The sequence below is a fragment of the Noviherbaspirillum sp. UKPF54 genome (assembly GCF_007874125.1).
Taxonomy (GTDB): domain Bacteria; phylum Pseudomonadota; class Gammaproteobacteria; order Burkholderiales; family Burkholderiaceae_D; genus Noviherbaspirillum.
This window is the reverse complement of the sequence record NZ_CP040128.1, coordinates 1,761,885-1,992,570: the sequence shown is the minus strand read 5'-3', so window position 1 is coordinate 1,992,570 and position 230,686 is coordinate 1,761,885. Positions and strand designations below refer to the sequence as shown.

General features: G+C 63.5%; 192 protein-coding genes, 1 tRNA gene and 2 pseudogenes (1 of these 195 running past the window's edge). 110 read left to right on the top strand and 85 right to left on the bottom strand.

What is annotated here, in order from left to right:
• The 10 genes from FAY22_RS09155 to FAY22_RS09110 form a co-directional block, all read right to left on the bottom strand.
• Window positions 1-173 carry the 5' end (the start) of an NAD(P)-dependent oxidoreductase gene (locus tag FAY22_RS09155; protein ID WP_146329922.1) on the bottom strand. It extends 640 nt beyond the left edge of the window, so 173 of the gene's 813 nt are visible here — the first part of the coding sequence; it begins with the start codon at window positions 171-173; its stop codon lies off the left edge, out of view.
• Window positions 173-1,237 carry an FkbM family methyltransferase gene (locus FAY22_RS09150; protein WP_146329921.1) on the bottom strand — a complete coding sequence of 355 codons (1,065 nt, stop codon included), beginning with the start codon at window positions 1,235-1,237 and terminating at the stop codon, window positions 173-175. The genes FAY22_RS09155 and FAY22_RS09150 overlap by 1 nt, the downstream gene beginning before the upstream one ends.
• Before the next feature lie 27 nt (window positions 1,238-1,264).
• The gene (gene rfbC, locus FAY22_RS09145; RefSeq protein ID WP_246860718.1) at window positions 1,265-1,858 is read right to left on the bottom strand and encodes a dTDP-4-dehydrorhamnose 3,5-epimerase; all 594 of its coding nucleotides are present in this window, start codon (window positions 1,856-1,858) and stop codon (window positions 1,265-1,267) included.
• On the bottom strand, window positions 1,807-3,045 hold the full coding sequence (locus FAY22_RS09140) for a class I SAM-dependent methyltransferase (RefSeq protein ID WP_146329920.1): 1,239 nt from the start codon (window positions 3,043-3,045) through the stop codon (window positions 1,807-1,809). Before FAY22_RS09140 ends, rfbC begins: the two co-directional genes overlap by 52 nt.
• Entirely contained in the window at window positions 3,042-4,148 is a 1,107-nt protein-coding gene (gene rfbG, locus FAY22_RS09135; protein ID WP_146329919.1) for a CDP-glucose 4,6-dehydratase, read from the bottom strand. The genes FAY22_RS09140 and rfbG overlap by 4 nt, the downstream gene beginning before the upstream one ends.
• The gene (rfbF, locus tag FAY22_RS09130) at window positions 4,109-4,882 is read right to left on the bottom strand and encodes a glucose-1-phosphate cytidylyltransferase (protein ID WP_146329918.1); all 774 of its coding nucleotides are present in this window, start codon (window positions 4,880-4,882) and stop codon (window positions 4,109-4,111) included. Before rfbF ends, rfbG begins: the two co-directional genes overlap by 40 nt.
• Complete coding sequence (locus FAY22_RS09125; protein ID WP_146329917.1) at window positions 4,879-9,765, bottom strand: tetratricopeptide repeat protein; 4,887 nt, start codon at window positions 9,763-9,765, stop codon at window positions 4,879-4,881. Before FAY22_RS09125 ends, rfbF begins: the two co-directional genes overlap by 4 nt.
• 25 nt (window positions 9,766-9,790) lie before the next feature.
• Window positions 9,791-11,653, bottom strand: coding sequence for a GGDEF domain-containing protein (locus FAY22_RS09120; RefSeq protein ID WP_246860717.1), 1,863 nt, complete (start codon window positions 11,651-11,653; stop codon window positions 9,791-9,793).
• Window positions 11,654-11,737: 84 nt separating this feature from the next.
• Window positions 11,738-12,385, bottom strand: a complete 648-nt coding sequence (locus FAY22_RS09115) for a response regulator transcription factor (protein WP_146329916.1) — start codon at window positions 12,383-12,385, stop codon at window positions 11,738-11,740.
• Window positions 12,386-12,403: 18 nt separating this feature from the next.
• Window positions 12,404-13,822 carry a histidine kinase gene (locus FAY22_RS09110; RefSeq protein ID WP_146329915.1) on the bottom strand — a complete coding sequence of 473 codons (1,419 nt, stop codon included), beginning with the start codon at window positions 13,820-13,822 and terminating at the stop codon, window positions 12,404-12,406.
• Between the two features lie 254 nt (window positions 13,823-14,076).
• Here FAY22_RS09110 and FAY22_RS09105 point away from each other — a divergent pair.
• Together FAY22_RS09105 and FAY22_RS09100 are read left to right on the top strand one after the other, a co-directional pair.
• Window positions 14,077-14,153 (top strand) — tRNA-Arg (locus FAY22_RS09105).
• A 328-nt stretch (window positions 14,154-14,481) separates the two neighbouring features.
• Window positions 14,482-15,606 carry a GGDEF domain-containing protein gene (locus tag FAY22_RS09100; protein ID WP_146329914.1) on the top strand — a complete coding sequence of 375 codons (1,125 nt, stop codon included), beginning with the start codon at window positions 14,482-14,484 and terminating at the stop codon, window positions 15,604-15,606.
• Between the two features lie 24 nt (window positions 15,607-15,630).
• Here FAY22_RS09100 and FAY22_RS09095 read toward each other — a convergent pair whose 3' ends face one another.
• Window positions 15,631-16,149 carry a hypothetical protein gene (locus FAY22_RS09095; RefSeq protein WP_146329913.1) on the bottom strand — a complete coding sequence of 173 codons (519 nt, stop codon included), beginning with the start codon at window positions 16,147-16,149 and terminating at the stop codon, window positions 15,631-15,633.
• 189 nt (window positions 16,150-16,338) lie between these two features.
• On the opposite strand from FAY22_RS09095, the gene FAY22_RS09090 reads away from it, so the two are divergent.
• On the top strand, window positions 16,339-16,758 hold the full coding sequence (locus tag FAY22_RS09090; RefSeq protein ID WP_168204810.1) for a rhodanese-like domain-containing protein: 420 nt from the start codon (window positions 16,339-16,341) through the stop codon (window positions 16,756-16,758).
• Window positions 16,759-16,810: 52 nt separating this feature from the next.
• Here FAY22_RS09090 and FAY22_RS09085 read toward each other — a convergent pair whose 3' ends face one another.
• From FAY22_RS09085 to FAY22_RS09060, 6 genes are read right to left on the bottom strand one after another with little or no spacing between them, the layout of a single operon-like run.
• The gene (locus FAY22_RS09085; protein WP_146329911.1) at window positions 16,811-17,131 is read right to left on the bottom strand and encodes a rhodanese-like domain-containing protein; all 321 of its coding nucleotides are present in this window, start codon (window positions 17,129-17,131) and stop codon (window positions 16,811-16,813) included.
• Window positions 17,132-17,143: 12 nt separating this feature from the next.
• Entirely contained in the window at window positions 17,144-18,415 is a 1,272-nt protein-coding gene (locus FAY22_RS09080) for an NAD(P)/FAD-dependent oxidoreductase (protein WP_146329910.1), read from the bottom strand.
• Between the two features lie 27 nt (window positions 18,416-18,442).
• The gene (locus FAY22_RS09075) at window positions 18,443-19,837 is read right to left on the bottom strand and encodes a TolC family outer membrane protein (protein WP_246860716.1); all 1,395 of its coding nucleotides are present in this window, start codon (window positions 19,835-19,837) and stop codon (window positions 18,443-18,445) included.
• A 10-nt stretch (window positions 19,838-19,847) separates the two neighbouring features.
• Window positions 19,848-20,057 (bottom strand): DUF2892 domain-containing protein, encoded by a 210-nt coding sequence (locus tag FAY22_RS09070; RefSeq protein WP_146329909.1) that lies wholly within the window; start codon window positions 20,055-20,057, stop codon window positions 19,848-19,850.
• 2 nt (window positions 20,058-20,059) lie between these two features.
• A complete protein-coding gene (locus FAY22_RS09065) occupies window positions 20,060-23,281 on the bottom strand; it encodes an efflux RND transporter permease subunit (protein WP_146329908.1) in 3,222 nt (1,073 codons plus the stop codon).
• Window positions 23,278-24,321, bottom strand: a complete 1,044-nt coding sequence (locus FAY22_RS09060; protein WP_146329907.1) for an efflux RND transporter periplasmic adaptor subunit — start codon at window positions 24,319-24,321, stop codon at window positions 23,278-23,280. Before FAY22_RS09060 ends, FAY22_RS09065 begins: the two co-directional genes overlap by 4 nt.
• Before the next feature lie 173 nt (window positions 24,322-24,494).
• On the opposite strand from FAY22_RS09060, the gene FAY22_RS09055 reads away from it, so the two are divergent.
• From FAY22_RS09055 to FAY22_RS09045, 3 genes are all read left to right on the top strand, one after another.
• A complete protein-coding gene (locus tag FAY22_RS09055; RefSeq protein WP_146329906.1) occupies window positions 24,495-24,854 on the top strand; it encodes a metalloregulator ArsR/SmtB family transcription factor in 360 nt (119 codons plus the stop codon).
• Between the two features lie 136 nt (window positions 24,855-24,990).
• Window positions 24,991-25,347, top strand: coding sequence for a carboxymuconolactone decarboxylase family protein (locus FAY22_RS09050; RefSeq protein WP_146329905.1), 357 nt, complete (start codon window positions 24,991-24,993; stop codon window positions 25,345-25,347).
• Between the two features lie 54 nt (window positions 25,348-25,401).
• Window positions 25,402-25,782: a rhodanese-like domain-containing protein gene (locus FAY22_RS09045; RefSeq protein ID WP_146329904.1), complete on the top strand. Its 381-nt coding sequence runs from the start codon at window positions 25,402-25,404 to the stop codon at window positions 25,780-25,782.
• A 46-nt stretch (window positions 25,783-25,828) separates the two neighbouring features.
• Here the strand turns inward: FAY22_RS09045 and FAY22_RS09040 are convergent, their stop codons facing one another.
• Both FAY22_RS09040 and FAY22_RS09035 read right to left on the bottom strand, forming a co-directional pair.
• Complete coding sequence (locus FAY22_RS09040) at window positions 25,829-26,365, bottom strand: 4'-phosphopantetheinyl transferase superfamily protein (protein ID WP_146329903.1); 537 nt, start codon at window positions 26,363-26,365, stop codon at window positions 25,829-25,831.
• 112 nt (window positions 26,366-26,477) lie between these two features.
• Entirely contained in the window at window positions 26,478-30,551 is a 4,074-nt protein-coding gene (locus tag FAY22_RS09035; RefSeq protein WP_146329902.1) for a Pls/PosA family non-ribosomal peptide synthetase, read from the bottom strand.
• Between the two features lie 325 nt (window positions 30,552-30,876).
• On the opposite strand from FAY22_RS09035, the gene FAY22_RS09030 reads away from it, so the two are divergent.
• Window positions 30,877-31,101 (top strand): excisionase, encoded by a 225-nt coding sequence (locus tag FAY22_RS09030; RefSeq protein WP_146329901.1) that lies wholly within the window; start codon window positions 30,877-30,879, stop codon window positions 31,099-31,101.
• A 12-nt stretch (window positions 31,102-31,113) separates the two neighbouring features.
• On the opposite strand, the gene FAY22_RS09025 is transcribed toward FAY22_RS09030, so the two are convergent.
• On the bottom strand, window positions 31,114-32,001 hold the full coding sequence (locus tag FAY22_RS09025) for a LysR family transcriptional regulator (protein WP_146329900.1): 888 nt from the start codon (window positions 31,999-32,001) through the stop codon (window positions 31,114-31,116).
• Window positions 32,002-32,036: 35 nt separating this feature from the next.
• Window positions 32,037-32,375: a hypothetical protein gene (locus FAY22_RS09020; protein ID WP_146329899.1), complete on the bottom strand. Its 339-nt coding sequence runs from the start codon at window positions 32,373-32,375 to the stop codon at window positions 32,037-32,039.
• Between the two features lie 29 nt (window positions 32,376-32,404).
• On the opposite strand from FAY22_RS09020, the gene FAY22_RS09015 reads away from it, so the two are divergent.
• The 3 genes from FAY22_RS09015 to FAY22_RS09005 all read left to right on the top strand — a co-directional run bounded on the left by FAY22_RS09015 (window position 32,405) and on the right by FAY22_RS09005 (window position 37,209).
• A complete protein-coding gene (locus FAY22_RS09015) occupies window positions 32,405-33,418 on the top strand; it encodes a DmsE family decaheme c-type cytochrome (RefSeq protein ID WP_146329898.1) in 1,014 nt (337 codons plus the stop codon).
• Window positions 33,419-33,448: 30 nt separating this feature from the next.
• Window positions 33,449-36,172, top strand: a complete 2,724-nt coding sequence (locus tag FAY22_RS09010; protein WP_168204809.1) for an MtrB/PioB family outer membrane beta-barrel protein — start codon at window positions 33,449-33,451, stop codon at window positions 36,170-36,172.
• Between the two features lie 158 nt (window positions 36,173-36,330).
• A complete protein-coding gene (locus tag FAY22_RS09005) occupies window positions 36,331-37,209 on the top strand; it encodes a LysR family transcriptional regulator (RefSeq protein WP_146329896.1) in 879 nt (292 codons plus the stop codon).
• A gap of 22 nt (window positions 37,210-37,231) precedes the next feature.
• Here the strand turns inward: FAY22_RS09005 and FAY22_RS09000 are convergent, their stop codons facing one another.
• Both FAY22_RS09000 and FAY22_RS08995 read right to left on the bottom strand, forming a co-directional pair.
• On the bottom strand, window positions 37,232-38,098 hold the full coding sequence (locus FAY22_RS09000; protein ID WP_146329895.1) for a hypothetical protein: 867 nt from the start codon (window positions 38,096-38,098) through the stop codon (window positions 37,232-37,234).
• Between the two features lie 68 nt (window positions 38,099-38,166).
• The gene (locus FAY22_RS08995; RefSeq protein ID WP_146329894.1) at window positions 38,167-38,766 is read right to left on the bottom strand and encodes a YceI family protein; all 600 of its coding nucleotides are present in this window, start codon (window positions 38,764-38,766) and stop codon (window positions 38,167-38,169) included.
• A 379-nt stretch (window positions 38,767-39,145) separates the two neighbouring features.
• Here FAY22_RS08995 and FAY22_RS08990 point away from each other — a divergent pair, with 379 nt between their 5' ends.
• Complete coding sequence (locus tag FAY22_RS08990; protein WP_246860715.1) at window positions 39,146-40,396, top strand: multidrug effflux MFS transporter; 1,251 nt, start codon at window positions 39,146-39,148, stop codon at window positions 40,394-40,396.
• A complete protein-coding gene (locus tag FAY22_RS08985) occupies window positions 40,393-40,956 on the top strand; it encodes an NADPH-dependent FMN reductase (protein ID WP_146329893.1) in 564 nt (187 codons plus the stop codon). Before FAY22_RS08990 ends, FAY22_RS08985 begins: the two co-directional genes overlap by 4 nt.
• An 85-nt stretch (window positions 40,957-41,041) precedes the next feature.
• Here the strand turns inward: FAY22_RS08985 and FAY22_RS08980 are convergent, their stop codons facing one another.
• Entirely contained in the window at window positions 41,042-41,281 is a 240-nt protein-coding gene (locus tag FAY22_RS08980) for a CDGSH iron-sulfur domain-containing protein (RefSeq protein ID WP_146329892.1), read from the bottom strand.
• A 172-nt stretch (window positions 41,282-41,453) separates the two neighbouring features.
• Here FAY22_RS08980 and FAY22_RS08975 point away from each other — a divergent pair, with 172 nt between their 5' ends.
• From FAY22_RS08975 to FAY22_RS08955, 5 genes are all read left to right on the top strand, one after another.
• Complete coding sequence (locus tag FAY22_RS08975) at window positions 41,454-42,362, top strand: LysR family transcriptional regulator (RefSeq protein ID WP_146329891.1); 909 nt, start codon at window positions 41,454-41,456, stop codon at window positions 42,360-42,362.
• A gap of 264 nt (window positions 42,363-42,626) precedes the next feature.
• Window positions 42,627-43,427: an SRPBCC family protein gene (locus tag FAY22_RS08970; protein ID WP_146329890.1), complete on the top strand. Its 801-nt coding sequence runs from the start codon at window positions 42,627-42,629 to the stop codon at window positions 43,425-43,427.
• 262 nt (window positions 43,428-43,689) lie between these two features.
• Window positions 43,690-44,442 carry a peptidylprolyl isomerase gene (locus FAY22_RS08965; RefSeq protein ID WP_146329889.1) on the top strand — a complete coding sequence of 251 codons (753 nt, stop codon included), beginning with the start codon at window positions 43,690-43,692 and terminating at the stop codon, window positions 44,440-44,442.
• Window positions 44,443-44,521: 79 nt separating this feature from the next.
• Entirely contained in the window at window positions 44,522-47,581 is a 3,060-nt protein-coding gene (locus tag FAY22_RS08960) for a peptidase domain-containing ABC transporter (RefSeq protein ID WP_146329888.1), read from the top strand.
• Entirely contained in the window at window positions 47,578-48,924 is a 1,347-nt protein-coding gene (locus FAY22_RS08955) for a sigma-54-dependent Fis family transcriptional regulator (protein ID WP_146329887.1), read from the top strand. Before FAY22_RS08960 ends, FAY22_RS08955 begins: the two co-directional genes overlap by 4 nt.
• A gap of 66 nt (window positions 48,925-48,990) precedes the next feature.
• Here the strand turns inward: FAY22_RS08955 and FAY22_RS08950 are convergent, their stop codons facing one another.
• The 8 genes from FAY22_RS08950 to FAY22_RS08915 form a co-directional block, all read right to left on the bottom strand.
• A complete protein-coding gene (locus FAY22_RS08950) occupies window positions 48,991-49,953 on the bottom strand; it encodes a ribonuclease Z (protein ID WP_146329886.1) in 963 nt (320 codons plus the stop codon).
• Window positions 49,954-49,977: 24 nt separating this feature from the next.
• Entirely contained in the window at window positions 49,978-50,808 is an 831-nt protein-coding gene (locus FAY22_RS08945) for a class I SAM-dependent methyltransferase (RefSeq protein WP_210411921.1), read from the bottom strand.
• A gap of 13 nt (window positions 50,809-50,821) precedes the next feature.
• On the bottom strand, window positions 50,822-51,238 hold the full coding sequence (locus tag FAY22_RS08940) for a cupin domain-containing protein (RefSeq protein ID WP_146329885.1): 417 nt from the start codon (window positions 51,236-51,238) through the stop codon (window positions 50,822-50,824).
• A 29-nt stretch (window positions 51,239-51,267) separates the two neighbouring features.
• Window positions 51,268-51,711, bottom strand: coding sequence for a hypothetical protein (locus FAY22_RS08935; RefSeq protein ID WP_146329884.1), 444 nt, complete (start codon window positions 51,709-51,711; stop codon window positions 51,268-51,270).
• 86 nt (window positions 51,712-51,797) lie between these two features.
• Window positions 51,798-52,571 carry a PP2C family serine/threonine-protein phosphatase gene (locus FAY22_RS08930; protein ID WP_146329883.1) on the bottom strand — a complete coding sequence of 258 codons (774 nt, stop codon included), beginning with the start codon at window positions 52,569-52,571 and terminating at the stop codon, window positions 51,798-51,800.
• A 13-nt stretch (window positions 52,572-52,584) separates the two neighbouring features.
• A complete protein-coding gene (locus FAY22_RS08925) occupies window positions 52,585-52,869 on the bottom strand; it encodes a hypothetical protein (RefSeq protein WP_146329882.1) in 285 nt (94 codons plus the stop codon).
• A gap of 151 nt (window positions 52,870-53,020) precedes the next feature.
• Window positions 53,021-53,314 (bottom strand): hypothetical protein, encoded by a 294-nt coding sequence (locus FAY22_RS08920; RefSeq protein ID WP_146329881.1) that lies wholly within the window; start codon window positions 53,312-53,314, stop codon window positions 53,021-53,023.
• 33 nt (window positions 53,315-53,347) lie between these two features.
• On the bottom strand, window positions 53,348-53,659 hold the full coding sequence (locus FAY22_RS08915) for a hypothetical protein (RefSeq protein ID WP_146329880.1): 312 nt from the start codon (window positions 53,657-53,659) through the stop codon (window positions 53,348-53,350).
• Between the two features lie 399 nt (window positions 53,660-54,058).
• On the opposite strand from FAY22_RS08915, the gene sodC reads away from it, so the two are divergent.
• Window positions 54,059-54,601 (top strand): superoxide dismutase family protein, encoded by a 543-nt coding sequence (sodC, locus tag FAY22_RS08910; protein ID WP_146329879.1) that lies wholly within the window; start codon window positions 54,059-54,061, stop codon window positions 54,599-54,601.
• Window positions 54,602-54,685: 84 nt separating this feature from the next.
• Here the strand turns inward: sodC and FAY22_RS08905 are convergent, their stop codons facing one another.
• From FAY22_RS08905 to FAY22_RS08885, 5 genes are all read right to left on the bottom strand, one after another.
• A complete protein-coding gene (locus FAY22_RS08905) occupies window positions 54,686-54,886 on the bottom strand; it encodes a hypothetical protein (protein ID WP_146329878.1) in 201 nt (66 codons plus the stop codon).
• A 70-nt stretch (window positions 54,887-54,956) separates the two neighbouring features.
• Entirely contained in the window at window positions 54,957-55,226 is a 270-nt protein-coding gene (locus tag FAY22_RS08900; protein ID WP_146329877.1) for a hypothetical protein, read from the bottom strand.
• Between the two features lie 65 nt (window positions 55,227-55,291).
• Complete coding sequence (locus tag FAY22_RS08895) at window positions 55,292-55,600, bottom strand: hypothetical protein (RefSeq protein ID WP_146329876.1); 309 nt, start codon at window positions 55,598-55,600, stop codon at window positions 55,292-55,294.
• Window positions 55,601-55,650: 50 nt separating this feature from the next.
• Entirely contained in the window at window positions 55,651-55,938 is a 288-nt protein-coding gene (locus tag FAY22_RS08890; protein ID WP_146329875.1) for a hypothetical protein, read from the bottom strand.
• A 33-nt stretch (window positions 55,939-55,971) separates the two neighbouring features.
• Window positions 55,972-56,265 (bottom strand): hypothetical protein, encoded by a 294-nt coding sequence (locus FAY22_RS08885; protein ID WP_146329874.1) that lies wholly within the window; start codon window positions 56,263-56,265, stop codon window positions 55,972-55,974.
• 552 nt (window positions 56,266-56,817) lie between these two features.
• On the opposite strand from FAY22_RS08885, the gene FAY22_RS08880 reads away from it, so the two are divergent.
• On the top strand, window positions 56,818-58,902 hold the full coding sequence (locus FAY22_RS08880) for a serine/threonine protein kinase (protein WP_146329873.1): 2,085 nt from the start codon (window positions 56,818-56,820) through the stop codon (window positions 58,900-58,902).
• 32 nt (window positions 58,903-58,934) lie between these two features.
• Here FAY22_RS08880 and FAY22_RS08875 read toward each other — a convergent pair whose 3' ends face one another.
• A complete protein-coding gene (locus FAY22_RS08875) occupies window positions 58,935-60,125 on the bottom strand; it encodes a formylglycine-generating enzyme family protein (protein WP_146329872.1) in 1,191 nt (396 codons plus the stop codon).
• Between the two features lie 253 nt (window positions 60,126-60,378).
• Here FAY22_RS08875 and FAY22_RS08870 point away from each other — a divergent pair, with 253 nt between their 5' ends.
• The 6 genes from FAY22_RS08870 (at window position 60,379) to FAY22_RS08845 (ending at window position 68,658) form a co-directional block, all read left to right on the top strand.
• Window positions 60,379-60,816, top strand: a complete 438-nt coding sequence (locus tag FAY22_RS08870) for a DUF4399 domain-containing protein (RefSeq protein WP_146329871.1) — start codon at window positions 60,379-60,381, stop codon at window positions 60,814-60,816.
• Window positions 60,817-60,866: 50 nt separating this feature from the next.
• Window positions 60,867-61,295, top strand: coding sequence for a DUF4399 domain-containing protein (locus FAY22_RS08865; RefSeq protein WP_146329870.1), 429 nt, complete (start codon window positions 60,867-60,869; stop codon window positions 61,293-61,295).
• A 97-nt stretch (window positions 61,296-61,392) separates the two neighbouring features.
• Complete coding sequence (locus FAY22_RS08860; RefSeq protein WP_146329869.1) at window positions 61,393-63,345, top strand: HD domain-containing phosphohydrolase; 1,953 nt, start codon at window positions 61,393-61,395, stop codon at window positions 63,343-63,345.
• The gene (locus FAY22_RS08855; RefSeq protein WP_146329868.1) at window positions 63,345-64,763 is read left to right on the top strand and encodes an efflux transporter outer membrane subunit; all 1,419 of its coding nucleotides are present in this window, start codon (window positions 63,345-63,347) and stop codon (window positions 64,761-64,763) included. Before FAY22_RS08860 ends, FAY22_RS08855 begins: the two co-directional genes overlap by 1 nt.
• A complete protein-coding gene (locus tag FAY22_RS08850) occupies window positions 64,764-67,319 on the top strand; it encodes an FHA domain-containing protein (RefSeq protein ID WP_146329867.1) in 2,556 nt (851 codons plus the stop codon). It begins immediately after the preceding gene.
• Entirely contained in the window at window positions 67,282-68,658 is a 1,377-nt protein-coding gene (locus FAY22_RS08845) for an HlyD family efflux transporter periplasmic adaptor subunit (RefSeq protein ID WP_146329866.1), read from the top strand. Before FAY22_RS08850 ends, FAY22_RS08845 begins: the two co-directional genes overlap by 38 nt.
• Before the next feature lie 82 nt (window positions 68,659-68,740).
• Here the strand turns inward: FAY22_RS08845 and FAY22_RS08840 are convergent, their stop codons facing one another.
• Together FAY22_RS08840 and FAY22_RS22655 are read right to left on the bottom strand one after the other, a co-directional pair.
• Window positions 68,741-71,221 carry an EAL domain-containing protein gene (locus tag FAY22_RS08840; protein WP_246860714.1) on the bottom strand — a complete coding sequence of 827 codons (2,481 nt, stop codon included), beginning with the start codon at window positions 71,219-71,221 and terminating at the stop codon, window positions 68,741-68,743.
• A 57-nt stretch (window positions 71,222-71,278) separates the two neighbouring features.
• Window positions 71,279-71,893: pseudogene (locus tag FAY22_RS22655) on the bottom strand (PAS domain-containing protein); the annotation flags it as partial.
• Between FAY22_RS22655 and FAY22_RS22315 the strand changes: the two are divergent.
• Window positions 71,804-71,989: a hypothetical protein gene (locus tag FAY22_RS22315; protein WP_246860712.1), complete on the top strand. Its 186-nt coding sequence runs from the start codon at window positions 71,804-71,806 to the stop codon at window positions 71,987-71,989. The pseudogene FAY22_RS22655 and the gene FAY22_RS22315 sit on opposite strands and share 90 nt — an antisense overlap.
• Before the next feature lie 221 nt (window positions 71,990-72,210).
• On the opposite strand, the gene FAY22_RS08835 is transcribed toward FAY22_RS22315, so the two are convergent.
• From FAY22_RS08835 to FAY22_RS08810, 6 genes are all read right to left on the bottom strand, one after another.
• A complete protein-coding gene (locus FAY22_RS08835) occupies window positions 72,211-73,002 on the bottom strand; it encodes an OmpA family protein (protein WP_146329864.1) in 792 nt (263 codons plus the stop codon).
• Window positions 73,003-73,044: 42 nt separating this feature from the next.
• The gene (gene tagF, locus FAY22_RS08830) at window positions 73,045-74,058 is read right to left on the bottom strand and encodes a type VI secretion system-associated protein TagF (RefSeq protein WP_146329863.1); all 1,014 of its coding nucleotides are present in this window, start codon (window positions 74,056-74,058) and stop codon (window positions 73,045-73,047) included.
• An 11-nt stretch (window positions 74,059-74,069) separates the two neighbouring features.
• On the bottom strand, window positions 74,070-77,798 hold the full coding sequence (tssM, locus tag FAY22_RS08825) for a type VI secretion system membrane subunit TssM (RefSeq protein ID WP_146329862.1): 3,729 nt from the start codon (window positions 77,796-77,798) through the stop codon (window positions 74,070-74,072).
• Window positions 77,799-77,834: 36 nt separating this feature from the next.
• A complete protein-coding gene (locus tag FAY22_RS08820; RefSeq protein WP_146329861.1) occupies window positions 77,835-79,307 on the bottom strand; it encodes a hypothetical protein in 1,473 nt (490 codons plus the stop codon).
• A 70-nt stretch (window positions 79,308-79,377) separates the two neighbouring features.
• Window positions 79,378-79,644: a PAAR domain-containing protein gene (locus FAY22_RS08815; protein WP_146329860.1), complete on the bottom strand. Its 267-nt coding sequence runs from the start codon at window positions 79,642-79,644 to the stop codon at window positions 79,378-79,380.
• A gap of 75 nt (window positions 79,645-79,719) precedes the next feature.
• A complete protein-coding gene (locus FAY22_RS08810; RefSeq protein ID WP_246860711.1) occupies window positions 79,720-80,577 on the bottom strand; it encodes a M15 family metallopeptidase in 858 nt (285 codons plus the stop codon).
• 111 nt (window positions 80,578-80,688) lie between these two features.
• Between FAY22_RS08810 and FAY22_RS08805 the strand changes: the two genes are divergently transcribed.
• Entirely contained in the window at window positions 80,689-81,660 is a 972-nt protein-coding gene (locus FAY22_RS08805; protein WP_146329859.1) for a hypothetical protein, read from the top strand.
• Here FAY22_RS08805 and FAY22_RS08800 read toward each other — a convergent pair.
• A complete protein-coding gene (locus FAY22_RS08800; protein ID WP_246860710.1) occupies window positions 81,643-83,001 on the bottom strand; it encodes an ATP-binding protein in 1,359 nt (452 codons plus the stop codon). The genes FAY22_RS08805 and FAY22_RS08800 overlap by 18 nt on opposite strands.
• Window positions 82,998-83,717, bottom strand: a complete 720-nt coding sequence (locus tag FAY22_RS08795; protein WP_210411919.1) for a response regulator — start codon at window positions 83,715-83,717, stop codon at window positions 82,998-83,000. Before FAY22_RS08795 ends, FAY22_RS08800 begins: the two co-directional genes overlap by 4 nt.
• A 249-nt stretch (window positions 83,718-83,966) precedes the next feature.
• On the opposite strand from FAY22_RS08795, the gene FAY22_RS08790 reads away from it, so the two are divergent.
• Window positions 83,967-84,434 (top strand): Spy/CpxP family protein refolding chaperone, encoded by a 468-nt coding sequence (locus FAY22_RS08790; RefSeq protein WP_146329858.1) that lies wholly within the window; start codon window positions 83,967-83,969, stop codon window positions 84,432-84,434.
• Between the two features lie 42 nt (window positions 84,435-84,476).
• Here FAY22_RS08790 and FAY22_RS08785 read toward each other — a convergent pair whose 3' ends face one another.
• The gene (locus tag FAY22_RS08785) at window positions 84,477-85,799 is read right to left on the bottom strand and encodes an NAD(P)/FAD-dependent oxidoreductase (RefSeq protein WP_146329857.1); all 1,323 of its coding nucleotides are present in this window, start codon (window positions 85,797-85,799) and stop codon (window positions 84,477-84,479) included.
• Between the two features lie 297 nt (window positions 85,800-86,096).
• Here FAY22_RS08785 and FAY22_RS08780 point away from each other — a divergent pair, with 297 nt between their 5' ends.
• Window positions 86,097-86,522, top strand: coding sequence for a universal stress protein (locus FAY22_RS08780; protein ID WP_146329856.1), 426 nt, complete (start codon window positions 86,097-86,099; stop codon window positions 86,520-86,522).
• Window positions 86,523-86,681: 159 nt separating this feature from the next.
• A complete protein-coding gene (locus tag FAY22_RS08775; protein WP_146329855.1) occupies window positions 86,682-87,362 on the top strand; it encodes a Crp/Fnr family transcriptional regulator in 681 nt (226 codons plus the stop codon).
• Here the strand turns inward: FAY22_RS08775 and FAY22_RS08770 are convergent, their stop codons facing one another.
• The 3 genes from FAY22_RS08770 to FAY22_RS08760 are packed head-to-tail and all read right to left on the bottom strand — an operon-like array spanning window position 87,363 to window position 89,346.
• Window positions 87,363-88,673: a hypothetical protein gene (locus FAY22_RS08770; RefSeq protein ID WP_146329854.1), complete on the bottom strand. Its 1,311-nt coding sequence runs from the start codon at window positions 88,671-88,673 to the stop codon at window positions 87,363-87,365.
• A complete protein-coding gene (locus FAY22_RS08765) occupies window positions 88,673-88,903 on the bottom strand; it encodes a DUF2249 domain-containing protein (protein WP_146329853.1) in 231 nt (76 codons plus the stop codon). The genes FAY22_RS08770 and FAY22_RS08765 overlap by 1 nt, the downstream gene beginning before the upstream one ends.
• Window positions 88,900-89,346, bottom strand: a complete 447-nt coding sequence (locus FAY22_RS08760) for a hemerythrin domain-containing protein (protein ID WP_146329852.1) — start codon at window positions 89,344-89,346, stop codon at window positions 88,900-88,902. The genes FAY22_RS08765 and FAY22_RS08760 overlap by 4 nt, the downstream gene beginning before the upstream one ends.
• A gap of 324 nt (window positions 89,347-89,670) precedes the next feature.
• Between FAY22_RS08760 and FAY22_RS08755 the strand changes: the two genes are divergently transcribed.
• Genes FAY22_RS08755 through FAY22_RS08730 form a run of 6 tightly spaced genes read left to right on the top strand, consistent with a single transcriptional unit; the run spans window position 89,671 to window position 94,323 of the window.
• Window positions 89,671-90,795 carry a nitronate monooxygenase family protein gene (locus FAY22_RS08755; protein WP_146329851.1) on the top strand — a complete coding sequence of 375 codons (1,125 nt, stop codon included), beginning with the start codon at window positions 89,671-89,673 and terminating at the stop codon, window positions 90,793-90,795.
• Between the two features lie 34 nt (window positions 90,796-90,829).
• Window positions 90,830-91,861 carry a peptidase U32 family protein gene (locus FAY22_RS08750; protein ID WP_246860709.1) on the top strand — a complete coding sequence of 344 codons (1,032 nt, stop codon included), beginning with the start codon at window positions 90,830-90,832 and terminating at the stop codon, window positions 91,859-91,861.
• Between the two features lie 10 nt (window positions 91,862-91,871).
• Window positions 91,872-92,768: a U32 family peptidase gene (locus tag FAY22_RS08745; protein ID WP_210411918.1), complete on the top strand. Its 897-nt coding sequence runs from the start codon at window positions 91,872-91,874 to the stop codon at window positions 92,766-92,768.
• A 7-nt stretch (window positions 92,769-92,775) separates the two neighbouring features.
• On the top strand, window positions 92,776-93,393 hold the full coding sequence (locus FAY22_RS08740; RefSeq protein ID WP_146329849.1) for a hemolysin III family protein: 618 nt from the start codon (window positions 92,776-92,778) through the stop codon (window positions 93,391-93,393).
• A gap of 36 nt (window positions 93,394-93,429) precedes the next feature.
• Window positions 93,430-93,909: an SCP2 domain-containing protein gene (locus FAY22_RS08735; protein WP_146329848.1), complete on the top strand. Its 480-nt coding sequence runs from the start codon at window positions 93,430-93,432 to the stop codon at window positions 93,907-93,909.
• Between the two features lie 21 nt (window positions 93,910-93,930).
• Window positions 93,931-94,323 (top strand): putative zinc-binding protein, encoded by a 393-nt coding sequence (locus FAY22_RS08730; RefSeq protein WP_146329847.1) that lies wholly within the window; start codon window positions 93,931-93,933, stop codon window positions 94,321-94,323.
• Window positions 94,324-94,451: 128 nt separating this feature from the next.
• Here the strand turns inward: FAY22_RS08730 and FAY22_RS08725 are convergent, their stop codons facing one another.
• From FAY22_RS08725 to FAY22_RS08715, 3 genes are read right to left on the bottom strand one after another with little or no spacing between them, the layout of a single operon-like run.
• Window positions 94,452-95,135 (bottom strand): anaerobic ribonucleoside-triphosphate reductase activating protein, encoded by a 684-nt coding sequence (locus FAY22_RS08725; RefSeq protein ID WP_246860742.1) that lies wholly within the window; start codon window positions 95,133-95,135, stop codon window positions 94,452-94,454.
• 22 nt (window positions 95,136-95,157) lie between these two features.
• A complete protein-coding gene (gene nrdD, locus FAY22_RS22540; protein ID WP_146329845.1) occupies window positions 95,158-95,352 on the bottom strand; it encodes an anaerobic ribonucleoside-triphosphate reductase in 195 nt (64 codons plus the stop codon).
• Window positions 95,353-95,386: 34 nt separating this feature from the next.
• Window positions 95,387-97,408: a ribonucleoside triphosphate reductase gene (locus FAY22_RS08715; RefSeq protein WP_146329844.1), complete on the bottom strand. Its 2,022-nt coding sequence runs from the start codon at window positions 97,406-97,408 to the stop codon at window positions 95,387-95,389.
• Between the two features lie 628 nt (window positions 97,409-98,036).
• On the opposite strand from FAY22_RS08715, the gene nosZ reads away from it, so the two are divergent.
• The 13 genes from nosZ (at window position 98,037) to FAY22_RS08650 (ending at window position 113,648) form a co-directional block, all read left to right on the top strand.
• Window positions 98,037-99,962, top strand: coding sequence for a TAT-dependent nitrous-oxide reductase (gene nosZ / locus FAY22_RS08710; RefSeq protein WP_146329843.1), 1,926 nt, complete (start codon window positions 98,037-98,039; stop codon window positions 99,960-99,962).
• 183 nt (window positions 99,963-100,145) lie between these two features.
• On the top strand, window positions 100,146-102,359 hold the full coding sequence (locus tag FAY22_RS08705; RefSeq protein WP_146329842.1) for a 4Fe-4S binding protein: 2,214 nt from the start codon (window positions 100,146-100,148) through the stop codon (window positions 102,357-102,359).
• Between the two features lie 88 nt (window positions 102,360-102,447).
• Window positions 102,448-103,674: a nitrous oxide reductase family maturation protein NosD gene (locus FAY22_RS08700; protein ID WP_146333377.1), complete on the top strand. Its 1,227-nt coding sequence runs from the start codon at window positions 102,448-102,450 to the stop codon at window positions 103,672-103,674.
• Complete coding sequence (locus tag FAY22_RS08695; RefSeq protein WP_146329841.1) at window positions 103,655-104,584, top strand: ABC transporter ATP-binding protein; 930 nt, start codon at window positions 103,655-103,657, stop codon at window positions 104,582-104,584. Before FAY22_RS08700 ends, FAY22_RS08695 begins: the two co-directional genes overlap by 20 nt.
• Entirely contained in the window at window positions 104,568-105,392 is an 825-nt protein-coding gene (locus tag FAY22_RS08690) for an ABC transporter permease (RefSeq protein WP_210411917.1), read from the top strand. The genes FAY22_RS08695 and FAY22_RS08690 overlap by 17 nt, the downstream gene beginning before the upstream one ends.
• Window positions 105,389-105,934, top strand: a complete 546-nt coding sequence (locus FAY22_RS08685) for a nitrous oxide reductase accessory protein NosL (RefSeq protein WP_246860708.1) — start codon at window positions 105,389-105,391, stop codon at window positions 105,932-105,934. Before FAY22_RS08690 ends, FAY22_RS08685 begins: the two co-directional genes overlap by 4 nt.
• 42 nt (window positions 105,935-105,976) lie before the next feature.
• Window positions 105,977-106,471 carry a cytochrome c5 family protein gene (locus FAY22_RS08680; protein WP_146329840.1) on the top strand — a complete coding sequence of 165 codons (495 nt, stop codon included), beginning with the start codon at window positions 105,977-105,979 and terminating at the stop codon, window positions 106,469-106,471.
• Between the two features lie 84 nt (window positions 106,472-106,555).
• The gene (locus FAY22_RS08675) at window positions 106,556-107,581 is read left to right on the top strand and encodes an FAD:protein FMN transferase (protein ID WP_146329839.1); all 1,026 of its coding nucleotides are present in this window, start codon (window positions 106,556-106,558) and stop codon (window positions 107,579-107,581) included.
• A gap of 289 nt (window positions 107,582-107,870) precedes the next feature.
• Window positions 107,871-108,176 (top strand): DUF485 domain-containing protein, encoded by a 306-nt coding sequence (locus FAY22_RS08670; protein WP_146329838.1) that lies wholly within the window; start codon window positions 107,871-107,873, stop codon window positions 108,174-108,176.
• Window positions 108,176-109,840, top strand: coding sequence for a cation acetate symporter (locus tag FAY22_RS08665; RefSeq protein WP_146329837.1), 1,665 nt, complete (start codon window positions 108,176-108,178; stop codon window positions 109,838-109,840). Before FAY22_RS08670 ends, FAY22_RS08665 begins: the two co-directional genes overlap by 1 nt.
• A 143-nt stretch (window positions 109,841-109,983) precedes the next feature.
• Window positions 109,984-110,358, top strand: coding sequence for a response regulator transcription factor (locus tag FAY22_RS08660; RefSeq protein WP_146329836.1), 375 nt, complete (start codon window positions 109,984-109,986; stop codon window positions 110,356-110,358).
• Window positions 110,355-112,514: an exonuclease domain-containing protein gene (locus FAY22_RS08655; protein WP_146329835.1), complete on the top strand. Its 2,160-nt coding sequence runs from the start codon at window positions 110,355-110,357 to the stop codon at window positions 112,512-112,514. The genes FAY22_RS08660 and FAY22_RS08655 overlap by 4 nt, the downstream gene beginning before the upstream one ends.
• A 12-nt stretch (window positions 112,515-112,526) precedes the next feature.
• On the top strand, window positions 112,527-113,648 hold the full coding sequence (locus tag FAY22_RS08650; RefSeq protein WP_146329834.1) for a DUF294 nucleotidyltransferase-like domain-containing protein: 1,122 nt from the start codon (window positions 112,527-112,529) through the stop codon (window positions 113,646-113,648).
• Between the two features lie 31 nt (window positions 113,649-113,679).
• On the opposite strand, the gene FAY22_RS08645 is transcribed toward FAY22_RS08650, so the two are convergent.
• A complete protein-coding gene (locus FAY22_RS08645) occupies window positions 113,680-114,105 on the bottom strand; it encodes a hypothetical protein (protein ID WP_146329833.1) in 426 nt (141 codons plus the stop codon).
• A complete protein-coding gene (locus FAY22_RS08640) occupies window positions 114,102-115,715 on the bottom strand; it encodes a multicopper oxidase domain-containing protein (protein ID WP_168204806.1) in 1,614 nt (537 codons plus the stop codon). The genes FAY22_RS08645 and FAY22_RS08640 overlap by 4 nt, the downstream gene beginning before the upstream one ends.
• A gap of 209 nt (window positions 115,716-115,924) precedes the next feature.
• Here FAY22_RS08640 and FAY22_RS21970 point away from each other — a divergent pair, with 209 nt between their 5' ends.
• The 13 genes from FAY22_RS21970 (at window position 115,925) to FAY22_RS08580 (ending at window position 134,280) form a co-directional block, all read left to right on the top strand.
• Complete coding sequence (locus FAY22_RS21970) at window positions 115,925-116,071, top strand: hypothetical protein (protein ID WP_168204805.1); 147 nt, start codon at window positions 115,925-115,927, stop codon at window positions 116,069-116,071.
• 106 nt (window positions 116,072-116,177) lie between these two features.
• Complete coding sequence (locus FAY22_RS08635) at window positions 116,178-116,945, top strand: c-type cytochrome (protein ID WP_246860707.1); 768 nt, start codon at window positions 116,178-116,180, stop codon at window positions 116,943-116,945.
• Window positions 116,946-117,131: 186 nt separating this feature from the next.
• Window positions 117,132-118,520: a cbb3-type cytochrome c oxidase subunit I gene (locus FAY22_RS08630; protein ID WP_146329831.1), complete on the top strand. Its 1,389-nt coding sequence runs from the start codon at window positions 117,132-117,134 to the stop codon at window positions 118,518-118,520.
• Window positions 118,521-118,530: 10 nt separating this feature from the next.
• Window positions 118,531-119,331, top strand: coding sequence for a CbbQ/NirQ/NorQ/GpvN family protein (locus FAY22_RS08625; protein ID WP_146329830.1), 801 nt, complete (start codon window positions 118,531-118,533; stop codon window positions 119,329-119,331).
• Window positions 119,331-121,337: a nitric oxide reductase activation protein NorD gene (locus tag FAY22_RS08620; RefSeq protein ID WP_146329829.1), complete on the top strand. Its 2,007-nt coding sequence runs from the start codon at window positions 119,331-119,333 to the stop codon at window positions 121,335-121,337. The genes FAY22_RS08625 and FAY22_RS08620 overlap by 1 nt, the downstream gene beginning before the upstream one ends.
• A 241-nt stretch (window positions 121,338-121,578) precedes the next feature.
• Window positions 121,579-122,811 carry a nitrate/nitrite transporter gene (locus FAY22_RS08615; RefSeq protein ID WP_146333373.1) on the top strand — a complete coding sequence of 411 codons (1,233 nt, stop codon included), beginning with the start codon at window positions 121,579-121,581 and terminating at the stop codon, window positions 122,809-122,811.
• A gap of 56 nt (window positions 122,812-122,867) precedes the next feature.
• A complete protein-coding gene (locus FAY22_RS08610; protein ID WP_146329828.1) occupies window positions 122,868-124,253 on the top strand; it encodes a NarK family nitrate/nitrite MFS transporter in 1,386 nt (461 codons plus the stop codon).
• 145 nt (window positions 124,254-124,398) lie between these two features.
• On the top strand, window positions 124,399-128,187 hold the full coding sequence (locus FAY22_RS08605; protein WP_146329827.1) for a nitrate reductase subunit alpha: 3,789 nt from the start codon (window positions 124,399-124,401) through the stop codon (window positions 128,185-128,187).
• Window positions 128,188-128,202: 15 nt separating this feature from the next.
• On the top strand, window positions 128,203-129,759 hold the full coding sequence (gene narH / locus FAY22_RS08600) for a nitrate reductase subunit beta (RefSeq protein WP_146329826.1): 1,557 nt from the start codon (window positions 128,203-128,205) through the stop codon (window positions 129,757-129,759).
• Between the two features lie 61 nt (window positions 129,760-129,820).
• A complete protein-coding gene (gene narJ, locus FAY22_RS08595; protein WP_146329825.1) occupies window positions 129,821-130,489 on the top strand; it encodes a nitrate reductase molybdenum cofactor assembly chaperone in 669 nt (222 codons plus the stop codon).
• A 27-nt stretch (window positions 130,490-130,516) separates the two neighbouring features.
• Window positions 130,517-131,200 (top strand): respiratory nitrate reductase subunit gamma, encoded by a 684-nt coding sequence (gene narI, locus FAY22_RS08590; RefSeq protein ID WP_146329824.1) that lies wholly within the window; start codon window positions 130,517-130,519, stop codon window positions 131,198-131,200.
• Between the two features lie 22 nt (window positions 131,201-131,222).
• Entirely contained in the window at window positions 131,223-131,969 is a 747-nt protein-coding gene (locus FAY22_RS08585) for a peptidylprolyl isomerase (RefSeq protein ID WP_146329823.1), read from the top strand.
• 448 nt (window positions 131,970-132,417) lie between these two features.
• On the top strand, window positions 132,418-134,280 hold the full coding sequence (locus FAY22_RS08580) for a diguanylate cyclase (protein ID WP_146329822.1): 1,863 nt from the start codon (window positions 132,418-132,420) through the stop codon (window positions 134,278-134,280).
• Here FAY22_RS08580 and FAY22_RS08575 read toward each other — a convergent pair.
• The gene (locus FAY22_RS08575) at window positions 134,243-134,488 is read right to left on the bottom strand and encodes a hypothetical protein (protein WP_146329821.1); all 246 of its coding nucleotides are present in this window, start codon (window positions 134,486-134,488) and stop codon (window positions 134,243-134,245) included. The two genes, FAY22_RS08580 and FAY22_RS08575, sit on opposite strands and share 38 nt — an antisense overlap.
• Before the next feature lie 16 nt (window positions 134,489-134,504).
• Between FAY22_RS08575 and FAY22_RS08570 the strand changes: the two genes are divergently transcribed.
• The 5 genes from FAY22_RS08570 to FAY22_RS08550 all read left to right on the top strand — a co-directional run bounded on the left by FAY22_RS08570 (window position 134,505) and on the right by FAY22_RS08550 (window position 140,172).
• A complete protein-coding gene (locus tag FAY22_RS08570) occupies window positions 134,505-135,590 on the top strand; it encodes a GGDEF domain-containing protein (protein WP_146329820.1) in 1,086 nt (361 codons plus the stop codon).
• A 162-nt stretch (window positions 135,591-135,752) separates the two neighbouring features.
• Window positions 135,753-136,727 (top strand): GTP 3',8-cyclase MoaA, encoded by a 975-nt coding sequence (gene moaA / locus FAY22_RS08565; protein ID WP_146329819.1) that lies wholly within the window; start codon window positions 135,753-135,755, stop codon window positions 136,725-136,727.
• Between the two features lie 11 nt (window positions 136,728-136,738).
• Complete coding sequence (locus FAY22_RS08560) at window positions 136,739-137,404, top strand: carbonic anhydrase (protein WP_146329818.1); 666 nt, start codon at window positions 136,739-136,741, stop codon at window positions 137,402-137,404.
• 114 nt (window positions 137,405-137,518) lie between these two features.
• The gene (locus FAY22_RS08555) at window positions 137,519-139,462 is read left to right on the top strand and encodes a type IV pili methyl-accepting chemotaxis transducer N-terminal domain-containing protein (protein ID WP_146329817.1); all 1,944 of its coding nucleotides are present in this window, start codon (window positions 137,519-137,521) and stop codon (window positions 139,460-139,462) included.
• Between the two features lie 29 nt (window positions 139,463-139,491).
• Entirely contained in the window at window positions 139,492-140,172 is a 681-nt protein-coding gene (locus FAY22_RS08550; protein WP_146333372.1) for a response regulator, read from the top strand.
• Window positions 140,173-140,259: 87 nt separating this feature from the next.
• Here the strand turns inward: FAY22_RS08550 and FAY22_RS08545 are convergent, their stop codons facing one another.
• Both FAY22_RS08545 and FAY22_RS08540 read right to left on the bottom strand, forming a co-directional pair.
• Window positions 140,260-140,532, bottom strand: coding sequence for a heavy-metal-associated domain-containing protein (locus FAY22_RS08545; protein WP_146329816.1), 273 nt, complete (start codon window positions 140,530-140,532; stop codon window positions 140,260-140,262).
• A gap of 181 nt (window positions 140,533-140,713) precedes the next feature.
• Complete coding sequence (locus FAY22_RS08540) at window positions 140,714-141,562, bottom strand: universal stress protein (RefSeq protein ID WP_146329815.1); 849 nt, start codon at window positions 141,560-141,562, stop codon at window positions 140,714-140,716.
• 419 nt (window positions 141,563-141,981) lie between these two features.
• Between FAY22_RS08540 and FAY22_RS08535 the strand changes: the two genes are divergently transcribed.
• The 12 genes from FAY22_RS08535 to FAY22_RS08480 all read left to right on the top strand — a co-directional run bounded on the left by FAY22_RS08535 (window position 141,982) and on the right by FAY22_RS08480 (window position 156,647).
• Window positions 141,982-144,681, top strand: coding sequence for a GNAT family N-acetyltransferase (locus tag FAY22_RS08535; protein ID WP_146329814.1), 2,700 nt, complete (start codon window positions 141,982-141,984; stop codon window positions 144,679-144,681).
• 125 nt (window positions 144,682-144,806) lie between these two features.
• Window positions 144,807-146,006, top strand: coding sequence for an NnrS family protein (locus FAY22_RS08530; RefSeq protein ID WP_146329813.1), 1,200 nt, complete (start codon window positions 144,807-144,809; stop codon window positions 146,004-146,006).
• A 252-nt stretch (window positions 146,007-146,258) separates the two neighbouring features.
• Window positions 146,259-147,689 carry an oxygen-independent coproporphyrinogen III oxidase gene (hemN, locus tag FAY22_RS08525; protein ID WP_146333371.1) on the top strand — a complete coding sequence of 477 codons (1,431 nt, stop codon included), beginning with the start codon at window positions 146,259-146,261 and terminating at the stop codon, window positions 147,687-147,689.
• Between the two features lie 2 nt (window positions 147,690-147,691).
• Window positions 147,692-148,477 (top strand): sulfite exporter TauE/SafE family protein, encoded by a 786-nt coding sequence (locus tag FAY22_RS08520; RefSeq protein ID WP_146329812.1) that lies wholly within the window; start codon window positions 147,692-147,694, stop codon window positions 148,475-148,477.
• Entirely contained in the window at window positions 148,477-151,017 is a 2,541-nt protein-coding gene (locus FAY22_RS08515) for a heavy metal translocating P-type ATPase (protein WP_146329811.1), read from the top strand. Before FAY22_RS08520 ends, FAY22_RS08515 begins: the two co-directional genes overlap by 1 nt.
• 17 nt (window positions 151,018-151,034) lie before the next feature.
• On the top strand, window positions 151,035-151,253 hold the full coding sequence (gene ccoS / locus FAY22_RS08510; protein ID WP_146329810.1) for a cbb3-type cytochrome oxidase assembly protein CcoS: 219 nt from the start codon (window positions 151,035-151,037) through the stop codon (window positions 151,251-151,253).
• 135 nt (window positions 151,254-151,388) lie between these two features.
• Window positions 151,389-152,813, top strand: coding sequence for a cytochrome-c oxidase, cbb3-type subunit I (ccoN, locus tag FAY22_RS08505; protein WP_146329809.1), 1,425 nt, complete (start codon window positions 151,389-151,391; stop codon window positions 152,811-152,813).
• Between the two features lie 16 nt (window positions 152,814-152,829).
• Window positions 152,830-153,441 (top strand): cytochrome-c oxidase, cbb3-type subunit II, encoded by a 612-nt coding sequence (gene ccoO, locus FAY22_RS08500; RefSeq protein ID WP_146329808.1) that lies wholly within the window; start codon window positions 152,830-152,832, stop codon window positions 153,439-153,441.
• A gap of 2 nt (window positions 153,442-153,443) precedes the next feature.
• Window positions 153,444-153,626 (top strand): cbb3-type cytochrome c oxidase subunit 3, encoded by a 183-nt coding sequence (locus tag FAY22_RS08495; protein ID WP_210411916.1) that lies wholly within the window; start codon window positions 153,444-153,446, stop codon window positions 153,624-153,626.
• Window positions 153,619-154,551, top strand: a complete 933-nt coding sequence (gene ccoP / locus FAY22_RS08490) for a cytochrome-c oxidase, cbb3-type subunit III (RefSeq protein ID WP_146329807.1) — start codon at window positions 153,619-153,621, stop codon at window positions 154,549-154,551. Before FAY22_RS08495 ends, ccoP begins: the two co-directional genes overlap by 8 nt.
• A 145-nt stretch (window positions 154,552-154,696) precedes the next feature.
• Window positions 154,697-156,091, top strand: a complete 1,395-nt coding sequence (gene ccoG, locus FAY22_RS08485; protein ID WP_146329806.1) for a cytochrome c oxidase accessory protein CcoG — start codon at window positions 154,697-154,699, stop codon at window positions 156,089-156,091.
• A 16-nt stretch (window positions 156,092-156,107) separates the two neighbouring features.
• Entirely contained in the window at window positions 156,108-156,647 is a 540-nt protein-coding gene (locus FAY22_RS08480) for a FixH family protein (protein ID WP_146329805.1), read from the top strand.
• A gap of 468 nt (window positions 156,648-157,115) precedes the next feature.
• On the opposite strand, the gene fnr is transcribed toward FAY22_RS08480, so the two are convergent.
• Entirely contained in the window at window positions 157,116-157,796 is a 681-nt protein-coding gene (gene fnr / locus FAY22_RS08470; protein ID WP_371417384.1) for a fumarate/nitrate reduction transcriptional regulator Fnr, read from the bottom strand.
• A gap of 669 nt (window positions 157,797-158,465) precedes the next feature.
• On the opposite strand from fnr, the gene FAY22_RS08465 reads away from it, so the two are divergent.
• Window positions 158,466-159,191 (top strand): hemerythrin domain-containing protein, encoded by a 726-nt coding sequence (locus FAY22_RS08465; protein ID WP_146329802.1) that lies wholly within the window; start codon window positions 158,466-158,468, stop codon window positions 159,189-159,191.
• Window positions 159,192-159,204: 13 nt separating this feature from the next.
• Here FAY22_RS08465 and FAY22_RS08460 read toward each other — a convergent pair whose 3' ends face one another.
• Window positions 159,205-160,542 (bottom strand): GAF domain-containing protein, encoded by a 1,338-nt coding sequence (locus FAY22_RS08460; RefSeq protein WP_146329801.1) that lies wholly within the window; start codon window positions 160,540-160,542, stop codon window positions 159,205-159,207.
• Window positions 160,539-161,036 (bottom strand): pyridoxamine 5'-phosphate oxidase family protein, encoded by a 498-nt coding sequence (locus FAY22_RS08455; RefSeq protein WP_146329800.1) that lies wholly within the window; start codon window positions 161,034-161,036, stop codon window positions 160,539-160,541. Before FAY22_RS08455 ends, FAY22_RS08460 begins: the two co-directional genes overlap by 4 nt.
• Before the next feature lie 134 nt (window positions 161,037-161,170).
• On the opposite strand from FAY22_RS08455, the gene FAY22_RS08450 reads away from it, so the two are divergent.
• Window positions 161,171-161,887, top strand: a complete 717-nt coding sequence (locus tag FAY22_RS08450; protein ID WP_146329799.1) for a pseudouridine synthase — start codon at window positions 161,171-161,173, stop codon at window positions 161,885-161,887.
• A 114-nt stretch (window positions 161,888-162,001) separates the two neighbouring features.
• Window positions 162,002-164,299, top strand: coding sequence for a DUF1631 family protein (locus FAY22_RS08445; RefSeq protein WP_168204804.1), 2,298 nt, complete (start codon window positions 162,002-162,004; stop codon window positions 164,297-164,299).
• Window positions 164,300-164,335: 36 nt separating this feature from the next.
• On the opposite strand, the gene ppnN is transcribed toward FAY22_RS08445, so the two are convergent.
• Complete coding sequence (ppnN, locus tag FAY22_RS08440; RefSeq protein ID WP_146329797.1) at window positions 164,336-165,706, bottom strand: nucleotide 5'-monophosphate nucleosidase PpnN; 1,371 nt, start codon at window positions 165,704-165,706, stop codon at window positions 164,336-164,338.
• Between the two features lie 301 nt (window positions 165,707-166,007).
• On the opposite strand from ppnN, the gene FAY22_RS08435 reads away from it, so the two are divergent.
• From FAY22_RS08435 to FAY22_RS08395, 9 genes are all read left to right on the top strand, one after another.
• Complete coding sequence (locus FAY22_RS08435; protein ID WP_168204803.1) at window positions 166,008-168,689, top strand: EAL domain-containing protein; 2,682 nt, start codon at window positions 166,008-166,010, stop codon at window positions 168,687-168,689.
• Between the two features lie 284 nt (window positions 168,690-168,973).
• Window positions 168,974-169,198, top strand: coding sequence for a hypothetical protein (locus tag FAY22_RS08430; RefSeq protein WP_146329795.1), 225 nt, complete (start codon window positions 168,974-168,976; stop codon window positions 169,196-169,198).
• A 374-nt stretch (window positions 169,199-169,572) separates the two neighbouring features.
• Complete coding sequence (locus FAY22_RS08425; protein ID WP_146329794.1) at window positions 169,573-171,831, top strand: trehalose-6-phosphate synthase; 2,259 nt, start codon at window positions 169,573-169,575, stop codon at window positions 171,829-171,831.
• A gap of 1 nt (window position 171,832) precedes the next feature.
• On the top strand, window positions 171,833-172,633 hold the full coding sequence (gene otsB / locus FAY22_RS08420; RefSeq protein ID WP_146329793.1) for a trehalose-phosphatase: 801 nt from the start codon (window positions 171,833-171,835) through the stop codon (window positions 172,631-172,633).
• Between the two features lie 98 nt (window positions 172,634-172,731).
• Complete coding sequence (locus tag FAY22_RS08415) at window positions 172,732-174,519, top strand: glycoside hydrolase family 15 protein (protein WP_146329792.1); 1,788 nt, start codon at window positions 172,732-172,734, stop codon at window positions 174,517-174,519.
• Window positions 174,520-174,540: 21 nt separating this feature from the next.
• Window positions 174,541-175,536, top strand: coding sequence for an ROK family protein (locus FAY22_RS08410; RefSeq protein ID WP_146329791.1), 996 nt, complete (start codon window positions 174,541-174,543; stop codon window positions 175,534-175,536).
• A gap of 121 nt (window positions 175,537-175,657) precedes the next feature.
• On the top strand, window positions 175,658-176,506 hold the full coding sequence (locus tag FAY22_RS08405; protein ID WP_146329790.1) for a 2OG-Fe(II) oxygenase: 849 nt from the start codon (window positions 175,658-175,660) through the stop codon (window positions 176,504-176,506).
• A 189-nt stretch (window positions 176,507-176,695) separates the two neighbouring features.
• On the top strand, window positions 176,696-179,230 hold the full coding sequence (locus FAY22_RS08400; RefSeq protein ID WP_146329789.1) for a cation-translocating P-type ATPase: 2,535 nt from the start codon (window positions 176,696-176,698) through the stop codon (window positions 179,228-179,230).
• Entirely contained in the window at window positions 179,227-180,798 is a 1,572-nt protein-coding gene (locus FAY22_RS08395; RefSeq protein ID WP_146329788.1) for a bifunctional aminoglycoside phosphotransferase/ATP-binding protein, read from the top strand. The genes FAY22_RS08400 and FAY22_RS08395 overlap by 4 nt, the downstream gene beginning before the upstream one ends.
• Window positions 180,799-180,805: 7 nt before the next feature.
• Here the strand turns inward: FAY22_RS08395 and FAY22_RS08390 are convergent, their stop codons facing one another.
• Window positions 180,806-181,930 carry a glycosyltransferase gene (locus FAY22_RS08390; RefSeq protein ID WP_246860706.1) on the bottom strand — a complete coding sequence of 375 codons (1,125 nt, stop codon included), beginning with the start codon at window positions 181,928-181,930 and terminating at the stop codon, window positions 180,806-180,808.
• A gap of 50 nt (window positions 181,931-181,980) precedes the next feature.
• Window positions 181,981-183,108 (bottom strand): GNAT family N-acetyltransferase, encoded by a 1,128-nt coding sequence (locus tag FAY22_RS08385; RefSeq protein WP_146329787.1) that lies wholly within the window; start codon window positions 183,106-183,108, stop codon window positions 181,981-181,983.
• Window positions 183,109-183,622: 514 nt separating this feature from the next.
• On the opposite strand from FAY22_RS08385, the gene FAY22_RS08380 reads away from it, so the two are divergent.
• Both FAY22_RS08380 and FAY22_RS08375 read left to right on the top strand, forming a co-directional pair.
• Window positions 183,623-184,525, top strand: a complete 903-nt coding sequence (locus FAY22_RS08380) for a serine hydrolase (RefSeq protein ID WP_371417383.1) — start codon at window positions 183,623-183,625, stop codon at window positions 184,523-184,525.
• 169 nt (window positions 184,526-184,694) lie between these two features.
• Window positions 184,695-185,879, top strand: a complete 1,185-nt coding sequence (locus FAY22_RS08375; protein WP_146329785.1) for a serine hydrolase — start codon at window positions 184,695-184,697, stop codon at window positions 185,877-185,879.
• A gap of 3 nt (window positions 185,880-185,882) precedes the next feature.
• Here the strand turns inward: FAY22_RS08375 and FAY22_RS08370 are convergent, their stop codons facing one another.
• Window positions 185,883-186,815 (bottom strand): LysR family transcriptional regulator, encoded by a 933-nt coding sequence (locus FAY22_RS08370; protein WP_146329784.1) that lies wholly within the window; start codon window positions 186,813-186,815, stop codon window positions 185,883-185,885.
• 115 nt (window positions 186,816-186,930) lie between these two features.
• Here FAY22_RS08370 and FAY22_RS08365 point away from each other — a divergent pair, with 115 nt between their 5' ends.
• The 3 genes from FAY22_RS08365 to FAY22_RS08355 all read left to right on the top strand — a co-directional run bounded on the left by FAY22_RS08365 (window position 186,931) and on the right by FAY22_RS08355 (window position 189,820).
• On the top strand, window positions 186,931-187,551 hold the full coding sequence (locus FAY22_RS08365) for an FMN-dependent NADH-azoreductase (protein ID WP_146329783.1): 621 nt from the start codon (window positions 186,931-186,933) through the stop codon (window positions 187,549-187,551).
• A gap of 36 nt (window positions 187,552-187,587) precedes the next feature.
• The gene (locus tag FAY22_RS08360; RefSeq protein ID WP_146329782.1) at window positions 187,588-188,463 is read left to right on the top strand and encodes a pirin family protein; all 876 of its coding nucleotides are present in this window, start codon (window positions 187,588-187,590) and stop codon (window positions 188,461-188,463) included.
• A 139-nt stretch (window positions 188,464-188,602) separates the two neighbouring features.
• On the top strand, window positions 188,603-189,820 hold the full coding sequence (locus FAY22_RS08355; RefSeq protein WP_146329781.1) for an MFS transporter: 1,218 nt from the start codon (window positions 188,603-188,605) through the stop codon (window positions 189,818-189,820).
• Window positions 189,821-189,834: 14 nt separating this feature from the next.
• Here FAY22_RS08355 and pal read toward each other — a convergent pair whose 3' ends face one another.
• A complete protein-coding gene (gene pal, locus FAY22_RS08350) occupies window positions 189,835-190,356 on the bottom strand; it encodes a peptidoglycan-associated lipoprotein Pal (RefSeq protein WP_146329780.1) in 522 nt (173 codons plus the stop codon).
• A gap of 100 nt (window positions 190,357-190,456) precedes the next feature.
• On the opposite strand from pal, the gene FAY22_RS21965 reads away from it, so the two are divergent.
• The gene (locus tag FAY22_RS21965; protein WP_168204802.1) at window positions 190,457-190,630 is read left to right on the top strand and encodes a hypothetical protein; all 174 of its coding nucleotides are present in this window, start codon (window positions 190,457-190,459) and stop codon (window positions 190,628-190,630) included.
• Here the strand turns inward: FAY22_RS21965 and FAY22_RS08345 are convergent.
• On the bottom strand, window positions 190,615-191,286 hold the full coding sequence (locus FAY22_RS08345; protein ID WP_246860705.1) for a YitT family protein: 672 nt from the start codon (window positions 191,284-191,286) through the stop codon (window positions 190,615-190,617). The genes FAY22_RS21965 and FAY22_RS08345 overlap by 16 nt on opposite strands.
• A 388-nt stretch (window positions 191,287-191,674) precedes the next feature.
• On the opposite strand from FAY22_RS08345, the gene FAY22_RS08340 reads away from it, so the two are divergent.
• The 3 genes from FAY22_RS08340 to mnmH all read left to right on the top strand — a co-directional run bounded on the left by FAY22_RS08340 (window position 191,675) and on the right by mnmH (window position 194,355).
• Window positions 191,675-192,925 (top strand): acyl-CoA dehydrogenase family protein, encoded by a 1,251-nt coding sequence (locus FAY22_RS08340; RefSeq protein WP_146329779.1) that lies wholly within the window; start codon window positions 191,675-191,677, stop codon window positions 192,923-192,925.
• Between the two features lie 84 nt (window positions 192,926-193,009).
• Window positions 193,010-193,261: a hypothetical protein gene (locus FAY22_RS08335; RefSeq protein WP_146329778.1), complete on the top strand. Its 252-nt coding sequence runs from the start codon at window positions 193,010-193,012 to the stop codon at window positions 193,259-193,261.
• Between the two features lie 68 nt (window positions 193,262-193,329).
• A complete protein-coding gene (gene mnmH, locus FAY22_RS08330) occupies window positions 193,330-194,355 on the top strand; it encodes a tRNA 2-selenouridine(34) synthase MnmH (protein WP_146329777.1) in 1,026 nt (341 codons plus the stop codon).
• A gap of 26 nt (window positions 194,356-194,381) precedes the next feature.
• Here the strand turns inward: mnmH and FAY22_RS08325 are convergent.
• Together FAY22_RS08325 and FAY22_RS08320 are read right to left on the bottom strand one after the other, a co-directional pair.
• A pseudogene (locus FAY22_RS08325) lies at window positions 194,382-195,610 on the bottom strand (nucleoside recognition domain-containing protein).
• Window positions 195,611-195,998: 388 nt separating this feature from the next.
• Window positions 195,999-196,868, bottom strand: coding sequence for a response regulator (locus tag FAY22_RS08320; protein ID WP_168204801.1), 870 nt, complete (start codon window positions 196,866-196,868; stop codon window positions 195,999-196,001).
• Between the two features lie 261 nt (window positions 196,869-197,129).
• Between FAY22_RS08320 and FAY22_RS08315 the strand changes: the two genes are divergently transcribed.
• Both FAY22_RS08315 and FAY22_RS08310 read left to right on the top strand, forming a co-directional pair.
• Window positions 197,130-199,007, top strand: coding sequence for a potassium transporter Kup (locus FAY22_RS08315; RefSeq protein ID WP_146329775.1), 1,878 nt, complete (start codon window positions 197,130-197,132; stop codon window positions 199,005-199,007).
• 135 nt (window positions 199,008-199,142) lie between these two features.
• Window positions 199,143-199,367: a hypothetical protein gene (locus FAY22_RS08310; protein WP_146329774.1), complete on the top strand. Its 225-nt coding sequence runs from the start codon at window positions 199,143-199,145 to the stop codon at window positions 199,365-199,367.
• A gap of 355 nt (window positions 199,368-199,722) precedes the next feature.
• Here the strand turns inward: FAY22_RS08310 and FAY22_RS08305 are convergent, their stop codons facing one another.
• Together FAY22_RS08305 and FAY22_RS08300 are read right to left on the bottom strand one after the other, a co-directional pair.
• Window positions 199,723-200,463, bottom strand: a complete 741-nt coding sequence (locus FAY22_RS08305; protein ID WP_146329773.1) for a Mut7-C RNAse domain-containing protein — start codon at window positions 200,461-200,463, stop codon at window positions 199,723-199,725.
• 51 nt (window positions 200,464-200,514) lie between these two features.
• Entirely contained in the window at window positions 200,515-201,690 is a 1,176-nt protein-coding gene (locus tag FAY22_RS08300; protein ID WP_146329772.1) for a class I SAM-dependent methyltransferase, read from the bottom strand.
• Window positions 201,691-201,821: 131 nt separating this feature from the next.
• On the opposite strand from FAY22_RS08300, the gene FAY22_RS08295 reads away from it, so the two are divergent.
• On the top strand, window positions 201,822-202,652 hold the full coding sequence (locus tag FAY22_RS08295) for an SAM-dependent methyltransferase (protein ID WP_146329771.1): 831 nt from the start codon (window positions 201,822-201,824) through the stop codon (window positions 202,650-202,652).
• Window positions 202,653-202,681: 29 nt separating this feature from the next.
• On the opposite strand, the gene FAY22_RS08290 is transcribed toward FAY22_RS08295, so the two are convergent.
• From FAY22_RS08290 to FAY22_RS08280, 3 genes are all read right to left on the bottom strand, one after another.
• Window positions 202,682-206,587: a translocation/assembly module TamB domain-containing protein gene (locus FAY22_RS08290; RefSeq protein ID WP_146329770.1), complete on the bottom strand. Its 3,906-nt coding sequence runs from the start codon at window positions 206,585-206,587 to the stop codon at window positions 202,682-202,684.
• 2 nt (window positions 206,588-206,589) lie between these two features.
• Window positions 206,590-208,386, bottom strand: coding sequence for an autotransporter assembly complex family protein (locus FAY22_RS08285; RefSeq protein ID WP_371417382.1), 1,797 nt, complete (start codon window positions 208,384-208,386; stop codon window positions 206,590-206,592).
• Between the two features lie 182 nt (window positions 208,387-208,568).
• Window positions 208,569-209,018, bottom strand: coding sequence for a PPC domain-containing DNA-binding protein (locus FAY22_RS08280; protein ID WP_146329769.1), 450 nt, complete (start codon window positions 209,016-209,018; stop codon window positions 208,569-208,571).
• 160 nt (window positions 209,019-209,178) lie between these two features.
• Here FAY22_RS08280 and FAY22_RS08275 point away from each other — a divergent pair, with 160 nt between their 5' ends.
• Both FAY22_RS08275 and FAY22_RS08270 read left to right on the top strand, forming a co-directional pair.
• The gene (locus FAY22_RS08275) at window positions 209,179-211,023 is read left to right on the top strand and encodes a glycoside hydrolase family 15 protein (protein WP_146329768.1); all 1,845 of its coding nucleotides are present in this window, start codon (window positions 209,179-209,181) and stop codon (window positions 211,021-211,023) included.
• Window positions 211,024-211,248: 225 nt separating this feature from the next.
• Window positions 211,249-211,725, top strand: a complete 477-nt coding sequence (locus FAY22_RS08270; protein WP_371417381.1) for a bacteriohemerythrin — start codon at window positions 211,249-211,251, stop codon at window positions 211,723-211,725.
• 62 nt (window positions 211,726-211,787) lie between these two features.
• Here the strand turns inward: FAY22_RS08270 and FAY22_RS08265 are convergent, their stop codons facing one another.
• The 4 genes from FAY22_RS08265 to FAY22_RS08250 form a co-directional block, all read right to left on the bottom strand.
• Complete coding sequence (locus FAY22_RS08265; protein WP_146329767.1) at window positions 211,788-212,249, bottom strand: RT0821/Lpp0805 family surface protein; 462 nt, start codon at window positions 212,247-212,249, stop codon at window positions 211,788-211,790.
• 100 nt (window positions 212,250-212,349) lie between these two features.
• Entirely contained in the window at window positions 212,350-212,925 is a 576-nt protein-coding gene (locus FAY22_RS08260) for an HMA2 domain-containing protein (RefSeq protein ID WP_146329766.1), read from the bottom strand.
• Window positions 212,926-213,069: 144 nt separating this feature from the next.
• A complete protein-coding gene (locus tag FAY22_RS08255) occupies window positions 213,070-213,378 on the bottom strand; it encodes a DUF2471 family protein (RefSeq protein WP_146329765.1) in 309 nt (102 codons plus the stop codon).
• Between the two features lie 323 nt (window positions 213,379-213,701).
• Complete coding sequence (locus FAY22_RS08250; protein WP_146329764.1) at window positions 213,702-214,640, bottom strand: LysR family transcriptional regulator; 939 nt, start codon at window positions 214,638-214,640, stop codon at window positions 213,702-213,704.
• A gap of 167 nt (window positions 214,641-214,807) precedes the next feature.
• Here FAY22_RS08250 and FAY22_RS08245 point away from each other — a divergent pair, with 167 nt between their 5' ends.
• From FAY22_RS08245 to FAY22_RS08235, 3 genes are read left to right on the top strand one after another with little or no spacing between them, the layout of a single operon-like run.
• Window positions 214,808-216,064 (top strand): L-lactate dehydrogenase, encoded by a 1,257-nt coding sequence (locus FAY22_RS08245; RefSeq protein ID WP_146329763.1) that lies wholly within the window; start codon window positions 214,808-214,810, stop codon window positions 216,062-216,064.
• A complete protein-coding gene (locus FAY22_RS08240; protein ID WP_146329762.1) occupies window positions 216,034-217,647 on the top strand; it encodes an FAD-binding dehydrogenase in 1,614 nt (537 codons plus the stop codon). The genes FAY22_RS08245 and FAY22_RS08240 overlap by 31 nt, the downstream gene beginning before the upstream one ends.
• 34 nt (window positions 217,648-217,681) lie before the next feature.
• Window positions 217,682-219,415 carry a thiamine pyrophosphate-binding protein gene (locus FAY22_RS08235; RefSeq protein ID WP_146329761.1) on the top strand — a complete coding sequence of 578 codons (1,734 nt, stop codon included), beginning with the start codon at window positions 217,682-217,684 and terminating at the stop codon, window positions 219,413-219,415.
• A 23-nt stretch (window positions 219,416-219,438) separates the two neighbouring features.
• Here FAY22_RS08235 and FAY22_RS08230 read toward each other — a convergent pair whose 3' ends face one another.
• Complete coding sequence (locus tag FAY22_RS08230) at window positions 219,439-221,409, bottom strand: U32 family peptidase (RefSeq protein WP_146329760.1); 1,971 nt, start codon at window positions 221,407-221,409, stop codon at window positions 219,439-219,441.
• A 279-nt stretch (window positions 221,410-221,688) separates the two neighbouring features.
• On the opposite strand from FAY22_RS08230, the gene FAY22_RS08225 reads away from it, so the two are divergent.
• Window positions 221,689-222,306 carry a trimeric intracellular cation channel family protein gene (locus tag FAY22_RS08225; RefSeq protein ID WP_146329759.1) on the top strand — a complete coding sequence of 206 codons (618 nt, stop codon included), beginning with the start codon at window positions 221,689-221,691 and terminating at the stop codon, window positions 222,304-222,306.
• A gap of 51 nt (window positions 222,307-222,357) precedes the next feature.
• Here FAY22_RS08225 and hemN (FAY22_RS08220) read toward each other — a convergent pair whose 3' ends face one another.
• The gene (gene hemN / locus FAY22_RS08220) at window positions 222,358-223,746 is read right to left on the bottom strand and encodes an oxygen-independent coproporphyrinogen III oxidase (RefSeq protein WP_146329758.1); all 1,389 of its coding nucleotides are present in this window, start codon (window positions 223,744-223,746) and stop codon (window positions 222,358-222,360) included.
• A gap of 319 nt (window positions 223,747-224,065) precedes the next feature.
• Here hemN (FAY22_RS08220) and senA point away from each other — a divergent pair, with 319 nt between their 5' ends.
• Window positions 224,066-225,253 (top strand): selenoneine synthase SenA, encoded by a 1,188-nt coding sequence (gene senA / locus FAY22_RS08215; protein ID WP_210411915.1) that lies wholly within the window; start codon window positions 224,066-224,068, stop codon window positions 225,251-225,253.
• Here the strand turns inward: senA and FAY22_RS08210 are convergent.
• From FAY22_RS08210 to FAY22_RS08200, 3 genes are read right to left on the bottom strand one after another with little or no spacing between them, the layout of a single operon-like run.
• Entirely contained in the window at window positions 225,250-228,072 is a 2,823-nt protein-coding gene (locus tag FAY22_RS08210) for an Hsp70 family protein (protein ID WP_146329757.1), read from the bottom strand. The two genes, senA and FAY22_RS08210, sit on opposite strands and share 4 nt — an antisense overlap.
• Window positions 228,069-229,913 carry an Hsp70 family protein gene (locus FAY22_RS08205; RefSeq protein WP_146329756.1) on the bottom strand — a complete coding sequence of 615 codons (1,845 nt, stop codon included), beginning with the start codon at window positions 229,911-229,913 and terminating at the stop codon, window positions 228,069-228,071. Before FAY22_RS08205 ends, FAY22_RS08210 begins: the two co-directional genes overlap by 4 nt.
• Window positions 229,910-230,512, bottom strand: coding sequence for a DUF2760 domain-containing protein (locus FAY22_RS08200; protein ID WP_146329755.1), 603 nt, complete (start codon window positions 230,510-230,512; stop codon window positions 229,910-229,912). Before FAY22_RS08200 ends, FAY22_RS08205 begins: the two co-directional genes overlap by 4 nt.
• Window positions 230,513-230,686: the final 174 nt, after the last annotated feature.

Sequence of the window (230,686 nt, the reverse complement as noted above, 5' to 3'; positions counted from 1 at the left end):
GCGGCATAATCGGCAGTCAGGCCGGCGCAATAGATCACCTGTCCCAGCTCGCGCGAAAAAAGTTCGATATCACCACGTTGCGGCGTGTAGACCTGGTGGCCATCCTGGCGCAGCGCGGCAACCAGGCGCGTGCCGACAAAGCCGGATGCGCCGATGACCGTATACAACGCCATTACAGTCCGCCGAGCGGATGATGCAGCGCCGGGTCCTTGTGGCGCAGCAGCTTGGGGCTGACGCCCTTGCAGATACTGTACTGCGCGGAGTTGAAGACGGACGCGTCCTTCACCGCCACCATGTTGAAGCCGTGCGGCGGGCCCTCGAGATAGACGGAATCGGCCGGGATCAGCTCGATCGGCTGGCGCGACAGGTCATAGTTGGAATTGAAATCGCGGACGGCGAAAACCTGGTAGCCGGAGCCGGTCAGCAGCTTGACGCTGTCGGTGTTTTCTAGGCCGCGGCTCCAGTCGACGTAATGCCGGTGGACTTCGAACACGATGTCCGGTGCCTCGCCGGCCGGGCGCTTGAGGAAGGCCGCCGCACCCTGCAGCGCACGCAATTCGGCACCCTCGATGTCTAGCATGATCAGGTCCAGCTGCGCGACGCCGGCTGCTTTCAGATAGTCTTCAATGGTGGTGGTCTGGAAACCGTCGCTGCCGCCTTCGCTAGTCACTTCCGGATGCGCGAAGGAATCGAAGCCGACCAGCTTCAGCGTAGTCGAGCTGTTGTCCCACAAGCCCTCCGGGCGCGGAACGATATTGGTAAGGCCGTTGAGTTTTGCGTTATGCATCAGCATCTTGCGCTGATCCGGGTTCGGCTCGAATGCATGCACGACGCCATTGTTTTGCGCGGCCTGCCGTGCCACCAGGATTGCCTGATCACCGAAATACGCGCCACCAATCACAACCTGTTTCGCGCGCTTGGCCAGATTGACCAGAAGGCGCGAGGTCTGCGGCTCCCACGCATGGTCAGGCATTTCCGGTTCGGACATCACGAAATCGCGGGCAATCTTCGAACGATACAGGAAATCGAGCTGCGTGCCGTCGGCGAGCGTCTTCCTGACGACCTGATCGTCGCTGTGCAGCGCGTCCACCAGCGGGCCGGTGACGTCTTCGCGGATGTCGATGCCGGGCGTGGCAATGCGCTTTTCAAATGCCTGCATCTGGCGGATAAACTCGGCGCGCCATTCGGGATTCTGCGCAATCATCTCCAGCGCCCCCGGCAATTTTTGTTTATCCATGTTCGGGTTCCGTTCTCTCAAAGAATATTATTTGTCAAAACACTGCGCAAACAGTGGCAAGCCTTTGTCCTTTTCCGAAATGATGCGTTCTGCGCACTGGGGCCAGCCGATTGCCAGATCGGGGTCATCCCAGCGCAGCCCCCGCGCGGAAGCCGGCTGAAACGGCTCGGTCATTTCATACAGGATTTCGGTCTCCGCAACCAAGGTCTGAAAACCGTGCGCGACGCCGCGCGGGATGTAAAGCTGGCGCCGGTTGTCGGTGGACAGTTCGACGCCGAACCAGCGGCCGAAGGCCGGAGAGTCCCGGCGCAAATCCAGGATCACGTCAAACACGGCGCCGCGCGTGACCCGCACCAGCTTGTCTTCTTCGTGCGGCGCTGCCTGGTAATGCATGCCGCGCAGGGTGCCGGCGCGCAGATTCCACGAAACGCTTTGCTGCACGAAGTGCGCGTTCAGGCCGTGGTGAGCAAATTCCTCTGCACAGACGGTGCGCGCAAAGAAGCCGCGTTCATCCGTAAGCGCGTCGACGTCGATGACGAACGCGCCGGGCAGCGGAGTGGCGGTGAATTTCACTTCATCACCTCGACCATGGGGATCGGCACCACAAACTTGCCGCCCCATTCGCGGATGCCAGCCATCTGCTGCATCACCTCGTCCTTGATGTTCCAGGGCAGGATCAGCAGGTAATCCGGCCGGTCGTTGAACACGGCGTCCGGCGCCAGCACCGGGATGCGGGTGCCGGGCAGAAGCCGGCCCTGCTTGACCGGGTTGCGGTCGACCACGTAGTCGATGAAGTCGGTGCCCGCGCCGCAATAGTTGAGCAAGGTGTTGCCCTTGGCTGCGGCGCCGTAGGCAGCGATGCGCTTGCCGTCGCGCCGCGCGGCGACCAGGAATTCCAGCAAGGCGCGCTTGGTTTCGCGCACCCGTTCGCCGAAGGCGGCATAGGTCTGCATGCGGGTCAGGCCGGCGGCTTCCTCCTGTGCCAGGCAGGCCGCTGCCGCGCCGCTGTCGGCATGGGCTGCATGCCGGTGGCAGGCGTAGAGGCGCAAGCTGCCGCCGTGGGTGGTCAGATGCTCGACATCGAACACGCGCAGCCCGGCTCGCTGAAAGATCGGTTGCAGCGCGGTCAGTGACAGGTACGAGTAGTGTTCGTGATATAGCGTGTCGAACTGGTTATGCCGCATCAGGTTTAGCAGGTGCGGGAACTCCAGCGTAACCACGCCTTCGGGTTTCAGCAGGAGCGGCATGCCGCCGACGAAGTCGTTAATGTCCGGCACATGGGCCAGCACATTGTTGCCCAGCAGGAGATCGGCCGGGCCGCCATCTTCGGCCAGCAGCCGGGCGCTGTCACGCCCGAAAAACAGCTCGCAACTGGCCACGCCGATCCGGCGCGCGGCCGCCGCGGTGTTTGCGCTGGGTTCTACTCCAAGGCAGGGAATGCCAGCCTTGACGAAATACTGCAGCAGGTAGCCGTCGTTGCTGGCGATTTCGATGACGCGGCTGGCCGCGCCCAGGCCGAAGCGCGGGATCATCGCTTCCACGTAGCGGCGCGCATGATCCAGCCAACTGCTGGAAAAGGACGAGAAATAGACGTAGTCGTCGTGGAAATGCGTTTCCGCGTGCGTCACCTCGGCCAGTTGCACCAGCCAGCAGCGGTCGCAGACCATCGCGCGCAGCGGATAGAACATCTCGCCGCGCGCGGCGTCTTCGCGCTTGACGAAGGCATTCGAAACAGGAGACAGGCCGAGATCGGCAAACACGTGTTCCAGCGGTGCGCCGCAGGCGCGGCAGGTGGACGTATGAGTCATCGGCAAAACTGCTCCAGCTGTTGTTCGGCGATGGCGCGGGCCCGTGACGGATTCTCTGCGACGGCGCGATACCACCGCGCCGTCTGCTCCAGGCCGCGCGCTAGGTCCCAGGTCGGCGTCCAGTCCAGCAGGCGGCGCGCCTTGCTCGAATCGAGGTAAAGGAAGCCGGCCTCGCGCGGCGCGGCGCCGGCTTGCGGGTCCATCTGCCACGCCAGTTCCGGCCAGTGCCGCTGCAGGCGCGTCAGCACCTCGGCCACGGAGAGGTTATCGGCGGCATCGGGGCCGAAATTGAATGCGTCGGCAAAAGTCCGGTCGCCGTCCAGCAGGCGCGCGGCCAGCAGCAGATAGCCGTGCAGCGATTCCAGCACATGCTGCCAGGGGCGCGTCGCGGCCGGATTGCGGATCAGGAGCGGCTGGCGGCGTGCGACGGCGCGCGCGGCGTCGGGCAGCAGGCGGTCGTCGCTCCAGTCGCCGCCGCCGATAACGTTTCCGGCGCGGGCCGAGGCCAGCAGCGGGCCGCCGGCCGCGAAGTAGCTCTTACGGTAGCTTTGCACCACTAGTTCCGCGCCGGCCTTGCTGGCGCTGTAGGGATCGGCGCCACCCAGCGGGTCGTTCTCGCGATAGCCCCACGGCCATTCACGGTTTTCGTAGCACTTGTCGGTGGTGACCACCACCACCGCCCGCACACTCGGGCAGGAGCGCACCGCTTCCAGCAGGTGCACCGTTCCCATCACGTTGGTGGCCCAGGTCGCCGCCGGCTCACGGTACGACAGGCGCACCAGCGGCTGGGCCGCCAGGTGGAAGACAACTTCCGGCGCCGCGGCCTGCACGGCGGCTGCCAGTGCCGCGCCGTCGCGCACGTCGGCCACGATGTGGCGATGAACCGTCTCTTGCACGCGGCTCAGCGTGAACAGGTTCGGCGTGGTGTCGGGCGCTAACGCATAGCCGGTCACGCGGGCGCCCAGGCGCGCCAGCCACAGCGCCAGCCACGATCCCTTGAAGCCGGTATGGCCGGTGACGAGGACGGGGCGGTCGGCGAAGGCACCGGCGAGTGTCGGCGCGCTCATTTCCATGTCTTCCACGGCGCCTGATCCGACTGCCATAGGTCTTCCAGCAGGTTTTTCTCGCGCAGCGTGTCCATCGGCTGCCAGAATCCGTTGTGTTCGAAAGCCATCAACTGCTCCTCCTTCGCCAGGGTCGTCATCGGTTCGAGTTCCCAGCTTGTGGCTTCGTCGGCAACCAGGTCGATGGCCTCGGGCTGCAGGATGAAAAAACCGCCGTTGATCCAGCCGCCGTCGCCCTGCGGCTTTTCCTGGAAACCCCGCACCTGCTCTCCGTTCCGCAGCAATGCGCCGTAGCGGCCGGGAGGCTGCACCGCCGCCACCGTCGCCAGCCGGCCGTGCGCCTTGTGAAAGGCGATCTCCGCGGCGATGTCGATATCGGCCAAGCCGTCGCCGTAGGTGAAGCAGAACGGCTCGCGCGGATGCAGGTAGCTTTTCACCCGCCGCAGCCGCCCGCCGGTCATGGTGTGCGCGCCGGTGTCGACCAGCGTCACGCGCCACGGTTCGGCGTGGCGCTGGTGCACCTCCATGCGATTCTTTTCCATGTCGAAGGTGACGTCGGACATATGGAGGAAATAGTTGGCGAAGTATTCCTTGATGACATACCCCTTGTAGCCGAGGCAGATCACGAAGTCGTTCACGCCGTGGCTCGAATAGATTTTCATGATGTGCCACAGGATCGGCTTGCCGCCGATTTCGATCATGGGCTTGGGGCGCAGATGGCTTTCTTCGAGAATGCGGGTGCCGAGACCGCCGGCGAGAATGACTGCCTTCATGCGTTCGTTCCTTGTACTTGCGTTTGTTCGCACCAGATTCGCCACATACTGCGCAGGGCCTGCTCGAAATGGCGGGCGAAGCGGGGGGCATCCATGAGGGGACTGGCCTGCACACGGTCGCGCAGGCCGGCGCGCAGTTCGCGCAGGCGCGGCAGGTCGCGCGCGAGCGCCGAGGCGATGGCCACATAGTCATCCTCGCAGGAGGCGATCAGTTGCGGCAGGCCGGCGTTGGTGAGGATGGTCACGCCCATGCGGGCAGTGAAATGGCGGCCGGCGAGGGTGACGAAGGGCACACCCATCCACACCGTGTCCAGGCTTGTGGTGCCGCCGTTGCAGGGGAACGGATCGAGCGCGATGTCGATGCGGTTGTACAGCGCATACTGGTTTTCCGGCCGGCGCGGCTCCAGCAGCAGGCGCTGCAGCGGCAGGCCCAGGCGTGCCATGCGCTGTTCGACCTCGGCGCGGAAGGGGGGATGGTCGATGCCCTGAATTTCCAGCAGCAGGCGCGCGTCGGGCACCTGTTGCAGGATTCTGGCCCACAGCTCCAGCACCGCGTCGGTCACCTTGGAGAAATTGTTGAAGCAGCCGAAGGTGATGCAACCGTTGTCGAGTGCGGGTGGATGGTCGATCACGCCGGGACTGTTGTCGTGGGCGCGGTAACAGCAGAAGATCTCAGGCAGGCGCCAGAGCCGTTCGACATTGAACTGCTCGGTCATGGCGGGCGGTTCGGCATGGACATCGGTGATGCGGTAATCGATGGCGGACAGGCCGGTGGTGGCGGGGTAGCCGAGATAGGTGACCTGCAGCGGGGCCGGTTTGCGGGCGAAGGCCAGCAGACGGTTGCCGGCGGTGTGGCCGGCCAAGTCGATCAGGATATCGATGCCGTCGGCGCGGATGCGCTCGGCCAGGCGTTCGTCGGACAGGTGGCGGCAGGGTATCCAGTGGTCGGCCAGGGCCTGCAGTCGCGCGGTGACCGGGTCATGCTGGGTATGGTTGTAGTAGCAGAAGACCTCGACCTGGGACTTGTCGTGACAGGCCAGCAGGGGCTCGATGAAATAGGCGACGGCGTGGCGGCGGAAGTCGGGCGAGACATAGCCGATCTTCAGGCGCCGGTGGGCATCGCGGGAATTATCGTGGGTGCGCCAGTGCGGCTTGAGAGGCGCCTCGAACCGGGCGCCGAAGCGCGCATGCTCAGCAAACAACTCCTCCGGCGTGAAGGCCGATGAATACTGCGCCGACAGCAGAAGGATCTGCTGCGCTGCCGCGTAATCGGGTTTCAGCCGCAAGGCATTGCGGCAGCAGGCGACCGCATCGTCCGGCTTGCCCTGGCGCTGAAGCGTGATCCCCAGATTGCAGTGCGCGTCGACATAATCCGGCTTCAGTTCGAGCGCTGTCCGGAAGCAGGCGGCAGCCTCGTCCAGCCTTCCGCATTCCCTGAGCTCGATGCCGAGGTTGTTGTGCGCCTCGGCCGAATCCGGCCTGAACGCAAGCGCGGTGCAATGGCATTCCATCGCGGCGTCCGGGTTGCCCTGTTCCGAGAAGACCAGGCCGAGGTTGCTGTAAACCTCCGCGAAATCCCGCTTCAGTTCGATCGCCTTGAGATAGCAGTCGACGGCATCGCCAAGAGCACCGCTTTCCTTGAACACCAGCCCCAGGTTATTGTGCATCTCGGCGGACTGAGGCATGCGGGTCAGTGCCTGCTGGTAGCTGGCAGCCGCTTCGTCGAGCCGGTCCTGGTCCTTATACGCGAGACCGAGATTGCCGTATGCCTCGGCGAAATCCGGATTGAGCTCGAGTGCTTTGCGGTAGCTGACCACGGCGTCGTCGATCCGGTGCTGCGCCGCGAGCGCCAGTCCCAGATTGTTATGGGCGGCTGCAAAGTCCGGCTTCAGCTCCAGCGCCTTGCGGCAGCAGGCTTCTGCCTGTACCGGATCGCCCAGTTCCTTGAAGAGGATGCCGAGGTTGTTGTGGGCCTCGGGAAAATCCGGCTTGAGCGCGAGCGCCTCCTGATAGCACGCCGCGGCGGCGTCGACGTCGCCCAGCTCGCGCAGCGCGTTGCCCAGGTTATTGCGGGCGTCGGCATGATCCGGCATCCGTTCCAGCAGCCGGCGATAGCAGGCCGCCGCCTGGTCCGTCCTGCCGAGCGCGCGCCACGCCGACGCCATCGAAAAATAGTAGGCGGCGTTGTCCGGCGCGATGGCTATCGCGCGCTCGATAAGGACGAGCGCTTCCTCGTTGCGGTTCGACTGATGCGCGATCACGCCCCGCAGGTGCAGCGCGTCGGAGTGATCGGGCAGCATCCTATAAATCGCTTCCGCCTCATGCAGGCGACCGGCCAGATGATGGTCCACCGCGGCCTGCAGGTCGGGCTCCGCCGTGCCGGGCCCGCCGGCAGGTTCGTGCTCCTGCTCGCCGCACCAGATTCGCCACATACTGCGCAGGGCCTGCTCGAAATGGCGGGCGAAGCGGGGGGCATCCATGAGGGGACTGGCCTGCACACGGTCGCGCAGGCCGGCGCGCAGTTCGCGCAGGCGCGGCAGGTCGCGCGCGAGCGCCGAGGCGATGGCCACATAGTCATCCTCGCAGGAGGCGATCAGTTGCGGCAGGCCGGCGTTGGTGAGGATGGTCACGCCCATGCGGGCAGTGAAATGGCGGCCGGCGAGGGTGACGAAGGGCACACCCATCCACACCGTGTCCAGGCTTGTGGTGCCGCCGTTGCAGGGGAACGGATCGAGCGCGATGTCGATGCGGTTGTACAGCGCATACTGGTTTTCCGGCCGGCGCGGCTCCAGCAGCAGGCGCTGCAGCGGCAGGCCCAGGCGTGCCATGCGCTGTTCGACCTCGGCGCGGAAGGGGGGATGGTCGATGCCCTGAATTTCCAGCAGCAGGCGCGCGTCGGGCACCTGTTGCAGGATTCTGGCCCACAGCTCCAGCACCGCGTCGGTCACCTTGGAGAAATTGTTGAAGCAGCCGAAGGTGATGCAACCGTTGTCGAGTGCGGGTGGATGGTCGATCACGCCGGGACTGTTGTCGTGGGCGCGGTAACAGCAGAAGATCTCAGGCAGGCGCCAGAGCCGTTCGACATTGAACTGCTCGGTCATGGCGGGCGGTTCGGCATGGACATCGGTGATGCGGTAATCGATGGCGGACAGGCCGGTGGTGGCGGGGTAGCCGAGATAGGTGACCTGCAGCGGGGCCGGTTTGCGGGCGAAGGCCAGCAGACGGTTGCCGGCGGTGTGGCCGGCCAAGTCGATCAGGATATCGATGCCGTCGGCGCGGATGCGCTCGGCCAGGCGTTCGTCGGACAGGTGGCGGCAGGGTATCCAGTGGTCGGCCAGGGCCTGCAGTCGCGCGGTGACCGGGTCATGCTGGGTATGGTTGTAGTAGCAGAAGACCTCGACCTGGGACTTGTCGTGACAGGCCAGCAGGGGCTCGATGAAATAGGCGACGGCGTGGCGGCGGAAGTCGGGCGAGACATAGCCGATCTTCAGGCGCCGGTGGGCATCGCGGGAATTATCGTGGGTGCGCCAGTGCGGCTTGAGAGGCGCCTCGAACCGGGCGCCGAAGCGCGCATGCTCAGCAAACAACTCCTCCGGCGTGAAGGCCGATGAATACTGCGCCGACAGCAGAAGGTTGGTGTATCCGGTCGCGAATTCCGGATCGCAGTCGATGGCTTTCCGATGGCATGCGATCGCTTCCGCGGTGCGGCCGAGATTATGGAATACCAGCCCTAGATTGCTGTAGACGCCGGCAAAATCGGGCTTTAGCGCCACAGCCCGCTCGAAGCATTCGATGGCTCGTTCCGCCTTGCCCTGGTGCGACAGCGCCAGGCCCAGGTTGTTGAACGCTTCCGGAAAATCGGGCTTCAATGTCACGGCCGTTTCGCCGCAGTCGACCGCTTCCTGCAGCTTGCCCTGATCCCTGAATACCGCGCCCAGCTCGTTGAACGCTTCCGGGAAGTTCGGCCTGAGTGCGATCGCCTGAAGATGGCATGCCACCGCTTCCGCCGCCTTGCCCTGCCGCGCGAGCAAGCAGCCCAGTTGAGAATGCGCCTCGGGCAGGCCGGGGGCGAGGGCGAGGGCCGTCGCGTAGCATGCCTGTGCCTCCTCCAGACGGTCTTGCGCCAGCAGTCCGTTGCCCAAGTTGACCTGGAATGCAGCATTGTTCTGCTCCAGCCGCACGGCCTCCTGGAAACAGTTTATCGCTTCTTCCAGCCGACCTTGCTCCTGGAGCACGTTGCCGAGATTGCTGTGGGCGGCAGCGAAACCGGGATCGAATGAAATCGCCTTTCTATAGCAGGCTTCGGCCTGCTCAGGTTCGCACCGCCTGCGCAGCGTCACACCCAAGTTCGCATGGGCTGGGGCATAGGCAGGGTCGAGGGCCAGCGCCCGCCGGTAACAGTCGACGGCAGCATCCGTCTCGCCCCGGTCTGCGTGGACCAGGCCCATGTCGTTGTATGCCGCGGCGAAATCTGGCTTAAGCAGGACTGCCTTCCGGTAAGTACTGATCGCTTCATCGCCTCTGCCCAGGTCCTTGAGCGCGTTGCCCAGGCGATGATGGATCAGCGCATTGTCCGGGGTGCGTTCAAGCAGCCTGCGGTAAGCGGCTTCTACCTGGTCGAGCCGGTTCAGCGCGCGATACGCCATGTCGAGCGAAAAATGGTAGGCCGCGTTGGCAGGTCGGACGCCGATTGCACGGTCGATGAGTTCGACGGCTTGCTCGTTGCGGTTCAACTGATGTGCGATCACACCCCGCAGGTGCAAGGCATCGGGGTTGCTCGGCATTTTTCGGTAGAGGCTCTCCGCTTCCTCCAGGCGACCGGCTCGGTGCAGGAGTAGGGCGTTTTCGAGCGAGGCGTGCGAATTATTGCGTTGATGTCTCATGGCGTCTTTCGATATCCTGGCTGCGTCATTCGGCGGCGATTACCCGGTTCTTCCCGGCCTTCTTCGCCTTGTACAGCGCTTGGTCGGCGCGTTCGATCAGCGCCGCCTGGTCTTCCTTGCCATCCCATAGCGCCACCCCGGAACTGAACGTGATCAGCAAGCGCTGATTGTCGTGCATGAAAATCTGCTTGGTCAGTTCCCTTTGGATGCGGGTGACGGTCTTTACCGCTTCGTCCAGCAGCGTATGCGGCAGCACGATCAGGAATTCCTCGCCGCCGAAACGTGCAATGACGTCCATGGCGCGCAGCGTATCCTTGACTACCTTCACCAGGTGCACCAGTGCGCCGTCGCCGGCGCTGTGCCCGTGCGTATCGTTCAGTTTCTTGAAATTGTCGAGGTCGATCAGCGCCACGCACAAAGGCATTTTCTTGCGTTCCGCGCGCGCCATTTCGCGCTCCAGCACTTCATCCAGGCCTCGCCGGTTGAGGCTGCCGGTCAGCTGGTCCTCGTGCGCAAGTTCGCTCATCTGCACCAGCTGGACTTCCAGTTCATGGATGCGCGTTTCCGCCGCCAGTACTTCCTGGCGCGCCGCAACCACATCATCGTGCGAGCGCTGCGACTCGATCTGCGCGATGCGGGTGTCGTGCATCACGTGATCGATAATGCTGTTGAGCTCAGCGGCGCCTTGCGCCTTGCTGATTTTTTGCGAATAGACTTCGATTTTCCGGTGATATTCGTCGGTACTCGAGGCGGCGGCGCCGAGCTGCTCGATCACGGTGAGAACCATGTCCTTGACATGGGTTTTTGCTTCGGCCAGGCTGTGCTTGAGCAGGCTTTGCTTGTAGATGACTTCCTTCAGGCCGCGCGTGGCGTCGATCAGTGTGGCGTAATTGATCGGGCCGGTCAGGATTTCCTGCACGTTGGCGATCTGCCCGGACAGCCAGGTGTCGTCTTCCACCAGTTCGCCCACGTTTTCTATCAGCAGGCGGAACAGGCGCAGCAGCAGCTCGCGCTCCTCCGCCATGTCGCCGCCTTTCATCTCGATGCGGAAGCAGAAATGCTTGAAGCGCGGCTCCAGTTCAGCCAGCGCGCTGCGGCTGCGCGCGCTGCCGATAGCGATGGCCAGCGCTTCGCAGTCCTTGGTGAGCTCCTCGGCCCCCTGCAGCAGGGACGGGATGGGAAGCGTCAGCGCGCGCACCAGCATCTCGCGCAGGACGCGGGTCATTTGAGTGTCGTTGAAGCGCGGCGCTGACGGGTCTTGCGCCTTGTCTGCCACCGGCTCGACTTCATCCACCAGCGAAATGGGCGTGACCCTGCCGGCAGGCGGTTCGGGGATGTCGACCAGCGGGATATCGAGTTTTTTGGGAAGGGCCGGCGCGATGTCGTCCACCAAGGGGATGGAAGTCTTGCGGGGCGGTGGAGCGGGGGGCTCGTCGACCAGCGGGATGGCATTCTTGCTGGCCGGTGTCGCGCCGGACGGTGCTTCAACCGCGGGCTTGTCGGCCGCCGGGCGGGGCGACATGTCCCGTTCAGGCTTCTCTTCCGGGGCGATCAGGTGCCGCGAGATGAGCTGCTCCAGGTGCTTGCCGAAATTTTCCCAGTCGTGCGATTTCAGAGAGTCGGAAAAACGGTGTGCAAACAGTGGCAGATCTCCCGGTGCTCTCGCCAGTTTTGTTGCAAGATCGGCCAGTATTTTTTCGGCCGGCGAGCGCTCGTGAACCCCTGAAACTTCGTCGTAGACTTCGCGGTACGCTTCCGGAGTCGGCGCGATACGCCGCACCGCCAGGCGGCGAAATGCCTCGCGTGCGATGTCGGCTGGATGTTGTTCTGGTTTTGTCGGCTTGTCTGCCATGAAGACGATCGGCACCGTTGACGGGATCTGCGCCATGATAATCCGGCCGATGTGCCGACAACCGCCGGATTAGCGCCCGAAACGCTGCCCACTTCGGGGTTTCAGCGCTTGCGCGGTGCCTTACTCCACCAGGTGGTTCTTGATCGCGTAATGCGTCAACTCCGCGTTATGACGCAATTTCATCTTTTGCAACAGGCGCGTGCGGTACATGCTGATCGTCTTGACGGACAGGGATAGTTCAAGCGCGATGTCGCTGACGGTCTTGCCGGAGGCGATCATGATCAGGGTCTGGTATTCGCGGTCCGACAGCGTTTCATGCGGCGGCACGTTGCGTTCGTCGCCGATCTGGTTGGCCAGTTCCTGCGCTAGCGCCGGGCTGATGTACTTGCGCCCCGACGCGACTTGGCGGATGGCGTCGACCAGTTCGGCCGGCGCGCTCTGCTTGTTCAGATAGCCGGCGGCGCCGGCCTTGAGCGAACGTACCGCGTACTGGTCTTCGCGGTGCATCGACAGCACCAGCACCGCGAGCCTGGGCGCATCCTTCTTGACCAGCTTGAGCACCTCGATGCCGTTCTTGTCGGGCATCGAAATGTCCAGCAGCAGGACATGGGCATCGACGCTGCGCACCAGCTTGACGGCATCGTTGCCATTCTCGGCGGCGCCGGCCACGACCATGTCCCGGGTGTCGGCAAGTATCTGTTTCAATCCCTCGCGCACGATGGCGTGGTCGTCGGCGATCAGGACCTTTATCGTTTCTTTGGCTGTCATGACACGATTCTTACATGGTTATTCCGGGAGCGGAATCCTGAGTGCGACCACGGTGCCGCCCGCCGCTCCTCCGGATACCGATAACTGGCCGCCCAGGGCGGCGGTGCGCTCCATCATGCCGCGAATGCCGAACGATTGAGGCTTGAGCCGGTCGGCGAGCGCGATTCCCTTGCCGTCGTCGGCGATTTCCATGCGAATGCTGCGGTTGCTGCGCATCAGATGTACCGAGACGCGGCTGGCGCGGGCATGCTTGCCAATATTGGTCAGCGCTTCCTGGAAAATGCGGAACAGCGCGGCGGCCTGGTTCGGATCCAGGGCGATGTCCTTCTTGTTGGACGAGAATTCGCAGGGGATGCCGAACTGCTTTTCGAATTCACGTGCTTGCCATTCGATGGCCGCGACCAGTCCGAAGTCGAGCAGGCCTGGGCGCAGGTCGGCCGAGATGCGGTGCGCCGCCTCGATCGTGCGGTCCACCAGTTCTTCAGCATACGCGGTTTTACCCGCCAGCTCGGCGTCGTCCGGCGGCAGCCTGGTCTTCACCAGGGCCAGCGCCATCTTGATGGCGGTAAGGTTGCCGCCGAGGTCGTCGTGGATTTCGCGTGCGATCCGCTGGCGCTCCTTTTCCTTGACCTTGTCGACGTGCGCCGACAGTTCCGCCAGCTGGGTGCGCGAGCGCCTGATCTCGGCCTGTTCCAGCTTGCTCTGCGTGATGTTGGTCATGAAGCCTTCCCACTGCACGCCGTCCTGCAGCGGGCGCGGCGTGGAGCGCAGGTTGATCCACTTGATGTCTTTCCACTTTTCGATCTGGATGCGGCCTTCCCAGTTCCATTGCTTCATGGAAGCGGCCGATGCCGTCATCGATTCGAGGCAGGACGAACGATCCTCCGGCAGGATCAGGTCGAACAACAACGCCGGGTCGGCGCGCAGCCGTTCCGCGCCGATCCCCAGCAAGGCATGGCAGCCCGCGCTCAGGTAGGGAAACGAGATGCTGCCGTCCGGCCGCTGCAGCATCTGGAAAAACAGCCCGGGCGCATTGGAGGCGATGGCGCGCAAGCGCGCCTCGCTGGTGTGCAGTGCCTGCGCCGAATTTCGGCGCGCGCTGACATCGTTGCCGATGGCGATATAGACTGGCGCCGCTCCGGCGGAATGGTAGAACAGGCGCAATTCGATCGGATACGTCGTGCCATTTTTGCGCGTATGCGCCGTGTCGATCGTTGCCGCTTTTGTGCGCCCGTGCCGCAAGGACAGCAGCATGTCGCGTGGAAGGTCGCGCGTCACGTCGAGAAGGGTCATGCGCGCCAGCTCCCGCGCCGTATAGCCGAGATTCTTGCGCGCCGCCTTGTTAACCTGGACGAAACGCAGCGTCGCGCAATCCATGACATAGATTTCGCTGAACGAGCCCTGCAGGATTATGGGCAGCCATTCCGCTTGCATCATCTCGACTGTCTTTCCTTGTCTTTCTGTGAATGCCAGGCATGCCGCTGCATTGCCGCGTTAATCGTTACCGAAGACACATTATATGTTTTCCCGAGGTAATTTCCGGGTGAAACCTCGGATACTGTTCGAGAGGGGCAGATTCCGAAAGGCGGATGGGCTTTCTCGTTGGAAAAATGCAAATCAGGCAATCCGTAGGTCAGCATGGCGAAAGGACTTCCAAAATATATTGAATCGGTGCTATAATTTTGTCTTTCGCGGCTGTAGCTCAGCTGGATAGAGTACTTGGCTACGAACCAAGGGGTCGTGGGTTCGATTCCTGCCAGCCGCACCATATATGAGGGGTCAGATCGCAAGGTCTGATCCCTTTTTGGTTTTTCCCTCCGTATTTCCATTCCCTCGCGCCGGATTCCGGCGATTCATGCAATCGATATAGGCAGTCGAAATGCGTTGCGCGCATTTCGCATGTTCGGGCGGTTCTCCTCGGCCTGAACACGTATCCCCCTGTATATGGGATGACGTCCGGCGGCTTGAAGTGTCAGTATGTCCTATAGGAAATATTTTCATCCAACCGGGATGAGAGCGGCCGCCCGGCCTGCAAAACGGGACCATGGCAGCCGTCATTTCAGGCATAACGATCAGAAAACAAGGGAGACAGCACCATGGACTCCGTTCAGCGCATGGTGGAGCAGTTCGGCGGAGACGACGTCAAGATGCGCCGGCTCGTCATGTACTGGGGCGCCACCGTGCTCCTGTACCTGCTTTCCCTTTCGATCCTGTGGGTGGAAGTCTACTCCGGGAATGCCGCGCGGCGCCCGGTATTGTGGTTGACGGCGCTGGCCATTGCCGGGCATTTGCTCTTCTATGGGTTGATTCGGCTGAGCAAGTATCTGCACCTGACGCCGGCCCAGCTATCGGTCTACCAGGGGCGATTCGCGATTTTTTGCACCGTAGCGGGCTATGCGATGATGGGGCCGCTGCGCGGAGCGTCGCTTGTCATCCTCCTTGTCATCCTGGTGTTCTGTGCATTTACCCTGGAAGCGAAAAAGACGCATTCCCTGAGCGTCTTTGCCATCCTCCTTCTGGCCGGCGCGATGATCCTGATGAAGTACGCCGTCCCGCATCTATTCAATCCGAAGACCGAGCTGATCCATTTCATCCTCAGCGGATCCATGCTGTTGTCGGTGGCTTTCCTGACCGGCCGGCTGAGCGAGCTGCGCGCGCGGATGAAGGCGCAGAGGGCAGAACTGATCGAGGCGCTGGCGCATATCCAGCTGCTCGCCGAGCGCGACGAGCTGACGTCGCTTCCCAACCGGCGCTACATGAGCGGCCTGCTCGGCCAGGAAGAGTGCAGGCTGAAGACTGAACGGTTTGCCGGCTGCCTGGCGATGCTGGACCTCGACTGGTTCAAGAAGATCAATGACGCGCATGGACATGCCGCCGGCGACGAAGTCCTGCGCAGGTTTGCCGCGGAGAGCCGCTTGTGCCTGAGGCGCGGCGACGTGCTGGCGCGCTGGGGCGGCGAGGAATTCCTGCTGTACCTGCGCGATACCCGGCTGGAAGCGGCGCAGGCGGTAATCGAGCGCCTGCGGGAGCGGGTCGCGTCCCTGCGCTTCGACTGCGGCGGCGCCCGGTTCGGCGTGACCTTTTCGGCGGGGCTGGTCGAGTTGCTCCCGGACGAGCCGATGAATATCGGCATCAGACGTGCCGATGCGCTGCTGTACCGGGCCAAGGAAGAAGGCCGCAACCGCGTGATCGCGGAGGTCGCCATTACGATCGCCGCGTAAACGCCGGCGCGCCCGGTCCGGATGCTACCGTATGCGCGGACGGCCTCGCGTCATGAAGCGTTGCAGCAGGGCGCTGACCGTGGCGCGCATCCGGCGGCTCTTGAGCTTGTCGAGATAGCTGCAGGTCGACATCAGCAGCACGTTTTCCGGCAGGTTCTTCAGGAAAGGCGCATGCCCGGCGCTGGCATCGTCGAGCAGGAGAATCACCGCGTCGGCGCCGCGCGCCAGTTCGCGGCCGAGGATTTCGGCCGCCGCGTGCTCGTTGTGGCCGTGGGCGGCGGTCCCGGCGGCATTGTGGCGCAGCACAATGAACTCTTCGAACTCTTCCGTACACAGCACGGATACGTTGCCTCCGTCATTGGCCCGGATCCATTCCAGCACGTCCGGTGCGCCCGGTATTTCCACATGTGCGACGAGGTCGTGGCGCACCATATCCGGGATCAGGACGCGCATCTGCGGCGCCAGCGCGAGCAAGGTGTCGAGTTCGTCGGCAATGGCCAGATCGATGAGCGGGCGGGAATCGGTGATGATCAATGACGTCATGTTCATGGCATCCGGCCCGCGGAATGGAGCGGGCAGCAATACTGTGTATTTGTACAGTATATGCGAATTGTTGCGGAATACCAGAGTAATTTCTTCAGGAAAACACTTGTCGGCGATGAAGGGATTGATCGTGGCAAGGGCGATACAATCGCCGGCATGCATTTCTTCAACCCATACCAGGAAAGCCAGATGAAACTTCTGCAGAATATTCTTCTTCGCGGCGCCATCGCCATCGCGATTTCAACGGGATGCGCCGCCTACCTGCCGGCATACGCCGCCGGGCCTGCGGTCGCCACCATCGATGTGCGCCAGGGTAGGGCCATGGAAGAGCAGGGCGCGCTCCTGCTGGACGTGCGCGAGCAGGCCGAATACGACGAGGTGCATGCGCCGGGCAGTACCCTGGTGCCGCTGAGCCAGCTGGCCTCGCGCCTGCAGGAACTGCGCAGCCATATGTCGAAGCCGGTCGCCGTCATCTGTCGCTCCGGTCGGCGCTCGGCGCAGGCCGCCGAGATAATGAGCCAGGCCGGGTTCACCAAGGTTTATAACGTGCAGGGCGGCATGAACGCCTGGGAAGCGGCAGCCCTGCCTGTAATCAAGGGCAACAAGTAAATTCGCCATCACACTGCGTGCAGCGAAGAACAGCGCTGCACGCGATCTGTTTTCAGCGAAGGATTTCGCGCTGCATGCGCTGCGCTAGCGCATGTACGCCGCCGCCGTTGACGACCTGTCTGTAGCCCATGGCGCACAACTGCTGTTGCGCCGCCGCCGAGCGTGCGCCGCTCTGGCAATAGACGATGATGGGGCGGCTCTTGTCCGGAACCACGCTGTCGATACTGCGCGCCAGTTCAGATACGGGGAGCAGCACGGCGTCCCTCAGGTGGCCGGCGGCGAATTCGGCCGGCGAGCGCACGTCGAGCAGGATCGCCTGTTCCGGGAGCGGCTCGTCGCCGTTTGCTCCGAAAAGTTTTCCAAAAAATCCCATGTCGATTCCTTTCTAACGGTCGAGGCGCTCGACGCCGAGTGACTTGAGCACGTATTTTTCGTAAACCGGTTCCGAGCTTCCGGTCTTCATCTTGTAGATGAAGTATTTTTCGAATGCGACCTTGGCCAAGTGCACCCATTTGCCTTTCTTCATCCAGTTGACGTTGCGCGGCGGGATCTGCGGCAGAGCGACGAAGGCGACGCCGGTGTCGCCCATGTCGGCCAGGCAGATCGCATTCCAGCTGCCTTTCGCGGTGGCCGGCTGGCCGGCGATGTCGGCAGCGATGTTGTGCACAATGGCGCCGATCATGGACTCGATCATGTAGCCGGTCTTGGGCGCGCCGGTCGGCACCGGCGTGGCTTCCACCGGCGGAATCGCGATGCACACGCCGGCGGAAAAGATGTTGCGGTACTTCTTGCTGCGCTGGTGCTCGTCGACAAGCACGAAGCCGCGCGGGTTGCACAAGCCTTCCACCGCCGCCACCGCGTCCACGCCACGGAAGGCCGGCAGCATCATGCTGTACTTGAAGGGCAGCTCATGCTCTTTTTTGACGCTGCCGTGATCGTCCAGTTCAGTGACGAACATCTTGCCGTCTTCGACCCGCGTCACCTTGGCGTTGGTGATCCACTTGATGTCGTTGTTGCGCAGTTCGCTTTCGAGCATCGATTTCGAGTCGCCCACGCCGCCCAGGCCGAGATGGCCGATATACGGCTCGCTGGTGACGAAGGTGAGCGGAACTTTGTGACGCAGCTTTCTGCGGCGCAGGTCGGTATTGAAGACGAATGAAAATTCATAGGCCGGGCCGAAGCAGGAAGCACCGGGCATGGCGCCGATGATGGCCGGGCCGGGATCGGCCAGGAAGCGCTGGTAGTCTGCATAGGCCTTTTCCGCATGATCGACGGTGCAGATCGAATGCGTGTGGCCGGCGGGTCCGGCACCCGGCACCTCGTCGAAGGCGAGCTTGGGGCCGGTGGTGATGACCAGGTAGTCGTATGCCAGGCGCGTGCCGTCCTGCAGATCCAGCGCATTGCCGTCGGCATCGATTTTCACGACCGGTTGCGCGATGAAGTCGATGCCTTTCTTTTCGAGGTGAGGGCGGATCGGGAAGGTGATTGCCTCGCGTTCGCGCCAGCCCACCCCGACCCAGGGATTGGACGGAACGAACTGGAAGTAGTCGACAGCATTGACCACGGTAATGCGGTGGCTGCGGTCGAGCGTGCTGCGCAGTTCATAAGCGGCAGGCATGCCACCGGTGCCGGCGCCGAGTATGACGATGTGTGCCATGGTTTGTCTCCTCTGGTAAGCGCAGTCTTACTGCGCCGTTGCGGGTTGAAGCATGTCGTTGACCGATCGCAGCGCGGTTTCATCGAGGCTGCCGGCCAGCGCGGCCAGCCGTAGCCGGTCCAGCGCGAGCGCTGCGCGCGCCTGCAGCAGCGCCAGCTCGGAGGCGGTCGCCTCGTTTTCCGCGTTGAGCAGTTCGAGCGTGGTGCGGTCGCCTACCGCGCGTCCCAGCCGGGTCGCGTCCAGCCTTGCCCGGCTGGCTTTTTGCGCCTGTTCCAGCGCCGCCACCCGCGCCGCGCCGACTGTCAGGCCGAGCCAGGCGCTGCGGGTCTGCTGCGCGATCTGCTGGCGCATCCGGTCGCTGTCGGCGCGCGCCTTGTCGAGCAGGTGCAGCGCTTCCTCGTGGCGCGCGCTGCGGTAGCCTCCGGTAAACAGCGGAATCGTCAGCTGCACGCCGATCATGCGGTTGCTGGAGCGGTTTTCGGCGTCGCCGAAGTCGCCGCTACCGTGCAGCCGGTCGCGTCCCGTCTGCGCCACGAGATCAAGGGACGGCGCGCCCAGCGCGCTGTGCTTGGCGGCTTCTTCCTTTGCGGCGGACTGGTTCTTAGCCTGCATCTGCAGCATCGGATTGTTGCGCTCGGCGTTCGCCAGCCAGGTTTCCAGCGGCTCCAGCTTGCGCTGGGCAGCAACGGTGTCCGGGCGCAGCGTCGCCAGTCCTTGAGGCTGCGCGCCGGTGAGGTCGGCGAATGCCGCCTGCTTGACCTGCAGGTCCATTTCCGCCGCCAGCACCTGGGCCCGGATGGTTTCGGCGCGCGCCGCTGCCTCGTGGGTGTCGGTGACCGGTGCGTCGCCCAGGCGGAAGCGGTCCTTCGCTTCGTCCAGCGCGCGTGCCACCGCGTTCTGCTGCTGTTGCAGCATGCGCAGGTTTTCCGCTGCAATCAGCACGTCGAAATAGCGCTCCGCAGTGCGCAGCATCAGCGACTGCTGCGCGTTCTGCCATTCGGCATCGGCCGCTTCTGCGGCATAGGTGAGCTGGCGGCTTTGCGCCAGGCGTTCGCGATTGATCAGCGGCTGTTTGGCGCTCAGCGTGTAGCGCTCCATCGTGCCGTTGCTGATCGAGGTGTCGAACGCCACCCCTGACGACTGGCCGAAGCCGGGCGCCGAAAAGCGCGCGCCGCTCATGCTGCTGTCGCTGCTCATGCGGCCGGCGCCGGCTTCCAGCACGACCGACGGTCGCCACAGCGCGCGCGCCTGCTCGCGCCGCGTGTTGCCGGCTTCGAACGCGGCCTGCGCGGCAGCGAATTCCGGATCGTGCCGTTGCGCCGCCTGCCATGCCTGCAGCAGGTCGGCTGCGCCGGCAGCTTGCGCGGCCAGCGCCAGCAGCATGGCCGAAAGCAGCTTCGTTGGGCGCATCGTGAGATGCATGATGGCCTCCTTAGCAGCCGGGGCGCGCGCCGAGCTTGCGCAGGATCGTCTCCATCATGCACCACTTGGTGAAGCCGCTTTGCAGCAGGTTGGCGCCGACGAAGGCGGTGAACGCCAGCCACCACTGGCTGACGAACAGCGGGCTGCCGGGGATGCCCAGCGCCAGCGACAGCAGGATGAATGTGCCTGCGACGATGCGGACGATTTGCCAGGAACTCATGGTCATACTCCTTGTTGCGTGATAAAAGCGAGACGGTTGCGATAGGCGGTGTAGTACAGCAGCGGAATCACCACCAGCGTGAGCATGGTGGACACCAGGATGCCGAAGATCAGCGAGATCGCCAGCCCGTTGAAGATCGGGTCGTCCAGGATGAAGAACGCGCCCAGCATGGCGGCCAGGCCGGTCAGCATGATCGGCTGGGCGCGCGTGATGGCCGAATTGACCACCGCTTCCTTGAACGGCACGCCGGCGCGCACCTGCAGGTTGATGAAGTCCACCAGCAGGATCGAATTGCGCACGATGATGCCGGCCAGCGCGATCATGCCGATCATGCTGGTCGCGGTGTATTGCGCGCCGAGCAGCGCATGGCCGGGCATGACGCCGATGATGGTCAGCGGGATCGGCGCCATGATGATCAGCGGCGTCAGGTAGGAACCGAATTGCGCGACCACCAGCAGGTAGATCAGCACCAGGCCGACCGCGTAGGCGGCGCCCATGTCGCGGAACGTCTCATAGGTGATCTGCCATTCGCCGTCCCACTTGATCGCATAGCCGCGGTACGGGTCCTCCGGCTGGCGGATGAAGTACTCGGTCAGCCCGCCGCCCCCCGGTGTTTGCACGGACGCGATATCCTTGCGCATCGAGAACAGGCCGTACAGCGGACTGTCGATTTTCCCCGCCATGTCGGCCACCACGAAATTCACCGGCAGCAGGTCCTTGTGATAGACCGGCTGTTCGCGCTCGCTGTTGCTGACGCGGACCAGCTCGCGGATCGGCACCAGTTTGCCGGCAGCCGAACGCACCGCCAGCTGCAGCAGCGTGTCGAGGTCGCCCTGGCGCTCGGCCGGCAGCTGCAGCATGGCGGCAGCCGGGTACTTGCTGTCGTCATGCAGGTAGCTGGCCGCTTCGCCCGCAAGCCCCGCGCGCAGCGTGGTGACGATCGCCTGCTGCGGCACTCCCAGCAGTGCGGCCTTGCGGCGGTCCACCAGCAGCATGGTCTTGGGCGCGGCAGTGATGCTGCTGTCGTCGACATCGACCACGCCGGCCGTCTTGTCGAACGCGGCGCGCACCGCCTTGGCCACCTGGCGCCGGCCCTCGGCCTCGGGGCCGTAGATTTCGGCGACGATGGGCGCCAGCACCGGCGGGCCCGGCGGCACTTCGACCACCTTCACGTTGGCGCCGAAGCGCTTGGCGATCTTCTGAAGTTCCGGGCGCACGCGGGTGGCGATCGCATGGCTCTGCTCGGAGCGGTGATGCTTGTCGACCAGGTTGACCTGGATGTCGCCGACCTCGCCGCCGCTGCGCAGGTAATACTGGCGCACCAGGCCGTTGAAGTTGATCGGTGCCGCGGTGCCTGCGTACGCCTGGTAGTCGGTGACTTCCGGCACCGTGGCGAGATAGCCGCCGAGTTCGTGCAGCACGGCCGCCGTCTGCTCGACCGGAGTGCCGGCCGGCATGTCGACCACGACCTGGAACTCCGACTTGTTGTCGAACGGGAGCATCTTCAGCAGCACCAGACCGGTCGCCGGCAGCAGCATCGACAGCGCGATCAGGCCGGCCACGCCCAGGCCCAGCAGGCGGCGGTTGCGCTTGCCGCGCGCGTCATCCAGGAAGGGGCGGAAGATGCGCGTGAAGACAGGCGCCAGCTTGGCCGACAGGCCGCTGTGTGCGTTGCCATGTCCTTCACCATGCACGGCCTTCATCCACAGGCGCGCCAGCCACGGGGTGATCGCGAATGCGATCGCCAGCGACAGCAGCATGCCCATGCTGGCGTTGATCGGGATCGGGCTCATGTACGGGCCCATCAGTCCGGACACGAAGGCCATCGGCAACAGCGCGGCGATCACGGTCAGGGTGGCGAGGATGGTCGGACCGCCGACTTCGTCGACCGCGTGCGGGATGATTTCGGCCAGCGACTTGCCGGGCGACAGTTGCTGGTGACGGTGGATGTTTTCCACCACCACGATCGCATCGTCAACCAGGATGCCGATCGAGAAGATCAGCGCGAACAGCGACACCCGGTTCAGCGTGAAGCCCCAGGCCCAGGAAGCGAACAAGGTGACGGTCAGCGTCAGGATCACGGCGGTGCCGACGATTGCGGCTTCGCGCCGGCCCAGCGCGAGGAACACCAGCGCCACCACGGACGCCGTGGCGAACAGCAGCTTCTGGATCAGCTTCTGTGCCTTGTCGTTGGCGGTCGCGCCGTAGTTGCGCGTCTCGGCCACCTGCACCTCGGGCGGGATCACCGTATTCTTCAGCGCTTCGACGCGATGCATCAATGCATTGGCGACGTCGATCGCGTTCTCCCCCGGCTTCTTGGTGACGGCGATTGTCACCGCCGGATATTCGCCGGTGTCCTTGCCGGCGCTGCCGTACCAGACATAACGGGCGGCGGGCAGCGGGCCGTCGCGTACCGTCGCCACATCCTGCAGGAATACCGGCTTGCCGTCGCGAACCGCGACCACCAGCTCGCCGATTTCGCGCGCATCCTTCAGGAAGGGGCCGGATTCGACGGCGACCGCGCGATTGCCGACGAGCAGTTCTCCCACCGGCAGACCGAGATTGGCCGATTGCAAGGCTACACGCAGGTCCTGCACGGTCACGCCGGAGCCGGTCATGCGCGCCGGGTCGAGTTCGACCAGCACGGCGCGGCCGGGCCCGCCGATCGTCGTGACCTCGCGCGTGCCAGGCACGCGCTTGAGGTCGGCTTCGATGCTGTGCGCGATGCGCTCCAGGTCATAGGCGCCGGTTTGCGGGTTCCTGCTGTAGAGCGTGAGCGTGACGATGGGCACGTCGTCGATGCCTTTCGGCTTGATCAGCGGATCAAGCACGCCCAGGCCCTTCGGCAGCCAGTCGGCATTGGCGTTGACGGTGTCGTACAGGCGCACCAGCGCCTCGGTGCGCGGCACGCCAACCTTGAACTGCACCGTCATCACTGCGATGCCGGGGCGCGACACCGACATCACGTGTTCCACGCCGGCGATCTGCGACAGCACCTGTTCTGCAGGTGTCGCCACCATCTGTTCCACGTCCCCGACCGATGCGCCGGGGAAGGGAATCAGCACGTTGGCCATGGTTACATTAATCTGCGGTTCTTCCTCGCGCGGCGTGACCAGCACCGCGAACGCGCCTAGCAACAGCGCTGCCAGCGCCAGGAGCGGCGTGATGCGTGCGCCCTGGAAGAAGGCTGCGATGCGGCCGGAAATTCCCAATCGCCCGTTCATTGCCGGCCCTTCGCTGCGGCTTGCGGATCGGTGGCCACGCGCTCTCCGGCAGCCACGCCTGCCAGCACTTCGACCGTGTTATCCTGCGCGCGGCCAAGGCGCACCTGGCGCAATACCGGACGGCCGTGGGCGTCGATCACATATACGCCCGTCATCTCGGCGCGCCGCACCACGGCGGACGTGGGCACATAGAGGCGAGCCTTGTTTTCACCTTCAACCGGCAGCCAGACCCGCGCGAACATGCCCGGGGTGACATCCTTCACGTCGCCCGGCAGCGCCACGCGTACCTGCGCCGAATGGGTGCCGGCGTCGATGGTCGGCAGTACCTGCACTTGCGGGCGCGTGAGCCACTGGCGCTCGCCGGGCAGACCCGGCAGCTCGATCTTCACCGGCTGGCCGGCAGCCATGCGGGCCAGCGCGGTCTGCGGCACCGAGGCGGTGACGCGCAGCGCGGCCGGATCGTACATCGTCAAGAGCGGCCGACCGGGCATCGCCATGTCGCCCAGCGTGACCGGCACGTCGGCGACGACGCCGTCGTAGGGCGCCTTGACGACGTAGAAATTCGACTGGATGTTTGCCGCGCTGGCCTGCGCGATCTGGGCTTTCAGTTGCGCCGAGGTCGCGCGGTACTGGGCTTCGGCCCGTTCCAGCGCGGCTTCGCTGATGTACTGTTTCTTGAATAGCTGGCGCTGGCGTTCGACGTCGCGGGTAGCGACATCCAGCGCAGAGCGCGCGGCCACCACCTGCGCTTCGCTGGCGGCGCTGTTTTGCGCGGCGGCGCGCGCGTCGATGCGGGCCAACACCTGGCCTTGCTTGACGACGTCGCCTGCCTTTACCGGCAGCGCGACCACCGCGCCGGACACCTGGGCGGCGATCACGGTTTGCCGTACCGCTTCGACCACGCCGTCGAAGCCGGCGCTGTCGGCCGCTCCCGTGCTTTGGACCATGGCGGTCGCCAGTCCCGCTGGCGCTGCCAGCGCGAGGCTTCCTTGCATGAGAACAAGGACGACCTGCGCGCCAATTAGAAATTTTCTTTTCATACACCTTCTCCCGTTCAAGCTTCGAGACCGCCAAAAGGACGTGCATTTTGCGGCCTTCTCGTTTATTATGTAACTAATGAATTAAATACGCAAGAACGTAATTACGTACATTTACACACGGCAGGAGTGCGATAGTGCAAAATGACGTCCTGACATGTAAGGTGAGTGCAACTATGGAAGGACTACCAATCGAAGCGCTGGGGCAGGTCGCGGCGTATTTTCAAGCCTTGTCGGAGCCCACGCGTCTGCGCATCCTGAGCCTGCTGCGCGAGGGCGAGCGCAACGTGGGGGAGCTGGCGCAGCTGTGCGACTACACCTCCGCCAACATCTCGCGCCATCTGGCGGTCCTGAGCAAGCACGGCCTGGTGGCGCGCGAGAACCGTGGCACCAGCGTGTATTACCGGATCGCCGACGAATCGGTCTACCAGCTTTGCGATCTGGTATGTGGCAGCATCGCGCGCCAGTTCGAGCAGTCGGCGCGCGAGCGCGAGGCGTTCGTGCAGAACGCGGGGCGCGCGAAGGAGCAGTCTTGATGCATGCCGTGCGCGCCCGGCGGCAAGGGCCGCTGCGCATGGCGCGGCCCGGTGATGCGAAAGTTGTCAGCGCCTTGTCCGTGGGCGCCAATGCAAAGCACGGGCCGATGCAACGCCGACTTCAGAGAGGAAAACAATGAGCTCGTTCCCGCCCGATTATCGCGAACTGACACAGTCCGTATCGAAAAACCTTGCCACGCTGCGCAGCGACATTCCCGATGTGATGAAAGGTTTCAGCGAACTGGCGCGGGCTGCGACGCGCGACGGTGCGCTCGACAAGAAGACCAAGGAGCTGATCGCGCTGGCGCTGGGCGTGGCGGCGCACTGCGATGCCTGCATCGGCTTTCACGTGCAGGCGCTGGTCAAGCTCGGCGCGACCAAGGCCGAGCTCGAGGAAGCGCTGGGAATGGCGGTGTACATGGGCGGCGGCCCGTCGCTGATGTATTCGGCGAACGCGGTCGCGGCGTTCGAGCAGTTTTCGGGCGCGGAGTAGGCCGGAGACGCTGATCCGGCGAAGTGCGGAATTTTAACGATTGAAAGAGTGAACATGAAAAATGCACACGACCTGGTGACTGCCGCCAAGGCGCGTATCCGGGAAATTTCGCCGGACGAAGCCGAGCAGGCGATCCGCGACGCCGACGTCTTGCTGGATGTGCGCGAGGCGGAAGAGTTCGCCGCCGGCCACATTCCCGGCGCGCTGCACATTTCGCGCGGCATGCTCGAATTCAGGATGAGCAGCATGCCGGAAATGAGTTCGCGCGACCTGAATATCGTTTTGTATTGCAAGACCAGCGGCCGGGCAGCGCTGGCGGCCTGCGCGCTGCAGGACATGGGCTACTCGCATGTAAAGTCGATCGCGGGCGGATTCGACGCCTGGGCTGCAGCGGGCAAATCCGTCGAGAAGCCGGCGCTGCCGCCGTTCGAGTAAGCCCGGATGCGGAGGGCGGGAAGGTAAGCGTCCCTCCGTGCTCCCTTCAAGCGCAAACAGCAAGCGTTCCGACCAGGCCCTCCGGCAAGGCGATGTCGCAAGTCCTGCAACATGCCAGCTGCTGTTCCAGTGCCGGGCTCCACTCCTGAAGCGGCATGGCGCGGCACTTCAGGCGCGCTTCGAGCCGTGTCCAGGCGCGTGCGAACGCTTCTGCCCGTTGCGCGCGCGGAAGATCGCCGATGCGCGCCGCGGCTTGCGGCCCGAGGTAATCATGCGCAACCGGTTCCCAGTCGGATAACCAGTCTATTTTCCTTTCGATACGCATCAGGTCGATGCCGACCGGGCCGTGCATATTGATCGCTGCCAGCGTGAGGCCAGGCTCGTGGCTGAGAGACAGGCCGACGCGGCAGTCCGGCAGGTCAAGCCGGAGCGGTTCGCCGGGGCGGGAAATCAGGGGGATGTCGCGCGGTGCGCGGTCGAGCAGGATACCCAGCGCTTCGCGCAGCGCATCGCGCGCCAGCTGGCGCGCGGCGTCGCGGATGGGAGTGTCGGGGGTGGCGATACTTAGTACTATCGGGCCCATGGGGCCGCCATCGGCGCTTGGCGCCCCGGCTCGCAATGAGCCGGGACCGTTCCACCGCCATGTTTCCAGCGCCGGGCGATCCGCGCCTTGTTGCGTGCCGCCGCTCAGCCGCTCAGCCACGAGCTGGCGCCGCCGGGCAGCCGCGCCAGCTCGAATTGGCCGGAATGAACTCGCCCTTCATCACCAGCGTCAGCGCGCCGACCTTCGCGCCGTCGGCCACGTTGGCGCTGAACAGCACGGCGCTGCGCGGACCCAGGTAGACGCCCTTGCCGATCGTGACCTGATCGATCTTCATGACCCGGTCCTCGAACAGGTGCGTCTGCGGGCAAGCCAGCGCATTGATCTCGCTGTAGTCGCCGATCTTCACGCAGTCGAATTCGGTAATGTCGGTGGTGTCCATGTACACCCCGCGGCCGATACGGCAGCCGAACAGGTTGAATGCCAGCGGCAGCATCGGCGTGCCGCGCAGGTAGCGCATGAAGTTGGGCACGGTGATGCCTTCGTACATGTTGGTCACCGCTTCCGACAGCCAAACGAACGGCGTCCACATCGGCTTGGTGGCGGCCTTGTAGCGGCCCAGCAGCAGCCACTTGAGCGCGGCGACGAACAGCAGCGTGCCGATGCCGAACAGCAGGCCTGCGATGGCCAGTTTCGAAATCACGTCGAACCAGCGGCCGGCACCGGCGACCGACATTACGTCCAGCACCACGGTATAGCCTACCGCGGTCACGATCGCATGCGGCGCGACGATGCGGAAGGTTTCGATGACGCCGCGGCAGACGCGTCGCAGCAGCGACGGGCGGAAGGTGAGCGATTCCGGGAAGCCGCTCAGTTGTTCGCGCGCCGGCAGGTTGATCGGCGGCGATCCGAGCCAGGTGTCGCCTTCGCGCATCTGGTCGTTGCGCGGCGTGCGGGTATGCACGCCGATCAGGGCGTTTTCCGGCAGCACGGTGCCATCCGGGACGTAGGCGCCGTTGCCGACGAAGCTGCGGCGCGAGATGACGGTGGGCTGCACCGACATCCAGCCGCCGTCGATCTGCTCGTCGCCCAGCATCACCGCGTCGGCGATGAAGGTTTCGTCGCCTAGCGTGAGCATGTCGGGCACCACGCCCAGCGCCGACGAAATCTCGGCATTGCGGCCGACCTTGGCGCCCAGCAGGCGGTACCAGAACGGCGCATAGATGGTCGCGTACACGCCGTGCAGGATGTTCAGGCTCGATTCCTGGATCTGGTTGACCAGCCATTTCCCGCAGTAGACGGCGCTATGCACCGGCCAGGAGCCGGCTTTCATGCGCGGCAGCACGGTCCAGCGGATGCCGGCCGAGATCAGCGCGGTGCACACGATCAGCAGCGCCGATGCCGGCAGCGCGAGCACGAAATACTTCACCATCAACAGCCACGGCGAGCTGGTCTGCATCCAGGCCAGGTGATCCGGATCGGAGAACCAGTCGATCAGCATGAAGCTCGGGAAGACCGGCAGGAAGAACAGCGCGGCGATCGCCAGCGCGCCCAGCAGGAAGAACATCGCTTCACCGGCCAGGCGCAAGCCCGAAACCTGCGGGCGCGCACGCAGCGAAGCCGGGTCGAACGGGCCGCTATCGCGCGCCGGCGAGCCGGTCCAGACGCGTTTCGCCGGCACGCGGGTGCCTTCACCGAGCGCCGACTGGCCTTCCAGGTGTCCGAAATTTTCGATTGCGGTATTGCCTTCGAGGACGGCGTACGAACCGACATAGGCATCATCGCCCAATGCGATCGTGCCCAGGCGCAGTTCGCCGTCCTGCACGCGCGCATTCTCGAAGTTGACCGCGTTGCCGATGCTGGCGCCGCTGCCGATGGAGAGCAGGTCGGGCGCGCGCAGCGTGATCGAGCCGATCAGCACCTCGTGCCCGATCTTCGCGCCCAGCGCGCGCAGCCACCACGTGTACAGCGACGAGCCGCCCAACAGATAGGTCGGCGCCGACTCGACCAGCCGGTCGGCCAGCCACCAGCGGTAGTAGGTCAGGCCCCACAGCGGATAGCGTCCCGGCTTAAGGCGGCCGGCGATGAGCCACTTGCCGGCGATGGCGATGGCGAATTCCAGCAGCGTCGCCAGCAGGAACACTCCGACCGAGGCGGCGATGGCGCGCGGGATGGAATCGCCCGGGTCGCCGGTAAAGAAATGGTAGGTGAAGAACGGTGCCAGCCACTGGCCCATGCGGATGGTGACCAGCACCGGCACCGCTGCCGCCTGCGCCGCGCCGCAAATCCAGCGCTTCAGCGCGGAGGGGCGGGCGGCCGGGGCAGCATCGGCTGCCTTGTCGGCGGTAGGCGCTTCAGGCGCTTGCGCGATGGCCTCGGCGATGCGGCCGATGCTGCGGTTCTGGTAGATGTCGCGCACCGTGACATGGGTGAAGCCGGGGTGCGCGCGCAGCGCCGATGCCAGCCGCGCCGCGAACAGCGAATGGCCGCCCAGGTCCGAGAAGAAGTCGGCTGCGCGCGTAATCGGCTGGCCGGGAAACAGGCTCGCCACGGCGGCAAACAGCGCTTCCTCGGCCGGCGTTTGCGGCATGTCCGAGCCATCGGCAGCAGTGACTGCGGCGAGCGGGCGCGCCTTGAGCACCTTGCGGTCGATCTTGCCGGAGATCAGGCGCGGCATTTCGTCGAGCATCTCGAAGTGCCCGGGCACCATGTAGGGCGGCAGGCATTCGGCCAGCGCGCCGCGCAGGTCCGCGGCGGACAACTTGGCGCCGCCTTCGGCCACGATGAAGGCGATCAGCTGTTCGATGCCGTCTTCCTTGCGCAACACGACCGCGGCCGTGCCGACGCCGGGCTGGCGCGCCAGCACCGCTTCGATTTCGCCGAGTTCGACGCGAAAGCCGCGGATCTTGACCTGGTCGTCAGTGCGCCCCAGGCATTGCACGCGCCCGTCGGCGTCGATGCGCGCCAGGTCGCCGGTGCGGTACAGCCGCGCATGGTGGCGGCTGTCGCCGGCCCACGGATTGGGCAGGAATTTTTCGGCGGTCAGTTCGGGGCGGCCGAGATAACCGAGCGCCACGCCCGGGCCGGTGATGCACAGCTCCCCGGTGTCGCCGCGATTCTGCAGCTGCATGCCGTTCTCGGTCGCCGGATCGATCACCAGCAAGCCGTAATTCGGAAGCGGGCAGCCGATGGTCACCGGCTCGCCGGCGCGCAGCTCCGCCATGCTGGCCGACACCGTCGCCTCGGTCGGGCCGTAGCTGTTGAACACCTGGCGGCCGGAGCGCGCCCAGCGCGCCACCAGCGCTTCCGGGCACATCTCGCCGCCCAGGTTGATCAGGCGCAGGCTTGGCACATCCTGCTCGAACAGCGCCAGCAGCGTTGGCACCGCGTGCAGGACCGTCACGTGATTGTTCGCCAGGGCGACCGGCAGCGCTTCCGGATCGGTCGCCAGCTCCTTGGGCGCGATCCAGAGCGTGGCGCCGATCAGGTAGCTGATCCAGATCTCCTCGAAGGACATGTCGAAAGCGACCGAAAAGCCCTGGTAGACACGGTCGTCTGCGCGGATGCCGAGCACGCTGTTTTCGCTGCGCAGGAAATGGCAGATCGCGCCCTGGCTGATCTCGATGCCCTTGGGCTTGCCGGTCGAGCCGGATGTGTAAATCACATAAGCCGGATGCGAGGGCAGCGCGCCGGCACGCCGCTGCAGCGGTCCCTGCGCCGGTTCGAGAAGTTGTTCGGCGGTCCACACGGGGCTGCCGAGCTCGGCCAGGCGCGGGGCGAATTCTGCGCAGCTGACGATGCCCGGCGATGTTGCATCTTCCAGACAGATTGCAATACGGTCAACCGGCGTATCCGCGTCGAACGGCAGCCAGGCGGCGCCGGTCTTGGCAATCCCCGCCTGCATGACCAGCAAGTCGATCCCGCGCGGCAACCAGAGGCCGATGATCTGCCCCGGGCGCACGCCGGCGGCGAGCAGTTTCGACGCGACGGTATCGGCGCGTTCGTTCAGTTCGCGGTAGGTGAGCGTCTGGTTTTCGTACATCAGCGCGGCCTGCTCCGGAACCCGGGCCGCGGTCGCTTCCAGCAGGTCGGCAAGCACTTCGTCGCGGATCAGGTCGGGACGTATCGGGCCGAGCAGGATGGGCTGGTCGCAGGCGGGCTCGCGGGCCGGTAATTCGGCGGATGGAGATAGGGCGGTCGGCGCGTCGTCGGCGAATGCGGAAATCATGGAGGGGGGAAGTTCGATTAATCTGCGTATAGTAGCGTCGTAGAGGCAATTGGGTTGACATGTGGCATGAATTTTTTTACGAATGTTGACGGTTTTTTCATGTAAAACATGTTCGTTTGCTAACGATTGTGTCGCCGGCGCATAAACCCTGGCCGGTGTGTCAATAGACAGGAAACAGTGATGTTCTCAGGCAGTGCTTTATCGGCAAGCGAGCCAGGCATAGACTGGGTACGTGCATTGGCAAGCGGAACCGGTTGCCGTACCCGCCGTCGAGCCCGCCGTCCTTCGCGGGATTCGAGCGGGGCAAGCTTCGGTATAGGGAAAAATGAAAGTCACACTGGAACTTCAATTGACGCGGCAGCCGCAAGCCTGTGCGGCGCCTGCCCGCCTCACGCTGCAAGCCTGGGCCGAGCAGGTTTTCGGCGAATACGCGCCGCGCTACAGCACCTTGCGCAAATGGGTGCTTGAGGGCTTGATCAGTCCCCCGCCGCAGAAGGATGGCTGGATCTGGCTGGTCGAGGCGGATGCCGAGTACAAGGGAAAGTTCTGAACCTTTGGGAGGCTACGCCGCCTCTAACGCCTCGCGCAGGAAATCGACAAACGCCCTGATGCGCGCCGAATTCCTGCCTTCCGCCGGATACACCGCGTAGACGTTGTATTCGGCGAAACGATATTCTTCGAGCAACTCCAGCAGCGCTCCGCTGCGCAAGTCGTCGGCGATCAGGAAGGTGGGTTGGATGGCGATGCCGCACCCGCCCAGGCATGCCTGGCGAATGACATCGCCGCTGTCCGAACGGAACACGCTTCTGACCGATACCGTGTGCTCGGCGCCGAACCGGACGAACTTCCAGGTGTCGCCGTAGGCGGCATGCGCGTAGCTCAGGCAATCATGTCCGCGCAAATCCTCGGGTGTTCGTGGCACCCCGCGCCGCGCCACATACGCGGGTGATGCGCTCACCACGCAGCGCACCGGCATAAGCTTCTTCGCGATCAGGTTGCTGTTGATGCCGGAGGCGACGCGGATCGCGATATCGAAATCGTTTTCGACGAAATCGACGAAGCGGTCCGAGCAGCAGATGTCGATCTTCACCTCGGGATAACGCTGCATGAAACTCGGCAGCAGCGGCGCCACATGGCGCAGCCCGAAGGAGGCCGGAATGCTGATGCGAAGCCGGCCCTGCATGGCAGCCTTCGACTGGCCGGCGAGTTCTTCCACGTGCGCGATCTTGTCGAGGATGTCGCAACAATGCTCGTAGTAGGTCTGCCCGGCTTCGGAGACGAGGAGCGCGCGGCTGGAACGGCGCAGCAGGGTTACGCCGAGATGGCGTTCCAAGTCGGCGATGTTGCGCGAGGTGGTGGCTGCCGAAATCCGGAGCTGTTCGGCTGCCTTCGCAAAGGAGCCGCTGTCGACTACCGCGCGGAACACCTGCATTGCCGCCAATCTGTCCATCTTGAAAACCGATCTCTTTATTCTGCATGGCGTCTTCAATGCGCGCCGATAACGCGTCCTGCTGCGTCGCGCATGAAGGACACGCGCATTATCTTCACGACTGCGGCGCGGATAAAGCGGCGAGCGGGAATGACACTATTTCCTGGACATTGATAATGGGATGACGGGGTTTTCGCTTGCCCGGTTATGGGAAATGCGGGCGCGAGGCAGCCAAAAATTCCTGCTTTCGGGGCGCGCGATACGTGCAGTCCCTGGCGTTTCTGATCTGGATCAATTCGGCGCAATAAGCCGCCTTGCATGCACCGAATGCAATGTTCGATTGCATTTTCTGAAAGTTTCACACTGGCAATTTTGACTGTTGGCGCGCGTAGCATGGCCGCACTTTCCTAATGGAGAAAAGGCCATGTTCAGATGTAAAAAAAAGACTTTCAGGATTTTGTTCGGCGCGCTGCTGAGCGCTACCTTGGCGATCGGATCGGCACTCGCCGCGAACGGCGCGGCCAGGCAGGCGCCGCTGCAGGTGGCGCAGGCAGACGCCGGTAAAACGCCCGCGCCGGCCGCAGCCGCAAAGAACGAGCCGGCCACCTATGTCGGCGAGCAGCGCTGCGTGACCTGCCACACGCTGGAGAAGGAACACTGGGCGCACACCACGCACGCCAAGGTGTTCCACCTCAATCCGAAGAACGAGCTGGAAAAGAAGGGCTGCGAGGCTTGCCACGGGCCGGGCTCGAAGCACTTGGAAAACGCGACCGACAAGACCGCGCTGATCGCCTTCACGCGCAACGGCGGCACGCCGATCGAAAAGCAGAACGGCCAGTGCCTGCAATGCCACAAGGGCGGCCAGCGCATCGGCTGGAGCGGCTCCATCCACCAGACCAGCCAGATGGCCTGCACCGACTGCCACAATCCGATGTCGAAGGCATCGTCCACCGGCCTGCTGGCGAAGAACAGCATCGCGGAGACTTGCTACACCTGCCACCAGCAGCAGCGCGGCGAATTCAACAAGCGGTCCCACATGCCGGTCAACGAGGGCAAGATGTCCTGCGTCGACTGCCACAACCCGCACGGCAGCCAGACGCGCCCGCTGCTCAAGGCCGACAGCCTGAACCAGCTGTGCTACACCTGCCACGCCGAGAAGCGCGGCCCGTTCCTGTGGGAGCACGCGCCAGTGCGCGAGAACTGCATCAACTGCCACAACGCGCACGGTTCGAACAATGAAAAGCTGCTCAACGTGCCGCGGCCCTTCCTGTGCCAGCAGTGCCATACCCATGTCCAGCACCCGAACGACCTGCTCACGCAAGGCAATACCGCCGCCGGAAGCATCCCGGACGCCCGCGCGCTCAACCGCAACTGCCAGAACTGCCACGCGCAGATCCACGGTTCGAACCATCCGTCCGGTGTGCGCATGCATCGCTGATCGGCTTTAGCCCGCTACGAGGATATGAATATGAAAAACTCGCAACTCGCGCCGCGCATGCTCGCGCTGGCCATCTCCCAGCTGTTTCTCGGTTCCTGCGCCTATGCCGACTCGGCGCTCGGCCCGGACACGGTGTTCGCCAACACGCTATCGCCGCGCGGCACTGTCTCGTCGTTGCCGCGCGACGAGCGCGGCAAGTCGCTGATGATTCCCGACCTGGAGCGCAGCCCCACCGGGCTGCTGTACAGCTGGCCGTACACCGCGCCGGAATATGTGCCGGCCGTCGACGGCTGGATGGCACGCTTTGCCGCCGAAATCGGCGCGCTCAACAAGGACGATCCGGTGAAGTCGGCCAAGTTCAACGAGCGCCGCGACTGGAGCAACGGGCTGCTGCTCAACAGCTTCAGCGTCGGCCTGGAAAACGAGGCGCAGGCGCGTTACCTGGATGTCTACGGCGGCGGCCTCACGCGCGACGACCAGTACCTGCGCGCCACCTACGGCCGCTACAACGATTACAAGGTCCGGGCCTACTTCAATGAAATTGCGCAGCCTTTCGGCGGCAATGCGCGCACCTTCTTCGACGGCGCCGGCAGCGGCAACCTGACGCTGCCGCAAGGCTTCGGCCTAGCACCGGGCGGCGCCGGTGCGGCAAACACGGCGGCGGCCAAGCAGACCGATGCGCTCAACCTGCGGCGCGCGCTGCACGGCGTCGAGCTCGGGCTGGACCGAAAGAAGGCCGGACTGGAAGTCGAATCGCGCGTCGGCGACCATAGCACGGTGCTGGTACGCTACAGCCAGGAGCGGCGCGAGGGAACGCGCCCGTTCGGCGGTACGATGGGCTTCGTCACCTCGGTCACGCCGGCAGGCGGCGGCGCCACCAACTTGCCGGGCGGGTCGGACATCGAAACCATCGAACCGATCGACTACCGCACGCACGACGTGCTGGCGAGCTGGCGCTGGGTGAAGGACGAACGGCAGGCGAACCTGACCTACACCGGTTCGTTCTTCCGCAACGGCATCAACACATTGACCTGGCAAAACCCGTTCTCGTCGGCGGCCGGCCCCGGCATTCTGAAGTATGGGCGCACCGACCTCGCTCCCGATAACGATTTCCACAACCTGAAGCTCGACCTTGCCCAAAGCGGGCTGCCGATGCGAGGGCAGGTCAACGGCACGTTCTCGATCGGCCGCATGACGCAGAACGACGACCTGGTCGCGCCGGTCGCCAATTCCGGCAACCTGGTGTCCACGCCGATTTCCTCGACCGGTGCGCCATTGGCGAACCCGACGCCGTTCACCAGCCAGGGCGTGGCGTCGTCCAGCCCGGTCTTGAACGCCGACTTGTGGAACACGACCGATGCGCTGAGCCAGAAGAGCGCCAACGCGCGCATCGATACCTGGCTCGGCCAGGTCGGCGGATCGATCCAGCCGACCGATGACCTCACGCTGCGCCTGAAGCTGCGGCGCTATGCGGAAGACAACAAGACCAATTATCTCGCCTACAATCCGCTGACCGGCCAGTACGGCTACGTGGCGCTGGACGGCGGCCTGTGGGTCAATGCCAAGGGCTACAGCGGCCTGTACAGCGACCAGACCGGCACCATTACCACGCCGTCGGGCAGCATCGACGTGGTGCGCAGCGTGTTCCCGATCCGCTATCGCAGCATTCCGTTCGACTACCGCAAGGACAATTACAACTTCGACACCGACTACCGCCTGGCGAAGCGCACCACCATGACCTTCGGCTACGAACGCGAGGAGTACGCGCGCGCCCACCGCGAACGCGACAAGACCTGGGAAGACCGCTTCCGGGTCGCGCTCAACAACCGCGACATCAGCTGGGCGACGCTGCGCCTGTCCTATGAATACGGCAGCCGCAAGGGCAGCGACTACAATCCGGATCCGTACGAGCAGTTCATCCTGAGCCCGGCCGTGGCATTGACTGGCACGCAAGGCTCGAACTCGGGCAACCTGATGACGCTGCCGCCGCATACCTTGGCCGACCTGCGCAAGTTCGACCTGGCCGACCGCAAGCAGCACGTGGTCAACGGCCGGCTGAACCTGATCCTGCGCCAGGACATGGACCTGATGCTGTCGGCCAAGCTGGTGGACAACGACAACGACGCGCCATATGGCCGCAGCATGGACCGCATCACCAGCTGGAACGCGGACTGGAGCTGGAACTTCAGCCCCAGCACCGGCGCCTATGCCCATTACAGCTTCCAGCGCGCGCGCCAGAAGCAGGCCAACATCAATGACGCGGTATCCGGTCCTTACGCGCTGGGCAACAGCGACGCCAGCGCCGGCGGCGCCAACTACCCGCTGGCCAATGCGTGGAGCGAGGCATTCCAGGACGTCAGCCATTCGTTTGGCGTCGGCGGCCGCCACGGATTCGGCAAGGCGATGTTCGAAACCAGCCTGACGATGACGCTGTCGCGCGTCGCCATCGGTTACGGATATGCCAGTGCGGCCGCGCTCGCCAATCCGGCGCTGGCGACGACCGCGGCTTCCGGCATGCCGGACAGTATCTATCGACAGAACGTGTGGGAAAACAGCCTGACCTACCGGGTGGCGAAGAACATGGCGTGGCGCTTCTACCATCGTTACGAGCAGGCGCGCTTCTCGGACTGGCACTACGACGGCTTGCAGAACGTGTACAACAACGCCGCCTTCCTCACCGCGGGACCGCAGGACTACAACGTGAACGTGGTGGGCGTGTTCTTCCAGTACACGCTCGGAGAAAACGGTAAGTAGTCTGGCTCGCCGCCCTTGCACAGCCGCTGCGCGTCAGCGGCTGTTTTTTTGTTAACTGCGCTGCCAGGCAGACTAGGGCGCGGTTGATCGCGGCGGTGCCGGCCACTACACTGGAAGCTTTCCTGCAAACAAGGCTTGACGTGGACACTTTGACCAGCATGAAGGTTTTTGCCGCGGTGGTCGACACCGGCAGCTTCGCGTCGGCCGCGGACCGCCTCGACATGTCGCGTGCGATGACCTCGAAATATGTCGCGCACCTGGAAGAGCATCTCGGCACGCGCCTGCTGCAGCGAACCACGCGCAAGCTGACGCTGACCGAATCCGGCGCCACCTATTACGAGCGCTGCGTGCAGATCCTGGCCGACATCGCCGAGGCGGAAGAGGGGGCGGTGCATCACACCGAGGCGCCGCGCGGCACCTTGCGCGTGACCATGCCCGTGTCGTTCGGCATCCTGCACATGGGGCCGGCGGTCACCGCCTACATGAAGCGCTATCCGGAGGTGAAGATCGATATCCTGCTCAACGACCGGCGGGTCGACCTGATCGAGGAGGGACTCGACCTTGCGGTACGCATCGGCTCGCTGCCGGAGTCGGGACTGATAGCAAGGAAGCTGGCGTCCGACCGCATCGTCATCTGCGGCGCGCCCGAATATTTCGCACAGCACGGCACGCCGAAGACGCCGGAAGACCTCGTCGGCCACAACTGCCTGATCTACAGCTATGCCGCCAGCGGCGATGAATGGAAGCTGACCGGCCCGGACGGCGAGCATGCGGTCAGAGTGAGCGGCAGCATGCGCGCCACCAACGGCGACATGGTAAAGCTGGCCGCACTGGGCGGGCTGGGCGTAATGCGCCAGCCCTTGTTCCTGCTGGCCGAGGAGTTGCGCAGCGGGCGCCTGGTGGAGGTGCTGCGCGAGTACCGCTTGCCGGAGATCGGCATCTACGCCGTCTACCCCAGCCGCAAGCATCTGTCCGCGAAAGTGCGCAGCTTCGTCGATTTTCTGGCGGCCGAATTCGCGCAAAAGAAGGAATGGTGAGCGTGCGCCGTCCGCGCGAGTTTCAATATCCTCCGGATTCCTGCGCGGTCTTCACCGCCAGCGCAATCGTGACCAGCACCGGAAGCGCGCTCAACACGGCGGCGCCGGCATGCGAGGCGAAGCTCGCGTTGCGCTGGCGCGCTCGGTCGAACGCCGCGACCAGCGGATCGGCCAGCAGGGCGCCAGCCAGCAATGCCACATAACCGAGCGGCAGGCCGGAATAAATATAGGCATTGAGCAGCAGCGAACCGAGCGCGAGCACGGCGACGCCGGCTGCCGCTCCGCCGAACGGCACGCGCATGCGCGGCATGTTGCACACCGCGACGGCGGCCAGCGCCGACGCCAGCGCGCCGCTCAACTGGCCGATCGCCTGACTGGAATCGAACATCAGCGTCAGCGCCGCGCCCCCCGCCACGACCATCAGCAGCAAAACAGGCGTGGGCCGGCTGGTGCTGGCACGCGACAGGTAGTTCCATGCGGCCGCCATCAGCAGACCGCCGGCGGCGATCGCGGCAAGTATCTTCACCATCCCCATGCCGGCTGCAGCCGGCCAGGCCACCACGAAGGCGGCGGCAAGCGAGAGTGCGACGCGCAGCGCGATGCGCACCGTCGCCTGCCCGGCAAGTTGCGCGCCAAGCGCTCCGGCGGCCCCGAACACGACGATCCAGGGCATCCAGTCCAGCGCCTGGTGCGGCGCCGGCGACCACTGTTCGTGAAAGACGGCAAAGTATGACGCCAGAAAGCCTGCGGCCAGCGCGAGCGCGGCGGCGGCGCCGGAAGCGCGCAGATTGCGTACATTGCGCAGGGCGGCCAGCACCGCCAATGCCGCCACCAGCGGCAGCAGCGCGCTTTGCAGGAACAGCGGAAGGACAAACGACAGGTCGGGCATGGCCGGCTCCTTGGGGGCGATGATCGGGGAAGAGGCCGGCTGCGCAGCGCCACGCCGGCCGCGGTGCCTTACTGCTTGACGGCTTCGATATTGATGTGCAGTTCGACCTCATCGGTGGCGGCCTTCGGCACACCGTAGTTCATGCCGAATTCGCTGCGCTTGATGGTGCCAGTGGCGACATAGCCGGCACGGGTTTCGCCCTTCATGCCGAGCCCGGAGCCGATCCGGCGCAGCTTCAAGGTGACCGGCTTGGTCACGCCGTGCAGCGTCAGGTTGCCGGCCACCGTACCTTCGCCGGCAGCGTTGAGCGTGACGGCGGTGGAGGCGAAGTTCATGGTCGGGAACTGCACCGCATTGAAGAAGTCCGGGCTCTTCAGGTGCTTGTCGAGCGCTTCGCTCCTCGTGTCGACGCTGTCGGTCTTGATCTCGACCTTGATCTTGCTTTTCTCCGGCGTGTCGACCACGAGATCGCCGTTCATGTCGTTGAAGCGGCCCATGAATCGGCTGATGCCGCCGGCATGACCGATTTCGAAATAGGCGACCGAATGCACCGGGTCGATCTTGTAGTTGCCGGCGGGAGCGGAGGCGGCGGATGCGAAGGCGGTAGCGGCAAGGCCGGCGGCCAGCAGGGCGGAAGTCAGGGAGCGGCGGACAATGGTAAGCGACATGATTGTGAATCCTTGAAAAAGTCGGTCGGTTGGTGAACGAAGTGCAGGGGCGTTGGGGACCCTGCATCAAACGTGGCTAACGCTGGCTGCATCGATGCGATCGCGGCGGGTTACCCGTGTTGTGACAACAAAATTCTATTTGTCTGCCCGAAGCAGATAAACGGCTGATACGGAACGACACCGTTTCATTATTGTTGACAATCGCTTCGGTTGATCCGAATCCGCCACCCCCAGCAACTCCGTTGTCAACAAAGAGGAAACAGTGTGCTTCCTGTCAGCTACTTTTTCTCCTGGCGCGATGCGCTTACAGTGCTGTCCCATCCGTCAAAGCGTTCATCGAACGGCTTACCAGAAAGGACCCGCCGGGCTCGAAAATCGAATGAAGCCGCTTCGCTCGCTCACGCTGATGCTGGCCGGCCTGGCAATGCTCGGTCCGTTCTGCATCGATACCTACCTGCCGTCGTTTGCCGCCATCGCGCGCGAATTCGGCATCGCGCCGGTCTTGGTCCAGCAAAGCCTGAGCGCTTACCTGCTGTGCTTTGCCGGCATGATGCTGTTTCACGGCACCTTGTCCGATTCCTTCGGCCGGCGTCCCGTCATCATCGCGTCGCTCGCGGTCTTCATCCTGGCTTCCGCCGGCGCCGCGCTGGCGCCCGATCTGGGCTGGCTGATCGTGTTTCGCGCGCTGCAGGGCTTGTCGGCCGGCGCCGGCACGGTGGTCGGGCGGGCGATGATCCGCGACCGCCTGGCCGACGCTCACGCGCAAAAGATGATGTCGGACGTGACGGTGGCGTTCGCGGTGGCGCCCGCCGCCGCCCCGGTGCTGGGCGGCTGGCTGCAGCTGTGGTTCGGCTGGCGCTCGGTGTTCGTATTCCTCGCGGTGTTCGGGCTCCTGATGTGCGTCATCTGCTGGCGCTCGCTGCCGGAGAGCCTGCCGGCGTGCGAGCGCCATGCGTTCCGTCCGCGCCGGATCCTGCGCGGCTACTGGTCCGCGATCCGGCATCCGCATTTCCTGCTGCTGGCGCTGGCGCTCGGTTTCGCGTCGATCGGCTTCTTCGTGTACATCGCGTCCGCGCCGCGCTTCGTGCTCGAAGTGCTGCATTTGCCGGTCACGGCTTTCGGCTGGCTGTTCGTGCCGCTGGTGACGGGCATGGTGGCCGGCGCATTCATCGCCGGCAGGCTGGCGCACCGCTGGCGCCCGGTGCGGCTGATCCGGCTCGGCTACCTGCTGATGGCTGCTGCGGCCCTGATCAATCTCGCATACAACCTGCTGTACGCGGCGCGGGTGCCGTGGGCGGTGGCGCCCCTGTTCCTGTACACCTTGGGCATGTCGCTGGCGTCGCCCAGCACGATGGTGCTGACGCTGAATGTATTTCCGGCCATGCGCGGACTGGCGGCCTCGCTGCAGTCCTTCGTGCAGGTGCTGCTGTTCGCGCTCGTGGCTGCGGTGATTGCGCCGCTGGCTGGCGGCAGCGCGTTGCGGCTGGCATCGTTCCTGGCGTTTGCCAGTTCCTGCAGCCTGGCTTGCCTGCTGATGCTGGCGGCGAGCATGCGCCTGCAGGCAAGCCACGCCGCCAGCCCTCATTCATCCGATCCGATCAATCCATCAAAACAGGGAGAACAAGCATGACCAAGCCTATTTACATCCTCGGCATTTCCGGCAGCCTGAGAAGGAAGTCGTTCAATTCGGCAGCCTTGCGCGCTGCCCAGGCGCTGACCCCGCCGGGCACCACGTTCGAGATCGCCGACCTGTCGGACATCCCGATGTATAACGGCGACGTGCACGAACAAGGCTATCCGGCGGCGGTGCAGGCGCTGCGCGCGCGGATTGCCGCGGCCGATGCGGTGCTGATCGCAACGCCCGAATACAACTATTCGATTCCCGGCCCGCTCAAGAATGCGCTCGACTGGGCGTCGCGCGCGCCGAGCCAGCCTTTCGACGGCAAGCCGCTGGCGATCATGGGAGCGACGGCGGGTGGCCTGGGCACATCGCGCGCGCAATATCACCTGCGCCAGGTATGCGTGTATCTGAATGCGCTCGTGCTGAACAAGCCGGAGGTGATGATTTCAGGGGCGAACGCCAAGTTCGACCAGGACGGCAGGCTGACCGACGAAGCGACGGCCGGGCAGATTCAAGGGCTGGTGCAGGCGCTGGCCGACTGGACGATCCGTCTCAAGGCCGCGGCCTGATTGTGGCGGCGATGCCCCGGCAGGCGGGGCATCGGGCAAGCATCCGATAAGGCCGATGCGGTGAAAGCGTATCGGCCGCAAGGGATCAGAGCTTCTGGTGCGCGCCGTCGCAGAAGGCGCCGTTGGCGCTCTGCTTGCAGCCGCAGAAGTAGAGCGTGGCGTTTTCTTCGGCGGTGAACTTTTGCGGCGCGAAGTCGGTGCCCTGATGGCTGCCGTCGCAGAACGGCTGCGCCTTGCTCTGGCCGCAGCTGCACCAGTAATAATCCTTGCCGCTTTCGACGTCGATGGCGTACGGCGATTTGGAAGCGATGTGCGGAGTGCCCATATGAACCTTTCGTGAAAAATCCGGTGATTGCGTGAGGGTGCCGAGCGCAGCGCCGCCGGGAGAGGAACGACAGCTGCGTCGATGCGCACAGATCATAAGAGCTGGCGCGTCGGAGAGAAACGATGTTTCAGGAAAATCATTTTTCCGGATTCCGGAAAAATAGCGAGGGAATATGGATCTGTTTCAGGCCATGAAAGTATTCATCAAGGTTGCGGAAACCGGCAGCCTGTCGGGCGCGGCGCGCGCGCTCGATATCTCCAATCCGTCGGTCACGCGCCATGTGTGCGACCTCGAATCCTACCTCAGCGCGCGCCTGTTCAATCGCAGCACCCGGCGCCTGAGCCTGACCGAAACCGGCGCCGCCTACCTCGAACGCTGCCGGCAAGTGCTGGCCGCGGTGGAAGACGCCGCCAGCGCGGCCAGCAGCAGCGTGGCCGATCCGGGCGGAACCTTGCGCATCAGCGCGCCGGTGTCGTTCGCGGTCAATCGCCTGGGGCGGGTGCTGCCCCGGTATGCGCAGCGCTACCCCAGGGTGCAGCTCGACGTGGCGCTGTCCGACCGCGTGGTGGACCTGGTGGAGGAGGGCTACGACCTGGCTATACGCATCGGCAATATCCAGGATTCCAGCCTGGTGGCGCGCAAGATCGCACCGATGCGGCTGGCGGTGTGCGCATCTCCCGCCTATCTCGCCCGGCATGGCTCGCCGCAAACGCCGCGCGACCTGGAGCGGCACGCCTGCCTGAACTACAGCTACTGGGCGCTGCGCGACGAATGGCAGTTCACGCGCGACGGCGTGACCGAGTCGGTGCGCATAGCCGGAACGATGCGCGTCAACAATGGCGACCTGTTGCGCGAAGCGGCGCTGGCCGGCATGGGTATCGTCATGCAGCCGACGTTCATCGTCGGCGATGACATCCGGAACGGCGCGCTCGTGCCCGTGCTGGCCGACTACCGCCTGCCGGAAAGCGCCATCCACGCGGTATATCCGAGCCGCCAGCATCTGTCGGCCAAGGTCCGCACCTTCATCGATTTCCTGGTGCAGGAACTCGATCCCGCGCGGGAGTCCCGGGTGCCGGGATAAACGTCGATTTTATCCCCGGCAGCGTTTCTTTTCCCGGTCTGCCTTGATTTTGAGCAATAGTAAATTTCCCTTGAGAATCATAGGCATAGGGAAACTTATGCCGGCTTATCCACAGAATTATTCACGGCAAATGTGGACATCGTCGCCGGGCCGTTCCTCCTCCTAATGCGATGGTAGTACCCGGTTCGCGGCAACTTGTCCCGTAACTTTCACTCTGAATAGGCACGGTTGCATGCATTACCGAATGCAGGAAGGAGGAAGGCCATGGCAAGAATTCAGCAGTCGATCGAGATCAATGTGCCTGTCCATGCCGCGTACAGCAAGCTGGTGCAGTTCGATGAGTATCCGCGCTTCATGCAGGGCGTGGAAGCGGTGCGGCAGACCGACGATACGCACCTGCACTGGACGGCGAAAATGGCGGATCGCGACATGGAATGGGATGCCGAAATCACCGAGCGGCGGGAAAACCGCTGCATTGCCTGGCGCAACCTGAGCGGCCCGCAAAATATTGGCAAGGTCGAATTGCAGGAGCTCGGCCGCGACAAGGCGAGCATCACCCTGACGATGGAATGCGAACCGGGTCAGATGCTGGGCCAGATGCCGGGAGCGCAGGGCGGCAATGCGGAAGGCACGATGGCGCAACGCGTGTGGGAAGACCTGGCACGCTTCAAGAAGCTGGTCGAAACGCGCGACGCGGAAAGCGGCGACTGGCGGCCGTCGGACTACGGCACGCAGCAGGCGACGGCGCATCCGGTGCACACGACGCAATCCGAAGCATCATTGTCGCGCGCATCCGGCCAGGATGACGGGCAAGGCCGGTTTGGCATTTCGGAGGAGCAAAACTTCGATCAGCAGTCCGACCAGGCACGGCGCGTCGGCCGCATGCCGTCCGACATTCCAGGCGCCGACCCGGCGGAAAGCATGGCGCAGGCGATGCACCAAGCCGAACCGGATGGCAGGCAGCGCGAGCAGATGACCGAGGCGCTGGACCGGTCGGTGCCGCCGAGCGAGAGTGAGCCTGGGGTCGGGTCTTCTGGCAACTCTCCCGGCAACAAGCGCGCCTAGGCAATGGGGCATGGCCGGGCAACGTGGAGGAGGCTTGCGCATTCTCCAATCGGGTGTGCGCGCCGCTCGAACCGTGGACTGAGGCCCCGTATCTAATTTTCTTTCCGGAGTCGGAATTGGATTGCGTGTTCTGTTGCAGAAGCCAGGCGCGGCTGGCGAAAATTTCCGGCAAATCCCGTCCGGACGGGCATGCGGCGGCGCATGCCCGCCATCGTCTTTCTGCCGGACACCATCCGGAAACCATCACTGAGGAGCGGACGACATGACGGCGATTGTGCGTATCGATAACGAAGAAATCGGTGTCGACGATTTTGTCAGGACATTGAAACTGACCGGGCAATTCGAAAGCCTGATCGAGCAGATGGTCAGGGAAAAGCTGACCGTGCTGTCGGCGAAAAAGCTTGGCATCCCGGTGTTGCCGGAAGAAATCCAGGAGCGCGCCGACCAGTTCCGCCGCGTGCAGGGATTGCACCGCGCCGCCGACATGAACAATTATCTCGACGCGCTCGGCGTTTCGCTGGACGAATTCGAAGCCTTCGTCACCGACGGCCTGTACCAGGAAAAGATGATGGCGCAGGTATGCAGCGACAAGGCGATCCAGGGCTATTTCAAGCTGAACTCGCCCAGGTTCGACAGCATCGAGGTCAGCCACATGGTGCTTGACGCGGAAGGCAAGGCCAAGGAAATGATGTCGGTTCTGGAAGACGACCCGGACAGCTTCGAGGAAATGGCGCGCGAGCATTCGATCGCCGACACGCGCGAGCGCGGCGGGCTGATCGGCAAGGTGTTGCGCGGCTCGCTCAAGACCGATATCGAGGCCAAGGTGTTCAACGCCGAGGCCGGCGACCTGCTCGGGCCGTTCCCTTCGGCCGACAAGTCGTTCTTCGAGATCTTCCGTGTCAACGCCAAGCACCCGGCCACCCTGGACGACGAAACCGTGTCCGAGGTGCGGCGCCTGCTGCGCGAGGAGTGGCTGATGCAGCGCGCGCAGGAACATGTGATCGAAGCGCGCTAGCGGAGCATTGCCGGAAGAATTTGAATTTTTTGAGTGCGCCGCGCGCACCGCACATCGGGACTTCCGATTCAATATGCCCATGGACGCACCCGCACAGCAGCAAGCCCTCGCCGATTTCCTGTCCTCGGTCGAAATCCTGTCGCCCTTTACGCGCGAGGAGCTCGACCAGCTGGGAGAGCAGGCCGAATCGCGCTTCTACGCGTTCGGCGACACGGTCTGCAATGCCGGCGACCCGGCAGGCGGCCTGTTCGTCATCAAGTCCGGCTCGGTGCGCGTCTTTACCGAGGAGAACGGCAAGGAAATCAGCATGGGCGTGCGCAAGGCCGGCGAAGTGTTCGCCGAGCTGGCGATGCTGCGCGACCACTGGCACGAATCCTCGGTGCGCGCCTCGGTGAAAACCGAGCTCCTGTTCATCCCGCGCGAGGCGATCGCGCCGGTCATCGCGCGCAACCGCGCCGCGCTCGACTTCGTCACCAGCTATGTCGCCATCGCCTCGGCCGGCGGCTTCGTGACGCGTCTGTTCGACCTGCGCGGCAAGGTCAACAAGGAAGAGCTGGAGGAATTCATCCGCAGCGTCGGCGTCAAGCGCGTGGCCGCCGGGCGCGAGATCCTGAAGCAGGACAGCCGCGAAGACCGCCGGCTGTACGTGGTGCGGCACGGCGAAGTGAAGCTGGTGCGCACCGAGGAAGGCACCGAGTACCCGCTGGCGACGCTGCGCCAGGGCGAGATTTTCGGCGAAAAGGCATGCCTGATGCGGCAGGAACAGATGGCGTCGGTGGTCGCTTCCACCGACGCCACGCTCTTGGTGATCCCGGAAAAGACGATCCACGTGGTCCTGGAGCGCAATCCCAAGCTGCGCGAAGCGCTGGAAGACCGCATCCGCTTCGTCGAGCGCGAATTGCAGCGCCAGAAGAAGCTGGCCGAACGGCGCAAGCGGCCGGTCATCCTCGATCTGCACTCGAAGCCCGAGTTCGGCGAAAAGATCATCCGGCGCTTCGCACTGGTCGAGCAGGCCGAGGAAATGGATTGCGGCGCCGCCTGCCTGGCGATGCTGTGCAAGCATTACGGCATCTCCATGACCCTCGGAAAACTGCGCGAGCTGGCCAACGTCACCACCCAGGGCGCCACGCTCGACAGCCTGGCGCGGGCCGGCGAGTCGCTCGGCTTCACCACGCGCGGCGTGCAGTGCACCTACGAGGCGCTGATGGGCTTCGAACTGCCCTTCATCGTGCACTGGGAGGGCTACCACTACATCGTGGTGTACGGTATCTCGAAGCAGCACGTATGGGTGGCCGACCCGGCGATCGGCTTCAAGAAAATGACGGTCGAGGAATTCGAGCGCGGCTGGAGCGGAACCTGCCTGGTGTTCACGCCCGGCCAGAACCTGGTGCAGCTGGCGGCGGCGCGCTCGCCGTGGATACGCTTCGTCGCCTACCTCAAGCCATACAAGAAAATCCTGATGCACCTGTTCATGGCGACCTTCGTGATCCAGGTGCTGGGCATCGTGCCGCCGATGATCATCCAGAACATCCTGGACGGCGTGATCGTGCACCAGAACCTGAGCCTGCTGCACCTCTTGATCATCGGCCTGATCGTGTCGAACGTGTTCACCCAGCTGATGACGACGATACGCGCCTTCCTCGCCAACTTCATGGTGCGCAACCTGGATTTCGCGATGATGTCGCAATTCTTCAAGCACACCATGTCGCTGCCGTTTTCGTTCTTCGCCAAGCGCAAGACCGGCGACATCCTGGCGCGCTTCGAAGAAAACATGACGATCCGCTCCTTCCTGACGGAGTCGACCATCACCACCATGCTCAACGTGCTGATGGTGTTCATCTACTTCACGATCATGTTCCTCTATAACGTGAAGATGACGCTGGTGCTGATCGCCTTCATCATCCCGATCATGGCGCTGACCGTGGTGGTGACGCCGAAGGCGAAGAACTACGCGCGCGAAGTGTTCGCCACCACGACCGAGGCCAAGGCCTACCTGATGGAGGCGCTGGGCGGCGTCGAGACGGTGAAGGGCATGGGCATCGAGCGCCCGGTGCGCCTGAAATGGGAAAAGAAATACGCCAAGGCGCTGGAACAGCAATATCGCGCGCAAACCTTCAACATCGTGGTCGGCCTCGTCAGCCAGCTGCTCAATGCGGCCACCACCATCGCCATCCTGTGGGTCGGCGCCGACCTGGTGCTGGATCACCAGCTATCGATCGGCCAGCTGATCGCGTTCAACGCCCTGATGGGCAGCGTGCTGGCGCCGCTGATGGGACTGGTCGGCCTGTGGAGCCGTCTTAACGACGCCGGCGTGGCGATGGAGCGCCTGGGCGACGTGCTCGACATGGAACCCGAGCAGCGCCCGCAAGACTTGCCGTCGCGCGTGCTGCTGCCCGACCTGCAGGGCGAGATCCGGCTGGAGAATGTCTATTTCCGTTACGGCGGCGAGGACACGCCCTATGTGCTGGAAAACATCAGCCTCGACATCAAGCCGGGCGAACTGGTCGCCGTGGTCGGCCGCAGCGGTTCCGGCAAGACCACGCTGGCCAAGCTGCTGGTCGGCTTCTACGCGCCGAGCGAGGGCAAGATCGTGGTGGATGGCTACGATGTCTCCGTGATCGACAAGGAATACTTCCGCGCCCAGGTCGGCTACGTCATGCAGAGCAATCTGCTGTTCTCCGGGACGATTGCCGAAAACATCGCCAGCGGCGACGAAAGCCCGGACCGGCGGCGGATCGAGGAAGTGGCGAAGATGGCGGACGCCCATGCCTTCATCGCCAAGATGCCGCTCGGGTATGAGCAGATCGTCGGCGAGCGCGGCGTCGGCCTGTCCGGCGGCCAGATCCAGCGGCTGTGCATCGCCCGCGCGCTGTACCACGACCCGCGCCTGTTGGTATTCGACGAGGCGACCTCGGCGCTGGACACGCAATCCGAGAGCAACATCATCGGCAACATGGGGGAAATCCTGAAAGGGCGCACCGCCGTCATCATCGCGCACCGCCTTTCCACCATCATGCGCGCCGACAAGATCCTCGTGCTGTACGAAGGCGCGATCGTCGAGCAGGGCCGGCACGAGGAACTGGTGAACCGGCGCGGCATGTACTACGAACTGGTGCAAAAACAGTTGAGCGCGGCATGAAACTGTTCAATCCCGGAGGCCGTCCCGGCTCCGCCATTTCATATGCGGGGCTGCTGGAAAAGATCGAAATCCTGCGCTCGACGCTGCGCTGGTCCTCGAAGCTGGAGCGGGCCGACATCGAAAAGCTGCTGCGCCAGTTCAACGCGCTGCGCGACGAGGTGATGCAGCTGTCGCACAAGGAGCGCTTCGTGCAGGCCGCCTCCGCCGAGTCGGTCGAGCAGGCCGCGCCGGACCTGACGCCGGAGGATCAGACTCCGGGGCAGCGCCGCCGCGCGCTGCTCGAACGCAGCTTCGTGTTCGAAGGCACCTTCGGCGACAACCCGAAACTGCTCGATGCGCTGGAAGTCGCGGAAAAGGCCGCGCCCACCGATTTGCCGGTGCTGATCGACGGTGAAAGCGGCACCGGCAAGGAATTGATGGCGAAGGTCATCCACGCCAACGGATCGCGCGCCGACAAGCCGTACATTTCCGTGAACTGCGGCGCGATCCCGGAGAACCTGCTGGAATCCGAACTGTTCGGGCACAGGAAGGGCGCCTTCACCGGCGCGGCCAACGACCGCAAGGGCAAGTTCGAAAGCGCGCACAAGGGCACCATCTTCCTCGACGAAATCGGCGAGCTGCCGCTGCCGGGCCAGGTCAAGCTCTTGCGGGTGCTGCAATCGCATGAAATCCAGCGCGTGGGATCGGACGAAATCATCAACGTCGATACGCGCATCGTCGCCGCCACCAACAAGAACCTGCGCAAGCTGATCGCCGAAGGCACGTTCCGCGAAGACCTGTTCTACCGCCTCTCCGTGATCCACGTGACCCTGCCGTCGCTGCGCGAGCGGCGCGACGAGATTCCGCTGCTGATTGCCTACTATGGCGACGAGTCGGCCGAGGCGCTGAAGCGCCGCCCGCTGAAGATGACGCCGCGCCTGCGCAGCTTCATGCTCAATTACGCTTATCCGGGCAACATCCGCGAGCTGCGCAACCTGATGTACCGCCTTTCCTGCCTGGCAGGCGACACGGCCGACGTGACGCATCTGCCCGAGGATATCCGGCCGAAGTCGCCGTCGCTGGCGGTGTCGGCGACCGCCGCCGGCGACGATGGCGTCGCGGCGCCGGCGTCGCTGAGCGAGGCCAAGCGCGCCGCCAGCGACGAGGCAGAGCGCGCTTTTCTCGAGCGCGGCTTGAGGGAGGTCGGCGGCACCGTGGCCGAGCTGGCGCGGCGCTGCGAGATGAACCGCTCGCACTTGCAGATGCTGCTGAAAAAGCACGGCATCCATTCGAAGGACTTTCGCAAACAGGCGGCATCCACGCCTCTTCCGCAAGCGGGAGAGGGACAGGGGCACCCGGCATAGGGGCCCCCGGTGTAGGGGCACCCGGCGTAGAGGTCGGGCGGCGATCGGCCGCGCATTGAAATCGAGCTACTGCCCGACCCGGCTAAGCCGCCCCGACTTGTCCAGCCGGAACCTCGCAAAATCCTCCGCCAGAAACAGCTGGCCGCGATAATGCGCTGCGGCCTCGGCGCGCACATCCGCGATCGACGGAGACTGGCCGGCGTCGGCCTGATAGCGGGCGCTGAAATGGGTCAGCACCAGGTTGGGCACACTCGCGCCCTGCGCGAAACGGGCCACGGCTTCGGCGCAACTGTGGCCGGTGCGGCTGCCTATCCTCTGCGCGACATCCTTGGTGTGCGTGGCTTCGTGGACGAGCAGCTGCGCCCGCTTGCAGGCGTCGCCCAGCAGTTCCGGACGGTCGTTGTCGCCGCCGATCACGATGCGACGCGGGGCATGCGGAAAGAAAACATAGTCGCGGCTCCTGAGCATCCTGCCGCCGACCTGCACGTCGCCGCCTTTTAACAGCTGTCCCCACGCAGGTCCGCGAGCGATGCCCTCCGACGCCAGCTTTTCGGTATCGAGGCGCGGCTCGACGCGCGCCTCGGTGAAGCGGTAGGCATACGACGGGACGCGGTGCGACAGTGCAATGGCATCGACGGCAAAGCTGCCGGCCGCCCAGCCGGCAAGCGATTCGGTGGCGCTGAACTTCAGCTCGAAGGGCAGATACAGCTGCGTCAGGCGCTGCGTTGCGCCGATCCAATCCTCGATCCCGAGCGGTGCGACGATGTGCAGCGGCGCCGTCCTGCCCAGCATGCCGGCACTCGCCAGCAGGCCGGGCAAACCGTAGCAGTGGTCGCCGTGGACATGGGTGATGAATATCGCGCGCAAGTCGTTCGGCGACAGCGGCGTGTGCAGCAGGCGGTGCTGCGTGCCTTCGCCGCAGTCGACTAGGTACCAGCCGCGGCCGGCTTCCTCGATCAGGGCCAGCGCGGTGACGTTGCGGGTCTTGGTCGGGGTGCCGGAGGATGTGCCGAGAAAGAGCAGGTCCATGGCGTAATACGGGAATTTTCCCTGTCAGCGCCGGACCGTGACCACATGCGCCTGGATCTTGCCGTCGACGGCTCCGGGCCCGAACCGACCGGCGATGGCCTGCGCCGCCGCCTCGGTGGCTTCTTCCAGCCGCGTCGCGTCGCGGGCCTCGATTTCGTTTCTCAGCGGCGTGCCCTGGCAATAGGCGAGAGCCGGAATCCGGGGCGAAGCCGCCCGGCTGCGCGCGGCGACCGTGTCGATGGCGGGGAGGGATGCGAACCCGCCGTCGGCGAGGTCGCGCGCGATGATGCGCTGTTCATGGTAGCCGTGCGGCGTGCGCGCCAGGAAGCGCGGCGGGTCGTGCGGGAAAACCGCTTCCAGCGCGGTCGTCACGGCGTCCGCGAATTCGTTGTCCGCGATCCGGTCCCACACGCTGAAAATGAAAACGCCGCCCGGCCTGAGCACGCGGCGCGCCTCGGCAAATGCCACAGGCTTATCGGGAAAGAACATGGCGCCGAACTGGCACACCACCGCGTCGAAGGTTTGGTCTGCAAAGGGCAGCCGCATCGCGTCGGCCTGCTGCCATGCGACGGGGCGCTTCGTGCCCACGGCCGCCGCGTGGTCGAGCATCGCCTGGTTCAGGTCGGTGGCGACGATGGCGACGCGGCCGGGGAGAGTTGCCGCCAGCGCGCGCGTCGCCGCGCCGGTGCCGGCCGCGATCTCCAGCACGTCAGAAAGCGCGGGCAGCGGCGCCGATGCGAGGCGACGTGCCAGATCTGCGGCATAGGGCGCGAAGATCATGGGCACCAGGCAGGTGTCGTAGAGCTGTGGGATCGAGCCGGTGAAGGCCTTGTCGGCATCGGAAGTGTTCGGCATGATGTTCCTCCGATCAGTGAGCGCCGGCGGCCGGAGACTCGGGCATCTGCGCCGGTGGAAGCCTGACCACGGCCAAGGTGACATTGGCGGCGCCCAGGACGCGACTGACATGGCCGCGCCCGACCGTATCTTCCAGCAGCAATGCGCTGCCGGGAGAAAGGTGCCGTGTGCCGCCGTCGGTCGCTTCGAAGAGCATTTCCCCCTGCAGGACAAAGATCCACATGCGCAACGGCGACGGATGCAATTCTCCATACCAGCCGAGCGGCAGGTGCAGGAAGCCGCACTGCGTCGCCTGCGCCAAATGGGAGACGCAGAACGGCGGGGCCGGCGGCGCAAATTCCTGCAGGGCGACGGGGATGGCTACTTCGGCAAAGTGCGAGCCGCCATCCGGGGTGGCTACGAGGCGCGGAAAGGGCAGTTCATCAAGCACAAGTGTCTCCTCATGCAATCGCGGGTTTTTCAGGCGCCGTGCCCGCCCCACCTTTGCGTGATCGCGGCAAGGGATTCGATGTTGACGGGGGCGTCCGGGCCAAGGCCGTTCCTTTCCGCGATCCACTTGGCGACCTGGATCACGGCATATGACTCCTGCTGGGAAAAGAGCGAAGCGAACCGGCCTTCCCGCAGATGCGCCAGCAACAGGGCGGCGGTCTTCCCGGCCGGGTCGGATACCGCCTCGCCCATCCATGCGGGGAAGAAGGCCTTGTAGGCCTCTTTCGTTAACAGAGGTAAATGATCGGCGTGTTCTTGAATGAACTTGCCGGGGATCGACCACCAGCTGGCGCCGCCGAGGGTAGCCTGCAGATCCTGGCACTCGGCGCAACTGTCGGTCGCCACCGTTCCCGAGTAAGCCTTCGGCGGAAATGCGTCGAGAAGATGGGCAAGCAGTTCTTTTTGTCGGCTCATGATGAGATGCCTGAATGGCTCGATATACGGCGAAAGGCCCGCCAGTGTAGAAAAGATCCGCCGTCGTCGCAAGCATGCGGGCACCCTTATCCGAGCGCCGGATTGAGCACCGTCTGCTCGTCGCTGTCCGGGTCTTCCGCGCGCACCACGATGACCGAGATGTTGTCGCGCCCGCCGTGTTCCAGCGCGAGGTCGATCAGGGTTTCCGATGCGTACAGGCAATCGCCGGGCAGGAGCGCATTGCATATTTCTTGCTCGCTGACTTCATTGCTGAGCCCGTCGCTGCACAGCAGAAACATGTCGCCGGCGCAGGCGTCGATCGCTTCTTCCTCCAGTTCCAGCGTATCGGCGGCGCCCACGGCGCGGGTGATGGTGTTGCGGGCGATGCGGCGCGATCCGGCCGCCGGGTCGAAGCCGCTTCTTGCACGGTATTCCTCGGCCTGGCTGTGATCGCGCGTGAGCTGGCGCAGCCGGCCGGCGCGGTACAGGTAGAGCCGGCTGTCGCCGGCCCACAGGCAGGCGCAGTGGCAACCGCAGGCCAGCAGCGCCACGACGGTGCTGCCGATCACCATCACGTCCCGGCTGGCGGCTTCCGCGCGCAATTCGGAGTTGACGCTTTGCAGTTGGGCGCGTGCCGCGGCGGTAAAACCGGGCAGGCTGTCCGGCGCCGCGATATCTCCCAGGGCATCGACCACCATGCCGCTGGCAAGCTCGCCGCAGGCATGCCCGCCCATGCCGTCGGCCACCGCCCACAGCCCGCGTTCGGGCTGGTCGAGGCAGGCGTCCTCGTTCTTCTGGCGCACCATGCCGGCATGTGAGCCGGAGGCCGAGGTCCATCGATACCGGGTTTCGGCGTTCACGCTGGCCTCCCGGTTACTTGATGTTCTTGGTGTTGTCGCTGATGGCGTCCAGCCCCACGCTGATGTTCGCGTTGGCCGCCGAGTTGTTGATGTCGACCGTCTGGATCTGGTTGATCATCTGGTCGGCGTAGTTGTTGATCTGGAAGAAGTTGATGGACGGGCCGGCGCTTGGCGCATCGGACACGAAGGGCTTGATCCAGCCGTACACCCAAGGGGCGCCGCCGCCGCGGATGAACGACATTTCCTTGCGGTCGAGCGCGCGGTGGGTGCGCAAATCCTTGATTGTGATGACAGCCATGTTGGATCTCCTGAGAGAAAACGGCGAACGGCCTGGAACGGTCTGGGGCGGCATGCGTCATGTGTTGGACGCCGGCGGGTAGCCGAACGTTCTGCCCGGCGCGCGGCGTCGCCTGTTCGGCGAAGGCGCCCGGCGCCTCCGCCTTGCCGGATCAGCGGCCGAAGTTGATGTTGTTGCTGCCGGTCTGGGTCGGATTCACGGTGGACGTGATGCCGCAGGCAAAAGCGACGTTGTTGCCGTTGTTGACTTGCGTATCCTGGACCTGGCCGAGCGACTGCGTGGCATCGAAGGAAAAGCTGTTCTTGGTGAGGTCGCCGTACGGGCTGCCGCCATAGGAGCCGTAGCTCTGAACCGCGCCCTTGCCGGTGCCGCCGCGAACGGCAGCCATTTCCTTGTGATCCAGGTCGGCGGTGACGGCCAGGTCTTTGATGGTGAGGGAAGTCATGTTGAATCTCCTTGAAAAGTATGAAGTAATGAATCAGCCGAAGTTGATGTTGTTGCTGCCGGTTTGAGTCGGGTTCACGTTGGCGGTGATGCCGGAAGCGAAGGCGACGTTGTTGCCGTTGTTGACGACGGTGTTCTGGCTCTGGCCGAGCGACTGTGTGGCGTTGAAGTTGAAGTCGCTCTTGTTGAAGTCGAACGAGGGACCGCCCCAGGAATACGGCGACGACGAATAGGACGGGACGCAGGAAGGCACGTAGCCGGATCCCGTGCCGCCGCGCACGGCGTGCATGGCCTTGCGGTCGAGGTCTGCGGTGACGGCGAGGTCTTTGATGATGATGGTTTGCATGGTCGATCTCCTAAAGAGGTGGTGGTTTCGGTGATGAGCGTTGTGTTGCACTCGACAGAGATACAGCAGGGAGCGTGCCAGTGGCCGCAAGCGCATCGCCTGCTTCATGCAAGTCGTTGAAAATAAAAGTAAAAATTGTGGTTGAGGCGCGCCGCAGGACATGCCGCGCGGTACAGCGGCACATGCAAAGTGATGGAGTGGATCCGACACATCCGGCCACGCCGTTGTGCTAGCCCCAACGCTTGCCCGGGCGCCATCCTGTCTGCCCCGGTCGTGCCATGAGCTTCCTCAAGCGCTGGAAAATGTCGGCTGATAGAGTCACCCCACCCATGCATGTGATGGATGCGGGAGCAGGTCTTCTGTTTCGAAAATGATTTATAGCCAGCAAAGGACACACTCATGAAAGCACGCTTCAAGCACTTCGCCATGGCGGCCTTACTGTCGCTGTACGGTTTTGCCCAAGCGGAAGGAACGTCGCAGGAAACGCTGACCGTTCCGATGAATATCGTGGACGAGACGGGCGTCGGCGCCTCGGTCGGGCAAGTGACGATCAGCGAGTCGCCGTACGGCGTGGTATTCACGCCTGCGCTGACGGGATTGCCGCCCGGCCTGCACGGTTTCCATGTGCATGAGAATCCGAGCTGCGAGCCGAAGGAACAGGATGGAAAGATGGTGCCGGCGCTGGCGGCGGGGGGGCATTACGATCCGGCGGGGGCCAAGCATCATGGCTTGCCGTGGGGCGACGGACACCTGGGCGACTTGCCGGCGCTGTTCGTCGATACCGCCGGCAACGCGAATTACCCGGCGCTGGCGCCGCGCCTCAAGCTGGCTGACGTGCACGGACGCTCCCTGATGATCCATGCCGGCGGGGAAAACCATTCCGATCATCCGGCGCCGCTCGGCGGCGGCGGCGCGCGCATTGTGTGCGGCGTGATCCGGTAACGCAGCAAGCTGGAGTGCCCGGGAACGATGCGGCGCCGCGTCGCGGACAAGTCCGCGACGAGCCAGGCCCCAGGCTTACCTGGCTTACCTGGTGGCGCTGCGCTTTCCGGTCACCGGATCGCGGGTGAACCCGGCCGGGTAATCGAGCACGCGCGGCTGATGGGAAATCCGGTGCGCGAGAGCAGCCTGGCGGCCGCGGGTGCGTGCGCCCCCCGTAATTGCCAGCATTGCCTTGCGGTCGAGATCCACGCTTTCCGTCAAATCCTTGATGACGATCTTGGCCATGATTTATTCCTCGGAAAGAAAATGGCAATGGAGGCCGGATGGCCTCCATCTGTTCTGAGCGCGGCGGGCCTCAGATAGTTGCATGCGCGGCGGCCCATTGCTGCGGGCTGACGGTCAGGTCGGGCGGTACGAAGCCGGCGCCGATCACGCCCACATTGTTGAGCGCATTGACCTGGACGTTCTGCAACTGGGCAATGTTCTGGTTTACGTCCACATTGACATTGGCAACGGGTCCGAGCCCCGCCAGCCAGGAACTGCTGCTTCCGCCGCGAACGGATGACATGGCCTGGCGGTCGAGCTCCCGGCTCGTGGCAAGGTCGCGAATCATGATGGTCGACATAAGGTTCTCCTTCAGTTCAGTACAAGCCGGCGGAGGCGGCCGAAGCCTCCGCCGGTCGGCCATGATCAACGGCCGAAGTTGATGTTGTTGCTGCCGGTCTGGGTTGGATTCACGGTGGACGTGATGCCGGACGCGAAGGCGACATTGTTGCCGTTGTTGACCTGCGTATCCTGGACCTGGCCGAGCGACTGGGTGGCGTCGAAGGAAAAGCTGTTCTTGGTGAGGTCGCCGTACGGGCTGCCGCCATAGGAGCTGCCGCTGGTCGGGCCGCAGTACTGGTACATGCCCTTGCCGGTGCCGCCGCGCACTTTGGTCATGGCAGCATGGTCGAGGTCGGAAGTGAGGGCGAGATCGTTGATGGTTACGGTAGTCATGTCAATTCTCCTGAAAACGTTCATTTGCAGAGCCGATGCGCAGCACGCGCTTAGCGGCCGAAGTTGATGTTGTTGGTGCCGGTCTGGGTCGGGTTGACCGTGGCGGTGATGTTGTCGACAAAAGCGGCGTTGTTGCCATTGTTGACTTGCGTGTTTTGCTGCTGGCCGAGCAGTTGCGACGCATTGAAGTCGAAGTCGCTTTGCGAATAGCTCAGCGAGGGCATGTACGGGGCGTACGGCGAGGCCATGCCCTTGCCGGTGCCGCCGCGTACGGCAGCCATTTCCTTGTGATCCAGGTCGGCGGTGACGGCGAGGTCTTTGATGGTGAGGGAAGTCATGTTGAATCTCCTTGAAAAGTATGAAGTAATGAATCAGCCGAAGTTGATGTTGTTGCTGCCGGTTTGAGTCGGGTTCACGTTGGCGGTGATGCCGGAAGCGAAGGCGACGTTGTTGCCGTTGTTGACGACGGTGTTCTGGCTCTGGCCGAGAGACTGGGTGGCGTTGAAGTTGAAGTCGCTCTTGTTGAAGTCGAGCGAGGGGCCGCCCCAGGAATACGGCGAATAGGACGGCATGTAGCCGGATCCCGTGCCGCCGCGCACGGCGTGCATGGCCTTGCGGTCGAGGTCTGCGGTGACGGCGAGGTCTTTGATGATGATGGTTTGCATGGTCGATCTCCTAAAGAGGTGGTGGTTTCGGTGATGAGCGTTGTGTTGCACTCGACAGGGATACAGCAGGGAGCGTGCCAGTGGCCGCAAGCGCATCGCCTGCTTCATGCAAGTCATTGAAAAATAAGGGTGAAATGCGATTCTCCTGCTTTTCGCCGTGCAGGAGAGGGCTTGGAGACAGCCCAGATCGGATGGGGGAAGACCAACACATTTCGGCCTCCTGTTCGCAGCGGCGCGACACCTGCGCGTTGCCGTACGTTGCCTGATAGGGCAATGGCGTTGTCAATCGGGATGGTATGGCTTGTGCATCGGAAGTCGAGGATATCCGCCGGGGCAGCGCTGCTTGCGTTTGGACACGGCATTCGCCCGGCCGGCGATTTGAATTTACCGCCGCCGCTTGTGTCTGAATCAATACGCCCTGCGCATGGCCGCGCCTTGCGCTGCGCGTTCGCAAAATGCCTTGGCGGCCCCCGGCGGCTTGGGTAGGGCACCGGGATGCAAGCGAGGATGCGCAGCACCGGGCCCGGAATCGTCAACTCAACGTGAAACCCTATGGCTAGTATTGCGAACGCGATTCAGTCTTACCGGAGCGGCGGCCTGACGCACAACCAGTTCCTGGCGCAGGTCGACCGCCAGCTGGCGGCCGACCAGGCAAATTCGGCGCGCCAGCTGGAGCAGGCGCTCAGCGACGAGCAGACGCGCATGATGTTGCCGCCGGAGGTCTATGCGGAACTGCAGCGTCGCGTCGAATACCTGACCGGATCCCAACCTGGTTACGGCGGAGAGGAAACCCGGGTGCAGACCGGCCCCGGCAGCCGCTCGCAGCCGCATCCGACCTCGTCGCTTGCCTGGGGCGGCCCGGCGCCGACCGAGCCGGAACGCATGAAAGGTATCGGCGACACGCTCAACGGCCGGTTCGTGCTGGAAGAGTGCCTCGGCTTCGGCGGCATGGGCACCGTGTACAAGGCGCTTGACCTGCGCAAACTGGAAGCCTCCGACCGCAAGCCGTATATCGCGATCAAGGTGCTCAACGTCCAGTTCCGCGGCCATCCGAAATCGCTCATCACCCTGCAGCGTGAGGCGCGCAAGGCACAGCAGCTGGCGCATCCGAACATCGTGATGGTGTACGACTTCGACCGCGACGGCTCGACCGTGTACCTGACGATGGAGTACCTGTCAGGCAAGCCGCTGAGCCAGGTGCTGCGCGCCAAGGATTTCAAGGGCCTTCCCTATGCCGAGGCGATGCGCATCGTGAATGGCATGGGCAAGGCGTTGGCCTATGCCCACGAGCGCGGCTTCGTGCACTGCGATTTCAAGCCGGCCAACGTGATCCTGACCGACCGTGGCGAAGTGAAGGTGATCGACTTCGGCATCGCGCGCGTGTTCCGCAAGCCGGAGGAAGATAGCGAAGCCACGGTGTTCGATCCCGGCAGCCTGGGCGGCCTGACGCCGGCCTATGCCAGCCCGGAAATGCTGGAGCACCGCGATCCCGACCCGCGCGACGACATATATGCGCTGGCATGCATCACCTACGAGCTGCTGACCGGACGCCATCCCTTCGACCGGTTCCCGGCGCTGCATGCGCGCGGCGCGGGGATGAAGCCGCAACGCCCGGAGCAGCTCGGGAACAGGCAGTGGCGCGCGCTCAAGGCCGCGCTGTCGTTCGACCGCGAGACGCGCACGCCCAGCGTGGAACGCTTTCTGCAGGAAATGGGCGGGAGCAGCCGCCCTGCGCCTCATCTGGCGTCGGCAAGACTGGTGCCGGCCGGCGCCGGCGTGGCGCTGGCGGCGCTGCTGGCGCTGGGTGTTGTCTACTTCTGGCGCGCGCCGGGCACCGGCGGCGCAGGCAGCAGCGGAGACTCGGGCGCATCTGACGAGCCGGCGCAAACCGCCGGCATCAGGCCGCAGCGGCAGGAGAGCGACGAGCATCCTGCGCCGGCAGCCAAGCCTGCGCCGCCCCCCGCGCTGTCGCTGGCGGCCGTCACGCCGGTGCTGGAGCGCATGCCGTGTTCGGCGCTCGCGCCGGCGGTGCAGGGCAATACGTTGCGGGTGCAGGGTTATCTGTCGCGCGACGTCGGCGTCGCGCGACTGAAAGAGACGCTGAACGCGATTCCCGGTGTGCAGGCGCTCGAACTCGACGTGCATCCGGTCGGTGCCGACAAATGCGGCGTGATCCAAGCCTACGCGCCATACTGGATACACAACCGGCAATCCGGCGGACGCGCCGCGATCCGCACCAAGGCGGCCAGGGGCGAGCTGACGGCAGGCGATCCGCTGGTAGTCGACGTCACGACGCCGGATTACCAGGCCTACGTCAATATCGACTATTACGTGCTCGACGGCAGTGTGGTGCACATGGTGCCCAGCCCGCGCGCCCGCGCCAACCAGGCGCCGCCGAATTACGCCGCCACCATCGGCAGCCTGGGCAACTGGGTGATCGCCAAGCCGTTCGGAAACGAATTGATCGCCTTGCTGGTTACGCCGGTGCCGCTGTTCGACACCCTGCGGCCCGAGATCGAGCCGCGCGCGGACTATCTGCGCGCCGTGCAGGCGCGCCTGCGGCAGATCGCGGAAAAGCACGGGCGCGACAAGATCGCGGCGGATTTCGTGCAGATCACGACCCGGGAAAGGAAGTGAGCATAGAGCGCCCCGGTTCGGCAGGGCGTATCCTACCTGTCGCGCGCCACGCGAAAGCCGTTCTGGGAATGGCGCACGCTCGCGTCATATTTGAAGCGCGTCGTGGACAGCATGTAGCTGGCATCCTCGCGCCATGAGCCGCCGCGGATGACGCGCACGCGGCAATTCGCTTCTTCCCAGCTGCTGCCGTCGGCGGGCGCGCCCTTGTAGGTATTGTGCCAGCAGTCGCTCACCCATTCCCACACGCTGCCGTTGACGTCGTGCAGGCCGAACGGGTTGGCGGCAAAGGAACCGACAGGCGCGGGCCCATCCTGCTGCCAGGGCTCGCCGCAACCCTTGCAATTCGCCATGCCCTTGCGCATCTGTTCCCCCCACCAGAACTTGCTGGTGGTGCCGCCGCGCGCGGCGTACTCCCATTCCGCTTCGGTCGGCAGGCGGTAGGCCTTGCCGGTCTGCTTGCCCAGCCACTTCAGGTACTGTTGGGCATCGTCCCAGCTCACGTCGCGCACCGGTGTATTGCCGGGACGGCCGGCATCGCCGCCGACCTGCGGGCAGGCGCCGGCGGTTACGCAGGCGTTCCACTGGTCGACCGTCACCTCGTATTTGCCGATGGCAAAGGGTTTGCCGAGCGTGACGCGGTGCGCCGGCTTTTCGGAGGGATCGCTGGAATTGCTTCCCATCGTGAACGCACCGGCCGGCAGGACGACCAGGTCCGGGCAGGTGGCGCAATCCTTCGCCGCGGAAACGCCAGCGACAGGGGCTTTCGGCTTTTCGGGAGCCGCCGCGGGGGCTTCCGGCTGCGCCTGTTCGGGAGCGGCTTTCGGCACTGTTTTCGGAACCGGGCGTGGACGTTCCGGCGGTGCCTTGGCCGCAGGGAGCTTGGGTTGGGGTAACGGCGTTTCGGCTGTTTCGCCCTTAGGCTTCGGCTCGGCCGCCTTCAGGCGTTCGATGCGCGCGCGCGCCAGCGCCGCGAAGCGACCGTTCGGATAGGCTTTCAGGTAGGCTTCGTAATCGCTGGCGTGCGTGCTGTCCTTGATCGAATCCCAGAACGTCAGCTCGATCTGTTCGGAGCTGTCCTTCGGCAGCACGCCTGCGATACGGTAAGGCTCGTCGAAGCCAGCGGCAGGATCAGCCTGCGCAAGCGGCCAGCACAGGGTTGCGAGTGCGCAAGCGAGCAGCGTCTTGCGCGCAAGGCCCAGACCTTCGGTTGTGGAAATTTGCATTCGACTTTGATCGATCTGGTGGCTTTTGTTGTGAACTCTCGCGCAGAATTCTCATGGCCTCTCTGATAAAGTTCAAATCGGCTTCGCATCCGCCGGATAAAGAATGCATCCTGATCTAAGCTGACAATTGGGACTGAGCGGACGGTGGATGGCGCGACGCGCTTATCCCGAGTAGCTGATCCCGAGTAACAGGCGCTTCCTCGCGCTGCTGCGCAGGCGCGGCGCGCCGAACAACTCCGGAAGGACAAAGGCGATGCCTAGAGCAATCATACCCGCCGTATTGGCCACAGTGGTCCTAGGCCTGTCGTCCCTGTTCTCATCCGCATCGGCCGCCGGCACGCCGTCGCCCAAGGATGCGCAGGTATATTTCATCTGGCCGCAGGATGGGACGGTGATCCACGGCGGCAAGTTCTGGGTGCGCATGGGCTTGCGCAACATGGGTATCTGCCCGAAAGGCGTCGAGCTTCCCAACGTCGGGCATCATCACCTGCTGATCGATACCGAACTGCCGCCCATGACCGAGCAGATTCCGTCGGACCGCAATCATTTGCATTTCGGCGCGGGCGAAACCGAGGCGCGCATCGAGCTCCCGCCTGGCAAGCATACGCTGCAGCTGCTGCTGGGCGACCATGACCATACGCCGCACGATCCGCCGGTGTACTCGAAAAAGATCACGGTCGTGGTGCGCTGAGCGCCGCAGGAGCGGCATTCCATCATTCGGGCATTCGCAGAGAGCCAGTCATGAACAAAGCATACGCCGCCGTGGTTATCCTGTTCTCCGCGCTGCTTTCCGGGACGGCGCTGGCGGGCCCGACGCCGGCGCCGCCCAATGCCTACCTGTATATCGGCTGGCCGAACGACGGCGAGGTGGTATCGCACGACAAGCCGATCCGTGTCTGGTTCGGGCTGCGCAACATGGGCGTGGCACCGAAGGGCGTCAAGTTCCCCAATACCGGCCATCATCACCTGCTGATCGATACCGAACTGCCGTCGGCCGACCAGGAGATTCCATCCGATCGCAACCACCTCCATTTCGGCGCGGGCGAAACCGAGACGCAGATCGAGCTGCCGCCGGGCAAGCACACGCTGCAATTGTTGATGGGCGACGACAAGCACATTCCCCACAACCCGCCCGTCCATTCGAAGAAAATCACCATCACGGTGAAATGAGGCGGCTGTACTGAAGGACTAGGCGCCGGAACCGGTGTTTGAGGGGCAGTGTCGAACCGCTTGATTGAGGTGCACCACAAGGATCGAGAGCGGTGAGATGAAAGGCGCAACCACATTTGCCGAGTCGGTCGGTGCAGCAATGGCCTATCTGGAAGTGCCGGGAGACGGCACGGAAAAGCCGGTCGTCTTCGCGCTGCATGACGAGGTGGTGATCGGCCGCGAGCCGCAGGATTCCCTGTCGTCGGACAAGTTCCTCTGCATTCCCGACCACACCGTCAGCCGCCGCCATGCGCGCATCCGGCGCCGCGGCAGCACCTATTTCGTGGAAGACCTCCATTCGTTCAACGGCACCTTCGTGCTCGGCAACCGGCTGCGCCCGGGCAGCTGGCATCCGCTGCGCGACGGCGACGAACTCGCGGTGTCGTCGGCGCAGATGATCTTCCATTCTCTGGTCGTGCCCGCGCAGGACAACATGACCACGATCATCACCAAGACGGTCGACGCGACCCAGCTGGCGAAAACCATGGAACCGCCGGCCGCGGCCGACGACGGCGACATGCAGCGCACGGTGCGCAAGCTGCACGCGATGGCCCAGGTCAGCATCGCGCTCGGCGCGGTGACCGACCGCACCACGCTGATCGAAAAGATCATGAACTTCATCTTCGACCTGTTCCCGCTGGCCGAGCGCGCCTTCATCCTGCTGCGCAAGAACGAGGGCGAGGCGCCGGTGCCGGTGGCGGCCAGCCGCCGCGACGGCACGGTCGAGGACCCGGAACGCGTCACCATCTCGCACACCATCGTCGGCGAAGTGCTCGACAAGAAGCAGTCGATCCTGTCGGTTGACACGCTTGCCAACCGCCATTACGGTGCCCAGGAATCGATCATTTCGCAGGGCATACGCAGCGTCATGTGCGTGCCGCTGCTGCTGGAGGGCGAATGCCTGGGCCTGATCCAGGTCGATACCTCGTCCGATCCCTATGCGTTCAAGGAGCAGGACCTGGAAATGCTCACCGGCGTATGCGCGGAGACGGCGGTGGCGCTGAAGAATTTCCAGCTCTATTCCGACATCGAGCGCCTGCTCGACGGCTTCGTGCGCGCCTCGGTGCAGGCCATCGAGGAGCGCGACCCGGTGACCGCCGGCCATTCGTTCCGGGTGGCCGCCTACGCGGAAGGGCTGGCGCAGGCAGTGGACCGCGACACCGGGCCGGAGCTGCGGCGCATCGTGTTTTCGCACGATCAACTGCGCGAGATCCGCTATGCCGCGTTGCTGCACGACTTCGGCAAGGTCGGGGTGCGCGAGCATGTGCTGCGCAAGGAAAAGAAGCTGCACCATTCCGAGATGCGCCTGCTGGAACAGCGCTTCAAGTACGCGCGCGCCTGCCTGGAACGGCAGGCCTACCGCCTGCTGGCCGAGCTGCATGCGCGCCGCGAGCTGAGCATCGGCGCGTTCCGCGCCGAGAAGGTTCGCATCGAAGCCGGCCTGCGCGAGGAATACGAGCGGCTGGACCGCTTTCTCGACGCCATCCGGCAGGCCAACGAGCCGGCCGTGTCACACACGGAGGGGCGCGGCGAGCTGGACGATATCCTGAACTACGCCTATCACGAGGCCGACGAGGTGGCGTCGCCGCTGCTCGAACAATGCGAATTCTCCGCGCTGTCGCTGCCCAAGGGCTGCCTGACGCCGGAAGAACGCAAGGAGATCGAGTCGCACGTGGTGGATTCGTACTCGTTCCTGATCCTGATCCCGTGGACGCGCGACCTGGCCGGCGTGCCGGCGATCGCCCACGGACACCATGAGAAGCTCGATGGCTCCGGCTATCCGATGGGGCTGCGCGGCGACCAGATCAGCATACAGACCCGCATGCTGACCATCTGCGACATCTGGGACGCGCTCACGGCCGGCGACCGCCCGTACAAGAAGGCGGTACCGACGGAATTGGCGCTCGACCTGATGCAGCAGGAATGCCGCGCCGGGCATCTCGATGCCAGGTTGTTCAATGTGTTTGTCGATGCCAAGGTCTGGACGGCGGCGACCTCCGTAGCGAAATGATGCATACCATTCAACTCTCCCTGTCCCGTCCGGGCGCGCGGCGGTCCGCCGTGGCCGCGCTGTGCGCCGCCATGCTGTGCGGCTGCGCCGACGTCAGCATGGCGCCGTACCGCCGGCCAGACACGCCCGTCAAATCCTCCTGGTCCGGCCAGCCGCCGGTGTCGGCCGCGGAAACCATCGCGCCCGACTGGTGGAAGGAGTTTCGCGATCCCACGCTCAACGATCTGGTGGCGCGGGCGGTGGCCGGCAATTTCGACGTCAAGATCCTGGCCGCGCGCATCCAGGTGGCCGGCGCCGAAGTCGGCGAGGCGCGCGCCGGCGCGCTGCCGACGCTGGACGCCGGCGCCGGCGCCAGTTTCGAGAAGAGCACCGGGCAGAAGCTGTCGAAGAGCTTCAACCTCGGCACCCAGGTCAACTGGGATATCGACATCTGGGGCAAGGTGGAGAAGGGCGTGCAGGCGCAGAAGGCGGAATACCGTGCCTCTGAGGCCGACTGGCGGGCCGGCTACCTGAAGCTGGTGTCGGACGTGTCGACCACGTACTTCCAGATCCTGCAGTTCGACGAGCAGATCGACCAGCAGCAGCGCGCGCTCGACAAGAACCGGCAGATACTCTCGACGTTCGACGCGATGTACAAAAGCGGCCTGCTGCCCAACACGCGCGTGCTGCAGCAGCGCGCCGAGATCAACCGGCTGACCAACGACCTGCTGGAGCTGCGCCGCGCGCGCGACCTCGCCGCCAACGCCTTGTCCACGCTGCTTGGCGTGCCGGCGGGAGAGCTCCGGATCGCGCCCGGCAGGCTGCAGGATCGGGTGCAGCTGCCGGCGGTGCCGTCCGGGCTGCCGTCCGAGCTGCTCAAGCGCCGGCCAGACATCGTCGCCGCCGAGTTCCGCGTGCTCGAAGCCTACGACCTGGTCGGCCAGGCCAAGCTGGCGCAGCTGCCGTCGGTGAGCCTGACCGGGCGCGGCGGCAGTTCCAGCTTCGCGCTGACCGACCTGCTGAAGTCGTTCACCTTCGGGCTTCTGCCCAGCATCAACATCCCGATCTTCGACCCGTCGGTCAAGGCGCATGTGAAGACCAGCGAGGCGCAGACCCGGGTGGCGGAAGAGCAATACCGCAAGACCGTCATCACGGCATTCGAGGATGTCGAAAACGCGCTGGTCAACCTCGACGCCCACCGCAAGCAGCGAACAGAACTGCAGCAGCAGATCGATAACCTGAAAACGGTGTCGGCGCAGACCGAAGCCCAGCTCAAGGAGGGCGTGGTGTCCCAGCTGGAGCTGTTCGAGACCGAGCGCTCGCTGCTGTCGGCCCAGCTCGCGCTGCTGGCGAACCACCAGCAGATCCTGGCGGACACGGTGACGCTGTACAAGGCGCTGGGCGGCGGCTGGCCGACCGTCGAAGTCGGGAGCCGATAGATGTTGCGACGCAATGCTGCCAATACCGCCGCCGACGACGCGCGCACGGTCGCGCTGCAGCCGGCCGCGCCCTCGCAGGAATTCGACATCGTGCTCAAGCCGGTCGCCCATCCGGAGCTGGGCGACATCCGGATCGACGAAAACCTGTTCGCGATCGGGCGCACCGAGCCGCCGTTCGACGCCTATCCGCCGGAACTGGTGGCCGACCTGTCGCGCCGCCATGCGCGCATCTTTTCCGAGTACGGCACTGTCTATATCGCCGACCTCGGCAGCAAGAACGGCACCACCGTCAACGGCGTCAACATCCGCCAGAAAACCAGCCGCCTGCAGGATGGCGACGAGATCGGCTTCTCCGGTGCGCTGAGCTACAAGGTGCATCTCGGCGCCCGCACCGAGGCACCCAGGCAGGCGGCGAAGGTGGTCAGCCTGACGCTCACGCCCAGGCACGACGATGCGGGATTGCAGCCGATCGTGATCACCCAGTTTCCTTTCCTGATCAGCAAGGCCGATACCACCTTTTCGCGCTACAAGAGCGAGCATCCGCACCAGGTGAATTACATCTCGCGCCGCCATGCGCATCTCTTCCTCAAGGGCGGCCAGCCCTATGTCGAGGACCTGGGCAGCACCAACGGCACCTTCGTCGCCGAAAAGCGGCTCGACGAGCACGCGGTGCCGCTCAAGGACGGCGACGTGCTCGCGTTCGGCGGCCATCATTTCGTCTATACGGTGAGCCTGCAGACGCAGGAGGCGGAACTCGATCCGACCATCACCAAGCTGAGCCAGGCGGTGCGCAAGGGGGCGGCGGAAAAGAACAGCTTCGACGTGGACAAGACCACCTTCGTGGCGGCGGCCGATTCCTTCCTCGATATCTTTTGCGTGGACCGCGCGCAGCAGCAGGAAGACGAGCTCAACGACGAGGCGGCCAAACAGCCCGACGATAGCGGCAAGGAGGGCGGCGGCCGTCCGCGCGGCAGGTTCGCGGTGTTCGCGCGCGAACTGGCGCAGGCTTTCGCCGGAGGCGAGCACGAAGGATTCAAGCGCTCGTTGCGCTGGGGCGCGCTGTTCGTGGCGGCGCTCGCGGTGTTCGCCGGCGCGCTGTACCTGCGGCAGGCGCCGGAGGGCCGCCTGAAGGATCTCGTTGCCGACGGCGAGTATCCGCGCGCCGCCGAGCTGGCCGACCATTATCTGGAAAACGATCCGGACAACGCGGCGGTCAAGGCGTTGAGCACGGAAGCGCTGCTCAAGGCCGGCGTGCCGGGCTGGGCGGCCGGCCTGAAGGCGCGCGACTTTGCGCGCGCCGACGCCGCGCTGGCGAACATGAACAGGCTCGGCAGCCACAACGCCGACGTCCAGCCGCTGCTCAGGCAGCTCGAATGGATGGGCAGCCTGGAGAAGTTCGTGCTGGGCCGGGGCGGGACGGAAGCGCCGATCCGGCTCTATGCGGACGAGGACCGGATCAAGGCGCTGCTCAAGCGCTGGGATGAAGATACGCAGGGACATCAACGTGCGCTCGCCGCCATCTCTTCCTATGTGCCGGCGTTCCGCGACCCGTATGCCGAGGCGCTGTCGCACCTGCGCAAGCTGCAGAGCGACGACGCGGTGTATTCCGCCGCCATCGAACGCCTGAAAGCGACCATCGCGTCCGCGCTGGCCGAGGATCGTCCGGGCGACCTCGATGCCGTGCTCAAGGAGTATGCCGAAAAATATCCGAGGATCGGCGGGCTCGACAGCGTGCGCCAGGACTTGCGCAGCTACGGCGAGATCCTGAGGCATGCGCGCGAGCGCAACCTGGGGCCGCTCGTCACGCAGGCGTCCGCAGCAAAGTTCGCGACGCCGCCGTTCCAGGCAAGGTTTCGCGCATTGCAGGCCGGCACGCTGTTCCCGCCGCCGGAGGTGATGCGGCAGTATCAGGCAGTCTCGGCGTCCTGGCGCGGCGGCGACACGGAGCAGGCGTTCGCCGGCTTGCAGAAAATGACGGCGGGGCCCTGGGGCGAGGCGGCATCGCGCGAACTGGCACATAAAAAGGCCATCGCCGACCAGTATGCGCAGCTGCAAAAGACGCGCGGCGGCGCCGGCTACGTCGAGCGCCTGCTCGCGTTTTACGGCGCGCTCGATCCGGCCGAGGACGCCTATTTCGCGCGCGCCGTCGCGCCGGATGTCGCGGCGAACAGGGACAAGGCCATCGCGCGGGCGCAGGCATTGCTGAACCGCGCCCAGGCGGGCTGGAGGCAGTACCGGGACAATGGCCCGATCGAAGGCGACCAGCGGCTTGAAAGCAAAATTTCGGGAAAATACCGGATGCAGGCGCGCCTGCTGGCCGATGCCGACGCCGACGCGCGGCAAGGCATGCTGGTCTATGCCCAGCTGAAAATGGAGCCGCCCGCGGACGGGCGCAAGCTGCGCGACGAGATCGCTGCGGAAGCGGAACAGCAGCGCAAGTCACTGCAGGAATTGCGCAACGTGCTGGCCCCGGACCTGTTGAAGAGCAAGCTTGCCTTGTTGGGAGGTGATCAAACTGATGGCAACCAACGCCAACCGGCTCAAGCCGCTCACTGAAGCGCTGGAAGACCACAGCGCGGAAGGCATCGCGATCCTGAGCGCCGAGCCCTGGCGCTTCACGCATGCGACCGTCATCACGATGATGGCGCTGGTGCTGGTCGCCCTGATCTGGTCGTTTTTCGGCCATGCCGACGTGATCGTATCGGGGCAGGGAACGCTGCAGCCGGAATCGGAAGTGCGGCGCTTCTACACGCCGGTCGACGGCGAACTGGCCAACCTGTACATTGCCGAAGGCCAGCCGGTATCGAAAGGCGACGTGCTGGCGAGGCTCAATGCGCGCGGCGCGATCGAGGCCGCCACCAACGCCTTGCAGGCGCAGCTCAAGCTGGAGGACGCCGAGCGCGAGTGGAAGGAATTTCCCGAAAAGAAAGCGCTCATGGAACGCAAGATCGTCGCGCTCAAGCAAGCCATGGAAGTCGAGCAGCACCAGCACGACCAGCGCGTGGCCGAGGGCACCGGCAAGCTGGCGGAGGGCCAGCGCGCGCAGCTGGCCGAAGCGCGCACCGCCGTGGAGGATGCGCGCCGCGCGCGCGACGCTGCCAAGAGCGAGGCCGACAAGTATTCGCGGCTGCTGGCTCTGCCCGGCGGCGGCGGCGTGTCGCAGTTGCAGGTGGAAGGAAAGAAGAACGCGCTGCTGGCGGCGGAGAACGGATTGCGCGCCGCGCAGGCCAGGCTGTCCGAGCTCGGCGCGCGGCAAAGCATGGAATTCAATCAAGCCAAGGCTCAGCTGGAAACCAGCGGGCAGGAACTCACCAAGCTGCAGCTGCAATACGATGCAGCGGCCAAGGAAATCGCCAACACGGAGGAAAAGCTCCGCCTGCAGGTGCAAACCGCGCGCCTGGTGGCGGACGCCGCCGCCCGGATCAAGTTCGAAAACATCGACAAGGACAACTTCCTGCTCATCGTCGCGCCGGCCGACGGCGTGGTGACCGACGTCACCTCAACCCAGCCCGGCGACAAGATCCAGGCCAACACGCCGCTGGGCGGGATTGCGCCGAAGGATGCGCGCCCGGTGCTGAAGATCGAGATTCCCGAGCACGACCGCGCCTTCCTGCGCGAAGGCTTGCCGGCCAAGCTGAAGTTCAACGCCTTTCCGTACCAGCGCTACGGCCTCATCAACGGCACGCTCGCCTACATCTCGCCCGCTACCAAGCCTTCGCCGCAGACCAAGCAGCCGGTGTACGAGGGGCGCGTCACGTTGGAACGCAATTACTACGAGGTGGGCGACATCAAGTACCCGCTGCGCTACGGGATGACGGCAACCGCCGAAGTCGTGGTGCGCGAGCGCAGGTTGATCGACCTGGCGCTCGATCCGTTCCGGCAGATCGGCGGGTAACGCGGAACGCATCGGCATCGAACGCTGCACGGCGGGTTACGCAACCAGCCCGTCATCCGAAGCGTACGAGCCGCGCCGTATGTCATGCGCCCAGCATGGTAACCGGCGCGGCCGTGCGGGCGGAGATCAGGAAGCGTTCGCATTCATCCGCCGGCAAGGGGGGGGAAAACAGGAAACCCTGCACTTCGTCGCAGTGCTGGCTGACCAGGAACTCCAGTTGTTCGCGTGTTTCGATGCCTTCCGCAACAATCTCCATGCCAAGCGAATGGCCCATGGCGATAATCGCGGCGGTGATCGCCTTGTCGTCGCCGTCGTCCGGGATGCCGTGAATGAATGCGCGGTCGATTTTAAGGATGTCCGCCGGCAGCTGTTTCAGCGATAACAGTGACGAATAGCCGGTTCCGAAGTCGTCGACGGCAACGCGTACACCGACGTTCTTCAATTCCTTCAGGGCGGCGGCAATGTCCGGGTCGGTTTGCAGTGCCGTTTCGGTGACTTCGATGTCGACGCCAAAGCCGTCCATGGATGGATACCGTTGCAGCAGGCGGCAAAAATCCTTGGCGAAACGGGGGCGCTTGATCTGGCGCGCGGACAGATTGATCGCCAGGCGCACCGGCGGGACGCCCGCGGCACGCCATTTCTGTATCTGTGCGCAGGCGCTGTCGAGCACCCAGTCGCCGAGCAGTTCGATGAGGTTGCTCTCTTCCGCAATCGGTATGAAGCGGCTGGGCTGCTGCATGCCGTTCTGGGAGGAATTCCAGCGCAGGAGCGCTTCGACGCCGGCGACGCGGCCGCTCGCCAGGCTGATTTGCGGCTGAAAATAGAGGGCCAGCTCATGCCGCTGGAAGGCGCCGCGCAAGCCACGGTCGATCGCGAGAATTTCGTTCGCACGCTGCGTCATGGATGGCGTGAAAAACTCGTAGCAGTTTCTTCCCTTGTCCTTGGCAGCATACAACGCGATATCGGCTGACTTGTACAGCGTTTCCTTGTCGCCTGCATCATCCGGGAAAACGCTGATGCCGATGCTTGCCGACGTCATCAGCAAATGGTTCGAGATATGGATGGGGGCTGCGATGGCCTTGATGATTTTCTGCGACAGGGCTGCCGCATCTTCCATGCGCGTCAGTTCGCTGATGATGATCGCGAATTCGTCGCCGCCCAGCCGGGCGACGGTGTCTTCCCCGCGCACGTTGTTCTGCAGTCGCGCGGCGATTTCCTCGAGCAGCTGGTCGCCGACGTCATGCCCCAGCGTGTCGTTGATCAGCTTGAAGCGGTCGAGATCCAGCAGCAGCAGCCCGACCGTGGACTTGTGCCGCCGGCTGAACTGGATTGCACGATCCAGGCGGTCGTTAAACAGCAGGCGGTTTGGCAAGCCGGTCAGGCTGTCATGGTAGGCCAGGCGAACCAGTTTTTCTTCCGTGTCCTTGATGGTGGTGATGTCGGAAAATACCGAAATGTAGTCGGTGACCTTGCCGGTTTCATCCTTGACCGCGGTGATGTTCTGCCACGTCGGGAACAGCTCGCCGGATTTGCGGCGGTCCCAAATCTCGCCCTGCCAGTTGCCTTTTTGCTCCAGTTCGCTCCACAGGTTCTTGTAAAACTCGTTGCTTTGCCGCTCCGATTTGAGCAGGCGCGGGTTCCTGCCGATGACTTCGTCGGGACGATAGCCGGTTATGTCGGAAAAGGCACGGTTTGCCGCGGTAATCGTGCCGTTGCCGTCCGTGATGATGATCGCGTCCCTGGTATGCTCGAATACCGTGGCGGCGCGCCGCAACTCCTTCTGCGCTTCGACCACTTTCGTGATGTCGAACACGGTGGTGCGGCTCATCACGAAGTTGCCTGCGGCGTCCAACTGGGCGGACGCATTGAGGAGGATTGGCATGATGCTGCCGTCCTTGCGTACCATTTCCAGCTCCAGGTTGCGCAGCTGTCCATTTTCGATCAGCTCCTGGAATTTCTGCAGGTACAGGGCCTTGCTGTTTTCAGACTGCAAGTCGGCTATGCGCTTCTTGCCAACCAGCTCTTCCCGGGCATAGCCAAGCCATTCCAGCTCGGTGCTGTTCATCTTTACGATCATCATGTCGCGGTCCACGGAGTGATAACCGCATGGCGCATTCTCGTAGAGATCGTTGATTTCCTCGGCATTGCGCTCCAGTTGCCGCTGAATCCGCCTGCGCTCGCTGACGTCCCGGACGAGGGCCAGCCACCGGCCATCCGGCAGGAACCGCGCGCTGACTTCGGTAGGGAGATAGGAGCCATCCTTGCACCGGAGTTCCCATTCGTCGACTGTGACATGCTCGGCGTTCTGCTGAAGATAGCTCTTTGCCTTGGCCAGGCGGTCGGCGTCGGCATGCGGTACCAGATCGGTAATGTGCTTGCCTATCAATTCGTCGCGGCCGTATCCGAGCATGCGGCAGGCGTTGATGTTGACGTCGATGTATTCCCCATCGCGATTGGCGATAAAAATGCCGTCCGATGCGTTGTCAAACAGTTGCCGGAAGCGCTGTTCGCTTTCTTCCAAAGCGTGCTCGGCTTCTCGCCGCAGCGTAATGTCCTGCAACATGCCAATCATGCTCTGAGGCTTGCCTCTCCCGTCGCGGCGATAGACTTCACCGTTCGCCGATACCAGTCGGACGCTGCCATCGGGTAACAACAATCGGTACTCCACCTGATATGGTTTTTGCTCGCGCACGGCGGTATGCAGCGCCCGCTCCACGGCAGGCCGGTCATCAGGGAAAACCCTTTCGAGAACCATGGAAATTGGTATCGGCTCCGTTGTGGCCGGCAGCGCGAACATTTCTGAAACTTCTTCCGAACAACTGACACGGTTCGACTTGAGGTCCCATTTCCAGGATCCGATCGGCGAAATTATGTCGGCCTTGACGAGATTGGCGGCAATGCGTCTCAAGGATTCCTGCAGGGTTCTGCGTTCGCTGATGTTCTCCAGCGCTACGAGCATGCAGTTATTGTTGCCATCACCGCAGGGAGCTATGGAGAGGTTGAGATTGAACCACGCGACGGATCCATTTTTGCGGATAAAGCGTTTTTCGCGCCGCGGCGCGGGAAATGTTCCTTCCAGTAATTTTGCGAGCGCGCGCTGATCCTGTTCGCGGTCGTCCTGGTGGGCCAGATCGGAATAGGTAAGATGCATCAACTCGTCGCGCGCATACCCGAGCAGTTCGCAAAACGGACGATTGGCATCGATGAATTTTCCATCCGCGCCGATTTGGGCCAAACCCACGCTGGTATGTTCAAAGATGGATTGGTAACGCCGCTCGCTCTTGCGCAACGCATCTTCGGAGTGTTTGCTGCGGGCAAGTTCCTTTTTTAAGTGCCTGATTTCCCTGGTCAGCGTGTCGACGCGAGCCTGTAGCGAGTTTCGCATGATTATCGCAGCCTCCCTGTTGACAGGGTATTTGACCATGCCAAGCCACAAAGGTGCTTACATTTGAACTTGCGCAATGTTTCGCGGCCGGGGAATTGCCACGAGGCGACTTGATGATGCCAATGCGGGTAGTCCGTCGGCGATGCATGGACGACGGCGGAACCGGCCTACTGACTGATGCGAAACTCGATGCGGCGATTGCGCCGGCGTCCATCCTCGGTCGTGTTGGGCGCCACTGGCTGGTCCGCTCCCATGCCGCTGGTGCCGATCGAGGCAGGGAAAATGCCCCTGGAAACCAGAAAAGCTTTCACCGACTCGGACCGTGCACGCGACAGCGCCAGATTGCGCGAGGCAGTGCCGACATCGTCCGTATGACCGATGATTTCCACTTTTTGCGGATGGACTTTTTTTAGTGCATCGGCCATTTCATCGAGGATGGCTTTCCCGGAATCGGTGAGTAGCGCGCTGCCTGGCTCGAATTCGATCACGTGATTTCCCAGCGCACGGTCCAGCACATCCTGAGTCGCGACCGACACGCGCAGAGCGTTCTTGACGCTATAGTCAGGGCTGAGCGCTGCGGCGATATCGCGCGCGACCGATTGCCGAACCGCTTCGCTGGCGACTTCGCCGCGCAACGCCACGTTCGTTCCTTCCACCACCAGCTGTCCCTTGCTGACCGATTTCAGGTTGGGCGTCATCAGCCCGGGAACGTGGACAGCCCAATTCGGCGGTGCGGTCACGCCGCCAACGCTGATCTGGTCGACGACTCTGGCGCGGCCGTACAAGTCCTGCAGTTTGCCGAGCAGCGCGGCCTTGGTCGCCTCGTCCGGTACGGCGCCGGAAATGACGATGTTTCCCGGTGCGGAGGCCGGCGATGCGGATTGCGCATGCGAGAGGGGGGGCGCGCAGGTTATTGCAACGGCGAGCGCGATCTGCTGGAGCGTTGAGCGGATGATCATGGCGGTGTGGTCGATTTGTTGGATGGCGAGTATGTGTGGCGCTTACCCGGAAAACGCCTGGCGGAAGGCTTCCCGAAGCTGGCCCAGCGTCAGCTCGCCGTGTTCGAGATAGCTCGACAGCTTGTACCTGGTCGCATCGCGTGCCGCGTACTCTTCAACCCAGGCGGAATAGGAAATATCGATGAAAGACTGCTGTGCCGCGGCTCCCCCAAACAGGGCATGAAAGACGGCCGGGGTGATGCCGTTGAAAGTCAGGATCAGCACAGGCCGCCCGTCATGGCGGCACGAGAACACGCCCAGCTCGAAATCCGCTCTCGGCAGGAAGCTGCAGACAAGGTCGAGCCACCACGCCTTGACAAGCGGCGCGAGGCCCGGATCGGCGGGCAGGGGCATGAGCAATCCCCGGTGCGGCGCGATCGCGTAATTGGCGAGAACCGGTTGCAGCAAATATCCGACGGCGAGAATCGTCTGGCGCAGGTTTATGCCGGTAAGGTGCGGCGACAGGGCGGTGGCCAGGCTGGCCAGGCTGGTCGTATTCAGGAACTGCGCATATCCGGCGTGAAATCTGTGTTGCCCGGCATCGGCCAGCAAAGCGACGTCGCCAAGAGCGGTCAGCGTCTCGGCGGCGTCATGCGTGGTCGAGGCATGGTGCGACAGGGCTCGCTGGTGATTGGCGTGGCGCTCCATCACGAGCGGACTCAATGGCAGGAAAACCAGTGCTTCGCCCATTTCGAACAGGGTAGCGGCAATGAATGGAAAGCGCCGCACCGACGCGTCTCTGCCGGGAATCAGAGCGCCGCTGATGGCGCGCTTCCTGCGGGTTCCTATGAACAGGAAATCGACCGGGCCGGCCGTGTCGTAGCTGTTCTTCCAGTCCGGATCGGCGATCAGCAGCTCCATGCCTTGCGCCACCCACTTGTCGATCAGCGCGATGACTTCGGCTCCGGAAGTGCTTTTGACAAAATCACCGCGCGAAGCAATTTTTCCAAAGTAGATCGAGCTGGCATTTCGCGGCTGAATTGCCGGGATGGCGCCCATGGTGCGATTCGCTTGCATGATGTGCGCCGTCAGATGGCGGATCCGACAACGGTCGCAGGCAACTGCACGCCGCGCAAACCATTTTCCGGCCCGCCCTGACCGGCGGAGCGGGCATCGCTGATCAAGCGGAAGTTGACGTTTACCGAGTAGCCGCCGTTGGTCCAGGCCATCGTGAACAAGCCGTTGTCGCGCCGCGTGCGCTGCGCCGAGTCGATGAGCTTTTCCAGACCGAACTGGCCTGGGAAATCCGCGATGACGACGGTGTTGCCGCCGGCCGTTTGCGCACTGATCCTGGCGCCCGGCTGGCCTTGCGCCGATGGCCAGATAAAGCTGGCCCACTCTTGCTGGCCGTTACGGTAGCGCAGCATCTGGCCGTCGATTTCGATGGTGTACTCGACCAGACCTGCGGTGGGAATCGGCTGCAGCTGGAAGCTGGTTTGCGGCTGGCCTTGCGCCGCCGCGGTGCTCCCCGCGCCGGCTCCGGGAGGCGCCACGAAGTGTGCCAGATTGGCCGCGAATACGGGGTTCAGGTGCACGCCCATGTCGGCCCAGGTGCGCGCCGACAGCGTGTCGCCGCGCCGCACTACCAACGGCCCCATGCTGTCTTGCACGAATTTCGCGATCTTGCCGTCCGGGCCGAACACCTGCGCGATTTCCGAAGCGGTCGCCTCGACGCGGGATGCGGCGGTGAACGGATATTTAGTCGCGAGCGATTTGCCGAACGGCTCATGTATCTGCGCAGCCCAGGTACGGTTCAAATCCTGCTCGGCCGGCGCCACGATGACGGCGAACGCCTGCATCAGCGGGCGCACCAGCAGGGGACGGATGACGGCGCGCTGCGAATCCGGCATGCCGGTCAACATGCTGTCATCGACATATTTGAGGGCATCGGCCAGTTCGGAATCGTTGCCGTCCAGCGTAGCCTGCATCAGTTGCCTGCTGCCGGGGCCCGGATCGCCAGCATTCCTGATTTGGTTGAAGCGCGTGCGTACTTTGGCGAGCCGTGCCAGGTAGCCGTTCAATAGCGAGGCGTCCTTGCTCTCGCTGCGCGCCATGGCGAGGCCGGCGATGCCGGAAAACTCCCTGCCGATCATGCCCGGCTGGAGTTCGCCTTCCTTGCCGGCGGCGAGATCCTGGTAGGGGCGGGAAGGCGCCTGGCGCAGCACCGTCCTGCGAAACCAGTCGGTCATGCTTCGCCGAGCGCTCTGCATCCCCTTGTCGACGAGCGAGGGATTGTCCCAGGCGGTTTCCCTGTACAGCGTTTGCATCAGCGTGTTGAGCGGCGACATGGCCGGATCGCCGAGCCGGTTCATGCCGGCAGCCGCCGCATCGAAGCCCGGGAAATCGGCGATGACGATGCCTTGCATGAATTTCTTCCATTCGCCGATGTACTCTGTCTTGTACATGCGGACCAGCTCCCCGCGGATCTGCTCCGGACTGCCTTCGAGCGACAGGTCGTCGTGTGCCGTGGTCTTGAGCACCCAGTCGGCGCTTTGCAGCTCGCCAGTACTGGCATCCCTGATCGCTCCTTCAATGAACTGTTCCCAGGCGGCGCGGGTGAATGCGCCGGGGATTGCATGGCTTCCCGCGATCAGCTCCCTGTTCTGTTCGCCGACCACGGAGGCTACGGTAACCGACGGAAAACGTGTCGAGGCACGCATCTTGATTTCGCTATACACGCGCTCGCGCGCCGGCGTTCCCTTGACGGCTAGCCGCAGCGTGTCGCGCGCCTGATCGACCAGCGCCAGCTTGTTTTCAATCAGCGGGAAGTCCGATTCCCCGGCCTGTGCGAGGTAGAAGCCAATCAGCTTTTCGGCGTTGCGGAGCACTTGTTCGCGTGGCGCGTTGCCGCGATTGGCTTCGATCCAGCCGCGCCAGAAGCGGGTGAGTTGGTCGCCCAGGTGGGCTCCGTCGATGCGGTCGCGGTCGGCCAGCATCAGGTAAGTTTTCAACGCGTTGTAAGCGTCTTCCGGATTGTCCGGCGAGAGATTTTTGTACGGGGACGGTGCGCCGCGCCCGAAAGCCGAAGCGTCCGCGGGCGCGGCGCCCTGCGGGACGCGTGCAGCGGCCTGCAGCTTGACGGCGTTGGTGCCGACTTCCGACAGGAAGGCCTCGATGTTGATCGCGACCGGTTCCAGCATCACCTGCCGCAATCCCTTGAAGTACTCGGAGCGCAGCTTGTTCTCGATACGTTCGCCCTGGAACAGCCCGAAGCCGAGCGCCAGAGGTTTGTTCTCCCGGTAGCGCTGCAACTGCTCCAGCCTGTCCTGCAGGATGGTCAGCGCCTCAAGCCGGGATGCCAGGTCCTGACCTGCTTGCTGGACCTTGATCGCCTTTTCCATGTCGGCGCGGACGTTGGCCACATACTGGCGATTGCCGACGAAGGACCAGCTCCAGCCCCCGAGCAGCAGCCCCAGTGCCAGCAAGGCGCCGTAAAAACCGAACTGGCGCAGCAACAGCTTGTTGCGGCTAGCGTACCGCCGCGCCAGGTTGCGATCGGCGAAGATCACAGAGGAAAACAGGTTTTTGAGAAAGAAGCCACTGTTCGAACTCACGCTCGCCGCCATCCTGCGACCGGCCGCCAACCCGTATTCCCGCACCACGCGTTGCCCGGCGGCGTGGGTCGCCACGCCTTCCTGGATCGCGCTTGTGAAATAAAAGCCACGAAAAACAGGCTTGAACTGGAACGGATTTTCTTCGAACAGGGTGGCGATGAACATGCGCAGATGCTGCCTGATCCCGACGAATTCCATCGGGAAGGTCAGCACGCCCGGCCCGGCCGACTGGCCGCGGTTGAGCGACATGCGGGTGGCGCCGAGTTCCTTTACGCCTTCGGCCAGGGCATCGAAATGCTGGTCGAACAGTGCCACCGCGTTGGCCTTGCCATCCACGTCGTAGGGCAGGGTGGCGCCCCATACGCGGTTGCGCTCCTCGGCATCCGAACCCTCGAAAAAATCGATGAACCCGGCGATCAGGTCGACCTTGGTAAACATCACGTAGACCGGCGCGAACAGCTCGAGGCGCTCGGTCAGCTCCTGCACTCGCTGGCGCAGCTGCTTGGCCAGCGTGATCGTGGCGTCGGGCCGGCCGCCGGTCAGTTCCGCGATACTGGCGACGATGACGATACCGTTGATCGGCGCCTTGGGGCGGTGCTTCCTCAGCAAGTCGAGAAAGCCGAGCCATTCGCTGCGGTCTTCCTCATGTACCGCATAGCGTCCGGCGGTATCGAGCAGGATGCCTTCGGTGGTGAAGAACCAGTCGCAATTGCGCGTGCCGCCAATGCCCTGGATCGCCTGGCAGCCCTTGTCCGAGAACGGAAAATTCAGCCCGGAATTCACTGCCGCGGTGCTTTTTCCCGCCGCCGGGTTGCCTATCACGATATACCACGGCAGTTCATAGAGCGCAGCCTTGCCGCTGGTTTGACCAAGCTTGGACCCCTTGATGGTGCGGATCGCATCGAGCAGTCGCTTGCGGAGGATGTCCACATCCCGCTTCCTGTCGGCGGATGCCGCCTTGAGCGCCTGGTCCGCCTGGCCATGAAGCATCTGCTCCATGGCTGCGGCCGCTCGGCGCGTGCGATGCCATAGCACGATCCAGGTCCCGATCCACAAGGCGCATGCCAGCCCCATGACGGCTAGCGTCCATGCGGGAGACGCATGAAGCGCCGAGCCGGCCAGATAGACGGCCGCCAGCGTAAGAGCCAGCCCGATAGCAGTGATGATTCGCGTGTCTTTGAAGATGTCGATAATCCGGTTCATTGGACAGTCCGTTAAACAGCGGTGATGGGATGAGCTTCAGGCTTCGGTGGGCGGCAGCAGGACTGCGGCGGCCCGATCGAAAGCGTGGCAAAGGTTGAGCAGAATGGTTGGCGAGGATGCGTTCGCGGTCCACCGTATTCCGGCCGCCAAAACTGCAGGCCCCGTGGCGGCGCCGAGGTGGCCGCATGTCTCGCTGACGGCCAGACGGTTCTGGATAGCATCGAGGTGCGGCGCGTGCTGTGCCATCGCGCCTATGCATTCCAGAACTCGGCTGGAGCGGTGATCGGTGTCGCACACCACCATGCCGATTCGTTCCGGCACCGCTCCGCTTGCCGCCAGCGCGTCACGGGCCGCCTGCGCCAGGCACGCGTGGCTTGGCCTGCCTGGCGCATCGGCCGAATGTTCCCGCACATGGTGCGATGTGCCGGCCAGCAGGCAGGCGGCCGGTGTGGGCAGGATGTCGAGCGCCGCGTCGTTGGCGCACAGGATGCCGAATGCGCCTTCGCCCGCCATCAGGCCGTTCGGACTGCGGGTGCCGAACAGGTGCGCTCCCGCCTGGCATGCTTCCAGCACTTCGGGGCAAAGCATGGAGTCGCATGCCAGCAGGAGCAGCGCTTGCGCATTCCCGCCTGCGGAGTCCAGCCTGAACTGCTCCAGCAACGCAATGGCCGCTGCGTCTTCGTGAGATGGCGCCAGTTCGACACGCGCATTCAAGCCTTGGAAAAGCGGGAACCGTTGCAAAACGAAGTCCAGCATCGTTTGCCTTTCATGTGGCAGGAAGGCTGCCGGGATCATGAGCCTGACGAGAAGCCGGAACTGTCCGGCCTGAGGAGCAGGCGCCGACATCCCGCGCAAGGTTGCTTCGCTGTCGTTTGCGGTGGCGCTGCTCTGTTCCGCCGCCGTTGCCAGCAGATGGAGTTCGGATTCGATCTGGTCGGCCAGCGATCCCAGCAGCGCGAGCACGCGAACGAAAGCGTCGCGCCAGACCGGTGGATGGACTTGATCTGCGGCTACGCCCGTCTGCGCCAGCCAGTGTTCGGCATGTGTCGTGTCGAGGCCGACAACCCGGCCGCTCAGGACCGGAAAGCCGTCGCGGTCCGTCAGCTCCGGGTCCGGGCGCGGCCGCGTGCGCCGTTCAACGAGCACTTGCACCAACTCGTCGAGGTTCATCGCCGCATGGGTAATGGCCCATGCGTTCAGGATCGGCAGCGCGGGCGCGGGCTGGGCTTTGCTCGGGGGCAGCTGCACGGACAAATTCTCTTGTGTCGGATCGGGAATGGTTTGCGATGGCGCGCGCATGGCGCGCCTTCTCAGGAAAGCCATTGCAGCCAGCGGCACGCAAGGCAACAGGCCGAAACCAAGGACAATGTCGAGCGCGGTCGCGTTCCAATGCACGGCGCGCCACCAGAAAACGACCACGGCCCATGTCAGCGCGACCAGGATGACTGATAGAAGGAGCGATTTTGCGAATGCACGCGCTTTACCGGCTGGAACTGCGATATCGGACATCAGAGAATTCGACGGACGGGAATGTTGTTGGATGGAGAACTGCCGATCCGGCCTTGAAACAGGCCGCGCCTTATTCGCTGCCGGTGGAGAATTGGCTGGAAATGAGCACCGCACCGCAGGCCGTCACATCGCCGTGGCGGGCCACAGGGCTGCCGTCGACGATGACGGTGGGGTCGCCGCTGACGATGGCATTGGTGCCATGGCCTTTGTGCGGGCAAGTCACCTGGTCCCCGATGCGGGCGATGCGCCTGCCGTTGGCGTCAGTGGTTGCCGCGCCGCTAACGACGGTGCCGCCATGATCGGTAGCGTCGCCGGTGACGATGAGTGGTTTCGCCATGGCTTTCCTTTAAACATTGTTGTCTTTAAGTCAATTATTTTGATAATAGCAAATAATTGCTGAATTGATAATGTTTTATTGGAGGTATGGCAATACTCGCGGTTTTCTCAGCTCGACATGGCCGAAATCCATCATGCGCCAGCGCCCGCCCCACACAAGTCCGGCAGATTCGGCATATTCACCGTATAGCTGGTAGCCCTTCATGGCCCAGGCATCGCGTTCCGATATCACGATCTTGCCGCTCCTAAAGAAGGCACTATCCGCAGCAAGGCCGTACTGGTGGTAACTCTGATAGGCGCCTGCATTCGTCACCTGTGGACCCAGTCGAGCAAGGATGGCTTGGCGCTCGGGGCTGCGATAGCCTTCGAGAAGCGCCATCTGGTAGCCATGCTTCGCCATCGATCGAAATACGCCCAAAAGTCGCTGCCGGAACTCGTTGTCCAGTAAGGCCCAATCCCGGCTGGCACTGGCAATTCCCGGTCGAATCAGATCGAGGTCTCCGGCAAGGAATAGATCGGGCGGCAGCGGTGACGGTGGTACGAGTTGTTCTCCGATTAATAACGTGGCGACTACAGGATCGTGCGCTGCCGGAGCGTCGGGATAACCGCCCAAGTCGGTTCGCGGCGAGAAAAGCAAGGCAAGCAGGGCGGGCAACGACAGCAGTACCAGTGCGGCCGTGCTGATGCCGGGACGACGGCGGATGACCCGAAAGGCGGATTGGGCGGCCGCACGCAGAAACGCCAGTGCCAAGCAAGTCTGCGAGGCGGTGTGACGTTGCAGCAAGGCGAGCCGATTCCATTGCGTGACGACTGCCCCGCTAATTCGGCATTGCCACCTCCGGCGCTTTTCGGCTCGGGTTACCGCCCAGCCTCCGGCAACGCCCACAACCGCGTACGATACCGCCAGCAAGAGAAAGAAGTGCTTATCGCCCACAATAAATATCCCGGTGCGCTCATTGTCAAAAATGCAAAATTGAATGTTATTATAAAGACAATTTGGTGGCGAAAATCCCGGGATGCAGGCAGTTGTTGTGACAGGCGAACGATGAAAGCGAAAACCACGATCAATACGGAAAAGAAGGCGGCCGACCGGCCTTCGCTCTACAGCTTTAACAGCCGTGAACAGGATTCGGGCGATGTCTTTCGCATTCTCGATGCGCTGGAACCGCGCATGCGCAGGAGTGCAATATGGTGGCGGGCCGCGCTGGTCGGCCTAGTTGGCGCTCTGGCGGGCACCTTGTACCTGGTCGGCAGCGATGTCGATGTCTATCACCGCTTGTCGCCGGCCGCGTCGAACGAGGCGACGCTTGGACGTACAGTACTCAAGCAGGAAGCGCCCAAACCGCAGCCGGTTTCGGTTGCGGCGGCGGCTGACGATCCCGGTACGGCGACGATCGTCGTCGAAGAGCCGATACCTGGGACCGAGCCGCAGGCCTCGGTCGAAGAGCCTCCTGCGAATCTGGCGCAGTTCGTGCCGCCCGAGGGGCGAACCGAAGGCAACGGCACAGGCGTGGCTGTGTCTGCTCAGGATACGAGAGCGATAGCGCCGGAAAATGTCGGCGCCGGGCAGATCCCCGGGAAACCGGCGTCAACCCCGGTGAGCAAGCAGGGAAGCAGGCCGGCTCCGCGCAGTGCGGTCGCTGCAAAGGCCGTGCCGCCCCAGCGCACGGGCAAGGATGGTGACGTCGATCTGATCGCGGCGCTGGTATCGCATGTTTCGCACGGGGACTCCGCCCAAAAGGAAAACAGGAAAAAGACGGTCAAGCCTGCGACCGATGCACGTCTATATTCGGCAGGCACGGCAGGTACGAAGCACGAGCGGCGCTCCGGCAGCAGCCGGGATATCGTCGTGCGCAACGATGGTGACTCTACCGAAGCGCTGGTTGCACGCTGCCGTGCGCTCGGGTTGATCGAGGGGGAGTTGTGCCGCGTGCGCATCTGCTCCGGCCTGTGGGGGATCGATCCCGCTTGCCCGGGCACTCCCTCGGCTGATGCGCAGTCAAGCTCGGGCAGGTAGCCTGACCGTCACCTCCAGCCCGCCTTCCCGGCGGTTGCGCAAGTGGATCGTTCCGCCGTGCTGTTCGACGATGTTGCGCGCAATGGTCATTCCCAGCCCTGTTCCACCGGTGTCGCGCGAGCGCGAACTTTCGAGCCGGTAGAACGGATCGAACACCTTCTCCAGCTCGGCCTCCGGAATGCCGGGGCCGTCGTCCCTGATGCATATCACGGCCATGCCGTCTTCGCGCGCTGCACTCACCTGGGCCGAATGGCCGTACTTGACCGCGTTGTCGATCAGGTTGGTAAGGCAGCGGCGCAGCGCGGTCGGCCGCGCCAACAGCGATACCGACGTTGCGCCGGAAGCTGTGACGTGCTGCCCGGCGTCGGCTGCGTCGGCGCAGACGCTGTCGATCAGTGAATCCAGGTCGAGCGGCTGCATCGCCTCGGCCAGATCCATGCTGCGCGCCAAGTCCAGTCCTTCGCGCACCATGCTCTGCATCGCCGACAGGTCGCTGATCAGCTTGGCGCGCAGCTCGGCGTCGTCGACCTTTTCCAGCCTCAGGCGCAATCGCGTGAGCGGCGTCTGCAAATCGTGCGTGATGGCGGCTAGGATGTGGGCCCGCTGCCTGATGTGGTGGCGGATGCGCGCTTGCATCGCATTGAATGCGGCGGCGGCTTGCCGGATTTCGGTGGCGCCGCGTTCCGGCAGCGCCGGGCGGTCGATATTGTTGCCCAGCTCGGTGGCCGCCTGGGCCAGTTGCTTGAGCGGGCGCATGGTCATGCGCGCGATGATCGCGGCAAGGGCTGATACGCTGAGCACGAACAGGATGCCGTAATCGAGGAAATCGGGCGGCGGCGCGAACGACGGCGGGCGCGGCGGCGCGACGGAAAGCCTGATCCGGGAGCCGTCCTGCAGCGTCACCAGCAGCGCTTCGCAGGCGGCGCGGAAGTCGCGCTGCCTTCTCTGAAGCGAGCGGCCCGGGCGGTTGGGTGGTGCGCAGTCGGCGCTTTCGGGCGAAGCGGACGCCACTTCGTGGCCCGCAAGCAGACGCTGTTCGAGCCGCTGCGCAAGCTCGGTCTGCTGCTGCAGAACTTCTTCCACCGGTCCGGCCAATCGCGCCTGGATGCCGATTCCGGAGGCCGCCGACAGATAGGAGGCGCGCAGGTCGGGGGGCACGGTTTCCAGCGACAGGACGAACTGGGCGACGCGTTCGACTGCATGAAAATCGCGGAACTGGCCGATCATGCGCTGGCGTTCGCCGAAGGCGAGGAACAGGCTCAGCAGCGCGCTGACGACGACGCCGGACACCAGGATCAGAACGATCCGGCTCGTCATCGACTGGAAGAAGGACTTGATCATTCGCGGTCAACCTGGGTGGCCAGGACATAGCCTTCGTTGCGTACGGTCTTGATGATCTGCGGCGAGCGCGCATCCTCGCCCAGTTTCTGGCGCAGGCGGCTGATCTGCAGGTCGATCGAGCGGTCGAACGGGTCGGCGTCCCGGCCCTGAGTCAGGTTGAGGAGGTGGTCGCGGCTCAGGACGCGGTTTGCGTGTTCGAGGAAGATTTTCAGCAGGCGGAACTCGGCGCCCGACAGTGCCACCACGACGCCCTGCGGGTTGATCAGGTGGCGCGCCGTGAAATCCATTGTCCAGCCAGCGAAGCGCGCCTGGCGCGGTTCGTCATGTTCCAGGTTCGGCGGCAGCGCCTGGGTGCGGCGCAGCACGCTGCGGATGCGGGCGAACAGCTCGCGCGGCTCGAACGGCTTGGGCACGTAGTCGTCGGCGCCCATTTCCAGGCCGAGGATGCGGTCGACAGGCTCGCCGCGCGCGGTGAGCATGATGACCGGAAGGTTGGAGCGGGTGCGCAGGTTGCGGCAAAGTGTGAGACCGTCCTCGCCCGGCAGATTGAGATCAAGCACGATGAGGTCGACGCGTGCCTCATCGAGTGCCTTCCACATCGCCTTGCCGTCGCCGGCGGTGAGCGTACGGTAGCCGTTTTTTTCCAGGTACTCGGCCAGCAGCGAGCTGATCTCGCGGTCGTCGTCGACGATGAGGATGTGAGCGGGATTTTCCATGGGCGTAATTATGGCGATTCGAGGGGGACGGGCGAAGCGGAATTGTATCGCGCTGTTTCCCGCACGGCGCCTGATACAGGGCGATACAAATCGGCCGCAGCCGGTTACATGCCTGTACAACATGGCGATGTGCGGACATCGGCGTGTTACATCTGGGGTGCATGATGGGAACCGTGCAAGGAGCCGCTTTGGCGCACGTTGAACCGGCCTCCGACGAGGCGGGCTTGTAACTCGAGAAAAGGAAAGACGATGACTTCATTTCGCAAACATCTGTTTATTGGCATGGCCGCGTTCAGCCTGGGCGTCGGTTCGGTCGCATCGCTGGCGCAGACGCCCGATGGCGGACCCATGGGCGACCACGGCAACTACGGCGAGCGCATGAAGGAGCACATGGCCAAGCGCGCGGCTGAATTGCATGACAAGCTCAAGCTGAATGCGGAGCAGGAAAAGGCGTGGAATGCCTACATGGATAAAGTGAAGCCCGGGGAGCCGCCGGTACGGCCGGATCGCGGCGAGCTGGACAAGCTGACGGCGCCGGAAAGAATGGAGCGCAGGCTGGCGCACATGAAAGAGGCGGAAAAGCGGATGGAGCAGCATGTCGCGGCAACCAAGGAATTTTACGCGGTGCTGACCCCGGAGCAGAAGAAAGTCTTCGACGAGGCGTTTCGTCATGGTCCCGGCTCTGGCCGGCACTGGTACGGTGGACCGCGCCGCTGACGCTACCTCCTGGATGGCCGGAAGATGACTTCCGGCCGCCATTCAGTGCAGCTTGATGCGCGGCCGTGCAAGATCGATGGTTTCGGCCAACGTACCGAGGATGGTATGGAACAGGCCGTTGACCGTGATCTGGTGCTGCTTGTGCAGCGCCCAGTACATCCACTTGGCGATGGTGCCTTCGATGAATACCGATCCGCGCGCGATCGAGCCCATCAGGCTGCCCACGGCACTGTAATCGCCCAGCGATACCAGCGAGCCGCGGTCCCGGTAGGTGAACTCCAGCAGCGGCTTGCCCTCCAGCATTCTCGCTAACGATCTGGCCAGCGTCTTTGCTTCCTGGTGCGCCGATTGCGCTCGCGGCGGGACAGTGTTCTTGCCGTCGCTGCGTGGACAGGCGGCGCAGTCGCCCATGGCGAAAACCGCCAGGTCGCGCGTGCTTTGCAAGGTGCGCCGCACCACCAGCTGATTGAGGCGGTTTGTTTCCAGACCATCGAGATCCTTCATGAAATCGGGCACCTTGATGCCTGCGGCCCATACCACGATATCGCTCGCGATGAATTTACCACTGGCCATTTTCACGCCTTCCGGCGTGACTTCCGTTACACGCTCGTTGGTATGGGTTTCGATGCTCAGCCCGTGCAGTTCGTGCGTGACCGCATTCGAGAGCCGCTCGGGCAGCACGTTGAGCAGGCGCGGCGAGGCTTCCACGATGACGATGCGGATATCCTTCTCGGGGTCGAAATTCGCCAGGCCATAGCTGGAAATGATCTTTGCCGTCATGTGCAGTTCCGCCGACAGTTCCACGCCGGTGGCGCCGCCGCCGATGATAGTGACGGTGAACTGGTGCCCGCTCTGGCGGGGCCTGGCCTGGGCTCGCAGGCAGGAGTTGATCAGGCGCTGGTGAAATCGTTCGGCCGCATCCGGCGAATCGAGCATGATGCTGTGGTCGCGCACGCCCGGCGTGCCGAAGTCGTTGGTCTGGCTGCCGATGGCGATGACCAGGGTGTCATAGCCGATAGCCTGGCGCGGCAGGATTTCCTGCCCGTCTTCATCGTAGGTCGGCGCCAGGTAGACCTCCTTCTTTTCCCGGTTCAACCCATCCATGCGTCCCAGGCGGAAGGCGAAATGGTAGTCGCGCGCCAGCGCAAGGTACTCGATTTCGTCTACATGGCTGTCCATGGTGCCGGCCGCCACCTGGTGCAGCAGCGGCTTCCACAAATGGGTGCGGGCGGCATCGACCAAGGTGATGACTGCCTTGCCTTTCCCCGCAAGTTTCTTTCCGAGGCGAACGGCAAGTTCCAGTCCGCCCGCACCGCCGCCAACGATGGTAATGCGGTGTGGGCTAACGCCTGAAGATGGGCTCAAATTGAACTCCTTGTCATAGGAATGTTGCAAGAACGTTAAAATACGTATGGGTCGTGCGTTGGACAGATGGCATTTATATAAATTGCAGCATCCTTGACTGGCGCCCGACGAAACCCGGCGAGGCGAGCCAGCCGCTCGCTTTCCATCGACGTGGTGAAAACGTCAATCTGAAACTGCTTGATCCAAGTCAAACAAATGGCCTATTGCGTTTGTTAAATTGGCGCCGGCATCTTCCAGGCTCTCCCGGTTCGTCCCGAAGACCCGTGCGAGTTTCTTCAACGCCCTTAGGAAAGCGGCATGAAACTTCTTATCGCAGTAGACGGTTCGCCCTATACCGCAAAAGCAATCAAGCATGTGGTTGCCCATCTCGACTGGTTCCGCGGGGAGCCGGAACTGCATTTGCTTCATGTTAAATTGCCCATTCCGCCGGGGCGCTCCCGCGCATTCCTGGGAGAGGAGGCGATCAAGCGCTACTATGACGAGGAAGCGCGCGACGCGCTGACATCGGCGGAAAAACTGCTGCGCAAGCATGAACTCCCCTACGTGGCGAGTTACAAGGTGGGCGAGGTGGCCGAGGAAATTCGCGGCTATGCAAAGAAGCACAAGATCGACATGATAGTGATGGGCTCGCACGGGCACGGCGCGCTGCAGAACCTCGTGATGGGGTCGGTTGCGACCAAGGTTCTGGCATGCACCAGCGTGCCGGTGCTGATCGTGCGCTGAACGCGTCGCGCGCCTTGCGGGACTGACTTTATCCCCGGACAGTTCGGGATTCCAGAGCGATCAGCCTGCGTCACCCTCCCTGGTAAAAAAGGACGGCATGCGAGGAAGCTTCCGAGACCATGCATCAATGAATAAACAAAACATGATTTGGGAACGGCTATGAGCATCGGAAAGATCAAGGTTCAGGATTTCCTGACACGGCTCCCGCTGTTCAACGAGCTTGACCCGGAAGAGCTCGACCATATCGCGGCCTCGACCACGGAATTGCATGTTCCGCGCGGCCAGCAGATATTCCGGCGCGGCGACCCCTGCGTCGGCTTCCATACGGTGGTGTACGGTCAGGTCAAGCTGTCATTCGTCTCGCCTGGCGGAAGCGAAAAGGTGGTCGAGATCATCGGCCCCGGCCACAGCTTCGGCGAAGCGCTGATGTTCATGGAAAAGCCGTATATCGTCTCGGCACACGCGCTGGCCGATTCGTTGCTGCTGCATGTGGCGAAGTCTGCGGTGTTCGAGGAACTGGGTCGCGATCCGAAATTCGCGCGCAAGATGTTGGCAGGATTGAGCCGGCGCCTGCACGGATTGATTTGCGACGTGGAGGCGTATTCGCTGCGCTCCGGCGCGCAACGGGTGATCGGTTACCTGCTGAAGGAAGAAATGCCGGCAGACGGCGACCAGATCCGCCTCGAAGTGAGCAAGAACGTGCTGGCCTCGCGCCTGAACCTGACGCCCGAACACTTTTCCCGCATCCTCCACGAGCTCGCCAACGAGGGGTTGATCAGCGTGGACGGACGCAACATCACCATCCTCGATATTGAAAAGTTGCGCAATTACGGCGGCTGATCAAGCCACTGCGGGCGACGCGGACGCTTGCGCCAGAAAGCGCCGGTAGACACGCGCCGCCGTCATTAGATTAAGCCACAGCCAGCCGGAGGACAGCCCGAACGCCGCAGCCGCCAAATATGCCAGGCCATGCGGCCAGATCGCGCTTGCGATCAGCAGCACGAGTGCGACGATGTGTGCGCGGAACTGCTTTTCAGCCGCGCTGTCAGGCAGCACCTGCTTGACATTCGGCGCTTTCGCGCAGCCGCCACTCAACTGGTTCTGGAGGTGATACCACACTAGGAAAGGGACGATCTTGTACAGCATACCGTTGACGACGGAATAGGCAAATCCGACGATAAACAGAATGCCAAGCAGGAAGGGAAAGGCGCGCGACAGGGCAAACTGCGGCAGCAGCTCGCCGAAAATCCACAGCGCCATGCATGCCAGCAGGCTGAGCAGCGAAGTGCGCCAGAACAGGGTGGTGGGATCGGGCTTGGGGCGCTTCCTGTGCCACAGCAGGTAGAGTGTGGTGGCACCAAACACGGCGAAACCGCCGTACAGCAATTCGGACGACAGTGCGTTAAGCAGGGTGTGCCGGCCCTCCGACAGGGTCGCAATCACCGACCAGATTCCCAGCGACGCGAACAGGACCTTGGACAGCCAGCGGGTCACGCTCTGAGGGTAGACCGGCGTCACCTGGAACATCGGGACGACCTGGTAAGCCACGCCGATGACCAGCAATCCCACCCATCCCAGCAAGCCCCACGCCACATGCAACTGGACCACTCGCTGCAGGGGCACCGGCAGCTGCCATGCGAAGAGGCTGGCGGCGGACGCGCCCAGCACGACCGTGATGCCGAGCGCGGCCAGAGCGAAGCGAATCGCGGTGATCATGTCGCTGCGGCCCGGGGCGCGCCACAAGCCGTACGCGCAAACGACGAGCAATGTGCCGAAGGCGCCGAGCAGCAGCGGCACTGCGGTTTGGAATAGGGAGGGCGTGCCGATCAAGAAGCCGAGCGCCAATGCGGCGGCGCCCAGGGTGAGGCTCGCATGAATTGCCGCGGAAGTGGTGCGCGGCCTGGGGATGTTGACTCCGGCGACGACCGACAATATCTGGAGCAGGGCGCCGGTCATGGCGCTGGCCAGAAAACCGAGGGTCAGTAGATGGGTCAGCGCCAGCGCCGCCGGCGACCAGCGAGTGGCTAGCGCATCCGGCCCCTGCCAGAGGAGAACGACGGCTGCGGCGACAGCGAAAAGCGGCGCGGTAAGGAAGAATCTCAACGGCACCGTCAGCGCCGGGGTTTGCTCGAACGACAATACGCGTTGCATTACTTTTGCCAGATCAGTATTTCATACAGATGATCATCGCGGCTCTGGGTACGGTAGGCATATCCGTTATTGCCGAGAATGCGATACAGCGGAATCGGTTCGCGGTGGATCAGGACTCGCAGGCGCTTGTCGGGAGGCATGGTCGACAGCGCGTCGAGAATGCGTTCCATCGGTTCGGGCGGTTCCAGCCAGCAGACGTCGAGCGCGATTTCGTCGTCGGATTGGGTCATGCCGTTGCGTCGACGCCGGTCATCGCGCCGATGATCTCTTCTTGGCGGCCCGCCAGCACGCGGTCCGCCATCAGGTACAGGATGCTTTCTTCCTTCATATTATGCTGCTGCATCATGGTATTGAGCGTCTCGGAATGCCCGAGGTAGCTGTCGGCGTCGCGCGCGGTCAATGCTTCGCGCAACAGGGCCGAGATTGCGCGCAACTGTTCGTGCTCCATGCGCATGACGGCGGTCGGGCCGGCGCTGCTGCCTGTCGCTTGCTCGAACTCCGGGAACATGACCCTCTCTTCCATCGCAAAGTGGTGCTCCAGCGCCTCGATGAACTGCGCCAGACTGGTCTCGGCCTGATCCCAGGTGCCGTTGCTGACTTGTGTTTCCGCCTGAATGAAGTATTGATCGCAGCGCGTGTGGTCGCTGCCCAGATAGCTTGAAATAGTGTTCATGTGACTTGCCTTTGCTGATTGATTGCGGGGAATTGTCACACCCCGAAGTCCGGCAAATCCTTGATGCAAGTTAAGGTTTGCCATGCGAGCACTGAATTACATTGGCTTCGATCGCAGGGCGATGCAGGAAAATCCATGGCAATTCGAGACGATAGAAATGAATTGACGTCAAGTTTGGAATACTTGATTCAAATCAATCAAAATGCACACCTCGTTTGTTACATTCGCACGTCTCTTACCACCTGAAGGACCGCTGTGCTGCAGACCGCATTTCAACATCTCAAGATCAAGGGCAAGCATTTATTGCCAATCGTGCAAGGTGGTATGGGGGTAGGAGTTTCCGCGCACCGTCTCGCCGGCAGCGTGGCCAGTCTGGGCGGCGTGGGCACCATTTCCAGCGTCGACTTGCGGCGTCATCATGCGGACTTGATGGCGCAGAGTGGCAAGTCGCGCGACCGCGCATTGATCGACCGCGTCAACCTGATCGCGCTGGACCGCGAAATCAAGGCTGCCAAGGCGATCGCTTCGGGCGCCGGCGTAGTCGCGGTCAACATCATGCGTGCAGTTTCCGAATATGCGAACTACGTCAAGCAGGCATGTGCCAGCGGCGCCGAGGCAGTGGTGTGCGGCGCAGGCTTGCCGCTTGATCTGCCGGAGCTGACCGCCGATCATCCGAATGTCGCGATCATCCCGATCCTCTCGGACGTGCGCGGCATTGCGCTGATCCTGAAAAAATGGATGCGCAAGAACCGCCTGCCCGACGCAATCGTGATCGAGAATCCGCGTTATGCGGCGGGCCACCTGGGCGCCGCGCGCCCGGAAGACGTAAACAATCCAAATTTTGCTTTCCCGGCAGTGCTGGATGGCACGCGCGAGTTGTTCAAGGAGCTCAGCATCGAGCGTGAAAGCATTCCCTTGATTACTGCCGGCGGCATCCATACCCATGAGCAGGTGCGCGAACTGATCGGCATGGGCGCCGACGCCGTCCAGCTGGGCACGGCATTCGCCGTGACGGAAGAGGGCGACGCGCACATTAACTTCAAGCGCGTGCTGGCCGATGCCAAGCCGGAGGATATCGTTACCTTCATGAGTGTGGCCGGCCTGCCCGCGCGCGGCGTGAAAACGGAGTGGCTCGCGAATTACCTGGAAAAGGAAGCGAAGCTGCAAGGCAAGGCCAAGGAAAAACCGTGCGAGGTCGGATTCGACTGCCTGCAGCAATGCGGTCTGCGCGACGGTATCGCCAAGTCCGGCCAGTTCTGTATCGATACCCGGCTGGCATTCGCGATGAACGGCGATGTCAAGCGCGGCCTGTTTTTCCGCGGATCGGAGAAACTGCCGTTCGGCAGCGAGATCCGTTCCGTGCGCGAACTGATCGAGTACCTGCTCAACGGCGTGCGTCCGGGCAAGCGCGAACACGATGCCGGCTGCGTGCAGGCCGTTCCGGTATGAGTCCGCGCCAAGTCCTTTTCCCATCGATCATTTTTTGAAGAAAGTCGCCGTGCCGCAGTCCGAACCATCCATTGAACTAGTCTGTCCCGCCGGCAGCCTGCCGGCGCTGAAAACCGCCGTAGACAATGGCGCCGATTGCGTCTATCTCGGTTATCGTGACGCCACCAATGCGCGCAATTTCGCGGGATTGAATTTCGACGAAGGCGCCATCGAAGAGGGCATCCGATACGCGCACGATCACGGTCGCAAGGTCCTGCTGGCGCTGAACACCTATCCGCAGGCGGAAAACTGGGCGCCGTGGCGCGCCGCGGTGGACCGTGCCGCCGAAGCGGGCATCAATGCCATCATCCTGGCCGATCCGGCGCTGATGAAATATGCCGCCGAGCGTTACCCGTCGCTGCGGCTGCATTTGTCGGTACAGGGCTCCGCCACCAATTTTGAGGCGATCAACTTCTATCACAAGCGCTTCGGTATCCAGCGCGCGGTACTGCCGCGCGTGCTGTCGCTCGAGCAGGTCGAATACGTCACGCAGAATACGCCGGTTGAAATCGAAGTGTTCGGTTTCGGCAGCCTGTGCGTCATGGTGGAAGGCCGCTGCGCGCTGTCGTCCTATGTGACCGGCGAGGCGCCGAACACCCACGGCGTATGTTCACCGGCCAAGGCGGTGCGCTGGCAGCAGACTCCCAAGGGACTGGAATCGCGCCTGAACGGCGTGCTGATCGACCGTTACGAAGACGGCGAGAACGCCGGCTATCCGACCCTGTGCAAAGGGCGTTTCGACGTCAACGACGAGAATTACTACGCGATCGAGGAACCGACCAGCCTCAACACGCTGGAATTGTTGCCGCAGCTGGCGGCGCTGGGTGTTCGCGCTATCAAGATCGAGGGGCGCCAGCGCAGCCCGGCCTACGTGGGGCAAGTGACCAAGGTATGGCGCGAAGCGATCGACAATTGTCTCGCCAGCGCGCAGCGCTATTCCGTCAAACCGGCCTGGATGGCGGAACTGAACAAGGTGGCGGAAGGCCAGCAGCACACGCTGGGCGCTTATCACCGGCCGTGGAAATAGGAAGTACAAGATGACTGTGAAGCTCGCATTAGGCCCCGTTCTTTATTTCTGGCCGCGCGAACGGATGTTCGACTTTTACCAGGAAATCGCGAAATCGCCCGTGGACATCGTCTATCTAGGCGAAGCGGTCTGCTCGCGGCGGCGTGAGTTGCGCCTGTCCGACTGGCTCGACATCGCCGACTTGCTGGTTGCGGCGGGCAAGGAAGTCGTATTGTCCACCCAGGCATTGCTGGAATCGAAGACCGACATCGGCACACTGCATCGCATTACCGACAATGGACGCTTCATGGTCGAAGCGAACGACATGGGTGCGGCGCACTGCCTGGCTGGAAAGACGCCTTTCGTCGCAGGCCCGCACCTGAACATCTTCAATCCTCCGACCCTGGAATTCATGGCGGAAACCGGCGCCAAGCGCTGGGTGATGCCGCTTGAAATGTCGGGCGAGGGACTGAAGCATATGCAGCAAACGCGCCCGGCCGGCATGGAAACCGAAGTGTTCGCCTATGGCCGCATGCCGCTGGCATTCTCGGCACGCTGCTTCACGGCGCGCCACCGCAACCTGCCGAAGGACGACTGCCGGTTTACTTGCATGGAGTTCCCCGATGGCCTGGCGCTGAAGACCAAGGAGGGGCAGCATTTCCTCACGCTCAACGGCATCCAGACGCAGTCAGCCCTGGTGTACAACCTCGTCCATGAATTGGGCGTGATGCGTGATCTGGGAGTCGACGTGGTTCGCATCAGTCCACAATCGCAACAGACCGACCGGATCGTCTCTCTGTTCCGCGACGTGCTGGACAACAAGATCAGTGCCGAGGAGGCGATGCGTCAGATGGAGCCGCTGATGCCGGACCAGCCCTGCAACGGTTACTGGCACGGAAAACCGGGCCTGGACCGCATGGTGGCATAAGCAAGCGATGTATTACGGCGAACGGTTCAACAGCATCAGCCACTTGATCGGCGCGCTGTTCGCCGCCACCGGTGCGATGGTGTTGATCTTCGTCGCCGCCCGTCTCGGCGATCCCTGGAAGGTTGTCAGCTTCAGCATTTACGGCGCAATGCTGTTTGCCTTGTATGTCACGTCGACGCTATATCACAGCGTGCGCGGACGCGCCAAGGATGTCATGCGCAAGCTAGATCATTGCGCGATCTACCTGCTCATCGCCGGCAGCTATACACCCTTCACGCTGGTAACGCTGCGCGGGCCGTGGGGCTGGTCTCTGTTCGGTACGATCTGGGGGCTGGCGCTGTTGGGGGTGGTCCAGGAGCTGTGGCTGGCCAAGGGTGCGCGCATCCTGTCGCTGGCGATCTATGTGTTGATGGGCTGGCTGGCGCTGGTTGCGATTGTTCCCCTGATTTCGGCGCTCAGCTGGGACGGTTTCGCCTGGCTGGCGGCCGGCGGCCTGTTCTATACCGTCGGGATCATTTTCTACGCAACCGATGAAAAGCTGCGCCATGGCCACGGCGTATGGCATCTGTTCGTGCTGGGCGGCAGCGCCACCCACTATTTCACTGTACTGTTTTATGTTGCGTGAAAGCGCACATGGCAATGTTTTAACGAGGGCTTTCCCATGAATCAAAATCGCTTTCTGTTGCCTGAGCCGGTAGGCAAGTTATTGTCGATGCTGCCGGTATTTCCCGGTTCGCTGCTGTTCGCCACGGGTTTGAACCTGGCGCTGAAAGGCAATTTGCCGGAAGACGTGCGTCAAACCCTGAGCGGTAAGAAATTGCGCATCAAGGTCAGCGACGCCTGCCTATCCTTCGATTTCCAGTGGAATGGCAGCCGCTTTGCCGCCGTACAGCCGGCGGGCGAGCCGGACTTGACCATTTGCGCCAGCGCCCATGACTTTTTGCTGCTGGCCCGACGTCAGGAAGATCCGGATACCTTGTTTTTCAGCCGCCGCCTGCTGATGGAAGGCGATACCGAGCTGGGCTTGCTGGTGAAAAATACATTGGACGCCATCGACCTGCCAGTCTTCGAGTTGGGACGTTTGGCGCCAAGCCGTGTGCTCGGGCGCATCATGCCAGGCGCAGGCCGCGGCCAGTCCTGACGCGCGAGGAGGGAAGCGCGCATGCCGTCAAAGGATCCGAATTTTCCCCTCGTGTATTCATGCTCCGGTTGTTCCAGCGTGGCGCAGATGGCAAACTATGTGGCGGTGCAGCTGGATCGTCGCGGGATCGCCGAAATGTCATGCATCGCCGGCGTCGGCGGCGACGTGCCGCATCTGCTCAAGATTGCGCGTTCCGGCCGGCCCATCGTCGCACTGGACGGCTGCCCGCTGGCGTGCACCAAAAGCACCCTTGCGCGGCACGGCATTACGCCCGATCACTATCATCAGTTCAATGACTACGGCGTGAAGAAGCGCTATCACGCCGATTTCGATGCGCAGGACGCAGAAAAAATCATCGAGAAGGTCTCAGCCTCATTGGGCGAGGCTGCCGTGCCCGGTGCGAACGCCGGATAAGGTGCATCGGAGCAAGTCCATGGCAGGCTGATGTGCCGCATGTGCGCGTCCATTTCGATCAGCCTTTTCCAAGAAAAAAGAAGCAGGAATAGCGGCAGGGCGCATGGCAGCGCTCCCCGCCGCGGCGCCTATGCCCGGCGCAATGTAAATTGCGGAAAGAGCAGCGACAGCTTGTGTTCCAGTTCCGTGCGCGGATAGCCGGCCATGGCGGTCGCGTTGAGCGCCTTGTCCTTGCACCCTTGGGAGCGGAACACCTGCAGCGCGTAATTGGACACGCCCATGCCGGCCAACTCGCGCGCGAGCTGCTCGATACTTTCTTCCGGCAGCAGCGTCGGATGCGCGGTGGTGCGTACCTCGTACTTGACCCCGGAGGCAAGCACAGCCGCCAGCGATGCGCGCGCAGGGGCGCCGCTGTCGGGAACGCCGGTCACGCTCTCGTACTGGTCGAACGGCGCCTTGATATCGATCCCGACCCAGTCAAGCAGCGGCAGTACCTCTTCCAGTTGTCGCGGATAGGCACCGCCGGTATGCAGGCCCACGTCGAAGCCTAGCTTGCGGACATCGCGCATGGCATTTGCCAGGCCGGGGTCGAGTGTCGGTTCGCCGCCCGAAAACACGACACCGTCGATCAGGCCGACGCGCCTTTGCAGCAGGCCGAGCACGCGCGGCCATTGCAGCGGGCTCTTGTGCGGCCGCGGTTGCAGGTGAGGGTTGTGGCAATAGCCGCAGCGCCATGCACAGCCTTGCGCGAAGACGACCGCGGCCAGCTTGCCGGGGAAATCGGTGGCGGTGAACGGCGTGACGCCGCCCACCTTCAGCAAGCGCTGCGCCGGCTCAGTCGCTGTGCTGCGCGCACTGCTCACTGAAATACTTACGCTCATGGAATTCTCCTTTCTTGCCTATATTAAATGAGGACAGCGGGCGGTGGTAGCCCATTACGCGTGTCCAGATTTCGCAGCGCTGGCGTTCTGCGTCGGTCAGGATGATTTGCTTTTTCGCGAGTGCTGTTTGATTGCTCAGATCGGTCATGATCTTCCTCCTTTTGGGTTGATGTGGACGGGCGTTACTGCGTTTCCGCTTCCTGCTCCTTGCGCGCGATGATCTCTGCATCGCACTTCGGGCAGAACTCGTGGCTGCCGCTCAAGTAGCCATGCTTCGGGCAGATCGAGAAGGTCGGCGTCACTGTGATGTAGGGCAGGCGAAAGCGCGACAAGGCACGCTTGACCAGCGAGCGGCAGGCGTCGGCGCTGGAGATCGCCTCGGTCATGTATAAGTGCAGCACTGTGCCGCCGGTGTACTTGCGCTGCAGGTGGTCCTGGCGTTCGAGCGCCTCGAATGGATCGTCGGTGAATCCCACCGGCAGCTGCGACGAGTTGGTGTAGTACGGCTTGTCCTTCGTGCCGGCCTGCAGGATCTCCGGGAAGCGCTTGCGGTCTTCCTTGGCGAAACGATAGGTCGTTCCTTCGGCCGGCGTTGCTTCCAGGTTGTACATGTGACCGGTCTGGTCCTGGAACTGCAGCATGCGTTCGCGTACGTGGTCCAGCACCCGTACCGCGAAGGCATCGCCCCATTCGGTGGTGATGTCGTGCTCGTCGCCGGTGAAGTTGCGGATCATCTCGTTGATGCCGTTGACACCGAGCGTCGAGAAGTGGTTGCGCAGCGTGCCGAGATAGCGCTTGGTGTACGGGAACAGGCCGTTGTCCATGTGGCGCTGGATTACCTTGCGCTTGATTTCGAGGCTTGTCTTGCCAAGCTCCAGCAGTTCATCGATGCGCTGCATCAGGCCCGCCTCGTTGCCTCGGTAGAGATGGCCGAGGCGCGCGCAGTTGATCGTCACTACGCCGAGCGATCCGGTCTGCTCGGCAGAGCCGAACAGGCCGTTGCCTCGCTTGAGCAGTTCGCGCAAGTCGAGCTGCAGGCGGCAGCACATCGAGCGGATCATGTTCGGGCTCAGTTCCGAATTGATGAAGTTCTGGAAGTAGGGCAGGCCGTAGCGCGCCGTCATCTCGAACAGCAGTTCCGCGTTCGGGCTGTCCCAGTCGAAGTCGCGCGTGATGTTGTAGGTCGGGATCGGGAAGGTGAACACGCGACCCTTGGCGTCGCCGGCCATCATCACTTCGATGTAGGCGCGGTTGATCATGTCCATCTCTGCCTGCAGCTCGCCGTAGGTGAACGACACTTCCTTGCCGCCGATGACCGGCACCTGTTCGCGCAGGTCTTCCGGGCACACCCAATCGAAGGTGAGGTTGGTGAACGGTGTCTGCGTACCCCAGCGCGACGGGACGTTCAGGTTGTAGATCAGTTCCTGCATGTACTGCTTGACATCGCCGTAGGTCAGGTTGTCCTTGCGGATGAAGGGGGCCATGTAGGTGTCGAACGAACTGAACGCCTGGGCGCCGGCCCATTCGTTCTGCAGCGTGCCTAGGAAATTGACGATCTGGCCGACCGCGCTCGACATGTGCTTCGGTGGGCCGGACTCGACCTTGCCCGGTACGCCGTTCAAGCCTTCGTTCAGCAGCGTGCGCAGCGACCAGCCGGCGCAGTAGCCGGACAACATGTCGAGGTCGTGGATGTGGATGTCGGCGTTGCGGTGCGCTTCGCCCACTTCCGGCGGGTACACGTGATTCAACCAGTAATTGGCGATCACCTTGCCCGAGACGTTCAGGATCAGGCCGCCGAGTGAGTAACCCTGGTTGGCGTTGGCGTTGACGCGCCAGTCAAGCTGCTCGAGGTACTCGTTGATCGAGGATTCGACATCGACCAAGGTCTTGCGGTCGCTGCGCAGCTTCTTGCGCTGTTCGCGGTAGACCACGTAGGCACGCAGCGTCTTGCGATAGCCGGCGTCGAAAAGCACCGATTCGACTGCATCCTGGATCTGCTCGATGTGCGGCGCGCTCGAGCCTTGTAGCTGGATGCGCTGCATGACGGTTTGCAGCGTCAGCGACTCGGCTTCTTCATGCCCGAATTCGCCTGTGGCTTGGCCCGCGCGCAGTAGTGCGGACAGGATCTTGTTCGGATCGAACGGCTTGGTACTGCCATCGCGTTTGATGATATGGGTGAGGAAAGTGATTGCGCGCGGCGTCATTGCATCTCCTAGATTTGCACAACATATTGTGGTTGCGGCGATATTAATCACTAAATCTGGGGTGAGCAATGCGAGCAATAGGAATTTTTTAATTTCTTGATCTGAATTAATTCGAGATTTTGGCGGCGCGCCGCCCAGAAATTCTTGATCCTAAGTAAGTGCGTAACGGGATATGCATGCAATGCGGTGGCGCTGCGGCGGTCTTGATAATCCGCCTACTCCGTAAGGTCTAGAGACCAATGCCGGCGCCTACGCCGAAAGGACTATGGCGATAGCTATTTTGGCTGCGCACATCCTCCCTATAACGGATGTCGTGTATTTTCCAAAAGACATATGCTTCTACCGCTTTTTTTACTGCGGAGTTACGAGCTTGGGCAAATGGCCGTCGGAATGGATTGCTTGATGTAAATCATTTGTTGCTCATTCTCAAGAAATATATGCTTTCTCGCGCAATTTCCTAGTTGCTCCTTCCCAATGAAGTCTTTTGGCTTCACTGGGACAAGATTGATCTAGATCATATTTTTTGCGGAGAGGTGCCGCCGATAATATGCATCGACAAGACATCTTAAATTGATTTTTTGCAACAGATTTTCTTAATTCAATGGCATCCGATACAGGAAAGGTAAACATGGACAACGCCAAGAAGACCAAGTTGAACAAAGATGAGCCGGCAGTGGGAGCCCGCCGCCGGTTTTTGGGCCAGAGCGCATTGCTGGGCCTCGCAGGTGCTGGTCTTTTGACTGGCTGCAAGGAGGATGCACCGGTAGCGAAGGCATCGGCGTCGGCCTCTGCGCATGCAGCCGGCGGGTCGCATGAAGTCGCGCCCGGCCAGTTGGACGATTACTATCTGTTCTCCAGCGGCGGTCACTCGGGCGAGATGCGCATCATCGGCATTCCGTCGGGCCGCACCCTGCGCCGCATTCCGGTGTTCAACATCGACCCGATGGTTGGCTGGGGCATCACCAACGAATCGAAGGCCATCATCGGGACCAAGCCGGACGGCAGCCTGAAATACAAGACAGGCGACACCCACCACGTGCACGGCAGCTACAAGGACGGCACCTACGACGGCAAGTACCTGTGGGTCAACGACAAGATGCATTCCCGTATCGCGCGCGTTCGCATGGATACGATGGAGTGCGACAAGATCACCGAACTGCCGAACGTGATGGGCTATCACGGCACCTTCCCGGACAAGCGCGACCCGGTCGACCCGAACATCAACTACACCACCCGCGTCTTCTGCGGCGGTGAATTCCATGTCCCGTTCCCCAACGACGGCCGCGATCTGGAAGATCCGAGCAAGTGGGGCGTGCTGTTCAGCTGCGTCGACGCGGAGTCGATGGAAGTGCGGTGGCAAGTGCGCATCGACGGCAACTGCGACTTGGTTGCCACGTCGTACGACGGCAAGTATGCCGCGACCAACCAGTACAACACCGAGAATGCCGCCGACCAGGCTGGCATGATGGCCGCCGAGCGCGACGCCTGCGTGTTCTTCGACATCGCCCGCATCGAAAAGATGATCAAGGATGGCAAGTACACCACGATCGGCAATTCCAAGGTGCCGGTGGTCGACGGCCGCAAGGCAGCGAACCAGGATCCCAAGACCGCGCTCACCTGCTACGTCCCGGTCGGCAAGAACCCGCACGGCGTGAACGCCAGCCCGGATGGCAAGTACTTCGTCTGCTCCGGCAAGCTGTCGCCGACGGCGACCGTGATCGAAGTGGCGCTGGTTGAGAAGTGGTTCAACGGCGAGCTGAAGACTGAGCGCGACGCAGTGGTTGCGGAGCCGGAAATCGGCCTGGGCCCGTTGCATACCGGTTTCGACGGCAAGGGCAACGCCTTCACCACGCTGTTCCTGGACAGCCAGATCGTCAAGTGGAACGTCGACGCCGCCATCAAGCAGTTCAAGGGCGACAAGAACGCAAAGGTCATCCTGGACAAGGTCGACGTGCACTACCAGCCGGGCCACGGCTATGCGTCGATGGGCGAAACCAAGGAAGCTGACGGCAAGTATTTCAACTCCGGCAATAAGTTCTCGAAGGACCGCTTCCTGCCGGTGGGCCCGCTGCATTCCGAAACCGAGCAGATGATCGACATCACCGGCGACAAGATGAAGATCATTTCCGACCACACCGCCTATCCGGAACCGCATGACGCGATCATCGTGCGCCGCGACATCGTCAAGACGCGCCAGATCTACAACATGGACGACTTCCCGAACGCGGTCAAGCCGGAAAACGCCGGTATTACCCGCGAAGGCAAGAAGGTGCATGTGCGCCTGATGTCGGTGGCGCCGGCGTACAGCATGCCGGTGATTAAGGTGAAGAAGGGTGACGAAGTCACGATCACGTTGACCAACCACGACAAGGTGGAGGATCTGACCCACGGTTGCGCGATCCCGAACTACGACATCAACTTCATCGTCAATCCGCAGGAAACCAAGTCGGTAACCTTCAAGGCCGACAAGCCGGGCGCTTACTGGATGTATTGCACCCACTTCTGCCACGCGCTGCATCTGGAAATGCGTAGTCGTTTCCTGGTGGAGGCATAACAGGCACCCGGTGCTTTGCGTAGGGCGGGCACGGCAGTCCCGCCCTACGGTTTTTTTAGAGCCTGTTTCCATGTGGAGCAGGTTCTGATGAAAGATTTTTCGCCGCACGCTGTTGCGCCGAGAAAAAGCACGCATTCAACGCATGCCGACTGGAACGCTTCGGAAATGCTCAAGCAAATCAACATGAACCACTCTCTTCGTCGGCAATGGCTGTTGCAGCTGGCGCTGTTCCTCTGGGTCGCAATCGCCGGCCTGATTGTCGCGCCGCGCGCCAATGCCTCGATGTACGACACGCAGCTTCCGCCCGAACTCACGAACGGCCCGGACCTGTGCGCCTACGCGCCGTGCGGCGAGGTGATGCCGTCCGCACAACACTTTTCCAAGCGCAAGGGCGCGCCCGCCTATGTCGAAGCCTATGCCGACGACAACGGCAAGCAGCGCGTGGTCGGTTACGTTTTCTTGTCTACCGACGTGGTAGACATTCCCGCCTATTCCGGCAAGCCGGTCATTACGCTGATCGGCATGGACACGAAAGGCATCATCACCGGCGTGCGCGTGTTGAAGCACTCCGAGCCGATTCTGCTGGCCGGCATTCCCGAGTCGGTCCTGGTCAAGTTCGTTCAGCAATATATTGGCAAGTCCGCCGCGGCCAAGCTGGAGATCGGCCACGGTCAGAGCGATGACGGCGCGGTCGGACTGGACGCGATTTCCGGCGCGACGGTGACCGCAATCGCGGAAAACCAGGTGATTGCGCAAAGCGCCTACGAGATCGGCAAGCAGGTCGGCATCTTCAAGGTGACGGCAAGGCCGCGCGCGCACTTCACGCCGCTGCGCGAAAAACTGGACTGGGCCGCGCTGGAAAAGGAGGGCAGCGTCCAGCACTTAGTGGTGCAGGCGTCCGACATCGGCAGCGGCGACAGCGACCGGCCTTACATGGATCTGTATTTCGGCTACCTGAATACGCCGACGCTGGGCATCAGCCTGTTGGGCGAGCACGGCTATGAGCGCCTGATGCAGGATCTGAAACAGGATGAGCACGCGATCTTCGTCGTCGCCAACGGCCAGGTGTCTTTCAAGGGCTCGGGCTTCGTGCGCGGCGGTATCTACGACCGCATCCAGGTCAGGCAAGATTCCGGCACCTTCACCTTCCGCGACACCGACTACCAGAACCTGTACCACCTGCAGCCGGGCGATGTGCCGTCCTACAAGGAATCCGGCATCTTCATCGTCCGTTCCGCCAATTTCAATCCAGCCTGGCCGTGGAAACTGATCTTCCTTGCCAACAAGGTCGATCCCGATACGCGCGCCAAGTCGTTCGCGCACTTTGATCAGGAGTACTGGCTGCCGGCGCGCTATCTGGAAGGCGGGCGGCCCAAGGTGCAGCGTCCGCAGGCGGCGTGGAAGCTCGCCTGGGAAGGTAAGAAGCTGGAGATCGCACTGTTCGTGATGTTCCTGGCGGTGACGGCCGGGCTGTATTCGCAGCGCGATCGCCTGGTGCGCGCCTCCAAGCGCAAGCACAAGCCCTGGATTTCTATTCCGCGCCATTTGCTCTGGATTTTCTCGGTGGGATTCGTCGGGCTGTACCTGAAGGCCCAGCCGTCCATCACGCAGGTGATGACCTGGTTCCATTCGCTGATCCACCAGTGGAAGTGGGAGCTGTTCCTGTCCGACCCGTTCATCTTCATCTTCTGGTGGTTCCTGATCATCAGCGTGGTGGTGTGGGGCAGGGGACTGTTCTGCGGCTGGATGTGCCCGTTCGGCTCGCTGCAGCACCTGGCCTTCAAGCTCGGACAGCTCATCGGCCTCAAGCGCTTCCAAGGTCTATTGCCGAAGAAACTGCATGACAAGCTGAAATGGATCAAGTACGTCGTGTTCGCGGTGCTGGTCGGCGTGTCGTTCTATTCGATGGAAATGGCGGAGCACCTGGCCGAGATCGAGCCGTTCAAGACCACCTTCCTGGTGGGCGTGTGGAACCGCTCCTGGCCGTTCGTGCTGTTCGTCGGCGCGATCCTCGGTATCTCGATCTTGAGCGAGCGACCGTATTGCAAGTACATCTGCCCGCTCGGCGCCGGGCTGGCGATTCCATCCACCTTCCGCCTGTTCGGTCTCAAGCGCAAGCAGGAATGCACGACCTGCCACGCCTGCGCCGCCGGTTGCGGCTCGCACGCGATCGACGCGCAGGGCAAGATCGACCAGCGCGAGTGCCTGCTGTGCCTCGACTGCATGGTAATGTACTACGACGATCATGCCTGCCCGCCGCTGGTGAAGGAGCGCAAGTCGCGCGAAAAGGCAGGGCTGCCGCTGACCCCGATCGACGGCAAGGGCTATTTCATTTCGCTTGACAGCGTGCGCCGCAATTTATCGGAAAAGACGGCCGAATTGAAAAAGGCAGGGTAATCATCGTGAAAGACGATCGCAACGGAGTTCTTTGGTGAAGTGTGCGCGCAGTACGGGCAAAGCCGGCGCATTGCTGGCCGGTTTGCTCATGGCAGTCGGCAGCGGCGCGTGGAGCGCGGTGCTGCAGGTCAAGCCCGGCCAGTCGATCGCGGCGGCGATACGGACCGCGCAGCCGGGCGACACGATAAGGATCGAACGCGGCACCTATGCCGAGCGCCTGACGATCAACAAGCGGCTGACGCTGCAAGGCCTCAACCATCCGACCATCAGCGGCGGTTTTTCCGGCGACACGATCCGGGTGCGCGCCACCGACGTCACGATACAGGGCCTGATCGTGCGCGACAGCGGCACCGATATCGACGCGCAGAATTCCGGCATCTATATCGAGCCGGGCTCCGACCGAGCGCTGGTGCGGGATTGCGAACTGGTGGCCAACCTGTTCGGCATCTGGCTGGAAAAGTCGGCCGATTCGAGCCTGGTCAATAACGTGATTACCGGCCGGCGCGACCTGATGTCGGTGAAGCGCGGCAATGGCATCCAGGTCTACAACACCGACAACTCCCAGGTTATCGACAACAAGATCAGTTTCACGCGCGACGGCATCTACGTCGACTGGTCGCGCCGCGCCCAATTTCGCGGTAATACGATTCATCACGTGCGGTATGGAACGCACTACATGAACACCAACGACAGCACCTGGGAAAACAATGAGGTTTACAAAAGCCACGGCGGGCTGGCGCTGATGGAAGTGCGCCGGCTCGTGGTGCGCAATAACCGTGCCTGGAGCAATGCCGATCACGGCATCATGTTGCGCACGATCCAGGATTCGATCATCGAGAACAACGTAGTGGCTGACAATGACCGCGGCTTCTTCATCTACGACGCCGAATACAACACACTGCGGAACAACCTGGTGGTCCGCAACCGTACCGGCGTGCACCTGTCCGCCGGATCGAGCAACAACACGGTGGACGGCAACGACTTCATCGATAACCAGGAACAGGTAAAATTCGTCGCTTCGCGCGACGTCGAGTGGGGCCGCAACAAGGGCAATTACTGGAGCAACTACAGCGGCTGGGACCAGAACGGCGACGGCGTCGGCGATGTCGCCTACGAGGCGAACGACGTGGTGGATCGCTTGAACTGGCAGTATCCGCTGGTCAAGCTGCTGCTCTCCAGCCCGTCGATCCAGACGCTGCGCTTCGTGGCGCGCCAGTTCCCGGTGCTGCGCGCGCCGAGCGTGATCGACAAGCATGCGCGCATGCGCCCCTGGAATCAGGATTGGAGCAAATGGAATGGCAAGTATTCCGATTGAAGTAAACAACGTCAGCAAGAGATATGGCGACGTGCAGGCGGTGGACGGCATCAGCCTGTCCGTGGACCGCGGCGAAATGATCGGGCTGATCGGCCATAACGGCGCCGGCAAGAGCACCTTGTTCAAGCTGATGCTGGGATTGATTCCGGCGACGTCGGGCTCGGTGCTGGTAAACGGCGTGCCGATCGACGGGCGCGATTTCCGCGCGGTGCGCCGCCGCATCGGCTACCTGCCCGAGACCTTCGTCACCTACGACAATCTCACCGGCCTGGAAGTGCTGCGCCTGTTCGCCGACCTCAAGCAGGTCTCTCGCGGGGCCTGCGACGAGGTGCTGGCGCGCGTCGGCCTCGCCGACGCGGCAAAGCGCCGGGTGCGCGGCTATTCGAAGGGCATGCGGCAGCGGCTCGGCTTCGCGCAGGTGCTGCTCGGCTCGCCCGATCTGATCTTCCTGGACGAGCCGACCAACGGCCTGGACCCGGAAGGAATCCACGACTTTTACCAGATCCTGCAGGAAGTGAAGGCGCAGGGCGCGACCATCATCATCACCTCGCACATCCTGGCCGAGATCCAGGAGCGGGTGGACCGCCTCGTGATCCTCAACTCCGGGCGTATCGCCGCGCAGGGAACGCTGGCGCAGTTGCGCGCTCAGATGGTGCTGCCCTCGGAAATCCGCATCCAGCTGCGCTCGGGCCACGGCTCGCGCGTGCACGACGCGCTGGCGAGCCTGGCCGGGCTGGAATTGAAAATCGAGCAGGACTGCGTGCGCGTATCCTGCCTGCCGGGCCAGAAGGTCGCGGTGCTCAACATCCTCGCGGCGCTGGCCGACACGGTGCACGACATCGCGATCCACGAGCCGTCGCTGGAAGACCTGTTCTTGGGATATGGAGGCTTGCATGGCCGGCAGAATTGAATGGTCGCAGGTACGCGTCGTCGCGGGCAAGGAATTCCGCGACCGCATCCGCAACCGCTGGGTGGTCGCGGTGGCGCTGATCTTTTCGCTGTTCTCGGTCGCGATCGCCTATTTCGGCTCGGCGCAGCAGGGCGCAGTCGGCTTTCGGGGCATCGATGTCACCATTGCCAGCCTGGTCAGCCTGGTGATTTACCTTGTGCCGCTGATCGCGCTTATCCTCGGCTATGACGCGGTGGTCGGAGAGAAGGAGCGCGGCTCGCTCGAACTGCTGCTGTCGATGCCGATCACCCGCTTCGAGATCTTGCTCGGCAAGTTCGGCGGCCTGTCGGCGGCGCTGGCCTGTTCTACCGTGATCGGTTTTGGCGCCGGCGTGCTGCTGCTGGGTGGACAGCTCGGCGCACGCGACATCTATCATTATCTCGGCTTCGTGTCGTCGGCGATTCTGATGGGCATGGCCTTCCTCAGCCTGTCTCTGCTGGTGTCGGTGCTGGCGGCGGACCGGATACGCGCGTCCGGCGTGGCGATTGGATTGTGGTTCTTCTTCGTGCTTATTTTTGACCTGCTGGTGATGGGCGCGCTGGTGATGAGCCAGGGAGCGCTCGGCAGCGGGGTGTTCGGTGCCTTGCTGATGCTGAATCCGGCCGATATTTTCCGGTTGTTAAATATTTTCAGTTCGGAACAGGTGCAGAACATGTACGGCCTTGCGACCGTGATGCCGGAAACCCTGACTAATCCGGCGGTCCTGATTAGCCTCATGCTGGCATGGATCGTGACCCCATTCATTCTCGCGCATTGGAGATTCAAGTGAAATTGCAAATGAACGGCAGCCACAGCATGCTCCGCAAGGCGGCGATTCGCTGGGCCGGAGGGCTGGCGCTGCTGGCTGCGCTCGGCGCATGCAGTCAGGCAACGCAGAAAATCGCGGTGCAGGAGCCCGGGCCTGACACTGCCTGTTCACTGGACGGCATGATTCTGAACGACTATGCTGGACCGAAGGCGCAGTTGCATTACAAGGAAGGCAAGCCTGACTTCTTTTGCGACCTGACGGAGCTGTTCAGCGTCGTACTATTGCCGGAACAAAAGCGCGCTATTGCCGCCATGTATGTACAGGACATGGGCAAGGCGGATTGGGAGCACCCGCAAGGCAACTGGATCGATGCAAAAACGGCATACTATGTCGTCGGCAGTCGCAAGCACGGCTCCATGGGACCGACCTTTGGCTCGTTCTCCAGCATGCAGGATGCCGAAGCCTTCGCGCACAGGGAAGGCGGGAAAATCCTGCGATTCGAGCAGATCAACGCCGACATGGTCAATGCCAGGGGCGGTGCGGCGCACGATACTTCGCATTGAACGGTTTTTTCAGCAGTTGTTTTTTTATAAGAAAGGTAAGGTATGAAGAGATCATCCAAGTTGTTGCCGTTTATCCTGGTTGCCCTGCTCGCCGCATGCAGCAAGAAGGAAGAAGCGCCCAAGACTGAAGCGCCGGCAGCGCAAACCCCGCCCGCAGCATCCGCGCCGGCTGAGCCGGCTCCGGCACCTGCGCCGGCACCGGCGGCTTCCGCTCCGGAAGCTTCCGCTCCGGCCGCATCGGCACCGGCAGCCTCGGGTGCGCCCGCAGCCAGCGCGTCGGCCGGCGGCGGCGACCTCGCGCTGGGCGAGAAGGTCTTCAACGCAAACTGCGTGTCCTGCCACGGCGCAGGCGTGCTGGGCGCGCCGAAGTTCGGCGACAAGGCAGCCTGGGGCCCGCGCATCGCGCAGGGCAAGGACACGCTGTACACCCACGCTCTCAACGGCTTCAAGATGATGCCGCCGAAGGGGGGCAACGCCGCGCTGAAGGACGAAGAAGTCAAGGCAGCGATCGACTACATGGTCAGCAAGGCCAGCTGATAGCACGTCATGCGCCGGCCGTCGCTCATCACCAGCGCGGCCGGCGTTTTTTATTGCAAAAATGGATGTACGGAGTTTGCGGGCATGCGTAAGGCGGGATCATGGCTGGCGGCAGCGCTGCTGACGCTGTTGTTGTTGGGCTGCGGCCGCAATGATGCGGTTTACCGCACCCAGGGACATGTGTTCGGCACGCAGGTAGAGGTCAGCGTCTACGGCGAGTCGGAGCAGCGCGCGCATGAACTGGGTACCGAAGTACTGAAGGAATTCGACCGGCTGCACCACAAGTTCCACGCCTGGCAGCCGAGCCAGCTTACCGCGCTGAACGATGCCATCGCGCGCGGCGAGACGTTCCAGGCCGACGAGGAAATGGTCACGCTGCTGAAATCGGCGACCGAGCTGGCGGAACAATCGCAGAACCTTTTCAACCCGGCGATCGGCCACCTGATCCGCCTGTGGGGATTCCAGAGCAGCGACATCACCGAGCACGGTCCGAGCCAGGACGAGATCAGGCGCTGGGTCGACGCCAACCCGCGCATGACTGACCTGGTGTTTGACGGCACACGGATTTCAAGCCGGAACAAGGCGGTCATGCTGGACCTCGGCGGCTACGCCAAAGGCTATGCGCTGGATCGCGCCGCGCGCATCCTGCGCGACGCGCACGTGAAAGCTGCGCTGGTCAATGTCGGCGGCAATATCATCGCGATCGGACGGCCCGGCGATCGCCCATGGCGCGTCGGCATCCGTGATCCGCGCTCGGAAGGCACCGTAGCCACCATCGCGCTGGCGAACAACGAGGCGGTCGGCACCAGCGGCGATTACCAGCGCTATTTCATGAAGGATGGAAAGCGCCATCCGCATATCATCGATCCGCGCACCGGACAGACCACCGATGTCGTTGCGTCGGTGACCATCATCACATCCGGCGGCAAGGACGTCGGCCTGCGTTCGGACGGTAACTCCAAGCCGCTGTTCGTCGCCGGACCGGCACGCTGGAAGGAAATGGCGCAGCATCTCGGGTTGCAAGAAGTGATGCTGATCGACGCCGAGCACAATGTCGACATGACGCCGGCCATGCGCGAGCGCCTTGCCGGCGCATCGCAACCCGGTTGATCTCCTTTCAGGCAACTGAACCCCTGTTCCTTGCGTGCCTTTTTCCCCGGCAATCGGCTCGCCGGGGATTACATACCGCTTCCGCCGATGAATGCCCGCCTGGACGGGAAAGATCGGCATGCAGTACTTCCATAGGTGCAATTCCTCTTGTCACGTCTCTTTAGCACCGTTTCCCGGTCGCAGCCAATTTTTTGTGTCGCGCGTTTTTGGTAAGCGAACCGTAAGCCAATCCGAATATGCTGCACAAAACTGCAAGAAAATATTCCAACAGAGACTAGGAGATGTGCAGATGGAAGACGACATTGTTCAAAAAATCCAGTCGAACCCGACTTACCAGAGGCTGGTAACGACTCGTTCGTCATATGGATGGACGCTCACCGCAATCATGATGGTCGTGTACTACGGCTTCATTTTGCTGATTGCCTTCAAAAAGGAGCTGCTGGCCGCGAAGATGGGCGGCGGCGTCATGACCTGGGGCATGCCGGTTGGCCTGTTCGTCATTGTGTTTACTGTCGTGATCACGGGTATTTACGTTCGGCGCGCTAACAGCGAGTTCGACGAGATGACCGCCGCCATTCGCAAAGAGGTGCTGTAATGCAGAAGATGAATCGAGTATTGGCTTCCCTGGCATTGTTTGCCGCCGCCGGCGCCGCTTATGCGGCCGGCGCCGACCTCGGCCAGGCTGAAAAGCAGGCCACCAACTGGACCGCCATCGGTATGTTCGGCGTGTTCGTGATCTTCACGCTCTTCATCACCAAGTGGGCCGCCGCGAAGACCAAGTCGGCTGCCGACTTCTATACCGCGGGCGGCGGCATCACCGGCTTCCAGAACGGCCTGGCGATTGCCGGCGACTACATGTCGGCCGCATCCTTCCTCGGTATTTCGGCCGCCGTGTTCTCCAACGGCTACGACGGCCTGATCTATTCGATCGGCTTCCTGGTCGGCTGGCCGGTGATCACCTTCCTGATGGCCGAGCGCCTGCGCAATCTGGGGCGCTTCACCTTTGCCGACGTGGCGGCCTACCGCTTCCAGCAGACGCCGATCCGTGCATTCGCGGCCTCGGGTACGCTGGTCGTCGTGGCGTTCTACCTGATTGCGCAGATGGTCGGCGCCGGCCAGCTGATCAAGCTGCTGTTTGGCCTCGAATACTGGATCGCGGTGGTCATCGTCGGCACGCTGATGATGGTGTACGTGCTGTTCGGCGGCATGACCGCCACCACCTGGGTGCAGATCATCAAGGCCATCATGCTGCTGGGCGGCGCAACCTTCATGGCCTTCGTCGTGATGGCGCAGTTCAACTTCAGCCCGGAAGCGTTGTTTGCCAAGTCGGTTGAAGTGCACACGAAGAAAAACGAGATCATGGGCCCCGGCACTTTCATCAAGGACCCGATTTCCGCTATCTCGTTCGGCATGGCGCTCATGTTCGGCACCGCCGGCCTGCCGCATATCCTGATGCGCTTCTTTACCGTCCCGAGCGCAAAGGAGGCACGCAAGTCCGTGTTCTGGGCAACCACCTGGATCGCCTACTTCTACATCCTGACCTTCATCATCGGTTTTGGCGCAATCGTCATGGTCAGCACCAATCCCGAGTTCAAGGACGCGGCCGGCAAGCTGCTGGGCGGCACCAACATGGCCGCTATCCATTTGGCCAAGGCCGTTGGTGGCAACGTCTTCCTCGGCTTCATTTCGGCGGTGGCGTTCGCGACGATTCTCGCCGTGGTGGCCGGACTGACGCTGTCGGGCGCATCGGCGGTATCGCATGACTTGTACGCGACCGTGATCAAGAAGGGGCAGGCAAGCAGCGCCAGCGAACTGCGCGTGTCGCGCATGACCACCGTCGTGCTGGGTATCATCGCGGTCGTGCTGGGCATCGTGTTCGAGAAGCAGAACATCGCGTTCATGGTGTCGCTGGCATTCGCAATCGCGGCGTCGGCCAACTTCCCGGTATTGTTCATGTCGGTGCTGTGGAAGGACTGCACCACCCGCGGCGCCACCATCGGCGGCTTCCTCGGGCTGATCACCGCAGTCGTTCTCACGGTGATCTCGAAGTCGGTGTGGGTCGACGTGTTCGGCTACAAGGAAGCGATCTTCCCGTACACTTCGCCGGCACTGTTCTCGATGGCCGTCGGCTTCATCGGCATCTGGCTGTTCTCGATCCTCGACAACAGCGAGCGTGCCCGTGCCGACCGCGCCGGCTACCCGGCGCAGAAAGTGCGTTCCGAAACCGGTATCGGCGCGGCCGCCGCGTCCGGCCACTGACACAACTGCTGCTGATGCAGCCGGCTTGCGCCGGCACGGCCGCCCGACAAGGCGGACCGCGAGCCCCGGGACGCCGTTCCCGGGGTTTGCTTATGGAGCGCGGTTTTTGCCCGCGCCGGTCGCCGCAAGCGGAGACATATTGGATGGCCAGGAAAATACTGATTGTCGACGACGAACCGAATATCGTCATATCGCTCGAATTCCTCATGCAGCAGCGCGGTTATGAGGTCGCGCTCGCGCACGACGGAGAGCAAGCCCTGCAACGGATGGAAACGTTCCGGCCCGACCTAGTGCTGCTGGATGTGGTGATGCCGGCGATGGATGGCTACGAGGTGTGCCGCAAGATCCGGGAAAGAAGCGACTGGAACCCGGTGAGAATCCTGATGCTGTCGGCCAAGGCGCGTGACGTCGATGTCAGCAAGGGGCTGGCGCTCGGCGCCGACGCGTACATGACCAAGCCATTCTCCACCCGGCAGCTGATGGCCACGGTGGGCGAGCTGCTGGCGGCAAACACATGATACGCAGGATATTTTTCAAATACCGTTTCTGGCTGCTGCTGGCGCTGATGTTCGCGTCGCAGCTGGCCATCGTCGGCGGTTTTTTCTTCGTCATCGTGGCCGATCGCGACGCGGCGCAGCGCGAGCTGTTCGAACAACTGCTGCTGCAGCGGGCTGTGCCGATGCTGTTGCTGGCGCTGCTGCTGGTGAGCGCGCAGGCGTGGGCGCTGAAAGCCCTGATCGGGCGCTACCTGGCGCCGATGGCGCGCATGGCGGAAGAAGCCGTGCTATTGATGAGCAATCCCGGCTACCGGATCGCGCCGACGGGAGCGCGCGAGGTGCGGGAGCTCGGCGCGAAACTCAACACGCTGGCTACGTCGCACCAGCGGCTGCACGACGACGTGCAGGCGAAAATCGAAGCGGCCAACGCGGCGCTGGCAGAGGAGCGCAACCGGCTCGCCGCGCTGATGTCGGAACTGGCGCAGGGGGTATTGGTGTGCAACCTCGAAGGCCGCATCCTGCTCTGCAACTCCCGCGCCAGAAAACTGTTCGAGGTGGCGCAGGGCGGCGCGGCCAGAGCCGCGCCGGTCGGGCTCGGGCGCTCCGTGTTCGGCCTGCTCGAGCGCGGCCTGATCGTCCACGCGCTGGAACAGGTCCAGTACCAGCTGCAGCACCCGGAAGAGGGCACCGGCCCGCTTTCGGTATTCGTGACCAGCCTGAACGAAGGCCGGATCATCGTGCGGGCCCACATGGCGCCGGTCGTCGACAACGAGCGGACCATGAACGGGTTCGTCCTGACGCTCGACGACATCACCCGAAAGGTCGAGGCGGAAATCCGGCACGAACGTCTGCAACAGCTGCTGACGCACGAAACGCGCGACATGCTGGCCAATATCCGCGCCTCGGTGGAGATCATGCAGGATTTCCCGGAACTGAGCGAGTACAAGCGCCAGCAATTCATCGGCATCATCGACCACGAGTCGCAGCGCCTGACGCGGCAGATCGAGGATGCGGACCGGCAGCGTGCGGGGGATCACGGCGGCCAGTGGCGGCTGGAAGAGATGCGCGGCGATGACCTGCTGGCGCTGCTGCTGCGCCGGCTTGACAATGCCGTGCTCGACGACGATGCCCGCGCGGGCGGCGATGAAGGAGCGCTGTGGCTGCAGGTCGACAGCTATGCGCTCGCGCATACGCTGACCTACCTGGCGCATCGCCTGACGCATGAGAAGGCGGTTGCGCAATTGCGCATCGGCTTGCGGCGGGTGGGGCGCCTGGCTCATCTGGAGCTGGGCTGGAGCGGCGAGCCGTTGTCGGCCGATACCCTGCGTTCGTGGGAAAACGAATCGCTGCAGCTGAGCGTCGGCCAGTCTGACGTGACGCTGTCGTCGGTGGTTGCCTCGCACGGCGGCGAGGTGGTGTATCAGTTCGATCCGGCGGGCTCGATGTCGTACTTCCGAATTCTGCTGCCGCTGGCGGAGCGGCGCGCTCCGGTGGATATCGGCGTGCTGCCGCCGGGGCGGCCCGAGTTCTACGACTTCGACCTTTTCCGCCAGTCCGGCCAGGATGCCGCCCTGGAAGAACGGCCGCTGACCGCGCTGCACTACACCGTATTCGATACCGAGACGACCGGACTGCATCCCGCCGACGGCGACGAGATCATATCGATCGGCGCGGTGCGCATCGTGAACGGGCGCATGCTGGAGCAGGAAAGCTTCGACCAGCTGGTGCAGCCGGGGCAGTTCCTGCGGCCGGAATCGACCGCCATCCACGGCATCACCGACGCCATGCTCAAAGGCCGGCCGCGGATAGCCGAAGTGCTGCCGCAGTTTCACCGCTTTGCCGAGGATACCGTGCTGGTGGGGCACAATGCGGCCTTCGACATGAAGTTCCTGCAGATGAAGGAGGCGCAGACGGGAGTGCGCTTCAGCCAGCCGGTGCTCGACACGCTGCTGCTGTCGCAGGTGGTTCATCCGAACCAGGAGCAGCATACGCTGGAAGCGCTCGCCCGCCGCTTCGGCGTCGATATCGTCGGGCGCCACACCGCGCTGGGCGATGCTTCCGTTACCGCCGAAGTGTTCCTCAAGATGATTCCGCTGCTGGCGGAAAAGGGCATCGTCACTCTGCGGCAAGCGCTAGACGCCGCGCAGCAGACCGCCTATGCCCGCATCCGCTACTGAACGACGCGCGCCATGACCGATACCATCTCGCCGGACCTCGACCGGATCTCCCTGCCGGAGGGAATCCCGGCCGCGCAATTCGAAGCGGAGCTGCGGCAGGTGCAGCGCGCCGTGGCCGCCGCGGACGACGAGGCCGGACTGCTGCTGGCGGCACGGCGGAGCCAGGAGCTGGTGCATCGCCTGGTTGACCAGACGCAGGCCGCGCGCGCGATGACCCTGTTCATTTCCGTGCTCAACGATATGCTGACGCGGCGCGTGGTCGAGGTCGTCAGCGCCGGAACCGGAATGGACGGCGTGCGCTGGTGCTGGATATCGCTCGGCAGCGAAGGGCGGCAGGAACAGACCTTGTCGAGCGACCAGGACAACGGCATCATCTTCGCCGGCGATACGGACTCCGATGCCTTGCGCGCGAAAATGCTGCCGCTCGCGCAACGCATCAACGCCGCGCTGGATGCATGCGGTTTCCCGCTCTGCACCGGCGAGGTCATGGCGAGCAATCCGCAATGGTGCCTGAGCCTGTCCGAGTGGAAGGAGCGTTTCCGCAACTGGATCATCGAGGGCGATCCGCAAGCCTTGCTCAATGCGAGCATCTTCTTCGACCTGCGTCCATTGCATGGCGCCACGGAGCTGGCCGGGGAGCTGGGCGACTGGCTGGCACGGGAAGCGGCGGCCAACCCGCGCTTCCAGTTCCAGATGGCGGCCAACGCGATGAAGCGCGAAATTCCGCTCGGCCTGTTCAACCGGTTCGTCGTCGACAAGCACGGAAAGTACCCGGGCACCATCGACCTGAAGGTCGGCGTGGCCACCTTGTTCGTTGACGCCGCGCGCATCTACGGGCTCGCCAGCGGCAGCCATGCCAGCAATACCGCCGAACGCTTCCGGCAGGCGGTCAACACGCACCGGCTGCATCCGAACGATGCCGAAAGATGGATCAGGGCATTTTATTTCGTACAGATGCTGCGGCTGAAGATCCAGCAGCGCAGCTATCGGCTCGGACTGGAAATGCACAACCACCTCGATCCGCGCGAGCTCGACCGCTCCGACCGCTGGTTCCTGCGCGATGCGCTGCTGGCGGCGCGTTCGCTGCACCGCCGGCTGCAGCTCGACTATCCGGGCAGCCAGGGGATGTTCTGAGATAGCTCCGCCGAGACTGGCGCCGGGCAGTTCAGGTGCCGCTCCTTTCCGGCGCCGGTTGCGCCCGCAGCACCTTCAATAAGCTTGGCGTGATGCCTTGCCGCAGCAGGCGCTGGCGCAAGCCGTCGACCGCCGTTTCCGGCGCCTGCGCCGCGGGATCGAGTACGAACGACAGCACCGGCAACTCCCGCGAGGCGCGCACGCTGCCCGCCTCGACGCCGGACAAGCCCTGCGCCGCCCGCCCGGCCTGTTGCGCGAGCTGTCCGGCTTCCTGCGCCCCGGACAGCTCGCAGACCACCACCACCCGTCCCTTGTTCAAGGCCCGCGTCACCTGCTCATGGTCATAGACGGCTGCGACCTTGTCATCGATGCAGACGCCGCAGGCGCCAGCGGGACCTGTGCCCGCCAGCGCCGCGACGAGACACAGCGGACCCAACGCATTGGCGAGCGTTCTCATTGGTCTCTGCCCGGCGGCGGCATGGGCGTGGCCGAACGCGTCTGCGACGGCGGCAGCGCGGTTCCCGGCGCGGCGGGCTGCGGCTGCGTCCTGCCCTGTGGCTGCAGGTTCTGGTCGGCCCACTTGAAATAGGCGATGTACTGGGCGATCTCCTGGTCGCCCAGGTTCTGGTTGGGCATCGGCACCTTCCATTTCGCCAGCATTTCCTTGGCCTGCGAGTCGCTTTGCAACATCTGCTCGGGCGATTTCAGCCAGCGTCTCAGCCAGGCTTCGCTGCGCCGCTTGCTCACGCCGTACAGGTCCGGGCCGAGCTTCGGGCCGCCGCCGATCGAGTGGCAGGCCAGGCACTTCGATTCGAAGTCGAGCTTGCCCTTGACGGCCACCGGATCGGTTGGCACGGAGGTGGCGGGGATGTTGTGGTGCTCGTTGTCGTGCGCGGCCGGGCCTTCCGCCTTGCCGCCGGCGGCGATCAGGCCGATCGCGCCCTGCGAGGCGTTGGCGAAATGGTGGTCGACCATGACGTAGCTGCCGGCTTCGGGCACGATGAATTCCGTGATCGCGCTGTTGGACGATCCGAGCAGCACGGTCTGCATGCCGCGGAACTGGTTGTCCGGATTGCCCTCGATCCAGACACGGTCGAAGATGGTGCCCACCACGTGGAAACTGGACGTGTTGGAGGGGCCCACGTTGAGCACGAACAGCCGCACCCGCTCGCCCGGCTTGGCCGGCAGCGGATTGTCGACGAAGCCGTTGTAGCGGCCGTTGAAGACGGTATAGGTCGGCGCCTTGGCGCGCACCCGGTCGCCATCCAGAACATACAGCGGCGTGCCGTCGACCTTGTGCTTATCGGGGTCGGGCTTGGTGTAGAACTCGCTCTGCACGATCGCGTATTCGCGGTCGGCCTTGGTCGGATAGCCTTCGCGCGGTTCGACGATCATCATGCCGTACATGCCGGAGGCGATGTGTTCCAGCACCATCGGCGTGCCGCAGTGGTACATGTACACACCCGGATAGTTCGCCGTGAATTCGAAGTTGATGGTCTGCCCCGGCGCGATCGAATGATATTTATCCTGCGGCGATACCATCGCCGAGTGGAAATCCATTGAGTGCATCATCGGCGCGGCCGTCACGCGCACGCCGGGCACCGCCTCGTCGGAACGGTTGGTCATGGAAAACTTGATCCGGTCACCTACGCGCGCCCGCACCACCGGGCCCGGCACCGTGTCGCCGAAGGTCCATGCGCTGAATTTTACGCCGGGCGCGATTTCGATGATCTTGTGCGTGGTATCGAGTCGCACTTCCTTGACCTGATCGGGCACCAGCGGCTTGACCACCGGGCCGATGCTGACCGCGCTGCCGGCCGCGAACGGTCCGGTATGGCGCTCGTTGGTGGTGGTCGACGGCGGGCCGCCGAACTGCATGCGCGCCGGATCGTAACGGTCGGTTGCCGCGGCGGCGGCGGGAGCGGGGACTGCGGCGCTAGCCGGCACGGCGATCGCTGTTTGCGCGGGCGGCGGATGTTTGCATGCCGGTAATAACACTACCGCAGCGGCAATGGCCAGTGCCGCCGGTCGCAAGGTGGGAACGGCTGCTCGCGCGTCTCGCATCATTCTGTCGCCTCCAGAGTTATGGTTGAACACGGGAGAACGCCGGATTTATCCCGTTCCCCGTTGCCGCGGGCGATTCCGCCTCGGGTGGGCGGTGTTTTTGCAAATTGCGTTCCACCGAGAAGCCGCAGGGCCGGGCGCTGCCGCACGTCCACTGGAGCGCTTTTTGCACAAGCCGGGTTGCCACGAACAACAAGACGAAAGGACTCTCCATGGCGACTCCCAACGAGCCGGCCGCGGCCGGCGCTGTCTATCTGGCTCTGAAAGTATTGGCCTACGTCGCAGAGGCGGGAATGGTGGCGGGCATCCTGTACGCCGCCTGGTCAGCCATGCGCTACTGGTCGGGCATTGGCGTGTGATGCCTGCTCCATATTTCAGCTATGAGGAGGGTGTGCGATGACCCGCAGCCAAGCCCGGATGTTTGCAATAGTTTCAACAGCTTTGGTAACAATTGCATTTTTGGGAATGACGATAGACAGCCACCGCAAATTTCCCGATCTGACGCATGAAGACAAGATGACACCTCAGGTTCTGAGGGGCAAGGATGTCTGGCATAAGTTCAATTGCACCAATTGCCACACGCTGTTGGGCGAGGGCGCCTATTACGCGCCGGACTTGACCAAGATCGCGCTGCAGCGCGGACCGCAATACCTGAAGGCTTTCCTGCACGATCCATCGCAGTTCTACGACGAGCAGAAGGTGCGCCGCGTCATGCCCAAGCAGAACCTGAGCGACCAGCAGATCGACGACCTGGTGGTGTTCCTCGACTGGATCGGGCATATCGATACCCAGGGCTGGCCGCCGCGCCGTATCCTGGTATCGGGGGCGGCGATTCCTGGAACCAACATGGAGCAGACCGCGCAGGCGTCGAAATCGATGCAGACCGCCGCGCCGTCTTCCGATCCGGTGGCGCAGGGGCAGGCGCTGTTCAACGCCACGCCGCCGGCGTGCTCCGCGTGTCACTCGATCTCGCCCGGCGTCAACCTCGCCGGGCCGAGCCTGGCCGGCATCGGCACGCGCGCCGCGCAGACCGTCGCCGATCCCTCCTACAAGGGCAAGGCCAAGGATGCCGCGCAATACATCCACGAGTCGATCGTCGCCCCCAGCGCGCACCTGGTGCCGGGGCCGACCTATTCGGCCGGCGGACGCTCCTTCATGCCGGACAACTTCAGCAAGGAGCTGACGCCGCAGCAGATCGATCACCTGGTCGCCTACCTGGTAACCCTGAAGTGAGGGCGTTATGAGCTATGGAAGGGAGCGCGTTCGGGCGAGAAGGGCAGCCCCGAGAACCGGCCGCCTGCGGTGTTGCAACTCCTTGCCGTGGCACCACCATGCCGCGTCGCTGCGCCTGGCATTCGGCCGGTTCTCGGGGCTGCGCGCCCCCTTCCATAGTTCACAACACCCTCAAAGGAGCCGAGCATGAGATACCGTTCGCAAGCGGTCGCCTACTGGTACTTCGCCGTCGCGATGGCGCTGTTCGGGCTGCAGATCGCGTTCGGCCTGCTGTCCGCCACCAAGTACCTGGGACCGGACCCGCTGCTCAACCTGCTGCCGTTCGACGTCACCAAGGTGATCCATACCAATCTCCTGATCGTGTGGGTGCTGACCGGCTTCATGGGCGGCACCTACTGGATCATCCCTGAAGAGTCGCGCACCGAACTGTACAGCGTGAAGCTGGCGTATGCACAGCTTGCGCTGTGGGTGGTGATGGGCGTGGCCACCGTTATCGGCTACCTGTTCCGCTACGGTGCCGGCACCAAGCTGCTGGAACAGCCGCTGCCGAGCAAGATCGTGATCGTGATCGTGATGCTGATGTTCCTCTACAACGTCTTCATGACGATCCGGCAGTCGGGGCGCAAGGCGACCACCACCGAGTGGGTGCTGCTGATCGGGCTCGGCATGTCGGCGGTGCTGTATCTGCCCGCGCTGATCCCGTTCAAGAATTACACGGTGGCCACCTTCTACCGCTGGTGGACCGTGCACCTGTGGGTCGAAGGGGTGTGGGAAATGATCCAGGGCAGCATGCTGGCCTACCTGCTGATCCGCCTGTCCGGCGCCGACCGCGAAGTCATGGAAAAGTGGCTGTACGTGATCGTCGGACTGGTGTTCATCTCCGGCGTGCTGGGCACCGCGCACCACTATTACTGGGTCGGCGTGCCGCATTACTGGCTGACGATCGGCGGCTTTTTCAGCGCGCTGGAGCCGGCGCCGCTGGTGGCGATGGCGATCTATGCGTACAACGCGATGCGCCGCTCCGGACTGGCGCATCCGAACACGCTGGCGATCCACTGGACCATCGGCAGCGCGGTGTACACCATGTTCGGCGCCGGGCTGCTCGGCCTGGCGCATACCTGGCCGGGCGTGAACAAGTGGACTCACGGCACGCTGGTCACCGCGATGCACGGCCATGCCGCGTTCTACGGCGCCTACGCGATGATCGTGATGGCCATGATTTCCTATGCGCGGCCCTACCTGCTTTCCGGGCAGCCGCGGCAGGGCGGGCCGGAAAGCAGCGGCAGCCCGATCGGCTACTGGTCGTTCTGGCTGCAGCTGGCCGGCATGTTCGGCATGACGATCTCGTTCGCCACGGCCGGCATCGGCCAGGTCTACCTCGAACGCATCCTCGGCCTGGGCTTCCTCGAAACCCAGCTCAAGATCCAGGTTCACTTCCTGATGCTGCTGGCGGCCGCGTCGCTGTTCGCGATCGGCGTGTTCCTGTTCATCTGGGATTTCTTCCGTTATCGGCCGCGCTTCGAGGTCACGGCCGAAGGCGCAAGCGCCGAGCCGCTGGGCGCGCAGTCCGCCTGAGGGAGATGCGATGCAGGCACTGCAGGAGCGTTTCGACGGCGAGCCGTTCTACCTGCCGCAGGCAGACGAGATCGAGATCTTCGCGCAATGTCACCGGCAGGGGCTGCCGGTCATGCTGAAGGGGCCGACCGGCTGCGGCAAGACCCGGTTCGTCGAGCACATGGCGTGGCGCCTCGGGCGGCCCATGGTCAGCGTCGCCTGCCATGACGACCTGACCGCCAACGACCTGCTGGGGCGGTTCCTGATCCGGGGCGACGAAACGGTATGGCAGGACGGGCCCGTGACGCAGGCGGTGCGCCGCGGCGCAATCCTGTATTTGGACGAGGTGGTCGAGGCGCGGCCAGACACCACCGTGGCCATCCATCCGCTGAGCGACCATCGGCGCATGCTGTCGCTCGACAAGACCGGGGAAGTCATCGCCGCCGCGCCCGGCTTTCAGCTCGTGATTTCGTACAACCCGTCCTATCAGCATGCGTTGAAGGACCTCAAGCCGAGCACGCGCCAGCGCTTCGTCGCGCTCGAATTCGATTTTCCCGACAGCGCGCGCGAAGTGGAGATCGTGGCCGCCGAGGGCGGCGTCGACCGGGCCTGCGCGGTCGCGCTGGTGGCGCTGGCGGGGCGCATCCGCCCGCTGCGCGACCGCGGTTTGGCGGAAGCGCCGAGCACGCGGGTGCTGGTGGCCGCCGCGCGCCTGATCGCGACCGGCATCCCGGAGCGCAAGGCGTGCGAGGTAGCGATTGCGGGGCCGCTGACCGACGATCCCACCCTGATTGCGGCGATACGCGACCTCATTTCCGGGCATTTCCACTGATGCCGGAAGCCGAGGAATTCCTGATCGATACGGCGAGGCATGCCTCGGTCGCTGCGCATGGACTGTGGCGCCGCTGGCGCCCGGCGCAGGGCGAAGGCGCGCCGCAGATGCTGCTGGAGGACAACCGCCTGCGCGTTGCGCTGCTGGTGGAGGCGGTGTTGGGGGTACGGCTGGACGTGCGCAATGCGCAGCCGCCAGCGCCTGCTTCGTGGCCGATGCGTCTCATCCGGCGCGAGGTCCGGCGAGCGCCAGCGGCCTTGCCCGCCAACGACGGAAGCGCGATCTATCTCCCGCCAGCGCTGCCCACCGCCGGCGACGCCTTCGTCGCCAATGACTATGCGCTGCTCGGGCTGCTGCAGGCATTGCGGGTGGTGCGCGGCAGCGCTGCCTGCTATGCGCTCTGCGGCTCTCCGCTGGCGGCCGACATGTTCCTGCTGGCCGAAGCGGCAGCCGCCGGCCGCGCCTTGCGCCGGCTGTTGCCCGGGTGGGCGCGTGCGCTCGACGCGCTGTACGCTCGCTGCGAAGACATGGCGGAGCGCCCGCGCCCGGCGGGCCGCCTGTATTCCGAGGTGCTGACCTTGTATCGCGGCGTGTTGCGGGATGCGCAGGCGATCCCGCTTGCCGGATCGCCCGAGGCGGCGCTGGAGTGGGCGACAGAGAACGCGCATATGCTCCAGCGGGAAGCGCCGCGCGAGCGATATCGCCAATGGCTGGCGGACCTGGTGACCGGACGCTTACTGCCGCCCGAATCCATGCCGGTGCGGTTGCCGACGGACGCACAGGCGATGCCGTGCGGGCGGCCGCCTCGCCGCGCAAGCCTGGCGCGCAGGCCGCGCGTCCGGAGCAGCGATGCCGGCGAGGATGACGCGCAGCCGGGAGCATGGATGGTGCAGACATCCGAACCGCAGGAGCACGCCGAGGATCCCCTCGGGCTGAACCGGCCACAGGATCGCAGCTTCGACGGCGACATCGAGGGCGCGGCGCAGTCGCTGGCGGAGCTGGAGTCGGCGCGCCTGGTGACCACGCCGGGGCCGGCGGCAGACGTGATGTGCAGCGACGATCCGCCGCCGCGCCTGGAGCAGGCGGAACAAAGCCCCTTGTCGAACGGCTGGTACGCCTACCCTGAATGGGACTGCCGCAGCGGTGCGTATGGCGCGCACCCGGCCATCGTGCAGGTGGCGGGCGCCGCAGCCGGTTCGCGCGCGTGGGTGGACGAAGCGTTGCGGCGCCATGCGGGAACCCTGCGCGCGCTGCGCCGCCGGCTCGGGCTCATTCGCCCGCACCGGCAGATTCTGCGGCGCTGCCCGGAAGGCGACGATATCGATTGCGACGCCGTGGTGGATGAACGCTGCGTGCGGCGGGCGGGCGGCTCGCCCGCGGGCGCGGTCTACCTGCAGCACCGACGCGCGCCGCGCCGCATCGGGCTGCTGCTGCTCGTCGATGCCAGCGCATCGACCGATGCCTGGGTCGCGGAAGGACGGCGCGTGATTGACATTGCGAAGGAGGCGGCACTGGTGGCCGCGTGCGCGCTGCAGGCGGCGGGCGCGGAATTCGCGGTGCTCAGCTTCTCGGGCGAGGGCAGGGAAGGCATCCAGGTGCGGCTCATCAAGGAGTTCGACCAGCCTTGGAACGCCGACGCGATGCGCCGCATCGCCGCGCTGGAGCCGGAAGACTATACGCGCCTGGGCGGCGCCGTGCGCCATGCCTGCGCCCTGCTGGCGCGCAGGGCCGTCGATTTCCGGCTGCTGCTGCTGTTTTCGGACGGCAGGCCGAACGATTGCGACGTGTATGCCGGCGCCTACGGACTGGAAGACGCGCGGCAAGCGCTGATCGAAGCGCGGATACAGCATATCGAGCCTTACTGCTTTACCGTCGACCGGGAAGGCGCCGGCTACCTGCCGCACCTGTTCGGCGGCGGCCGTTACACCATCGTCCAGAAAGCGCAGCAGCTTCCCGCGGCCTTCGTCGACTGGCTGCGCAATGCCGCGCGGCGTGCCAGCCGCTAGATCGGTTGGCGGGGCTGCGTGCGCCCCACGTTGACCGCAAGCCGATCAGGCGTCCTACTTCTTTAGGCGTATTCCGGCGCCGCCGGATTAGTCCCTCCGATGGAACGCCCTAGCCAGATTGCCTTTGCTGCAATACCCCTCCGGCCAATAGTGCTGTCCCTGCCCGCGACGTAACCTTGCTGCATCTGGTCATTCGTCCAAAGGGAGGTATGTCGTGGCCGATCAAAGCGCAAGAAAGCAGATGTCCGTGCTCGTCAGCAGCACGTTCGCGTTCACCATATGTTTCGCGATCTGGATGATGTTCGCGGTGCTCGGGATTCCCATCAAGGCCAAGCTCGGCTTGAATGAAACGCAGTTCGGCCTGCTGGCGGCGACGCCGGTGCTGACCGGCTCCCTGATCCGCGTACCGCTCGGGATCTGGACCGACAAATACGGCGGGCGCATCGTGCTGTTCCTGCTGATGCTCTCCACCGTGGTGCCGATCTGGATGATCAGCCATGCGACCGAGTTCTGGCACTTCCTGGTGCTCGGCCTGTTCGTCGGCCTGGCCGGCGGGTCGTTCTCGGTCGGCACGCCCTACGTGGCGCGATGGTTCCAGCCGCAGCGGCGCGGTCTGGCGATGGGCGTGTTCGGCGCCGGCAATTCGGGTTCGGCGCTGACCAAGTTCGTCGCGCCAGCCATCATCGCCGCCTTCGGCTGGGAGATGCTGCCCAAGGTCTACGCCGTGGCGATGCTGGTCACCGCGCTGCTGTTCTGGGTCTTTTCCTACAGCGACAAATCGCACACGGTGCCGTCCTCCGTTTCCTTCGCCGAGCAGTTGAAGGTGTTGAAGGACCCGCGCGTATGGCGCTACTCGCAGTACTACTCGGTGGTGTTCGGCGGATACGTGGCGCTGGCCCTGTGGATGACCAAGTACTACGTGTCCGAATACGGCTTCGACATGAAGCTCGCCGCGCTCCTGGCTGCCTGCTTCTCGCTGCCGGGCGGCGTGCTGCGCGCGCTGGGCGGCTGGATTTCCGATAAATACGGCGCCTACAAGGTGACCTGGTGGGTAATGTGGGTGTGCTGGGTTGCGTTCTTCCTGCTGTCTTATCCGCAGACATCGATGGTCGTCAAGACCGTCAAGGGCGACATGACCATGCATATCGGCGTCACGCCCGTGATGTTCACCGTGCTGCTGTTCGTGGTCGGCGTCGCCATGGCGGTCGGCAAGGCGTCGGTATTCAAGTTCATTTCGGACGACTTCAGCCACAACATCGGGGCCGTGTCGGGCGTGGTCGGGCTGGCGGGCGGCCTGGGCGGCTTCATCCTGCCGATCATGTTCGGCGCCCTGGTGGATATCACCGGCGTGCGTTCCAGTGCCTTCATGCTGTTGTACGGCACGGTGTGCGTGTCGCTCGTATGGATGCACTACTCGTTCAAACCGGGACGCAAGGCGGCTGCTACTGCGGCGCCGCTGGCGAAGGCGGCCTGAGCAACCCCATCCGCGCGCGGGGCGAGTGCCCCGCGCGACATCAATAGGAGAGCATTGTGAGCAAATACGTGATTAGCTACTGGGAACCCGAAGTTTCCGATTTCTGGCTGTCCAAGGGCAAGGGCACCGCCAACCGCAACCTGTGGATCTCGATCCCGGCCTTGCTGCTGGCGTTCGCGGTGTGGATGGTGTGGAGCGTGGTGGTGGTCAACCTGCCCAATATCGGCTTCAAGTACAGCACCAACCAGTTGTTCTGGCTGACCGCCTTGCCCGGGCTGTCGGGCGCGACGCTGCGTATTTTCTATTCCTTCATGGTGCCGATCTTCGGCGGCCGCAAGTGGACCACGATTTCCACCGCGTCGCTGCTGATTCCGGCGATCGGCATCGGCTTCGCCGTGCAGGATCCGAACACCAGCTATCCGACCATGCTGATCCTGGCGCTGTTGTGCGGCTTCGGCGGCGGCAACTTCGCGTCCTCGATGGCCAACATCAGCTTCTTTTTCCCGAAGGCGCAGAAGGGCTACGCGCTCGGGATGAACGCCGGCCTCGGCAACCTGGGCGTGTCGGCGGTGCAGTTCGTGGTGCCGCTGGTGATCACCGCAAGCGTGTTCGGCGGCCTGGGCGGCGATGCGCAAGCCTGGGTCAAGGGGGCGGAGACCAAGCAGATGTGGCTGCAGAACGCCGGCTTCATCTGGGTGCCTTTCATCGCGCTGACCACCATCGCGGCCTGGTTCGGCATGAACGACATTGCGTCGGCCAAGGCTTCCTTCGCGGAGCAGGCGGTGATCTTCAAGCGCAAGCACAACTGGCTGATGTGCTGGCTGTATGTCGGCACCTTCGGCTCCTTCATCGGATACTCCGCAGGCTTCCCGCTGCTGACCAAGACCCTGTTCCCTGATGTGAACCCGCTGCAATACGCCTTCCTCGGCCCTCTGGTCGGCGCCCTGGCGCGCGTCGCGGGCGGCTGGATTTCCGACAAGCTGGGCGGCGCGGTGGTGACGCTCTGGACCTTCATCGTCATGGTGGCGGCGGTGGTCGGAGTGATCGCTTTCCTGCCGCACGGTGCCGGCACCGGCAGCTTCTCCGGATTCTTCTGGATGTTCATGCTGCTGTTCGCCGGTACCGGCGTCGGCAATGCGTCGACCTTCCGCATGATCCCGGTGATCTTCCTGACCGAGCGCCAGCGCGCAGCCGCCGGCAAGGGCGCCCCCGCGCAGGCTCAGGCCGTGGTGGAGGCGAACAAGGAGGCCGCTGCCGTGCTGGGCTTCACATCGGCGGTGGCCGCCTACGGCGCGTTCTTCATCCCGAAGAGCTACGGCACCTCGATCGCGATGACCGGCAGCCCGGACGCCGCGCTGTGGGCTTTCATCGGATTTTATGTGAGCTGCATCGCCATCACCTGGTGGTTCTACGCGCGCAAGGGCGCTGACATGCCTTGCTAGTTATTAAGAACTAGCCGGACTAGTTCCAAACTTTGGGAATAGTCCGACTTACAGCGAATATCGACGTGCAACATCGCTGCGTAGACTGCTTGCATAGAAGTAGAAAACACGCCGCCCGCCTCGCGGGCGCAAGTATGGAGAAACCATGAGTCACTTTCTGGACCGACTGAAATTCTTCAGCAAGTCGAAGGAAACCTTTTCCAACGGTCACGGCGCGGTAGTCAAGGAAGACCGCACCTGGGAAAACGCCTATCGCCAGCGCTGGCAGCACGACAAGATCGTGCGCTCGACGCACGGCGTGAACTGTACCGGCTCCTGCAGCTGGAAGGTGTACGTGAAGAACGGCCTGATCACCTGGGAAACCCAGCAGACCGACTATCCGCGCACCCGCCCGGACCTGCCGAACCACGAGCCGCGCGGCTGCCCGCGCGGCGCCAGCTATTCCTGGTACGTGTATTCGGCGCAGCGCGTGAAATACCCGATGGTGCGCGGCCGCCTGATGCAGATGTGGCGCGAGGCGCGCGTGATGATGTCGCCGGTCCAGGCCTGGGAACACATCAGCCAGAACCCGGAGCGCGCGGCGCGCTACAAGAAGGTGCGCGGGCAGGGCGGATTCGTGCGCGCCACCTGGGACGAGGTCAACGAGATCATCGCCGCGGCAAACGCCTTCACCGTCAAGAAATTCGGCCCGGACCGCGTGATCGGGTTTTCCCCGATTCCCGCGATGTCGATGGTCAGCTATGCCGCCGGCTCGCGCTACCTGTCCCTGATCGGCGGCGTGCCGCTCTCGTTCTACGACTGGTATTGCGACCTGCCGCCGTCTTCCCCGCAGGTGTGGGGCGAGCAGACCGACGTGCCGGAATCGGCCGACTGGTACAACTCCACCTACCTGATGGTATGGGGCTCCAACATCCCGATGACGCGCACCCCCGACGCCCACTTCTACACCGAAGTGCGCTACAAGGGCACCAAGACCGTCGCAGTATCTTCCGACTTCGGCGAGATGGCCAAGTTCGGCGACATCTGGCTGGCGCCGAAACAGGGCACAGACGCCGCGCTGGCGATGGCCATGGGCCACGTGATCCTGAAGGAATTCCACGCGAATAACAAATCCGCCTACTTCCGCGAATACGCCAAGCAGTACACCGACTTCCCGATGCTGGTGCAGCTCAAGGAGAAGGACGGCAAGCTGATTCCCGACTACTTCCTGCGCGCCTCCAACCTCGCGAGCAACCTCGACGAAGCCAACAATCCGGAATGGAAGACGCTGGTAATCGACGAGGCGACCGGCGACATCGCTGCGCCGACCGGTTCCATCGGCTTCCGCTGGGGCGAAAGCGGCGAGCGCGGCAAGTGGAATCTCGAACTGAAGGCTGGCGACGGCAAGGCGATCGATCCGAAGCTGTCGCTGATCGACAGCTATGACGAGATCAAGCCGGTCGGATTCTCCTATTTCGGCGGCGCCGATGCCGACGATGTGTTGCTGCGCAACGTGCCGGTGAAGAAGGTGGCGCTGGCGGACGGTTCCACCGCGCTGGTGGCGACGGTGTACGACTTGTCGATGGCGAACTACGGCATCGACCGCGGCCTGGGCGGCGGCAACGTCGCCTCGTCCTACGAGGACGACCTGCCGTACACGCCGAAGTGGCAGGAAAAGCATACCGGCGTCAAGGCCGCCGACGTGATCACGGTGGCGCGCGAATTCGCCGACAATGCCGACAAGACGCGCGGCAAGAGCATGGTGATCGTGGGCGCCGCGCTGAACCACTGGTATCACATGGACATGACCTACCGCGGCATCATCAACATGCTGATGATGTGCGGCTGTATCGGCCAGTCCGGCGGCGGCTGGGCGCACTACGTGGGGCAGGAAAAGCTGCGCCCGCAGACCGGCTGGACGCCGCTCGCATTCGGCCTCGACTGGCACCGCCCGTCGCGCCAGATGAACGGCACCTCGTTCTTCTACGCGCATACCAGCCAGTGGCGCCATGAAAAGCTGAACACCTCCGAGATCCTGTGCCCGACCGCTGACGGCAAGATGGCCGAGATGTCGATGATCGACTTCAACGCCAAGGCCGAGCGCCTCGGCTGGCTGCCGTCCGCGCCGCAGCTCGAAACCAACCCGCTGGAAGTCACCCGGGCGGCGGAAGCGGCTGGGCTGGATCCGGTCAAGTACGCCGTTGAAAACCTCAAGTCCGGCCAGCTCAACATGTCGTGCGACGACCCGGACAATCCGGCCAACTTCCCGCGCAACATGTTCGTGTGGCGCTCGAATATTCTGGGCAGCTCCGGCAAGGGACACGAATACTTCCTGAAATACCTGCTCGGCACCCAGAACGCGGTGATGAACGGCGAGGAAGGCTGCGTCAAGCCCAAGCACGTGAAGGTGCGCCCGGCCGTGGAAGGCAAGCTCGACTTGCTGGTTGTGCTCGACTTCCGCATGTCGACCACCTGCCTGTACGGCGACATCGTGCTGCCGACGGCGACCTGGTACGAGAAGGACGACCTGAACACGTCCGACATGCACCCGTTCATCCATCCGCTGTCGGAAGCGGTGCAGCCGCTGTGGCAGTCGAAGTCCGACTGGGAAATCTACAAGGGCATCGCGAAGAAGTTCTCGGAGATCGCCGGGGAATACCTCGGCACGCAGAAGGACCTGGTGCTGACTCCGCTGATGCACGACACCCCTGGCGAACTCGGTCAGCCGTTCGATCCGAAGGATTGGCGCGCCGGCGAATGCGAACCGATCCCCGGCAAGACCATGCCGGCGATGACGGTGGTGGAACGCAACTACGGCGACGTCTACAAGAAGTTCACCTCGATCGGCCCCTTGCTTGAAAAGGTCGGCAACGGCGGCAAGGGCATTGCCTGGAAAACCGCGCATGAGGTCGATGTGCTGCGCGGCCTGAACCGCGTGGTGACGGAAGAGGGCGTGTCGAAGGGGCTGCCACGCCTCGAAACCGCGATCGACGCCGCCGAGATGATCCTGACGCTGGCGCCGGAAACCAATGGCCACGTGGCGGTGAAGGCCTGGGATGCGCTGTCGAAGATCACCGGCCGCGACCATACCCACCTGGCGATCCCGCGCGAGCACGACAGCATCCGCTTCCGCGACGTGCAGGCGCAGCCGCGCAAGATCATCTCGTCACCGACCTGGTCGGGCCTCGAATCCGAGGAAGTCAGCTACAACGCCGGCTACACCAACGTGCACGAGCTGATTCCCTGGCGCACCCTGACCGGTCGCCAGCAGTTCTACCAGGACCACCTGTGGATGCGGCAGTTCGGCGAAGGCTTCTGCGTGTACAAGCCGGCGATCAATACCAAGACAACCGCCGGCATCCTTGGCAAGCGCCCCAACGGCAACAAGGAAATCGCTCTGAACTGGATCACGCCGCACCAGAAGTGGGGCATCCACTCGACGTACTCGGACAATCTGCGCCTCTTGACGCTGTCGCGCGGCGGCCCGCACGTCTGGCTGTCGGAAGAGGATGCCAAGGTGGCCGGCATCGTCGACAACGACTGGATCGAGGTCTTCAACGTCAACGGCACGCTTACCGCCCGCGCGGTGGTCAGCCAGCGTGTCCCGGTGGGCATGACGCTGATGTACCACGCACAGGAAAAGATCGTGAACGTGCCTGGCGCCGAAACCTCGGGCATGCGCGGCGGCATCCATAACTCGGTAACGCGCGCGGTGACCAAGCCGACCCACATGATCGGCGGCTATGCGCAACTGTCGTACGGCTTCAACTACTACGGCACGGTCGGCTCCAACCGCGACGAGTTCGTCCTGGTGCGCAAGATGAAGAATATCGACTGGCTGGAAGGGCCACGCGCCGAGGAGCCGGAAGCGAAAGCCGCGCCGCATGGCAAGGCAGCCGCGCACCGGCATGAGGAAGAAGCAGCGCTGGCAATGAAGGCGAAGCCCGCCGTCTAAGAAACAGGAGCAGAAATGAAAATCAGAGCGCAAATCGGCATGGTGCTGAACCTGGACAAGTGTATCGGCTGCCATACCTGTTCGGTCACCTGCAAGAACGTCTGGACCAGCCGCGACGGCGTCGAATATGCATGGTTCAACAACGTCGAGACCAAGCCGGGCATCGGTTATCCGAAGGAATGGGAAAACCAGGATAAATGGAACGGCGGCTGGAAGCGCAATGCGCAAGGCAAGCTCGAGCCGCGCCAGGGCAGCCGCCTGAAGATCCTGGCGAACATCTTCGCCAACCCGAACCTGCCGGAGATCGACGACTACTACGAGCCGTTCACCTATGACTACGAGCGGCTGCAGAACGCGCCGCTGTCGGAAACGCCGCCCACCGCGCGCCCGATCTCCGTCATCACCGGCAAGAAGATGGACAAGATCGAATGGGGCCCGAACTGGGAAGACGACCTCGGCGGCGAGTTCGCCAAGCGTAGCAAGGACAAGCTGTTCGAAGGCGTGCAGAAGGAAATGTACGGCACCTTCGAGAACACCTTCATGATGTACCTGCCGCGCCTGTGCGAGCACTGCCTGAACCCGGCCTGCGTCGCCTCCTGCCCGTCCGGCTCGGTGTACAAGCGCGAAGACGACGGCATCGTGCTGATCGACCAGGACAAGTGCCGCGGCTGGCGCATGTGCATCTCCGGTTGCCCGTACAAGAAGATTTACTACAACTGGTCTTCCGGCAAGGCCGAGAAGTGCACCTTCTGCTTCCCGCGCATCGAAGCCGGCCAGCCGACCGTGTGCTCGGAAACCTGCGTGGGCCGCATCCGCTACCTGGGCGTGATGCTGTACGACGCCGACCAGATCGAAGCCGCCGCGTCCGTCGCGGACGAGCAGGACCTGTACGAATCGCAGCTCGGCCTGTTCCTGGACCCGCACGACCCGAAGGTGATCGAGGAAGCGCGCAAGCAGGGCATTCCCGATTCCTGGCTGGACGCCGCGAAGCGCTCGCCGGTGTACAAGATGGCGATGGAATGGAAGGTCGCTTTCCCGCTGCATCCGGAATACCGCACGCTGCCGATGGTCTGGTACATCCCGCCGCTGTCGCCGATCCAGGCCGCCGCGGAGTCCGGCAAGATGGGCATGAACGGCATCATCCCGGACACGCGCAGCCTGCGCATCCCGGTGAAGTACCTCGCCAACCTGCTCACCGCGGGCAAGGAAGCGCCGGTGGTGGAGGCGCTGGACCGCATGCTGGCGATGCGCGCCTACATGCGCGGCAAGTCGGTGGACAAGGTCGAAAACCTGGAAGTGCTGAAGCAGGTCGGCCTCGACCAGGCCACGGTGGAAGACATGTACCAGATCATGGCCATCGCGAACTACGAAGACCGATTCGTGATCCCGAGCAGCCACAAGGAGATGGTGGAGGACAGCTTCAACGAGAAGGGTTCCTGCGGATTCAGCTTCGGCAACGGCTGCTCGGACGGCGTGAGCGACGCTTCGCTGTTCGGCAAGAAGAAGCAGGGATCGGTGATCTTCGTCGACATGCCGAAGTCGAGGAAGAAGAAGTCGATCGAGAACGTTTGACCGGAGCGCGAAAACTCCCTCTTCCGCCCGCGGAAGAGGGAAGCGAAACAGAGGAACCACGATGAAACACTACCAAGCGCTATCCGTCTTGCTGCTCTACCCGGAGCAGGACCTGATCGACAGCCTGCCGGAGATCGAAGCGATCCTGCGGCAGGCGCCGGTTTCGACCGGGTCGCTGCAGCCGCTGATCGAATACCTGAAGCGCGAGGATCTGATCGCGCTGCAGGAAAACTACGTCCTCACCTTCGACCGCAATCCCTCGCACTCGCTGCACCTGTTCGAGCACATCCACGGCGAATCGCGCGATCGCGGCCAGGCGATGGTGGACCTGATGGAAGAGTACAAGAAGCACGGCTTGCAGATGACCGGCGACGACCTGCCGGACTATGTGCCGCTGTTCCTGGAATTCCTGTCGCAGCTGGAACAGGAAGAAGCGGAACGCCTGCTGGGCGACGCGGTGCATGTGCTGGCGCATGTCGGCCGCAAGCTGGCAGCCAACGGCAGCCCGTATGCGCCGCTGTTCGACGTGTTGCAGGCGCTCAGCCCGGTGGTCGCGGAGGAGCTGTCCGAGCCGCCGGTGCGCGACATGGACGAGGCGCTGGAAACCTTCGGGCCGGGCGCGGACGGCGTCGAACCGCTGCTCAGGAAGGCGGCCGGCGGCGTGCAGCCGATCAATTTCCATCCCAGGGGAACTCGCGCCGGGGTTGGAACTACCGGCTGCGCCGGTTGACCGGATTCATGAAAAGGAGATGACAACATGAGTTACCTGCATCAATTCGCATTCGGGATCTACCCGTATATCGCGCTCGCGATCTTCCTGCTCGGCAGCCTGATCCGCTTCGACCGCGAGCAATATACGTGGAAGTCCGACTCGAGCCAGCTGCTGCATCGCGGCAGCCTGCGCGCCGGCAGCATCCTGTTCCACGTCGGCATCATCGGGCTGTTCTTCGGCCATGCCGTCGGCCTGCTTACGCCGGTCTGGGTCTGGGATACGCTGGGCGTGGAACATGGCACCAAGCAGATTTTCGCGATGGCGGCCGGCGGCGTGATGGGATCGCTGTGCATGATCGGCTTGCTGATCCTGCTGGCTCGTCGCTTCTCGAACGACCGCTTGCGCGCAGTGACGACCATCAAGGACAAGGTCGTGATGCTGTGGATCCTGGCCACGCTGTCGCTCGGGCTGTATTCGATCGTCCTGTCCGCATCGCATACCGACGGCCACCTGATGGTGCAGTTCATGAGCTGGGCCCAGCATGTCGTGACCTTCCGCAGCGACGCGGCGCAATTCATCGACGAGGCGCCGCTGCTGTTCAAGCTGCACCTGTTCATGGGAATGTCGCTGTTCGTGATCTTCCCGTTCACCCGCCTGGTGCACGTGTGGAGCGGCTTCGGCTCGGTCAGCTACCTCGGCCGCGCCTACCAGCTGGTTCGTCCCCGCTAACAATCCGACAGGAGACAGCATCATGGGTATTTCCGTCAATGGCGTCGAGATCACCGACCAGGCCGTCGAGCACGAGCTTTCGCATCATCAGAAAGCGGGCAATCCGTTGAAGGAAGCCGTGCATGAGCTGGTTCTGCGCACGCTGCTGCTGCAGGAAGCGGAGCGCCTCGGGGTGGCGGGAGAAGATGACGATGCCCGCATCGAGGCGCTGTTCGCCCGGGAAGTGCGGGTTCCGGAAGCCGACGAGGCGGCCTGCGACACCTTCTACCGCAATCGCCCGGAACTGTTTTCCAGCGGTGAAATGGTGGAAGCGCGCCACATTCTGTTCCAGGTCACGCCGACCGTGCCGCTCGACCTGCTGCGTGAAACCGGGGAGGCCGTGCTCGCCGCGCTGCGCGCGCACCCCGAACGCTTCGAGGAGCTGGCGAAACAGTATTCCAACTGCCCGTCCGGCGCAGTTGGCGGCAGCCTGGGACAGCTCACGCGCGGCCAGACCGTGCCGGAATTCGAGAAATTCGTGTTCCGGTTGGAAGAGGGCGAACTGGCGAGCCGTTTGCTGGAAACCCGTTTCGGCCTGCATATCGTGCAAGTACTGCGCAGGATCGAGGGCAAGCTGCTGCCTTTCGACGCGGTGAAAGCGCAGATTGCCGAAACGCTGTCGCGGCAGGCTTGGCAACGCGGCGTGCATCAGTACCTGCGGATCCTGGTGGGACGGGCAGACATCCAGGGCGTGACCCTGGAAGGAGCGGAAAGCCCGCTGGTGCAGTAAATCCTCGAATACGCCGTGCGGCAGCGTCCTCGCTGCCGCGCGAGCGGCAACCCACATCCGACACCTGCCAGGGAGGCGCCACGGATTTGCGCCGCTGGTACCTCCGTCATCCTGTTGGCTGCACCGCAGCGATGGCTTGCGCCCCTGCGGGGGCGTTTTTTTTCCCTCCCTGACTTTCTTCCACTCCGCCCGACGTTGATCCGCCACGCCGGCAAACCTATCTCTGGCATTTTCTCCGTGGCTGGAATGGCTTCCTGTTTTCGGGAGCCGCCAGGCTCGTTCGGGACATCATGGCGCCTTCCCGTCGAAGGGCAGCAAGCGCCGGGCAGCACAATTCGTCTGGCTCGAAATTTGCTTTATGGCAACGACGCAAAGCATTCCTTGCGGCCGCGGCGGCCTTGCCGATTCTGCAATTCATGCATCATCAATACTATAAAAACGACCCGCCATGAAACTGAATTCGAAGATTTTCTCCTTTTTCTCCATCCTTGCTGTCGGCATGTTTGTGGTGGTCACCGCAATCAGCCTGTATTCGTTCCGCGAATTTTCCATCGCCTCGTCACGTGAGCACATGCGCACTGCGGCGGAAATCGTTCGCGCCCATCTGACCGATTCGATGATCAACGGCGTCATCGGCAAGCGCGAAAATTTCCTGCAGCGTCTGACCGAGGTGCAAGGCCTGCAGTCGGCCCGCGTGGTGCGAGGCGAGAACGTTCAAAGCCAGTTCGGTGCAGGATTGAGCAGGGAACAACCGGCGGACGAGATCGAACAGCTGGTGCTGAAAGACGGTAAGGCGCGCTACGAACTGACCGAGGAAGGAATGAGCGTGGTTTACCGCGGCACCATCCCGTTCACGGCGACCGCGCATGGCACGCCCAATTGTCTGCAATGCCACAAGGTGAGCGAAGGCAATGTGCTCGGCGCGGTAACGCTGACCATGTCGATCTCCCCGTTGAAGCAGATGGCGTTGACCACAGTGGCACTGATCGTGGCCGCGCTCGCGTTCTTTTCGCTGATCGCCTACCTGTTCCTGCGGCGCCTGGTGCGGCCGCTGGTTGGTACCGCCGACAACGTCGCGTACGCGGTGCAGCGCGCGGTGCACGGCGACTTTACGGTGAACATAGAACGCAAGACCAATGACGAGATCGGCCAGATCGCGGAAGACTTGAACCGGCTGATGGGCTTTTTGCAAAAAGGCTTGCATGCGATCGGCAGCAATGTCGCGCTGCTCATCAGTCAGAAGCCGACCAAGGACCGCAACCTGCTGACCAATACCGTCGACATGGTGGAAACCCTGAAAAACGCGGCGCAGTTCAAGAAATCGATCGAAGAGGATGAAACCAGGCATGAAATCTACCAGCGCCTGTCGAATGTGATCGAGGATAATTTCGACGTTCATCATTTCTCGGTCTACGAAGTGGCCACCAACAAGAGCCAGATCATCCCGATCGTGGTGGACGGCGCGGTCGGCGGGGAGTGCAAATGGTGCGATCCGCAGATCCTGGTGCGCCCCGAAGCCTGCCGCGCGCGCCGCACTGGACACGTCATCGATGCCGTCGAATCGCCCGGCATCTGCTACGCGTTCCAGCCGCAAAAGGAATTCGAGGGCTACAGCCATGTCTGTCTGCCGGTGATCCAGTCCGGCGTGGTCGGCAGCGTGGTGCAGATCGTGGTTTCGCCGTTGGAGACGGAACGCGTGCAGGACATCACGCCCTACATCAGCGCTTACCTGAGGGAAGCCGCGCCGGTGCTGGAAACCAAGCGCCTGATGGATACGCTGCGCGAATCGACGCTGCAGGACGCGATGACCGGACTCAAGAACCGTCGCTTCCTCGAAGAGTACGTCGATACGCTGGTGGCGACCGCGCAGCGTCAGAAGGCCAACATATCGATCCTGATGCTCGACCTCGACTACTTCAAGATGGTCAACGATACCTACGGCCATGACGCCGGCGACACCGTGCTCAAATCGCTTGCCAAGGTGCTGAAGCAGTCGGTGCGCGCATCCGATATCGTGATCCGCTACGGCGGCGAGGAATTCCTGATCCTGCTGCAGAACAGCAGCGGCGATGCGGCCGACATGGTCGCCGAAAAGATCCGCACGGCTGTCGAGGCGATGAAGATACCGGTCGCCGGCACCACGCTGCAAAAGACGATCTCTATCGGCATCGCCGACTTCCCGAACGACAGCGAAACCTTCTGGCAGGCGGTGAAATACGCCGACGTGGCGCTCTACCAGGCCAAGGAAACCGGGCGCAACCGCTGGCTGCGCTTCAAGCGCGATATGTGGAGCGACGAAAAGGAATATTGAGTGCGTGGCAGCGCATGCCGTTCGGCCTTGTGGCGTTCTTGATCCAGCTTGGCTTTTTGCTTGATGGGCGCAGCGAGGCGATTGCCTGATATCCGCATTGCCGATAATCTGAACGATAGACGGCATCGCGGCGGCCGTCGCCGAGCCAGAATCTCTCGCCGCCGCGCGGTATCGTGCTGAACAGGAGTCTCCAGTTGTTGCCAGCCATTCTGAATCCCGAGGCCTTGCCGCAAGACGCCGAACGACATCTTCGCCAGACTCACGAGGCGACGATGAATGAACTGCTGGCCGCGCTCGGCCCGTTGATTGCGGCAGCCGTTTTCCTGTTCGGCTTCTGGGATTACGTCACTGACCCGGCCAACGCGCCGTGGACACTACTGGTGCGGGCCGGAGCCGTCGTGCTCGGCTCCATCGCCTTCCGTCCGGGGCGCCTGCGATGGAGTTCGGAGCAGCGTTGCATCTACGTGTACTGGCTGTTCAGTTGTACCGTCATCCTGTGCAATTTCATTCTCCGCGATGGTTTCCTTTACGGGCTCGTCGGGGTGGTGGCGGGCCTGTTTTTCGTTTCCGTCATCCTGATGAGCAACAGGACATTCCTGGTGACCGTCAGCCTGCCGTTCGCCTTGTTTGTGGCGCTCTCGGCGTTCACCGCGCCGCTCTTCGAGTTTGCCAATGGCATCGTGTCCTACCTGCTTTCCGCCATCATTGCGTTCGTGCTCATGGCAATGATCAGATTCCTGCGCCGCAAGGCGGCTCTGCTGGAAGAGGAGTTGAGGCGCCAGGCGTCCCATGACAGCCTGACCGGGTTGTTAAACCGTGCGCGTCTGAACGAACTGGCCGTGCGCGAAATGGCATTGGCGGAACGGCATTCCCGGCCGCTGGCGATCCTGATGCTCGACATCGATCATTTCAAACTTGTAAACGATACTTACGGCCACGATGTCGGCGACCGGGTCATCATCAGGCTGGCGGATGTCTGCCGCGAGCAATTGCGGGAAATCGATCATGTCGGCCGGTTCGGCGGCGAAGAGTTTGTCTGCATCCTGCCCGAGACCGACCGGGACGCGGCACTGGCCTGCGCGGAGCGCTTGCGGGCTGCCGTGGAGGCGCTGTGCGTCGAATGCGCCAAGGGTGGGGTGCGTTTCACTGTCAGCATCGGCATTGCGCTGCGTGGCATTGCGCATAAAAATTGGGAGGCCTTGCTCAAGGATGCCGATACCGCTCTATACCAGGCCAAGCAGAATGGACGTAACCGCATCGAGCTGGCCGAGGCGCGCGGCGGCGATCGCTTCGTTCGGAATCTGAGCTGAGCAGAATTTTTCGGATCGGGGGAGATTTTTCAGCGACGCCCCGACTCTGTCGCCCCTTTTTCCACTACTACCAAAGAACTACCGTCGTTAGCTCCTCGTGCCAACTGCCAAGCGCCGGTCCTCTCAATACAATGAGTGCATCCACCATCATCGGGAGTGACGATGTTAAGCGATCGGTTTGGCCGGTCCATCGACTATCTGCGCCTGTCGGTGACCGACCGCTGCGATTTGCGCTGCACCTATTGCCTTCCGAAAGGCTTCAAGGGATTCGAAGAGCCGCAGCACTGGCTGACCTTCGATGAACTCGAGCGCCTGATCGGCGCATTCGCCCGTCTCGGCACTTCGCGCGTCAGGCTCACCGGCGGCGAGCCGCTGTTGCGGCGCAATCTGCCGGAACTGGCGAGGCGCATCGCGCGCCTGCCGGGCATGCGCGATCTTTCGCTGTCGACCAATGCCACGCGCCTGAGCCGCCAGGCCGAAGAACTGAAGGCAGCCGGCGTATCGCGCATCAACGTCAGCCTGGATTCGCTCGACCGCGAATGCATGGAAAAAATCACCGGCCGCGACAGCCTGGCGCAAATCCTCGAAGGAATCATGGCCGGCAAGGCCGCCGGATTTGACCCGATCAAGATCAACATGGTCGCCATGCGCGGCATTAACGAGACTGAAATCGATGCGATGGCGGCGTTCTGCATCGAGCACGGCTTTATCCTGCGGCTGATCGAGGCGATGCCGATGGGAGCGACCGGGCGCGACGCGGCGTTCCTCGAACTCGGGCCGATCCAGGCGCGCCTGCAGAAAAAATTCGGCCTGCTGCCGCAGGCGGCAGAGCTGGGCGGCGGCCCGGCGCGCTATCTGTCCACCGCCGACGGCCGGGCCAGCGTCGGCTTCATCACGCCGATGTCGCAGCATTTCTGCGCCACCTGCAACCGGGTGCGGCTGGCCGTCGACGGCACCTTGTACCTGTGTCTCGGACAGGAAGAGAAATTCGAGTTCCGGCCGTTGCTGCGCGCAAACGCGAGCGATGCCGATCTGGAGCAGGCGATCCGGGACGCGATCGAGCTCAAGCCGCAGAAACACGAATTCCGCGAACGGCCGGACAAGGTCATTCGCTTCATGGCACAGACCGGCGGCTGAGCGCGAAGATCATGGAAGACATCGAAAAATTCATCCACGGCTTTTCCCGCTTCCAGCAGCAATATCTCGGCGAACACTGCCTGTTCAGCAGCCTGCGCGAAGCGCAGCGCCCCGGCACCCTGGTGATCGGCTGCTGCGATTCGCGCGTCGACCCGGCGCTGCTGACCGGCAGCGACCCCGGCGACATGTTCGTGGTGCGCAACGTCGCCAACCTGGTTCCTCCCTGCACGCCGGACGCGCCGCCGGGCGTGGCATCGGCCATCGAGTTCGCGGTGTGCGGCCTGGAAGTGGAGCGCGTGATCGTGCTCGGCCACGCGCGCTGCGGCGGCATCCGGGCACTGATGGCGCCGCGCCGCCTGGCCCAGGAAACGGATTTTGTCGACCGCTGGATGCAGCACGCGGAACCGGTGCGGCAGCGCGTGCTGCGCGAACTGGCGCACAAGACGAGCGACGAGCAGCACAAGGGCTGCGAGATGGCCAGCATCCTGCATTCCCTCGATAACCTGCTGACCTATCCCTGGATCGAGCGGCGCGTGGAGGAGGGCCGGCTGCACCTGCATGGATGGTATTTCGACATCGATTCCGGCGCACTGCTGGCGTACTCGGCCCGCCAGCAGGAATTCTTGCCGCTGGTTTGTCCGTTGGAAAAACATGAGCCGGCCAGACGGCGTGCCTGAGCGAAGCCACGGGCATGATCCGCTACGCCATATCGGCTGGCGCAATGCGACCGCAATCCCGTATGATTCGGGGATGGGCCGGCTATCGGGCTCGAACGGACCATTATCCCCTCAATGAAACTAGACACTCTACTGCCGATCCGGCAACGGCTTTCGACGAAAATCGTCGGCATGCTGCTGGGCTTTTTCGTGCTCGCGCTGTTCGCGATCGGCACTACGCTGTTCCTGTCGTGGCAGCTGGAGGGAAGTTCCGCTGCGATCAACGAGACCGGCAGCCTGCGCATGCGCAGCTACCGGTTGACCACGCTGCTGGCGCGCATCGTCAACGAACCGGAGAGTGCGGCGGCGCGCGCCGAGACCTCCGCCGAAGTAAATACGATTGGAGCCGCCTTCGAGGCCGTGCGCAGAGGCAATCCGCAACGTCCGCTCTTCCTGCCGCCGACAGAGCGGATCCAGGTGGAATTCGAGCAGGTGTACCTGCACTGGCGGCAGTCCATGCGCCCGATGGCGGAAGCCATCCTCGCAAGCGAGGGCTCGGAGCGGGACGCAGCGTGGAGGCGCTACCAGCCGCAGGTTGCGCCGTTTGTCGCCGAAGTCGATGCGGTGGTGCAACTGATCGAACGCGACAGCGAATTGCGCACCGCCTGGCTGCGCTCGTCGCAGATGGCGCTGGTGGCGCTGGCGGTGGGCGGCACCGTGGTCATGATCTACTTCATGTTCCTGGTCATCGTCACCCCGGTGTCGCGCCTGCAAGGCGGCATACAGCGCATGACCCAGAAGGATTTCACGGTGCGCTTGCCCGTGGAAAGCAAGGATGAATTCGGCCAGCTGGCGCTGGGTTTCAACCAGATGGCTGACCGGCTCGAAGATCTCTACACCAGCCTGGAAGACCGCGTCAAGGTGAAAACCGCCGCGCTGGAAGACCAAAACCGTGAACTGGCGCTGTTGTACGATAGCGCCGCCTTCCTGCAGCGCCCGCAGGGCGTGGAAGCAATGTGCCAGGGCTTTTTGCTGCGCATCAGCCAGTATTTCAATGCCGACGGCGGCGCGGTGCGGGTGCTCGACGAGCGGCGCGGCAATCTTTTCATGGTTGCGCACCAGGGGGTGTCGCCAGCCCTGGCTGAAGACGAGAAATGCCTGAAGGTGGGGGAATGCTTGTGCGGCCAGGCCGTGGCCACCAGGGTCTCGGTGGTGCACGACTTGCGGCAGATGGACCGCTCGAACGACTTGCAGTGCCACCGGGAGGGGTTTGCGACGGTATCGGTCTTCCACATCCTGGTGCATCAGCAGCACGTCGGTTTCTTCAACTTGCACTTCCGCAAGGCGAGGAGCTTCACCGAACGCGAACGGGCCTTGCTCGAAACGCTCGGCCAGTTGCTCGGCATCGCCATCGAAAACCTGCGGCTGGCGGCGCGCGAGAAGGAGATGGCGATTTCCGAAGAGCGTAACCTGGTGGCGCAGGGCCTGCACGACAGCATCGCGCAAGGGCTGACTTTTTTGAACATTCAGGTGCAGATGCTGGACGACTCGCTGCGCGGCGGAAAAATCGAAGACGCCGCTGCGATCGTTCCGGCGCTGCGGGCCGGCGTACAGGAAAGCTATGAAGATGTGCGCGAACTGCTGCTCAATTTCCGTAGCAAGCTGGCCGAGGACGACCTGATCGGCGCGCTGAAGACGACTGTCGAAAAATTCCGGCGCCAGACCGGCATCGCGGTCGACCTCGTCCACGCCGGCGCCGGCGCGCCGTTCGGGCGCGAGCAGCAGCTGCAGATGCTGTTCATCGTGCAGGAAGCACTGTCGAACATCCGCAAGCATGCGATGGCGAAAAAGGTCGAAATCCGGCTCGACGACAGCCATGATTTCACGCTGACGATACGCGACGACGGCGTCGGATTCGACGCCGGCACGCTGCTGCAAAAGGGCGATTCGCACGTCGGCATCAATATCATGCGCGAGCGGGCGCAGCGCATCCACGCGTCGCTCGACATCAGTTCGCAACCCGGCCAGGGCACCACCGTCGCCCTGTATCTGGCGCAGGAACACCGGCGCGCCGCATGACTCCCACACTTAACGGACAAGAGCACAATATGAATGCCGCATCCAAACCGATTTCCGTCCTGCTGGTCGACGATCACACCCTGTTCCGCAGCGGGATACGCTCGCTGCTGCAGCGCCACTCCGATTTTTCCGTGGTGGGCGAGGCAGCCGACGGCGTCGAGGGCATCAAGCGCGCCAAGCAGCTGCGTCCGGACGTGGTCCTGCTCGACCTGAACATGCCGGGCATGTCGGGCCTGGAAACGCTGCAGCTGCTGTTGCAGGATTGCCCGGACATCGCGGTCATCATGCTCACCGTGTCCGAGGAGGCGGAGGACCTGACGGCGGCGCTGGCATCCGGCGCGCGCGGCTACCTGATCAAGAACATCGACGCGGACTATCTGGTGCGCGCCATCCGCCGCGCGGCGGATGGCGAGCCGGTGCTGGCGGAAGCCATGACCACCAAGCTGGTGGCACATCTGCAGGGCGGAGCACCGAAGCCGGCGGCGCCGTCCGAGCTCGACAAGCTGACGCCGCGCGAAAAGGAAATCCTGGCCTGCCTGGCGCGTGGCGAAAGCAACAAGATCATTGCGCGCACGCTCGACGTGGCTGAAAGCACGGTCAAGATCCACGTGCAGAACATCCTCAAGAAGCTCAACCTGACCAGCCGTGTCCAGGCGGCGGTGTTTGCGGTCGGGCACGGCATGGCGGGCGCCCCGGACAAGACGAATTGAACGGACGAAAAGAAGCGCCGCTGCCCGTGACGAAGGTCACGGGCAGCGGCGCGAGGTTTCCGCCGGCGGGTATGTGGCCCGCGTTTTTCAGCCGCAGCCGCAGCCGCCACAGCAGCTGCCGCCGCCATTGCCGCTCAGGTCGACCGCTCTGACGCTGACCACGCCGTAGCCGGCCTGCTTGATGGCGGCATGCAGTTGTTGCTTGGCCAGACGATCTTCATCGAACTGGACTACCACCTTGTTGCAGGAGACGGATACGCTGGCGCTGGCCACGCCGTCGAGGGATTCCAGGGCGCGCTTGACGTTTTCGCCGCAGGCGTCGGACGACATGCCGGTAAGTTTCAGGGTCTCGGTTTGCATTCTGATATCGATGTGTGAATTGATCGGTTGCGCAAGCCGCTTGGGCGCGGCGTGAGGCGATACTACTGGAGTGGCTCGATTGGGATAAATGACCGAGATCAAAGTTTCGTGCGTGGCACGGATATAAAAAAGCGGCCGCCGCGCAGCGACAGCCGCCGTGGCGACCGCGAGAAGTATGGTGTCAGTGCGACATCAATACCGGCACCGTCATCGATTCGAGCACCGTGCGGGTGACGCCGCCCAGCAGGATTTCGCGGAAGCGGGTATGCCCGTAGCCTCCCATGACGATCAGGTCGGACGCGAAGTCGGTCGCGGCCGACAGCAGCGCATTGCCGATGTCGATCTTGCTCTTTTGACGCACCACGTTGACGCGGATATTGTGGCGCGCCTGGTACAGAGCGATGTCCGCGCCCGGCTGCTCGCCGTGCGCGTCGCCCTGGTCGTCGGCGTTGAACACCAGGACCTCGACGATGTCGGCTCGCTTGAGCAGCGGGATGGCGGCAGTCACGGCGCGCGTTGCGCTGGTGCTCGCATCCCACGCCACCAGCACGCGCTTGCCGACCGTGTCGAAGCGGCCGGCGTAGGGCACGATCATTACCGGGCGGCCGGAATTGAGCACCACGTATTCGGGAAAGTCGGGCAGGGTGGCGGGCGACGGGTCTTCCAAGTCCGTCTGGCCGATCACCACCAGGTCGCTGTAGCGCGCCTGCAGGCTGATGCCCGCGCCGGCTTCGTCGTCCACCATGTGCGATTCGATCGAGCTGACGCCCATACGCCGCGCCGCGGCTTCGAACTCCTGGAGCGCTTCCTTGCCCTGCTGCCGCAACACTTCCATGTGCGCCTCAAGATGCGCGGTGAATCCTGCGCCGTCGCCCAGCATGCCGGCCTGGTAAATGTAACGCGACACGCCAGTCGGGGCTGCGCCGATCAAGTGCGCGTCTTCATTGAGTGCGATGGACGCCGCAAGCTTGACGCGCTCGGCGGAGTGCTTTGATTTATCTACGTGCACGAGAATGGTCTTGTACGACATGTGGTACCCCTTTCAGGTTCGGCTCGTTGTCAGGATTGTCTGTTCTTGTTGGATTTCAGTTGCGGCGGGCGCTTTCCTCGCTCGACGACCCAGCTTCATTAGCGTAGGGCGAAGGCAAAAGCCAGTCCAGAGAAAATGCATGCCGATCAAAGAATAGTTTTGTCAAATTTGACTCAAGTCAAAATTTTTCGGGGAGGCGATTTGTAACATCGGTCGCGCATCAAGATGCAGCTTCTCGCATCGGCGAGAATGCATGTCGCTGCGTCTTTGTCCGGGAGGGGCAATGCCGCCGGCCTCTCGGTCTCCGCCGTTTTCGGTAGCGGCAAGAACTGACGCTACAATCGTGCGCATAATGCGGCAAGGCGCCGCAGTCGGTCAGGCGCAATCCACAAAAGAAAGCATTTCCAAGGACGATACCCATGAGCGTCAGAAATCTGAAGTCTCTGTTCGAGCCTCGCTCCATCGCGGTAATCGGCGCATCGCTGCGGGCGCACAGCGTCGGCGCCACCGTACTGCAGAACCTGGTGTCCGGCGGTTTCGAGGGCGAGATCATCCCGGTTAATCCGAAATATGACAGCCTGGCGGGCCTGAAGGTGTATTCCAGCGTTGCGCGCCTGCCGACGGTGCCCGATCTTGCGATCATTTGCACGCCGCCGTCGAGCGTGCCCGAGATCATCCACGATCTCGGTGAGCGCGGCACCCGGGCCGCGATCGTGCTGACGGCCGGGATGGGGGCGATCAAGGATTTGCGTGGACGCACCATGAAAGACCTGATGCTGGCGGCTGCCAAGCCGTATCTTCTGCGCATCCTCGGGCCGAACTGCGTGGGCCTTCTGGTGCCGAAGATCGGGCTGAATGCGAGCTTCGCCCACATCTCGGCGCTGCCCGGCAAGATTGCCTTCGTGTCGCAGTCGGGCGCGATGGTGACCGGCGTGCTGGACTGGGCCAGGTCGCGCGGCATCGGCTTTTCAAAGTTCATTTCGCTCGGCGATAGCGCCGACATCGATTTCGGTGACGTGCTCGACTACCTGGCCAGCGACAGCGACACCCAGGCGATCCTGATGTACATGGAAGCGGCCAGCGCCGCGCGCAAATTCATGTCGGCCGCCCGCGCCGCGGCGCGCGCCAAGCCGACGCTGGTGATCAAGGCCGGGCGCGCGCCCGAAGGCGCCAAGGCCGCCGCCTCGCACACCGGCGCGCTGGCAGGCGCCGACGACGTGTACGACGCCGCGATCCGGCGTGCAGGGATGCTGCGCGTATACAGCACGACAGACCTGTTCGATGCTGCGGAAACGCTGGCCCACGCCCGGCCAATGAAAGGGGATCGCCTGGCCATCATGACCAACGGCGGCGGCCCAGGTGTCATGGCCACCGATGCGCTGATCGCCCAGCAGGGGCGGTTGGCGAGCCTGTCGGAGCAGGCGCTGGCAAAGCTCGATGAAATACTGCCCGGGACCTGGTCGCACGGCAATCCGGTCGACATCATCGGCGACGCGCCAGCGCAGCGCTATATCAATACCCTGCGCGCTCTCTTGCAGGAACCGGAAGCCGACGCCACGCTGTTCATTCACGCACCCACCGCCATCGTCCCCAGCGACGAGATCGCCCAGGCGGTGGCGCCGGTCATTAAGGGCGCGCCGCGCAACGTGCTCGCCTGCTGGTTGGGCGGCGAATCGGTGGCCAGGGCGCGCGCCATCTTTTCGGACGCCGGGATCGCCACCTACGACACGCCGGAAGAGGCTGTGCGCGGTTTCATGCAGATCGCTGAATACCATCGCAACCAGGCGCTGCTGATGGAAGTTCCTCCGTCGGTCACGCACGCGCAGCCGGGCGAGCGGGAGGAGGCGCGCGCGGTGGTGCAGCGCGTGCTGGCCGCGGGAAGGAACATGCTGTCCGAACCGGAGGCCAAGCAGGTGCTGGCCGCCTACGGCATTCCGGTGGTGCAGACGCGTTCGGCACGCAGCGTTGAGGAAGCGGTGCAGCATGCCGCGGAGATTGGCTTTCCCGTGGCGCTGAAGATCATTTCCGCCGACATCACGCACAAGTCGGACGTCGGCGGCGTGGTGCTCGACCTGGCGGACGAAACGTCGGTGGCGGCGGCGGCTGTCGCGATGCACAGGCGGCTGCGCGAATTGCGCCCGCGCGCGCAGCTGCAAGGCTTCTCGGTCCAATCGATGGTGCGCCGCCCGGAAGCGCGCGAGCTGATCGTCGGCGTCACCACCGACGCGGTGTTCGGGCCGGTGATCCTGTTCGGGCAGGGCGGCATCGCGGTGGAGGTGACGGCCGATCATGCCGTTGCGCTGCCGCCGCTGAACATGGTGCTGGCCCGCGATCTCATCGCCCGCACGCGCATCTCTCGCCTGCTGGCAGCATACCGCAACCTGGAGGCGGCCGACGTCGACGCGGTGTGCCGCACCCTGATCCAGATTTCCGACCTGGTTGTGGATATTCCGGAAATCGCCGAACTCGATATCAATCCTCTGCTGGCGGACCGCAACGGCGTCATTGCGCTCGACGCCCGCATCCGCGTGGTGCAGGCGCGCGGCAGCGGCGTCGACCGGCTGGCTATCCGGCCTTACCCCGGTGAGCTGGAGGAGCAGATCGAATGGCAGGGTGCGCCGCTGGTATTGCGCCCGATCCGGCCGGAGGATGGCCCGCAGCATGTCGAATTCTTCGCCATGCTCGAACCGGACGATATACGCTACCGGATGTTCATCAGCATGCGCCAGCTGTCGAAGTCGGACCTGGCGCGCTTCACGCAGATCGACTATGACCGTGAGATGGCGTTCATCGCCACCCGGGCGGGCGAAGACGGCAAGGCCGAAACGCTCGGCGTGGCACGCGTGATCGCCGATCCGGACAACATCAGTGCGGAGTTTGCGATCATCGTGCGGTCAGACTTGAAGGGCAAGGGGCTGGGGGCATTGTTGCTGAGTAAACTGATCGCCTATTGCCGTGCGCGCGGCACCCATGAAATCGTGGGAGAAACGATCAGCCATAACCACGGCTTGCTCATGCTCGCCAAGAAATTCGGTTTTGTCACCTGCCCCGGAGGCGGCAGCGATACGATCGGATTGCGCCTGAGGCTGAGGGCGGAGGGCTCCGGGGACGCTTCCTAGACGATGCGCTAAGTCGTGCGCTTGGCCGAATTGCTGGTTGTTTCCGGAAAGATGTGAATACAGCATTGCGTTCGGTGGCGTTGCGATATAAGATTCATTCAAAATGAATCTTTGTGGGGTGAAAAATGGCGCTAATGATCATTGATGAGCCGCGCGTGCCGGGCAAGGCGGGACAGGCGGGCGGAGGGCATCCATTGTTCCGCCTCGGCTTTCGTCCCTTCTACCTGCTGGCCGCTGCGTTTGCAGCGATCAGCGTCCCGGTGTGGGTCGCGCGCTACTTCGGTTGGGGCCAAGCATTGACCAACGTGGATGTGAGCTGGCACATGCACGAAATGGTATTCGGGTTTGCGATTGCGGTAATTATCGGATTCGTATTCACCGCCGGGCGCAACTGGACCGGATTGTGGACGCCGCGCGGCAAGCATCTCGCCGCGCTGGCTGGCCTCTGGCTGGCGGGGCGCGTGGCGATGGTCGCCGCGCCGCCGGTGCTGGCAGCCCTGATTGATGTGCTGTTCCTGCCTTTCGCCGCATGGCCGATCTATAGCGTGCTGAAGCGATCCGGCAACAAGCGCAACATGTTCCTGGTCCTGTTGTTGAGCCTGCTCACGCTGGCAAACGTGCTGTTTCACGCTGCGCGACTGGGCTGGATCGGCATTTCTTCCGTATCTCCGATCCATGCGGCCATCCTGATGATCGTGATGATCGAGTCGGTCATCGGCGGGCGCGTCATTCCCGGCTTTACTACCAATGCGACTGGCGTCAGGACGGTCACGAACCCGAAGCTGGACAAGATCTGCCTGACGCTCACGGCGCTTGCCTGCGTGGCATGGATCGTGCGCATCCTGCCTCCATTCAGCGCCTCGCTGGCATTTGCCGCAGCCTGCAGCCAAGCGGTGAGGCTGGCGGGATGGAAGCTGCCAGCGACCTTGAGCAATCCTCTGTTATGGATACTGCATGTCTCGTATGCGTGGATTCCGCTCGGCTTCTTCGCCCTGGCGGCCGCATCCCTGCAGATCGTCTCCGCCAGCACGGCCTTCCATATTCTCGCCGTCGGCTCAATGGCCGGCTTGATCATCGGCATGATCACGCGCACGGCGCTGGGGCATACCGGGAGACCGTTGAAGGCGGGGTATGCCGAACTGGCTATGTACGCGCTGGTGCAGCTTGGCGTGATCGCACGTTTCGTCGCGGCGGTCAGCACATCTGCCTGGCGCGACCATGCGCTCGCCTGCGCCGCCGTCAGCTGGGCTGCGGCATTCCTGCTCTACGTCGCGGTCTACGGGCGTTACCTCGTCAGCCCGCGCATCGACGGCCGGGAAGGCTGACGCAAAAATAAGAAATAGCGCCCAGCGCGGCGCGCATGATCGTGATGAGCGGCGCACGCCGGCGCTGATTTGCGGCTCTGGCGCCGCTCATGCGCGCCGCGCTGTTCCTGCGCCATGATGGCATTTTGCCTACACTAACCAGTTCCGGCATTTTTGACTTGGATCAAGGCCCCTGTTTGGCCCGATTCGTACACTGCACCGCAGTCGTAAAGCGTTCCGGACCCGGAACAACGACCCCAGGAGTTAATAATGATGGCTGTTCCCGCCGCCCACGCATCCCACGTCTCGGCAGTCCAATTCGATGCAGCGCTGATTCGCAAGCTCAGCCAGCAAGGCCCTCGCTACACCTCGTATCCGACTGCCGACCGCTTCACGGACCAGTTCGGCATGGGCGATTATCTGCAGGCCGTCAACAGCGTAAGGGCGATGGGGGCACGCAATCCCTTGTCGTTGTATATCCATATCCCGTTCTGCGACAAGCTGTGCTACTACTGCGCGTGCAATAAGATCATCACCAAGAATCGCAGCAAGGCCGAAATCTACCTGACCTACCTGAAGCGCGAGATAGAAATGCAGGGCAAGCTGTTCGCCGAGATGAACCAGGTCGAGCAGCTGCATTTCGGCGGCGGCACGCCGACTTATCTCAACGATGCGCAAATGGCCGACCTGCTCGCGCACATGCGCAAGTGGTTCCGTTTCGCCACCGATGACGCGGGCGAGTATTCGATCGAGATCGATCCTCGCACCGTGTCGCCGGAGCGCGTGCACACGTTGCGGGCGCAAGGCTTCAACCGCATCAGCTTCGGCGTGCAGGATTTCGACCCCGAAGTGCAGAAGGCGGTCAACCGCATCCAGCCGGAAGACCTCACGCTCGGCGTGATGCAGGCGGCGCGCGATGCCGGTTTCCGCTCGATTTCCATCGACCTGATCTACGGCCTGCCGAAGCAGAACCTGATCACGATGGGGCAGACCCTGACCAAGGTGGTCGCGGCCAACCCGGATCGCATTTCGATTTACAATTACGCGCACATGCCGGCCTTGTTCAAGTCGCAGCGTCGCATCGCGGAAGAGGACCTGCCGAGCGGAGAGACCAAGCTCGACATGCTTTCGCTATGCATCAAGCGCCTGACCGACGCCGGCTATGTATATATCGGCATGGATCATTTTGCCAAGCCGGACGATGACCTCGCCGTCGCGCAGCGCCAGGGCCGCCTGCACCGCAACTTCCAGGGGTATTCGACCCACGCGGAAGCGGAAATGGTGTCCTGCGGCGTGTCTGCCATCAGCGCGGTCGGGTCGAGCTATAGCCAGAATGAAAAGACGCTGGAGGCGTATTACGAGCGCATCGAGCAGGGTGAACTGCCTATTGCGCGCGGCATCAAACTCAGCGTGGACGATCTCCTGCGCCGCATCATCATCCAGATGTTGATGTGTAATTTCGAATTGTCCATCAAGTCGCTGGAGATGGCCTATCCGATCACGTTCGCGAACTATTTCGCGGCCGAGCTGGAGAAGCTGCATGCGCTTGAAGCGGATGGATTGCTGAAGATCGACAGTGAATGGCTCACCGTGACGCCGAAGGGGCGCCTGCTGATCCGTAACATCTGCATGGTGTTCGACCGCTACCTGAATTCGCCGCGCGAGGCCAAGCTGGAACGACTGAAGTATTCGAAAACCATTTAAAAGTGACCGACCTGCACCTCATTTCCGTTTTTCTGATTGGCTTGCTGGGCGGGGTGCATTGCGTCGGCATGTGCGGGGGCATCGTTGGGGCATTGTCGGTCGCATCGCGCAGCAAGCGGCCCTTCCCGGTGGCGGTGAACACTGCCGCGGTGGCGCAGCCCCAGATCGCCGTCTTCGACAACGTGTTGCGCGTCGCTGCCTATAACGGCGGCCGCATCACCAGTTACATGATCGCCGGCGCCATCGCCGGCGGTGTCGCGCAGGGCGCACGCACCCTGTCTTTCGTCTCATCCCTGCAGATCGGCGGCTACTGGGCCGCCAACCTGATGCTGGTGGCCCTTGGCCTATACCTGATGGATGCCTGGCGCGGACTGGCGCGGCTGGAGTCCGCGGGGCAGGTGGTCTGGCGGCGCGTGCAGCCGCTCATTAAGCATTTTCTTCCCATGGACAGCGTGCCGAAAGCGTTCGTTCTGGGAGCCCTGTGGGGCTGGGTCCCGTGCGGCATGGTGTACAGCGTACTGCTGACCGCGATGCTGAGCGGTTCCGCTACATCGGGCGCGGCGGTGATGTTCGCGTTCGGGCTCGGCACTTTGCCGGTGTTGCTGACCATGGGACTGCTCGGCACCCGCCTGCAGTCATGGACCCGGCAGCGCAGGGTGCGCCTCGCGAGCGGCCTGCTGGTGCTTGCATTCGGCCTGCTCGGATTGGTGCGGGCGGTGAATGGCTTGTCGCTTGGCTGGCTCGACACATTCTGTGTGACACCGGCGGCGCACCAGGGAGCGCATTGATGACCGCCACCTTGCCGGCTGCGGCGCGCATCGACGCCGCAGCATCCGATTCTTCCGTCGCAGCCGCCGTCGACTGCTTCCATTGCGGCCTTCCGGTGCCGATGGGTGCAAGCTGGCATGTGGTGATCGATGGCGCGTCGCGACCGATGTGCTGTCCGGGCTGCGCGGCGGTGGCACAGACCATCGTCGACAACGGCCTCACCGACTATTACGCCTCGCGCAGCGGTTTTGCCCCGACTGCCGACCAGGCCTCGCTGGTTCCCCCGGAACTTCGCCTGTACGACGATCCTGAGGCAATCGAACGATTCGTAGCGCAAGCCGACGACGCACAGGACTGCTGCGATGCCGTTTTTTCGATCGACGGCATTCGCTGCGCCGCTTGTGTATGGCTGATCGAGCGGCGGCTATGTAGCGTTCCTGGAGTTCAGCAAGCGAACCTCAACGTGGCTACCGAGCGCCTGCAGGTGCGCTGGGATCGGTTGCATTGCAAGCCGAGCGACATCCTGAAAGCGGTGCGCGAGCTCGGCTATGTCGCGTATCCATTCGATCCGATCCGGCACGGCGAGCAGTTGCAGCGTCACGGCAAGCGCCTGTTCCGGCAACTGTTCATCGCCGGCTTGTCGATGATGCAGGTGATGATGTACGCGGTGCCGGCCTACCTCGCCGCCGACGGCACGATGGAGTCCGACATGGCAAGCCTGATGCGCTGGGCCAGCCTGTGGCTGACGGTGCCGGCCGTTTTCTATTCCGCGCTGCCTTTCTTCAAAGGCGCCTGGTCGAACCTGAAGGCGCGCGCGCTTGGCATGGATGTGCCGGTGGCGCTCGGTATCGCGGCGGCATTCGGTGGCAGCGTAGTCGCCACCATCCACGGGCAGGACGAGGTCTATTTCGACTCTGTCACGATGTTCATTTTCCTGCTGTTGTGCAGTCGTTATCTGGAGCTGGTGGCGCGGCGCAAGGCGGCGTCGGCCCTGGAAAAGCTGCAGCGCGCCCTACCTGCCTCGGCCGCGCGCCTGACCGCATGGCCCTCCAGCCGAGAGACCGAAATCGTGCCCGCCGGCCAGCTGGTCGAGGGCGATCTGTTGCTGGTCAGGCCGGGCGAGGCGATCGCGGCAGACGGCGTGATCGTCGAGGGAGCGACGGCGGTGGACTTGTCGCTGCTGACAGGCGAGAGCGAGCCGGTGCGGCGATCCGTGGGTGAAAGCGTGCCCGGCGGCGCGGTCAATGCAACGCAGGCCATCGTGGTAGAGGTCGCCAAGCCGGTGCGCGAGAGCACCTTGTCAACGCTCGTCAAGCTTATCGAGCGGGCAGGGCAGGGCAAGCCGCAACTCGCGCTGTGGGCGGACAAGGTGGCGGCATGGTTCGTCGGCGCCCTGCTGGTGTTTGCGGTTGCCGTTTTCGGCGTCTGGCACTGGCTGGATGCGTCGCGTGCATGGCCGATCGCGATCGCGGTGCTGGTGGTATCGTGTCCCTGCGCGCTGTCGCTGGCCATGCCCAGCGCGCTGGCGGCGGCCACGGACCGGCTGGTGCGCCAGGGCGTACTGGTGGTGCAGCCGCACGTGCTGGAGACCCTGCATCGCGCCACGCATGTCATTTTCGACAAGACCGGCACGCTCACAGTCGGAAAGCCCGCGCTGCGGCATGTCGAAACGTTCGGTGCCATCAACGAGTCATGGTGCCTGCTGGCCGCGGCGGCCCTCGAGGCCACGAATGCGCATCCGCTAGGCGCGGCCATTGTCGAGGCGGCCGGGCGGCTGGAAGGGCGGCAGGCGGCGCGCGACGTGGCGTACACGGCAGGTCAGGGGCTGGAAGGCGTTGTCGATAGTATCCGTCTTCGCCTTGGCCGCGCCGCCTTCGTGTCCGGGCTGACGCATTCCACGATCACGGAACATGACGACGGCAACGTGACTGCGGTCTATCTCGGCTCCGAACAAGGCGTGCTGGCGCGGTTCGAACTGGCCGACGCCGTACGCGGCGACGCGCGCGAGGTGGTCGATTATTTCAAAGCGATCGGCAAGCATGTCGTTCTGCTCAGCGGCGACCAGCGCAGCGTCGCCCAAGCCGTCGCTGCGGAGCTTGGCATTCCCGCGGCCCATGGCGAATTCCTGCCGGAGCAGAAACTCGAGTTCGTGCGACGCCTGCAGGCCGAGGGTTCCGTGGTGGCCATGGTCGGAGACGGCGTCAACGATGCCGCCGTGCTGCGCGCCGCGGACGTATCCTTCGCGATGGGGAGCGGTGCGGCGCTGGCGCAGTCCCACGCAGATACGGTGCTGCTGTCGGGGCGGCTGTCGTCAGTGCGGGAGGCGGCGCAGACGGCTGCCCGGACCATGAAGGTGATACGGCAGAATCTTGCGTGGGCAACTCTCTATAATGCGCTGGCGATCCCCGCCGCCGCGCTTGGCCTGCTTACGCCTTGGCTGTCGGGAATAGGCATGTCGCTCAGTTCCGCGCTGGTGGTGGTGAATGCCTTGCGGCTGCGCCGCGGCGCCGGCGGCGAGCAGGGCGCGCGAGCGGCGCAGGCGCGCCAACGGTCAGCATAACCAGACGGATTGACATCATGGAAGCTCTCTACATCCTCGTGCCGCTCAGTGTCGTGCTGGTTTTCATCGCGATCTGGGTATTCCTGCGCATGTCCGACGGCGGGCAGTTCGACGACATGGTTGGGCCGGCAATGCGCGTGGTGCTTGACGACGATCGCGCCGCCGACGACACGCGCTTGGCGGATGGCGCCCGCGAGGCAAGTGATGTAAAAAAAGCATCTGACAGGCAAGATTAAATTCTCTAAAGTGAGAAAAAGCCAGAGTAAATCACTCGGTTTTTTGATTCGGATCAATTTGACTCAAATCAAAGTTTTTGAGTACCCAAAACCGTACCCTCCCCACATCGTATTACCAACCCTGGGAGATCGTACGTGGATACAGCACTCAACTACAACTACAAGGTCGTCAGGCAGTTCGCGATCGCTACTGTAGTGTGGGGCGTGGTGGGCATGCTGGTCGGCGTTTTTATCGCCGCTCAGCTTGCCTGGCCCGCCCTTAATTTCGACATACCGTGGCTCACTTACGGACGCCTGCGCCCATTGCATACCAATGCGGTGATTTTTGCGTTCGGCGGCTGCGCACTGTTCGCCACTTCTTACTACGTCGTTCAGCGTACCTGCCAGGTGCGCCTGTTTTCCGATGCGCTGTCAGCCTTCACCTTCTGGGGTTGGCAACTCGTCATCGTTGCGGCCGCAATTACGCTGCCGCTGGGTATGACCACCGGCAAGGAGTACGCCGAACTGGAATGGCCGATCGACATCCTGATCGCGCTAGTCTGGGTAGCGTACGCGCTGGTGTTCTTCGGCACGCTCTTGAAGCGCAAGGTGCCGCACATCTATGTCGCCAACTGGTTCTACGGCGGCTTCATCCTCGCCGTGGCTCTGCTGCACATCGTCAACAGCGCCGAGATGCCGGCATCGCTCACCAAGTCCTATTCGGCCTATGCCGGCGTGCAGGACGCGATGGTGCAATGGTGGTATGGACACAACGCGGTGGGCTTCTTCCTGACCGCGGGCTTCCTCGGCATGATGTACTACTTCATTCCGAAGCAGGCCGAAAAGCCGGTGTATTCGTATCGTTTGTCGATCGTGCACTTCTGGGCACTGATCTTCACCTACATGTGGGCGGGTCCGCACCACCTGCATTACACCGCGCTGCCTGACTGGACCCAGTCGATCGGCATGGTGTTCTCTCTGATCCTGCTGGCGCCGTCTTGGGGCGGCATGATCAACGGCATGATGACCTTGTCCGGCGCCTGGAACAAGCTGCGCACCGATCCGATCCTGAAGTTCCTGATCGTTTCGCTGTCGTTCTACGGCATGTCGACCTTCGAAGGCCCGATGATGTCCATCAAGACCGTCAATTCGCTGTCGCACTACACCGACTGGACCGTCGGCCACGTGCACGCTGGCGCCCTCGGCTGGGTCGGCTTCATTACCATGGGCTCGATCTACTACCTGCTGCCGCGCCTGTTCGGCAAGACCGAAATGTGGAGCAAGCGCCTGATCGAAGTGCACTTCTGGGTGGCGACCATCGGCATCGTGCTGTACATCGCTTCGATGTGGATCGCCGGCGTGATGCAAGGTCTGATGTGGCGCGCGGTCAATGCTGACGGCACGCTGACCTACACCTTCGTGGAAGCCGTGAAAGCAACCTTCCCATATTACGTGATCCGCTTCACCGGCGGCCTGCTGTACCTGAGCGGCATGGTGATGATGGCTTACAACGCGGTCATGACGATGCGCGACGCGCAACCGGTGAATGCACGCATCCCGGCAGTCGCGGCCCACGCTTGAGAATGAGGAGTTACGAATGAAATTCAAACACGAATGGATTGAGAAGAGCCCGATCCTGCTGGTTGTGCTGGTGCTGATCGTGGTGAGCTTCGGCGGCCTGGTCGAGATCGTGCCGCTGTTCTTCCAGAAGTCGACGACGGAGCCTGTGGCGGGACTGCAGCCGTACTCCCCGCTGCGCCTGGCCGGCCGCGACATCTACCTGCGCGAAGGCTGCTACAACTGCCACTCGCAGATGATTCGCCCGTTCCGCGCCGAGACCGAGCGCTATGGCCACTACTCGGTGGCCGGCGAGTTCGTTTATGACCACCCGTTCCAGTGGGGCTCCAAGCGTACCGGTCCGGACCTGGCGCGCGTCGGCGGCCGCTACAGCGACGAGTGGCACCGCACCCACCTGAACAATCCGCGCGACGTGGTTCCCGAGTCGAACATGCCGGGCTATCCGTGGCTGGCCAAGACCAAGTTGGATCCGGAAGATATCGGTCCGAAGATGCGCGCTCTCAAGAGGTTGGGCGTGCCGTATACCGACCAGGAGATTGCCGAAGCGCCGAAGGCTCTGGCCGACAAGACCGAGCAGGATGCGCTGGTCGCCTACCTGCAAGGCATGGGAACCCTCATCAAGGCGAGGTAATCATGACATTCGAACAAATGATCATGGATACGCGCATCCTGTTTACGGTGGTGAGCTTCCTGACCTTCATCGGGATCATCCTGTGGGCCTACAGTGCGCGTCGCCGCGCAGACTTCGAAGTGGCAGCCAACCTGCCATTCGCCGACGAATTCGATACGCAAGCTGCGGAGAAACAACATGTCTGATTTTACAAATAGCTTTTGGAGCGTCTACATTGCGCTCCTGACCCTGCTGGGTATCGCCGGCTGCGCGATCTTGCTTTGGGCGCAATCCAAGGCCAAGGTCGAGGTGGGGCCGGACGGCAAGGTGACGCAAACCACCGGCCATAGCTGGGATGAAAACCTGCAGGAGCTGGACACCCCGATGCCGCGCTGGTGGATGTGGCTGTTCTATATCACCATCGTGTTTGCGCTTGCCTACCTGTTCCTGTATCCGGGCCTGGGCACGTACGCCGGCAAGCTGGGCTGGAAGTCGACCGGCGCTTACGAGGAAGAGCTGAAGAAGGCGGACGCCGAATTCGGCCCAATCTTCGCAAAGTACCAGCAGCAGGACCTGAAGGCGGTGGCCGCCGATCCGCAGGCGCATGCCATCGGCGAACGCCTGTTCCTGACCTACTGCGCACAGTGCCACGGCTCCGATGCACGCGGCAACAAGGGCTTCCCGAACCTCACCGACAAGGACTGGCTCCACGGCGGCGAGCCGGACGTGATCAAGACCACCATCATGAACGGTCGTCACGGCATGATGCCGTCGATGGCGGCGGCGATCGGCGGCGACAAGGAAGTCGAGAATGTCGCGCACTACGTGCTGAGCCTGTCCGGTTCCGCGCATGATCCGATCAAGGCAGCCTTCGGCAAGGAGAAGTTCGGCGCCTGCGCAGCCTGCCACGGCGCTGACGGCAAGGGCAACCAGGCCCTCGGTTCTGCCAACCTGACCGACAAGATCTGGTTGTATGGCGGCAGCGCTGACACCATCATGGAGACCATTCGCAAGGGCCGCGACAACACCATGCCCGCGTTCAAGGACTTCTTGGGCGAAGCGAAGGTCCATCTGCTGGCGGCTTATGTCTGGAGTCTGTCCAACGACACTGGCGCTGTCGCGCAGAAGTAAGGGCGCCTAGCAGTAGAAAGAGAGAGCAGCCGTTGACCGCGTCACGAGGTGCGTTCGTAAGTGATACGATATGCGCCGCAGCGCGGTCCCGGCTGCTCAATCGCTTAGTATGAAGCCCGAAAAAATCAATCGTTGTGAGTCTGTAATGAGTGACGCTGCTCCAAAGGTATCGGTGATCAAGATGTACGCCGCTCGCGAGGAAATCTATCCGCGCGAGGTCAAGGGCTGGTATGCCAATTGGCGCTGGATTTGCGTATGGCTGACCCAGCTGGTGTTCTATGGATTCCCGTGGCTTTCCTGGAACGGTCGGCAGGCAGTGCTGTTCGACCTTGGCGCGCGTAAGTTCTATATCTTCGGCGTGGTGTTGTGGCCGCAGGATTTCATCTATCTGGCGCTGCTGCTGATCATTTGCGCGTATGCGCTCTTTCTGTTTACCGCCGTCGCCGGACGGCTATGGTGCGGGTTCTCCTGTCCGCAGACCGTATATACCGAAATCTTCATGTGGGTCGAGCGCAAGATCGAGGGGACGCGCAGCGCTCGCATGCGGCTGGACAAGCAGCCATGGACGGCCGAAAAGGTCGCCAAGAAATCGGCGAAGCACCTGATCTGGGGCGCCATCGCGCTATGGACCGGCTTTACCTTCGTCGGCTATTTCACCCCTATGCACGAACTGCTGGGCGAAGTGAAAACCCTCGGCCTCGGCCCGTGGGAATGGTTCTGGGTTTTGTTTTACGGCTTTGCCACCTATGGCAATGCCGGCTGGATGCGCGAGCAGGTATGCAAATACATGTGCCCGTATGCGCGCTTCCAGAGCTCGATGTTCGACAAGGACACGCTCACCGTCACCTATGACAAGGAACGCGGCGATCCGCGCGGCGCGCGCAGCAAGTCGGCTGCCAAGTCGAACCTGGGCGACTGCATCGACTGTTCGATGTGCGTGCAGGTATGTCCGACCGGCATCGATATCCGCAACGGCCTGCAGTACGACTGCATCGGCTGCGCCGCCTGCGTCGACGCCTGCGACTCGGTAATGGACAAGGTCGGCTCGCCGCGTGGGCTGATCCGCTATACCACCGAAAACGCATTAAAAAACCATTTCACCCCGCAGCAGATCCGGCAGCGCACGATGCGCCCGCGCGTGCTCATCTATACGGGCATCCTGGTGCTGATCGTGGCAGGCTTCCTGGGTTCGCTGCTCACACGCACGCCGCTCAAACTGGACGTGATCCGCGACCGTGGTGCGATGGGGCGTGAGGTGGAGGACGGCATGATCGAGAACGTGTATCGCCTGCAGATCATGAACACTGACGAATTCCCGCACAAGTATAAGATCAAGGTTTCCGGCATCGAGACCATCGCTCTGGCGGGCGCGGAAGAAGTGGCGTTGCCCGCGACCGGTTCGCGGGCCGTACCGGTGCGCGTGCGGATCGCCCACGGCAAGGGGCAACCCGGTTCGAACAAGATCATGTTCGAAGTCGAGTCGACCGACGGTTCGGATGTCGAAGTGAAGGAAAAGGCGGTATTTTTCGTACCGCGTTAAATGCAAGGAGATTGTGATGCAAAGCGCTGATCCGAGTTTGAAGACGGACGATGGTTCGCCCTGGTATGCGAACCGCTGGCCGTGGTTTCTGATGCTGGGTCCGTTCCTGGTGGTCGTGGCAGGCTGCTTCACCGCCTGGCTCGCGGTAAGTCGCCCGGATGCCCTGGTGGTAGACGACTACTACAAGCAGGGCAAGGCGATCAACCAAGACTTGCGGCGCGACCGTGTAGCGGCGAATTTGCACTTGAAATTGAATGTGCGCTTCGATCCGGCGGCCGGCAAACTGATCGGCCATATCGACAGCCCGCAGCGTCCGGTGACCGGCAAGATATCCATCCGCCTGGTGCATTCGACCCTGCCGGAAAAAGACATCGTGCGCGAGGCGTGGCCGGATAGTAATGGGAATTTCTCGATCGACTTGGCTTTCCTCGAGCAGGCGAACTGGCAAGTGCAGGTGGAAGATCAGGCGCGCGACTGGCGCCTGACCGGCGTCTGGACATGGCCAAAACAGCATGATGTCGTGTTGTCGCCTGACCTCGCGCCCGCCGAAGGATGAGGATTGGCGCGCCGCGTGCAGATCGGCTTGAAATCGAATATCGTATCAGGGAGCGTTCTCGATTATCAAAATCGATTCTCAATAATGAGAAAAGAGACGCGAGAATGCCAGTCTGATATGGCGTTTTATAAAGACGAAGCCGAAAGGAGGGTGGTTTGATGGCGCGGTTGATGATGGTCGTCTTGTGGCCGTCTTTTTTGGTCGCGATTGTCGCGGAAGGTTTTTTCTTTTCGCTATTTGATCCGCGTGACCTGGGAATGCTCGGAGTTCATCTAGACGTAAGTCCGATGGCAGCGTATACCGTAGGATTTTTCTGTTTCTGGATGTTTTGTGCACTGGCCAGCATGCTGACTTGTTATCTGGTCGGTGTGCCGAGTGAACGCCGACCACCCTTCTGATGTTTCTAAAAAAACCGGGCCTTGCGCCCGGTTTTTTTATCTCTAAGCGTTGTCCGCAGGCCCAAGCGCATCATGCGCAGCTCAGGGTGCCGGCGGCGACTGCCTTTAGCGTGTTCGGTTCGAGCAGTTCCAGTTCACGGTTGCTGACCTTGATCCAGCCGCGCTTCTTGAATTTAGATAACAATCGGCTGATGCTTTCGATGGTCAGGCCGAGATAATTGCCGATTTCCTCGCGTGTCATGCGCAACTGGAAGCTGGTGGAAGAATAGCCGCGTGCGGAATAACGTGATGACAGATTGCTGAGGAAGGCGGCGAAGCGTTGTTCCGCCCGCATGTTGCCCAGCAAAAGCATGACGCTTTGTTCACGCGTAATTTCCTGGCTCATCATCCGGTGAAAGTGATGCAGCAGCGTCGGAATTTCGGCAAACAGGCTTTCCAGCCGCGCGAACGGGATCTCGCACACCTCGCTGTCTTCCAGCGCCACGGCGTTGCAGTGGTGACGATCGGTGCTGATGGCATCCATTCCTAACAGTTCCCCGGCCATCTGAAAGCCGGTGATCTGCTGGTCGCCGCTGGGATTGATTTGGTGTGTCTTGAAATGGCCGAGGCGGATCGCGTACAGGTTGGTAAAGGGGTCGCCGACGCGATACAGGTGGCCATCGCGCGGGATGCGGCGACGGCGCCCAATGATCTTTTCCAGCTTGTCCATTTCGGTCGAGCCGAGCCCCGTAGGGAGGCAGAGCTGGTGCATGCCACAGGCGGAACAGCGTGCTCGCAAGTCTTGCGCGCTCGCGGCACCCGATGCATTGGAAGAATAGGCGGGATGAGTCATATCGGCAGAATTCATTCTATGCAGAATCATGTTCGCGCTCGCTGTAGGTTTTTAGGCGTTTTGGGGTTCGGGTCAAAATTGAGCCAGGTCAAGAATCCTAATGCAAATCCCGTACCAAGCAAGCAAAATCGTGGATTAACCGGTGCCATACCAAGGCAAATCATGCGGTGAACCCTGAACATCAAGGCGCCAAGCCAGAATGCGGCCGCAATGGATGTTCGTTGCTGCTACAACTGTCAAAAACAGGAGCAGCGTTCGACGCTCCTTTTGTTCCCAAAATCGGGAAGTCAACGCCGAGCGAGCCGACGCGATCCCGGATCAGGTCGAGCCCGGGAAGGACGAAGCTTATCAGTCTCTTTTGACGCATCGCAATATTTTACCGCTCCTCTCGTAGGTCGTGTGGTTGAAATATCACTTGTGATCGGTATGGTCTTTGGCGCGCGACGGCCACAAGGCGTGCTTCCGAACTTAAGGTTTTTTTAAGGTTTATTGAATGAAGTTTTAAGAAAACGGGTCCGGATAAGTCCGTAATCTAGGCCTGTCGTCAATTGAACTTCTTTTGCAACCGCCAAACGATCGGAGACCTTCATGGAACAGGCCATTTCCCCTTCCCAGTCGCACGCCACAGGTGTTGTTCAGCGTTTCGATATTTATGCCCACATTCACAAGGCCTTGCGCCTTTTCATGAGCGATACGCTTCAAGCGGTCGGCGCCATGGATGGCTCCGACGGTGGGGAAGTGGCCTGCGTCCTGGGGCAGGTCCGCGCATTGATTGTTTTCTGCGGCAGGCATTTGCAGCATGAAAACCAGTTCATCCATACCGCGATGGAAGCGCGCCAGCCCGGTTCGGCGTGCACGATCTCGTCGGAGCACGTGCATCATGAATCGGCGCTGGAGAGGCTCTCCACCCTGGCGAGCGCGGTCGAGGGGGCGCAGGACGAGGTGCGTTCCGGCGCGATCGCTGACTTGTATCGTGAACTCGGCCTGTTCATCGCGGACAACCTGGCCCACATGCATATCGAGGAAACTGGGAACAACGCGGTATTGTGGGCAACGCACAGCGATGAGGAAATCATCGGCATCGAGCAGGCGCTAGTCGCCTCGATCCCGCCGGACGAGTCCCTTGCCACCATGCGCTGGATGATTCCAGCTCTGAGCGCTCGCGAGCGCGCGGAAAAACTGGCGCTCATCCGCCGTCACGTCCCGCCGCCGGCGTTCGACGCGCTGCTGGATGTGGCGCGTGAGAACTTGAGCAAGCGCGACTGGAGCAAGCTGGCAGATGCGCTGGGAATCGAGGACCGGATGGCGGCTTAGTTAATAACACTCTCTATCCTTCCCGCAATTGGAGCGGACGATCGACGCACAGCCGGAAGCGTCCGCGCCCGGTTTTCTCGATGCGGATCGCCGCTCCACGCTCGGTCAGGCGGCGGCTGAGCAGGATCAGGCGCGCTTCGAGGTTGTCGCTGATGTCGGGTAGCCGCAAGCGCGAATCGAGGCGCAGTTCCCGATTGGTGAATTCGGTACGGCTCTTGTCGGCATATTCGCGCAGCAGAGTCCAGAAAATCGAACCGGCAACACCCTTGATCAGGTAGTCGTCATCCAGGAAAACGCTGCCATTTTCACGGTAATGACGTACCGTCAGCGGCATTCCCCCGACCGGCGTGGCCGCGGGCTGGACGGCCGGCGCGTCCTCGCCGGCATCCGCGGCGTTTTGCAGCAGTTGCGCCGCCATGCCGAGTTGGGCCGCGAGGGTGACCAGCGCATCCTCGTCGTCATAAGTGAAGCGCAAGTCGTGCGGGCTTTCGACATACAGCACGCCGAGCAGGCGCTCCGCGGCCGTGACCGGCACGGCGAGCTGGCTGCGCGATTCGCGCAGGCCCGGCAGCGGGATCTCGGTGTCGAGCGCGTGAGCCCAGTCGCTGCGGGAAGCGCTTTCGCGGATGGCGCGGCTGTATGAATATTCGGCGTTCATGTGGCTGATCCGGATGGGCGTGCGTTCCTGCGCCGCGACGCCGATGACGCCATGGCCGAGCGGTATTTCCGAACCAACGCCCGATGCTTCGTAGCCGCGGCTGGCGACGGTGTACAGGCGTTCGCTCGGCGCGTCGAACATCAGGATCATGGTGTAGCGGATGCCGAACAGCTGCTCCAGGCAGGCCAGGGTTTCTGCTAGAAGGCGTTCCAGGTCGCAGCAGGAACGCAGCCGCTCGCTGGCTGCGCGCAGCGCGGCCAGCAGGTTATGTTGCGCCGGTGGCGGCTGCACGGTTTCCCCCGGAACGCGTTCGATATCGTGCACGCGAAAGACATCGGCTCCCAGCAGCCGGAACACGCCTCCCATCCCGGTATGGGAGGCGATGCCGGCCAGCTTGGCCTTCATGCTGGCAAAGAGCGGGCCAGCGATTTCGGTGCGCAGGTATTCGATCGACAGCCGGTATTGCGCGCCGCTCAGCGGATTGATGAGCGACAGCATGGCATGCGGGTTAGCCATGAGGTTTTGCCGCGTCTTGTTGAAGAACTGGTAGGAGAGCGCGATGTGCTCGCTGTCGATGAACTGCACCTGCGACAAGTAGGCGACATTGGGCACGCCTTGCGGCGAGGCGGTGGCGATCGTGCCCGGGATGACGCTTTCGAGGCATTCGCGGATGGCGTCGAGCTTGGTCTTCATGTGCCGGCCTTCAACGGTGCGCCTGCCTGCGGGCCGGGTGTCTGCGAATACGCCTCCGATGGCACGAATCTGAGCGCGACGATATCGGCTTGCCGGTGCGACAGCAGGGTGCGCACCATCACCGGGTCGAATCCGAGCGGCGCCAGCTCGCGCACGAACGCTTCGCGATAGGCCTGTACACACTCCCATTCTCCTTCCAGCAAGCCGTCGACGATGGCACCGGCGCCCTTGAGCTGAACGGTGCGATGCGTCGACGGCTCGCTGAACACCACTGCAACGGCGCCGTTGTCGCGGACGCAGCCGAGCAATTGCGCGGCCTGGATGGCCGAAAGGTAGATCGTCACCAGCGGCCGGTCCTCGGTTACATGGCAGCCTATGGCGCGCACCAGGGCTGGCTTGCCGCTGCGGTCGCAGGCCGCAACGGAAATGCCGACCGCACCTTGGATGAAGGCGACGTGGCTGGCGTCGATCAGCGGCGCGGGAGCAGGCGGCATGGCGGTGGAAAAAATAGTAAAAAGACAATTCTGGTGTTTCGCAAATGATACCTGCCGCGTGGCCCAGCGTCACCGGATACATCAATCTGCCGCCAGCGACGATCCGCGCGGAATGTTTCTGGTAGAGTTCGCCCATGAGTAAACTGACACTGGACCGCATCCTGCAATCGCAGGGATTCGGCACCCGCAAATGGTGCCGCGCATTGGTGGCCGACGGCGAAGTGACCGTCGACGGCAACACCGTCACCGATTATCGTGCCGCATTCGATACGGCCGGACTGCATTTCGAGGTATTCGGCGAACGCTGGGAGTACCGCGAACACGTCTATATCGCACTGAACAAGCCTGCCAACTTTGAATGCTCGCGCAAGCCGAGCCATCATCCGGGCGTGCTAACGCTGTTGCCGGAGCAGTTCAGCTGGCGCGACGTGCAGCCGGTAGGCAGGCTCGATCACGATACGACCGGCTTGCTGCTGCTGTCGGACGACGGCGCCTTCATCCACGCGCAATCGTCGCCGAAGCGCCACGTCCCCAAGCTGTATCTGGCAACGACTGCGGACCTGGTGACGCAGGGCCTGGTCGAGCGCCTGCTGGCTGGCGTGCAGCTGCATGACGAGCCCGCGCCGCTGGCCGCGCAGAGCTGCCGTGCGGTGGGACCGAACCAGCTGGAAATCGTGCTTGAACAGGGCAAGTATCACCAGGTCAAGCGCATGCTGGCCGCCGCCGGCAATCACTGCGCGGCGCTGCAGCGCACCGCAGTCGGCACGCTGACGCTGGACATGCTCGGCCTTGCGGAGGGCGAGTGGACCTACCTCGATGCACAGCAGATGGACTTGCTGGCCCCTGCGTAAACGCATTCCATGCACGGAACTTGGGGCGAAAACCGTCTCTGTTCCGTGAGTGGCAAGCTGCTTTGGCGCCATGATTTGCGCATAAGATATAACATTTGTACCCCGGCTTTATCCATGGCAGACACTGAATACAAACGGCTGCTCGATTCCGCGAAGGACCGCGCTTTTTTCGGATTTCTGGCGCTGATCCAGCGTGCCATGCAGGATGCGGACAAGGCGGCCGGCACCCAGCAGGCGGCGGCCTCCGGCCTCAGCCAAAGTGCGCTGATGTCGTTACGGCATTTCTTGCGCCAGGACAGCAGCGTCTTGCTGCGGCGCGTCGAGACCTTGCTGCGCACCTACCTGGACCGCGCGATGCAAACCATGTATGTCGACCTGCGTCCCGGCTTGCACAATGTGACGGCGGACGATTTATCGCTGATCGACGACGAGGCGGTCAACCTCCAAATCGAGGTCGGGCGCCTGGCGCAGCGCATGCGCGACGCGGACGCGGAAGGCATCGGCCGCCTGAATGTCATCATTTCGCAGATGCATGGTCACCACGATGCCAAGGAGCGCGAAAATCCATTCCGTCCCTACCTGCTGGCGCGCGTGCTGTACGAGGCGGTGCGCGATACGGTCGGAGACGAGGCGAAGGTGCGCTTGCTGTTCGAGCATCTGGCCGAAGCGCTGCTTCCGCATCTGCCCGGCTATTACGGCGCGATCAGGCAGGTGTTCGAATCGTCCGGCGTGCATGGGAAATTCATTGCCCAGCAATCGCGGGCCGCGCATTTCCAGCGCTATTACGGCGCGCCGGCAGCGGGCGCGTCCGCGCAGTTCGCCTCGCGCGTCATTCCGGAGCTGCAGCGCATGGTCGAGGTGTTGCAGCAGAACGCCTCAGCACACGATATCGCCGGCGGCCAGACCGTGCATGACATGATCCGCGCCATGCTGGGCGCCGCCCGGCCTGCGCCGCGTGGCGCCGCCGGCACGGCACGGAGCGGCATGGTCGATGCCGCGGGCCAGGGCTCAGCTTCCCTGGCGGCCCGGCTTGGCGAGTACCAGAAAAAGGTGGCGCAGGGCGAAGCGATCGATGCCGGCCGGGCGCAGGAGCGCAACCAGCTGTTCGTGTTGCGCGACGGGCTGGCGCCCGGGACGGTATCGGCCGAGGATCGCATGACCATGGAAGTGGTTGCGATGTTGTTCGAATTTATCCTGGAGGACGAGCAGATTCCTGTCCGGCTGCGGGATCGTATCGGACGCCTGCAAGTCCCGATTCTCAAGGCGGCTTTGCTCGATCCTACGCTCATGCACGACGAGGCCCATCCGGCGCGCCAGCTGCTGAACCGACTGGCGTCGGCGGCGGTTGCGGCCGACCCGTTGGGCAAGGAGGGGCGCGAACTCACCGGCGAAATCGAGCGCATCGTCGATCATATCCTGCGCGGCTTCGACCGAGACATGGCGATCTTCGCCGCCAGCCTGAAAGGTTTCGAATCCTTCCTCGCGCAGCACTTGCGCCAGGATCACGCCCACACCGCGCCAGGCGTCGAGGCAGTGGAGATGGCGGAAAAGATCAGCATCCTTCTGACCAATATCACCGGCGAGCTGTGCGGCGCGCTGGTGCCGCTCAATGCCGACAAGCGCATCACCGATTTCATCATCCACGTCTGGCCGCAGGTGCTGGTGCGCGCAGCCTGGGCCGACCGCGACAGGAAGATCGATTGCGCGCAGGCGGACAGCGCCTTCCAGGCTTACCGCGCGGTTCTTCCCGATTTGTTGTGGAGTATCCAGGGCAAGCACAATCCGCAGGACAGGGCGGCGCTGATCCGCCTGCTGCCGGATCTGGTCAAGCGCCTGAACCAGGCCATGCGCCTGATCCAGATGCCGGAAGAGGACAGCCGCCAGATCATGGATCAACTGGTGACGATGCATACCCAGATGCTGCGAGGCCAGCAGAAGGATGCCGCGCAGCCGGTCGCGCGCGCCAGGCTGGAGCAGGATTTCGGGCATCTTGCGATCAGCTGGGAGCGCGTGGCCTGGACTCAGGCCGAATCGCCCCAGCCGCGCCCCGACCTGATCGAGGAAGTGGTGGCGCATTATGGCGTGCCCGCCGCGCTGCATTTGGGCGTCAATACCGTGGCCGCGGCGGCCGCGGACCGGGAATTCCTTGCGCAGACCTACCTGATCGGCACGCGCGTGGAAATGCGCGCGGACCAGAGGACAATGCCGGCGCAACTAGTGTGGATCAGCACGCACCGCTCGCTCTACCTGTTCCGCCAGGACGACGGCGGGCTCGCGATCTATACCAGCGCCGCGCTGCTCGAAGCGCTGCGCGACGCGGCCATCGTGCCGGTGGAATATGCGCCGGTATTCGAGCGCGCGGTCGAGTCGCTGCTGTTTGGCGCGGACAAGATCCGCAGTGGCGTGGCGTGACGGTTTGCGCCCCGCAGCGCCAGGCGGGGCACAGCCTTACTTGACGATCCGGTAGCAGGGATTGTATTTCTTGCCCGGCAGCTTCATCCGGTGCTGCGCGACGAACGACGCCAGCAGCGCATCCATCGGATCCATGATCGCGGCATCGCCGTGGATTTCGAAGCGGCCATGCTGCTCGATGGCGCGAATTCCCTGATCCTTCACATTGCCGGCGACGATGCCCGAAAACGCGCGCCGCAGGTTGGCGGCCAGCACGTGCTTTTCCTGATTCCCGTGCAGGTGCAGGTTGCGCATGTTTTCATGGGTCGGCTGGAAGGGGACCTGGAAGTCGTGGGCGATCCTGAGCAGCCAGTTGAAGTAATAGGCGTCGCTTCTCTCCTTGCGGAACTGGCGCACTTCCTTGATTCCTGCCTGCATTTCCTGGGCGACGCGCTCGGGATCGTTGACGATGATTTTGTAGCGGCGCTGGGCGATGCTGCCCAGGGTTTCGCCGATGAAGTGATCGATCTGGCTGAAGTATTCACGCGAATTTTCCGGCCCGGTGAAAATCAGCGGGAAGGGGATGTTGGCGTTGTCGGGATGGAGCAGGATGCCGAGGATATAGAGGATCTCTTCGGCGGTGCCGGCGCCGCCCGGGAAGACAACGATGCCGTGGCCGGTGCGCACGAAGGCTTCCAGCCGCTTTTCGATGTCCGGCATGATCACCAGGTCGTTGACGATCGGGTTGGGCGATTCGGCGGCGATGATGCCCGGCTCGGTAATGCCGAGGTAGCGGCCGTCGCGGATGCGTTGCTTGGCGTGCGAGATTGCGGCGCCCTTCATCGGCCCCTTCATCGCGCCCGGCCCGCAGCCTGTGCAGATATCCATGCGGCGCAACCCGATCTGGTAGCCGACTTCCTTCGAATAATCATATTCCTCGCGCGAAATCGAATGCCCGCCCCAGCACACGACCAGGTTGGGATTGGTCATCGGGCGCAGGACGTTGGCATTGCGCAGGATATGGAATACCGAGTCGGTGATGCCTTCCGAAGTCGACAGGTCCAGTTTCGGGTTGTCGTTGATTTCGTCGCTGACATAGATGACGTCGCGCAGCACCGCGAACAGGTGCTCGTGGATGCCCTTGATCATTTCGCCATCGACGAAGGCGCGTGCCGGCGCCCCCTTGATGTCGAGCTTGATGCCGCGTTCACGCTGGATGATGCTGATGTCGAATGACTTGTAGCGTTCCAGCAATTCCTTGCCGTCGTCCAGTGCGTTACCGCAGTTCAGGACGGCCAGCGAGCAATTGCGGAAGATGTTGTACAAGCCGCCCTGGCTGGTATCGAGGAGTCTTGCCACTTCCGCCTTGGACAGGATATCGAGGCGGCCTTCGGGTGAGATGAGTGCGTCGACGACGTGATGAGTCATAGAAATGAATGATCAGGTGAAATAAGGCTTCCTGGGTAAGTGAGCTGGCATTGCCATCCAACTTATGTGTTGTCCATGCTACACCGTTTAACGTAGCGCAATCGAGTTTCGATTACAGAAACATCCTCTCCGTTTCTGCTCCATGTATTTTCCACCCTTCCGGACGGTGATGTGCGGCAAGGTTAGGTGGAGAACGTTTAGTGTAGCGAAGCGTCATAACATCATCCAGGCCAAGAAGATCGACACGCAAATTGGGCACATCCGACAGAAGGCGAATCCTGATCGACGGTGGGACCAAGTCATGAGCCACTCCGGCATCATGGCTGAGCGCATGCGTCTGCAGGCGCTGGACCGCTACCAGATTCTGGATACCGCGCCCGAAGCCCGGTTCGACGACATTGCGCATCTAGCTAGCGCCATCTGCAATACCCCGATCGCGATGGTGTCGCTGATGGATGAAAAGCGGCAATGGATCAAGGCGAAGGTTGGCCTGGAGTTCAACGAGGTGCCGCGCGAGATTGCATTCTGCAGCGTCACGATGCAGGCCCGGGAACTGGTCATCGTGCCGGATGCACGGCGCGACCCGCGCTTCGCGGACAATCCCCTCGTTACCGCGGAATCGGGCATCCTCTTTTATGCGGGCGCGCCGCTGATCTCGCACGACGGCTATGTGCTCGGCACGCTGAGCGTGATGGACCGCGTGCCGCGTGAGCTGACGCCGCAACAGCAGCAGGCGCTGCGCACGCTGGCGCACGAGGTCGTCGCGCAGCTGGAACTGCGCAAGACCCTGTCCCAACTCGAAAGTGCTGTTGCGCAGCGGGACTTGTCGCAGGCGCAGTTACGGCAAACCAATCGTGCGCTCGAGGAGCGCGTGGCGCAGCGAACGGCCGAGCTGAACCGGGTCAATGCCTCTCTGCTGCAGGAGGTTGAACGGCGCGGGCGCGAGGCGGCGCTGTCGCAGGCCATCATCGACAGCCTGCCCGGCATTTTCTACATAGTGGACCGCAACGGAAAATTCGAGCGCTGGAACCGGAATTTTGAACAGATCACCGGCTATTCCAACGATGAGATGACACGCGCCCATGCGCTCGATTTTTTCGCCACACTTCAAGGAAAGAAGGCGGCGCAGTCGATGATGCGCCACGCGCTGGATGCCGGTAGCGGCACGGCGGAGGCCGAGCTGGAGGCCAGGAACGGCGCTCGCATTCCTTACTATTTCACGGCCGGGAGAATCGAGCTGGACGGCAACGTCTGCATCGCGGGCATGGGCATCGACATTACCGAGCGCCGCCGGGCCGAAGAAACCCTGCGGCTGAAGAATCGCGCGATCCAGGCCAGCGTCAATGCCATCATCATTACCGACCTGGAAGGCAATATCGAATACGCGAATCCGGCTTTCGAGAACATTACCGGCTACAGCGTGGCGGAAGCGGTCGGCCGAAATTGCCGCTTCCTGCAGGGTGATGACAGGGAGCAGGCGGGCGTGGCACAGATCCGCAATGCCATCCGGCAGCGCGAAGAATCGAGCGTGCTCCTGCGTAATTACCGCAAGGATGGCCGGCTGTTCTGGAACGATGTGCACGTCGCGCCGGTGCGCGGCCCGGACGGTACGGTCACGCATTTCGTCGGCGTGCTCAACGACATCACGGATATCAAGCATTACGAAGCGCAGCTTGAGCGCCAAGCCAATTTCGACACTCTCACCGAACTGGTCAACCGCAATGTGCTGAAGGACCGACTGCGCCAGGCCATCGCGACCGCGCAGCGCGAGCGCACCTTCGTCACGGTCGGCTTCATCGATCTCGACAACTTCAAGTTCATCAACGACAGCCTGGGCCACAACGTTGGCGACGAACTGCTCAAGCGCGTGGCGGAGCGTCTGGTGCGCTGCCTGCGCGGCCAGGACACGATCGCGCGCTACGGCGGCGACGAGTTCGCGTTCGTGCTGGTGGGGCAGAGGGACGAGCAGAGCGTCGCCGCGCTCATGGAGCGGGTGCTCAAGACTATCGACCGGCCGTTCGATGTGGAAGGCCACAAGTTCTTCATCAGCTGCAGCATCGGCGTGAGCTTCTATCCGAGGGACGGTCTGGACTCCGATACCCTGATGAAGAACGCCGATGCGGCCATGTATCGCGCCAAGGAAAAAGGCCGCAACAATTTCCAGTTCTATACGCCAGCGATGAACAAGCGGGTGAACGAGCGGCTGACGCTGGAAGCCAAGCTGCGCCAGGCACTGGAGCGCGAAGAGTTTGCGCTGCATTACCAGCCCAAGGTCGAACTGGCAGGCGGACGCATCGTGGGCGTCGAGGCGCTGCTGCGCTGGAAATGCGCGAGCGGTGCTACGGTCGGCCCGGCAACCTTCATCCCGCTGGCCGAGGAAACCGGCCTGATCGTGCCGATCGGGGAGTGGGTGCTGGGCAGCGCCTGCGCGCATATCAAGACGCTGCAGGAAATCGGGCTGGCGCCGCTGCGGGTGGCAGTCAACATCTCGGCGCGCCAGCTCGAACCGGAGCCGCTGATCGACGTGGTGCGTGCGGCGCTGATGAAGACAGGGCTGGATGCGTCGTTCCTGGAGCTGGAGCTGACCGAAAGCCTGGTGATGACCAACCCGGAGGAAGTCATCAAGTTGCTGCACGAGCTGAGGGAGATGGGCTTGTGGCTGGCCATCGACGACTTCGGTACCGGCTATTCGAGCCTCAGCTACCTGCAGCGCTTTCCGGTGGATCGACTGAAGATCGACCAGTCGTTCGTGCGAGATATCGGCGCCGATCCGAACGACGCGATCATCGCGCGCGCCGTGATTTCCCTTGGGCATAGCCTCGGGATGAGCGTGATCGCGGAAGGCGTTTCCAGCCAGGAGCAACTGAGCTTTTTGCGCGAGAACGGCTGCGATGAAATGCAAGGCTATCTATTTAGCCGGCCGGTGCCGTTCGAGGAGTTGACCATGCTGCTCAAGGAAAACCGTGTGCTGTCGCCACGCTGAAGGAGCTGGCGGCGCAAGGCGCGGGCATGAGTGGCCGCATGGGTGCACCGCGATAGATAAATTTGGCGCAGGGATTGAGCGCCATCATCGAGCCTGGCCCTGCGGTGTGAAATATTTACTTGAATCATCGCATAGTCGGTGGAAATGGAATCTCCGTGGATTGCCGCGGAGCGGCGGCGCATTGTTCTTGAATGTGATTATGTGCCGCCCGGCATCAAGAGCAGCCGGGCCAGAATTTGCTTATATAGAGGAGCGGTCCTGATTGGAACCTTTGGAGATATTTGATGCAGACGCTGAGTTATACCGTAGGTCAATGGCGCGCCGAGGCGCATATCGAAGAATTGGAAACTGGAAAGTTGATGGCTGTAATTTCGGTCACGGATGATAAAGGGACGGCGAGCGGCGACTCGAAACATACCGTGGTTTTCGAGCATCAGGCGGGCATGGATACGGGAAGGGAAACCGAAGTGCTGGTGCGGCGCCTGTTACGCGAGCGCTATGGAATTTAATACGAGGTAATGCCGCATCGCGCGGCCTATCGCCTGACATTGGAAGGGCGGCGCACTGGTGACAGGCGCCGCCCTTTTCCATATACCCCTGCGCCGTGTGCGATCTATTTCTCCAAGACATGATTTGCCTCCGTACCGCACCGGGTGCCACGCGGGCGGAACTATTGGGGCAAATGATGATCTTTTTCAAATATACAGAACAACAATCCGGTGATGGGCTCCCATGTCTCGAATCATTCCGGGTACGTTCCCCCTCAATCAACCATGGCTCGCAGCAGGCGCGATATGCGGCGCTTTGCCTCGACGCTTGAAAATGCATGCCATCCCGCCGGTAGTGCGCGGGACGGCGGCGCATGAATTATCGGAAATCAACCATGCATTCACGGCTTCTTCGTCTCTCGTTGCGGTTTGTATTGCCGCTTGCCCTGGTATTGGGCGTTTCCGCCTATGTCGTCGTCCCGCTGGTCGATGACCTTACCCTGCGCTGGTTCGTGCGGGACCTCGATACCCGTTCGCAATCCCTGGCCAACGCGCTGCAGGACCCACTGCAGGAATATGTGCCGGCCGGTGCCGAGAAGAAAATCACACAGCTGTTCGACCGCGCGATGCGCGACGAGCGGCTGTATGCGATCGCCTTTTGCGATGCCGATGGCAAGCTGCTGTACAAGACCTCCACCTATCCCAAGTCGCTCGGCTGCAACGTGAAAATGGAGACCGACGGCAAGCGACAGTCGCTGATACGGCTGCCCGAAGGCGCGCTGCATGTTTCGGTCAGCCCGCTGGAAAACGAAGGACGTTTTCTCGGGACCCTGGTCCTGGCGCACGACATGAGCTTTATCGAGCGCCGCAGCGCCGACACCAAGCATTATGTGATCACGCTGTTCGCCGTGCTCACGCTGCTGATCTCGCTGGTGACGGTGTTCATCGCCCACCTGTCGTGGCGCAACTGGATAGCATCGATGAAGGGAATACTGCGCGGCGAAATCGGGCCACGGCCGCAGCAGCAGTCGACTCCGCCCGAGGTGCTGCCGCTGGAAGGCGACTTGCGCATGCTGCTGCACGAGTTCAGCCTCGAGCGCAGGACGCGCGATGACGTCACCCATTTGTGGACGCCGGAAAAGCTGCGTACGCTCCTGCACGAGGAACTGGCCGGCGACGAGGTGCTGGTGGTGTCCAACCGCGAACCCTACCTGCACATGCGCACGCGCAAGGGAATCGAGGTGCAGCGTCCGGCAAGCGGACTGGTCACGGCGGTCGAGCCGGTCATGCGCGCCTGTTCCGGCACCTGGATCGCGCACGGCAGCGGCTCGGCCGACCGAGACGTGGTGGACCGCTTCGACCGCGTGCCTGTGCCGCCGGCCAATCCGTCCTACACGCTGCGCCGCGTCTGGCTGACCAAGGAGGAAGAGCAGGGTTATTACTACGGCTTCGCCAACGAGGGGCTGTGGCCGTTGTGTCATATTGCGCACGTGCGTCCGGTGTTCCGCTCCTCCGACTGGGACCAGTATGTCGCGGTCAACCAGCGCTTCGCCGATGCGGTCATCAAGGAAGCGCGCACCGACGACCCGGTGGTGCTGGTGCAGGATTACCATTTTGCGCTGCTGCCGCGCATGGTGCGCAACGTGCTGCCGAAGGCGACCATCATCACCTTCTGGCATATTCCGTGGCCGAATCCGGAATCCTTCGGCATCTGCCCGTGGCGCGAGGAAATCCTGGAAGGACTGCTCGGCAGCACCATCCTCGGCTTCCACACGCAATTCCATTGCAAGAACTTCATCGAAACCGTGGATAGGTATCTCGAAACACGCATCGAACACGAAGCCTCGACCATTTCCTATGGCGGCAAGCTGACCCAGGTCGAGCATTATCCGATCTCGATCGCCTGGCCGGAAAACGGCAATGGCGACAAGCCGGGCGTGGCGGAGTGCCGGGCATCGGTGCGCGAAGAGCATGGCATGCCGGCCGACCATCTGCTGGGCATCGGCGTCGACCGGCTCGACTATACCAAGGGCATCATCGAGCGCTTCCAGGCGGTGGAGCGCATGCTGGAGCTGCATCCGAACCTGGTCGGGCGCTTCACCATGATCCAGATCGCCGCTCCCAGCCGTTCCTCGCTGGACGAGTACCAGAACTTCGACGCGCGCGTGCGCGCCTTGGTACAACGCATCAACAATCGTTACTCCAACGGAAATTATCAGCCCATCATCCTGAAGGCCGAACATCACGACGCCGAGTCCGTCAATCGCTATTACCGTGCGGCAGACGTTTGCCTGGTCACCAGCCTGCATGACGGCATGAACCTGGTCGCCAAGGAATTCATCGCCGCGCGCGACGACGAACGCGGCGTGCTCGTGCTGTCGCAGTTCACCGGTGCGGCGCGGGAACTGCACGAGGCGCTGATCGTCAATCCGTATCACATCGAACAGGGCGCCGACGCTCTGTACCGCGCCCTGACCATGCCGGAAGTGGAGCAGCGCGAACGGATGCGCAGCATGCGCTCGCTGGTCAAGGATTTCAATATCTACCGCTGGGCCGGACGCATGCTGCTCGATGCCGCGCGCCTGCGCCAGCGCGAGCGCATCATGACCAAGATCCGGGCGCACAGCCGCAAGCCGCTGCGGCGGGTGGTGTGACATGATGGCGCTGCACTCGGAGAAGGGGCGAAGACGCCTCGATGAATATGTCAGGCCGGGCCTGCTGTGCGCGTTCGATTTCGACGGCACGCTGGCGCCGATCGTGCCGCACCCGGACCAGGCGCGGCTGCCGGCAGGCATCCGTCAGCGGCTAGCGGCGCTGGCGGAGTTTGCGCCGATCGCCATCATTACAGGCCGTTCGGTGGACGATATCCGCGACCGGCTCGGGTTTGAGCCGGATTTTATTATTGGCAATCATGGGCTGGAAGGCGTACCGGGCTGGGAAACCAACGCGGCGCGCCACCGGGCGCTGTGCGCTCAATGGCGCGCGCAACTGGAGCCGGCCTTGCGCGCCATGGGAGATCCCGGCATCGTGATGGAAGACAAGCGTTATTCGCTGTCGCTGCATTATCGTCATGCGCGGGAGCCGCAGGCGGCACGCAGGCTGGACGAGCTGTTCGAGCAACTCGTGCCTGCGCCGCGCGTAGTGGCGGGCAAGCATGTGTTCAACCTGGTGCCGCCGGACGCGGCGCACAAGGGAGATGCGCTAAGGCAGTTGATGAGCATGACCGGAGCGCCGCGTGCGCTGTATGCCGGCGACGACGTGACTGACGAGGACGTGTTCCGCCTGCCGCGCCACACGATCTTGGCGATCCGCATTGAGTACGCGGCGCGCAGCGCGGCCGAATTTTTTCTGCCGCAACTGGAAGACGTCGCGCCCTTGCTGGATGATCTGGTGCAGCGCCTACGACGCGCGGGCGCGCCCAGCCGGACGCGGGGAGAAATCGCCGGCGCTGCGTGATTTGCGGCGGGGCATGGCGTACCGGCAGTCGGTCGAACCTCGCGGGCCACACCGATTTGGAGTATCCTGAATTTGCCGTTGCCGGCAAACGATTGCGCATGAAAACTCTTGACCTTGGGCTTATCGGTAATGCACGCACCTGCGCGCTGGTGGATCGCCGCGCATCGATCGTCTGGTGGTGCTATCCCTGCCTGGACTGCGACCCGATATGCTGTTCGCTGCTGCAGTCGGATGCGCAGGATGCCGGCTTTGGCCAGATCGACGTGGAACTCGATGGCTGCGCCGAGTCCGAGCAGTTTTACGAACGCAATTCCGCGATCCTGATCACGCGCTTTCGCGATGTGGCCGGCAACGGCATCGAGGTGATCGATTTTGCGCCGCGCTTCTACCTGCATGGCCGCATGTTTGCGCCGGCGATGCTGGTGCGGGTGGTGCGGCGTGTCGCGGGGCGTCCGCGCGTGGCGCTGCGCGTGCGCCCGGCGCTGAATTACGGTAGCGCGCGCGCCGAAGTGCGCTGCGGCGCGCACCATATTTCCTACCACGGCATGTCGCAGCCGATGCGGCTGACCACCGATGCCTCGGTGTCGTCGGTGCTCGACGAGCGGCCTTTCTTCCTGCACGACAGCGTGACGCTGCTCATGGGGCCGGACGAAACGGTGGATGGCGCCCCGCACGAAGTCGGGCGCACATTCTACGAAAAGACCCAGGCATATTGGCACCAGTGGGTGCGCAATCTCGCCATTCCTTTCGAATGGCAGGAGGTGGTGATCCGCGCGGCGATCACGCTCAAGCTCAATGCGTACGACGACACCGGCGCCATCGTCGCCGCCGTGACCACCTCGATCCCGGAAGCACCGGGCAGCGGACGCAACTGGGATTACCGCTACTGCTGGCTGCGCGACGCTTATTTCGTGGTCAACGCGCTCAATAGCCTGGGCGCCACCGGCACCATGGAGCACTACCTCGATTACATCCTGAACATCATCGCCGACACCCGCGACCGGCCGTTGCAGCCGGTATACGGCATCCGGCGCGAGGCGGTGCTCGACGAGCGGATCGCGCCGGCACTGGCCGGCTATCGCGGCATGGGGCCCGTGCGGGTCGGTAACCTGGCGTATTTCCAGGTGCAAAACGATGTCTTCGGCGCGGCAGTGCTGGCTAGCACCCATGCCTTTTTCGACACCCGGCTGGACCGGCCCGCCGGGCGCCAGATGTTCAACGACCTGGAGCGGCTCGGCGAGCAGGCGGTGCGCCAGTACAACGTGCCTGACGCCGGGCTGTGGGAGCTGCGCCGCGCGACCCGGGTGCACACTTTTTCCAGCATCATGTGCTGGGCCGCCTGCCACCGCCTGGCCATCATCGCGCGCAAGCTCGGCTTGCCGGAGCGAGAAAGGCTCTGGAGCGAGCACGCCGGGAAAATACACCGCGAAATCTGCGAGCGCGCATGGAATGCGCAGCTCGGCAGCTTTGTCTCGACCTTCGGAGGCGACAAGCTCGACGCGAGCCTGCTGCTGATGGCCGAGTTCCAGTTCCTCGACCCGCGCGACGAGCGTTTCGTCGCCACCGTCGAAGCCGCCGAACGGCATCTGCGGCGCGGCGACTTCATGCTGCGTTATGACGAGGAAGACGATTTCGGGCGTCCCGAAACGGCATTCCTGGTGTGCACCATGTGGTGGATACTGGCGCTGGCGCAGATCGGGCGCAAGGAGCGCGCGCGCGAATTGTTCGCCAATGTCCTTTCCAGATGCAACCACCTCGGCCTGCTGTCGGAAGACGTGGCAACGGACAGCGGCGAGCTGTGGGGCAATTTTCCGCAGACATACAGCATGGTGGGACTGATCCATTGCGCGGCGCGGCTCAGCATCCCGTGGGACAAGGCGTATTGACGAAACGAGAAGAGTTCTATTATGGAAACCCGCTACATCGGCGCCATCGATATCGGCGGCACCAAGATTGCCGCCATGGTTTGCAATAACGACGGGCCGCTTGCCCGGGTCGTACAGCCGACGGTCAAGTCCGGGACCGAGCGCGCCTTGCCGGAACAGGCGATCGCCTTGCTGGAACAGGCATGCCGCATGGCTGGCGTCGAACTGACGGCGGTGCGCGAGCTGGGCGTGAGTTCCTGCGGCCCGTTCGTGCGCGCCGACGGCCTGACCAGCCTGTCTACGCCGAACATCTGCGGCGGGCTCACGGCGGGCTCCGATTTGCCCAATGACTGGACCGCGATCCCGCTGGAACATGTGCTGCGCGAGCATTTCGACCATGTGCGGCTGGAAAACGACTGCGTCGGTGCGCTGATCGCGGAGCGCACCTTCGGCGCCGTCATCGACGAACCCGACTGCGCCTACGTCACCTGGAGCACCGGCATCGGATTCGGCCTGTGTGTCGACGGCCATATCCTGAATGGCAAGAACGGCAACGCCGGTCACGCCGGCCACATGCTGGTGAGCGAACGCGATACGCTGTGCGGCTGCGGCAATCGCGGCGATGTCGAATCGCTCACATCGGGACGTAACATAGGCGCTCGCCTGCACACGAGCGCATCGAAGCTGTTTGCTGCCGCGCGCGATGGCGACGAGGCCTCGCGCGCGGCCGTGTTCGAAGCGGCGCGGTGGTTCGGGCGTGCGCTGTACAACATCGTCGCGACGCTTGACACGCGCGTCTTCGTCATCGGCGGCACGGTCTGGCAGCATCACGGCGAGTGGCTGGCGCCCGTGGTGGAGCAGGAAATCGCCAGCCATCTGCCCGCCCTCACTCAGGACGTGAAGCTGGTGCCGGCTGCGCTTGGCCCGCTGGTGGCCGATGTCGGTGCCCTGAGTCTGGTGCTGCCGGCCGACTGGATCGCGCAATGGCGCATCACTTCGCCCTGGGAAAAACTCAGGGACGCGCCGCCGGTGCCGTAGCACGGCAGCCGGCCTGGCCAAATTAGCAAGTCGCCGGCGGCCTTCATTACTGTTGTCTCGTGGAACTTTCAAGCGGCGCGCCAATCACATGGGCGCAGACTGAACCGATGAAAGGCCCAAGATGACGACGCTGTCCGCCCTCGCTTCCTTGCCTCAGGAATGGCAACTCTGGATCAACCAGAACCTCGCGCGCGCCTGCACCCCGCGCAGCATGGCTGAAGTCATGACGCGCGACGGCAGGTTCGACCAGCGGCTGGCGCATGCAGCCATCGAGGAAGCCAGGCGCGCTCGCTTCCCTGACATGCCGGGTTTGCAAGCCAGGCCGGAAGTGAACACTTCGGCCAACACCATCACCACGCCGGACCGGACCGTGAACGTCCTGCTCACGCTGAAGGCGCCGCGCATCGTCTTGCTCGGCAATGTCCTGAGCGACGAGGAGTGCGACGCGCTGGTCGCCTACAGCGAGCAGCGCATGCTGCGCTCGCCGGTCGTGGGCGACGCCGAAGGCAAGAATGAAATCCATGCCTACCGCACCAGCCGCGGCGCCATGCTGCAGCGGGGCGAAAGCGAGCTGGTCGGGCGCATCGAGGCGCGGCTGGCGGCGCTTACGCGCTGGCCGGCCGAGCGCGGCGAGGGCTTGCAGGTGCTGCGTTACGAATCCGGCAACGAATACCGGCCGCACTACGACTGGTTCGACCCCGGCCTGCCGGGACCGCGCAAGCACCTGGAACGCGGCGGCCAGCGGGTTGCGACCATCGTCATGTACCTGAGCGATGTGGAGCGGGGCGGCGCCACCTCGTTTCCGAACATCGGGCTGGAGGTGCAGCCGAAAAAGGGATGCGCCGTATTTTTTGCCAACGTTGATGCCTACGGCACGCCGGATCAGCAAACCCTCCATGCCGGCGAACCGGTCGTTGCCGGACGCAAAGTGATCGCAACCAAGTGGCTGCGCGAGCGCGCTTACGTCTAAAGCGCGCCGTATTGCGGCTGAACATGGCTTGTCCGGCATGATGGCACGATAGCTGTCCATGCCGATCATGGCGGGAGGCGCGGGCGTCTGCCGCCGGCCGCTGCGTGCCTCACTGCACGCTTTGATATGGCCAGGTATTCTTGATGTGAGTCAAACAAACGCGCGGCGCCGCCGCCGTATGATGACTCCATGACTACTGATGCTACGGATGTACGGGGCCTGTCGGGTTCCGAGGCGGCAACCCGCCTGCGCCAATCCGGCTATAACGAACTGCCATCGAAAGACCGGCGCACGGTGCTGCGCATCATGCTGGAAGTGGTGCGCGAGCCGATGTTCCTGCTCCTGCTGGCGGCAGGTTCGGTTTACCTCGCGCTCGGCGACCGCGACGATGCCTTGATGCTGCTCGGCTTCGTGTTCGTGTCGATGGCCATCACTATCTTCCAGGAACGAAAGACCGAGCGCGTGCTGGAAGCATTGCGCGACTTGTCGAGCCCGCGCGCGCTGGTGATCCGCGACGGCGATCAAATCCGCATTCCGGGCCGCGAAGTGGTGGTCGGCGACCTGCTGGTGCTGGAGGAGGGCGACCGCATCGCCGCCGACGGCGAGCTGCGCGAATCGCATGACCTGCTGGTGGACGAATCGCTTCTCACCGGCGAATCGTTCCCAGTGGAGAAGAAAGCGGGCGGGAACGAGGGCAAAGGCGAGTCGGGCCGGGTCTTCTCCGGCTCGATCGTGACGCAGGGCGGCGGTCTGGCGCGGGTGACGGCCATCGGCGCCGCCACCGAAATCGGCAGGATCGGCCGCGCGCTGCAGGAACTGGAAACGGCGAAAAGCCCGTTGCAGTCCGAAATCGGCATCCTGGTCAAGCGTTTCGCATGGATCGGCGTCGCCGTCTCCGGCCTGGTATTCATCCTGTTCGGCGCCAGCCGGCAGGACTGGTTCGGCGGCTTGCTGGCCGGGATTACGCTGGCAATGTCGATGCTGCCGGAAGAATTCACGGTGGTGCTCACGGTCTTCATGGCGCTCGGCGCATGGCGCCTTTCGCGCAGCCAGGTGCTGACGCGCCGCACGCCCGTGATCGAGACGCTTGGCGCGGCTACCGTACTGTGCGTGGACAAGACCGGCACGCTGACGCAAAACCGCATGTCGGTGCGGGAGGTCATCGCGGCGGGACGCAACTGGGAGATCGCGGAGCCCGCGGTGCGACCATCGGGCGCTCCCGAGCCCGCGCTTGAGGACGTGCTGGAGTACGCAGTGCTGGCCAGCGAAAGCCTGCCGTTCGATCCGATGGAAAAGGCGTTTCACCGCTGCGCGGCCGAACTGCTGCCGCACGAGCGGGTGCGTCACGACGGATGGGAGTTCGTCCACGAGTATCCCCTGAGCAGCGAATGCATGGCGATGACCCACGTATGGCGTTCGCCGGGCGGCGGCAACACCGTCGCCACCAAGGGCGCGCCGGAGGCGGTCGCTCGCCTGTGCCGCCTGGGCGAATCGGAAAGCGCGCTGGTGCTGGAACAGGTGCAGGAGCTGGCTTCGCGCGGCATGCGCGTGCTGGCGGTAGCGCGCGCCGTACATGAAGGACAGGCGTGGCCCGCGGGACCGGATGGATTTCGCTTCGAATGGCTCGGGCTGGTCGGACTGGCCGATCCCCTGCGGCCATCGGTGCCGGGTGCGGTGCAGGCTTGCCGCCAGGCCGGCGTGCAGGTCGTCATGATTACCGGCGACTACCCCGCCACGGCGCAGGCGATCGCCAGGCAGGCAGGGCTGCCGCACGAGCGCATCATGAGCGGAGCGCAGCTCGATGCACTGAGCGATACCGAGCTGCTGCAGGCGGTGCGCGAACATCACGTGTATGCCCGCATCCTGCCCCAGCAGAAGCTGCGTCTGGTGAGTGCCTTCCGGGCCAACGGCCAGGTGGTCGCCATGACCGGCGACGGCGTCAACGACGCCCCGGCGCTCAAGGCGGCGCACATCGGCATCAGCATGGGGCAGCGTGGCACCGACGTTGCGCGCGAGGCGTCGTCGCTGGTGCTGCTCAACGACGACTTCGGCTCGATCGTGGAAGCGATCCGGGTCGGGCGGCGCATCTACGACAACTTGCGCAAGGCGATGATCTATATCGTGGCGGTGCACCTGCCGATCGCCGGCATGAGCCTGCTACCCCTGCTGTTCGGCGCGCCGCTGGTGCTCGCGCCGGTCCATATCGTTTTCCTCGAAATGGTCATCAATCCAGCCTGCTCGATCGTGTTCGAGGCCGAGCATGCGGAGCGCGACATCATGCGACGCCCGCCCAGACGCCCGCAGGAACGGTTGCTGGACCGGCGCACCATGGGCTTGGCGCTGCTGTACGGCGTCGGCCTGCTGGCGGCCGCGGCGGCGGTGTATTTCGGCGCGATGGCGCGCGGCGCAGACGCGGCCCAGGTCCGGGCGGCGACCTTCGGCTGCCTGGTGCTCGGCAACCTCAGCCTGATCGTCGCCAGCCGTTCAGCCGGGCACAGCCTCCTCGAACTGATCCGCATTCCCAATGCCGCGCAATGGGGCGTGCTGGCCGGCGCCGCTTTCGCGCTGGCGGCCGCCGTCTACGTGCCGGCCTTGCGCGGCATGTTTCACTTTGCGGTACCCGGCGCGGCGACGGCGGCGACATCGGTGTTCGCGGCCGTCGCCGCGCTGACGTGGTTTGAAGTCGTCAAGCGGCTGTACCGGAAGTCGGCCGGACGGGCATGAGCGAGGGCGCGGATCTGGAGCGGCAGCGCATCCTGGTGGCGGCGCTGGCCGCTGCGCTCGAACGCGAGCACGGACGCGTCGAGCGCTTCGAGACGCATATCTCCTGGGTGCTGGTGGCCGGGGAATTCGCGTACAAGTTCAAGAAGGCGCTGCGCTTCGACTTTCTCGATTTTTCGACGCTGGACGCGCGCCACTTCTACTGCCGGGAAGAAGTCCGGCTCAACAGCCGGCTGGCGCCGGAGATTTACCTCGGCGTGCTCGCCGTCGGCGGCACGGCGCAGCATCCGCTTCTCGGCCAAGGCGAGGCGATCGAATATTGCGTCCGGATGCGCGCTTTTCCGCAGGATGCGCTATGGGCCTCGCGCCTGCGGCGCCAGCTCCTGACGGGAGAGGAAGTCGACGATCTCGCGTTGCGCGTCGGGCAATTTCACCTCGCTGCCGCGCGCGCGCCAGTCGTGACGCCATGGGGCGACACGGCGCAGCTTCGGCAAGTCGCGCACGACAACCTGGCGCAGATCGCCGCGTCGATACCCGGAGCGGCGCCCGAGATCCAGGCCTGGGTGCCGCAGCAACTGCTGCGCCTGGATGCGCTGTTTGCCATGCGCAAGCGCGCCGGATACGTCAGGGAAGGGCACGGCGACCTGCATGGCGGGAATATCGTCACGCTCGATGGCAAGGCACAGGCGTTCGACTGCATCGAATTTAACGAAGACCTGCGCTGGATCGACGTCATCAACGACATCGCTTTCGTCTACATGGACTTGCGTTTCCAGGGATGCGAAGGTCTGGCGGCACGCTGCCTGAATCGCTACCTGGAAACCACCGGCGATTACGAAGGCGTGCGCCTGCTACGCTACTACCAAGTGCAGCGTGCACTGGTGCGCAGCAAGATTGCGCTGCTGTACGCGGCGCAGCCGGGCATTTCCCGCCGGGAAGCACAGATGCACGAACGCGAAGGATTTGCCTACCTGGAATACGCGGCGCGGGAGATTTCCACCGCTCCAGCCGCCATCATGATCACGCACGGTTTTTCAGGTAGCGGCAAGTCGGTGTTTGCGCGCCATGTCGTCGAGTGCGCCGGCGCGCTGCAGTTGCGTTCGGACGTGGAGCGCAAGCGCCTGCATGGCGATACGTGCTCGGGACAGGAGCAGCCGCTTGCGGCCGGCCTGTACGCCGAGGATGCGACCCGGCGCACCTATGCGCGTCTGCTGGCGCTGACGCGCGTGCTGGCGGAAGAGGGGGTGCCGGTGGTGGTCGATGCGGCTTTCCTGAAGCAGGAGCAGCGCGCCGGTTTCATGACGCTGGCCGACGAGCTGAACGTGCCGTTCTTCATCGTGGACCTTCGCGCAAGCGAGGCGACCATGCGCGCGCGCGTGGCGCTGCGCAAGGCGCAGGGCGAAGACGCGTCGGATGCGGGAGTCGAGGTCTTGCTGCATCAGCTGGGCCACCACGATCCCCTGTCGGACGTCGAATTGCAGCACACCGTTCCAGTCGATGCCGAATCGGGCCTCGACCTGTGCGGCGTACAGGCGCTGTGCGAGCGCATCGCCTTAGGCCGGCGACGCTGAACGGCGGTCAGATCGGCTTGCGCAGCTTGCCTCCCGCCATCGGCAACAGCGCCTGCCGGCACGCTTCGAGTATGCCGTTGGCTGCGTTTTCGTAGCTGTATTCCCTGACCAGCCACAGGCTGCGCGCGGAAAAGTTGTCCCACACGTTCTGATTGCTGAGCAACATGGTCGCGCGCTTGGCCCACTGGTTGACGTTCAAATCGCAGATGAACCCGTTTTCTCCGTCGCGCACCAGTTCGCCGGCGACTCCCGCGTCGGGAGTGACCAGCACCGGCAGGCCGGACGCGCATGCCTCGTTGGCCACGACGCCCCACGGATCCCACAAGGTCGGGAACAGGAAGATGCGCGCCGAGCGGTACAGCGACGGCAGGCTGTCGTGGGCGGCAAAACCGTTGAACTCGGCGTCGATGAACTCGGAGCGGCGCTGTGCGGCGCTGCGCAGCTTTTCTTCCTCGCTGCCGGCGCCGACAAACAGGATGCTCACTCGGCGCTGCAACCGGCGCGCGGTTTCCTGTGCGACGTTGAGCGCGAAGAAGGGGTTTTTCACCGCTTCCATGCGCCCGCAGAAGAGAAAATCGAAGCGCTTTTCTTCCCGCTTCCCGACTGGCGAGAATGCGTCGTTGTCCACGCACAGGCAGGAGCGGAAGCAGCGGTCGGCCGGGATGCCGTAGCTCTCGTACAGGCGCTGCCCCCCCATGCTGGCGGAAACGAAGACGCTGGTGCGTCCGTACACGAAGCGGCGCACGGCCTTGTGCAGCCGGCTGAGCGACTGTTCCGATGCATAGGTGCCGTCGGTCATGGCGACATGCGGTATGCCTTTCATCATGGCATAGCCGAATGCGTACAGATGGGTCGGATTGAAGCCGCCGGTGATGATGACGTCCGGCGCAACCGCCGCCAGGCGGCGAACGACGCCCGGCGTGTAGTGGATGTAGCGGCCGCGGATCGTGACGAACTGCTCGCTGAGAAAGGTGTGGTCGAATTCCAGCGGCGGCAGTTCCCACTGCCGGTTCGGTTCGCGCTGGGTGCAGAAGATGACATGCGGCACGACGTCAGGCATCTGCGCAAGACGTCGGAATAAGGGTACGCGGTAAGGCGGCAGTTCATTGGATACGATGGCAAGTCTAAGCATGGATCGGCTCCCGTGTCGGCATGGAACGTAGCGTCGGAAAGGCGGTCGTGTTATCCGCCCTGCGGAAGGCGGTGCTTGTGGCGCAGCCATGTGATTGCGGCACGCAATGCCGGCCGATCCTGCCGCCGCGGATCGAGCAGCCAGGATTTCGCCCGCCGCTGCCAGGCATGCCACGCGTTTGCCAGGATCGTCGCGCCGTGCAGGAGGTAATCGGCGCGCGAGCGGTAGATATCCAGGTGATCCAGGTCGCGCTGCACGCCGTCCAGCAAGTACTTGTATTGGTAGCGTCCCCACAGCAGGTGGAACTCGCGTCCGCCGCGCGCGATCGCCTCGCAGATGGTCAGGTAGCAGCACAGCGTCCCCAGGCGGTAGTCGTCGTAGGCCGGGTCGTGCGCGGTGACATAGGAAAAATAGTTGTCGCCGACACGAGCGCAGATAGCCCCCGCGCAGATGCGCCCGTCGATGCGCATCAGCGCAACCATGCCGCAGGTTTTGGCCAGCTGCAGCAGGCGCTGTGATTCGGCATCGTCCAGGTAGGATGTTTTCTGCTTGCCGGCCATCCGCATATGGTTGAGGGCAATGATGTCGTTCACTTCTGAGGCATTGATGCTTCCGGTCTCGCACACCTCGAGGCGCAACGTCGGATGGTGCCGCTTCAGGCGGCTAAGGTGGTGCTTGATGTTCTTGCGCGTCGCCTTGCCCAGACGCGCGAGATAGGCCTCCGGCGTGGCCGGCAGCGTCAGCGCGATGTCTTCGGTGCAGTTGAAGCGTTGTGTGGGATACGGCAGCCGTTCCAGCTGCAGCTCGACCGCGTTGAAGCTTACGGCGCGCAGTGCCGGGTAGGCCGCAAAGACGGTGTCGGTGAAGCGGACGATCTCGCGCTGTCCGAGCCGGATGAATTCGTTGAGCACGTGGGCGGTGCGCCGTTCGATACGGAACAGCATGAGGCTGACCACCTTGCCTTCGCGACGCGCGACATAGGTGCTGATCCGTTCCGTGCCGCCATAGATGCGGAAATGTTCAAGCGACGAAAAGATGCTGCCGTATAGGCGTTTCAGTTCGGGTTCGGCAAAGGAAGGAATATGGTCCGGATGGAATTCCTCCGTGAGCCCTTCCTTTACTGCTTCATGCGGCGGGACGAACCGGAAGGCAGAGGCCGCCTCTGGGTGTCTCATCATTCAACTTTCCTCTGTGATTGAAGCTTGACAGGCCGGCGGGCGCTCGACGGGAGCCGTATCCGGCAGGTAGTCGGCTTGGGCGCCGTTGCTTGTGTATGTTGAATGGCAGTGTTGTGAAAAGTTCATCGGATGCAGGATTGCCGCGTGCATTATTGTTCAAGCACAAGCGACACGCGGAGGCGGGGAACCGGCCCCGCGCAGGCGCGACATGGCCCTTGATATAGCACTATGGCGGCTTGCCTTCTTTCCCGATCGCTCCAGCCAAGCCGAAGCGGGACCGTGGAACCGCTCACGAGCGCATCCCAAGTCCGATCCCGTATTGCGCGTCGGTCGCCCCTCCAGCGGGGCGCTTGAAAACAGGTCAAGACGTGTTCGCAACAAAATGGAAAATTTTTTTGTCATCGGGTAGATCTAGTGCAACGTTGTTCTGCGTTAACACGATATGATTAATGCCGCAGAACAACTCTTAGATCTTCTCCCCCGTATGTTCAAGAAAACGATACTGGCGCTGCTGATGAGCTACGCAGCCGCCACCGCCTCCGCCATGCCGTTCAGCTCGCAGCACGCATTGGTGTTCGAAGAGGAATCCGGCAAGGTCCTGCTCGAAAAAGACGCTCATGCGGTAGTCCCGATTGCCTCGCTCACCAAGCTGATGACGGCCATGGTGGTGCTGGACGCGAAACAGGACATGAATGAACAGATCGGCATCGACGAAAGCGATGTCGATACGCTCAAGCACAGCTCGTCGCGCGTGCCGGTCGGCGCGGTTCTCTCCCGTTCGACAGTACTGCAGCTGGCGCTGATGTCCTCCGATAACCGGGCCGCCGCCGCGCTGGCGCGCACTTACCCGGGCGGCAAGCCGGCCTTCGTCGCTGCGGTCCGCGAAAAGCTCAACACACTCGGCATGCACGATACCGTGATCGAGGAGCCGACCGGCCTGTCGCCGCACAACCGCTCCAGCGCCGCCGACCTGCTCAAGATGGCGACGGCCGCCTCGTATTACCCGGAAATTACCCGCATCACTACCAATAGCGGCGACCTGATCGACATTAACGGCCGGCCGACCCAATACCGCAACACCAACCGCCTGGTGGGGCGCGACGGCTGGGACATCCTGCTGTCGAAGACCGGTTTCACCCATGAAGCGGGCCGCTGCCTGATCATGCGCATGCAATCCGCCGGCAAGCACGTGGTGATGGTGCTGCTCAACGCGCAGGAAAGCGCGCAGCGCCTGATGGATGCTGAAAACGTCCGGCGCTACGTGAGCGGCGAGCCGATGCTGGCGGCACGCGCACCGTCGCACAGCGCGTCGCGCAAGGCGCGGGGACACCGCGGCGGCATCGTCCTGGTGAAGTCGAAATCGCGTGCCCACGCCCATACCCAGCCGAAGATTCACAAGAAGCGCCGCACCGTCTGAGTCGTCGCTACCATGCAAGGCGGGCGTACTCGCCGCCTTGCATTCCCTCCCGTCGCATTCTTTCCCGCACTTTCGTTTCATTGACCGCCATCGCGGCGCGCCTGTATGATCGACAGCGAATAAAACGACCGTTCGCTTATTTGCCGTTCACGTTGATCAAGGAGCTACCATGGTTCATCCACAGGGCTTTTCAGCCCGCCGGCTGGAGACGCTGACTGTGCGCATGCAGGCCGATATCGACGCCGGTCGGATTCCTGGCGCGGCCATGCTGATCGCCCGGAGCGGCCGCGTCGCCTATGAGCAGGCTTTAGGCTGGCAGGACGCGGCGGCCGGCACCCCAATGGCGCTCGACAGCATCTTCCGCATCTATTCGATGACCAAGCCGATCGTCTCGATAGCCGTGATGATGCTGGCCGAAGAGGGGAAACTGTTCATCAGCGATCCGATCTCGCGCTATCTGCCGGAACTCAGGCAGCTGCAGGTCGGCGTCGAAAGGCTCGATGCGGCCGGCCGTCCCGCGCTGGCGTTGGAGCCGACCCGGCAGGCGATCACGCTGCAGGACTTGCTGCGGCATACCTCGGGTTTCACGTATGGCATTTTCGGCGATTCGCTGGTGAAGGCGGCCTATCGCGAAGCCCGCGTCGGCAGCGCGAAGGCGAGCAGCGACGAGTTCATCCGCGCACTGGCCCAGGTTCCACTGGCTTACCAGCCTGGCACCACCTGGGAGTACAGCCACTCCACTGATGTGCTCGGCGTGATCCTGGAGCGCGTCTCCGGCAAGCCGCTCGACCAGTTTCTGGAAGAGCGCATTCTCAAGCCGCTGGGCATGCATGAAATCGGCTTCTGGGTGGAGCCGGCGCGCCAGCACCGCATGGCCCAGGCATTCGGCGTCGACTCCGTGACCGGCGCCGAAGTGAAGCTGCCCCAGCTCGCGCAGCGGCCCGCCTTTCTGTCCGGCGGCGGCGGCATGGTCTCGACGCTGCACGACTACCTGCGTTTTGCGCAGATGCTGCTCAACGAAGGCGAGCTGGACGGCGTGCGCATCGTCGCGCGCAAGACGCTGCGCTTCATGGCGAGCGACCACCTGGCGCACCTGCCAGGGGCGAAAACGGGAGGAGGCTACCTGCCGGGCGCGGGATATGGCTTCGGCCTCGGCTTCGCGGTACGCACCGATGCCGGCTGCGCGATCACGCCCGGCAGCCGGGGCGACTATACCTGGAGTGGCCTGGCCGGCACCTATTTCTGGATCGACCCCGAGGAAAACCTGCTGGCGATTTACATGATGCAGGCGCCGGAGCAGCGCAACCATTACCGCCAGCTGTTCCGCAACCTGGTCTATGCAGCGCTGGAGTGAAGTCTAGGGCGCGTCGTCCTGGCCCGCGGCGACCCTCGCCGCGCATTCCTTGCCTGTCGTTTCGCGGATGATCTGCGCCAGGCGCAAGGTGCCGGGTCCGGCGGCGTCCGGGTCGGCCAGGATCAGGTACAGCTGGGCGAAGCGCTCGCCGCCATCCTTCAGGGCCAGCGGCTTGAGGCTGCCATCGGCAAGCTCGGCGCGGATCTTTTCCTCCGGCAGCCAGGAAAAGCCATATCCCATGCGCAACGCCTCGATCTGGGTAGCGCTGTGGCTGACGGTCCAGCGCTGGGTCACGTCCACGCTGAGCACGTTGCTGCTGCGCTTGCTGCCCGATTCGCGCACGACGATGTGACGGTAGGCGCGCAAATCCTGCAGGGTCAGGTCGCGCCCGAGACGATGCAGCGGATGGTCCGGGCTGGCAACCGGGACTGCGCGCAAGCGGATCAGCGGCGTGCCGAGAAAGCCGGGCGGCACCTGGTTGGCGATCGCCAGATCGGCTTGCCCGTGCAGCAGCGCCTCGGTGGTGCCGCCCAATACCGATTCGATCATTTCAACGCGCGTGTGCGGGCTTTCCGCACCGAGCTGGTTCAGGCAGCCGAGCACCAGCCACGTCGGAAACAGGATTTCGACGGCGATGCGGATTTCCGCTTCCCAGCCGGCGGACAGCCGGCTGGCCGCCCGCTCCAGCGAACGCGATTCTTCCAGCAAGGCCTTGGCCCGGCGGTACAGGAACTGCCCGGTTGGCGTGAGGATAGCTTTGCGCCCCTGTATCTCGAATGCCTTCACTCCCAGCAGCGACTCGATTTTCTGAACCGCATAGGTCACCGACGACTGGCTCTTGTGCAGGACTTCGGCCGCCTGCGCATAGCCGCCGGTGTCGACCACGGTGATCAGGGTGCGCCATTGCTCCAGGGTGATGTAGTTACTCTCGATCATGCTCTTTCGCTTTAATTATCTATTAAATAGATTGATTAACGCTAAATATTCTACTTTTTTATCGACTGAATAAATAGTTTAATGGACTTACCGAACCAACTCGAGGAGTATTCAAATGACGACATTGCTTCAAATCAACGCCAGCCTGTTTTCCAATAACGGTCAGTCGAGCCGCCTGTCCGATCAATTCGTCGCCGCCTGGCGCGAGGCTAATCCGCAAGGAACGGTGGTGACGCGCGATCTTGCGGCCGCGCCGGTGCCGCACCTCGATGCGCAACGCTTCGGCGCCTTCCTGGCCAAGCCGGAAGAGCGCACCGCGCAGCAGCAGGCGGTGGTCGATTTTTCGGATACGCTGATCGAAGAATTGCGCCAGGCCGACGTGATCGCGCTCGGACTGCCGATGTACAACTTCGGCGTGCCGTCCACGCTCAAAGCCTATTTCGACCATGTAGCGCGTGCGGGCGTCACGTTCCGGTATACCGAGACCGGCCCGGTGGGTTTGCTGACTGGCAAGAAGGTCTATGTCTTCGCCACGCGCGGCGGCCTGTATGCTGGTAGCGCGCTCGACACGCAGACCGGCTATGTGCGCGATTTCCTGCGCTTCATCGGTATCACCGACGTGGAATTCGTGTACGCAGAAGGGTTGAACATGGGCGAAGAGAGCAAGCAGTCTGCGCTGAACGCCGCATCGGCATCGATCCGGCAACTGGCGGAACCGATGCGCGCGGCTGCCTGAAAAACGAGATCTTGTATCGAACGAAGAAAGAGCATCATGGAAACGACTAACCAGGTTCGCACCTTGCAACGTATCATCGAAGCGATCGCCACCTCCGACGGCGCCGGAGTCAAGCTGCGCCGCAGCCTTGGACGCGGGCAGGGCACGCGCCTGGACCCGTTCCTGATGCTTGACGAATTTTCATCCGATAATCCGGGCGACTACATCGCCGGCTTCCCGGCCCATCCGCACCGCGGTTTCGAAACCGTGACCTACATGCTGGACGGGCACATGCGCCATGAAGACCATCTCGGCAACCAGGGCGACCTGAAGGGCGGCGGCGTGCAGTGGATGACGGCGGGGCGCGGCATCATCCATTCGGAAATGCCGCAGCAGGAACAGGGGCGCATGCGCGGCTTCCAGCTTTGGATCAATCTGCCCGCGAAGGAAAAGATGAAGGCGGCCGGCTATCGTGACATCCAGCCGGACCAGATCCCGTTAGTCGAATTCGAGGGCGGACGCGCCAAGGTCATCGCCGGAACCTTGCACGCCGGCGAACGGCAGGTGGCGGGGCCGATCCAGGGCTTGTCGACCGATCCGCTGTATCTCGATATCGAACTGGCTCCCGGTGCGCGGTTCAGCCATCCGGTGCGCCACGATTATCACGCTTTCGTCTACCTGTACGAAGGCAGTCTGCAGGTGGGGGCGGATGCGCCGCGTGCGCTCGGCACCCATCAGGTGGGCGTGCTGTCGCCCGGTTCCGGCATCGAGGTCGGCGCCGGCCCGGATGGCGCTCGTTTTCTCCTGCTGGCGGGGCGGCCGTTGAACGAACCGATCGCCCAGTACGGCCCGTTTGTAATGAATACCAGCGCGGAAATCGAACAGGCGATTGTCGATTTCCAGAGCGGGAAGTTCGTACAGCCCGCCATGTGACGCCAGCCGGCGGTTCTGGTGAATCGGCGGCCTTTCCCGTTCCGGCCGCCGGCATGCCAGCGGCACATTGGCTACAATGGCGGCAGCCGCGTTCGCCGCAACGGCGCACCTCCCGAACCGCCATAGCCACCATCCCCCGATGCATACGGAATCCGCCTCCGCCCAGTCCATTCCCGTCACCGCCGTTCCTCTGCTGTCACTCGCTGCATTCGCCAGCGGCATCTCGCTGCGCGTGACCGATCCCTTGCTGCCCCATTTGGCCGGCGAGTTCGGCGTGTCTCTCGGCGCTGCCTCCTACGTCATCACGTTTTTCGCCGTTGCCTACGGCTTGTCGCAATTATTCTTCGGGCCGGTCGGCGACCGCTACGGCAAGTATTTCGTGGTGGGCTGCGGCAGTGCCGCCTGCGCACTGACCGCCGTGCTGTGCGGGCTGGCGCCCGGCTTTCCTCTGCTGTTGGCGGCGCGCCTGCTGGCCGGGGCCACCGCCGCCGCCATCATTCCCTTGTCCATGGCATGGATCGGCGACGTGGTGCCGTATCATGAGCGCCAGCCGGTGCTGGCGCGCTTCCTGATCGGGCAGATCCTCGGGCTTTCCACCGGCGTGCTGGGCGGCGGGATCGCCGCCGATCACCGGAATTGGCGCCTGCCGTTTTTCGTGATTGCCGCCATTTTCCTGGCCGTGAGCGTCGGGCTGCTGCGGCTGAACCGGCGCCTGCCGGCGCACGCGCGCGTCACGCACAAGGCCGAAGGCTCGCCTGCCGCGCGCGTGGTTTCCGAGTTTCGCCAAGTGCTGGCGCGGCCGTGGGCGCGCGTGGTGCTGGTCACCGTGTTTCTGGAGGGAGGCTTTCTGTATGGCGCGTTCGCCTTCATTGCATCCCATCTGCACCATGTATTCGGACTCGCGCTTTCCGCGGCCGGCGCGCTGGTTATGCTGTTCGGATTCGGCGGCCTGCTGTTCGCCGTCAGCTCGCGCCTGCTCGTCAACAGGCTGGGCGAAACAGGGTTGTCGCTATGGGGCGGGATCCTGATCGCGCTGTCGCTGCTGGCGATCGGGCTGGCGCCGGTGTGGTGGTGGGCCGTGCCGGGATGTTTCTGCTGCGGGCTAGGCTTTTACATGCTGCACAATACGCTGCAGATCAACGCGACCCAGATGGCGCCGGAGCGCAGGGGCGCGGCGGTGTCGGCGTTTGCGTCGTGCTTTTTTCTGGGACAGTCGACGGGCGTGGCGTGCGCCGGCTGGCTGGTGATGCGGTCCGGGACCGCGGCGGCTATTTCCAGCGGCGCCGTCGGCGTGCTGGCGGTGGCGCTCAACTTCAGGCATCGCCTGCGCCTGAAAATTCAGACGCAGGCTCATTGACGCGCTACAGCAGATTACTTTGCGCCGTACACGATATCGGCGCGGCGGTTCTCAGCCCACGCGGCTTCATCGCTGCCGGTTGCCTTCGGCTTTTCCTTACCAAAGGAAACGGCTTCCATCTGTGCATCAGTCACGCCCATCGCGGCGAGCGACTTGCGCACAGCTTCGGCGCGCTTCTGGCCCAGCGCCAGGTTGTACTCGCTGCTGCCGCGCTCGTCGGTGTTACCCTGGATGACGATCTTGCGGGTCTTGTTGTTCGTCAGGTAGCCGGCGTGCGCGGTCACCACGGGCTTGAACTGGTCCTTGACGGTGTACTGATCGAAATCGAAATACACGCTACGCTTGGCCAGCGCGCCCTTCGGATCGTTCAGCGGATCGACGGTACCGGCGTTGACGGTGGCAACGGTGCGGGAATCGGTTGCCGGTGCTGCCGGAGCGGCGGCAGTGGTCGGTTCGCTGACCTTGGTCGCGGTGCTGCAGGCTGCCAGCAGGCAGATGCTCGACACCAGCAGGGGAAGGGTCTTCAATGTACGCATCTAATTCTCCTAAAAAATGAAGCCGGCTGCGGGTGCCGGAAAATGTAACGGAAAATATATTCGGACGAACATATTGCCCTAAATCAAATAAATAGACAATATGAAGCAGGCCCTGGTATCGCGTTTTCCTTCAAATTCATTGAAGCGGGGAGCGGTCACGTTTTTGCATCGGCAAAAACAGAAGCGCCGGGGTATCAGCCCGGCGCAACGAGGAAAATCGATGGCGGCGGCCGGCACAAGTCCGGCAACCGGTGATGGTCAGATCGCCATGTAACGGCCCGGCCGATGGTTGACCGCCAGCGTCATGTTCAGGACTGCGGCGCCGATCAGCGAGATGGCGACCGCGCCGGGAGAAATCATCGGCAGCGAGGCGAGCATGATGGCGCCGTCGAGCACGAGCTGCACCACGCCGGCGCGCAGTCCGTAACGTTCCTGCAGATACAGCACCATCACGTTGAAGCCACCCAGGCTGGCCTTGTGGCGGAACAGCACGAGCAGCCCGACTCCGCACAGCAGGCCTCCCATCGTCGCGGCATACGCCGGGTGAATAGTGTCCATATTGAACACTGCCGGCAGCACTTCCGACATGCCAGATAGCAGCAGGATCGCAGTGAAGGTCTTGATGGTGAATTTCCAGCCCATCTTCTTCACGGCGAGATAGTAGAACGGCAGGTTGAGAGCGAAAAACAGCTTGCCGAAGCTGATGCCGGTGACATAGTGCAGCAGGAAGGCCAGGCCAACCGTCCCGCCCGTAATCAGGTGCGCCTTGCCCAGCATGGCAACCCCGAGCGAAACAAGCAGCGTCCCGGACAGCAGCGCCTGGGCGTCTTCGAACAAGGTGTGGCGGGCCAAGGCGGCGGGAGTAGCCGCTCCCTGCGGGACGGCGTCAGCTGTCGTGGATGCGTTCATATCGGATGTTCCAGATGTCATGTTCATTCCTGTCCTGCAGCGCCCTCGTGGAGCGCGTCCGGATACGTCAAAGGCATGCCTGATGGGCAAGGCCGGGCTCGATGGGGTGCCAGCTTAGCCCAGACGGCGCATTCTGAAAATTGACCTGGGTCAATGATATCCAAAGACCGATAGCGGGCGCCGAACGCTGTTCGCTTGCCTGCCGCCATCCGGGATGGAGCGCGAAGCCTGTCATGGCGCGGGCCGGCGCCGGCTTGCCTGAGGCGAGCTGAATAGTATGCGCAAATTTTATCGAATGCAATCACAACTATTCATTTGAATGATGGAACGGATCGCCATACGATTTCCCTGTAATCCCCCGGGGCCGCCAGTTCAGGCCCCGACTTTGAGCGGACAGCGAAAGATCATCATGGATTTTGAATACTCCCCGAAAGTGCAGCAATTGCAGCGCAAGCTGCTCGACTTCATGGATAACTATGTGGTGCCGAACATCCCTCTGTGGCGGCGGGAAGTCGAGGCCGGCCATATGCATCCACCCTGCATGGAAGACTTGAAGGAACTCGCGAAATCGGAAGGCTTGTGGAACCTGTTCCTGCCTTCGCTGGACGCGGATGCGCCCGGGCAGGGGTTGACGAACCTGGAATATGCGCCGCTGGCGGAAATCATGGGCCGCGTGCACTGGGCCGCCGAGATCTTCAATTGCAGCGCCCCGGATTCCGGCAATATTGAGCTGCTGCACATGTTCGGCAGCGCTGAGCAGCGCCGGCAATGGCTTGCGCCGCTGCTGGACGGCACGATCCGCTCCTGCTTCGCGATGAGCGAACCGGACGTGGCGTCATCGGATGCGAACAATATCCAGATATCGATCCGGCGCGTCGGCGACGACTATGTGATCAACGGCCGCAAGTGGTTCATTTCCGGCGCCTCTCATCCGCTGTGCCGGTTCGCGATCGTCATGGGCGTGACCGATCCGGATGCCGACACGCACCGTCGCCAGAGCATGGTGATCGTGCCCTTCGACACGCCCGGCTTGAAGGTGGTGCGCGACATCCCGGTGATGAACCATCATTTTCCGGGCGGCCATTGCGAACTGGTGTTTCGCGACGCGCGGGTGCCGCGTTCCAGCCTGATCCGGGAGGAGGGCGCCGGTTTCGCGATCGCCCAGGCGCGCCTGGGCCCGGGCCGGATTCATCACTGCATGCGCTCCATCGGCCAGGCGGAGCTGGCGCTGGAACTGATGTGCGAGCGGGCCGCCGAGCGCCGCACCTTCGGGCGCTACCTGCACCAGCACGGCGCGGTCGGCGACTGGATAGCCCAGTCGCGCATGGAAATCGAGCAGGCTCGGCTGCTGGTGCTGAAAACCGCCTGGCTGATCGACCGCCACGGCGCCAAGGGGGCGTTGCGCGAAATAGCGATGATCAAGGCCATCGTGCCGCGCATGCAGACCGCCATCTGCGAGCGTGCGATGCAAACCTTCGGCGCGATGGGCATGAGCCCGGATACGCCGCTGGCGGAATTGTGGACCTGGGGACGGGTATTGCGCATCGCCGACGGGCCGGACGAAGTGCACCTGCGCACCGTGGCGAAGCTGGAAATGGCTGCGGCCGGCGAACGTCGCGGATCCACGCTACCATACATGAATACACCCGAACTGGCCTGAACGCGCGACCGCCAGTGCGCGGGCTCAATGCCGCAGCGCGCGGCGGCGTTAGGATTTCAACCTGTCCATACCGGAGGGCGAGCGATGGCTCTGAAGCAGGATTGGCGCACCGAATCGTACAAGGGCATGGAGGTGCACGTGAGCGCGTTGCGCCATTCGGACGTTCCGGCGCGCTGGGATTTCACGGTCCGCATTACCCAGCCCGGCGAAGACGCCGGATCGGAGAGCGAGCTGACAGGAGAATCGGGCGACAATGGCGATTACCCGAGCCGCGAGGAGGCGGTGCAGGCCGGGTTCGAAAAAGGTTATGCCATGGTCGACGAGTTGCTGAAATAGCATCGCCGCAGCGTCGGACGCTGCCATAAACATGCGAAATGTTCCGTCAGAAAACGTACAATGGCGGGATGCTCGATTTCCAATCTTATGACCTGATCATCGACGCGCGCAGCCCGCACGAATTCGATGAAGACCACATCCCCGGCGCCGTCAACCTGCCTGTCGTCAACGATGCCGAGTTTGCCGAGGTCGGCACGCTGCATCGCACCGACGCGATAGGTGCCTACCGGCTCGGCGCGCGCTATTCGCTGATGAACATCGCGCGCCATATTGAAACGCATATCTCCAGCTATCCGGCCAAAAGCAGGATCCTGGTCTACTGCTTCCGGGGCGGCAAGCGCAGCAAGGTCTGGTTCGACGTGCTCGACACCATCGGCTACCGCGTCGAAAAGCTCAAGGGAGGTTGGAAGACGTACCGGCGCTGGGTCAACGAACAGCTCGCAAGCCTGCCCGCCAGTTATCGTTACATCGTGCTGTCGGGATCGACCGGATGCGGCAAGACGCGCCTGCTGCATGCATTGCACGAGCGCGGCGCGCAAGTGCTCGACCTGGAAGGGATTGCCGTCCATCGCGGCTCCATCATCGGCGCCGTCCCTGGCAAGTCGCAACCGACGCAAAAGATGTTCGACAGCCTGCTCCTGCGCCGCCTGTCCGAACTCGATCCTGCGCGCCCGGTGTGGGTGGAAGCCGAAAGCAAGAAAGTCGGCCAGGTGCAGTTGCCGGAATTGCTGCTGGCAACCATGCGAAAGGGAACGACCATCGCTGTCGAAGCCGCCATGCCGCAACGGGTGCAACTGCTGCGCGAAGACTACCATCACTTCGAGCAGGATCCGGCTGCGCTGATCGAACGGCTGTCGCATCTGCGCGCTCTGGTGGGCGGCGCGGAGTTCGAGGAATGGCAGGTGTTGGCCGGGCAGAAGCGGGTGCCGGAACTGTTCGAGCGGCTGATGCGTAATCATTACGATCCGAGCTACCGCCGTTCCATCGTGCGCAATTACCCGGAAATCGACGCCTCGCCCAAGCTCATGCTCGACGACTTGTCGCACCAGGGTTTGTTGCCGGTGGCGGAGACATTGCAGGCGCGATTCGGCTGAGCATCGGCCCAGCCTTTTTCAGCCATTTAGCCGAAGAACCAGTAACAAACCGCGATCGACGCGATCACGCCGGCGATGTCGGCTGCCAGCGCGCAGCCGACCGCATGGCGTGCGCGCTGGATGCCAACCGCGCCGAAATACACGGCCAGCACGTAGAACGTAGTTTCGGTGCTGCCCTGTACGGTGGCGGCGACCAGCGCCGGAAAACTGTCGACGCCCATGGTTTTCATCGTTTCGATCAGCATGGCGCGCGCCGCGCTGCCGGAGAACGGCTTGACCAGGGCAGTCGGCAGCGCGTCGACGAAACGCGTATCCCAGCCGGCTGCTTCCACGACGTAGCGCAGGCCGCCGAGCAGCGCGTCGAGCGCGCCGGAAGCGCGCAGCACGCCGACGGCGCACAACATGGCGACCAGGTACGGCAACAGGTTTTTGGCCACGTCATAGCCTTCGCGCGCGCCCTCAATGAAGCTTTCATAGAGCGGGACCCGCCGCAAGGCGCCGCACAGCAGAAAGACAAGGATTAGCGCAAACAGCACCAGGTTGCCCAGCAGCGAAGACAACGCACCCAGCGCCGCCGCCGACAGCCCCGCAAGCCCAGTCATCAAGCCCCCAGCAGCAGCGCCAAAGCGGCCAGCCATGCCAGAACCACCGGATCCCACAGCCTCAGCCGCTGCATCACGGCCACCGCCAGCAGTCCGGTCAGGCTGGAAGCGCTGGTGGCGATCAGGATCGGCAGGAACACCATGGTCGGATCGTGCGCGCCTTGCTGCAGACGGTACATGAAAATCGACACCGGCAGCAGCGTCAGCGACGATGCATTCAGGACCAGGAACAGGATCTGGGCATTGCTGGCGGTCTTGGGATCGGGATTGAGCTCCTGCAGCGCGCGCATCGCTTTCAGGCCGATCGGCGTGGCGGCGTTGTCCAGTCCGAGCGCGTTGGCGGTGAAGTTCAGGGTAATCAGGCCAAGCGCCGGATGGCCTGGCGGAACGTCGGGCATCAGGCGTCGAAACAGCGGCGCCAGCAGTCGGGCCAGCAGGTCGACGATGCCTGCCTTTTCCGCGATGCGCAGGAAACCCAGCCACAGTGTGAGGGTGCCGAACAGCAGGATCATCACCTCGACCGACAGTCTCGCCATGGCAAACAGACTTTCCACCATGGCGGAAAAAACGGCGGGATTGCCGCCGCCGAGCCAGCGCCAGACCGCGCTGGCGGCAGCGATCAGGAAAAAGCTCAGCCACAGGCCGTTGAGCATTCGGAATCCTTCGAGATAGATTGGGCGGCCGGGGCCGCGCGGATTTGAGCCGGCGAATCTTAATATGTCGGGCGTCAAACAGGCTAGTTGAAAAGCGTTTGCGCTATCGAAAGTTCAGTGTAATATCTCACCCGCATTAAAAAAATCCACCCAAGGATGATGGAGACAGGAGCCCGCGCAGTGCGCGGGCTTTATTTTTTTCGGGTAATGGCTTGTGATATTTGAAATGGTTATATCTGCTATCACAACAATAAAGAGGAAGAATTTGCCTCCCTGCCGTAAGATTGATCCTGTCTCCTCCAACTCTCCTTGAATTGGATTTAACCCGCGAGCCGCAAGGCTGGCGGGTTTTTTTTCGCCTTTTTCTGCCGGGCGGCGTGGAAGCCGCTCAGCCGCGCGAGAGAATGGACAGCGCGACGCGCCGTGCGCTGGGCTGGAAACGGCCTATCGTGGCGAGCAGTTCGTCTTCGCCGACTGGTTTGCCCAGATAGGCGTCGCAGCCGGCCCAGCTGCCGCGGAACTTGTCGAAGGGCGAGGACTTGCTGCTCAACATCACGACCGCCGTGCCCCTGGTCGCCGGATCGGACTTGATGCGCTTGCAGACCTGATAACCGTCCATGCCCGGCATCACGACATCGAGGAAAATGCAGGTGTAGCGCTTGGCCTGCGCCATGGCGACCGCCGCTTCGCCGTTTTCGGCGTAGTCGACGTCGAAGCGGAACGGGGCAAGCCTGGTGCGCATGAACGCGCGCACGGTGGCGCTGTCGTCGACCACCAGCACAGATTCGGCCGGCGGCGGCGCGATCAGTTCGGGCTGCGGACGATGGCGGTCGGCGGCGCGGCGGAAGTCCGTTCCGTTCCACTGCCCGCCGTTCGGGGCGGGCCGGCTGGCGCGCATCGATAATGCGGCGAGCATGGCCTGATCGAGCTGCTCGAACAGCTTCATCCAGCGGATCGGTTTTTCCACTGCGGGCCACGGGGAGTCTTCTGGCGCGCGACCGATCAGCAGCGCCGGCGCATAGGCGTTCGGCGCGCGCGCCTCCATCTGCTGCAGGCCCGATGGGTTGTCGGCATTGACGAGATAGACGTCGCTGCGTTCCGCCGGTCCGTCCGGTTCGGCATAACAAAATGCGCGCCTGCCGGTGAGGCGGAAGGTGGAGGCCAGCAATGCTTTTTCTGTTTCGGAAAAACCCAGCATTTCAAGAACGAAACGCCTGCTGGCGACCTGGGGCTCCTGCTGCTGGGGCGTCTGGTTCATAAAAAATCTCTTGGAAAAATGGATGCCGGCGATTGCCGACCGTAATTGCTGAAATGGTAACAGAGGAGCATGTAGCAAGGAACCGTTCGGCGCGCGCAATGCATGAGATAAATCGCCAACGCGGATGGCGCCATTTGCATCAAGTACAATCCGGCGGTTACGGGAAACCATGAACGGTTCCCGTTTGCCTAAGAAGGAGCCCGAGGGCGGGAACTGGGTTTCAGACGTGACAATTCAATAACAATGCAATAAAGGTGTCTTGTGTCTTCAGAACATGCAAAAGACAGTCTCAGAACGCTCACCCTGGCCGCCATCGGCATCGTCTATGGCGATATCGGCACCAGCCCGCTATACACCATGAAGGAGGTGTTTTCGACCGAGCATGGAGTCGCGCTGACACCCGCCAATCTGCTTGGCGTGGTTTCGCTGATCCTGTGGGGGCTGACTATCATCGTTTCGCTGAAATACGTGTCGCTGATTCTGCGCGCCGACAACCGCGGCGAGGGCGGCATCATGGCGCTGATGGCGCTCGCACTGTCGTCAGTAACGTCGAAGTCGCGCTGGTACCAGCCCGTGATGTTCGCCGGTCTGGTGGGAGCGGCGCTGTTTTTCGGCGATGGCGTGATTACGCCGGCCATTTCGGTTCTGTCGGCAATGGAAGGCCTGGAAGTGGCGACGCCGGTGATGCAACCTTACGTGGTGCCGCTGACGGTGGCGGTGCTGGTCGGGCTATACATGGCGCAGCATCATGGCACCGCCGGCATCGGCAAGTGGTTCGGGCCGATCGTGCTGATATGGTTCCTGGCCCTTGCTGCGATGGGCGTCGTCAATATCGTGCACAACCCCGCCATCCTCGCCGCGATCAACCCGCTGCACGCGCTGGACTTCCTGACGCGTAACAGCTGGCTGGCGTTTGTCGCGCTGGGTGCGGTCGTGCTGGCTTTCACGGGCGCCGAAGCGTTGTATGCGGACATGGGCCACTTCGGCAAGCGGCCGATTCGCATGGCCTGGTTTTTCGTGGTGTTTCCCGGGCTCGCGCTGAACTATCTGGGGCAGGGCGCGCTGCTGTTGGCCAATCCCGCCGCGGTGGTCAATCCGTTCTTCCACCAGCTCGGCCCGTGGAGCATTTACCCGCTGGTGGCTCTTTCCACTGTCGCTACGGTCATTGCCTCGCAGGCGACGATTTCCGGCACCTTCTCCATGACGCATCAGGCGATCGCGCTGGGCTTTCTGCCGCGCATGCGGATCATGTACACGTCGGAGCGCGAAATCGGGCAAATCTACATTCCGCTGATGAACTGGCTGCAACTGTGCGCGGTCGTGCTGGCCGTGATCGGCTTCGGCTCGTCGTCGAAGCTGGCGTCGGCGTACGGCATCGCGGTGACCCTGACGATGCTGATCACGACCGTCCTGACCTTCTTCGTGATTCGCTACCGCTGGCACTACAACCTGCTGCTGTGTGTGGCAGCGACCGGCTTCTTCTTCATCATCGACCTGGCTTTTGTTTCGGCCAACTCGCTGAAGATCGTGCACGGCGGCTGGTTCCCGATCCTGCTGGGCGCGGTGATGATCACGATCATGCTGACCTGGCGTGACGGGCGTCACCTGGTGTATGAAAACCTGAAGAAGCACATGATTCCGCTCGAAGAGTTCTTGCAGTCGCTGTTCATCAGTCCGCCGACGCGGGTGGAAGGAACGGCGATCTTCTTCCGCGCGGAAGGCGACGGCGTGCCGCATGCGATGCTGCATAACCTGCTGCACAACAAGGTGCTGCACGAGCGCACCATCTTCCTCACGGTGACCAATGCCGATATCCCGACTGTTCCGCCGCAAGAAAGGATACAGATCGAGCCGCTCGGGCACCAGTGCTATCAGGTCAATGTCCATTACGGCTTCAAGGACGAACGGGACATCCCGCACGCGCTGGAGCTGTGTTCGCAGAAGGGGCTGGAGCTTGACATGATGAACACCTCGTTCTTTATCGCGCGCCAGACCGTGATCCCAAGCGTCGGATCGGGGATGGCGATGTGGCGCGAAGCGCTGTACGCGACCATGTCGCGCAATGCGCGCGACGCGGCCGACTATTATCGGGTGCCGAGCAACCGGGTGATCGAACTGGGAACGCAGGTGGAGATCTGACGGACCGCCGGCATGCGGCGCGCCTTCCGGCCGCTGAGGGCGAAGTGTGGCTTTTTCATAATTACTGTTTATTTATACAGTAATTGTGATACAGTAATGCTTCGTTCAATGCTGTTATCAGGGAGGAGAACTGCGATGGCCTATCTTAATAATTCCATCAGCCCGCGATTCGGTCTGGAATATGCACCAACGTCATTTCTGATGCGTTTCGGCCGGCGTGAAATGTTTGTCTGCCGCGACTTCCGCAAGCGTTTTTACAAGGTCAACCCGTTGCTCGATTGCAGCACCGGCATCGAGCCCGGCCACGTGGAGCTGCTGGTGTTCGGCAAATGGCTGGTCATCCTGTCCCGCGCACGGTAATTCACCTTCCGCATGAACTGCGTCAAATGGCGGGCGGTGCGCGGAATTAATCCTCGCGCATGGCGGCGATGCTGTCTATATTGGTAGTCACTCCTGACATGGCGCCCAGCGCGCAGCAGGAGGGATTGCAATAGATGCATTAGATGGAGGCATGCTATGAAGAGGCTATCGCTTATTCTCGCGGTCCTGTTGTTGGCAAGCTGCTCGGGCATGCGGTCGGGAAGTAACTCCAGCGGCACCAGCGGGGCCGGCGGAACGACCGGATCAGGCGCTCCGGGCACCACGCAGGGCGATATTTATCGTCCCGGCGGCTGATACCGGGGCTGCGCCGCTCCGCCCATCCTGAGGTGGACGCTCAGGGCGGCAGGAGGCCCGCAAGCAGCGTCCGCATACGCTCCCAGTGCGAGCCTTCCCAGTAGATCCGGCCGCACCTGCCGCAGGCGCTGAAGCGCTCGTAAGCATCGAAGACACGCGCTGGTACCTTGCATCTGGCCAGTTCCCTGGGCACGGCCGAAAGAGGCGCGTTACAGTGCATGCAGAGCGTAAACGGGCGCGCGCTGCGACCCAGATCCAGGCGTTCGAAGATTTCGCGCAATTGCTGCGCCGATTTCAGTGCGTGCACATAACAGCCGTGCGTGATCTCGCGCCGCATCAGCAAGCCGCGGTCCCGCGTGAGCGCGATGCGTTCCTCGCGCGCTGAAATGGCTGCGATCTCGTCATCGCGAAAGCCGTTGTCGTACAGCGTATCGAAGCCGGCCATGCGCAGCAGGCGCGCCAGTCCGCCGAGATGGGTATCGGCGACGAAGCGCGTCACGCGCAGCGGACGGTCCCGCACGCGCAGCAGCGGCGTGACGTCGAGCGCTTCGCATTTCGGATAAACCGCCACGCGGTCGCCGTCCTTCAGCACGCGGTCGAAACCGGATGATACGCCGTTGACCAGCACCAGTTCGACTTCGGTATGCGGTACGCCGAGCGCCTCGATCATGTGCTTTGTCGTGGCGGCCCGCGCGCATGCACAGTCGAAATCGCGCTTGCGCCGGGCAGGCGCGAGGAACTCGTTCAGCTCTTCATAGAAGCGGAATGTCGCCGTGACCATTTGCGCATTATGGCACCGCGCAGCGTACGACGGCGACGAGTTGGGGCCGGATTAGCGCGCGGCAAGCCGCCACAGCGACGTGACCTCGGCCGAGCGCGCCGCGTGGAGCGGATCGCCGGCATCGGCGGCTTTCGGATGCCGGGGCCGCATGTCGAGACGCCCGAGGACCTTCAGGCCGGACGCATCGATGAGCACGAGCAATTCTTCACGCGTGCGCAAGCCGAGGTGCTCGGCGAAATCGGACAGGATCAGCCAGCCTTCGCCGCCGGGCTCCAGATGATTCGCGAGCCCCGCGAGAAAGCCGCGCAGCATGCGGCTGTCAGGATCGTATACCGCGTACTCGATCGGCGAGCTGGGCCGCGCCGGCACCCACGGCGGATTGCAGACGACCAGCGGCGCGCGTCCGGGAGGGAACAGGTCGGCCTGGACGATCTCCACCTGCTGCGCCAGGCCGAGACGCCCGATATTGTCGCGCGCGCAAGCCAAGGCACGTGCGTCCTGGTCGGTGGCGACCACGCGCTGCACGCCGCGCTGCGCCAGTACGGCAGCCAGCACGCCGGTGCCGGTACCGATGTCGAAGGCCAAAGTCGTCGCCGGCAGCGGAGCCTGCGCCACCAGGTCCACATATTCGCCGCGCACCGGCGAGAATACGCCGTAGTACGGATGAATGCGCTCGCCCAGCGCCGGAATCTCTACCCCTTTCTTGCGCCACTCGTGCGCGCCGATCAATCCCAGCAATTCGCGCATCGACACGACCGATGCTTCGCCGGCTGCGCCCCACGCCTCGGTACAGGCCTGGCGCACATCCGGAGCGCGCCGCAGCGGGATGGCATAGCTCGCGTCCAGCGGCACCAGCAGCATGCCGAGGATGCGCGCGCCCTGCGCCTGCGCCTGGCGCTGCAGGTGGAAGGCTTCCGCCGGAGACGCCGGCTGGCGGGCGGGGCGCGCCCGGCGCGGCTTGCGGTCGATGCGCCGCGCCAAGGCAGCGAGCAGCTGGCGCGCGTTCTGGAAATCGCCGCGCCACAGCAGCGCGCTTCCCTCGCAGGCCAGCTTGAAGGCGGCATCGGCGCCCGTGCGATCGTCGGCGATTGCCACTCGCCGGGGCGCGGGAACGCCGCTTTCGGAGCGCCAGCGCGCGGTGTGTGGCTGCCCGGCCTCGCTCCAGGTCAGGACAGGGGCCGAGGTCGAGATTGCCTGGGGCTCGCTCGAAGGTGGATTTTGTTGCATCTGATTCATGGAGGTAAGTGGTGAACGGCGACGGCATTTCGCTCGCGAGGTGGCATTTAAACACATCCGCGCGCGGGCGGCGCTACGATCGGATAGAATCGCACTCCCCGCGCGCAAGAGGAATTCCAGCCATGAACCACATCCCAGACATCAAACCAGGCCAGTCCATCGAACTGCTCAAGGAACTGCATATCCTGACGCGCGACGGAAAGATGAACCAGGACAGCCGCCGCAAGCTCAAGCAGGTTTACCACCTCTACCAGTTCATCGAGCCGCTGCTGCGGGAAGTGCGCGAGGAGCACGCCGATATCCGGCTGGTCGACCACGGGGCAGGGAAGTCGTATCTCGGCTTTATCCTGTATGACCTGTTTTTCAAGACGCTCGGCGACCAGTCCCACATCTACGGCATCGAGACGCGCGACGAACTGGTGGCAAAGTCGCGCGAGCTGGCGCAGCGGCTGGGTTTTCCCGGCATGTCCTTCCTCAACCTGTCGGTGGCCGACTCGATCACCTCGCCGCTGCTGCCGCCCACGGTCGATGTCGTGACCGCTCTGCATGCCTGCAACACCGCGACCGACGACGCGATCCGCTTCGCTCTGGCCAAGCAGGCGAAATTCATCGTGCTGGTGCCTTGCTGCCAGGCGGAGGTGGCGTCCGTGCTGCGCAAGAACAAGGGCAAGGCAATCGGCAGGAGCGCGCTGACCGAAATTTGGCGCCACCCGCTGCACACGCGTGAATTCGGTAGCCAGGTCACCAATGTGCTGCGCTGCCTGCAACTGGAGGCGCACGGCTACCAGGTGACGGTGACCGAGCTGGTCGGCTGGGAGCATTCGATGAAAAACGAGCTCATCATCGCCAGCTACAAGGACTTGCCGCGACGTCGCCCGTCCGAGCGCCTGAACGAAGTGCTGCGCGAGCTGGGGCTGGAGGAAATGAGCGGGCGTTTCTTCGTGCCTGCATGATATCGGCATGACGTCGGCACGCGCGGCCGCTAGCGTCCCTGCGCGTCGCCGCCGATATCGAAACGCTTGTTGTACAACACGTCGAGCCCGCCGATGGCGCCGCCGCGCAGCACCACCGACCAGTGGCGCGTCCAGTCGTAGGTCAGCTTCAGCACGCCGGCTGCGCCCGCCAGGCTTTGCTCATAGCCGATATACAGGCGGTTCGAGATTTCCTTGCCGAGGCTGACCACCTGCTGCGCGCCCAGGCCGAATTCGCTGCTGCCGACGGCCAGCTGGTCGAGCCCGAAGCCCTTGGCGATGCGCGTGCCGCCGATGCGGTTGAACAGCCCGAGCGCGGCGTCGGTGGCGGCGGCCTGCGCCGCGGCGGGGCCGGCGTCGCCGCCGCTGCCGGCGCGGCCGAACACCAGCCAGGACAGCTTGTCTTCCTCCGGCACGTCCGGCTCGGACACTAGCTGAACGCGCGGCTGGCGCACCGTGCCGGTGACCTGGACACCGGCCGCCACTTCCTTATCGCGCCGCATCGCCAGGATATTCACGTCGGGGTTGGAAAATGAGTCGTGAAAGTTGAGTAGCCCGCGTTCTATCTTCAGCTTGGTGCCGAATGCCTCGTAGGTACCCTCGACGATGCGAACGGTTCCGCTCGCCCTGGCTACCTCGCCGGGCGCGCTGGCGACGGCGAGTGTGCCGCCCAGCAGGACATCCGCCCCCGAGCCTTGAAAGCGGAAGTCTTCGCCGAGGTCGAAATCGATCGCTATGAGCGGTGCCAACGGGCCGGCAATCGTTGCGCCGCCAGGCTGCGTCGCCGTGCCCGCCGAGCCGGCCCGTTGTTTGCTGCTTACCACCAGCACGTCGCCATCGAGCTCGGGGGCACTTTTTTCCGGCAGCAGAAAGCGCGCGTTGTCGGCTCTCATCTTGCCGCTGATTTTCAGCACGCCATTGGCGTCGGCGATATCTGCCTGACCCGAGACCGTCAATTGCGCCGAAGGCTTGGACAACAGCTGCAGCCGGTCGGCGCTCAGGGTCGCACTCAACCCGGCGCGTTCGCCCGCAAGCGGGATGCTGCCGGCGGCTCGCAACGTGCCTTCGCCTCCATGTAGCTCCAGCTGGCGTATTTCGAGGACGTTATCGGCAAGCCGAAGATGCGCGCTGCCGTCGCGCAGGCGCACGCCCTGATCGTAGACGGTCAGCGCCAGCTTGCTGCCGACGGCGTCGCCGGACAGCAGCGGCGCATCCAGCGTCCCGCCCGCTTGCAAGTCCACGCCAACGCTGCCGTCCAGCCCGACCTTCGGTCCTGCCAGCGATGCAATGCTTTGCAGGCGCGGCACCTCGACCGTGAGGCGGCCGGACAAGGGCGAATCCGGCGAAGGCCGCAGGCGCCCGTCGATGGGGCGTAAAACCACCTGGGCCTGGCCGCGCGCGGTTCCGATGCGGCTGGCGTCGGCATCGAGCGCGAGCTGCAGCGTTTGGCCGCCCATCTCTCCGCGCAGCAGGAAGTTCTTGAGCCCGAGCGCATTGTCGCGCCCGCCGCTCGTGATCCGGATGTCGCCACGCTTTCTCTCAAGCGCAAAGTAGCCGTCAGCGGAACCGGAAAGCGCAAGCTTCCAGCGGCCGTCGAGCAGCAGATCGGTCTTGAGCGGGACAGCTTCACCGCCGAATTCGCGCCGCAGTTCCAGCAAGCGGCCAAGATCGAGCCCAGTGAAAGCTCCCTCGGAGTTGAACTGGGCATCATCCGCCCGCAGGCTTTTCAGATCGATCTGCGCCTGGTCCAGCGTCAGCCGCGCGGTGCCAAGGGCGATGCGCCGCGGGGCGATACTGACGGACAGCGGCTGCGCCAGCGACAGGCGCGCAACACCGCCGCTTTCCATTCTGTCGAGCCTGCCGTCCCAGGAATAGCCTTGCTTCAGTTCGCGCAACGCACCGTGCGCCGACAGGTCGAGAGAAAGCGGCTTACCGAGAATTTGTCCGTTGGCCGCCAGTGCAATGGCATGGCTGGCGTAAGTGCCGTGGACCGAGGCATTCAGCCGGCTCAGCGCGGCCTGGCCGCTGCGCGCATCTCGCGCGTCGAGTTCCAGCGTCACGCGCGCATCCGGACTCCTGCCGGGGACGCCTTGCGTACGGACTTGGGCCGCGAGCCGGGCAAGGCGGTATTCCCGGTATGCCAGGCGCTCGGCGCGCACGCTGGCGTCGATGATCGGGCGCTCCAGCGTTCCTCCCAGTTCGCCGTCGGCCTGCAAAAGACCCGAAAGCCCGTAGCCGAGGCGCTCCAGCGCAGGCGAATCGATGCTGAACTTCAGCCGTTGCGGCGGCGCGCCGAATCCGCCCTGCAGCTGCAGCTTGTTGCCGGCCACTGCGAGCCGCGCGTCGCCGGCCAGCGTCCGCTTGCCGCTGAAACGCAGGCTTCCCGCGCCATGCATCGGCAAGCCGGCATAGGTGCTGTCGCGCACCTGGAATCGCAGCTGCGCGCGCCATTCCGGCAATTGCGCGCCTTGCGCCTCGAAGTCCGCATTGATGCGCGCATCGGGAAGCGTGTCGGCCTTGGAGCCGCGCTGTCGAGCCAGGAAACGGGCCGGGTTGAAATCGGCGAGGCTGCCGCGCACGGCAAATGCGTGTTCGCCGTCGCGCGCGAGGGTACCGGCAAGCTGCAGCTGCGCGTTGCCGGCAGCGAGCAGCGCGTTGTCCAACGCGATCTCACGTTCCCCGATGCGGGCGTCGCCTTTCAGGGAAAGCGATGCCCCGGAAAGCGCGAGGCGGATGCGCAGCGTCCCGCCTTCAGTATCAACCCTTGTCGGGCCGGCCAGTTGCGCCGGCGTGAGCCGGGTGTGCAATGCGTGCGGATCGAGCCCGGCCGCCTCTAGCGCCAGATGGACCTGGCCCGAATGGCTCATTTCCCCTGTGCCCCGCAACACGCCGCGCGGCAGGCGTACATGGAGGTCGGACCACTGCTGGCGCCGGGCGTCCAGCAGGAGATCGGCCCTGGCCGAGACCAGCGGCAGCAATCCGGAGTCGAGCGGGCCGGCAAGCGCATTCGCAAGCGTGACGGGGCCGCTCACGGCGAAGCCGGATGCGCCTTGCGCCGGCACGAGGTTGGCGTCGACATCGAGATCGGCACGCGGTGCGGCGGCGCTAAAGAGTTGCGGGTCAAGGTGCCGCAACCTGATCTGCGCGCGGCGCAAAGGCACGGCATCGAACGGCACCGCCTCGATTTGCGCATTTCCCGTGATGCGGTCGCCGCTCGCGTCGAGCCGCAGCTCCAGCGAACGCAGCGTGCCGCCGAGTTGTGCGTCGAAGCGGTATCGTTCGCCGCGCCATTCGCCGTCCAGCCGCGCGCTGCCGCCGACGGCGAACGGGGCGATGCCGTTCAGGCGCAGAATGGCGCTTACTGTGCCGAAGGGCGTGCTTGCATGCTCCAGCGTCAGCGCATGGCTCACCTTGTCGGAGCCGGCTCGCAGCCGGATGTCGTTGATCGTGGCGACAGCCGCCCCCTCCCGGACTGCGAGCTGGCGTAGCGCTGCGTCACGGACTTCGAGTTCCACGGGCAGGGTGAGGCGGGCGGGCAGGGCGAGCGGCGCGGACGGCGTCGGGTACAGCGTCACGTCGACGGTGCCGATGCGCAGCGCATCGACGGTCAGCTTCAGCGGCGCGCGCGACCAGGCCCAGTCGGCCGCCAGCGTATCGATCCGGATCAGCTTGCCCTTGTCGCGATAGGCAAGGCCGCGCAGTTGTACGCCGCGAATGGCCGTGCCGCCCACGAGTTCGCCCGACAGCGTTCCCGGCACCAGCCGCATCGCGATGTGCCACAGCGCACGCGCGCCGGGTTCGGTGCATAGCGCGCCGAATGCCAGCGTCGCCAGCACCGCGACGAGCGACAGCGCCGCGGCCAGGCGCCGCCGGGCGGAAAGGGACAGGACAGGCTTGGCGGAGTGCGCGCGTTTCATGATCAAAACACAATCCCCAGCGACAGGTGCGGCCGGATATTTCCGCCCTGGAAGCCGTAGGCCAGGTCGCCGTTGACCGGGCCTACCGGGCTGCGCCACCGCGCACCGATGCCGACGGCATGGAAGAAGTTCTTGCCGCTCCAGCGGTCGGTCGCGGCGCCCGCGTCGTAGAACAGCGCAGCGCCCCATTTTTCGGACATCCAGTGCTGGTACTCGATGCCGCCGGTGACGAGATAGCGGGTCGGATAAACGGTACCGTTGCGTTCGTTGCCGATGCTCTGGTAGCTGTAGCCGCGCACCGAATCGGCACCGCCCGCGCGAAACAGCAGAGATGCGGGGATTTCGGCGTTGCCGCCCCTGGACACGACGGCGCCCAGTTCGCCGCGTGCGACGATCAGGTCGCGCCGGCCCACCGGACGGTATTGGCGCATGCGCCCGTAGAGGCGAAAGAAGGATTGGTCCGTCAGCACGTCGTGCAGCGCGGCCCCGGCTTCGATCGATGCGATGTAGCCGTGGCGCGGGAAGAGCGGATTGTCTACCCGGCGCCGGGTCAGGGCCACCCCCGCCACCAGCGCGCTGTGGGTGCCGGGCTCGACCACCGTGTCGGCCGGCGGCGCGCTTGCGCCCTGTTGCAGCAGCCGGTCGCTGTAGTATTCGAGGGTATAGGAGAAGTCGTCGCGGTCGCTGGTGCGGGTGCGGCGCAGGCCGATCCGCTTGCTGCGCAGGTCGATGCCTTCGAGCGTGGTGCGCTCGACCGAAGCATGGCCGCTGTTGACCCAGGCGCCTGCGCCGGGCGGCATCGCCAGTTCCAGCGCGCCGGACTGCCGGCGCTGCTCCAGGCGTGTCTGGGCGTCCAGTACCCAGGCGCGGTCGAACAGGTTGTAGTACGAGTAACGGCCTTCCAGGTGGGCGCCGGTATCGGTGGCGTAACCGGCGCCGGCGCGCACCCGGTGCGCCGGAAACTCCGTCACGCGAACGTCGACCGGCGTGCCGTGCGCATGACCCGGATCCTTGTCGATATCGACTACGACATTGCTGAAGTAGGGTGTGCGCTGGATCTGATGCTGCAGTTCGAGCAGCCGGTCTGCGCTGTATTCTTCATCGGGGCGCAATGGGTTGACGTTGCGCACGATGCTGTCCGGGTAGCGCTCCGTGCCCCTGATGCGCAGCTCTCCGAAAGTGAACGGCGGGCCGCTGTCATAGTCGATCTCCAGGTCGGCCTGCGCCTGCTCGGGATCGATGCGGGCCTGCGAGCGGGCGATGCGCGCCGCGGGGTAGCGGCGCTGCTGCAGGTCCTGTAGTCCGGCTTGCTTGGCCGCGGCCCAGTCTTCCTGGCGGAACGGCGAGCCCGGCCGCAGGCCCCCGTATCCGCCTGCCTGTTCGACCCGCGATGCATCCCCGCTCGCCGCGCCGCTCAGCCGCACGGCTATGCGGCCCACGACGGTGCGCGCGCCCGGCGCGACCTTCAGGCGCACGACGGTCGTGCCGGAGTCACGGTCAACCTTGAGCTCGGTCTGCGGCTGGAAATAGCCCTCGGTCGACGCCAGCCGGGTCACCTGCGCGGCCGCCGTGTCGAGCATGAACTGGAACTGGTCTTCGTTCAGGTCGTCGCGCTCCTGGTAACGGACCAGGTCCAGATGCGCCGCCAGCAGGTCGCGCAGCGAATCCGGCGCATCCAGTTCGACTCGGTAGGATGCTAGCGCACGCGGACCGGCGGCGAGAAAAAGCAGGGAGGCGAGGAGGGAAAGCGCGCGGCGTGAACAGGATGGCGAGAACCGCAAAAACCGTAATGCGCTCAAATCTTTCCCTATGCGTTAGCGTCTTGCCCCGAAGCCGGGGTGAATACGCTGCCATTGTGCAACAGTAGGGCGTTGTGTGCAAATTGACAAGCCGGGCGGATGCGGGCAGACCGCCCCGGCCAGGTAGTCCGGACTGACGCGGACCGTGCAGTCGATGGGGGCGCAGCGGGATTCGGGTTGCTTCAGTCGGCGCCGGAAGCGTCGATGTCGATCAGTGGCAGCCCGCTTTCCGCATCCAGGGTACGCTGCAGGTGGCCCGGCGATTCGATCAGCATGACTTCCAGCGTCGGACGCACATAAGCTTCCAGCAGATGGCCGCCATGGGCGCTGCCGTCGCGCTTGCCGACGACCACGTGGGCGTGGATTTTCGGGCGCGCCTGATGCAGGGCGACATCGCCGGCCAGCGTCAGCACCTCGACCTGTTCGCGCAGGGGGATTTTCTCGTAATCCTTTGAGTCCCAGTTGAAATAGCCGAGAACGACCGAGCTGAACGCCCCGATCGCGCTGAATCGCGCGGCCGAAATGCCTTGCTGTTCGCAAAATTCCTGCAGGCTCGATACCGCCTCGTCGCCGCTGTCCATGATCAGCGCATAGGTGCGTTCCGCAGCTTCATTGATGAGTTTGTAGCGCATGTCGTCTCCATCGTGCCCGGCCGATCTGTCGTACATGACTGCGACACCGCCTGTGCCACAAAAGATTCGGCAGGCTTCCGTGCGATGCAACTTGTCATTGTCTGGCCGGTCACAACGTTAAATTGCCGCAAGCGCCTGCCCGATAGAACCGCGTCCCGCCATGAATCGACAAGAAGACCGGTACCCGCCAATTGCCGACTATGCTCTGATCAGCGATTGCCATTGTGCGGCGCTCGTCTCGGCACGCGGCTCGATCGACTGGTGTTGCATGCCGCGCGTCGATGCCGACAGCTGCTTCGGGCGCCTGCTCGATTGGGACCGGGGCGGCAATTTCGCCATCTTTCCGGCATCCGACCAAGTCACGGTGACACGCCGTTACCTACCTGAAACCATGGTACTGGAAACCTGCTTCGCCACTGCGCAAGGGCAGGTACGCCTCTGCGATTTTTTCTCGGTGGAAGGCGATGCGGGCGCGCAGTCGCATTTCGAGCTGATGCGCCTGATCGAAGGCGTTTCCGGCAACGTCGAGCTGCACATCGATATCGCTCCGCGCTTCGATTACGGCGAAATCATCCCGCGTGTGCGTCGCCAGGGAAACGGTGTCTACACCGCCATCGGCAGCGACATGGGAATGGTGATCCAGTCCGATGTCCCGCTCGACGTGATCGGACACCGGCAGCTCGCTGGCAATTTCTGCATCCATGCCGGGCAGCGCTTCAGCCTGTCAGTGCGTTTCGAGCATCCGGAACTGATCGATACCACCCCTAACACACCGCCCGCAGCGGCGCCGCCCGAGCGATGCTGCGACGCGATTTTCGAGCGAACATGCCGCTGGTGGCGCGACTGGTCGGGACGGATCCGCCTGCCTTACCCGCTGGACGAACAAAGCCTGCGCTCGGCAATCGTGCTCAAGTCCCTCAGCTTCGAGCGAACCGGCGCAATCGTGGCGGCGCCGACGACGTCCCTTCCGGAATGGATAGGCGGATCGCGCAACTGGGATTACCGTTTCAGCTGGGTACGCGATTCGGTCTTCACCGTGCGCGCGCTCGACCGCCTTGGCTGCGACCGGGAGTCCGACCGCTTCTTGCAGTTCGTCCAGCGCAGCTCGGCTGGCAGCGCCGCCGAGCTGCAGATCATGTATGGCGTGGACGGCAAGCGCCGCTTGACCGAGGTCGATTTGGATGTGCTGGAAGGCTATCGCGGTTCGCATCCGGTGCGTATCGGTAATCTCGCCTCGCGCCAGAACCAGCATGATATCTACGGCGAAATCCTGGAACTGGCATGGTTGTGGCACGCCGAAGGCGGCAACATCGAACTGCAGTACTGGGATTTCCTGGTCGACGTGGTCAATGCCGCCTGCGAAAGATGGCGGGACCAGGATTACGGCATCTGGGAGTTCCGCGACGGGCCGCGCCACCATGTGCATTCCAAGGCGATGTGCTGGGGTGCGCTGGAGTACGGCATCAGGCTGGCGCAGGAAAGGGAGCTGCCGGCGCCGTTGACGCATTGGGTAGAAACCCGGCACCACATAAGGGAGACGATCGAAAGCGAAGGCTACGATGCGCAGCGCGGAATTTTCTTGCAAGCATTCGGCGAGGATTACCTCGATGCGGCGCTGCTGCGACTGCCGCGCATCGGCTTTGTCGCCTACGACGATCCGCGCATGATACGTACCACCGACGCAATCCGCGCCGGCCTTGAGCACGACGGGTTGCTAATGCGCTACAACTCACCCGACGGGCTGCTGGGCAGGGAAGGCGCGTTCATCCCATGCACCTTTTGGCTGGTCGACTGCCTCGCGCGGCAGGGGAGGCCGGAACTGGCCTGGAGCTATTATCAGCGTGGCCTGCGGTGCGCGAATTCGCTGGGCTTGTTTTCCGAGGAATTCGATCCGGATAGCGGCCAGATGCTCGGCAATTTCCCGCAGGCGCTGTCCCATGTATCCCAGATCATGGCACGCCTGGCACTGGCGGAGACGGCGCAATCCACGTCGAAGCCGGCGTGATGCCGCATGTCACGCTACACCGTAGTGTCCGGCGCAAAAGGCCTTTCCGTCGCAGATTTTTCCCGACAGCGATTGCATGTAATCCCTAGCCACATGTACCGTTAGTGCATTTTTACTATCTTTGACCTGAGTCAACGGGGCAGGATGACTTGTCCATGCCGATGGCATACAGTCTTTATGGGACTTCGATACAACCGCCGGTCGCCTTGCAGGGCATGGCCGGTCATGAATGTGGAGCGAATCATGAGCACCCTCGTATGGTCGCCTCAGATGGAACTTGGCATTCCAGGCATGGACAGTGCGCACCAGGCGTTTTTCGCGGAACTTGCGCATATCGCGGCGGCACCCGATGATCAGTTCGGCGCGCTCTTCTTTCTCCTCATCGCCAAGCTCGAGCGTGATTTCGAAGAAGAAGAGGAATTGATGGAGCGGATCGATTTCCCCGCCCTCAACAGCCACCGAGAACAGCATGCGCGAGTGCTGAGCGGCTTGCATCATGTCGTGCCGCATGTGATGAACGGCAATATCGGCATCGGGCGGCACGCGATCGAATTGCTGCAGGAATGGTTCCTGTTTCATCTGACCACGATGGACTTGGCGTTGGCTGTCGCACTCGATATGAACCCTGGACGCGGCGATTTGGCGGCCTCGCCGACGATTTCTCCAAAACCGGAACCCCCGCAGAATCGGGCGGCCGGCTAACTGGCCGGTTTATCGCGGTACTGATTTCGAACGAAAATTCCGGCGGCCTGGGCCGCCGGAACTCATGAATTCGACGTGCGCCAGGTTCCGTCCGCCTGGCGGCAAGCCGTGCCATAGATTTTTTCCTTTTTACCGCCAACAACACCGTCCACGGTGTACTCCCTGCATGGCGTTCCCGAGGTTTCATAGGTGCGTGTGGGCGTGACGGTGTACTGATTGCCGCTGTCGGGATTGCGCCAGTGCGACGAGGCACCGGTGCGTTCGGTTTCGAGGGCGCGCGTGACCTTGAGGCGATCAGTGTCGTCCATCGAGCGTCCAATCGCGCCGCCGATGAAGGCGCCAGCCAGCGATCCGGCGATGGTGGCGGCGGTCCTGCCGTCGCCACCGCCGACCTGAGAGCCGAGCACTCCGCCAAGCACGCCGCCAAGAACGATGCCGGTCTGCTCCTGGGTGGGCGGAGTATTGCAACCTGCCAGACTCAGTCCGCAGCATATGAGTGTGCAACGAATGAAAGAGAGTTTCATCGACAGTACCCTTTGTCAGAACGTGTTGGCACAAAGGATATCGATGGCATGCCATTGCCGTCTTGACAGCTGTCAATCGGTCAAGACAAGGTGGCTGGGCTTACTCGCGGACGGCAAGCACCGGCTTCCGGTGCATGGGTGTGACCGGTTGTTGCAAGGTCAGGAAAGTGTGAAACGACACGAACAGCAGCATGATCCACAAGCCGGGTTCGCGCCGACGGTCAATGAAGAACAGGCTGATGGCCGCAAACGCGACCGGAAACAGGATCTGCAGGTCGACGGTATTGTTGGTGGCGCGCTTTAGCAACAGGTTGAACGCTCTGACGCCATCCACCAGGGCCGCCGCCACGCGCGAGCGGTTGGCAAGCATCGTCAGGTCGGTTTCGACGAACCGCGCGATTTGGGCTGCGTCTTCCATTTTTGGCACGACAAAGGAAAGCAGCTTGTTTTCATCCTCCAATGCCCTTTGCAGGCGCTGTTCGATGTCGCGGTCGTTCCTGTCGTAACGCACAACCACCGACCCGGTAACCGGATTCGCTTCGACCTGGTGTACGCCGTCAACGGATGAAACGAGCTCGCGGACGTGGTGGAAGAACAAGGGATCGCCCTTTGCCTCGGGGGCCTTGAGGCGTATGCGTCCCGGCAGTCGATGGACCACATGGCATTGGCGCGGCATCGGATTGCCTTTGCAATGGAAACGATGCGAAATAGCAGTTTGACCTTTTCAGTTTCGCATCGTTCCTGGGGTAACCCGGATTGCAGCCGGGCTGGGCGGGCTGCACGAAGCCCGCAAGTCGGCGAGAATTGTCGGGAGATGCCGCTAGTGCAGCGTGTGATACGCCTTGCGAATCATCGTGAGCGCGACAGGCAGGCATTCGTGGCTCTGCAAATCGGCGGGCTGGTTTACCTTGGGAACGTAGCCCCAGCGAGAAGAACGCACCATGCGGATATACTTCATGTCGAGGTCGCCAGCCTCTTGCAGCGTCCGCAACGCTTCCTGTTCGATTTCATGCACCAGGCGCCAGGTCAGGACGCGTCCCGCCGTACGATGACGTTCCACGATCGCATCCACCGCGAGCTCAAGCCGCGCCTGGACCGCATGCAATTTATGGCCTTCAAAGAGTTTCATCCGACGTCACTTACTCCCATGGTTAAACTACTGTATGCGCATACAGTATAGAACAAAATGCTCCGCCATTCCATGAGGCTTCGCAAACCTCATTTCCGCCTTTTTTCCTGATAGATTTTTAATTCAGGAAAATTTTATATAGACAACATTTATGGGTGAATTTGCTGGCCCTGCGGCTCGCAAAGTCGTTGCATTGGCAACTGAATGGCACAAATAAATACCCAAATGGAATTAAATGCACCAAGGAAATGCCGCAGGGAAAACATTGGACGCCGGATGCGAAAACAAGTTCGCCCGGGGCGCCTAGAATCGAGGGGAGATAGCTACGCCTTGGCGATATGAGAGGTGCCGGCTTGAAAGGATTGTAATGCGCACTCCATGATCGTGCGCTTCATCAATTCGGCCGTTGTCGACAGCCGGCGGCTCTTGAGCCAGACGATGGCGAAATGGGTCTGCAACTGCGGTGGCAGTGGTAAATTCAGGCGCACCAGTTCGCGCCGTCTGATCTGCTCCTGGACCGCGCTGGGCGGCGAAAAGAACAGCACGTCCGTCAACACCGCGCTGGTGCGCAGCAGACCGAAGTCATTGCTGGCGACGGCGCTGGAAGACAGCATGCCGGCCGGCAGTTCGGGATACGCTGCCAGCACTCTTTCCAGCTCTTTCGGGATTTTCGTCAGTCCGGTGAACGGATACTTCTGCAAGTCCGATAGTGCCGGCTTTTTCTTTTTCAGTAACGCATGGCCGCTGCGCACGTAGACGCAGATAGGCTCGGCCGGCAGAGGCACCAGCTCGAACTCGATGATGTCTTCCAGCTCGCGCGAATCGGCGACGAAGAAGTCGATTTCTCCGTTGAGGAGCATGTGCTTCTGGTGGTCCCAGTAGCCCGATTCGACCACGACCTGCACGTTGGCGGCGACCTCGCGCAACCGCGCCAGTGCGACCGGAATCAGGGATGAACACAGCACAGTGCCGGCGGCGATGCGTACCGAGCCGTTCGCTTGGCGCTTGATGAGGTCGATCTCGGTATGCAGCTGCTGCACCTCCGACAGCAGCGAGCATGAACGCGACAGCAGCCATTGGCCGATGGGCGTCAGGCGCACGCCGCGCGACAGCCTGTCGAAAAGCACGACATCGAGCTCTTCTTCCAGCGTGCGTATGCTTTTCGAGAGCGCCGGCTGGGAAATATTCAGCCTGGCACTGGCCCGATGCACATTGCCGGACTCCGCCAGCGTCACGAAATGCTGAAGCTGCTTCAGGTTCATCCGATAACCTCAAGGTATCAGTCGCGATAGTAAATCTCATTGGACACTGCAATGAGCCATGCCAGATACTAAGCCAAACCGCCGCCGCCCCGAAAGGGGGAGGCGCCTCGCGGCATTGCCGCGGGCATCGGGCAGGCACACAATAATCCAGTTCGGGGAGACACCGGATGCCGCGTGACCAATCTCTTTTTCTGCAGCCCGCCTGCGCCGGCGATTACCGGGAGCTTGCGCGCCGGCGCCTGCCGCGCCAGTTTTTCGACTATCTCGACGGCGGCGCCTATGACGAATCAACGATGCGCGCCAACGTCGACGATCTACGTTCGGTGCTGCTGAGGCAAAGGGTGATGCGCGACGTGTCGCGCATCGACTTGCGCACCGAAGTGCTGGGGCAGAAGCTGGCCATGCCGGTCGTACTCGCCCCGGTCGGGCTGGCGGGGATGTTCGCGCGGCGCGGCGAAGTGCAGGCAGCCCTGGCCGCGCAAGGCGCGGGGATCCCTTTTTGCGAGTCGACCGTCTCGATCTGCCCGATGGAGGAATTGCGTGCGGCGGGCGCCGCGTTCTGGTACCAGCTGTATGTGATGCGCGACCGTGGATATGTGCGGGAGCTGCTGCAGCGCGCGCATGCGGCCGGCAGCCCGGTGCTGCTGCTGACCGTCGATCTGGCGGTGGTCGGCGCGCGCTACCGCGACGTGCGCAACGGCGTGACCGGAGCGCGCGGCCTGAAAGCCGGGCTGGCCCGCGCCTGGGACTTCGCCTCGCACCCTTCCTGGCTGATCGACGTTGCGCTCGGCGGCAAGCCGCTGGTGTTCGGCAACCTGCGCCAGGTATTGCCGCATGCACAGCGCCTGACCGACTTCAGGGCGTGGATCGACTCCCAATTCGACCCGTCCGTCACGTGGGACGACCTTGCATGGCTGCGTGACAACTGGCCGGGAAAGATTGTCGCCAAGGGCATTCTCGACGCCGACGATGCGCGCCGCGCGGCAGACCTGGGGCTGGATGGCTTGATCGTTTCCAACCACGGCGGACGCCAGCTGGATGGCGTGCCGTCGGCGATATCGGCCTTGCCAGCGGTGGCCGACGCGGTGGGCGACCGGATCGACGTGCTGGTCGACGGCGGAATCCGCAGCGGCCTGGACGTGGTCAAGGCGCTGGCGCTGGGCGCACGCGCCTGCCTGCTGGGGCGGGCCTGGGCCTACGCACTGGCCGCGCGCGGCGGAGACGGCGTATCCCACGTGCTGGACATCGTGAGCAAGGAAATGGAGGTCGCCATGGCGCTGACCGCCTGTCCGGACGTGCGTTCGATCACGCGCGAGGCGCTGGCAAGCCAGGCCATGACGGGGCCTGCGCAATACGCCGGCAGCGATGGCAAACATGGAGAAAGGAGGGCGCAATGCGGCAGTATCACAGCGATGTCGTCATAATCGGCGGCGGCCTGGCTGGCATCGTCGCGGCCCAGGAGCTGCTATCGTCGGGCAAGAGCGTCACCCTGCTCGACCGTGACGACGAGCAAAATTTCGGCGGCCTGGCCAAGGAAAGCTTCGGCGGCATCCTGATGGTCGGCACGCCCGAGCAGCGCCGCAGCAAGATCCGCGACACGCCGGAGCTGGCGCTGCGCGACTGGCTTTCGTTCGGCGACTTCGGCCGCGATCCGGCCGCCGAACTGTGGCCGCGCCGCTGGGCCGAGGCGTACGTGAACGACAGCTTCGGAGAAATTTACTGCTGGCTCAAGGAGCGCGGCATCCGCTTCCTGCCGCTGCCGCTGTGGGTCGAGCGCGGGCAATTCGGCGGCGGCAATTCGGTGCCTCGCTGGCACGTCACCTGGGGCACCGGCCACGGCCTGGCGACGCAACTGATCCGCACGCTGCTGGCGCACCCGCCACGACAGGCGCTGACGCTCGCGTTCCGCCATCGGGTCGACGACCTGAGCATGCAAGCCGGCCGCATCTGCGGCTGCTCTGGCGCGATCGAGGATACCGGCGAGGAATTCATGGCCAGCGCCGATACCGTGCTGGTGGCAACCGGCGGCATCAACGGCAGCATCGACCGGGTCCGCAAGCACTGGCACGCGGAGTGGAATGCGCCGCCGCAGACCATCCTCAACGGCTCGCACAAGTTCGCCGACGGCCTGCTGCATGACGCCGTCCAGGGGGCGGGCGGCAACGTCACCAATCTCGACCGCATGTGGAACTACGCGGCAGGCGTGCATCACTGGCGTCCGCGCAAGCCCGGGCACGGGCTGTCGCTGGTGCCACCGAAATCGGCGCTGTGGCTGAACTGGCGCGGCGAGCGCATCGGCCCGCAGCCGCTGGTGAGCGGATTTGACACGCGCGAACTGGTGACGCGCATCTGCAGCGAGGAACGGGCGTACTCCTGGCAAATCCTCAATCAGAAGATCGCGCTCAAGGAACTCGCCGTATCCGGCGCGGAATTCAACCCCTCCCTGCGCGACAAGAGCGTCGTCGGCTTCCTGCGCGATACGCTGCTCGGCAACCGCTGGCTGGTGCGCCAGATGACCGCCAATTGCGTCGACTTCGTGACCGCGTCCTCGCTGCCGGAATTGGTGGACAAGATGAATGATCTCCAGGGCGACCAGTCGGTCGACACCGCCACAGTAAGATCTGTGATCGAGTCTTACGATGCCGAGATCGCGCGCGGCTCGGCACTGCACAACGACGAGCAACTGAGGCGCATCGCCCACTTGCGCAAGTGGCGCGGCGACCGCATACGTACCTGCAAATTCCAGAAAATCCTCGACCCGGATGCCATGCCGCTGATCGCGATCCGCGAATTCATCATCAGCCGCAAGAGTCTGGGCGGCATCCAGACCGACCTCGACAGCCGCGTTCTGGACACGGCGGGCAATCCGATTTCCGGGCTGTATGCGGCCGGTGAGGCCGCCGGCTTCGGCGGCGGCGGGATGAACGGCTTGCGCGGGCTGGAAGGAACCTTCCTCGGCGGCTGCGTGTACAGCGCGCGGCGCGCCGCGCGGGCGATCGCGGGATGAACACGTTACCAATAATCAGATCAAGGAAACAAGCATGAAGAAAACCGCGGCATGGCTGGCCGTCTACGCGATGGAACAGCTTGGCATCAGGTTCACGTTCGGCATACCCGGCGTGCACAATACCGAGCTGTACGACGAACTCAACAACTCGCAGTCAGTGACGCCGGTGCTGGTGACGCACGAAGGCGGCGCGGCCTTCATGGCCGACGGCGTGAGCCGTGCCGCCGGCGACACGATCGGCGCGCTGGCCATCGTTCCCGCCGCCGGCTTCACCCACGCCGCCAGCGGCATCGGCGAAGCCTTCCTGGACGGCATCCCGATGCTGATTTTCTCGGGCGGGATCCGCACCGACACCGGCAAGCGCTTCCAATTGCACGAGATCGACCAGATGGAACTGGCCAAGCCCCTGACGAAGGCGGCTTTCCGCGTGCTGCGCCACGAGGACGTGGTGCCGACCATCTTCGAGGCCTACCGCATCGCCACCGGCGGCGAGCCAGGCCCGGTGCTGATCGAAATCCCGGTCAACCTGCAGCTGTTTCCCGGCGAAGTCGGCGAACTGCCGCGCTGGCAGGCGCCGCCGGCACAGCAGGCGCCGCAGCGCGAGCTGATCCGGCGCGCCGCCGATATGCTGCTCGGTGCTAGGAAGACGGGCTTGTTCGTCGGCTGGGGGGCGCGGGCGGCAACCGACGAGCTGGTCGCCATCGCCGAGCTGCTGCAGGCACCGGTCAGCACGACCTTGCAGGGCCTGTCGACCTTCCCGGGCGACCATCCGCTGCATGCCGGCTTCGGCTTCAGTCCGTCGGCCGTGCCGGCCGCGCGCAACGCCTTCAGCGATTGCGACGCGATGCTGGCGGTCGGTACGCACTTCGGCGAGATCCCGACCGGCAGCTTCAGTGCCGTGGTACCGCGTAACCTGGTGCATGTCGATATCAATCCCGCTGTGTTCGATGCCAATTACCCGGGGGCCGTCAACATCGCCGGGGATGCGAAGGCGACGCTGGCGGCGCTGCTGGCGGAACTGAAAGCGCGCGGGCCGCGGGCGGCGAATCCCGAGCTGCAAGCCCAGATCGCGCGCGACAAGCGCGCCTATCGCGAGGAATGGTATGCCCACGACAGCAAGGGCAGGGTCAATCCGGCGCACTTCTTCGACGAGCTGCGGCGCCAGATGCCGGACGACGCTGTCACCGTGCTCGACGACGGCAACCATACCTTCCTGACCGCCGAGCTGTTTCCTATCCATCGCGGCGGCAGGCTTCTGACACCGACCGACTTCAATGCCATGGGCTACGCGGTTCCGGCCGCCATCGGCGCCAAGCTGGCGCAGCCGGACATGGAAGTGTTTGCGATCGTCGGCGACGGTTGCTTCATGATGACTTGCATGGAAATCGTGACCGCGGCCGCCAACCGGCTCGGGATCATCTATTTCGTATTCCACGACGGCGAACTGTCGCAGATCGCCCAGGCGCAGCAGATCCCGTACAACCGCAAGCCGTGCACCGTGCTGGCCGGGCCGAACATCGAAGGCATCGCGCTGGCCACCGGCGCGGCCTACGTCGCGATGCGGGACGAGGCGGGGATCGCCGGCGCGATCGGCGAGGCAAGGCGCGTCGCCGCCGGCGGGCGCCCGGTGATCGTCGATGTTGCGATCGATTATTCGAAACGAACCGCCTTTACCAGCGGCACGGCCAAATCGACGTTCAAGCGCTTCCCGCTGTCGCAGCGGATGCGCTTCGCCGGGCGCGCGCTGATGCGCAAGGTGACCGGCTGAACGCGCGCATCCGTGTATCCGCGTCAGTTGCGCGGGCGCTGGCGGTGGAACACGAGCGGGCTGTATGGCACGGCCGACGGCGGCGGGGAGTTGAGGACGCCCGGCTTGATGGCGCCGACGACGTGCATTTCGCACGGCTTGCAGTCGAAGCGCAGCGTGTAGCGCTCGTTGCCGCTGACTAGCGTCATCGGCTCGGCGCGCACTTGGCCCTGGACGCCCTGCACGCCCTTGGCCTGCTTGGGGCACAAGTTGAACGAGAAGCGCAGGCAATGCTTGGTGATCATCAATGACACTTCGCCGGCTTCCTGGTGCGCCTCGTAGGCCGCGTCGATCAGCTGCACGCCGTGCTTCTGGTAGAACGCGCGCGCTTTCTCGTTGTAGACGTTGGCCAGGTAGGACAGTTGCGTTTCCGGGTAGGCCGGGCACGGCTGCGCGGGAGCCTTGCGCGGCGGGCGCTGCCAGGCAGCCAGGCGTGCCGCCTCGTGCGCCGCAATCGCGTCGCGGCGCAGCGCGTTGATGGCCGCCGCCGGCACGAACCAGGGCTGGGACAACGCCAGGTCGATCTGCGCGGCCTCGAACATGGTGTTGCCGAGCTTGCCCAGGCTGGCGCGCAGCGCGCTTTCTGCCTGCGCCGGCTGCTCTGCCGGCTGCAGCGGGATGGCGGCATCGGCGATGGTGGATACGCCGTCCTCGTCGCTGATCGACAGGCGCAGGCCGCCCGCATGCTCGGATAGAATCAGCCGCAGTGCCACCCGGCGTTCCGCCGATTTCTTTTGCAGTGCTGCCTCCCACTGCCGGTCGCGGTTCCGGTGAATCACGCTGCCCACCTTCAGCCCGGGCAGGGCCGCCATCGCTTCGTTGGGATATACGCGCCAGCGCTGGCCCTCGTCGTCCCCGCCGATTTTTTCGACACGGTTGGCTAGGATGCCGACCGTCTCGCGCTTGTGCATGTAGTTCAGGCCGTCGCCGTTGGCCATCGCCGCATCGGCTGTCATGTCGAAATGGTCGGCCCCGATGCGGATGACGCTGCCAAGCTGGGTGCCGACGTATTTGGGTGAATCGAACGCGCCAATGTCGGGCTGGCGCCCCTGGGCAAAGTAGTCCGTGTGGCCGCGGTGGAAGTTCTTGTCCACGTCCGGCGAAAACAGCAGGCGCGTCGTTCCGCTCGAAGCGCGTGAGAATTCGGGGCGGCGCTCCAGGATATCGTCGAGCAGCCGCCGGTAGTGGCCGGTGATGTTTTTCACGTAGCCGATGTCCTTGTAGCGTCCCTCGATCTTGAACGAGCGGATGCCGGCATCGATCAGAGCCTCCAGGTTGCGGCTCTGGTCGTTGTCCTTCATCGACAGCAGGTGCTTTTCGTAGGCAACGACGCGGCCCTGGCCGTCGGTGAGGGTGTAGGGCAGGCGGCAGGCCTGCGAGCAGTCGCCGCGGTTGGCGCTGCGTCCGGTGTCGGCGTGCGAAATGTAGCACTGGCCGGAAAACGCCACGCACAGCGCGCCGTGGATGAAGTATTCGAGCGGAGTATCGGCCGCCGCGCGGATGGCACGGATCTGCTCCAGGCTCAGTTCGCGCGCCAGCACCAGCTGGGAAAAGCCGACCGCGCCCAGAAAGCGGGCCTTGTCCACGGTGCGGATGTCGCACTGGGTGCTGGCATGCAGCTGGATCGGCGGCAGGTCCATTTCCAGCAAACCCATGTCTTGCACGATGAGCGCGTCGACTCCGGCGTCGTACAGCTGCCAGATCTGCTTGCGGGCGGTTTCCAGCTCGGCGTCGTGCAGGATGGTATTCATCGTCACGAAGATCCGCGCATGGTAGCGGTGCGCGAATTCCACCAGGCCGGCGATGTCGGCGAGCTCGTTGCTGGCGTTGTGGCGCGCGCCGAACGCGGGGCCGCCGATATAGACCGCGTCGGCCCCGTGCAGGATGGCTTCCCGGCCGATCTCGACGGTTTTGGCGGGCGATAGCAGTTCAAGCTGATGGTCGGAGAGCGACATGGGCGAAATCCTGTGGAGAAGGCGGGAATTATAGCCAAATCGGGGCGGCTGCCTGAGCCACCTTGCCAGTATCAGATTCCTGTTTCGGGATGCAAGTTCTCGTTCGCGCCGGTTGTTTTCAAAGTGGCAATGCAAGCACGCTCTAACGCGCGATCATGGCCATTTTGACCATGTTTATTCCACCCGAAAGACAGCCCGGCTGCTACACTCCCGTTCCCTCTCAATCCTTTCTGACCATCGTCCCGGCCGTGCGGCGGCGGGAGTGCGATACGGCTTGGCATGTACAGTTTTTCCACCTTAATCCAGATTATCGAAACCCTCGGGATTCTCGCATTCGCGTTTTCCGGGTTCGTCGAGGCGCGCCGCAAGGACATGGACCTCGTCGGCGTATTTACCGTCGCGTTCATCACCGCGTTCGGCGGCGGGACGCTGCGCGACCTGCTGCTCGACCGGCGCCCCCTGTTCTGGGTCGAGCACCAGGAATACACGCTGCTGGTGTTTATCCTGGCGATGGTCGTCACGCCGTTCATGCGCCACCTGCGTTTTGCGTTTTCCGAGAAGATGTTGGTGACTGCCGACGCCTTCGGCCTGGGATTGTTCAGCGTCCTCGGCGCATCGCTGGCAAAGGAAGCCGGCATGCCGCTGTTCGTGTCCGTCATGATGGGCGTCATTACCGGGATTTTCGGCGGCGTGCTGCGCGACGTTATCTGCAACGAGATACCGATGGTGTTCCGGCGCGGCCAGCTGTATGCAACCTGCGCCTTCCTCGGCTGCTGGTGCTATCTGCTGCTTGCCAGGGTGGATGTGCCGGAGGTGCTGAGCCTTTCGACCAGCATCCTCCTGACGGTCGTCGTACGGCTGGTGGCGGTGCGGTTCAACCTGCGCTTGCCGGCGTAAGCGCGTTTTGAAGGCGCTTACGCCGGAAGACTTCCCGCGCGGGGCGAAAACCTAGATCAGCTTGGAGTAGGTCGAGGTGGTCGGCTGCGACAGGTACTTGTCGAAGACCATGCCGATGGCGCGCACGAACAGGCGCCCCTTCGGCGTCACGCGGATCGAGTCCGGGGCGATCGTGATCAATCCTTCGTCTTCAAACTGCTTGAGCAGGGCGACTTCGTGGGCGAAATAGCTCCAGAAGTCCACCTTGTACTGCGCTTCGATGGCGGCGATGTCCAGCGGAGCGCTGCACATCAGCGCCATGATGATCTGGCGCCGCATCAGGTCGTCGCTGCTCAGTTCGAACCCCTTTTCGAGCGGCAGGCGGCCCTGGTCCAGATGCTCGTAGTACGCCTTCACGGTGCGCACCGACTGGCTGTACGAACTGCCGACCTTGCCGATAGCCGACACCCCGAAGCCGATCAGGTCGCTGTCGGCGCGCGTGGTATAGCCCTGGAAGTTGCGGTGCAGGGTGTTGTCGAGGCGCGCTAGGTTCAGTTCTTCATCCGGCTTGGAAAAATGGTCCAGGCCGATGTAGACATAGCCGGCGTCGAGCAACCGGCGCGTGGACATCAGGAAAATCTGCAGGCGGGTTTCCGCCGAAGGCAGGTCGCTGGCAACGATCAGGCGCTGCGCCTTGAAGCGGCTCGGCAGGTGCGCGTAGTTGTACAGCGCGATGCGGTCCGGCGACACCTGGATCAGGCTGTCGAGCGTGCGGCTGAAGCTTTCCAGCGTCTGCTTGGGCAAGCCATAAATCAGGTCGGCATTGATCGACTGGAAACCGGCGGCGCGGCTGGCCGTGACGGCCCTGTTCACCATCTCGAGGGGCTGGATGCGATTGACTGCCTGTTGCACTTCGGGGTCGAAATCCTGCACGCCGAAACTGGTGCGGTTGAATCCGAGTTCAGCCAGGAAGGCGAGCGTGTCCTCGCGAACGGTGCGCGGATCGATCTCGATGCCCAGTTCCGCGTCATCGGTGAAGGTGAAGTGCTTGCGCACCATGGCCATCAGCTGGCGCAGCTCATCCGAATTGAAGAAGGTCGGGGTGCCGCCGCCGAGGTGCAGCTGCACGGTGCGCCGGTCCGGCCCGATCCGGGATGCCACCAGTTCCATTTCCTTTTCCAGGTAGCGCAGGTATTCGGTGACGCGGCCATGGTCCTGCGTGATGATCTTGTTGCATGCGCAAAAATAGCAAAGCGACTCGCAGAACGGTAAATGCAGATAAACCGACAGCGGCGGATTGTCGCTGCGCCCGGCGCGCTGCTCCAGGTAGGTGATGTAGGTTTGGTCGTTGAAGGCCGGCGTGAAGCGGTCCGCGGTCGGATAGGAGGTGTAGCGCGGTCCGGATTTGTCGAAGCGGCGGATCAGATCTTCTGGAATTTCGATATCGACGACGGAAGACATGGTAATGCATCCTGAAAAAGGTTGAGGGGGCCGGGCTTGTTCCCGTCGGACAGGTGGACCGGTGCCGAGTTCCGCCAGTCAACAGGCGAATTCGACCATCGGGAACAAGCCGGATCATCGGCATCCGTTAATGGTTTTGCAGTGTGATAGAGCAATGTTATTACGGATGAGCAAAAAAGACATCTTTGCGCACGGTCTTTTCATGATTTCGTGCGCAAAGCTTGATGCATTGGTATAACCTTTTTTGTCCCATCTCGGACAGATAACTAGGATGCGCGGATTGGCCGTGCCCATCGCGCCCGATTCCGGAGAGTCGCCGATGAACGCTTCTTTTCGAACCGCGCCGCCGCAGGCGCTGGCGGCAGGCATGCAGGACGCGCGCGCCCGCACGCTGGCGTTCTTCGACTGCCTTGCGGCATGCGGCATGGACGATCCAGCCCGGATGCCGATGCTGCCCATCGTGAATCCGCCTCGCTGGGAACTGGGCCACATCGCGTGGTTCGCCGAGTGGTATATCCTGCGCGAGGCTTCATCGAGCGCGCCACAGGCCGCTCGGCGGCCGTCGATATGGCCGCAAAGCGACACCTGGTTCAATTCGAATACGATCGCTCATGATACGCGCTGGTCGCCCGAACTGCCGCCGGCGACGGCGGTCAGGGCATATTGCCGCGACGTACACGACGCCGTGCTGGACAAACTGGGCCGCACCGAAGACAGCGACGCCGCGCTCTATCCCTATCGCCTGATCCTGGCACACGAAGACATGCACGGCGAGGCATTCGCGTACACGTTGCAGACGCTGAATCTCGCGTCGCCCGCGCTTCTGGCCGTGCAGGATGCGCCGCCCGGCGCAGCCGGCGAGATCCGCTTTGCCGGCGGCAGCGTCGAGCTGGGCGGGCGTCCCGGCGACGGATTCGTGTTCGACAACGAAAAGTGGGCGCATTCCTGCGAGGTGAAACCGTTCGGTATCGACGCGACGCTGGTGTCCAACGCGCGCTACCGGGAATTTGTCGATGCCGGCGGATACCGCGATCCGCGCTTCTGGAGCGCGGCCGGGCGCGAATGGCTGGCGTGGCACGGAGCGGATGCGCCACGGGAATGGCGCCGCGATGGAAACCACTGGCATCAGCTGCGCTTCGGCGCGCCGCAGGCGCTCGCGCCCAACGAACCGGTCCGGCATGTCAGCCTGTACGAAGCGCAAGCCTATTGCGCCTGGGCCGGGCGAAGGCTGCCGGACGAAGCCGAATGGGTGCGCGCAGCGCAGTCAGGTCATCCGGCATTTCGCTGGGGCGAGCTGTGGGAGTGGACCGATTCGGTTTTCGCCCCGTATCCGGGATTTTCCGCGGACGCTTACCGCGAATATTCGGCGCCGTACTTCGGCACGCATCAGGTGTTGCGCGGAGCTTCGTTCGCCACGCCGCCGCGCATGCGCTCAGCCGCATTCCGCAATTTCTACATGCCGCAACGCAACGACATCTTCGCGGGCTTCAGGACCTGCGCGCTCTAGGCAATCAACTTAAGCCCCGGCGGCAGCGAGTCTCCGAGGAAGCTGCGCTCGCCGGATTCGTCCAGTTGCACCGCCTCGCGGATCATCACGGTCCAGGCCTGCGGAGCGCCGGCCGCCTCCAGGCGCCGTATGACCTGCTCACGCGTGGCTTGCGGCAGGTCGCGCGAGCGGTCCCCGGTCAGGCGCGCCACGTGGGCTGCGGCGAACGGCGCGGCTTCCTGGTGCTTCCAGTCGAGCGCCATGATGGCGTCGACCCAGGCGGCGGCGGTTTCCGGCGGCACGACGTCGTGCGCGCTGCCATGGAAAGGCTGGCGCGCGCCGACCCTGGCCAGCGTCCAGAGCACGAGGCTGTCCGGCACGGCAACGCCGCGCCGCTGCGGCTTGTCCTTTCCCAGCAGGCCGAGCAGCCAGTCGCCGATCTCGGCCTTGTAGCTTGCAGGGATACGTTCCAGCGCCGCGACCAGGCGCAGCATGTCATCGTAGCTGCCCTTGACCAGCCCGGGCGGGCGGTCCGGGACCTCGTCTTCGGCCACGTTCTGCGCGAAGTCGTCGAGCAGCCGTAGCTGCGCCTCGGTTTCCAGGCCGCCGGCCACGCGGCGCCACATCGTCCACCATTCGGCGCAGACCTGGACGTCGTTGCGGTACTGCGCGCCGGCCTCGAACAGTGCCCAGAGCTGCCCCGTGCGCCAGTCGTCGAGCGGATAGCCGAAGCCGGGGCGCAGGCAATAACCGGTCAGGTTGAGCCAAACCCGTTCGTGGTCGGCGGAGCGCCGGCGGCCGCGAGCGCGCTGGATCAGTGCGTCGGCCAGGCGGCGCAGCAGGGGCGTGGGCCAGCCCTCGCGCTGCCCGATCAGCTTTTCCAGTTGCGCGCGCAACTGCCGTACTTCCCTCGGTTCGACCTTCTGCGCGCGCGTGCCGAAGATGCGGTCGATCCTCGCCAGCGCTTCGGAAAAGCGCGGCGGCAGGTCGGCCGTCGCGTCGCTCTCCGTAGCGTCGGTCCCGTCGCCGCGCAGCTGGAATTCGAGCTTCCAGCGCTGATCGGGATCGTCGATGCTCACGCAATGCATTTCGAGCGTGCCGATCTCGGTCAACGCGGTGGCCAGCTGCACCGGGATTTCCGCTTTTGCGCCGGCCGCCGCGCCCCGCAGCACCGTGGCGATCGGCGGCAGCTGCACGAAGTCGCCGCCGTCGAGATCGACAAGTTCGCCGGCGCGGTGCGGCCGCCCGCCGCTTTCGCCGGCTGTCGACGACACCAGATGGAAGCGTACCGGCTGGCCCAGTCGCAAGGCAAAGCTGCGTTCCGGCAGCAGCACTTCCTTTCCTTGCTCGCTGCCGCGCGGCAGGACGCAGACGCCCTGGCGCCCGTGGGAGCGGTCGTCGAGGACCAGGAAATAGCTGCGCGGCGAGCCGCCTCCGATTCTGGCGCCCAGGCCGGATCGCGCCAGCGTGTAGGCGACCGCGCCGCGCGCGACCGCCACGTCCGGGTCATTATTGTCCAGCAGGCGAAGCGGCGCACCGCGCCAGTCCGCCAGCGTGCTTTCCAGCTGCTGAACGATCAGGTCGGAACGGAACACGCCGCCGTTGAGCAGCAGGGTGTCGGGCATGGGCAGGCGCGCGTCACCGGCATCCGGCAAGCCGAGCGCTCCGCGCGCCGCCGCCGCATGCCGCTGCAGGAATGCGGCGATGTGGCGGGTGATCGCCGGATCGCTCGCATAAGGCAGGCCGAACTCGACGATGCCGCTGCGCCTTTGCTGCACCGGCTCGGTGGGAGCGACCGCGGGAAAGAAGCCGTCGAGGATGACGCGCGCCGCCTCCTCGCGCGTCAGCTCGGCCGAGCGCGATCCGCCGATGACGCGCGAGCCCGCGCCCAGCAGCGTGACCGTGACGGCGGCAGGCGCGCACGGCCCCAGCAACTGCTCCTTGGCGGCGCGGCAGCGTTCGAGTAGTTGGGACAGCCGCCCGGCCGACAGCCGTTGGCCCGCGCCCGAGCCGCCGTTGGCCGGCGTCAGGCGCGACTCGGCGATATGCGCGAGCACCAGGTCCATGTTGTCGCCACCCAGCATCAGGTGCTTGCCGACGCCGATGCGCGTCAATTGCGGCTGGCCGTCGCGCATTCCGGCCGTGATCAGGCTCAGGTCGGTGGTGCCGCCGCCGACGTCGCACACAAGGATCAGGCGCGTGTCCGCCAGTTCGCCGGCCAACGAGGCGCGGTGCCGGAACAGCCAGTCGTAGAACGCCGCCTGCGGCTCTTCCAGCAGCCGCAGGCGCGGCAAGCCGGCCATGCGGGCCGCGTTCAGCGTGAGTTCGCGCGCGCCCTCGTCGAAGGACGCGGGGACCGTCAGCACAATTTCCTGCTCTTCCAGCGGATGTTGCGGAAATTGCCAGTTCCAGGCCGCGCGCACATGGGCCAGGTAGCTGGCGCTGGCCTGCACCGGCGACACCTTGCGCACGTCATCTGCTGCGCCCCACGGCAGGATCGGCGCCATGCGGTCGACCGCGCCGTGCGACAGCCAGCTCTTGGCGCTGGCGACCAGGCGGCCGGGAACCTGCGCCCCGAGCTTTCGCGCCAGCATGCCGATCACGACCGGCTCCTGGCCGCTGTCGCCGGCCGCCGCCCATGGCAATTGCAGTTCGCTTGCCGGCAGCTCGCCCGGTGCGGGATGGAAGCGCAGCGACGGCAGCAGCGGGAGCGCCTTGACCTCGCCCGGCGCGACCAGCTGCTCGATGTCGAACAGGCGGATGTCGCTGCCGCCGGGCTCGGCATAGGCGACGACGGTATGGGTGGTCCCGAGGTCGATGCCGACCGCAAATCGCTTCATTGGTTATGGCCGCGCACGTCGAATTCCACGTTCCAGCGCTCGCCGCCGCTACGTGGCGCGGCCGACAGCTCGAGCGTGCCGGCCTCCGTCACCCTGGCGTGCAGCCGGACCTGCACCACTTCGCCCGGCTCTCGTCCTTCGGCAGGCAGCGTGGCCTGGATTTCGTCCAGTTCCTGCAATTCGTCCGGCTGCCACCAGTCGAGCATGGTGCCGAGCTGATCCTGGCGCCGCGTGGACGAGCCGAAGAAGCGGAAATGCACCGGCTCGCCCACCACCAGCCCGAACTCCTGCGTCTGCAACTCGGCGTCGCTGCCTTCCTCCATGCCGAACGGCGCCACGCACAGCGCCTGTATCGGCGGTTCCATGCCGGGGATGGCCGGCATCGCCGATTCGACCCCGACGTAATAGGCGCGCGCGGTGCCGCCGCGGATGCGCACGCCGCGTCCGTGCCGCACATAGCCGTAATATGCCGCGCCGCGCGCCACCGCCAGGTCGAGGTCGGCGCCGGTCAGGAGGCGTGCCGGCTGCGCGTTTTCGGCGGCGAGCCAGCCGTTGATGGTGTCCATGGCACGTTTGGCCAGCAAGTCGGACTTGAATACGCCACCGTTGAACAGGACCGCGGTCGGATGCAGGAAGCTGGCGCCGGGATCGACGCGCCCGACGAAGCCTTCCAGCTCGGCCAGCGCGCCGGCCTGGCGCCCAAGGAAGCCGGCCAGATGGCGGGTCACCGCCGCATCCTGCGCGAAAGGCAGGCCGAGCTGGGTCAGCGCGGCGCGGGTACGGGTAGCCGGTCGCGCCGAAGCGTCCACCTGCGGGAAGAAGCCGTCGAGGATGACGGCGGCGACTTCCTCGCGCGTGAGTTCGGTGCGGATCGAACCGCCAATCAGCTTGGAGCCCCGGCTGGGCACGACGATCGGCACGGACTGGGCGTCGGTTTCGGACAGCAGCGTTTCCTTGGCGGCGCGGCAGCCGTAGGTCAGCGCGCGCATCTGCCACGGATCGAGCTGGGTGCCGTTGGCCGACAGCTTGCGCGCGACGACGTGGGCCAGGGTCAGGTCCATGTTGTCGCCGCCGAGCAGGATATGGTCGCCGACCGCGACCCGGTGCAGCTCCAGGTTGCCCTCGCGCTCGACCACGGCGATCAGCGAAAAGTCGCTGGTGCCGCCGCCGACGTCGACCACCAGAATGATGTCGCCGGGCTTGACTTCCCGGCGCCAGCGGCCCTGGCTGGCTTGTATCCAGTTGTACAGTGCGGCCTGCGGTTCTTCCAGCAGCGTGAGCGACTGGTAGCCTGCGGCGCGCGCGGCTTCAGCGGTCAGCTCCCGCGCGGCTGGGTCGAACGAGGCGGGGATCGTGACGGTGACGTCCTGCCGGTCGAACGGCGCATCCGGATGCGCATGGTCCCAGGCATGGCGCAGGTGCGTCAGGTAGCGGATCGACGCCTCCAGCGGCGAAACGCGCGTCACTTCCGGCGGCGCGTCGCCCGGCAGGATGGCGGCGCGCCGGTCCACGCCGGGATGGCACAGCCAGCTCTTGGCGCTCGACACCAGCCGGATCGGCGTGGTCGCGCCACGGCTGCGCGCCAGTTCGCCGACGATGTAGTCCAGCGCGCCGGTCCAGGGCAGGCTGAGCTCGCCCGGCGCGAATTCGTCGCCGTGCGGAAGGTAGAGAAAGGACGGCAGCAGCGCGTGCGCCTCCACCGCGCCGGGCGCGGTGAGCTGCGGAACGTCGAGCACGCCGTGCAGCGTTTTCTCGCCATCGCTGGCCTGCATGTCGGTATAGGCGAGGGCGCTGTGGGTGGTACCGAGGTCGATCCCGATCGAATAGCGCGGCGCGCTCATAGCTCCACCTCCGCCGGCGCCAGCACGGTCGCGTCATGGTGCTCTGCCAGCTTGGGCAATCGAACTTCCTTGGCGCGCCAGCCGCGGTGCGTGAGGCTGCCGTGGAACGGCGCCTTGCCCACGACGATGCCGGTGAGGCTGATCGACGCGGCATCGAAACCCTCATTCAGGGTGATGCGGTTGCCCTCGCTTTCCTCCCGGATCGGGGCGATCGTAAAGTGCTCGTTCAGCACCTTGCGGCAGCCTTCATGCACCACCCGCGCCGCCGCGCCGATTTCGGCATCGGTGTAATTGGACAGGTTTTCCATCGTGAAGTCGATCAGGCGCGCATCGCGCTGCAGCAGGGCCAGCAGCTGCAGCGCCGCGTCCGGCGACGCTTCCTTCAGTTGCGGCGGTGGCGGCTTCGGCGCGGCCGCCGGGGCAGGAGCGGGCGCCGGAGCCGGTTCCGGCGGGGCGGCTTCGGGCTGCCGCAGATGATCGATTCGGCTGGCGTAATCCACGTCGGAAAAGGTGCGGAAGAAGGCGCCGAAGGCGAGCGGGATGCGCCGGAAAAATGAAGGCTTGGGGTTTTTCTCCGGCCTGGTTTTCGTGTCGGTCATGCAATGCTCCTGAGTTATTGATCGAATGCGCGTGGCAGTGGAACGGTGCGGCATGCTGCTAAGTGCGGACAGGCGCTGCACGGTGGAGCGCAATAGCCATCGAGGTATAAGATTTGCAAAAAAAACGGATGGTTCACCCCGCGGGCGCTTTACCGGGTGCGCGACACACCGGGC

Coding starts and splice junctions, on each gene's coding strand:
- otsB (WP_146329793.1), top strand. CDS start 171,833: ATGATGGCGCTGCACTCGGAGAAGGGGCGAAGACGCCTCGATGAATAT.
- FAY22_RS08860 (WP_146329869.1), top strand. CDS start 61,393: ATGAAAGGCGCAACCACATTTGCCGAGTCGGTCGGTGCAGCAATGGCC.
- mnmH (WP_146329777.1), top strand. CDS start 193,330: ATGCTCGATTTCCAATCTTATGACCTGATCATCGACGCGCGCAGCCCG.
- FAY22_RS08460 (WP_146329801.1), bottom strand. CDS start 160,542: ATGAAGACCAAGCTCGACGCCATCCGCGAATGCCTCGAAAGCGTCATC.
- FAY22_RS08465 (WP_146329802.1), top strand. CDS start 158,466: ATGGAACAGGCCATTTCCCCTTCCCAGTCGCACGCCACAGGTGTTGTT.
- FAY22_RS08405 (WP_146329790.1), top strand. CDS start 175,658: ATGACGACGCTGTCCGCCCTCGCTTCCTTGCCTCAGGAATGGCAACTC.
- FAY22_RS09015 (WP_146329898.1), top strand. CDS start 32,405: ATGTTCAGATGTAAAAAAAAGACTTTCAGGATTTTGTTCGGCGCGCTG.
- FAY22_RS09120 (WP_246860717.1), bottom strand. CDS start 11,653: ATGGCGCAGATCCCGTCAACGGTGCCGATCGTCTTCATGGCAGACAAG.
- FAY22_RS08430 (WP_146329795.1), top strand. CDS start 168,974: ATGCAGACGCTGAGTTATACCGTAGGTCAATGGCGCGCCGAGGCGCAT.
- FAY22_RS08890 (WP_146329875.1), bottom strand. CDS start 55,938: ATGACTTCCCTCACCATCAAAGACCTCGCCGTCACCGCCGACCTGGAT.
- nosZ (WP_146329843.1), top strand. CDS start 98,037: ATGGACAACGCCAAGAAGACCAAGTTGAACAAAGATGAGCCGGCAGTG.
- FAY22_RS08625 (WP_146329830.1), top strand. CDS start 118,531: ATGCAGGCACTGCAGGAGCGTTTCGACGGCGAGCCGTTCTACCTGCCG.
- FAY22_RS09140 (WP_146329920.1), bottom strand. CDS start 3,045: ATGACTCATACGTCCACCTGCCGCGCCTGCGGCGCACCGCTGGAACAC.
- FAY22_RS08900 (WP_146329877.1), bottom strand. CDS start 55,226: ATGTCGACCATCATGATTCGCGACCTTGCCACGAGCCGGGAGCTCGAC.
- senA (WP_210411915.1), top strand. CDS start 224,066: ATGAACGCTTCTTTTCGAACCGCGCCGCCGCAGGCGCTGGCGGCAGGC.
- FAY22_RS09150 (WP_146329921.1), bottom strand. CDS start 1,237: ATGGATAAACAAAAATTGCCGGGGGCGCTGGAGATGATTGCGCAGAAT.
- FAY22_RS09035 (WP_146329902.1), bottom strand. CDS start 30,551: ATGATTTCCGCATTCGCCGACGACGCGCCGACCGCCCTATCTCCATCC.
- FAY22_RS09065 (WP_146329908.1), bottom strand. CDS start 23,281: ATGAACGGGCGATTGGGAATTTCCGGCCGCATCGCAGCCTTCTTCCAG.
- FAY22_RS08740 (WP_146329849.1), top strand. CDS start 92,776: ATGTATTACGGCGAACGGTTCAACAGCATCAGCCACTTGATCGGCGCG.
- FAY22_RS08335 (WP_146329778.1), top strand. CDS start 193,010: ATGGCTCTGAAGCAGGATTGGCGCACCGAATCGTACAAGGGCATGGAG.
- rfbC (WP_246860718.1), bottom strand. CDS start 1,858: ATGGGGCGGCAAGTTTGTGGTGCCGATCCCCATGGTCGAGGTGATGAA.
- FAY22_RS08415 (WP_146329792.1), top strand. CDS start 172,732: ATGAAAACTCTTGACCTTGGGCTTATCGGTAATGCACGCACCTGCGCG.
- FAY22_RS08660 (WP_146329836.1), top strand. CDS start 109,984: ATGGCCAGGAAAATACTGATTGTCGACGACGAACCGAATATCGTCATA.
- FAY22_RS22315 (WP_246860712.1), top strand. CDS start 71,804: ATGCATCAACTCGTCGCGCGCATACCCGAGCAGTTCGCAAAACGGACG.
- FAY22_RS08745 (WP_210411918.1), top strand. CDS start 91,872: ATGACTGTGAAGCTCGCATTAGGCCCCGTTCTTTATTTCTGGCCGCGC.
- FAY22_RS08575 (WP_146329821.1), bottom strand. CDS start 134,488: ATGGCTGGCAACAACTGGAGACTCCTGTTCAGCACGATACCGCGCGGC.
- FAY22_RS08970 (WP_146329890.1), top strand. CDS start 42,627: ATGGCAAGAATTCAGCAGTCGATCGAGATCAATGTGCCTGTCCATGCC.
- FAY22_RS08385 (WP_146329787.1), bottom strand. CDS start 183,108: ATGATGAGACACCCAGAGGCGGCCTCTGCCTTCCGGTTCGTCCCGCCG.
- FAY22_RS08840 (WP_246860714.1), bottom strand. CDS start 71,221: ATGTTGCAGGACATTACGCTGCGGCGAGAAGCCGAGCACGCTTTGGAA.
- FAY22_RS08390 (WP_246860706.1), bottom strand. CDS start 181,930: ATGCTTAGACTTGCCATCGTATCCAATGAACTGCCGCCTTACCGCGTA.
- FAY22_RS08855 (WP_146329868.1), top strand. CDS start 63,345: ATGCATACCATTCAACTCTCCCTGTCCCGTCCGGGCGCGCGGCGGTCC.
- FAY22_RS08820 (WP_146329861.1), bottom strand. CDS start 79,307: ATGTCCGATATCGCAGTTCCAGCCGGTAAAGCGCGTGCATTCGCAAAA.
- FAY22_RS08235 (WP_146329761.1), top strand. CDS start 217,682: ATGAAGAAAACCGCGGCATGGCTGGCCGTCTACGCGATGGAACAGCTT.
- FAY22_RS21965 (WP_168204802.1), top strand. CDS start 190,457: ATGAAGCAGGCCCTGGTATCGCGTTTTCCTTCAAATTCATTGAAGCGG.
- FAY22_RS09030 (WP_146329901.1), top strand. CDS start 30,877: ATGAAAGTCACACTGGAACTTCAATTGACGCGGCAGCCGCAAGCCTGT.
- fnr (WP_371417384.1), bottom strand. CDS start 157,796: ATGCACCAGCTCTGCCTCCCTACGGGGCTCGGCTCGACCGAAATGGAC.
- FAY22_RS08765 (WP_146329853.1), bottom strand. CDS start 88,903: ATGACCCAATCCGACGACGAAATCGCGCTCGACGTCTGCTGGCTGGAA.
- FAY22_RS08205 (WP_146329756.1), bottom strand. CDS start 229,913: ATGAGCGCGCCGCGCTATTCGATCGGGATCGACCTCGGTACCACCCAC.
- tssM (WP_146329862.1), bottom strand. CDS start 77,798: ATGAACCGGATTATCGACATCTTCAAAGACACGCGAATCATCACTGCT.
- FAY22_RS08445 (WP_168204804.1), top strand. CDS start 162,002: ATGGCAGACACTGAATACAAACGGCTGCTCGATTCCGCGAAGGACCGC.
- narI (WP_146329824.1), top strand. CDS start 130,517: ATGAGTTACCTGCATCAATTCGCATTCGGGATCTACCCGTATATCGCG.
- FAY22_RS08875 (WP_146329872.1), bottom strand. CDS start 60,125: ATGCAAATTTCCACAACCGAAGGTCTGGGCCTTGCGCGCAAGACGCTG.
- FAY22_RS08760 (WP_146329852.1), bottom strand. CDS start 89,346: ATGAACACTATTTCAAGCTATCTGGGCAGCGACCACACGCGCTGCGAT.
- FAY22_RS09045 (WP_146329904.1), top strand. CDS start 25,402: ATGAAAAATGCACACGACCTGGTGACTGCCGCCAAGGCGCGTATCCGG.
- FAY22_RS08305 (WP_146329773.1), bottom strand. CDS start 200,463: ATGGTCACGGCGACATTCCGCTTCTATGAAGAGCTGAACGAGTTCCTC.
- FAY22_RS08870 (WP_146329871.1), top strand. CDS start 60,379: ATGCCTAGAGCAATCATACCCGCCGTATTGGCCACAGTGGTCCTAGGC.
- FAY22_RS08265 (WP_146329767.1), bottom strand. CDS start 212,249: ATGAAACTCTCTTTCATTCGTTGCACACTCATATGCTGCGGACTGAGT.
- FAY22_RS08880 (WP_146329873.1), top strand. CDS start 56,818: ATGGCTAGTATTGCGAACGCGATTCAGTCTTACCGGAGCGGCGGCCTG.
- FAY22_RS08995 (WP_146329894.1), bottom strand. CDS start 38,766: ATGTCGCTTACCATTGTCCGCCGCTCCCTGACTTCCGCCCTGCTGGCC.
- FAY22_RS08755 (WP_146329851.1), top strand. CDS start 89,671: ATGGGGGTAGGAGTTTCCGCGCACCGTCTCGCCGGCAGCGTGGCCAGT.
- FAY22_RS08695 (WP_146329841.1), top strand. CDS start 103,655: ATGGCAAGTATTCCGATTGAAGTAAACAACGTCAGCAAGAGATATGGC.
- FAY22_RS09040 (WP_146329903.1), bottom strand. CDS start 26,365: ATGGGCCCGATAGTACTAAGTATCGCCACCCCCGACACTCCCATCCGC.
- rfbG (WP_146329919.1), bottom strand. CDS start 4,148: ATGGCAGTCGGATCAGGCGCCGTGGAAGACATGGAAATGAGCGCGCCG.
- FAY22_RS08665 (WP_146329837.1), top strand. CDS start 108,176: ATGCAGAAGATGAATCGAGTATTGGCTTCCCTGGCATTGTTTGCCGCC.
- FAY22_RS08260 (WP_146329766.1), bottom strand. CDS start 212,925: ATGCCGCGCCAATGCCATGTGGTCCATCGACTGCCGGGACGCATACGC.
- FAY22_RS08795 (WP_210411919.1), bottom strand. CDS start 83,717: ATGGAAAATCCCGCTCACATCCTCATCGTCGACGACGACCGCGAGATC.
- FAY22_RS08225 (WP_146329759.1), top strand. CDS start 221,689: ATGTACAGTTTTTCCACCTTAATCCAGATTATCGAAACCCTCGGGATT.
- FAY22_RS08620 (WP_146329829.1), top strand. CDS start 119,331: ATGCCGGAAGCCGAGGAATTCCTGATCGATACGGCGAGGCATGCCTCG.
- FAY22_RS08370 (WP_146329784.1), bottom strand. CDS start 186,815: ATGATCGAGAGTAACTACATCACCCTGGAGCAATGGCGCACCCTGATC.
- FAY22_RS08210 (WP_146329757.1), bottom strand. CDS start 228,072: ATGAAGCGATTTGCGGTCGGCATCGACCTCGGGACCACCCATACCGTC.
- FAY22_RS09095 (WP_146329913.1), bottom strand. CDS start 16,149: ATGACGTCATTGATCATCACCGATTCCCGCCCGCTCATCGATCTGGCC.
- FAY22_RS08300 (WP_146329772.1), bottom strand. CDS start 201,690: ATGCAACAAAATCCACCTTCGAGCGAGCCCCAGGCAATCTCGACCTCG.
- FAY22_RS08580 (WP_146329822.1), top strand. CDS start 132,418: ATGAAACTGAATTCGAAGATTTTCTCCTTTTTCTCCATCCTTGCTGTC.
- FAY22_RS08850 (WP_146329867.1), top strand. CDS start 64,764: ATGTTGCGACGCAATGCTGCCAATACCGCCGCCGACGACGCGCGCACG.
- FAY22_RS08675 (WP_146329839.1), top strand. CDS start 106,556: ATGCGTAAGGCGGGATCATGGCTGGCGGCAGCGCTGCTGACGCTGTTG.
- FAY22_RS08560 (WP_146329818.1), top strand. CDS start 136,739: ATGGAAGACATCGAAAAATTCATCCACGGCTTTTCCCGCTTCCAGCAG.
- hemN (WP_146333371.1), top strand. CDS start 146,259: ATGGCTGTTCCCGCCGCCCACGCATCCCACGTCTCGGCAGTCCAATTC.
- FAY22_RS08425 (WP_146329794.1), top strand. CDS start 169,573: ATGCATTCACGGCTTCTTCGTCTCTCGTTGCGGTTTGTATTGCCGCTT.
- FAY22_RS08230 (WP_146329760.1), bottom strand. CDS start 221,409: ATGTCGCTCTCCGACCATCAGCTTGAACTGCTATCGCCCGCCAAAACC.
- FAY22_RS08540 (WP_146329815.1), bottom strand. CDS start 141,562: ATGTCGTACAAGACCATTCTCGTGCACGTAGATAAATCAAAGCACTCC.
- FAY22_RS08640 (WP_168204806.1), bottom strand. CDS start 115,715: ATGATGCGAGACGCGCGAGCAGCCGTTCCCACCTTGCGACCGGCGGCA.
- tagF (WP_146329863.1), bottom strand. CDS start 74,058: ATGCAAGCGAATCGCACCATGGGCGCCATCCCGGCAATTCAGCCGCGA.
- FAY22_RS08530 (WP_146329813.1), top strand. CDS start 144,807: ATGGCGCTAATGATCATTGATGAGCCGCGCGTGCCGGGCAAGGCGGGA.
- narJ (WP_146329825.1), top strand. CDS start 129,821: ATGAAACACTACCAAGCGCTATCCGTCTTGCTGCTCTACCCGGAGCAG.
- FAY22_RS08790 (WP_146329858.1), top strand. CDS start 83,967: ATGACTTCATTTCGCAAACATCTGTTTATTGGCATGGCCGCGTTCAGC.
- FAY22_RS08340 (WP_146329779.1), top strand. CDS start 191,675: ATGGATTTTGAATACTCCCCGAAAGTGCAGCAATTGCAGCGCAAGCTG.
- FAY22_RS08865 (WP_146329870.1), top strand. CDS start 60,867: ATGAACAAAGCATACGCCGCCGTGGTTATCCTGTTCTCCGCGCTGCTT.
- pal (WP_146329780.1), bottom strand. CDS start 190,356: ATGCGTACATTGAAGACCCTTCCCCTGCTGGTGTCGAGCATCTGCCTG.
- FAY22_RS08310 (WP_146329774.1), top strand. CDS start 199,143: ATGGCCTATCTTAATAATTCCATCAGCCCGCGATTCGGTCTGGAATAT.
- FAY22_RS08250 (WP_146329764.1), bottom strand. CDS start 214,640: ATGAACCTGAAGCAGCTTCAGCATTTCGTGACGCTGGCGGAGTCCGGC.
- FAY22_RS08290 (WP_146329770.1), bottom strand. CDS start 206,587: ATGAAACGCGCGCACTCCGCCAAGCCTGTCCTGTCCCTTTCCGCCCGG.
- FAY22_RS08955 (WP_146329887.1), top strand. CDS start 47,578: ATGAAACTGTTCAATCCCGGAGGCCGTCCCGGCTCCGCCATTTCATAT.
- FAY22_RS09110 (WP_146329915.1), bottom strand. CDS start 13,822: ATGATGCAAGCGGAATGGCTGCCCATAATCCTGCAGGGCTCGTTCAGC.
- FAY22_RS09075 (WP_246860716.1), bottom strand. CDS start 19,837: ATGCATCTCACGATGCGCCCAACGAAGCTGCTTTCGGCCATGCTGCTG.
- FAY22_RS08645 (WP_146329833.1), bottom strand. CDS start 114,105: ATGAGAACGCTCGCCAATGCGTTGGGTCCGCTGTGTCTCGTCGCGGCG.
- FAY22_RS08255 (WP_146329765.1), bottom strand. CDS start 213,378: ATGAAACTCTTTGAAGGCCATAAATTGCATGCGGTCCAGGCGCGGCTT.
- FAY22_RS08815 (WP_146329860.1), bottom strand. CDS start 79,644: ATGGCGAAACCACTCATCGTCACCGGCGACGCTACCGATCATGGCGGC.
- FAY22_RS09070 (WP_146329909.1), bottom strand. CDS start 20,057: ATGAGTTCCTGGCAAATCGTCCGCATCGTCGCAGGCACATTCATCCTG.
- FAY22_RS09005 (WP_146329896.1), top strand. CDS start 36,331: ATGAAGGTTTTTGCCGCGGTGGTCGACACCGGCAGCTTCGCGTCGGCC.
- FAY22_RS08555 (WP_146329817.1), top strand. CDS start 137,519: ATGAAACTAGACACTCTACTGCCGATCCGGCAACGGCTTTCGACGAAA.
- FAY22_RS08885 (WP_146329874.1), bottom strand. CDS start 56,265: ATGCAAACCATCATCATCAAAGACCTCGCCGTCACCGCAGACCTCGAC.
- FAY22_RS09090 (WP_168204810.1), top strand. CDS start 16,339: ATGAAACTTCTGCAGAATATTCTTCTTCGCGGCGCCATCGCCATCGCG.
- FAY22_RS08775 (WP_146329855.1), top strand. CDS start 86,682: ATGAGCATCGGAAAGATCAAGGTTCAGGATTTCCTGACACGGCTCCCG.
- FAY22_RS08780 (WP_146329856.1), top strand. CDS start 86,097: ATGAAACTTCTTATCGCAGTAGACGGTTCGCCCTATACCGCAAAAGCA.
- FAY22_RS08690 (WP_210411917.1), top strand. CDS start 104,568: ATGGCCGGCAGAATTGAATGGTCGCAGGTACGCGTCGTCGCGGGCAAG.
- narH (WP_146329826.1), top strand. CDS start 128,203: ATGAAAATCAGAGCGCAAATCGGCATGGTGCTGAACCTGGACAAGTGT.
- FAY22_RS08400 (WP_146329789.1), top strand. CDS start 176,696: ATGACTACTGATGCTACGGATGTACGGGGCCTGTCGGGTTCCGAGGCG.
- FAY22_RS09085 (WP_146329911.1), bottom strand. CDS start 17,131: ATGGGATTTTTTGGAAAACTTTTCGGAGCAAACGGCGACGAGCCGCTC.
- FAY22_RS08700 (WP_146333377.1), top strand. CDS start 102,448: ATGGCAGTCGGCAGCGGCGCGTGGAGCGCGGTGCTGCAGGTCAAGCCC.
- FAY22_RS08895 (WP_146329876.1), bottom strand. CDS start 55,600: ATGACTACCGTAACCATCAACGATCTCGCCCTCACTTCCGACCTCGAC.
- FAY22_RS08990 (WP_246860715.1), top strand. CDS start 39,146: ATGAAGCCGCTTCGCTCGCTCACGCTGATGCTGGCCGGCCTGGCAATG.
- FAY22_RS08845 (WP_146329866.1), top strand. CDS start 67,282: ATGGCAACCAACGCCAACCGGCTCAAGCCGCTCACTGAAGCGCTGGAA.
- FAY22_RS08240 (WP_146329762.1), top strand. CDS start 216,034: ATGCGGCAGTATCACAGCGATGTCGTCATAATCGGCGGCGGCCTGGCT.
- nrdD (WP_146329845.1), bottom strand. CDS start 95,352: ATGACCGATCTGAGCAATCAAACAGCACTCGCGAAAAAGCAAATCATC.
- FAY22_RS08515 (WP_146329811.1), top strand. CDS start 148,477: ATGACCGCCACCTTGCCGGCTGCGGCGCGCATCGACGCCGCAGCATCC.
- FAY22_RS08905 (WP_146329878.1), bottom strand. CDS start 54,886: ATGGCCAAGATCGTCATCAAGGATTTGACGGAAAGCGTGGATCTCGAC.
- sodC (WP_146329879.1), top strand. CDS start 54,059: ATGAAAGCACGCTTCAAGCACTTCGCCATGGCGGCCTTACTGTCGCTG.
- FAY22_RS08295 (WP_146329771.1), top strand. CDS start 201,822: ATGAACCACATCCCAGACATCAAACCAGGCCAGTCCATCGAACTGCTC.
- FAY22_RS08935 (WP_146329884.1), bottom strand. CDS start 51,711: ATGAGCCGACAAAAAGAACTGCTTGCCCATCTTCTCGACGCATTTCCG.
- FAY22_RS09020 (WP_146329899.1), bottom strand. CDS start 32,375: ATGCTACGCGCGCCAACAGTCAAAATTGCCAGTGTGAAACTTTCAGAA.
- FAY22_RS08410 (WP_146329791.1), top strand. CDS start 174,541: ATGGAAACCCGCTACATCGGCGCCATCGATATCGGCGGCACCAAGATT.
- FAY22_RS08835 (WP_146329864.1), bottom strand. CDS start 73,002: ATGATCATCCGCTCAACGCTCCAGCAGATCGCGCTCGCCGTTGCAATA.
- moaA (WP_146329819.1), top strand. CDS start 135,753: ATGTTAAGCGATCGGTTTGGCCGGTCCATCGACTATCTGCGCCTGTCG.
- FAY22_RS08380 (WP_371417383.1), top strand. CDS start 183,623: ATGAGCTACGCAGCCGCCACCGCCTCCGCCATGCCGTTCAGCTCGCAG.
- FAY22_RS08585 (WP_146329823.1), top strand. CDS start 131,223: ATGGGTATTTCCGTCAATGGCGTCGAGATCACCGACCAGGCCGTCGAG.
- FAY22_RS09115 (WP_146329916.1), bottom strand. CDS start 12,385: ATGACAGCCAAAGAAACGATAAAGGTCCTGATCGCCGACGACCACGCC.
- FAY22_RS08805 (WP_146329859.1), top strand. CDS start 80,689: ATGAAAGCGAAAACCACGATCAATACGGAAAAGAAGGCGGCCGACCGG.
- FAY22_RS08915 (WP_146329880.1), bottom strand. CDS start 53,659: ATGCAAACCATCATCATCAAAGACCTCGCCGTCACCGCAGACCTCGAC.
- FAY22_RS08960 (WP_146329888.1), top strand. CDS start 44,522: ATGGACGCACCCGCACAGCAGCAAGCCCTCGCCGATTTCCTGTCCTCG.
- ccoS (WP_146329810.1), top strand. CDS start 151,035: ATGGAAGCTCTCTACATCCTCGTGCCGCTCAGTGTCGTGCTGGTTTTC.
- FAY22_RS08650 (WP_146329834.1), top strand. CDS start 112,527: ATGACCGATACCATCTCGCCGGACCTCGACCGGATCTCCCTGCCGGAG.
- FAY22_RS08655 (WP_146329835.1), top strand. CDS start 110,355: ATGATACGCAGGATATTTTTCAAATACCGTTTCTGGCTGCTGCTGGCG.
- FAY22_RS08800 (WP_246860710.1), bottom strand. CDS start 83,001: ATGATCAAGTCCTTCTTCCAGTCGATGACGAGCCGGATCGTTCTGATC.
- FAY22_RS09010 (WP_168204809.1), top strand. CDS start 33,449: ATGAAAAACTCGCAACTCGCGCCGCGCATGCTCGCGCTGGCCATCTCC.
- FAY22_RS08950 (WP_146329886.1), bottom strand. CDS start 49,953: ATGGACCTGCTCTTTCTCGGCACATCCTCCGGCACCCCGACCAAGACC.
- ccoO (WP_146329808.1), top strand. CDS start 152,830: ATGAAATTCAAACACGAATGGATTGAGAAGAGCCCGATCCTGCTGGTT.
- FAY22_RS08395 (WP_146329788.1), top strand. CDS start 179,227: ATGAGCGAGGGCGCGGATCTGGAGCGGCAGCGCATCCTGGTGGCGGCG.
- FAY22_RS08605 (WP_146329827.1), top strand. CDS start 124,399: ATGAGTCACTTTCTGGACCGACTGAAATTCTTCAGCAAGTCGAAGGAA.
- FAY22_RS08945 (WP_210411921.1), bottom strand. CDS start 50,808: ATGCCGAACACTTCCGATGCCGACAAGGCCTTCACCGGCTCGATCCCA.
- FAY22_RS08920 (WP_146329881.1), bottom strand. CDS start 53,314: ATGACTTCCCTCACCATCAAAGACCTGGCCGTCACCGCCGACCTGGAT.
- FAY22_RS08535 (WP_146329814.1), top strand. CDS start 141,982: ATGAGCGTCAGAAATCTGAAGTCTCTGTTCGAGCCTCGCTCCATCGCG.
- FAY22_RS08365 (WP_146329783.1), top strand. CDS start 186,931: ATGACGACATTGCTTCAAATCAACGCCAGCCTGTTTTCCAATAACGGT.
- FAY22_RS08375 (WP_146329785.1), top strand. CDS start 184,695: ATGGTTCATCCACAGGGCTTTTCAGCCCGCCGGCTGGAGACGCTGACT.
- FAY22_RS08355 (WP_146329781.1), top strand. CDS start 188,603: ATGCATACGGAATCCGCCTCCGCCCAGTCCATTCCCGTCACCGCCGTT.
- FAY22_RS09125 (WP_146329917.1), bottom strand. CDS start 9,765: ATGAGACATCAACGCAATAATTCGCACGCCTCGCTCGAAAACGCCCTA.
- FAY22_RS08495 (WP_210411916.1), top strand. CDS start 153,444: ATGACATTCGAACAAATGATCATGGATACGCGCATCCTGTTTACGGTG.
- FAY22_RS08275 (WP_146329768.1), top strand. CDS start 209,179: ATGAATCGACAAGAAGACCGGTACCCGCCAATTGCCGACTATGCTCTG.
- FAY22_RS08635 (WP_246860707.1), top strand. CDS start 116,178: ATGACGATAGACAGCCACCGCAAATTTCCCGATCTGACGCATGAAGAC.
- ppnN (WP_146329797.1), bottom strand. CDS start 165,706: ATGACTCATCACGTCGTCGACGCACTCATCTCACCCGAAGGCCGCCTC.
- ccoG (WP_146329806.1), top strand. CDS start 154,697: ATGAGTGACGCTGCTCCAAAGGTATCGGTGATCAAGATGTACGCCGCT.
- ccoP (WP_146329807.1), top strand. CDS start 153,619: ATGTCTGATTTTACAAATAGCTTTTGGAGCGTCTACATTGCGCTCCTG.
- FAY22_RS08245 (WP_146329763.1), top strand. CDS start 214,808: ATGCCGCGTGACCAATCTCTTTTTCTGCAGCCCGCCTGCGCCGGCGAT.
- FAY22_RS08980 (WP_146329892.1), bottom strand. CDS start 41,281: ATGGGCACTCCGCACATCGCTTCCAAATCGCCGTACGCCATCGACGTC.
- FAY22_RS08735 (WP_146329848.1), top strand. CDS start 93,430: ATGAATCAAAATCGCTTTCTGTTGCCTGAGCCGGTAGGCAAGTTATTG.
- FAY22_RS08480 (WP_146329805.1), top strand. CDS start 156,108: ATGCAAAGCGCTGATCCGAGTTTGAAGACGGACGATGGTTCGCCCTGG.
- FAY22_RS09000 (WP_146329895.1), bottom strand. CDS start 38,098: ATGCCCGACCTGTCGTTTGTCCTTCCGCTGTTCCTGCAAAGCGCGCTG.
- rfbF (WP_146329918.1), bottom strand. CDS start 4,882: ATGAAGGCAGTCATTCTCGCCGGCGGTCTCGGCACCCGCATTCTCGAA.
- FAY22_RS08670 (WP_146329838.1), top strand. CDS start 107,871: ATGGAAGACGACATTGTTCAAAAAATCCAGTCGAACCCGACTTACCAG.
- FAY22_RS09025 (WP_146329900.1), bottom strand. CDS start 32,001: ATGGACAGATTGGCGGCAATGCAGGTGTTCCGCGCGGTAGTCGACAGC.
- FAY22_RS08450 (WP_146329799.1), top strand. CDS start 161,171: ATGAGTAAACTGACACTGGACCGCATCCTGCAATCGCAGGGATTCGGC.
- FAY22_RS08965 (WP_146329889.1), top strand. CDS start 43,690: ATGACGGCGATTGTGCGTATCGATAACGAAGAAATCGGTGTCGACGAT.
- FAY22_RS08280 (WP_146329769.1), bottom strand. CDS start 209,018: ATGCGCTACAAACTCATCAATGAAGCTGCGGAACGCACCTATGCGCTG.
- FAY22_RS08975 (WP_146329891.1), top strand. CDS start 41,454: ATGGATCTGTTTCAGGCCATGAAAGTATTCATCAAGGTTGCGGAAACC.
- FAY22_RS09080 (WP_146329910.1), bottom strand. CDS start 18,415: ATGGCACACATCGTCATACTCGGCGCCGGCACCGGTGGCATGCCTGCC.
- FAY22_RS08925 (WP_146329882.1), bottom strand. CDS start 52,869: ATGGCTGTCATCACAATCAAGGATTTGCGCACCCACCGCGCGCTCGAC.
- FAY22_RS08770 (WP_146329854.1), bottom strand. CDS start 88,673: ATGCAACGCGTATTGTCGTTCGAGCAAACCCCGGCGCTGACGGTGCCG.
- FAY22_RS08200 (WP_146329755.1), bottom strand. CDS start 230,512: ATGACCGACACGAAAACCAGGCCGGAGAAAAACCCCAAGCCTTCATTT.
- FAY22_RS08455 (WP_146329800.1), bottom strand. CDS start 161,036: ATGCCGCCTGCTCCCGCGCCGCTGATCGACGCCAGCCACGTCGCCTTC.
- FAY22_RS08630 (WP_146329831.1), top strand. CDS start 117,132: ATGAGATACCGTTCGCAAGCGGTCGCCTACTGGTACTTCGCCGTCGCG.
- FAY22_RS08270 (WP_371417381.1), top strand. CDS start 211,249: ATGAATGTGGAGCGAATCATGAGCACCCTCGTATGGTCGCCTCAGATG.
- FAY22_RS09100 (WP_146329914.1), top strand. CDS start 14,482: ATGGACTCCGTTCAGCGCATGGTGGAGCAGTTCGGCGGAGACGACGTC.
- FAY22_RS09055 (WP_146329906.1), top strand. CDS start 24,495: ATGGAAGGACTACCAATCGAAGCGCTGGGGCAGGTCGCGGCGTATTTT.
- FAY22_RS08345 (WP_246860705.1), bottom strand. CDS start 191,286: ATGACATCTGGAACATCCGATATGAACGCATCCACGACAGCTGACGCC.
- FAY22_RS08545 (WP_146329816.1), bottom strand. CDS start 140,532: ATGCAAACCGAGACCCTGAAACTTACCGGCATGTCGTCCGACGCCTGC.
- FAY22_RS09050 (WP_146329905.1), top strand. CDS start 24,991: ATGAGCTCGTTCCCGCCCGATTATCGCGAACTGACACAGTCCGTATCG.
- FAY22_RS09060 (WP_146329907.1), bottom strand. CDS start 24,321: ATGAAAAGAAAATTTCTAATTGGCGCGCAGGTCGTCCTTGTTCTCATG.
- FAY22_RS21970 (WP_168204805.1), top strand. CDS start 115,925: ATGGCGACTCCCAACGAGCCGGCCGCGGCCGGCGCTGTCTATCTGGCT.
- FAY22_RS08715 (WP_146329844.1), bottom strand. CDS start 97,408: ATGACGCCGCGCGCAATCACTTTCCTCACCCATATCATCAAACGCGAT.
- FAY22_RS08615 (WP_146333373.1), top strand. CDS start 121,579: ATGTCCGTGCTCGTCAGCAGCACGTTCGCGTTCACCATATGTTTCGCG.
- FAY22_RS08705 (WP_146329842.1), top strand. CDS start 100,146: ATGAACCACTCTCTTCGTCGGCAATGGCTGTTGCAGCTGGCGCTGTTC.
- FAY22_RS08680 (WP_146329840.1), top strand. CDS start 105,977: ATGAAGAGATCATCCAAGTTGTTGCCGTTTATCCTGGTTGCCCTGCTC.
- hemN (WP_146329758.1), bottom strand. CDS start 223,746: ATGTCTTCCGTCGTCGATATCGAAATTCCAGAAGATCTGATCCGCCGC.
- FAY22_RS08550 (WP_146333372.1), top strand. CDS start 139,492: ATGAATGCCGCATCCAAACCGATTTCCGTCCTGCTGGTCGACGATCAC.
- FAY22_RS08730 (WP_146329847.1), top strand. CDS start 93,931: ATGCCGTCAAAGGATCCGAATTTTCCCCTCGTGTATTCATGCTCCGGT.
- FAY22_RS08985 (WP_146329893.1), top strand. CDS start 40,393: ATGACCAAGCCTATTTACATCCTCGGCATTTCCGGCAGCCTGAGAAGG.
- FAY22_RS08360 (WP_146329782.1), top strand. CDS start 187,588: ATGGAAACGACTAACCAGGTTCGCACCTTGCAACGTATCATCGAAGCG.
- FAY22_RS08320 (WP_168204801.1), bottom strand. CDS start 196,868: ATGAACCAGACGCCCCAGCAGCAGGAGCCCCAGGTCGCCAGCAGGCGT.
- FAY22_RS08435 (WP_168204803.1), top strand. CDS start 166,008: ATGAGCCACTCCGGCATCATGGCTGAGCGCATGCGTCTGCAGGCGCTG.